The 191,767-nt window shown below is 63.0% G+C and carries 203 protein-coding genes, 4 tRNA genes and 2 pseudogenes (1 of these 209 running past the window's edge); 125 read left to right on the forward strand and 84 right to left on the reverse strand.

Features of this window, described 5'->3' with window-relative positions; genetic code table 11:
- Positions 1-225 carry the 3' end of a glucose 1-dehydrogenase gene (locus FKB36_RS05430; protein ID WP_261597018.1) on the forward strand. Its footprint begins 579 nt before the window's first position, so 225 of the gene's 804 nt are visible here — the last part of the coding sequence; its start codon lies off the left edge, out of view; it ends in the stop codon at positions 223-225.
- A 185-nt stretch (positions 226-410) separates the two neighbouring features.
- Positions 411-1,985, forward strand: a complete 1,575-nt coding sequence (locus tag FKB36_RS05435) for an MFS transporter (protein WP_261597019.1) — start codon at positions 411-413, stop codon at positions 1,983-1,985.
- Positions 1,986-2,089: 104 nt separating this feature from the next.
- Here FKB36_RS05435 and FKB36_RS05440 read toward each other — a convergent pair whose 3' ends face one another.
- Positions 2,090-4,000 carry an agmatine deiminase family protein gene (locus FKB36_RS05440; RefSeq protein WP_315901821.1) on the reverse strand — a complete coding sequence of 637 codons (1,911 nt, stop codon included), beginning with the start codon at positions 3,998-4,000 and terminating at the stop codon, positions 2,090-2,092.
- Positions 4,001-4,095: 95 nt separating this feature from the next.
- Here FKB36_RS05440 and FKB36_RS05445 point away from each other — a divergent pair, with 95 nt between their 5' ends.
- A complete protein-coding gene (locus FKB36_RS05445; RefSeq protein WP_261597020.1) occupies positions 4,096-4,656 on the forward strand; it encodes a manganese efflux pump MntP in 561 nt (186 codons plus the stop codon).
- A gap of 3 nt (positions 4,657-4,659) precedes the next feature.
- On the opposite strand, the gene FKB36_RS05450 is transcribed toward FKB36_RS05445, so the two are convergent.
- Complete coding sequence (locus FKB36_RS05450) at positions 4,660-5,580, reverse strand: DUF362 domain-containing protein (protein WP_261597021.1); 921 nt, start codon at positions 5,578-5,580, stop codon at positions 4,660-4,662.
- Positions 5,581-5,867: 287 nt separating this feature from the next.
- On the opposite strand from FKB36_RS05450, the gene FKB36_RS05455 reads away from it, so the two are divergent.
- Positions 5,868-6,323: a hypothetical protein gene (locus FKB36_RS05455; protein ID WP_261597022.1), complete on the forward strand. Its 456-nt coding sequence runs from the start codon at positions 5,868-5,870 to the stop codon at positions 6,321-6,323.
- Here the strand turns inward: FKB36_RS05455 and proS are convergent, their stop codons facing one another.
- From proS to FKB36_RS05470, 3 genes are read right to left on the reverse strand one after another with little or no spacing between them, the layout of a single operon-like run.
- Positions 6,324-7,757 carry a proline--tRNA ligase gene (gene proS / locus FKB36_RS05460; RefSeq protein ID WP_261597023.1) on the reverse strand — a complete coding sequence of 478 codons (1,434 nt, stop codon included), beginning with the start codon at positions 7,755-7,757 and terminating at the stop codon, positions 6,324-6,326.
- Between the two features lie 26 nt (positions 7,758-7,783).
- Positions 7,784-8,350, reverse strand: coding sequence for a stage II sporulation protein M (locus FKB36_RS05465; RefSeq protein WP_261597024.1), 567 nt, complete (start codon positions 8,348-8,350; stop codon positions 7,784-7,786).
- The gene (locus tag FKB36_RS05470; protein WP_261597025.1) at positions 8,343-9,188 is read right to left on the reverse strand and encodes a DUF63 family protein; all 846 of its coding nucleotides are present in this window, start codon (positions 9,186-9,188) and stop codon (positions 8,343-8,345) included. Before FKB36_RS05470 ends, FKB36_RS05465 begins: the two co-directional genes overlap by 8 nt.
- Positions 9,189-9,199: 11 nt before the next feature.
- On the opposite strand from FKB36_RS05470, the gene FKB36_RS05475 reads away from it, so the two are divergent.
- A complete protein-coding gene (locus FKB36_RS05475) occupies positions 9,200-10,285 on the forward strand; it encodes an NAD(P)-dependent glycerol-1-phosphate dehydrogenase (protein WP_261597027.1) in 1,086 nt (361 codons plus the stop codon).
- Positions 10,286-10,292: 7 nt separating this feature from the next.
- Positions 10,293-10,745: a UPF0179 family protein gene (locus tag FKB36_RS05480; protein ID WP_261597028.1), complete on the forward strand. Its 453-nt coding sequence runs from the start codon at positions 10,293-10,295 to the stop codon at positions 10,743-10,745.
- A 271-nt stretch (positions 10,746-11,016) separates the two neighbouring features.
- Here the strand turns inward: FKB36_RS05480 and FKB36_RS05485 are convergent, their stop codons facing one another.
- Positions 11,017-11,889, reverse strand: a complete 873-nt coding sequence (locus tag FKB36_RS05485; protein WP_261597029.1) for an ADP-ribosylglycohydrolase family protein — start codon at positions 11,887-11,889, stop codon at positions 11,017-11,019.
- A gap of 68 nt (positions 11,890-11,957) precedes the next feature.
- Between FKB36_RS05485 and FKB36_RS05490 the strand changes: the two genes are divergently transcribed.
- Genes FKB36_RS05490 through FKB36_RS05530 form a run of 9 tightly spaced genes read left to right on the forward strand, consistent with a single transcriptional unit; the run spans position 11,958 to position 17,763 of the window.
- Positions 11,958-12,224 (forward strand): UPF0058 family protein, encoded by a 267-nt coding sequence (locus FKB36_RS05490; protein WP_261597030.1) that lies wholly within the window; start codon positions 11,958-11,960, stop codon positions 12,222-12,224.
- Between the two features lie 3 nt (positions 12,225-12,227).
- Positions 12,228-13,799 (forward strand): tRNA uridine(34) 5-carboxymethylaminomethyl modification radical SAM/GNAT enzyme Elp3, encoded by a 1,572-nt coding sequence (locus FKB36_RS05495; protein ID WP_261597031.1) that lies wholly within the window; start codon positions 12,228-12,230, stop codon positions 13,797-13,799.
- Positions 13,796-14,911: a DNA primase small subunit PriS gene (locus FKB36_RS05500; RefSeq protein ID WP_261597032.1), complete on the forward strand. Its 1,116-nt coding sequence runs from the start codon at positions 13,796-13,798 to the stop codon at positions 14,909-14,911. Before FKB36_RS05495 ends, FKB36_RS05500 begins: the two co-directional genes overlap by 4 nt.
- Positions 14,905-15,564, forward strand: a complete 660-nt coding sequence (locus tag FKB36_RS05505) for a hypothetical protein (RefSeq protein WP_261597033.1) — start codon at positions 14,905-14,907, stop codon at positions 15,562-15,564. Before FKB36_RS05500 ends, FKB36_RS05505 begins: the two co-directional genes overlap by 7 nt.
- A gap of 37 nt (positions 15,565-15,601) precedes the next feature.
- Positions 15,602-15,880, forward strand: coding sequence for a 50S ribosomal protein L44e (locus tag FKB36_RS05510; RefSeq protein ID WP_261597034.1), 279 nt, complete (start codon positions 15,602-15,604; stop codon positions 15,878-15,880).
- A 6-nt stretch (positions 15,881-15,886) separates the two neighbouring features.
- Positions 15,887-16,075: a 30S ribosomal protein S27e gene (locus FKB36_RS05515; RefSeq protein ID WP_261597035.1), complete on the forward strand. Its 189-nt coding sequence runs from the start codon at positions 15,887-15,889 to the stop codon at positions 16,073-16,075.
- Between the two features lie 7 nt (positions 16,076-16,082).
- The gene (locus FKB36_RS05520) at positions 16,083-16,862 is read left to right on the forward strand and encodes a translation initiation factor IF-2 subunit alpha (RefSeq protein WP_261597036.1); all 780 of its coding nucleotides are present in this window, start codon (positions 16,083-16,085) and stop codon (positions 16,860-16,862) included.
- A gap of 5 nt (positions 16,863-16,867) precedes the next feature.
- Positions 16,868-17,035, forward strand: coding sequence for an RNA-protein complex protein Nop10 (locus FKB36_RS05525; RefSeq protein ID WP_261597037.1), 168 nt, complete (start codon positions 16,868-16,870; stop codon positions 17,033-17,035).
- Positions 17,017-17,763 carry a proteasome assembly chaperone family protein gene (locus tag FKB36_RS05530; protein ID WP_261597038.1) on the forward strand — a complete coding sequence of 249 codons (747 nt, stop codon included), beginning with the start codon at positions 17,017-17,019 and terminating at the stop codon, positions 17,761-17,763. Before FKB36_RS05525 ends, FKB36_RS05530 begins: the two co-directional genes overlap by 19 nt.
- 119 nt (positions 17,764-17,882) lie before the next feature.
- Here FKB36_RS05530 and FKB36_RS05535 read toward each other — a convergent pair whose 3' ends face one another.
- A complete protein-coding gene (locus tag FKB36_RS05535; protein WP_261597039.1) occupies positions 17,883-18,305 on the reverse strand; it encodes a DUF234 domain-containing protein in 423 nt (140 codons plus the stop codon).
- 70 nt (positions 18,306-18,375) lie between these two features.
- Here FKB36_RS05535 and FKB36_RS05540 point away from each other — a divergent pair, with 70 nt between their 5' ends.
- Positions 18,376-18,828 (forward strand): RDD family protein, encoded by a 453-nt coding sequence (locus FKB36_RS05540; RefSeq protein ID WP_261597040.1) that lies wholly within the window; start codon positions 18,376-18,378, stop codon positions 18,826-18,828.
- A 3-nt stretch (positions 18,829-18,831) separates the two neighbouring features.
- Here FKB36_RS05540 and FKB36_RS05545 read toward each other — a convergent pair whose 3' ends face one another.
- On the reverse strand, positions 18,832-19,236 hold the full coding sequence (locus FKB36_RS05545; RefSeq protein WP_261597041.1) for a rhodanese-like domain-containing protein: 405 nt from the start codon (positions 19,234-19,236) through the stop codon (positions 18,832-18,834).
- 85 nt (positions 19,237-19,321) lie between these two features.
- Entirely contained in the window at positions 19,322-20,041 is a 720-nt protein-coding gene (locus FKB36_RS05550; RefSeq protein ID WP_261597042.1) for an ATP-binding cassette domain-containing protein, read from the reverse strand.
- 404 nt (positions 20,042-20,445) lie between these two features.
- On the opposite strand from FKB36_RS05550, the gene FKB36_RS05555 reads away from it, so the two are divergent.
- Positions 20,446-21,168, forward strand: coding sequence for a DUF1614 domain-containing protein (locus tag FKB36_RS05555; protein WP_261597043.1), 723 nt, complete (start codon positions 20,446-20,448; stop codon positions 21,166-21,168).
- A gap of 28 nt (positions 21,169-21,196) precedes the next feature.
- On the opposite strand, the gene asnB is transcribed toward FKB36_RS05555, so the two are convergent.
- Genes asnB through FKB36_RS05605 form a run of 10 tightly spaced genes read right to left on the reverse strand, consistent with a single transcriptional unit; the run spans position 21,197 to position 31,187 of the window.
- Positions 21,197-23,002 (reverse strand): asparagine synthase (glutamine-hydrolyzing), encoded by a 1,806-nt coding sequence (gene asnB / locus FKB36_RS05560; protein WP_261597044.1) that lies wholly within the window; start codon positions 23,000-23,002, stop codon positions 21,197-21,199.
- An 18-nt stretch (positions 23,003-23,020) separates the two neighbouring features.
- Positions 23,021-23,473 carry a carboxymuconolactone decarboxylase family protein gene (locus FKB36_RS05565; RefSeq protein WP_261597045.1) on the reverse strand — a complete coding sequence of 151 codons (453 nt, stop codon included), beginning with the start codon at positions 23,471-23,473 and terminating at the stop codon, positions 23,021-23,023.
- Between the two features lie 5 nt (positions 23,474-23,478).
- Positions 23,479-24,420: a methanogenesis marker 7 protein gene (locus FKB36_RS05570; RefSeq protein WP_261597046.1), complete on the reverse strand. Its 942-nt coding sequence runs from the start codon at positions 24,418-24,420 to the stop codon at positions 23,479-23,481.
- Positions 24,417-25,001 carry a methanogenesis marker 17 protein gene (locus FKB36_RS05575; RefSeq protein WP_261597047.1) on the reverse strand — a complete coding sequence of 195 codons (585 nt, stop codon included), beginning with the start codon at positions 24,999-25,001 and terminating at the stop codon, positions 24,417-24,419. Before FKB36_RS05575 ends, FKB36_RS05570 begins: the two co-directional genes overlap by 4 nt.
- The gene (locus FKB36_RS05580) at positions 25,002-26,237 is read right to left on the reverse strand and encodes a methanogenesis marker 15 protein (protein WP_261597049.1); all 1,236 of its coding nucleotides are present in this window, start codon (positions 26,235-26,237) and stop codon (positions 25,002-25,004) included.
- Complete coding sequence (locus tag FKB36_RS05585) at positions 26,234-26,686, reverse strand: methanogenesis marker 5 protein (protein ID WP_261597050.1); 453 nt, start codon at positions 26,684-26,686, stop codon at positions 26,234-26,236. The genes FKB36_RS05580 and FKB36_RS05585 overlap by 4 nt, the downstream gene beginning before the upstream one ends.
- Before the next feature lie 5 nt (positions 26,687-26,691).
- On the reverse strand, positions 26,692-27,147 hold the full coding sequence (locus tag FKB36_RS05590) for a methanogenesis marker 6 protein (protein WP_261597051.1): 456 nt from the start codon (positions 27,145-27,147) through the stop codon (positions 26,692-26,694).
- Positions 27,147-28,673 carry a methyl-coenzyme M reductase-associated protein Mmp3 gene (gene mmp3, locus FKB36_RS05595; RefSeq protein WP_261597052.1) on the reverse strand — a complete coding sequence of 509 codons (1,527 nt, stop codon included), beginning with the start codon at positions 28,671-28,673 and terminating at the stop codon, positions 27,147-27,149. The genes FKB36_RS05590 and mmp3 overlap by 1 nt, the downstream gene beginning before the upstream one ends.
- Positions 28,674-28,683: 10 nt before the next feature.
- On the reverse strand, positions 28,684-30,297 hold the full coding sequence (gene atwA, locus FKB36_RS05600; RefSeq protein ID WP_261597053.1) for a methyl coenzyme M reductase system, component A2: 1,614 nt from the start codon (positions 30,295-30,297) through the stop codon (positions 28,684-28,686).
- A 47-nt stretch (positions 30,298-30,344) separates the two neighbouring features.
- Positions 30,345-31,187 (reverse strand): HAD family hydrolase, encoded by an 843-nt coding sequence (locus tag FKB36_RS05605; RefSeq protein WP_261597054.1) that lies wholly within the window; start codon positions 31,185-31,187, stop codon positions 30,345-30,347.
- A gap of 54 nt (positions 31,188-31,241) precedes the next feature.
- On the opposite strand from FKB36_RS05605, the gene FKB36_RS05610 reads away from it, so the two are divergent.
- The 3 genes from FKB36_RS05610 (at position 31,242) to FKB36_RS05620 (ending at position 32,790) form a co-directional block, all read left to right on the forward strand.
- Positions 31,242-32,171 (forward strand): ribose 1,5-bisphosphate isomerase, encoded by a 930-nt coding sequence (locus FKB36_RS05610; RefSeq protein ID WP_261597055.1) that lies wholly within the window; start codon positions 31,242-31,244, stop codon positions 32,169-32,171.
- A gap of 116 nt (positions 32,172-32,287) precedes the next feature.
- The gene (locus FKB36_RS05615; protein WP_261597056.1) at positions 32,288-32,521 is read left to right on the forward strand and encodes a DUF7557 family protein; all 234 of its coding nucleotides are present in this window, start codon (positions 32,288-32,290) and stop codon (positions 32,519-32,521) included.
- Positions 32,518-32,790, forward strand: a complete 273-nt coding sequence (locus FKB36_RS05620) for a type II toxin-antitoxin system RelE family toxin (RefSeq protein WP_261597057.1) — start codon at positions 32,518-32,520, stop codon at positions 32,788-32,790. The genes FKB36_RS05615 and FKB36_RS05620 overlap by 4 nt, the downstream gene beginning before the upstream one ends.
- A gap of 78 nt (positions 32,791-32,868) precedes the next feature.
- On the opposite strand, the gene FKB36_RS05625 is transcribed toward FKB36_RS05620, so the two are convergent.
- From FKB36_RS05625 to FKB36_RS05640, 4 genes are read right to left on the reverse strand one after another with little or no spacing between them, the layout of a single operon-like run.
- A complete protein-coding gene (locus FKB36_RS05625; protein WP_261597058.1) occupies positions 32,869-33,597 on the reverse strand; it encodes an MBL fold metallo-hydrolase in 729 nt (242 codons plus the stop codon).
- Between the two features lies 1 nt (position 33,598).
- Entirely contained in the window at positions 33,599-34,885 is a 1,287-nt protein-coding gene (locus FKB36_RS05630) for an ATP-binding protein (protein WP_261597232.1), read from the reverse strand.
- Between the two features lie 43 nt (positions 34,886-34,928).
- Positions 34,929-35,810 carry a type II methionyl aminopeptidase gene (gene map, locus FKB36_RS05635; protein ID WP_261597059.1) on the reverse strand — a complete coding sequence of 294 codons (882 nt, stop codon included), beginning with the start codon at positions 35,808-35,810 and terminating at the stop codon, positions 34,929-34,931.
- On the reverse strand, positions 35,807-36,937 hold the full coding sequence (locus FKB36_RS05640; RefSeq protein ID WP_261597060.1) for a M24 family metallopeptidase: 1,131 nt from the start codon (positions 36,935-36,937) through the stop codon (positions 35,807-35,809). Before FKB36_RS05640 ends, map begins: the two co-directional genes overlap by 4 nt.
- Positions 36,938-36,996: 59 nt before the next feature.
- Between FKB36_RS05640 and FKB36_RS05645 the strand changes: the two genes are divergently transcribed.
- The 4 genes from FKB36_RS05645 to FKB36_RS05660 all read left to right on the forward strand — a co-directional run bounded on the left by FKB36_RS05645 (position 36,997) and on the right by FKB36_RS05660 (position 38,376).
- On the forward strand, positions 36,997-37,230 hold the full coding sequence (locus tag FKB36_RS05645; protein ID WP_261597062.1) for a hypothetical protein: 234 nt from the start codon (positions 36,997-36,999) through the stop codon (positions 37,228-37,230).
- A 32-nt stretch (positions 37,231-37,262) separates the two neighbouring features.
- Positions 37,263-37,562 carry a hypothetical protein gene (locus FKB36_RS05650; protein WP_261597063.1) on the forward strand — a complete coding sequence of 100 codons (300 nt, stop codon included), beginning with the start codon at positions 37,263-37,265 and terminating at the stop codon, positions 37,560-37,562.
- Between the two features lie 37 nt (positions 37,563-37,599).
- Positions 37,600-37,672 (forward strand) — tRNA-Asn (locus tag FKB36_RS05655).
- Between the two features lie 557 nt (positions 37,673-38,229).
- Complete coding sequence (locus FKB36_RS05660; protein ID WP_261597064.1) at positions 38,230-38,376, forward strand: hypothetical protein; 147 nt, start codon at positions 38,230-38,232, stop codon at positions 38,374-38,376.
- Positions 38,377-38,469: 93 nt separating this feature from the next.
- Here the strand turns inward: FKB36_RS05660 and FKB36_RS05665 are convergent, their stop codons facing one another.
- Positions 38,470-39,924 carry a CorA family divalent cation transporter gene (locus tag FKB36_RS05665; RefSeq protein WP_261597065.1) on the reverse strand — a complete coding sequence of 485 codons (1,455 nt, stop codon included), beginning with the start codon at positions 39,922-39,924 and terminating at the stop codon, positions 38,470-38,472.
- A gap of 150 nt (positions 39,925-40,074) precedes the next feature.
- Between FKB36_RS05665 and FKB36_RS05670 the strand changes: the two genes are divergently transcribed.
- The 6 genes from FKB36_RS05670 to FKB36_RS05695 all read left to right on the forward strand — a co-directional run bounded on the left by FKB36_RS05670 (position 40,075) and on the right by FKB36_RS05695 (position 44,691).
- On the forward strand, positions 40,075-40,482 hold the full coding sequence (locus FKB36_RS05670; RefSeq protein WP_261597066.1) for a hypothetical protein: 408 nt from the start codon (positions 40,075-40,077) through the stop codon (positions 40,480-40,482).
- A 3-nt stretch (positions 40,483-40,485) separates the two neighbouring features.
- Positions 40,486-40,995 carry a pyridoxamine 5'-phosphate oxidase family protein gene (locus tag FKB36_RS05675; RefSeq protein WP_261597067.1) on the forward strand — a complete coding sequence of 170 codons (510 nt, stop codon included), beginning with the start codon at positions 40,486-40,488 and terminating at the stop codon, positions 40,993-40,995.
- Between the two features lie 120 nt (positions 40,996-41,115).
- On the forward strand, positions 41,116-41,631 hold the full coding sequence (locus tag FKB36_RS05680) for a hypothetical protein (protein ID WP_261597068.1): 516 nt from the start codon (positions 41,116-41,118) through the stop codon (positions 41,629-41,631).
- Positions 41,628-42,839: an ABC transporter substrate-binding protein gene (locus tag FKB36_RS05685; protein ID WP_261597069.1), complete on the forward strand. Its 1,212-nt coding sequence runs from the start codon at positions 41,628-41,630 to the stop codon at positions 42,837-42,839. The genes FKB36_RS05680 and FKB36_RS05685 overlap by 4 nt, the downstream gene beginning before the upstream one ends.
- Positions 42,840-42,850: 11 nt before the next feature.
- On the forward strand, positions 42,851-43,903 hold the full coding sequence (locus FKB36_RS05690; protein WP_261597070.1) for a FecCD family ABC transporter permease: 1,053 nt from the start codon (positions 42,851-42,853) through the stop codon (positions 43,901-43,903).
- Entirely contained in the window at positions 43,903-44,691 is a 789-nt protein-coding gene (locus tag FKB36_RS05695; RefSeq protein ID WP_261597071.1) for an ABC transporter ATP-binding protein, read from the forward strand. The genes FKB36_RS05690 and FKB36_RS05695 overlap by 1 nt, the downstream gene beginning before the upstream one ends.
- A 9-nt stretch (positions 44,692-44,700) precedes the next feature.
- On the opposite strand, the gene FKB36_RS05700 is transcribed toward FKB36_RS05695, so the two are convergent.
- The 3 genes from FKB36_RS05700 to FKB36_RS05710 form a co-directional block, all read right to left on the reverse strand.
- The gene (locus FKB36_RS05700) at positions 44,701-44,961 is read right to left on the reverse strand and encodes a DUF3303 domain-containing protein (protein ID WP_261597072.1); all 261 of its coding nucleotides are present in this window, start codon (positions 44,959-44,961) and stop codon (positions 44,701-44,703) included.
- Between the two features lie 92 nt (positions 44,962-45,053).
- A complete protein-coding gene (locus tag FKB36_RS05705; RefSeq protein WP_261597073.1) occupies positions 45,054-46,322 on the reverse strand; it encodes a chloride channel protein in 1,269 nt (422 codons plus the stop codon).
- A gap of 122 nt (positions 46,323-46,444) precedes the next feature.
- On the reverse strand, positions 46,445-46,858 hold the full coding sequence (locus tag FKB36_RS05710; RefSeq protein ID WP_261597074.1) for a PRC-barrel domain-containing protein: 414 nt from the start codon (positions 46,856-46,858) through the stop codon (positions 46,445-46,447).
- Between the two features lie 299 nt (positions 46,859-47,157).
- On the opposite strand from FKB36_RS05710, the gene FKB36_RS05715 reads away from it, so the two are divergent.
- From FKB36_RS05715 to FKB36_RS05760, 10 genes and pseudogenes are all read left to right on the forward strand, one after another.
- Positions 47,158-47,451 (forward strand): hypothetical protein, encoded by a 294-nt coding sequence (locus FKB36_RS05715; protein ID WP_261597076.1) that lies wholly within the window; start codon positions 47,158-47,160, stop codon positions 47,449-47,451.
- Between the two features lie 7 nt (positions 47,452-47,458).
- Positions 47,459-48,010 (forward strand): hypothetical protein, encoded by a 552-nt coding sequence (locus tag FKB36_RS05720; RefSeq protein ID WP_261597077.1) that lies wholly within the window; start codon positions 47,459-47,461, stop codon positions 48,008-48,010.
- Positions 48,011-48,144: 134 nt separating this feature from the next.
- Positions 48,145-48,693 carry a cache domain-containing protein gene (locus FKB36_RS05725; protein WP_261597078.1) on the forward strand — a complete coding sequence of 183 codons (549 nt, stop codon included), beginning with the start codon at positions 48,145-48,147 and terminating at the stop codon, positions 48,691-48,693.
- 98 nt (positions 48,694-48,791) lie between these two features.
- The gene (locus FKB36_RS05730; RefSeq protein ID WP_261597079.1) at positions 48,792-50,054 is read left to right on the forward strand and encodes a hypothetical protein; all 1,263 of its coding nucleotides are present in this window, start codon (positions 48,792-48,794) and stop codon (positions 50,052-50,054) included.
- A gap of 266 nt (positions 50,055-50,320) precedes the next feature.
- The gene (locus FKB36_RS05735; protein ID WP_261597233.1) at positions 50,321-50,944 is read left to right on the forward strand and encodes a DUF2115 domain-containing protein; all 624 of its coding nucleotides are present in this window, start codon (positions 50,321-50,323) and stop codon (positions 50,942-50,944) included.
- Positions 50,945-51,093: 149 nt separating this feature from the next.
- A complete protein-coding gene (locus FKB36_RS05740) occupies positions 51,094-51,231 on the forward strand; it encodes a hypothetical protein (protein ID WP_261597080.1) in 138 nt (45 codons plus the stop codon).
- A gap of 335 nt (positions 51,232-51,566) precedes the next feature.
- Positions 51,567-52,166 (forward strand): annotated as a pseudogene (locus FKB36_RS05745) (M13 family metallopeptidase); the annotation flags it as partial.
- 9 nt (positions 52,167-52,175) lie between these two features.
- Complete coding sequence (locus FKB36_RS05750) at positions 52,176-52,355, forward strand: M13-type metalloendopeptidase (protein ID WP_261597234.1); 180 nt, start codon at positions 52,176-52,178, stop codon at positions 52,353-52,355.
- A 235-nt stretch (positions 52,356-52,590) separates the two neighbouring features.
- Positions 52,591-53,598 (forward strand): hypothetical protein, encoded by a 1,008-nt coding sequence (locus FKB36_RS05755; RefSeq protein WP_261597081.1) that lies wholly within the window; start codon positions 52,591-52,593, stop codon positions 53,596-53,598.
- Positions 53,595-56,777: a hypothetical protein gene (locus tag FKB36_RS05760; RefSeq protein WP_261597082.1), complete on the forward strand. Its 3,183-nt coding sequence runs from the start codon at positions 53,595-53,597 to the stop codon at positions 56,775-56,777. Before FKB36_RS05755 ends, FKB36_RS05760 begins: the two co-directional genes overlap by 4 nt.
- 279 nt (positions 56,778-57,056) lie before the next feature.
- Here the strand turns inward: FKB36_RS05760 and FKB36_RS05765 are convergent, their stop codons facing one another.
- Together FKB36_RS05765 and FKB36_RS05770 are read right to left on the reverse strand one after the other, a co-directional pair.
- Positions 57,057-57,443: a HEPN domain-containing protein gene (locus FKB36_RS05765; RefSeq protein ID WP_261597083.1), complete on the reverse strand. Its 387-nt coding sequence runs from the start codon at positions 57,441-57,443 to the stop codon at positions 57,057-57,059.
- Positions 57,444-57,512: 69 nt separating this feature from the next.
- Positions 57,513-58,142: a nucleotidyltransferase domain-containing protein gene (locus FKB36_RS05770; RefSeq protein WP_261597084.1), complete on the reverse strand. Its 630-nt coding sequence runs from the start codon at positions 58,140-58,142 to the stop codon at positions 57,513-57,515.
- Between the two features lie 312 nt (positions 58,143-58,454).
- On the opposite strand from FKB36_RS05770, the gene FKB36_RS13410 reads away from it, so the two are divergent.
- The gene (locus tag FKB36_RS13410; RefSeq protein ID WP_390895700.1) at positions 58,455-58,637 is read left to right on the forward strand and encodes a DeoR family transcriptional regulator; all 183 of its coding nucleotides are present in this window, start codon (positions 58,455-58,457) and stop codon (positions 58,635-58,637) included.
- A 37-nt stretch (positions 58,638-58,674) separates the two neighbouring features.
- Here FKB36_RS13410 and FKB36_RS05775 read toward each other — a convergent pair whose 3' ends face one another.
- Complete coding sequence (locus FKB36_RS05775; protein ID WP_261597085.1) at positions 58,675-58,818, reverse strand: hypothetical protein; 144 nt, start codon at positions 58,816-58,818, stop codon at positions 58,675-58,677.
- A 1,004-nt stretch (positions 58,819-59,822) separates the two neighbouring features.
- Here FKB36_RS05775 and FKB36_RS05780 point away from each other — a divergent pair.
- The gene (locus FKB36_RS05780) at positions 59,823-60,317 is read left to right on the forward strand and encodes an FxLYD domain-containing protein (protein WP_261597086.1); all 495 of its coding nucleotides are present in this window, start codon (positions 59,823-59,825) and stop codon (positions 60,315-60,317) included.
- Positions 60,318-60,498: 181 nt separating this feature from the next.
- On the opposite strand, the gene FKB36_RS05785 is transcribed toward FKB36_RS05780, so the two are convergent.
- From FKB36_RS05785 to FKB36_RS05820, 8 genes are all read right to left on the reverse strand, one after another.
- Positions 60,499-60,581 (reverse strand) — tRNA-Leu (locus tag FKB36_RS05785).
- 100 nt (positions 60,582-60,681) lie between these two features.
- Positions 60,682-64,536, reverse strand: a complete 3,855-nt coding sequence (locus FKB36_RS05790; RefSeq protein WP_261597087.1) for a DNA-directed DNA polymerase II large subunit — start codon at positions 64,534-64,536, stop codon at positions 60,682-60,684.
- Between the two features lie 61 nt (positions 64,537-64,597).
- Positions 64,598-65,191, reverse strand: coding sequence for a CheB methylesterase domain-containing protein (locus FKB36_RS05795; protein WP_261597088.1), 594 nt, complete (start codon positions 65,189-65,191; stop codon positions 64,598-64,600).
- Positions 65,192-65,204: 13 nt separating this feature from the next.
- Positions 65,205-65,591, reverse strand: a complete 387-nt coding sequence (locus tag FKB36_RS05800) for a response regulator (protein WP_261597089.1) — start codon at positions 65,589-65,591, stop codon at positions 65,205-65,207.
- 76 nt (positions 65,592-65,667) lie between these two features.
- Complete coding sequence (locus tag FKB36_RS05805) at positions 65,668-67,509, reverse strand: sensor histidine kinase (RefSeq protein WP_261597090.1); 1,842 nt, start codon at positions 67,507-67,509, stop codon at positions 65,668-65,670.
- 30 nt (positions 67,510-67,539) lie between these two features.
- Positions 67,540-68,067: a HEAT repeat domain-containing protein gene (locus tag FKB36_RS05810; RefSeq protein WP_261597091.1), complete on the reverse strand. Its 528-nt coding sequence runs from the start codon at positions 68,065-68,067 to the stop codon at positions 67,540-67,542.
- Positions 68,068-68,093: 26 nt separating this feature from the next.
- Positions 68,094-69,296 carry a HEAT repeat domain-containing protein gene (locus FKB36_RS05815; RefSeq protein ID WP_261597092.1) on the reverse strand — a complete coding sequence of 401 codons (1,203 nt, stop codon included), beginning with the start codon at positions 69,294-69,296 and terminating at the stop codon, positions 68,094-68,096.
- A 57-nt stretch (positions 69,297-69,353) separates the two neighbouring features.
- Positions 69,354-69,908 carry a type 1 glutamine amidotransferase domain-containing protein gene (locus FKB36_RS05820; protein ID WP_261597093.1) on the reverse strand — a complete coding sequence of 185 codons (555 nt, stop codon included), beginning with the start codon at positions 69,906-69,908 and terminating at the stop codon, positions 69,354-69,356.
- A 179-nt stretch (positions 69,909-70,087) separates the two neighbouring features.
- Between FKB36_RS05820 and FKB36_RS05825 the strand changes: the two genes are divergently transcribed.
- Positions 70,088-72,808, forward strand: coding sequence for a cation-translocating P-type ATPase (locus FKB36_RS05825; protein WP_261597094.1), 2,721 nt, complete (start codon positions 70,088-70,090; stop codon positions 72,806-72,808).
- Between the two features lie 187 nt (positions 72,809-72,995).
- Positions 72,996-74,279 (forward strand): ArsB/NhaD family transporter, encoded by a 1,284-nt coding sequence (locus FKB36_RS05830; protein WP_261597096.1) that lies wholly within the window; start codon positions 72,996-72,998, stop codon positions 74,277-74,279.
- 6 nt (positions 74,280-74,285) lie between these two features.
- On the opposite strand, the gene FKB36_RS05835 is transcribed toward FKB36_RS05830, so the two are convergent.
- The 3 genes from FKB36_RS05835 to glnA form a co-directional block, all read right to left on the reverse strand.
- Positions 74,286-74,540, reverse strand: coding sequence for a HEAT repeat domain-containing protein (locus tag FKB36_RS05835; protein WP_261597097.1), 255 nt, complete (start codon positions 74,538-74,540; stop codon positions 74,286-74,288).
- Between the two features lie 61 nt (positions 74,541-74,601).
- On the reverse strand, positions 74,602-74,874 hold the full coding sequence (locus FKB36_RS05840; RefSeq protein ID WP_261597098.1) for a HEAT repeat domain-containing protein: 273 nt from the start codon (positions 74,872-74,874) through the stop codon (positions 74,602-74,604).
- A gap of 154 nt (positions 74,875-75,028) precedes the next feature.
- Positions 75,029-76,357, reverse strand: a complete 1,329-nt coding sequence (gene glnA / locus FKB36_RS05845; RefSeq protein WP_261597099.1) for a type I glutamate--ammonia ligase — start codon at positions 76,355-76,357, stop codon at positions 75,029-75,031.
- Between the two features lie 107 nt (positions 76,358-76,464).
- Here glnA and FKB36_RS05850 point away from each other — a divergent pair, with 107 nt between their 5' ends.
- Both FKB36_RS05850 and FKB36_RS05855 read left to right on the forward strand, forming a co-directional pair.
- Entirely contained in the window at positions 76,465-77,505 is a 1,041-nt protein-coding gene (locus FKB36_RS05850) for a class II glutamine amidotransferase (protein WP_261597100.1), read from the forward strand.
- Positions 77,502-79,010, forward strand: coding sequence for a glutamate synthase-related protein (locus FKB36_RS05855; protein ID WP_261597101.1), 1,509 nt, complete (start codon positions 77,502-77,504; stop codon positions 79,008-79,010). The genes FKB36_RS05850 and FKB36_RS05855 overlap by 4 nt, the downstream gene beginning before the upstream one ends.
- Before the next feature lie 269 nt (positions 79,011-79,279).
- Here FKB36_RS05855 and FKB36_RS05860 read toward each other — a convergent pair whose 3' ends face one another.
- The 5 genes from FKB36_RS05860 to FKB36_RS05880 form a co-directional block, all read right to left on the reverse strand.
- Positions 79,280-80,440, reverse strand: coding sequence for an aconitase X catalytic domain-containing protein (locus FKB36_RS05860; protein ID WP_261597102.1), 1,161 nt, complete (start codon positions 80,438-80,440; stop codon positions 79,280-79,282).
- On the reverse strand, positions 80,440-81,681 hold the full coding sequence (locus FKB36_RS05865) for a UbiD family decarboxylase (RefSeq protein ID WP_261597103.1): 1,242 nt from the start codon (positions 81,679-81,681) through the stop codon (positions 80,440-80,442). Before FKB36_RS05865 ends, FKB36_RS05860 begins: the two co-directional genes overlap by 1 nt.
- Positions 81,674-82,228, reverse strand: coding sequence for a UbiX family flavin prenyltransferase (locus FKB36_RS05870; RefSeq protein ID WP_261597104.1), 555 nt, complete (start codon positions 82,226-82,228; stop codon positions 81,674-81,676). Before FKB36_RS05870 ends, FKB36_RS05865 begins: the two co-directional genes overlap by 8 nt.
- A gap of 14 nt (positions 82,229-82,242) precedes the next feature.
- Complete coding sequence (locus FKB36_RS05875; RefSeq protein ID WP_261597105.1) at positions 82,243-83,451, reverse strand: HD domain-containing protein; 1,209 nt, start codon at positions 83,449-83,451, stop codon at positions 82,243-82,245.
- A gap of 133 nt (positions 83,452-83,584) precedes the next feature.
- Positions 83,585-84,529 (reverse strand): TolB family protein, encoded by a 945-nt coding sequence (locus FKB36_RS05880; RefSeq protein ID WP_261597107.1) that lies wholly within the window; start codon positions 84,527-84,529, stop codon positions 83,585-83,587.
- On the opposite strand from FKB36_RS05880, the gene FKB36_RS05885 reads away from it, so the two are divergent.
- Entirely contained in the window at positions 84,519-84,929 is a 411-nt protein-coding gene (locus tag FKB36_RS05885) for a hypothetical protein (RefSeq protein ID WP_261597108.1), read from the forward strand. The two genes, FKB36_RS05880 and FKB36_RS05885, sit on opposite strands and share 11 nt — an antisense overlap.
- Before the next feature lie 201 nt (positions 84,930-85,130).
- Here the strand turns inward: FKB36_RS05885 and FKB36_RS05890 are convergent, their stop codons facing one another.
- From FKB36_RS05890 to FKB36_RS05905, 4 genes are all read right to left on the reverse strand, one after another.
- Positions 85,131-85,673: a small multi-drug export protein gene (locus FKB36_RS05890; protein ID WP_261597109.1), complete on the reverse strand. Its 543-nt coding sequence runs from the start codon at positions 85,671-85,673 to the stop codon at positions 85,131-85,133.
- A 288-nt stretch (positions 85,674-85,961) separates the two neighbouring features.
- A complete protein-coding gene (locus tag FKB36_RS05895) occupies positions 85,962-86,252 on the reverse strand; it encodes an SHOCT domain-containing protein (RefSeq protein WP_261597110.1) in 291 nt (96 codons plus the stop codon).
- On the reverse strand, positions 86,249-86,698 hold the full coding sequence (locus FKB36_RS05900; protein ID WP_261597111.1) for a DUF6325 family protein: 450 nt from the start codon (positions 86,696-86,698) through the stop codon (positions 86,249-86,251). Before FKB36_RS05900 ends, FKB36_RS05895 begins: the two co-directional genes overlap by 4 nt.
- Positions 86,699-86,956: 258 nt before the next feature.
- On the reverse strand, positions 86,957-87,235 hold the full coding sequence (locus FKB36_RS05905; RefSeq protein WP_261597112.1) for a hypothetical protein: 279 nt from the start codon (positions 87,233-87,235) through the stop codon (positions 86,957-86,959).
- 346 nt (positions 87,236-87,581) lie between these two features.
- Between FKB36_RS05905 and FKB36_RS05910 the strand changes: the two genes are divergently transcribed.
- The 4 genes from FKB36_RS05910 (at position 87,582) to cofD (ending at position 90,580) form a co-directional block, all read left to right on the forward strand.
- Positions 87,582-88,013, forward strand: a complete 432-nt coding sequence (locus FKB36_RS05910; RefSeq protein ID WP_261597113.1) for a radical SAM protein — start codon at positions 87,582-87,584, stop codon at positions 88,011-88,013.
- Positions 88,013-88,384, forward strand: a complete 372-nt coding sequence (locus FKB36_RS05915; RefSeq protein ID WP_261597114.1) for a hypothetical protein — start codon at positions 88,013-88,015, stop codon at positions 88,382-88,384. The genes FKB36_RS05910 and FKB36_RS05915 overlap by 1 nt, the downstream gene beginning before the upstream one ends.
- Before the next feature lie 318 nt (positions 88,385-88,702).
- The gene (locus FKB36_RS05920; protein WP_261597115.1) at positions 88,703-89,611 is read left to right on the forward strand and encodes a 2-phospho-L-lactate transferase CofD family protein; all 909 of its coding nucleotides are present in this window, start codon (positions 88,703-88,705) and stop codon (positions 89,609-89,611) included.
- Positions 89,612-89,677: 66 nt separating this feature from the next.
- Positions 89,678-90,580: a 2-phospho-L-lactate transferase gene (gene cofD, locus FKB36_RS05925; protein WP_261597116.1), complete on the forward strand. Its 903-nt coding sequence runs from the start codon at positions 89,678-89,680 to the stop codon at positions 90,578-90,580.
- 7 nt (positions 90,581-90,587) lie between these two features.
- Here the strand turns inward: cofD and nifU are convergent, their stop codons facing one another.
- Positions 90,588-90,977, reverse strand: coding sequence for a Fe-S cluster assembly scaffold protein NifU (nifU, locus tag FKB36_RS05930; protein WP_261597117.1), 390 nt, complete (start codon positions 90,975-90,977; stop codon positions 90,588-90,590).
- A 115-nt stretch (positions 90,978-91,092) separates the two neighbouring features.
- Positions 91,093-91,341, reverse strand: a complete 249-nt coding sequence (locus FKB36_RS05935) for a sulfurtransferase TusA family protein (RefSeq protein ID WP_261597118.1) — start codon at positions 91,339-91,341, stop codon at positions 91,093-91,095.
- A 304-nt stretch (positions 91,342-91,645) separates the two neighbouring features.
- On the opposite strand from FKB36_RS05935, the gene FKB36_RS05940 reads away from it, so the two are divergent.
- The 4 genes from FKB36_RS05940 to FKB36_RS05955 all read left to right on the forward strand — a co-directional run bounded on the left by FKB36_RS05940 (position 91,646) and on the right by FKB36_RS05955 (position 95,988).
- A complete protein-coding gene (locus FKB36_RS05940) occupies positions 91,646-92,818 on the forward strand; it encodes a HEAT repeat domain-containing protein (protein WP_261597119.1) in 1,173 nt (390 codons plus the stop codon).
- A 276-nt stretch (positions 92,819-93,094) separates the two neighbouring features.
- A complete protein-coding gene (locus FKB36_RS05945) occupies positions 93,095-93,637 on the forward strand; it encodes a pyruvoyl-dependent arginine decarboxylase (RefSeq protein WP_221057254.1) in 543 nt (180 codons plus the stop codon).
- 121 nt (positions 93,638-93,758) lie between these two features.
- Positions 93,759-95,048, forward strand: a complete 1,290-nt coding sequence (gene aspS / locus FKB36_RS05950; protein ID WP_261597120.1) for an aspartate--tRNA(Asn) ligase — start codon at positions 93,759-93,761, stop codon at positions 95,046-95,048.
- Positions 95,049-95,085: 37 nt separating this feature from the next.
- Positions 95,086-95,988 carry a methionine synthase gene (locus FKB36_RS05955; RefSeq protein WP_261597121.1) on the forward strand — a complete coding sequence of 301 codons (903 nt, stop codon included), beginning with the start codon at positions 95,086-95,088 and terminating at the stop codon, positions 95,986-95,988.
- On the opposite strand, the gene FKB36_RS05960 is transcribed toward FKB36_RS05955, so the two are convergent.
- Both FKB36_RS05960 and FKB36_RS05965 read right to left on the reverse strand, forming a co-directional pair.
- Positions 95,985-96,569, reverse strand: coding sequence for an RAD55 family ATPase (locus FKB36_RS05960; RefSeq protein ID WP_261597122.1), 585 nt, complete (start codon positions 96,567-96,569; stop codon positions 95,985-95,987). The two genes, FKB36_RS05955 and FKB36_RS05960, sit on opposite strands and share 4 nt — an antisense overlap.
- Positions 96,570-96,621: 52 nt before the next feature.
- Positions 96,622-98,172, reverse strand: a complete 1,551-nt coding sequence (locus FKB36_RS05965; protein ID WP_261597123.1) for a class I adenylate-forming enzyme family protein — start codon at positions 98,170-98,172, stop codon at positions 96,622-96,624.
- Positions 98,173-98,395: 223 nt separating this feature from the next.
- On the opposite strand from FKB36_RS05965, the gene FKB36_RS05970 reads away from it, so the two are divergent.
- The 7 genes from FKB36_RS05970 to FKB36_RS06000 all read left to right on the forward strand — a co-directional run bounded on the left by FKB36_RS05970 (position 98,396) and on the right by FKB36_RS06000 (position 103,859).
- Positions 98,396-98,662 carry a FeoA family protein gene (locus FKB36_RS05970; protein ID WP_261597124.1) on the forward strand — a complete coding sequence of 89 codons (267 nt, stop codon included), beginning with the start codon at positions 98,396-98,398 and terminating at the stop codon, positions 98,660-98,662.
- Positions 98,662-98,898 (forward strand): FeoA family protein, encoded by a 237-nt coding sequence (locus FKB36_RS05975; RefSeq protein WP_261597125.1) that lies wholly within the window; start codon positions 98,662-98,664, stop codon positions 98,896-98,898. The genes FKB36_RS05970 and FKB36_RS05975 overlap by 1 nt, the downstream gene beginning before the upstream one ends.
- Positions 98,895-100,886, forward strand: coding sequence for a ferrous iron transport protein B (feoB, locus tag FKB36_RS05980; RefSeq protein ID WP_261597126.1), 1,992 nt, complete (start codon positions 98,895-98,897; stop codon positions 100,884-100,886). The genes FKB36_RS05975 and feoB overlap by 4 nt, the downstream gene beginning before the upstream one ends.
- A gap of 1 nt (position 100,887) precedes the next feature.
- On the forward strand, positions 100,888-101,322 hold the full coding sequence (locus FKB36_RS05985) for a hypothetical protein (protein WP_261597127.1): 435 nt from the start codon (positions 100,888-100,890) through the stop codon (positions 101,320-101,322).
- The gene (locus FKB36_RS05990; RefSeq protein ID WP_261597128.1) at positions 101,319-101,594 is read left to right on the forward strand and encodes a hypothetical protein; all 276 of its coding nucleotides are present in this window, start codon (positions 101,319-101,321) and stop codon (positions 101,592-101,594) included. The genes FKB36_RS05985 and FKB36_RS05990 overlap by 4 nt, the downstream gene beginning before the upstream one ends.
- A 25-nt stretch (positions 101,595-101,619) precedes the next feature.
- The gene (locus FKB36_RS05995) at positions 101,620-102,090 is read left to right on the forward strand and encodes a GNAT family N-acetyltransferase (protein WP_390895696.1); all 471 of its coding nucleotides are present in this window, start codon (positions 101,620-101,622) and stop codon (positions 102,088-102,090) included.
- A 155-nt stretch (positions 102,091-102,245) separates the two neighbouring features.
- On the forward strand, positions 102,246-103,859 hold the full coding sequence (locus FKB36_RS06000; protein ID WP_261597235.1) for a S41 family peptidase: 1,614 nt from the start codon (positions 102,246-102,248) through the stop codon (positions 103,857-103,859).
- Between the two features lie 235 nt (positions 103,860-104,094).
- Here FKB36_RS06000 and FKB36_RS06005 read toward each other — a convergent pair whose 3' ends face one another.
- The gene (locus FKB36_RS06005) at positions 104,095-106,512 is read right to left on the reverse strand and encodes a CDC48 family AAA ATPase (RefSeq protein ID WP_261597130.1); all 2,418 of its coding nucleotides are present in this window, start codon (positions 106,510-106,512) and stop codon (positions 104,095-104,097) included.
- 46 nt (positions 106,513-106,558) lie between these two features.
- Between FKB36_RS06005 and larC the strand changes: the two genes are divergently transcribed.
- Together larC and radB are read left to right on the forward strand one after the other, a co-directional pair.
- Positions 106,559-107,749, forward strand: coding sequence for a nickel pincer cofactor biosynthesis protein LarC (gene larC, locus FKB36_RS06010; protein ID WP_261597131.1), 1,191 nt, complete (start codon positions 106,559-106,561; stop codon positions 107,747-107,749).
- Positions 107,746-108,423, forward strand: coding sequence for a DNA repair and recombination protein RadB (gene radB / locus FKB36_RS06015; protein WP_261597132.1), 678 nt, complete (start codon positions 107,746-107,748; stop codon positions 108,421-108,423). The genes larC and radB overlap by 4 nt, the downstream gene beginning before the upstream one ends.
- Here the strand turns inward: radB and dapF are convergent.
- Positions 108,410-109,228 carry a diaminopimelate epimerase gene (dapF, locus tag FKB36_RS06020; RefSeq protein ID WP_261597134.1) on the reverse strand — a complete coding sequence of 273 codons (819 nt, stop codon included), beginning with the start codon at positions 109,226-109,228 and terminating at the stop codon, positions 108,410-108,412. The two genes, radB and dapF, sit on opposite strands and share 14 nt — an antisense overlap.
- A gap of 150 nt (positions 109,229-109,378) precedes the next feature.
- Between dapF and FKB36_RS06025 the strand changes: the two genes are divergently transcribed.
- Together FKB36_RS06025 and FKB36_RS06030 are read left to right on the forward strand one after the other, a co-directional pair.
- Positions 109,379-109,657 (forward strand): DNA-directed RNA polymerase subunit L, encoded by a 279-nt coding sequence (locus FKB36_RS06025; protein WP_261597135.1) that lies wholly within the window; start codon positions 109,379-109,381, stop codon positions 109,655-109,657.
- A gap of 75 nt (positions 109,658-109,732) precedes the next feature.
- Positions 109,733-109,927: a hypothetical protein gene (locus FKB36_RS06030; RefSeq protein ID WP_261597136.1), complete on the forward strand. Its 195-nt coding sequence runs from the start codon at positions 109,733-109,735 to the stop codon at positions 109,925-109,927.
- On the opposite strand, the gene FKB36_RS06035 is transcribed toward FKB36_RS06030, so the two are convergent.
- The 3 genes from FKB36_RS06035 to ilvC all read right to left on the reverse strand — a co-directional run bounded on the left by FKB36_RS06035 (position 109,908) and on the right by ilvC (position 111,893).
- On the reverse strand, positions 109,908-110,525 hold the full coding sequence (locus FKB36_RS06035; RefSeq protein ID WP_261597236.1) for a translation initiation factor IF-2 subunit beta: 618 nt from the start codon (positions 110,523-110,525) through the stop codon (positions 109,908-109,910). The two genes, FKB36_RS06030 and FKB36_RS06035, sit on opposite strands and share 20 nt — an antisense overlap.
- Positions 110,526-110,627: 102 nt before the next feature.
- The gene (locus FKB36_RS06040) at positions 110,628-110,846 is read right to left on the reverse strand and encodes a hypothetical protein (protein ID WP_261597137.1); all 219 of its coding nucleotides are present in this window, start codon (positions 110,844-110,846) and stop codon (positions 110,628-110,630) included.
- Between the two features lie 57 nt (positions 110,847-110,903).
- Positions 110,904-111,893 carry a ketol-acid reductoisomerase gene (ilvC, locus tag FKB36_RS06045; RefSeq protein ID WP_315901822.1) on the reverse strand — a complete coding sequence of 330 codons (990 nt, stop codon included), beginning with the start codon at positions 111,891-111,893 and terminating at the stop codon, positions 110,904-110,906.
- Positions 111,894-112,022: 129 nt separating this feature from the next.
- Between ilvC and mptA the strand changes: the two genes are divergently transcribed.
- The 5 genes from mptA to frhB all read left to right on the forward strand — a co-directional run bounded on the left by mptA (position 112,023) and on the right by frhB (position 116,890).
- Entirely contained in the window at positions 112,023-112,964 is a 942-nt protein-coding gene (gene mptA / locus FKB36_RS06050) for a GTP cyclohydrolase MptA (RefSeq protein WP_261597138.1), read from the forward strand.
- 224 nt (positions 112,965-113,188) lie between these two features.
- Positions 113,189-114,556 carry a coenzyme F420 hydrogenase subunit alpha gene (frhA, locus tag FKB36_RS06055; protein WP_261597139.1) on the forward strand — a complete coding sequence of 456 codons (1,368 nt, stop codon included), beginning with the start codon at positions 113,189-113,191 and terminating at the stop codon, positions 114,554-114,556.
- A 10-nt stretch (positions 114,557-114,566) separates the two neighbouring features.
- Complete coding sequence (gene frhD / locus FKB36_RS06060) at positions 114,567-115,127, forward strand: coenzyme F420-reducing hydrogenase, FrhD protein (RefSeq protein ID WP_261597141.1); 561 nt, start codon at positions 114,567-114,569, stop codon at positions 115,125-115,127.
- Between the two features lie 103 nt (positions 115,128-115,230).
- A complete protein-coding gene (gene frhG / locus FKB36_RS06065; protein WP_261597142.1) occupies positions 115,231-115,992 on the forward strand; it encodes a coenzyme F420 hydrogenase subunit gamma in 762 nt (253 codons plus the stop codon).
- A 10-nt stretch (positions 115,993-116,002) separates the two neighbouring features.
- On the forward strand, positions 116,003-116,890 hold the full coding sequence (gene frhB / locus FKB36_RS06070; protein ID WP_261597143.1) for a coenzyme F420 hydrogenase subunit beta: 888 nt from the start codon (positions 116,003-116,005) through the stop codon (positions 116,888-116,890).
- A 620-nt stretch (positions 116,891-117,510) separates the two neighbouring features.
- Here the strand turns inward: frhB and speD are convergent.
- The 4 genes from speD to FKB36_RS06090 form a co-directional block, all read right to left on the reverse strand.
- On the reverse strand, positions 117,511-117,957 hold the full coding sequence (gene speD, locus FKB36_RS06075) for an S-adenosylmethionine decarboxylase (RefSeq protein WP_261597145.1): 447 nt from the start codon (positions 117,955-117,957) through the stop codon (positions 117,511-117,513).
- 552 nt (positions 117,958-118,509) lie between these two features.
- Entirely contained in the window at positions 118,510-118,659 is a 150-nt protein-coding gene (locus FKB36_RS06080) for a hypothetical protein (protein WP_261597146.1), read from the reverse strand.
- A complete protein-coding gene (locus tag FKB36_RS06085; RefSeq protein WP_261597147.1) occupies positions 118,656-119,252 on the reverse strand; it encodes a DNA polymerase ligase N-terminal domain-containing protein in 597 nt (198 codons plus the stop codon). The genes FKB36_RS06080 and FKB36_RS06085 overlap by 4 nt, the downstream gene beginning before the upstream one ends.
- Positions 119,253-119,538: 286 nt before the next feature.
- The gene (locus FKB36_RS06090) at positions 119,539-121,875 is read right to left on the reverse strand and encodes an ATP-binding protein (protein WP_261597148.1); all 2,337 of its coding nucleotides are present in this window, start codon (positions 121,873-121,875) and stop codon (positions 119,539-119,541) included.
- Positions 121,876-122,220: 345 nt separating this feature from the next.
- On the opposite strand from FKB36_RS06090, the gene FKB36_RS06095 reads away from it, so the two are divergent.
- A complete protein-coding gene (locus FKB36_RS06095; RefSeq protein WP_261597150.1) occupies positions 122,221-123,657 on the forward strand; it encodes a sensor histidine kinase in 1,437 nt (478 codons plus the stop codon).
- Here FKB36_RS06095 and FKB36_RS06100 read toward each other — a convergent pair.
- The 3 genes from FKB36_RS06100 to FKB36_RS06110 form a co-directional block, all read right to left on the reverse strand.
- Complete coding sequence (locus tag FKB36_RS06100; protein WP_261597151.1) at positions 123,641-124,123, reverse strand: DUF2124 domain-containing protein; 483 nt, start codon at positions 124,121-124,123, stop codon at positions 123,641-123,643. The two genes, FKB36_RS06095 and FKB36_RS06100, sit on opposite strands and share 17 nt — an antisense overlap.
- 51 nt (positions 124,124-124,174) lie before the next feature.
- Positions 124,175-124,522, reverse strand: a complete 348-nt coding sequence (locus tag FKB36_RS06105) for a hypothetical protein (protein ID WP_261597152.1) — start codon at positions 124,520-124,522, stop codon at positions 124,175-124,177.
- Positions 124,523-124,670: 148 nt separating this feature from the next.
- A complete protein-coding gene (locus FKB36_RS06110) occupies positions 124,671-125,549 on the reverse strand; it encodes a polyprenyl synthetase family protein (RefSeq protein ID WP_261597153.1) in 879 nt (292 codons plus the stop codon).
- A 122-nt stretch (positions 125,550-125,671) separates the two neighbouring features.
- Between FKB36_RS06110 and FKB36_RS06115 the strand changes: the two genes are divergently transcribed.
- The 3 genes from FKB36_RS06115 (at position 125,672) to FKB36_RS06125 (ending at position 127,997) form a co-directional block, all read left to right on the forward strand.
- Positions 125,672-126,601, forward strand: coding sequence for an aminoglycoside phosphotransferase family protein (locus tag FKB36_RS06115; protein ID WP_261597154.1), 930 nt, complete (start codon positions 125,672-125,674; stop codon positions 126,599-126,601).
- A complete protein-coding gene (locus tag FKB36_RS06120) occupies positions 126,577-127,239 on the forward strand; it encodes an HAD family hydrolase (protein ID WP_261597155.1) in 663 nt (220 codons plus the stop codon). Before FKB36_RS06115 ends, FKB36_RS06120 begins: the two co-directional genes overlap by 25 nt.
- 83 nt (positions 127,240-127,322) lie before the next feature.
- A complete protein-coding gene (locus FKB36_RS06125) occupies positions 127,323-127,997 on the forward strand; it encodes a transposase (RefSeq protein WP_261597156.1) in 675 nt (224 codons plus the stop codon).
- Here FKB36_RS06125 and FKB36_RS06130 read toward each other — a convergent pair.
- The gene (locus tag FKB36_RS06130; protein WP_261597157.1) at positions 127,930-128,754 is read right to left on the reverse strand and encodes a hypothetical protein; all 825 of its coding nucleotides are present in this window, start codon (positions 128,752-128,754) and stop codon (positions 127,930-127,932) included. The genes FKB36_RS06125 and FKB36_RS06130 overlap by 68 nt on opposite strands.
- A gap of 42 nt (positions 128,755-128,796) precedes the next feature.
- Positions 128,797-129,282: a GTP-binding protein gene (locus tag FKB36_RS06135; RefSeq protein ID WP_261597158.1), complete on the reverse strand. Its 486-nt coding sequence runs from the start codon at positions 129,280-129,282 to the stop codon at positions 128,797-128,799.
- Between the two features lie 205 nt (positions 129,283-129,487).
- Between FKB36_RS06135 and FKB36_RS06140 the strand changes: the two genes are divergently transcribed.
- The 3 genes from FKB36_RS06140 to FKB36_RS06150 all read left to right on the forward strand — a co-directional run bounded on the left by FKB36_RS06140 (position 129,488) and on the right by FKB36_RS06150 (position 133,328).
- On the forward strand, positions 129,488-129,841 hold the full coding sequence (locus tag FKB36_RS06140) for a hypothetical protein (protein WP_261597159.1): 354 nt from the start codon (positions 129,488-129,490) through the stop codon (positions 129,839-129,841).
- A gap of 107 nt (positions 129,842-129,948) precedes the next feature.
- Complete coding sequence (locus FKB36_RS06145; protein ID WP_261597160.1) at positions 129,949-130,479, forward strand: HEAT repeat domain-containing protein; 531 nt, start codon at positions 129,949-129,951, stop codon at positions 130,477-130,479.
- Positions 130,476-133,328 (forward strand): M1 family metallopeptidase, encoded by a 2,853-nt coding sequence (locus FKB36_RS06150; protein WP_261597161.1) that lies wholly within the window; start codon positions 130,476-130,478, stop codon positions 133,326-133,328. Before FKB36_RS06145 ends, FKB36_RS06150 begins: the two co-directional genes overlap by 4 nt.
- Before the next feature lie 24 nt (positions 133,329-133,352).
- Here the strand turns inward: FKB36_RS06150 and FKB36_RS06155 are convergent, their stop codons facing one another.
- Positions 133,353-133,553 (reverse strand): hypothetical protein, encoded by a 201-nt coding sequence (locus FKB36_RS06155; protein WP_261597162.1) that lies wholly within the window; start codon positions 133,551-133,553, stop codon positions 133,353-133,355.
- A gap of 386 nt (positions 133,554-133,939) precedes the next feature.
- Between FKB36_RS06155 and FKB36_RS06160 the strand changes: the two genes are divergently transcribed.
- From FKB36_RS06160 to FKB36_RS06180, 5 genes are all read left to right on the forward strand, one after another.
- Positions 133,940-135,211: a COG1361 S-layer family protein gene (locus tag FKB36_RS06160; RefSeq protein WP_261597163.1), complete on the forward strand. Its 1,272-nt coding sequence runs from the start codon at positions 133,940-133,942 to the stop codon at positions 135,209-135,211.
- Between the two features lie 5 nt (positions 135,212-135,216).
- A complete protein-coding gene (locus FKB36_RS06165; RefSeq protein WP_261597164.1) occupies positions 135,217-136,419 on the forward strand; it encodes an ABC transporter permease in 1,203 nt (400 codons plus the stop codon).
- 4 nt (positions 136,420-136,423) lie between these two features.
- Positions 136,424-137,113, forward strand: a complete 690-nt coding sequence (locus FKB36_RS06170) for an ABC transporter ATP-binding protein (protein WP_261597165.1) — start codon at positions 136,424-136,426, stop codon at positions 137,111-137,113.
- A gap of 82 nt (positions 137,114-137,195) precedes the next feature.
- A complete protein-coding gene (locus FKB36_RS06175) occupies positions 137,196-137,372 on the forward strand; it encodes a DUF1059 domain-containing protein (protein WP_261597166.1) in 177 nt (58 codons plus the stop codon).
- A 63-nt stretch (positions 137,373-137,435) separates the two neighbouring features.
- Positions 137,436-138,026, forward strand: coding sequence for a class I SAM-dependent methyltransferase (locus tag FKB36_RS06180; RefSeq protein ID WP_261597167.1), 591 nt, complete (start codon positions 137,436-137,438; stop codon positions 138,024-138,026).
- 3 nt (positions 138,027-138,029) lie between these two features.
- Here the strand turns inward: FKB36_RS06180 and FKB36_RS06185 are convergent, their stop codons facing one another.
- Complete coding sequence (locus FKB36_RS06185) at positions 138,030-138,620, reverse strand: hypothetical protein (RefSeq protein WP_261597168.1); 591 nt, start codon at positions 138,618-138,620, stop codon at positions 138,030-138,032.
- A gap of 241 nt (positions 138,621-138,861) precedes the next feature.
- On the opposite strand from FKB36_RS06185, the gene FKB36_RS06190 reads away from it, so the two are divergent.
- The gene (locus FKB36_RS06190) at positions 138,862-139,344 is read left to right on the forward strand and encodes a protease inhibitor I42 family protein (RefSeq protein WP_261597169.1); all 483 of its coding nucleotides are present in this window, start codon (positions 138,862-138,864) and stop codon (positions 139,342-139,344) included.
- A gap of 59 nt (positions 139,345-139,403) precedes the next feature.
- On the opposite strand, the gene ppcA is transcribed toward FKB36_RS06190, so the two are convergent.
- Positions 139,404-140,861: a phosphoenolpyruvate carboxylase gene (gene ppcA / locus FKB36_RS06195; protein ID WP_261597170.1), complete on the reverse strand. Its 1,458-nt coding sequence runs from the start codon at positions 140,859-140,861 to the stop codon at positions 139,404-139,406.
- 108 nt (positions 140,862-140,969) lie between these two features.
- Complete coding sequence (locus FKB36_RS06200) at positions 140,970-141,701, reverse strand: MBL fold metallo-hydrolase (protein WP_261597171.1); 732 nt, start codon at positions 141,699-141,701, stop codon at positions 140,970-140,972.
- 221 nt (positions 141,702-141,922) lie between these two features.
- Between FKB36_RS06200 and FKB36_RS06205 the strand changes: the two genes are divergently transcribed.
- On the forward strand, positions 141,923-142,468 hold the full coding sequence (locus tag FKB36_RS06205; RefSeq protein WP_261597172.1) for a hypothetical protein: 546 nt from the start codon (positions 141,923-141,925) through the stop codon (positions 142,466-142,468).
- A 339-nt stretch (positions 142,469-142,807) separates the two neighbouring features.
- Here the strand turns inward: FKB36_RS06205 and FKB36_RS06210 are convergent, their stop codons facing one another.
- The 3 genes from FKB36_RS06210 to FKB36_RS06220 are packed head-to-tail and all read right to left on the reverse strand — an operon-like array spanning position 142,808 to position 146,054.
- The gene (locus FKB36_RS06210) at positions 142,808-145,000 is read right to left on the reverse strand and encodes an elongation factor EF-2 (protein ID WP_261597173.1); all 2,193 of its coding nucleotides are present in this window, start codon (positions 144,998-145,000) and stop codon (positions 142,808-142,810) included.
- Between the two features lie 24 nt (positions 145,001-145,024).
- Complete coding sequence (locus FKB36_RS06215; protein WP_261597174.1) at positions 145,025-145,618, reverse strand: 30S ribosomal protein S7; 594 nt, start codon at positions 145,616-145,618, stop codon at positions 145,025-145,027.
- A 7-nt stretch (positions 145,619-145,625) separates the two neighbouring features.
- Positions 145,626-146,054, reverse strand: a complete 429-nt coding sequence (locus FKB36_RS06220; RefSeq protein WP_261597175.1) for a 30S ribosomal protein S12 — start codon at positions 146,052-146,054, stop codon at positions 145,626-145,628.
- Positions 146,055-146,227: 173 nt separating this feature from the next.
- On the opposite strand from FKB36_RS06220, the gene FKB36_RS06225 reads away from it, so the two are divergent.
- The 8 genes from FKB36_RS06225 to sepS all read left to right on the forward strand — a co-directional run bounded on the left by FKB36_RS06225 (position 146,228) and on the right by sepS (position 153,909).
- The gene (locus FKB36_RS06225) at positions 146,228-146,641 is read left to right on the forward strand and encodes a 6-carboxytetrahydropterin synthase (RefSeq protein ID WP_261597176.1); all 414 of its coding nucleotides are present in this window, start codon (positions 146,228-146,230) and stop codon (positions 146,639-146,641) included.
- The gene (locus tag FKB36_RS06230) at positions 146,628-147,236 is read left to right on the forward strand and encodes a 7-carboxy-7-deazaguanine synthase QueE (protein ID WP_261597177.1); all 609 of its coding nucleotides are present in this window, start codon (positions 146,628-146,630) and stop codon (positions 147,234-147,236) included. The genes FKB36_RS06225 and FKB36_RS06230 overlap by 14 nt, the downstream gene beginning before the upstream one ends.
- Positions 147,233-147,901, forward strand: a complete 669-nt coding sequence (gene queC, locus FKB36_RS06235) for a 7-cyano-7-deazaguanine synthase QueC (RefSeq protein WP_261597178.1) — start codon at positions 147,233-147,235, stop codon at positions 147,899-147,901. Before FKB36_RS06230 ends, queC begins: the two co-directional genes overlap by 4 nt.
- Before the next feature lie 2 nt (positions 147,902-147,903).
- Entirely contained in the window at positions 147,904-148,398 is a 495-nt protein-coding gene (locus tag FKB36_RS06240) for an NUDIX hydrolase (protein WP_261597179.1), read from the forward strand.
- Between the two features lie 106 nt (positions 148,399-148,504).
- Complete coding sequence (gene prf1 / locus FKB36_RS06245; protein WP_261597180.1) at positions 148,505-149,776, forward strand: peptide chain release factor aRF-1; 1,272 nt, start codon at positions 148,505-148,507, stop codon at positions 149,774-149,776.
- 2 nt (positions 149,777-149,778) lie between these two features.
- Complete coding sequence (gene argS / locus FKB36_RS06250; protein ID WP_261597238.1) at positions 149,779-151,443, forward strand: arginine--tRNA ligase; 1,665 nt, start codon at positions 149,779-149,781, stop codon at positions 151,441-151,443.
- Positions 151,424-152,317, forward strand: a complete 894-nt coding sequence (gene twy1 / locus FKB36_RS06255; protein ID WP_261597181.1) for a 4-demethylwyosine synthase TYW1 — start codon at positions 151,424-151,426, stop codon at positions 152,315-152,317. Before argS ends, twy1 begins: the two co-directional genes overlap by 20 nt.
- Positions 152,314-153,909, forward strand: a complete 1,596-nt coding sequence (gene sepS / locus FKB36_RS06260) for an O-phosphoserine--tRNA ligase (RefSeq protein ID WP_261597182.1) — start codon at positions 152,314-152,316, stop codon at positions 153,907-153,909. Before twy1 ends, sepS begins: the two co-directional genes overlap by 4 nt.
- On the opposite strand, the gene FKB36_RS06265 is transcribed toward sepS, so the two are convergent.
- Both FKB36_RS06265 and FKB36_RS06270 read right to left on the reverse strand, forming a co-directional pair.
- On the reverse strand, positions 153,884-156,133 hold the full coding sequence (locus tag FKB36_RS06265) for a bifunctional alpha,alpha-trehalose-phosphate synthase (UDP-forming)/trehalose-phosphatase (protein ID WP_261597183.1): 2,250 nt from the start codon (positions 156,131-156,133) through the stop codon (positions 153,884-153,886). The two genes, sepS and FKB36_RS06265, sit on opposite strands and share 26 nt — an antisense overlap.
- A gap of 348 nt (positions 156,134-156,481) precedes the next feature.
- Positions 156,482-156,616, reverse strand: a complete 135-nt coding sequence (locus FKB36_RS06270; protein WP_261597184.1) for a hypothetical protein — start codon at positions 156,614-156,616, stop codon at positions 156,482-156,484.
- A 90-nt stretch (positions 156,617-156,706) separates the two neighbouring features.
- Between FKB36_RS06270 and FKB36_RS06275 the strand changes: the two genes are divergently transcribed.
- Both FKB36_RS06275 and FKB36_RS06280 read left to right on the forward strand, forming a co-directional pair.
- Positions 156,707-157,093, forward strand: a complete 387-nt coding sequence (locus FKB36_RS06275) for a hypothetical protein (protein WP_261597186.1) — start codon at positions 156,707-156,709, stop codon at positions 157,091-157,093.
- Positions 157,094-157,106: 13 nt separating this feature from the next.
- A complete protein-coding gene (locus FKB36_RS06280; protein WP_261597187.1) occupies positions 157,107-157,313 on the forward strand; it encodes a helix-turn-helix transcriptional regulator in 207 nt (68 codons plus the stop codon).
- A 255-nt stretch (positions 157,314-157,568) separates the two neighbouring features.
- On the opposite strand, the gene FKB36_RS06285 is transcribed toward FKB36_RS06280, so the two are convergent.
- A complete protein-coding gene (locus FKB36_RS06285; RefSeq protein ID WP_261597188.1) occupies positions 157,569-158,579 on the reverse strand; it encodes a ribonuclease H-like domain-containing protein in 1,011 nt (336 codons plus the stop codon).
- Between the two features lie 162 nt (positions 158,580-158,741).
- Between FKB36_RS06285 and FKB36_RS06290 the strand changes: the two genes are divergently transcribed.
- Positions 158,742-159,860, forward strand: coding sequence for a hypothetical protein (locus tag FKB36_RS06290; protein ID WP_261597189.1), 1,119 nt, complete (start codon positions 158,742-158,744; stop codon positions 159,858-159,860).
- A 13-nt stretch (positions 159,861-159,873) separates the two neighbouring features.
- Here the strand turns inward: FKB36_RS06290 and FKB36_RS06295 are convergent, their stop codons facing one another.
- Positions 159,874-160,029 (reverse strand): hypothetical protein, encoded by a 156-nt coding sequence (locus FKB36_RS06295; protein WP_261597190.1) that lies wholly within the window; start codon positions 160,027-160,029, stop codon positions 159,874-159,876.
- 220 nt (positions 160,030-160,249) lie between these two features.
- On the opposite strand from FKB36_RS06295, the gene FKB36_RS06300 reads away from it, so the two are divergent.
- From FKB36_RS06300 to FKB36_RS06365, 14 genes are all read left to right on the forward strand, one after another.
- A complete protein-coding gene (locus FKB36_RS06300; RefSeq protein WP_261597191.1) occupies positions 160,250-160,981 on the forward strand; it encodes an ABC transporter ATP-binding protein in 732 nt (243 codons plus the stop codon).
- Complete coding sequence (locus tag FKB36_RS06305; protein WP_261597192.1) at positions 160,966-162,078, forward strand: SufB/SufD family protein; 1,113 nt, start codon at positions 160,966-160,968, stop codon at positions 162,076-162,078. Before FKB36_RS06300 ends, FKB36_RS06305 begins: the two co-directional genes overlap by 16 nt.
- Before the next feature lie 16 nt (positions 162,079-162,094).
- The gene (locus FKB36_RS06310) at positions 162,095-162,760 is read left to right on the forward strand and encodes a protein-L-isoaspartate(D-aspartate) O-methyltransferase (protein ID WP_261597193.1); all 666 of its coding nucleotides are present in this window, start codon (positions 162,095-162,097) and stop codon (positions 162,758-162,760) included.
- Positions 162,757-163,368 carry a cyclase family protein gene (locus FKB36_RS06315; protein WP_261597194.1) on the forward strand — a complete coding sequence of 204 codons (612 nt, stop codon included), beginning with the start codon at positions 162,757-162,759 and terminating at the stop codon, positions 163,366-163,368. Before FKB36_RS06310 ends, FKB36_RS06315 begins: the two co-directional genes overlap by 4 nt.
- On the forward strand, positions 163,365-163,970 hold the full coding sequence (locus FKB36_RS06320) for a hypothetical protein (protein WP_261597195.1): 606 nt from the start codon (positions 163,365-163,367) through the stop codon (positions 163,968-163,970). Before FKB36_RS06315 ends, FKB36_RS06320 begins: the two co-directional genes overlap by 4 nt.
- 36 nt (positions 163,971-164,006) lie before the next feature.
- Complete coding sequence (gene glmM / locus FKB36_RS06325; protein WP_261597196.1) at positions 164,007-165,263, forward strand: phosphoglucosamine mutase; 1,257 nt, start codon at positions 164,007-164,009, stop codon at positions 165,261-165,263.
- A 3-nt stretch (positions 165,264-165,266) separates the two neighbouring features.
- Positions 165,267-166,499 carry a bifunctional sugar-1-phosphate nucleotidylyltransferase/acetyltransferase gene (glmU, locus tag FKB36_RS06330; RefSeq protein ID WP_261597197.1) on the forward strand — a complete coding sequence of 411 codons (1,233 nt, stop codon included), beginning with the start codon at positions 165,267-165,269 and terminating at the stop codon, positions 166,497-166,499.
- Position 166,500: 1 nt separating this feature from the next.
- A complete protein-coding gene (glmU, locus tag FKB36_RS06335) occupies positions 166,501-167,655 on the forward strand; it encodes a bifunctional sugar-1-phosphate nucleotidylyltransferase/acetyltransferase (protein WP_315901823.1) in 1,155 nt (384 codons plus the stop codon).
- Entirely contained in the window at positions 167,656-169,398 is a 1,743-nt protein-coding gene (gene glmS / locus FKB36_RS06340) for a glutamine--fructose-6-phosphate transaminase (isomerizing) (protein WP_261597198.1), read from the forward strand.
- Positions 169,395-169,994, forward strand: a complete 600-nt coding sequence (locus FKB36_RS06345; RefSeq protein WP_261597199.1) for an acyltransferase — start codon at positions 169,395-169,397, stop codon at positions 169,992-169,994. Before glmS ends, FKB36_RS06345 begins: the two co-directional genes overlap by 4 nt.
- Complete coding sequence (locus FKB36_RS06350; RefSeq protein WP_261597201.1) at positions 169,991-171,082, forward strand: DegT/DnrJ/EryC1/StrS family aminotransferase; 1,092 nt, start codon at positions 169,991-169,993, stop codon at positions 171,080-171,082. The genes FKB36_RS06345 and FKB36_RS06350 overlap by 4 nt, the downstream gene beginning before the upstream one ends.
- Positions 171,083-171,094: 12 nt before the next feature.
- Positions 171,095-172,237, forward strand: a complete 1,143-nt coding sequence (locus FKB36_RS06355) for a glycosyltransferase (RefSeq protein WP_261597202.1) — start codon at positions 171,095-171,097, stop codon at positions 172,235-172,237.
- 84 nt (positions 172,238-172,321) lie between these two features.
- Positions 172,322-174,973 (forward strand): oligosaccharyl transferase, archaeosortase A system-associated, encoded by a 2,652-nt coding sequence (locus FKB36_RS06360; protein WP_261597203.1) that lies wholly within the window; start codon positions 172,322-172,324, stop codon positions 174,971-174,973.
- A 6-nt stretch (positions 174,974-174,979) separates the two neighbouring features.
- Positions 174,980-175,948, forward strand: a complete 969-nt coding sequence (locus tag FKB36_RS06365) for a histone deacetylase family protein (RefSeq protein ID WP_261597204.1) — start codon at positions 174,980-174,982, stop codon at positions 175,946-175,948.
- A gap of 68 nt (positions 175,949-176,016) precedes the next feature.
- Here the strand turns inward: FKB36_RS06365 and FKB36_RS06370 are convergent, their stop codons facing one another.
- Positions 176,017-177,192 (reverse strand): YcaO-related McrA-glycine thioamidation protein, encoded by a 1,176-nt coding sequence (locus tag FKB36_RS06370; RefSeq protein WP_261597205.1) that lies wholly within the window; start codon positions 177,190-177,192, stop codon positions 176,017-176,019.
- 68 nt (positions 177,193-177,260) lie between these two features.
- Here FKB36_RS06370 and FKB36_RS06375 point away from each other — a divergent pair, with 68 nt between their 5' ends.
- A complete protein-coding gene (locus FKB36_RS06375; RefSeq protein WP_261597206.1) occupies positions 177,261-177,536 on the forward strand; it encodes a DUF2098 domain-containing protein in 276 nt (91 codons plus the stop codon).
- Here FKB36_RS06375 and nikR read toward each other — a convergent pair.
- Complete coding sequence (gene nikR, locus FKB36_RS06380) at positions 177,533-177,955, reverse strand: nickel-responsive transcriptional regulator NikR (protein WP_261597207.1); 423 nt, start codon at positions 177,953-177,955, stop codon at positions 177,533-177,535. The genes FKB36_RS06375 and nikR overlap by 4 nt on opposite strands.
- 208 nt (positions 177,956-178,163) lie before the next feature.
- On the opposite strand from nikR, the gene FKB36_RS06385 reads away from it, so the two are divergent.
- From FKB36_RS06385 to FKB36_RS06430, 10 genes are all read left to right on the forward strand, one after another.
- Complete coding sequence (locus FKB36_RS06385) at positions 178,164-179,399, forward strand: translation initiation factor IF-2 subunit gamma (protein ID WP_261597208.1); 1,236 nt, start codon at positions 178,164-178,166, stop codon at positions 179,397-179,399.
- The gene (locus FKB36_RS06390; protein ID WP_261597209.1) at positions 179,396-179,776 is read left to right on the forward strand and encodes a type II toxin-antitoxin system VapC family toxin; all 381 of its coding nucleotides are present in this window, start codon (positions 179,396-179,398) and stop codon (positions 179,774-179,776) included. The genes FKB36_RS06385 and FKB36_RS06390 overlap by 4 nt, the downstream gene beginning before the upstream one ends.
- 7 nt (positions 179,777-179,783) lie before the next feature.
- A complete protein-coding gene (locus FKB36_RS06395) occupies positions 179,784-180,350 on the forward strand; it encodes a DNA-directed RNA polymerase (RefSeq protein WP_261597210.1) in 567 nt (188 codons plus the stop codon).
- Position 180,351: 1 nt separating this feature from the next.
- A complete protein-coding gene (gene spt4 / locus FKB36_RS06400) occupies positions 180,352-180,552 on the forward strand; it encodes a transcription elongation factor subunit Spt4 (RefSeq protein ID WP_261597211.1) in 201 nt (66 codons plus the stop codon).
- Positions 180,552-181,037, forward strand: coding sequence for a GTP-dependent dephospho-CoA kinase family protein (locus tag FKB36_RS06405; RefSeq protein ID WP_261597212.1), 486 nt, complete (start codon positions 180,552-180,554; stop codon positions 181,035-181,037). The genes spt4 and FKB36_RS06405 overlap by 1 nt, the downstream gene beginning before the upstream one ends.
- A 212-nt stretch (positions 181,038-181,249) precedes the next feature.
- The gene (locus tag FKB36_RS06410; RefSeq protein WP_261597213.1) at positions 181,250-181,543 is read left to right on the forward strand and encodes a 30S ribosomal protein S24e; all 294 of its coding nucleotides are present in this window, start codon (positions 181,250-181,252) and stop codon (positions 181,541-181,543) included.
- A 2-nt stretch (positions 181,544-181,545) separates the two neighbouring features.
- Entirely contained in the window at positions 181,546-181,725 is a 180-nt protein-coding gene (locus FKB36_RS06415; protein ID WP_261597214.1) for a 30S ribosomal protein S27ae, read from the forward strand.
- 79 nt (positions 181,726-181,804) lie between these two features.
- Complete coding sequence (locus FKB36_RS06420) at positions 181,805-183,379, forward strand: bifunctional N(6)-L-threonylcarbamoyladenine synthase/serine/threonine protein kinase (protein WP_261597215.1); 1,575 nt, start codon at positions 181,805-181,807, stop codon at positions 183,377-183,379.
- Positions 183,376-183,954, forward strand: a complete 579-nt coding sequence (rdgB, locus tag FKB36_RS06425) for an RdgB/HAM1 family non-canonical purine NTP pyrophosphatase (RefSeq protein WP_261597216.1) — start codon at positions 183,376-183,378, stop codon at positions 183,952-183,954. The genes FKB36_RS06420 and rdgB overlap by 4 nt, the downstream gene beginning before the upstream one ends.
- 27 nt (positions 183,955-183,981) lie before the next feature.
- Positions 183,982-184,128 (forward strand): 50S ribosomal protein L40e, encoded by a 147-nt coding sequence (locus FKB36_RS06430; protein ID WP_074370182.1) that lies wholly within the window; start codon positions 183,982-183,984, stop codon positions 184,126-184,128.
- Between the two features lie 53 nt (positions 184,129-184,181).
- Here FKB36_RS06430 and FKB36_RS06435 read toward each other — a convergent pair whose 3' ends face one another.
- Positions 184,182-184,832, reverse strand: a complete 651-nt coding sequence (locus tag FKB36_RS06435) for a DUF1917 domain-containing protein (RefSeq protein ID WP_261597217.1) — start codon at positions 184,830-184,832, stop codon at positions 184,182-184,184.
- Positions 184,833-185,069: 237 nt separating this feature from the next.
- On the opposite strand from FKB36_RS06435, the gene htpX reads away from it, so the two are divergent.
- The 3 genes from htpX (at position 185,070) to FKB36_RS06450 (ending at position 186,179) form a co-directional block, all read left to right on the forward strand.
- Positions 185,070-185,960: a zinc metalloprotease HtpX gene (gene htpX / locus FKB36_RS06440; protein ID WP_261597218.1), complete on the forward strand. Its 891-nt coding sequence runs from the start codon at positions 185,070-185,072 to the stop codon at positions 185,958-185,960.
- A gap of 72 nt (positions 185,961-186,032) precedes the next feature.
- Positions 186,033-186,103: transfer RNA gene (locus FKB36_RS06445), tRNA-Gly, on the forward strand.
- A 2-nt stretch (positions 186,104-186,105) separates the two neighbouring features.
- Positions 186,106-186,179, forward strand: a tRNA-Val gene (locus FKB36_RS06450).
- 233 nt (positions 186,180-186,412) lie between these two features.
- Here the strand turns inward: FKB36_RS06450 and FKB36_RS06455 are convergent.
- Positions 186,413-187,246 carry a hypothetical protein gene (locus FKB36_RS06455; RefSeq protein WP_261597219.1) on the reverse strand — a complete coding sequence of 278 codons (834 nt, stop codon included), beginning with the start codon at positions 187,244-187,246 and terminating at the stop codon, positions 186,413-186,415.
- A 291-nt stretch (positions 187,247-187,537) separates the two neighbouring features.
- Here FKB36_RS06455 and FKB36_RS06460 point away from each other — a divergent pair.
- Positions 187,538-188,323, forward strand: a pseudogene (locus FKB36_RS06460) (IS5 family transposase); the annotation flags it as partial.
- A gap of 616 nt (positions 188,324-188,939) precedes the next feature.
- Here the strand turns inward: FKB36_RS06460 and FKB36_RS06470 are convergent.
- Positions 188,940-191,372, reverse strand: a complete 2,433-nt coding sequence (locus FKB36_RS06470; protein ID WP_261597220.1) for a DNA translocase FtsK — start codon at positions 191,370-191,372, stop codon at positions 188,940-188,942.
- Positions 191,373-191,767: the final 395 nt, after the last annotated feature.

Raw genomic sequence — 191,767 nt, forward strand, 5'->3', positions numbered from 1 at the left:
ATCGCGACCCCGATCAACCAGGAATGGACCGATAATCCCGATAGGGAAGCGGAGGTGGCGGGGCATATCCCGATGGGGCGCACGGGAGAGCCCCATGAGATCGCCGCGGTCTTTGCCTTCCTTGCATCCGACGACGCCTCCTACATCACCGGGCAGACGATCTACGTCGACGGCGGGCTGACGCTCTATCCCAACTTCAGGACGCCGTGGTCGTCGGGGAGTTGAATGGCGGCGGGCCGCCGTAACGGGTATACCCGCCCGGGGATCGCGGCCGCTCCCGCCCCGGTGCCGGAGAGCCGCACGATCCATTCAAACAGATTAATATAATTCCATTTTTATACAATTGGACTCGAATAATCGCCCGCAACAATCTCTGCTATCGCGGGCGATCCATCGAGGTGACCGATTCATTGAGCAGAACGAGAGGACGCAGGCGGCGCGGGATCTTCGAGCCCAGAGAGAGCCTGACGGACGAAGAGGTCGACCACGGCCTGAAACTCGTCATCCGGGACGGCCTTACCACCCAGGCGATGGTGACGCTGACCGGCGGGATCTTCCTCGTAGCCTTCGCGTTGCAACTCGGGGCATCGAACACCGTCGTCGGCCTCCTCGCCGCCATTCCCCCGCTTGCAGAACTCTTGCAGATCCCCTCCATCTACATCGTCGAGCGCGTGCGGAAGCGGAGGCTGGTGGTCGTCGCGGCATCGCTCGCCGCCCGCCTCTGCTGGATACCCATCATCCTGATACCGTTCTTCCTCTCGCCGGAGCGGGGGATATTCGTGCTCATCCTCTCGATAGCCCTCTACGCGTCATTCTCGGCAGTCTCCCACTGCGGCTGGAACTCCTGGATGCGGGACCTCATACCGCAGGACCGGCTCGGGGCCTTCTTCTCTCACCGGCTGACCCTCTCCACAGCGGTTGCGCTCGTCATCAGCCTCGTCGCCGGCTTCTTCATCGACTCCTGGGAGGCCGTCTTCCCGGACCTTGCAGCCTACGGTTACTCCCTCCTCTTCCTCCTCGGGCTCATCGCCGGTCTCATCGGGATCACCTTCCTCGCCCGCACCCCTGAGCCCCGGATGGTCGTCGAAGAAGCGGAAGACGGCTTCTTCGCTGCCATCCGAAAGCCTTTTGCGGACCTCAACTTCAGGAACCTGGTCATCTTCCTCGGTTCGTGGAACTTTGCCGTCAACCTCGCGTCGCCGTTCTTCACGGTCTACATGTTGCAGAGGATCGGCCTGGATGTCTCGCTCGTCGTCGCCCTCAGCGTCCTCAGCCAGGTCATGAACATCGTCTTCTACCGCTCGTGGGGGCAGGTCTCCGACCGGTTCTCCAACAAATCGGTGCTCGCCGTGAGCGGCCCGCTCTTCATGCTCGCGATCTTCGCCTGGATGTTCGTCACGCTCCCGGACGTCTACGTCCTGACCTATCCGCTCCTCATCCTCATTCACATCCTGATGGGGATCTCGCTTGCGGGGGTCTCGCTCGCCTCGGGAAACATCGGCCTGAAACTGGCCCCTAAGGGTCAGGCGACCAGTTACCTTGCAGCGAGCACCTTTGCAAACTCGGTCGCCGCCGGTGTCGCCCCGATCCTCGGCGGGCTCTTCGTGGACTTCTTCGCCAAACGGGAGCTGATCTGGACGCTGGTATGGAGGAGCCCGGTGCGAGAACTCGTCTTTGTCACCCTCGACCTGCAGCAGTGGGAGTTCTTCTTCCTCTTCGCCTTCATCCTCGGGCTCTACTCCCTCCACCGTCTGACAGCGGTGCAGGAGGAGGGGGAGGCAAAGGAGCAGGAGGTCGTCAACGAACTCCTTGCAGGGGTCCGGCGGGATATGCGCAACTTCTCCCCGGCAGGGGGCCTGCGGGATATGGTGAAGTTCCCCTTCTCGTCCCTCAGGAACCACCAAAAGAGGAGCAGCAAGGAGCCGCCCAAAGAAGAGACGGTCGATGAGGAGGGGACGGAACCCCCGGATTCCCGGCGCCCATAGGTTCGGTCCAGGGCAGGAACATGGAGGGATGACACACCATCCAGAGCCTCGCCGTCGAATGGCTCAGACCACCACCCGCCCATAGAGCACCGCAACCCACCTTCTTACTCCGGTCGTGCTCCGGCTCTCCCCGCCGACGGTTGCTGCTGGCTGATGCAGTGGATCGCACCGGAGCCCGCGACCATCGCCGTGCAGTCGATCCCGACGACCTTCCGGCCGGGGAAGGCCTGCCGGATCCGGGTCATGGCAACCCTGTCGTTCGGGTGCCCGAAAACCGGCACCAGCACGACGGTGTTCCCGATGTAGAAGTTCGCGTAACTCGCCGGCAGCCTCTCCGTGCCGCCGACCTTCCCCGGCATGGGAAGGGGAATGACCGTCAGGAGGTTGCCGTCCTGGTCGGTCGATGCCCGGAGGATCTCGTAGTTCTCCTGCAAGGCGGCGTAGTTCTCGTCGTCCTCGTTCTCCTCGACTGCGCAGAGGACCGTCGTCGGATTCACGAACCGGGCGATATCGTCGATGTGGCCGTCGGTATCGTCGCCGGCGATACCCTGCTTTAACCAGATGACATGGCCGGCGCCGAGGTAGCCCTCCAGGTAGGCCTCGAGATCCTCACGGGTAAGGTGTGGGTTCCGGTTCGGGTTTAAGAGGCAGGCCTCCGTCGTGATCACCGTGCCGCACCCGTTCACCTCGATGGAGCCGCCCTCGAGGACGATCCCGGGGGTGAAGAGAGGGAGTCCCATCTCGCGGTTCATGACGAGCGGGATCCCGGTATCCTCCAGCAGCTCGGGGTACTTCTCTCCCCAGGCGTTGAACGTCCAGTTCACCATCGCGAGGTCCCCGGACGTTCTGTTCAGAAGGAACGTCGGCCCATAGTCCCGGAACCAGACATCGGCGTAGTCGGCGAGATGGAACCGGACGCCGGACGTATCGACGCCCTCCTCCTCCAGCATCGCCTCGATCCGGGTGCGCATCTTCTTGCCGGTGACGAGGAGGTTGACGGTCTCGGAACCCTGGAGCGCCGCGATGATCTTGACGTAGGCCCGCTCCGCGCCGGCAAGGTCGGGGAACGTCTCGCGGTCGTGGGGCCAGGAGAGCCAGACGGCGTCGTGCGGCTCCCACTCCGCAGGCATGCGGTAGCCGGAGGCTGCAGGAGCCACGCCCGGCAGGAGCCTCCGGACGAGCGGTCGGTAGGTCTCCGGGCGCCGGTTCCGCATGAACCCCCAGCCTTCCCGGACGGCCTCGTTCCCTGCAAGGTCGACCTCGACGACGAGGGTCTCCTCATCGGTCTCGCTCGCCCGGGCGATGACGTTGCCGAACGCGTCGGCGACGAACGAACTCCCGAAGAACCGGATATTCCCCTCGCTCCCCACCCGGTTGACGGCGGCGATGTGGACGCTGCTTGCTATCGCGTGGCCGCGCTGCACCGTCTCCCACGCCTCGCGCCAGTCGCCCTCGGGCGGCTCTTCGCCCACAACCCTCCCGATGGCGGTCGGGTAGAAGATGAGCTCCGCCCCCATGAGCGCAACCGCCCGTGCGGCCTCCGGGAACCACTGGTCGTAGCAGATGAGCACGGCGATCCGGCCGTAGCGGGTCTCATAGACCCGGTAGCGGTCGCCGGGCTGAAAGTAGTTCTTCTCGTAGAAGAGCGGGTCGTAGGGGACGTGCACCTTCCGGTAGGGAGGGAGGAGCCGGCCGTCGGTATCGATCACCACGGCGGTGTTGTAGTACTCGCCCGTCTCGGTCCGCTCGTAGACCGGCACGACGACCACGACACCGTGCTCCCGGGCAAGCGCCGCGAAGGCCTCGGTCGAGGGGCCCGGGATCGTCTCGGCGTAGCGGGAAGCATCTCCCCCCTCATACTGCGGGAAGTAGGGGACGCGGTAGAGTTCCTGCAGGCAGAGGATCCGTGCACCCTTCGCGATCGCCGCTCTCGCCGCCTTGAGAGTATGCTCCAGGTTATAGTCGAGGTCCTCGCTCACCGCCGTCTGGATGAGGCCGATCTTCACTGTGCTCATCTCCATCATCTCTCCGTATCGGTAGGACGCTCCAGCCTTATAACAACCGCCGACCACAGAGTTATCAGGCATCGCGCAGGAAGGTTATAGGAAGAATGGAGTTTGCGACGACCCTCCTTATCGCCATCGGGCTCGCGATGGATGCTTTCGCGGTCTCGATCAGCGGAGGAGCCGCGCTCAGGGAAGGAAGGATCCGGTGGGCGCTCATCATCGGAGCGCTCTTCGGCGGGTTCCAGGCGGGAATGCCGGTGCTTGGCTGGCTCGGGGGGGCGACCCTCGCAGGGTTTACCGAGGCCTACGCTCCCTGGATAGCCTTTCTGCTCCTCGCCCTCATCGGCGGGAAGATGATCGTCGAGGTGCTCCAGGGAGACGGCGAGGTAGCCCCGTTCTCCGCCGGGAACGCAGCCACCCTGATCCTGCTCGCCGTCGCGACCAGCATCGACGCCCTCGCCGTCGGCGTCTCGTTTGCTGTGCTGGATGCCCCGATCCTCCTCCCCGCGATCACGATCGGGATCGTCACCTTCGCCTTCTGTGCCGGCGGCGTGCTCCTCGGGGGCGCGTTCGGCCGGGCCGCCGGACGGAAGGCCGGGATCGCCGGCGGGGTGATCCTCGTCGGCATGGGTCTGCGGATCCTTGTCGAACACCTCTTCAACTGAACCTCAGGCGCTCTCGTCGAGGATCCGCCGCATATCGAGGACGAGATCTTTACTCCCGGGGTCGAGCGCGACGAGCCGCATGTCCTGTGCCGACGTAACCCCGACCCCGAGTTCTGCAGCCCGGGCAATGGTATCCATCGCGAAGATCCGGCCCCGCATCACCTCGGCGGTCGTTTGGTAGTGCCGGAGCAGCGCGATCCCGGCGGCATCGAGGGCGACCCGGTCGGTGCTCGCGAGGATGACGTTCGGGGCGATACGGTTGCCCCGTTCGGGCCCCCCGGTCGAGAACCCCTCCGTCGCGTCCAGGATGGCGACGGCGCAGGGGAGGGAACCGTTGATCTCGGCGACCATCCTCCTCTGGTGCGGCGAGGCGTGCAGTTCCGCCATGTAGTTGTAGCCGTCCCCCGGGTCTTTCTCCGCCACCGCTCCGACCATGTTCTTCAGGGAGAGGGAGACGTGGCCGCCGAACCGGTGCGTCTTCAGGCAGCAGGTTTCGATCACCGCATCGGCCTCCAGAAAGAGCCGGGCGGCCAGAAACCCGCGCTTCCAGTGAAGGTCGTCAGGCGGGATCGCCTCCCACCCCGCAGGGGGAAGCGAGTCGAGCACCACCACCTCCGCACCCGCCCGGGCCGCTACAGCGGCGGCGCCCCGGTTCTCCAGCACGCGAGCGGTCTCTCCCATCCCGCTCCGCTCCCCGAGCACGATCGACCGGGCGCCGGCAGCGCCGACCTCCGAAAAGATCGCCTCCAGCATACCGGGATGGGTCGTCGCGGGGAACGGATCGTCGCTGTTGAAGTTCGCCTTGACCGCAACGGCCTTCCCGTCGAGGGAGGGGAGATCCATCTCGCGCCAGAGCGCCTCGACGGCACGGTGACGATCGGATGCATCGATGACGTAGACTTCTGATGCCGCGGGGGATGCCATGCGCGCAGGGTGACACGACAACCTATAAAAATTCTGGGCCGCCACCCCGGGACGTTATAAACGGTCGAACTGCGGCATTCGCGCCGGGAGGAGACCGTGATCGCGCCGGGCCGGGCAGGCGGATCCACGCGCCTCATTCGACACGTATAAGAGCACCCCGAGCGCAATACGTAGTAAACCTCACGGAAATCGTAGAGATCGCGCATCTCGCGTGGAACGCTTCCGGAAGGCACGAAGCCCCGCGCCCGGTGCCCCGGAAGAGTAAGAGGTATGAGGCCAGTAGAATCATGACTTCCAGAATGCATACTCCCCACACCACCTGTCCCAGCTGCCATGAAGAGGTCTACCTGGACGAACTCGTGGGTGGGCGCTGCCCCCTCTGCGGGTATTCCCTCGATGAAGACGATGGAGCATGCAGCGAATACGAGGAGGCCATAGAGCGCTCCGACCTCGGGTGGATGATCTTTCAGTTTTATGTCTTCAAGCGGTTCTGCAGCGAGGGAGCAAACCCGCTCCAGGTCATGCAGGTCCTCTCCCGGTACGAGGAACTCGCCCAGTGCAACCCCGCCGACGCGGAGAAGATGCAGTTCGCCCTGGAAGTTCCGATGAGCCGCTGGGAACGGCTGCTCCCGAAGAGATGCAATAAATGCGGGAGACTCTTCGTCAAGGGCGGCAAAGCCGTGATCTCAGGAGACCTCGCGGCCCCCGATCACGTAAAAACGTATACCTGCCCGTCCTGCTGATCAGTAGGTCCGGGCAACCAGGGCGGACGTGCCTTTGCCGTTACAGGCGATGCACGGCCCGTCCGAAACGGCGATCAGGTCCGAGCGGATCTCGGAACCGAGGACGCTTGCATCCACCGCCGCCTCAATCTTTTCTGCGCACTCCTGCGACCCGCACCAGTGAACAACGGCAACCCCGGCCTTCACCGCTTCGGCGGTCTCCTCGAGCGTCTTTGTCACGGCGATCTTATCGGCCATCGCCTGCCGCGCCGCCTGCGAGAGATCCTCCCCGAACTCCCGCAGAACGGAGTTGATCCCTTCGACGACGCCACGGCGGTCGAGCGTGGTCTTTTTGCCCGTTCGGGTGACGGCGACGACCGTGTTCGCGTCGATATCACGCGGCCCGACCTCGACACGGAGCGGGACGCCGCGCATCTCCCAGTGGTAATACTTCGCGCCCGGCCGCATATCTCGCGTATCGAGCCTCACGGTGAACCCGGCGCCGCGGAGTTCCTCTTCGAGCGCACCCGCCGCCGCGAGCACCTCGTCGCGCCGTTTCCCGACGATGATCGGGACGATGACGATCTCGATCGGTGCAACCTCCGGCGGCAGCACGAGCCCTTTGTCGTCGCCGTGGATGCTCACGACGGCCGCGATCGACCGCTCGGAGATCCCGTAGCAGGTCTGGTAGGCATACTGCCGCTCTCCGTTCGCGTCCTCGTAGGTGATCTCATAGGTGCGGGAGAAGTGGTCGCCGAGCATATGCGCCGTCCCGATCTGGAGGGTCTTCCCGTCAGGCATGATGGTATCGACCGCGATGGTGTAGTCGGCGCCGGGGAACTTGTCCCAGGCCGGGCGGCGAGAGATGATCACCGGGACGCGGAGGCCCTCGTAGAACTCCCGGTAGAGACCGAGCGCGACCTCGACCTGGGCCGCTGCCTCCTCCCACGTCGCGTGGACGGTATGCGCCTCTTTAAACGACGTGATCTCCCGGAGGCGGATAAGCGGCCGGGTATGCTTCGTCTCGTAGCGGAAGGTATTGACGACCTGGTAGAGTTTCAGGGGCAGATCCGTGTGCGACCGGATCCAGAGGGAGTACATCGGGTAGATGGCGGTCTCGCTCGTCGGCCGGAGGGCGAGCGGCACGTCGAGCTCGCTCGTGCCGCCGTGAGTGACCCAGTAGACCTCGTCCTCGAAGCCCTTGATGTGCTCGGCCTCCTTCATGAACTCGGTCTTCGGGATGAGGAGCGGGAAGATCGTCTCAGCGTGGTCGCGATCCATCAGGTCGCGGAGTATCCCGTACGCACGCTTCCGGATGCCGAACCCGTGGGGGTACCAGACGTACAGCCCCTTGACCGGGTAACGAACGTCCATGATCTCGGCTCGCCAGAGAATCTCGTTGTACCACTCGGAAAAGTTCTCTTTCCGGGGAAGTGCTCCTGTATCTTCGTCCATCCGACTCGTACCTCAAAACCTGTTGATTAAGCTATCATACCTAGGATTGCCGGCGTAATAAATGCCTCTACGACCGCGGCAACCGCGAGGAGCGGGACGACCACCGAGAGAAAGAGCCGGGCGAGAGACCGTGCTTCTGTGGCGGCATCGACCGTGCCGTGCCATTCGCCGAGGAGCGCTCTCCCGAGGAGGAGACCGAGGCCCCCCGCGATGAGGAAGGCGGGGATCTCGAAGATGCCGTGGGGGATGAGCGCCGCCGCGATGAAGAGCATCCCCTGCTGCTGCCGCACGAGTTCCATGATCGCGCCGATCACAAGGCCGTTGACCGAGAGGATCAGCATCGTGACGAAGCCGAGAGAGGCTCCCCCGAGGAAGAGGAGGAGGCAGGCGACCAGGTTGTTCAGGAAGAGTTTCCCCGCAAGGACCGCCGGGGGGTCGGAGAGGAGATCGCCCACCACCTGGTCGGCAAAGAGGGCCATGGCCTCTGCGCCTATATTCGGGTCGCGGGCCACAACAGCAACGCCGATGGCGATCGCGACGGCGAAGAAGATGGTCGCGAGGCCCGTTGACCGGAGAAGCGATCGCTCAGACATAGAGCACCATCCGCACGAGACTCCGTATCCCCGGCGCCATCCCGACGACGATCATGGCGAGCAGGATGAGGTGCCAGAGACCGGGGTTTCCTTCGCGCCGGTACATCTCAAGGATGTAGATGGCGGGGACGAGCACCGCGATCTTCAGGAGGAACATCGAGAACGCGGTTCCGGTCGCATCGATCAGGGCTCCGCCCACGACGTGCTGCTCCACATAGTGGATAGGGTGGATATCGATCCCGTAACTCGTGGCGCTCGCGTCCAGCATGTGACCGAAGATGAGAAGTTTGTAGAGGATGTTCGAAGCGTAGTCCCACTTCAGCACGTAGACAAAGAATGCCCAGAGGGCGAGCGACGAGACGACCGTGAGGGCAAGGATGATCCCGAGGACGTCGAGGGCGATCGTCGTCTCGGTGAGGCCGAACCAGGCGAGAGCCAGAGCAGCAACGATGCAGGCGACGATCCCCGCACCGCCGTAGAAGCGGCTGTAGCGGGCGACGAGACCGGCGTTCTCCGCGAGTTTCCCGGCGAAGAGAGATACTATCGCAATACCGAAGATCGTAAAGAAGATCAGGGGTGTAATCAGGAGGAAACGGAAGTCGGAGGTTATCATCCCGGTATCCTCGACGACCCGGAGAAGCCCCCCGAGGACGACGAACGGCATGGTCGCAAGCACCAGTTCCTCGTCGACGGCGATCCCGTACCGCCTGAGGCCCCGATAGACGATATAGACCGCTACGATGAGGATCAGGGCATAGGTCAACGTATCGACAAGCGTATACGCCTCGCCGTAGCGGATAGGATCGATGTAGTATTTGTAGAGGAACTCCCTAATCATTGTTGATCTAAATGAGCGCAGACCGCATAAACCTACTCAGAACCAAGGTCTTCGACAAGTCGAAGTGGATGCAGCTCCCCCGCGACGTCGTCATCGGCCACGACGTCATAGAGCAGATCCAGGCTGTCTGCGAAGACCTTTCTCTCGGCGACTCTGTGCTCATCGTATCGGGAGGAAGGACGCGGGACGTCGCCGGGAAGAGGGTCGAAGCGCTCCTCTCCAGCTCCTACGACGTCGCGACGTTCGCCGCAGGCGAGGACGATCCCATCGAGACGATCAGGAAGGCCGAGGCGGCGGCGGCGGCAACGGCGGGGTTCGTCATCGGCGTCGGCGGCGGCCGGATAATCGATATCGCGAAGATCGCCTCCTACAACACCGACCGCCACTTCATCAGCATCCCCACCGCCGCGTCGCACGACGGGATCGCCTCGTCGCGTGCCTCGGTGCCGACCGCCGACGGGAACGTCTCGCTCGCGGCCGAACCCCCCATCGCCGTCGTCGCCGATACCGCCATCATCGCGTCGGCGCCCCACCGGCTGCTGGCGTCCGGGTGTGCGGACATCATCGCGAACTACACCGCGATCCTCGACTGGGAACTCTCCCACCGTCTCCGGTGCGAACCGCTCTCGGAGTATGCGCTGACCCTCTCCCGGATGACCGCCGAGATACTTTTTAAGAATGCCGACCTCATCAAGCCCCACTCCGAGGAGGGCGCCTGGCTCGTGACGAAGGCGCTGGTATCTTCAGGCGTCGCGATGAGCATCGCGGGGTCGTCCCGGCCCGGGAGCGGAGGCGAGCACAAGTTCTCCCATGCGCTCGAGCGGCTCGCGCCGGGGAAGGGCCTCCACGGGGAAAAGTGCGGTATCGGGGCGATCATCACGATGTATCTCCATGGCGGGGACTGGGAAGGGATCCGCGACTCGCTCAAGAAGATCGGCGCACCGACGACCCCGGCCGAGATCGGGGTCGACGACGAGACGGCGGTTGCGGCGCTGCTTGCCGCGCAGACGATCCGGCCGGAACGGTTCACCATACTGGATATGGGACTGACCGAGGATTCGGCGCGGGATCTCGTGAAGATGCTCTACCGGGAGTGAGGAAAGAATGGTGAACGTGAAGACAAAGGTGACGCTGATCGGGGCGAAACTTGCGAAGCAGGGGCTTGATTTCGTCTACGAGGGTGATTCGCGCACGGAATGCGAGAAGTGCAAGGTCCGTAAGGCCTGCCACAACCTGCAGCGGGGCAGGAAGTACCGCGTCGCCGCCGTCCGCACGAACACCCGCCATGACTGCCCTGTCCACGACGAGGCGGTGATCGCGGTCGATGTCATGGAGGCCCCCGTCATAGCGCTGATCGGTGCCGATATGGCGATATCAAACTCGAAGGTCAGTTACGAGTTCTCCTGCCCGAGAACCGGGTGCCGGAGTTACCCGCTCTGTCGTCCCGATGGGGTCATCGAGGGGGAGAAATACGTCGTCGGGGAGGTTCTCGGCAACGCCCCCGACGTCTGCGAGCGCGGCCGGGCGCTGAAACTGGTGGAACTCCGGCCGCTCTGAAGCCGGTACGGCGAGCCATCCCCCTGCACAGCACTCTCACGAAAATGGCGACCCTGCGCACCTGGCGGTGCTCATGCTCCGTTCCTTGCGGAACGTCGCACTTCGCGGCTTCGCGTTCTTCGCGTGAGGCCGTTTCGGCGTTCAGCCCCGCTAGCTCACGCGAAGCCGCGAAGAACGCGAAGTTCGGCATAATTACCTGTAACTCTCCTTCGCACCTGCGGTGCTCATGCTCGCTCCGCTTGCACCTCACGTGAGGCCGTACCGCTATCCTTTATAGGCGGCTCACCCCTGCGAGCCGTCGGGCGAGATCGACGATCTCCTCCCGGTCGCGGAGCGCGGCGAGCCACGACGCGGGGATCGCCTCGCACCCGTACCGCGCCCCGGCGAGTCCGCCGACGATCGCGCCGACGGTATCGGCGTCGCCCCCGAGGTTGACCGCAGTGACCACCGCTTCGCGGAACGACGGAGCGTCCATGAAGACCCTGACGGCGCAGTGGGTGCAGAGGACGGCATTGAGCGACGGTTCCGGCGGATACGCCCGGTAATCATCGAGAAGGTCGTGGAGTTCGGGGTCCTCGCAGGCGGCAAGCGCCGCTCCGAACGCCCCGCCCACCTCTTCTCCCCTGCAGATCCCGCTGACCATCCGGTTGACGAACGCCGAGGCCTCGCCCGCGACGGGATCGAAGTGTGTCACGCGGGATGCAGCGAGGCTCGCCTCCCGCACCTCCCCGGGCGGGTAGAAGATTCCGACCGGGATGCCGCGCATGACGCTTCCGTTGCTCCGGCTCCCGCCCCGCGCCTCGTGCGCCATCCTTGCGGCGACGGTGGGCGCGACACCTTCATCGACGAGGTCGAGGACGGCACGGGACGTCGGCCCGAAGAACTCCGGGTGGGCGCGGTAGACCCGAACCAGGCGACGAGAGAAGTCCGCCGGGTCGAGTCCGCCGCACTCGATAAGCGTCTCTGCCAGGGCTGAGGCCTGGAGGGTGTCGTCGGTATACTGGCCGATATCGACGTCGTGAATCCCGCCCCTCACCATCTCCGTTACGGAGAACGGAGCCGGCGGAAGGCCTTCCAGGGGCGCGCCCAGAGCATCGCCGATTGCGAGCCCTACGAGCGCTCCGACCGCCCGCATCTTGTGCATATAAAAAGATCACCAACAAATTATATCTACCCGCGAACAGTAGTATTCTTTCGAGGAAAGGTGATATCGTGCAAAAGGAAGAGCTGCTCCACTTACACATGTTATTAGTCCACATCAGAAAGTACTACGAAAGCACGACAGGAGAGGATGTCCCGACCGGCCAGTATAACGCTCTCCACATCTCCCCCGTCCATATCCATAAAAACAAGATCACCCACAAAAAAGCAATTCTAACACTCGGGGGCGAACTCATCCACCACATCCGGGAACACCACAATCCTTACATCGAATACCACGCTGATTTTCAGTCCGAACGCATCGCAACCGAACACTAAACGATGAACGATACCGATACGCTCCGGGAGATCATCTCCCGCCTTTTTTCTACCGGGGATTCTGCCGACGTCCAGAAGATCAAACTCGAGGTCTGCCGTGAGCACGGCGCAAATATGCCCAAGAACTCCGCGATCCTCGCCGCAGCCACACCCGATGAGCGCGAGCGGCTCCGACCGATCCTCCAGGTGAAACCCACCCGGACGATCTCCGGGGTGGCGCCCGTTGCGGTGATGACCTCGCCCCACCCCTGCCCCCACGGCAAATGCCTCCCCTGCCCCGGCGGGCCGGAGCACCCCTTCGCCTCCCCCCAGAGTTACACCGGAGAGGAGCCCGCGGCGCTCCGGGCGAGAGAGCACGCCTTCGACCCCTACGCCCAGGTGCAGGCCCGCCTCGGGCAGTTCGAAGCACTCGGCCACCACGTCGACAAGGCGGAGCTGATCGTGATGGGCGGGACAATGACCGCCCGCCCGATCGAGTACCAGGAGTGGTTCGTCGGGGCCGCCGTCCAGGCGATGAACGACTACCCGCGGGCGGGAACGGCGCAGGAGCGGCCCGACCTCGATGCCGTCTTTGCCGCGAACGAGTCGGCACGGGTCCGCTGCGTCGCCGCGACCTTCGAGACAAGGCCGGACTGGTGTCGCGAGGAGCATATCGACCGGATGCTCTCGATGGGCGTGACCAAGGTGGAACTCGGCGTCCAGCACCTGGACGACCGGATCCTCGACCACAACCGCCGCGGCCATGCGGTCGCGGACTCGGTCGCGGCGAACTGCCTTCTGCGGGACGCCGGGCTGAAGGTCGGGTTCCACATGATGCCGAACCTCCCCGGGGCGAGGATGGAGGACGACCGGAAGATGGTCCGGGAACTCTTCGCGGACCCGCGGTTCCGGCCGGACTTCCTGAAGATCTACCCGACCCTGGTGACGCCGGGTTCAGAGATCGAGAGCCTCTGGGAGCGGGGGGAGTACCGGCCCTACACCGAGGATGAACTGATCGACCTCGTCGCCTACGCGAAGTCCCTCCTCCCGGTGTACGTCCGTCTCCAGCGGATCCAGCGCGACATCCCGGCAAAACTGATCGTCGCGGGCTCGCGGCACAGCAACTTCCGCCAGCTCGCGGAGGCGCGGCTCCATGAGCAGGGGCTTCGCTGCCGGTGCATCCGCTGCCGCGAGGTTGGCCGATCGGCCGAACCCGGGGAAGTGGCGGTCTCGACCCTGGTTTACCGGGCATGCGGCGGAGAGGAGCGGTTCATCCAGGCGGGCTCGGAAGACGCCCTCGTCGGGTTTGCCCGGCTCCGGTTCCCGCACAGACCCTTCCGCGACGAACTCACGGATGCCGCACTCCTGCGCGAGCTCCATGTCTACGGGAGCGTGGTGCCGATCAGCGCCCCGGCATCCGCAGACGAGTGGCAGCACCGCAGTTTCGGCAGCGTCCTCCTCTCCGAGGCCGAAGAGGAGGCACGGGATCACGGCTACCGCCGGCTCGCGGTGATGAGCGGTGTCGGGGTGCGGCCCTACTACAAGAAACAGGGATATGAACGAGTGGGGCCATATATGATCAAGACGTTCCCATGAAACCCGCGACACTCGAGTTTGTGAAGCAGAGGTTTGCCGGGTATTATCAGCGGCAGAGCCTCACCGTTCCGTCCTCCCTCGAGCAGCGCGAATGGGGATTCGTCTTCTTCGACGCCGCCGAAGTCCGGATGCGGCGGCACATGGCGTTTGCCGACCCGCTGGAACTCGGCGCATACGTGAAAAACCTGGTCCCCGCGCACGTCTACTACTCGACGGCCTACTACCAGACGCCGTCGGCGCCGACGATGAACGAGAAGCACTGGGCGGGCGCCGACCTCATCTTCGATCTCGACGCCGACCAGATCGTCCGCGGCCCCTACGCGATGATGCTCGCGCGGGTCAAGGAGGAGACCGGGAAACTGCTCGCGATGCTGACCGACGAACTCGGGTTTGCCCGGAGCCAGATCCGGGTCGCCTTCTCCGGGGGGCGCGGCTACCACATCCACGTCACCGAGATAGCCGTCCGGGGATGGAGCAGCCAGGAACGGCGCGAGATCATCGACTACGTCTGCGGCATCGGGCTCGATCCGGCCGTGCTCTTCACGCCGGCGGGCGGCGAGACCGGGTGGCGGCGGCGCTACGCTGAGGCGCTCCGCGCCCATCTCTCGGGGCTTGCGGCCCTTGATTCGGCGGAGGCGACGGCGTACCTCTCCGGGCTCGACGGTATCGGGAAACGAACGGCCGCGGAGTTCTTCGCGAAGATCGAGAGCCACGCCGTGAAACCCCCACAAGATCTCCTCAAAGATCGAGTCGTTCGGGCGATCACGGCTGCACCCGACTTCGAGGAGAGGCTCCGGGACGCCGGGGCGCGTGCGGACGAACCGGTCACGACCGATATCAAGCGGCTGATCCGGACGCCGGGGTCGCTTCACGGCGGCAGCGGGATGCGGGTCGTGCCGCTCGATCTCCGGGACTTCGCGGAGTTCGATCCCCTCGTGGACGCCGTGGTCTTCGGCGACCGCGACGTGCGGGTCGATCTGAAGGCAGCCTTCACCACGTCCCTGCTCGGGAACACCTACTCGCTCAAGGCAGGGGTCCAGAACGTCCCCGAAGCGCTCGCGATCTTCCTCTGCTGCCGGGGGATGGCAGAGATAGCCGGGGGTGCATGGTGATCGATCTCCTGGAGAAACTCCGCCAGATGCTGCTCGATATGCAGCACTCGGGACGGCTTTCCTACATCGAGCCCGGCCTCTACGACGATGCCCGGGAGTACGTCGAGAAACGCAAGACCGACTACTACGACCTCAAAAACCCCCTGGAGAGTCGGATGGGGAGCCTGATCATCGAGGAGATAGGGAGCGTCACCGAGACCGTTCAGGAGATCTTCTCGGTCAGGACCCGGCAGGTTCTCGACCTTGCGTTCCAGCAGGCGGAGGGGCAGTACGCGAGCAAAGATGAGGCCCGCAAGATGCTTCCGGAGGAGCGGGTGATGTACGAGCGGATCATCTACGCCATCGAGGAGTGTCGAGAGGCGCTCGTCCACGGCGAGGCGGCCCCGTTCGTCGGCGACGACGTGGACACGGCCGACCGGATCGACGAGGACAAAGGGCTGCCGGAACCCCGGGGTGCACCGGCGGCTCCCGCTCCCCGTCCCGTCCAGTCACCCTACGCCCTCGTGCATATCCGCTCCGATGTGGAGTCGTTCATGGGGATGGACGGCAGGACGTACGTCCTGAAGACGGGGGACATCGTCACCCTGCCGGAAAACAATGCAGACGTGCTCTGCGAGCACGACATAGCCTTAAATATTAGGCTTAACAAGTGATATAGGTACTCGAATCTGTTGAATAGAGGTTACTATCATGAAAATGCCGTCAAAATTCAAGACATACTGCCCGTTCTGCAGGAACCACGAGGTTCACGAAGTCGTGAAGGTAAAGAAGGGCAAAGTGCGCCACTTCAACTGGATCGACCGCCAGAAGGCACGCAGGAGCACGGTGGGCAACATGGGCAAGTTCAATAAGGTGCCCGGCGGCGACAAGCCGACGAAGAAGATCAACGTCAAATACCGGTGCACGGTCTGCGGCAAGGCGCACCTCCGGCCGGGATTCAGGATCGGTAAATTCGAGCTTACGGAGTGAGTTGGTATGGTCCGGGTAAACAGAGAGAACAGGAGCACATTCCTCCGGGTAAAGTGCCCCGACTGCGAGAACGAACAGATAGTCTTTGAGAGAGCGAGTACCGTCGTGGAGTGCACCGTCTGCGGACGTATCCTCGCAGAGCCCCACGGCGGGAAAGCTGATATAAAAGCTGAGATACTGACTGTACTTGAGTGATAATTACATGAACGAGAGAGAGTGGCCCGAAGAAGGAGAACTCGTTGTCTGCACGGTCGCGGACGTCAAGGACTTTGCGGCGTTCGTGACCCTGGACGAGTACAACGAGCGTAGAGGGCTCATACCGATATCCGAGATAGCGCGGGGCTGGATCAAGTATATCCGGGACTTCGTACGAGAAGGACAGAAGGTCGTCTGCAAAGTCCTGAACGTCGACCCCGATCGCGGCCACATCGATCTCTCGTTAAAAGACGTGAACGAGCACCAGCGGCGCGAGAAGGTCCACGAGTGGAAGAACGAACAGAAGGCCACGAAATGGATAGGGTTTGCCGCTGAGGCGGCGGGCGTGGACAGGAAGGTCATCGAGGAGGCGATCTTCCGTGAATACGGCCAGCTCTACCCGGCCTTCGAGGATATCGTCACCACCGGCGGCGAGGCGGCGGATAAGCTGAACCTGGATGGGCCGGTCGAAACGGCACTCATCACCGTCGCGAACGAGAACGTGAAGGTCTCGAAGGTGACGATCACCGGACACCTCATCCTGACGTCGCACCGGCCCGACGGCGTCAACGTGATCCGCCGGGCGCTCCGGAGTGCGCAACCGAAGGTCGAGGATGTGGATATCGAGCTGATCTACGTCGGAGCCCCGAAATATCGGATAAAGGTGACTGCGCCCGATTATAAGGAAGCCGAGAAGGCGATCGAGAAGGCGGCAAACGCCGCCGTCGGCGTGGTCGAGCGCGCCGGCGGCTCCGGCAAGTTTATCCGGAAGCAGAAGGCCGGATAAAAGATATGAGCAGCCGCATTCGCCGCTGTCCGCACGACCGGAGATACACGCTCTCGGATCTCTGCCCGGTCTGCGGCCGGCCGTCACGGCCGGCCCACCCGGCACGTTTTTCACCCGAGGATAGGTACGGTAGATACAGGAGGGCCGTACGGAGATGGAACACGCCAGAGTGACCTTTTTGCGGGAGGAGGATATCGACGCCCCGGTCCTGATCGAGGGTCTGCCCGGCATAGGCCACGTGGGAAAACTCGTCGCCGACCACCTGATCCACGAGCTCGGTGCCGAGAAGATAGGGGAGATCTCCTCCCCCCACTTCCCGCCGCAGGTGATCGTCGACGAGCGGGGCATCACCCACCTCGCCAGCAACGAGATCTATCGCTACGAGAAGGACGGCAAGGCGGTTCTCTTTCTCGTAGGCGACGTCCAGAGCAACTCGGCAGAGGGGCACTACATCCTCGCGGAGCACTACCTCGATATCGCCCAGGACCTCGGTGTCGGGCGGATATACGCGCTCGGCGGCTACGGTGTCGGTCACCTGGTCGAGAACCCGAGGGTCTTTTCAGCCGTCAACATGGAGCATCTCCGCCCCGAGGTGGAGGCGGCCGGCGGATCATTTGAGAACGCCAGGAGCGGCGGGATGATCGTGGGGGCTTCGGGTCTCCTGCTCGGCCTCGGCAAGGCGCGGGGGATCGAAGGGATATGCCTGATGGGCGAGACGAGCGGCTACATCGTCGACCCGAAGAGCGCCGAGAGCCTTCTCACGGTGCTCTCCCGCCTGACCGGGATCGAGGTCGACCACACCTCGCTGCAGCAGCGGGCCGGGGATATGGAGCAGATGATCGCCAACATCCAGGAAGCCGAAGAGGCCAGAGGCCGCGAAGAACTGAGTTATATCGGATAACGCCTCTTTTTGCGATAGATAGTCCCGGGACCTCCTGTACACGCCCGGTCGATGCGAACAAAGCAATGCTCCGGTGCGCCTTCTCCACCCGGAGGATCCGGGTTCCGGATACAGCACGCCTATGCCGAGAAACCTCCTTTTCGGCAATCTGCAACAACCCTCATCAGATCGTCAAGGTCATAGCAGGAGACTCGATCGTCCTCCATCGGGCGGCGAGAGAATGTTCGTGCCACGATACAGAAATGCTCCTCGCGCCTGCCGTTCTGCCATGAGACATGGGACGCTTTCGCCCGGAGCTCCTCGAGAACCCGATGGCCGTCCACACCGTCCTGCCATTTGCACTCGCAGAAGAGAATCTTTGATTGGTCTTCGCGGAGGCAGACGATATCGATCTCCTCACCCCGGTGCCACCAACTCCCCAGCCGTGTATAGACAAAGGGCAGGGCACCGTGCTGGTTAAAGAGTTCAAAGAGATCTGCGACGATTGCCTCAAAGAGCCTGCCCACATACGCCGCGAACCGCGGTTTGACGTACTGATCCACGATCAGCCCGGCACCCCCCCATCAGCCGACACGTAACCTTAAGCCCCGCGGAGGACGACAGAGAGATGATATGGTCACGCTCTACCTCGCCAGATGGGAGACCCGGTTCTGGGCCTGGCTCATCGACATCATCCTGGTAGGACTGCCCGTCTGGGCACTCTCCGACCGGCTGCCGCCCTCCTGGGAGTTCACCATAGATCCCGGGCTCATCTCGATCAGCCTCTCCTCGGTGGTTTTCTTCCTCTACTGGACACTCTTTGAGGGATACCGCGGCCAGTCCCTCGGCAAGATGGCGTTGAAGATCCGGGTCACCGGCCGTGCCGGAGAGGATATCGGGTTTGGCGCCGCAGCAATCCAGAGTTTCGGCAAAGCGTTTCTCCTGATCCCCGACTGTCTGATCGGGTGGCTCGCCATGCCGGGCTCGAAACAGCGGCTCTTCAACCGAATCTCGGGCACCGTCGTGATAGAGACCCGCGAAGCGGAGGAGCCGGAGGGCGTCACCTACGTGAAGCAGGAGGAGTGAAGATCAAACCCCGGTCACCGGGAGCCCGGCAGCCTGCCAGGCGCTCATGCCGCCTTTGACCTCGTAAACGTTCTCAAAGCCGGCCTTCTCCATCACCTCGCGGGCGCCGGCGCTTCGTCCGCCCCGCTGGCAACAGAGGAGATACGTCCCATCCCGGTCAAGGCTCTCAAGGCGCCCGGAGAGGTGCGCCGAGTCGATGTTGATTGCGCCCGGGATATGCCCGCCGGCATACTCAGCCGGCCTCCTGACATCGATGATGACGAATTTTGGATCCTGTTTCTTCTCTTCGATCAGGGCGGACGCTTCAGCCGGCGGCACGGTCCGGTTGATATGGTCTTGTGGAGCGGGGTTGTCTCCAACGCATCCGCCGATCAGCACGGCCGCAATAGCGCTTCCGGCGAGGAACAAAGGCGCGAACAGAGAACGGAAATTGGCCATGTATCCTTGTCGCGGTCGCAGGCGTAAATAAGTATTGGTTCACCGGCCCGGTGGCCTAGGCGGTATCATCGTATCCAAGCGGGGCGTCATCGACGGCCATCACCGTACGGAAGGTCTCCGGTTCGTCCAGGGCAACGACCTCACCGCGGTCCACCACGGCAACCCGGGTGCAGATCGCCTCCGCCTCTTCCAGATCGTGCGTCGTAAAGATGATCGTCGTCTTCCGCTCGCGGTTCAGCCGCCGGAGCAGATCCCAGGTCTCCCGGCGCCCGGCATCGTCCAGCCCGGCCGTCGGTTCGGCAAGGAAGAGAACCGACGGGTGCGTGAGGTATGCCCGGGCGAGCTCGAGGTGCTGCAGCATGGCGGGAGAGTAGGTCTCGACGGCGGCATCGGCATCGCCGGAGATGCCGAAGAGGTCTATGATCTCGGGGATCCTCCTCCGCCGGAGATCGTCGCCCAGGCCGTTCATCCGGGCCTGGAAGTCCAGGTTCTCCCTGCCGGTCAGCGCAGGGTCGAGCACCGATTCTCGGAGGGCGATGCCCATGCTTCTGCGGACGTCCCCGAGACCCCCGAGAACCGCGAGCGGTGAACGCTCGGCAAATCCCGGAACCGGAAAGAGGACCGTCATGAGAAGGGAGAGCAGGGTCTGCCGGTCCTGGCCGGAGGGGCAGAGGATACCAAATATCTCTCCGCTCTTCACGTCGAACGGGATCGGGCCCCTCGCCTGGAGCCGCTCCAGATGCAGGATCAAATCTTCAACAGTAAAGGCGGTCATGCTCTTCTGTGCAGATGCAACCGGTCAGATTGGACGGAGTTGCTCCCGGTCATCCACCATCCCCGAAACCTGCACCGGCCACGAACACCCCGAGATATGCGTCCGTGGGTTGTTGTCCGGCACCCGTTATCCGATTTGGGGAAGGAACTCCGGGTTTAACATTATTTTTGGTTGCCTACATATGAATATATCTATTCCGAAATGAATATAAAATAGGTAATTTGGGGTTTCTATTCACTATCGTCCCCTGATTTTGAGTTATCGTCGGTGAGACTTACTTTTCATCGGGCGATGGAACAGGGCGGGTCGAAGTCGCCTCGCCCGGGCGAACGGTCCCCGGGAGCCCGCCGGGGCCGTAGCCATCAAACTATTTATGGCATGACCCCGTTCGGTATGCCCGACCCATGGAGACCGAACTGTCCACGATCGCGATCTTGCCGGTTCCCTTCAGCCCGGAGCAGATCCTCGTTGCGCTGGCGGTTCTCATACCGGCACTGGCCATATTCAACCTGCTCCTCATCACCGCAGGAGCCTTCGAGTCGATCGGGCTCCGGCTCTACCAGGCGATGCTGGTGACCGTCGGGGCGCTGCTCGGGAGCCTGATCGATATCCCGCTCATTACATTAGGAGAAGATCTCATCGCGGTCAACGTAGGCGGAGCGCTCATCCCCCTCTTCGTAACGCTTGAGATGGTCGGGCGGGGCCGGGTCTCGTGGGCGAAGTCCCTCGCTGCCGTCGTCCTGGTCTCGCTCGTCGCCTACGCCGCTGCAACGCCTGTTCCCGGCCTCGGGATCACGATGCCGTTCTACGTCGCTCCGCTCGCAGGCGCCGTAACCGGCCTCCTCCTCGCCCGCGGGTGCCGCACCGCCCCGGGCCTCGCCTACGTCGGGGGGACGATGGGCACCCTCTTCGGGGCCGACCTCTTCAACCTCGCAAACCCCGACGTCCTCTCGGCGCTGACCGCGGACGGGCCGACCGTCCTCTCCATCGGGGGCGCGGGGATCTTCGACGGCATCTTCGTCACCGGCATCCTCGCCGTCCTGTCTGCAACGTATGCGGGGAGGGGGCTCCGGAAGAAGGGGGGCGTCTGCCCGCAGGAGGAGGGGGAGTGGGGGGGCGCGAAGTGAGCGACTCACACCCGGGCGCAGAGAATCCCTACGGGTCAAACTGCCGCAGCCACATCTCCGCGCAGGCTATCCGCCAGAACTCGGTGGAGTATGGGCTCTTCCCCTCGAGGAACTCCCGGTAGTTTTCGAGCACCCGCTCCGCGTCCCAGTAGGGCCGCTCTCGGAACTCCGGCGTTGAGAAGAGGTCGAGGATACGCGGTGCAAGTTCGCCCTTCATCCAGACCTCCTCGGGGGTGACGAACCCCATCTTGTCCATCCTGCACCGGACGGCGTCCGGGACCAGCCCCCGGATCGCCTGCCGGAGGACGTACTTCGTGACGCCGCCGCGGATCTTCTGGTCGAGCGGGAGCGCCGCGAGGTGCTCCACCAGCCGGTAATCGAGGAACGGAACCCGCGCCTCGACCGAGAAGGCCATCGAGTTCCTGTCCTCCCAGTGCAGCAGGAGGGGGAGGTTCGACGCCGTGACCTCCCGTTTCAGCACCTCCTCAAGCGACCCCGCATACCGGAGAACCTCCGGCGCGTCCCCCCGGAGGAGTCCCCGGCGCTCCGAGCGGACCCGGGACTGGGCAGCCGCCCACGAGAAGAAGGACCGGTGACGACGGGCGCTCCCGACCCCCTCCCGGAGAGCCGCGAGGACGTCTCCGCGCCGGAGGAGGCCCCGGATATACGGCGCCTGGTAGGCGATGTAGCCGCCGAGCTGCTCGTCGGCGCCCTGCCCGTCGAGGACCACCTTCACCTCGCCGCTCGCGAGGCGCATCACGCAGTACTGGGCGTATATCGAGAGGGACGCAAACGGCTCGTCCTGCATGTAGAGTAACCGCTCGATGTCCTCCCAGAGCCCGTCCGTCCCCGGTGTCGTCCGGCGGCTCGCGACGTCCGTCGCCGCGACCACCGTATCGATATACCGGCTCTCGTCGAACAGGGGGTCGTCAAACGAGACCGAGAACGTCTTCTGCCGTTCGCCGACGCTCTCCGGGCTCTCCGCCAGGAGGAGGCCGTTTATCAGGGCGGTGACCGTCGAGGAGTCGATCCCGCCCGAGAGGCAGGTCCCGACAGGGACGTCGCTTCGGAGCCGGAGCCGGACGGCGTCGGTCAGGAGAGCGCGGACGCTTTGTGCTGCGGCCTCGTCGTCGGCCCCGCCCGGGGCGCCGCTCACCGCGAAGTCCCAGTAGCGTTTCGGCTCCCCGACGCCCTCCTCGGAGACGACGACCGTATGGGCCGGCGGGAGCTGGAAGACGCCGTCATACATCGTCTCTCCCGTGTGATCCGCAACCCCCCACGCAAGGAACGTCGAGAGCATCCGGTCGTTCGGCTGTCGGCCGACGTCGGGATGCGCCCGGAGTGCCTTGATCTCTGACGCAAAGAGGAACGATCCATCGATCAGGGTGTAGTAGAACGGCTTGACGCCCAGGCGGTCTCGGGCACAGAAGAGTTCGCGGCGGCGTCCGTCCCAGAGGGCGAACGCCCACATCCCGTTGAACCGGGCGAGGCAGTCCCGCCCCCACTCCTCATAGGCGTGCAGGATCACCTCCGTATCGGTTGCGGAAGCGAAACGATGGCCGGCGGCAGAGAGTTCCTCCCGGATCTCAGGATAGTTGTAGATCTCGCCGTTGAAGACGATCTGAAGCGTGCCGTCCTCGCTTCCCATCGGCTGGCGGCCCTCATCGGAGAGATCGATGATCGCGAGACGGCGATGGGCAAGGCCGATCGGCCCGGAGAAGAACGTTCCTTCGCCGTCGGGACCGCGATGGGCGAGCCTCTCCGCCATCGCCCCGACGAGGGCCGGATCCGCATCCTCCCCGTTCAGGGCAAACTGCCCGGCGATACCGCACATGCTCCGGATACCAGGAGGTTATCTATCAGAACAGGTCTTATCCAGGCCCGTGCCGTTGATGTCGCAGGAGGGGCAGGGAGCCGAACCCGTGCCGTTCACTACCCGGTAGGCGTCCGCGAGGACTGCGGAGTTCGCGAGCATCCCCGCGATCAGGATCACCTCGAGGATCTCAGCCCGGGTCGCGCCCTTCGCCATCGCGGACTGCAGGTGATACTCCACGCAATGGCTGCACTTGAGGGCGGCGCCCACCGCGAGGCTGATCAACTCGATCATCTTCGGTTCGAGCTGGCTGGTCTCGACGACGGCGCCCTTGTAGAGGAGGTGTGAGATGAGGATCTCGGGGCGTTCCGCCATCCGCTCAAAGATCAGGGGGACCCGGCCGTACTCGTTCTCGATCTCCCGGAGGAGGTCCTCCGCGAAGACGTCCGACCCCCGCTCCACAACCTTCGTGAGTACTTTCTCGAAATCCATCGCATCTACACCAGTATTCTTGTCTCCGAGAATGGTTTAATCCGGATCAATATGTAGTTGCGCATCCTCGACGGCGTGACGTCGGCGATATCACCGACCGTCACCCCTTCGGCGACAGGAAGCGACCGCACGTCGTCGGCATACGAATCGTAGGGGAGCTTCACCCGGAGCCCCTCCATCTGGGCGGTCACCGGCGTCGGGTGCGTGAGCATGCTGACCTCGTGGATCTGCTCCTCGATGATTGCCATCAGGCGGGGCGGGAAGACGGAGAGCGGGTCTTTTGCGAGAGCGTCCCGCCGGGCGTCCAGGACGCGGGAGACCTCGTCCACCAGTTCATCGAGTTTCCCGAGCTCCTCGGGGCGCTTGAACCGGTGCATGATCCTGCCGATCCCGCCCACGTATCCCTCGACGGGCGGGTCGATCACCCGCATCAGGGCCTCGCGGTCGGGCGCGCCGGTCACCACGATCGGCACATCGATCTCCCGGCGGATCGCCGGGAACTTCTTCCGGATGCACTCCTCGAAGTTGCCGAGCGCGTAGACGGCGAGATCGTGCTCGTTGATGACGTCCCGCTCCTCGTCGTTCAAGTTTGCAATCCGTTTCCCGAACCCTCTCGCGAGCCCGACCATGTTGGTCTTCGCGCCCGACCGCCTGAGATACTCGGCGATATCGCAGGAGATGTGAGGGAGGTGATGGATCTCAAGGCTCGGGCTCACGACGGCGATCTCCGTCCCGACGAGGGGCGCCTCGACCACCTCGCCGGCGAGTGGTTTTGCGATCCTGCGTATCAACTCGATATCGTCGCGCGGCACGAACGACTGGAGCACGACGTCCTGGGCCATGACGTGCTTCTGGACGATGTAACCCCCGAGGTCGTCGATCAGGTCCATGATCTCGTCGTGCCGGTAGACGCCTCCCTTGTAGGTCACCGGCACCAGTGTCGTCATAGCGTCACCCCCATCTTCTCAAAGAGCGGCACGACCGCCGTCTCCACGATATCGGTCGGCAGGGTATCCTCGCTCGCCACATAGTAAAACTTTCCTTCCCGGATGTACTGGCGCCGGACCTTGAACCCCTCGGGAGCGATGTACTGGAGCGCGTAGATGACGTCCTTGTACAGGGTCTCGCTCGGGTCGGCCACCACCAGCCGGTCGAGGTTCTCGTCCCCGGCCATCCCCGCCGGAAGAACGATGGTGAACCGGTCGGGCTGGTCGACGTGCTCCTTGCCGTAGATCACCCAGAGTTTCTGGAGGAGCGGCGCGAGATAGGTCTCGTCGCTGATATCGAGGACGACCTCTTTCTCGCCGCGGTTGACGTTGGCAAAGTCGGCAACCCGGATCTCACGCGGCATATGGCGGAGCAGCCCCGCCGCGACGAAGATCGGCACCTTCGGGTCGACGTAGATATGCAGCCGGTCGATCACCTTGATGAGGTCCAGGTCCTGGAGGACGTCGCCTGCGACCCGCTCGTAAGCGACCCTTCCGACCTCGTCCGGCGACTCGACCACGAAGTAGTTCAACGGGGGCATCTACTCTCCTTTGATGAATCCCGACGCGAGCAGGGCGGCTCCGACCGCGCCGATGTACTGCGAATGGGGCGGGACGACGACCTCGGTCTGCAGGAGCTGGCCCATCGCGTAGACCAGCCCCTCGATCAGCGAGGTGCCGCCGACCATGATCACCGGCTCTTTGATGTCGACCTCCTGCAACTGCTGCTCGAAGACCTGTTCCGCGACGCTGTGGCAGGCCGCAGCCGCCACGTCCTCGGGCGAACTCCCTGCCGCGAGGGCGTTCACCAGGCTCTGCGTCCCGAAGACGATGCAGTAACTGTTCATCGGGACGTTCTTGCCCATGCCCTTCATCGCAAGGGGGCCAAGCTCGGTGATATCGATACCGAGCCGTTTTGCGGTCATCTCCAGGAACCTCCCGCTTGCGCCGGCGCAGATCCCGCCCATCGTGAAGGTGCCCGGGATGCCGTCGATGACGCTGATCGCCTTGTTGTCCATCCCGCCGATGTCGATGACGGTCGAGGCGCCCCGCTGGTGACCGGCGAGGTAGACGGCACCCTTCGAGTTCACCGTCAGCTCCTCCTGGATGAGTTCCGCACCGAGATGCTTCCCGATCAGGAACCGGCCGTATCCGGTGGTGCCGATGGCCTGGATATCCTCGCGGGTAAGGCCCGCCATCTCAAGCGCGTCCGAGACCGCGCTCTCGGCGCTCTTGAGCACCTCGGTCGTCGGGTGCCACCCGGTGCCGACGATCTCGTTGTCCTTCATCACGACGGCCTTCGTCGTGCTCGACCCGGAATCGACGCCCATCGTGATCCCGGTCTGCTCCTCGCGGGCAAGAAGCGCTCTCCGGCGGGCGATGGTCGTCAGGGCCTCCATCCTGGTGAGGAGGGTCCCCGCGGTCGTCCGCTCGGTGAAGGAGTAACTCACCACCGAGAGTTTCGAGTTCTCGGGGATGTACCGCCGGAGTTCGTTTCTGACGATCGCCGCCTCGGCGCACCGGAAGCAGGTGCCGATGAAGACCCCGTCCGCCTCCACCTTCCCCTCCACGAGGGCCATGGCCCGGGCGATCATCAGTTTCAGATCGGCGCTCTTGACGTCCAGCCCGAACTTCTTGACCGCACGCTCCACATCGCCTAGAGCAATATCGGGGAAGAAGACCTCCGCACCCACCGACTCGGCGGCGTCATAGATCTCCTTCTGGACGCCGCTATACTCCGCCCCGCAGGTGAGCTGGGCGATCCGTACTTTCTTCACGCTTCACCTCCGTCCTCGAGACCTGCAAGAAATTTCTTGACGGCGGCGACGAACCGGATGCCCTCGTCTTCATCTCTCGGATACTCCAGTTCCAGGATCGGGATCCCGCTCTGGCGGAGAGTGAAGAGGATCAACTCATCGGTTCTGGCGCATCCCATGCACCCGAACGCAAAGTCCGCCTCGGTGACGATGATCGCGGCCTCGGCCTCCTCGATGAGGGGGCCGTAGATCGCCATCCGTCCCCGAACGCCGGACGGCACCTCGACGGCCGCGTACTTCAGGCCGCGCTTGGGTTCTTCGGGAGTGATCTGCAGGGGCGGGGAGTCTACCCCGGCGGTCTGTATCCTCTCCCGGATACCGAGGGCTGCACCGAGCGGCTTATGGCCGAACCGGGCCACCAGGTCGGAGAGGATGAGGCTCGTTGCAGGGTAGATAAACACCTTTGCCATTGTATTCAGGACTCCTCTGAATCTATCAGTTCTTGTAGTCGCTTGATATCGAGTTTTGGTTTCGTCTCGGGCGGTGCCGGTTCCGCCTCGTCTCCTTCACGCCGCCCGAGCTCCTCGAGCCCGCGGGTGATGTAGCGCAGGAGGCGGAACTCTCGTTCGTGGCCGAGATAGCCCGGCCTCGCCCCGCCGAGGTTCGCCCGGCAGCGTCTCGGGTCCCCGGGAGGGAACCCCCGGTCCTTGACGAAGATATGGGTCGGGTCGAACGAGCGGATCTCCTCGAGGAGGCGGTCGACAGACTCCGGTTCGCCCGTCACCTGAAGACCGAAACACGTCTCCTTGATGAGGACGCCTTCTGAGGCCTCGTAGGCCCTGAGCGCGAGTTCGCCGGGCGTCATCGTCGGGGACTCGACGAAGACGTATTTGGTCACCGTGCCCACGTAATCCGGGGTATATTCGGCCATCACTTCACCTCCTTCACGTATACCGTGGCTCCTTCGCGCATCCCGGCAAGGTTCCCCGCATCGAGCACCTTCCCGATGACGTTCGTGCCGGTGAGCGGCTCGGACGTCGGGCCGAACTCGGCGTTCGGCGTGGTCCGGATGCCGACCATGCCCGCGCCACGCCGGGAGTCGTTCGTCATCGCGAGAGTGTAGGCCGGCACCTCCCCGGTCGGCGTGTTCTCCGGGATGATCCCGACACCCTTTCCGATCTTCGGCTTGAAGAGGAAGACGTCCTCGAAGACGAAGACGAGCGGCATCTTCCCGACGCTGTGGTGCTTGAGCCCGGTCACCTCACGGAAGATCGTGACCGACCGGGGTGCGGCCGCCTCATCGAGGGTGATGCTGACGACGTTCTCGGCAGGCACCGTCTCAAGCCGGACCTCGCCGCCGGCCAGCACCTCGAGCGTCGTTGCCGGGGTCTGGGCGACCACGATGCGATCGCCTTCGGCCGCGTCGGCGGCGAGGGAGACGCCGCGCCGGGCGGCGACCGCTTTCGCCTCGGCGAGCGAGAGGCCGACGAGATCGAACTGTTCCGGTTCCGCACGGAAAGCGAAGAGATCGCCCTCCCCGGCAAACCTGACGAGTTCGATGCCGTGGATGACCCTCCCGACGACGGTGTGCGCCGGGCTTGCCGAGACGCCCTGGGTGTAGATGTAGACCCCTCCGGGGGATTTCCCGGCGGTCCGGACCGTGACGGTGCCTTCAAGCCTCGGGCCGGAGAGTTCTGCCGGAACCCGGGTTGGGACCAGGTGCGTGTCGGCAACGTAGGTGCTGCTTGAGGAGGCCACCCTGAACCTGCCGCCCTGCACGGAGAGGAGGAAGTGCTCGACGCTCCGGGCGGTGCCGGTATCGGTCCCGTCCTTTCCGGAACCCTGCACCTCCGCTTCCACGTAGGAGACGAGCTGCATCCCGTCTTCGAGCGGGAAGTTCGCGTCGCGGGTGACGATGACGTTTGAACGGTCGACACGCCGGAATACCCGCTCGACACCGGTGATCCGGTCGCCATCGGCGAGCCGGTCGAGCAAACCCCGGCCGGTGACGACCTTGCCGATGACGCCGCCGTCCTCCGGGGCGCCGTAGTCGGCGGTATGCCCCATCCGCGCGAAGATCAGGTAGGACCGGGAGGGATCGTAGCCCCCGCACCCGAGGATCACGTCCCCGCGCTCGTACCGGCCCGGACGGCGTGCCGGGCGGACGTCGGACTCGAACTGCCCGAAGGCTGCGGCGTACCGGTCCTGCCAGTGCAGGCGGAGCCGTTCTGCAACCTCCGGGCGGAGGAGGGAGGAGACCGCCGCGGTCTTCGCCACCTCGACGACCAGATCGCCTGCCGGGGTGGTGAACCTGACCTCCTGCGACTCGGCTTCATCTTCAACGAGCGCCGGGCGGATGACGGCGACGCTGCATTCCTCATCCCGTTCAGGGAGGAGGTCGCCGAGCAGAGAACCCGCCGGAACCGAGATGCGTTTGCCGTCCAGATGGATCTCCATTACGTGCACCTCAGGCGGCTCCGCCGCCCCCCATCACCGTTCTTTCATCCTCGGTGAGATGGGCAAGCACCTCAGCTGTCGGCCCCAGCTTGATGATCTTGCCTCCCCGCATGAGGGCGACGCGATCGCAGATGTCTTTCACGAACTCCATGTCGTGCGAGACCACAATAAACGTCTCGTCCATCTCCTCGCGGGCGTGGAGGATCGAGTGCTTCACGTCGATCTTCGTGATCGGATCCATGGTTCCTGTCGGTTCGTCGAGGACGACGAGCAGAGGCTCCCGGATCAGCACCTGGGCGAGGGCCACCCGGTGCTTCTCGCCCTCGGAGAGCTCTCCAGGATAGCGGTCCAGGATCTCCTTGCTCTTCTCGGGGGTGAACCCGGCCATCCCGAGGGTGATGATAGCCTTCCTCATCGCGAGTTCTTTCGGGAATTCAAGGCCGATGGCGTCGGTGAGGTTATCGAGCACCGTCCTGTGCGGGTAGAGGTCGTACTCCTGGTGGAGGAGCCCGATGTAGCCCTTTGCCCGGCCGCGGTTCTCGATGCCGGGTTTCGTCATGTCGATCCAGTCGTCGCCGATCCGGATGTTCATCTCGCCGCTGGTGGGCTCAAGGATCCCGGATATGATCCGCGATAGGGTCGTCTTGCCCGCCCCGCTCTTCCCGATGATCCCGAAGATCTCTTTCTCGGCGACCTCGAACGAGACGCTGTTGACCGCCCGGACGACGCCCCGGTCGACCGAGAGGTAGCGCTTGACTACGTCGCGGGCGATCAGGATCTTCTCACCGACCTCCCCGGTCTGGCGCTCTGCGACGTCGCTGTAGTCCTCCATGAACCGGTCGATGACTTCACCGGGGGCGCCGATTCCCTTGATCTCTCCGTTTTCAAGGAGGATTGCTCGATCGGCCACATCCTCGATGACGTTTGAGAAGTGAGACGTGACGATCATTCCCATATCGTTCTCCCGGGCGCTCTCGATGAGCATCCGGTGGACGAGCGTGGCGGTCTCCGGGTCGAGCGTCCCGGTCGGTTCGTCCGCATAGAGGATGAACGGATTCTTCGCGAGCTGCCGTGCGAGCACCACCCGCTGCTTCTCGCCGCCGGAGAGGTCGCGGGCGATATGCATCATCCGGTGGGAGAGCCTGACCTGGTCGATCAGGTCGGCGGCCCTGCTGACGGCCTTCTCACCCGGGTAGCCGACGTCGTCGAGCGCCCGCAGGACGTTCTCGATCACCCGGTCGTCGCCGTAGAGCGCGAACGTCCGCTGGAACATGATGGCGGTTCTGCGCATGATCCGCCGTTTCATCGTCGCGTTATCTTCCGCCCAGAGATCGACGTCCGCGAGCTCGAGTGTCCCGGTGCAGATGGGACACGGCTTTCCCGCCTCGCTCGGGACATCGACATGATCGCATCCATTGCAGACGGCGACGTGATAGATGATCGCGCCCCCTGTCGGGGGCTGGTCGACACCTCGCATGAGGTGCATGAGAACGGTCTTACCGGCGCCGCTCCTGCCGATGATACCGACGGTCTCTCCCTCCGCCACCTCAAAATTGATATTTTTCAGCACGGCAGTCCCGTTAAACTCCATGCAAAGGTTCTTAACTGTAATAAGTGGGGTCATCCTGAGGTCCTCGTTAAACTAATCTTCATCTGGGATCATATTAGGGTTTATATTGTTGCACTTTTCCCGGGCGCCGCGGTATCCGCGAGGAGTTCTGCCACGATACCGGGCACCTCGCTGACGTTGTGGATCACCCGATCCACGCTTGCATAAAGGACGGCCGGTTTCCGGTCAGACTGCTGTTCGGTGAGCACCGCGAGATCCGCTCTCCGAAAGGCGTTCAAGTCGTTGATGGCATCTCCAACCATAACAACTTTGTCGTACTGCTCTTTGAGGTCCTCCACGATCCGTGCCTTCATCGAGGGGGTCGCGACGCCGTAGACCCTCTCCCGGGGGATACCGAGGTAATCGCCCATCCGCTCGAGCTTCGCGACGCGGTCGCCGGACGCGATGTATGCGGGGACACCCATCCGGTGCAGCTCGCTGACGGTCTCTCTCGCGCCCTCGAACGGCCTTCCGCCGGTCGTCACCGTGAACTCGATGCCGGGGATGTCCATGTTCAGGATCACGCCGCTGTTCATGGTGACGATCGACTCTCTCTTGCAGCAGCTCCAGACCTGCCGGATGCATGCCTGCAGGTCGCCGATGCGGGCACGCTCGTCGTTGTAGAGGAGGTTCCCCACCTCTTCGGCGGGGATGACCCGGCGGGAGCAGGCCACCCCGAACCCGACCGACCGGGAGAGGAAGAACTCGGAGAGGCACTGGTCCTCCGGCGCCTCCATGACGTCCCGGGAGTGGAGGTGGAGGACGACGAGCACTCGCGCTTCCGACCCGAAGGTGATGGTCGTGGTCTCGACCTCGGTCAGCATCTCATCGTTGAGGATGTCGCGCGCTACCCGGTAAGTCCGCAGAAGTGTGCCCGCACTATCAAAAACAACGGCTACCGACATATTTTCACGTCAATAAATCTATGTAGTCTCTTGTCCTCTCTTCAATGAGGATCTATGTTACTGAGTGAGACGGCAGCAAGTATAAAGAATATGGAGATCCGGGGCGCCGGCAGGATCGCCCGGGCTGCGGTGGAGGCACTGGCCGACTATGCCCGAAATCTCGATGTATCCGACCCCGAGACCTTCAAGCAGGAGATGCAGGAGGCAGCCGATCTCCTCACCGGAACCCGGCCGACCGCCGTCTCGCTCCCGAACGCTGTGCGCTCCGTGATGCGGGCGCTCGACTCGTTCGACTCGGTGGAGGCCGCACGGGACGCACTCCTTCTCAGCGCGGCGGAGTTCGTCGAGCACTCGGAGCACGCGATCGAGCGGATAGCGGAGATCGGGGCACGTCACATCTCCGACGGCGACGTTCTCATGACCCACTGCAACTCGGAGGCGGCGCTCGGGTGCATCCTGGAGGCCCACCGGCAGGGGAAGGAGGTCGAGGTCTACGCGACGGAAGTTCGTCCCCGCGGCCAGGGGCTCATCACGATCCGGACGTTGAACGACGCCGGTATCCGGACGAACTACATCGTCGATTCGGCGGTCCGCTACTTCATTAACGACGTCGATCTCGTCTTCGTCGGCGCCGACGCTATCGCAGTGAACGGCGCGGTGGTGAACAAGATCGGGACCGCCCAGATTGCTCACGCCGCACACGAGGCCCGGACGAACGTCATCGTGGCGGCCGAGACCTACAAGTTCGCGCCGAGGACGATCCTCGGTGAACTGATCGAGATTGAGGAACGGGACACAGCCGAGGTGCTCCCGGCAGAGGTGGCAAAGGAGCTCCCCTTCGTGCGGGTCAGGAACCCGGCCTTCGACGTGACGCCCGCGGAGTACGTCGACCTGATCGTCACCGAGCAGGGGGCGATCCCGCCGGGGCTGGCGTTCACGGTGATACGGGACTATCTCGGGTGGAAGATCGAGGAGTTGCGGTGAAGGGGCCATCCCCTGGCAACGATCTCCGATACCCTGAACACCTCCGCAGGAAACCACACAACACACCCGACACATCCATGCAAACCTTCATCAGGTAAACCTGAGTATACCTCAGTATGACGAGCACCACCATCAAGATCGACGTAGAACTCAGGGACCGGCTCAACGCCCTGAAAGTCCATCCCCGGGAATCTTACAACGAGGTGATCGAGCGCCTGGCCGAGATGGCAATCGACGAAGAGCCGCTCAGCGAAGAGGCGATCCAGAGAATCGAGCGATCGCTTGAGGATCTCAGGGCCGGAAGAGTCTACACCTTAGAGGAGGTCATGGCGGAGCTGAAGGAGGAATGACCTACCGTGTGGTCATCACCGCAGCGGCCCGTCATGATCTCAGGAGCATTCCGCGACCCATAGCAGTCAAGATAGGCGAAGAAATTGCATCGCTCGCTGGCGAGACCAACCCGAAAAAGTATCTCAAACGATTGAAGGGAGCGAGCAAACCCCCGTTCTACTCACTCCGGGTCGGGGATTACCGGGCAATTCTCTCGATCATAGACGACCTCCTGGTGATCCATGTCATCGCAGTCGGGCACCGGAGCAGGGTTTATCGGAAGTTTTGAGCGAGAGATCTGCAGGAGGCCGTCACCCCAACTATGCTCACTGGAGCAGGTGCACAGATGGGTAAAACCTCCGCCGGCCTACTCCCAGCAGAACGTCTCCATGTCGTACCCGGCGTGCGGCATCCCCGGCGGGACCATGTGACTCATGTGGACGCACCGGTAGTCCCTCGCCCCGACGTCGTGGGCGAACCTGACCGCCTCGGTGTAGTTCATGTGCTTGGTGATATTGTAACTCTCGGGGGCGATGGCGTCGACGAAGAGGAGGTCGATATCGGTCTTTTCGAGGAGGTCGCGGCTTGCCTCCGGGATATCCTCCCTTGTGTCGGCGGTGTAGGCGACCGTCACGTCGTCGTGCTCGAGGAGGAGCCCGCAGGTGTAGACCGGCGGGTGGTTCACCTCGAAATACGTGAACGTCACGCCGAAGAGGTCGAACGGTTCGTAGACCGGAACCGGGTGCTTCTCGAACGGCAGGAAGTGGAGATATCGCGAGCAGTAGTCCATCACCGGCGGCGGCGCGTAGGCCGGCGGCATCTTCTGCACCCGGTAAAACTCACCAAACCCGATGAAGTGGTCGTAGTGGCCGTGCGACCAGAGGACAGCGTCGATGTGGGGAGAGCAGGCCCGGAGGAGCTGCTGGCGGAGATCCGGGGACGACTCGATGAGGATGTGTCTCCCATCCGTCTCGATGAGGAGGGAGGTCCGGAGCCTTGAGTTCCCCGCCGCGACCATCGCCCGGCAGTTCTCGCAGTCGCAACCCACCTTCGGCGTCCCGATAGCGTCCCCGGTCCCGAGCAGCGTGATCCGCATCTCAGCGCCCGGCCCGGATGACGTTTCGCTCCTCCGCCCGGAGGAGCCCCTGCTCGATGTCCACGGGGTCGACCCGGTGCCGGTCCTCCATCAGCGCCGAGATCACCGCCTCTTTCATCATCATCCGCAGGTCAGAGCCAGAGAACCCCTCTGTCCGGGCGGCAAGGTCCGCGAAGTCACAGTCGCACTCGATCGTGGCGGCGACCTTCTCGAGGATCGCCTGCCGCATCGCCTGGTCGGGGAGCGGGAACTCGACGACCTCGTCGAACCGCCGCCAGGCCGCCTCGTCGAGGATCCTCGGGTGGTTCGTCGCCCCGATGAGGAGGACGCCGTTCTTGACGAAACTGATCTGGTCGATGTTCTTGAGGAGCATGTTCACCGCACGCTTCATCGCGCCGTGATCGTCGCTGACCCGGGTCTTCGCGACGAAGTCGAACTCGTCGATGAAGAGGATGCAGGGGCTGAGTTTCTTCGCGAGATCGAAGATCCGGTCGATGTTCTTCGATGTCTCGCCGAGGTACTGGGAGGTGACCATCGCGAGACGGACCTCGAGCACCGGCATGTGGAGTTCCTGCGACATCGCGAGCGCAAGCGAGGTCTTCCCGGTTCCGGGCGGGCCGACGAAGAGGAGCCTGCCGAACTCGTAGATGCCGTGCCGCTTCAGGTAGTCGCGGTGCTCGAGGGCGACGGCGATCTTCTTGATCATCTCCTCCTGGCGTGGGGTGCAGACCAGCTTCGCAAGCGAGTACTCGACCTCGTCCGGCGCGCTGATGATGATGAGGTCGCGGGCCTCCCGCATCTCCTCGCTCTCGGCGATGATCCGCGAGACCCTCCCCTCCACGTACTCCCGTGAATCCTCGAACCGGCGGTTTCTCGCCCGGGTTTCGCGGTAGCTGACCTCGAAACCGTCTTTCCCGTCGAAGAAGTACGCGAGAACGGGGTTCGCCCCGATCCTCTCCTTTCCGCCCTTCTTGAGGAACCACCCCGCTGCCGTATCGAGCGAGGGCAGACTCAGCCGCTGCCCGAACTCATCGTAGCCGACGAACGGGTTTGCGCGAACCGCCTGGCGGGCGGAGTCCGGGGTCTCGAACACCTTCCTGATCGCCCCCTCGCTCACAGTCAGGGGACGCTTCACCTCGCGGTTTCCGCCGCTCCCGGCACCGAAGAACTCCCGGCAGCGCGGGCTGAGGTCGTTGATGTCGAGTTCCTCGTTCCGGTTGAATATCTCCGCGGTGAGCAGGAGTTCCATGATAGCGAGGACGTCACGTGTACCTGTGTCGCCGGTCATATTATGAGCAGACATATTTGCGCGCGGCCTCAATAAGCGTAGCTCACCGGGTGGTGACCTCGCACCCATCGGCGGTGACGATCATGGTGTGCTCCGCCTGCGAGACGAACGAGCCCGGCAGGTCGTGCAGCACGGGGAAGGGATGGAGCGTCCCGTTCCGCACGAGCGTGGAGAGCCCGATCTCGACCTTGTCGCCCGGAATCCAGCGGCGGGAGAACGGGAGCCCCCGGCGCGGCCGGGCGGTCTCAAGGATCCGTCTTGCCGACGGGAGGCGTGCGGGCCGGGCTGCGATCTGTTTATAGATCTCCACCCGCGCCGCCTCAGCGACCTTCCCCGACCCCGTTGTGGCGAAGGGCTCGATTGCAAAGACCATCCCCTCCTCGAGGACGGTGCCGCCGTTCATCGCGACGTTCGGGATCATGGGCTTCCCGTGGAGGTCGTAGCGGTCAAGGCCGTGCCCGGTGAGGTTGCCGACCGGTTTGTAGCCGTGCTCCTCGATCACCGCCTGGATGGCCGCTCCGAGGTCTCCCGTGACGACTCCCGGCCGGACGGCGTTGATCGCCGCCTCGAGGGCAGCCCGGGACGCCTCGACGAGCGGGCCGTGGTCGCCGAGGTCGACGGTCATGGCGGTGTCGGCGATGTAACCGTCGACGTGTATCCCGAGATCGACCTTGATGAGGTCGCCCCGGGCGAAGACCCGCTCGTCGCCGGGCATGGCGGTGTCGTGCGCCGCGGCCTCGTTCGAGGAGACATTCAGGGGGAAGGCGAGCAGCGCCCCCTCTTCGGCCACCATATTCTCCGTCTCTTCGACCATATCGAGAAGGAACGCCCCCTCTTTCACGAGCCCCGCACCCCGGCGGAGCACTCTCCTTGCCAGCGCCCCTGCTTCCCGGTAGGCATCGTAGACACCGTCATCCATGATCATAGTGTGAGCTCCTCTCTGTATTGGGTGAACCGGTCAAAGCCGGTCTCTGTCACCGCGCCCATATCCTCCAGGCGGACGCCGCCGGTCCCGGGGTAGTAGAGCCCCGGTTCGATCGTGACGACGTTTCCCGGGACGAGCGCCCCGCCCTGGGGGCCGAGCGACGGCTCTTCGTGCACCTCGAGCCCGACGCCGTGACCGAGGCTGTGGGTGAACCCCTGCGTGTTGCTCTCGTAGCCGCGGTCGCGGAAGAATTCGACCGTTGCGCGGTAGAGGTCGGCGCCGACGGCACCGGCACGGAGCATCGATGCGGCGTTGGCTTTTGCGTCCTTGACGGCCTCGTACATCTCCCGGATCGCGGGGGACGGTTCGCCCTTCACGAACGTCCGGGTCATGTCGGCGTGGTAGCCGGTCAGTTCGTCCTGCGGGTAGATGTCGATGACGATCGGTTCGTTCTCCCGGAGCGATCCTGCGCCGGAACTGTGCGGAAGGGCGGTGTCGAGACCGCAGGAGACGATGGTCTCGGTCGCGCGGCAGCCGTGGGCGAGAAGGCAGGCGTGCATCTCGGCGCGGACGGCCTCAGAGGTGAGGGGCGCGCCGTCCCGGTAAAGGACGCCACCTTTCGGAGCAGAGCCCCGGATGAGCGCGGCCCCGCGCTTCATCGCGGCCTCGGTGGCCCGCTGGACCGAGCGTATCCGCTCGATCTCCTCCGGCGTCTTGACCGCCCGCATCGCGTCGACCGTTCCGCGCTCATCGAGCACGACCGGCTGGAACGATTCGAGTTCCCTCGCGAGGGCAAGCGGGAAGTTCGCGGGGACGAGGACGGGGCCGCCGGCGAGGTCGGCGATCATGTGGGCGGTCGCGCGCCAGCGCGGCTCTCCGGCCTTGACGTAATCGAGGTAGCCCGCGTGAGCGCGGGTGATGACCGCCGCCGTCGATTCGCGGACGGCACGTTCATGCTCCATCTGCGGCACGACGATCATCCCGCGCTCGCCCGGTCTCTGGACGTAGACCACGGGATCGGTGGTGCGGAACCGGGTCAGGTAGCGCACGCCGGCGTCCATAGACGAGCCGTAGGCCGCGTATGCCGCTGCACCTGCATCCCGGATAGCCGAATCCAGTCCATTCATCTTACCAACTCTTCCGTTGAAACCACAAGTACTTTTACCCCCGCGTTCAAGTATGAATAATGGATGAGGGAACCAAACAGGTCTTCAAGGCAAAGTTCATCATGCTGACGCTCATGCTCAACGTCATCGTCCTCTGCTTCGCCATGGGTGTCTTCGTCCTCTTCCGGTTCGCGCCCGAGGGGACCACCGGCCTTACGATCGGCCTTATCCTCCTTGCGGTAGGGGCGGTCCTCTCTCTATCGTTCCGGAAGCACTATACCCGGACGAAGGTCTGGCTGCACGAACAACCATAATAGTGCGCGTGGGCATCCACGCAGGCAAACCCATGCTGACGAAGATAAAGTCCGAGATTGAACTCGTCTCAAGGCACCTGGAAGTGATTCGGGCGGTCGTGGAGCACCAGCCAATCGGCATCATGAAACTTGCCGAGATCCTGGATCTCCCCTACCACCGGGTTCGCTACTCCCTGCGGATCCTCGAACAGGAGGGCTATATCCGCGCCTCGCCGGCCGGCGCGGTGGCGACGCCGCTCGCGGCCGACCTTCTCGTCACCCTGGACACCGAGGTCGATGAACTGATCGGGCTTCTCCGGGTTATCCAGAAAGAGAATGCCCGTAACGTTTAATACGATTCAGTCGAGACATTATAGAGCACTATCCCGTGCCGCCATAACTCAGTTGGTAGAGTGGCTGGCTGTTAACCAGCATGTCACAGGTTCGAGTCCTGTTGGCGGCGCTCTGTTATTCTCCTGCTATTTTCTCCCGTCTCCGTCCGCGAAGACGTTGAGGGATTACCACATGGGACACGCTGCTAAACTGAAATCCCCCTTTCGATGGCTAACGCTGCTCCAGCCCGCTTCATGGCGGGGCGACCATCTTCCAGAGGATTACCTGCTCCAGGGCGACCGACCCGAGACCAGGACTCTCTCCGGGCGGGGCCCATCTTTAGCATCCTGCTTCGCCGCTTCCAGGCACTCAGCGCTGCAGTATGGCACGCTTCCGCCGGCGGCCCGCTCTTTCAGTAAGAACTCCCGTCCGCAGTACCCACAGTAAGCTGAACTTCTCACTCTGACTCACCCGATGGTGGAGATGATATATAGGAGGATAAATCTTTCCTCAGGTTCCAGAGGACTGCCATCCGGCGATGGATTTGACTTGAACGTGGCGACCGTATCCTGCCGGGTTTATGCGCCCCGGCACAATAGATAACGGAGACATCACCAGAGGGCGATCCCAAAAGGAAACGTTCGTAATCCCCGGAGTCGAACTCCATGCACCGATGAGGAGCGCACGATGCCAAGACTGGTACTGATCGATACGGCGACGGGAACGCGGGTCCGCCACCGTATCCGGAGCCTGAAGCAGGCCTTGAAGCAGCAGGAGTGGTACGAGACGAGACTCGGGCGGCGGGTGCGGATCGAGAAGGTGTTTGACCGGTAGCGGTTCTCGACGCCCCGACCTGCAGACACCGGTCTTTCGCCGTGGGTTCATCGGCCACGGTCGCCCCGGATCCGGCGGCGGGTGTTCCGGCGCTCACCTCAGCCATCCCAGCCGGTAGAAGATCCACCCGACCACGAGCATCGATATGACGGTCCAGGCGGTCACCTCCCAGAGGCTCAGGGCAAACGGCGTTCCAAGGATGTTCATCCCGAGCGTCTGCCCGATCAGGGTCGGGATCAGCACCAGAGCCGAGAGGACGGCGATCACCCGCATCGCCCGGTTCATCTCGTAGGAGACGGTGTTGATGTGGACGTCGATGAGGGAAAGGAGCCCTTCCCGGAGATTCCCGGCGGTCTCGTGCAGGTACGCCGTCTCGTCGGCGAGGGCGTCAAAGACGCTCTTCTCCCCCGCCCACGACCCCTCTCCGGGGATGCTCCGCGCGATGTTCGCCGCCACCGCCTTCTGGTGGAAGAGGCTTGCGGCGAGGATGCTGCTCACCCGTTTGAACTGGAAGACCGTCTCGAGGAAGTTCTCCGGCATCTCGTTGCTCGGCGTGCTCTCGAGCCGGATCAGTTCTGCCTCCATCTCCGTGAGGATCCGCGCGTACTTCTCGTTGATCCCGTCAAGGGTCCCGTAGAGGACCCGGGCATCAAGAGGCGCTCCGACCGTTGCGTTCCCGCCGGGGCCGGCCCGGGCCGCCGCCTTTGAGACAGTGACGATCGTCTTTTCCCGGTGCACGATGACGAGCCCGGTGTTCGTCACGACCGGGACCCGCACTCCTCGCCGGGACTGGAACGTCCGCTCCGGCTCCTGCACGAAGATGAGCCGGGTCGTGCCGGCAAACGTGATCCCCGGGTGCGACGGCCGCATCAGCCGGCTCTCGAAGTAGGCGGCAGGCAGATCGAGGATATCGGAGAGCACGGGGAGATCCGGCCGGGATACGCCGGAGATATCGAACCAGGCCCCGGTCGAGGGGTCGCCGAGGCGCTCCTTCATCCCGGCCGGGGTGAACTCCCCTTCTCCGTCGCCCTCCACCATCCCCCGGATCCGCATCGTCGAGACCGCGGGCGGTGCCGGCCCGGCGGCGGAGACTGCCGGCTCGATCCGCCGCTCCACGGACCGCCCGCCGGCCGCCGCCACCCGGACAACCCGGAGGAGCCGAAGCGTGGGAGAGGACCGTGCAAGGGTCGAGCCGGCGACCGGCAACACCTCAAGGAGCGGGAGCATGATGATGGCGAGGTCGAGGAGATGCCAGCGGTCCAGGAAGTGACTCACCGGGTCCTCGGCGAGGCCCAGTTTGAGGACGTATTCGAGGACGAAGATGACGATGATCGTCGTATCGACCATCGTGAAGAATTCAGCGACCGGTCCGGGGAGAGAAGGGACAAGAAGGGGTATGATGACGATCGGGGCCATCACCAGGCCGAGGAAGATCATCAGGCCGTCCGGGAGGACGAGGTCGACGATCTCACGTGCCCTGGCTTTCGTCCCCTCCCGGGTCTCATCCGCGCCCTGCTCCATCCCCTCACCCGAATCCCGGACCCGCATCTCCGGCGTCACCCGTATACGGTCCTGCCCGTATATAGCAGGTTGCGATCCGCCTGCCGCGGCAGGACGGAACCTGGAGGCGGGATCGGTTGTACCCTCAGCCCTGAGGCCGGGAAAGACTGATACTCTCGCGGGGCCTACCTGACAATCATGCACGGCGATTCGGCGGAACCGGTCTCGCTTGCGGACGCGATAGCGGCGGCGGATCTCTCCCGGCGGGAGAAGAAGAAGAACCCGGCGTTTGCGGCAGGACTCTCGCTCCTCTTCAACGGCCTCGGCCAGGCCTACAACGGACAGTTCATGAGAGGTGTCCTGGTGCTGTTTGGGAGCCTCTTCGGCCTCTTCCTCCTGATCGTTCCGGGCGTGGCGATCTGGGCCTGGGGCGTCTACGATGCCTGGGCCACGGCCCGACGGATGAACGAGGGGCTCGTCCCCTACCGGGAGACGAGTCCGCTCGCGATCGTCGGATTCGTGGTCGTCTGGGCGGTGACGATCTTCCTGCTCTCGGCGGCGTCGGCGATGCTCCTCGTCACGATGGGGATGCAGGGGATGCTGTAGGCGATGAGGCGAAAGGATAAGGAGATCGCCGACCCGACCCTCCTCGCCGCGGTCCTCCGCGAGGTGTTCGTCTGCAGGATCGGGCTTGCCGGCGGCGAATGGCCCTACGTGGTGCCGATGAACTTCGTCTACGCCGAAGAATGCCTCTATCTCCACTCCGCAGGCGAGGGGAGGAAGATCGAGATCCTTTCGCGGAACAACAGGGTCTGCTTCGAGACCGAGACCGGCGTGGAACTCGTGCGCTCGGAGAGGGCGTGTGACTTCGGGGCCCGCTACATCTCCGTCATCGGCACCGGCACCGCATCGTTCGTTACGGACGCTGCCGAGAAGAGCCGGATCTTCGACCTTTTCATGGAGAAATACGCCGGGTCCGGGGACTGGTCTTACCCCGAGGCGGCGCTCCGGGGAGTGACCGTGATCCGCGTCGACGTGGAGAGGCTGACCGGGAAAGCGTCCGGGTATACCGGGGAGGAGGTGCGCCGCCTTCTTGTTGGGGAGCCGGAGGGTTTGTGAGCGGCAGGGCGTCATCCGTACCAACCGGAGAGCATCGCGATATCCTCTAAATCACCTCATCTTCAGACTTGTTAGCACAATCAGAAACATTCATATTACCCGATCGACAAACGAAAACCCATGATAGGCCTCCCGGAAAACCGCCTCCTCTGCCTTCTTCTCCTCGCTTTGCTCATCCCGGCCGTGGTCTGCGGCGCACCGGTCACCCGGACGCTCTCCACGGCCGAGCCGGGGGCCGGGGAGGTCATTACCGTCTCGCTCTCGATCGACGGCATCGACCTCGGCGGGGTGGTCGAGACGCTACCCGCCGGCTACGCCTTCGCGGGGACCGACCACCCGGCCGACCGGGTCGCCGTCCGGGAGCAGTCGATCGGGTTTGCCGTGATGAACGAGACCCGGATAACCTACCAGATCCAGGCCCCCGCCTCCGGGAGCGGAGATATCACCGGTGTGTGGGAGAACTTCCTCGGCGAAGCGGACGGGGAGGTAGCCGCCTCGCACGTCGCGGTCGACGGCATCGAGACGGAACCGGAGAGCCGCGGGGAGAAGCCTCCCGCACAGGAGGCCGCATCGCCGTTCGCGGTTCTTGCAGCGGTTGCCGCCCTCCTCATCGCCGGGCGGGGTGGTCGACAGTGAAGCGGCTCCTACTCGTTCTCGCCCTTGTCCTGCTCCTCGCCGTCCCGGCATCGGCGGGCGAGGGGATCCCGGGGGACGGTGACGGCGACGGGGTGCTCGCCGCCGGAGAATACACCTCGGCAGCCCTCGCCTACCTCGACGCCGCCTATATGGGCGGTACGGGAGACCTCGACCGGGACGAGATCCGCGACGCCGCCTGGGTCTACGCCCGCTGGGACGGAAGACCCCGCGAGATCGTCGATTCCTCGGGGCAGACAGTGACGCTCTACCGGCCCCTGCGCCGGGTCGTGACCTTCAGCGGCGAGTCCCTGGAGACGCTCCGGTCGCTCGGGTTCGATATGGAGAAGATCGTCGCTGTCGACAAGTACAGCCACGAGAAGAGCACCTTCTTCCCCGAATGCCGGGATAAGGCGAACGTCGGGTCGATCTGGTCACCCGATATGGAGAAGGTCGTCTCCGTGCGGCCGGACGCGGTCTTCCTCTACGCGACGATCAGCACCGCGGCCTGCGACGATATCCAGAAGAGGCTCGAGGCGAGCAGCCCCGGTATCCGGATCTTCCGGTTCGACTGCTTCAAGCCCGCGACCTATGAGACCGAGATCCGCACGATCGCCTCGATCGTCGACGAGACCGAACGGGGAGAGGAGTTTGCCTCCTTCTACGCCTCGACGATGGACCGGATCCGGGACGGCACGGCAGGGATCCCGGACGATGAGAAGACCCGGGTCTACTTCGAGTACTGGTTCGACTACACGACCGTCGCCGCCACTGCGGGCTACAACGAGAAGACCGAACTCGCCGGAGGGCGAAACCCCTTCGCCATCGGGACCGCCGAGTACCCCGTCGTCGACCCCGAGGCGATCATCGTCGCGGACCCGGAGGTCGTCGTCAAACTGGCCGGGCAGGGCCTGGCCGCCGGAGGCTACGCGGGGCACGACCCCGAAGCACTCGATGCGATCCGGTCGTCGCTCGTCGAGCGGCCCGGGTGGACGAGGATCTCCGCGGTGAAGGACGACCGCGTCCACGTCATCCACTCCGATATCCTCGGCGGCGCCCAGCACTTCATCGGAACCGCCTACCTCGCGAAGTGGTTCTACCCCGACCGGTTCGCCGACCTCGACCCGCACGCTGTCCACCAGCGTTACCTCACCGGGTTCCAGGGTATCGACTTCGACCTCGCGTCCGAGGGGACGTTCGTCTACCCGTGACCGGTGCAGAGATGGAGCAGAGCATCACCATCCAGACAGGGTATGCCCGGCTGAAGAAAAACCGGGCGCTCTTCATCGGCGGACTCCTCGCCGCCCTCGTCATCCTCATCGGCGTCGCGGTCACGCTCGGGTCGGCCGAGTTCACCGTGGCCGAGTCCTACCTCGCGATCCTTGCCGGGCTCTTCCCCGGCACATTCACCGCCCCGGATATGGCCGGGATCATCATCTGGGACTACCGGCTCCACCGGGTGCTCTTCGCGGTCTGTGCCGGGTTCGGGCTCGCGGTGGCGGGGTCGGTCATGCAGGGGATCCTCCGAAACCCGCTCGCGAGCCCCTTCACCCTCGGGATCGCCTCGGCGGCCACCACCGGCGCCTCGATCGCGATCGTCCTCGGCGCCGGGGTCGTCGGCGGGGAGTACCTCGTCATCGGCAACGCCTTCCTCTTCGCCCTGCTTGCCGCGCTCGCCATCTACGGGATGGCCCGCTACCGGGGGATCGGGTCCGAGACGATGGTCCTCGCCGGTATCGCCATCATGTACCTCTTCTCCGCGGTGACGTCGCTGCTCCAGTATATCGGCAGCGCCGAACAACTCCGTGCGGTGGTCTTCTGGACGTTCGGCTCGGTCGACAAGTCCACCTGGCCGAAACTCGCCATCGTCAGTATCGTCCTCGCCTGCACCATACCCTACCTCCTCTACCGCTCCTGGGACTTAAACGCCCTCGCGGAAGGGGACGAGGTGGCAGCCGGTCTCGGGGTGCCTGTCGAGCGCTCGATGATCGTCTTCATGGTGATCGCCTCCCTGATCACCGCGGTGATCATCTGCTTCACCGGGACGATCGGGTTCATCGGGCTCGTCGCCCCGCATATCACCCGGATGGTCATCGGAGGAGACTTCCGCACGCTCCTCCCCGCCTCCGGCCTCGTCGGGGCTCTCCTCCTCCTTGGTGCCGACAGCATCGCGCGGAGCGTCCTTGCGCCGCAGGTCCTCCCCGTCGGGATCGTGACCGCGTTCCTCGGCGTGCCGTTCTTCATCTACCTCTTCATGCGCCGGAGGGATACCTGATGCCCCGTCTCTCGGTCGAAGACCTCTCGTTTGCCTACCGTGACCGCCGGGTGCTCCACGGGATCACGTTCTCGGTCGGCGCGGGCGAGATACTCGGGCTCGTCGGGCCGAACGGATGCGGGAAGACGACGCTCATCCGGTGCATCGACGGGATGCTCACGCCCGGTGGGGGGAGGGTGAGGCTCGATGGACGCGAGATCCGCTCGATGCACCGCCGCGAGGTCGCGCAGGCGATGGCCTACGTGCCGCAGTCGGCCGGGAACCGAACCTCCGCGACGGTCTTTGAGACGGTCCTGATGGGGAGGCGGCCCTACCTGAACTGGACGGTATCCCGGGAGGACGAGGAGAAGGTGATCGCCGCGCTCGACCTCCTCGATCTCGGGGACCTCGCGCTCCGCAAGATTGCCGAACTCTCCGGCGGGGAACGGCAGCGGGTGATGATCGCCCGGGCGCTCGTGCAGGAGACCGGCGCAATCCTCCTCGACGAACCGACGAGCAACCTGGACATCTGCCACCAGATGGCCGCTATGGAGGTCCTTTCCGGGCTTGCCGGGGAGAAGGGGCTCTCGATCGTCGTCGCACTCCACGACCTGAACCTCGCCGCCACCTACTGCCACCGCCTCATGGTGATGAAGGCCGGGGCGATCTACGGCTACGGGACGCCGGACGAGGTGCTCACCGAGGAGATGCTCAGGTCGGTCTACGGCATCGAGGCGGTGGTGAAACGGGATCTTGAGGCGCCCTACATGATTCCGGTCCGGTCAGGAAGGCCGGGGGAGGGGGTGTAAGGTCCCCTCTCATCCCTTCAGGATAGATAACGCTTCTTTTGCTTCCATGACCAGGTGCATCTCTTTGTAGCCGAGGTCGCTCCACGGAAAACTGAGTTTCATGAGGGCGACAGGATCGTCCGTCTCGATCAGCCGGAAGACCGTGTTCCCCACAAGGTCGAGCCACTCGTTGATCACGGTCACCCCTTCCGGTACCTCCTCCCGGGCCCGCGCTTCCATGATCTCGGCCGTCTTCCCGGGTTCCCAGGTGAATATGTTTATGAACTGCATGCTCTTCCCCCCTCGTTGCCGCATCCCGGCACGCCGGGATGGACGGTCGGCGTCATGGGTTCAGAGGTATAAAAATCTGGTGCAGGGCGGACCTACGCCGACCGCCCCTTCACCCGGGCACCGATGAGCATGGCGGTGACCGCGGAGAGCGCGAGGAGCACGATCGTATACTGGTCTGCCGTCCCCACGACCGCGACCAAGAGGATGGTGGTCAGGGGTGCGCCGAGAGCAAGGGCAAGGGCGGCGGTCTCGATGCAGAGGACCAGGATCACGACCGGCACACCCGGGAAGACGAGGCTCAGGGCGAGCCCGACCAGCGTGGATGCGAAGATGATGGGGAAGAGAGGCCCTCCGATGTACCCGCTCTTGAACGAGAGCGCAAGCAGGAGGATCTTCAAGACCGCCATACCAAGGAGCATCACGACCCCGAACCGGGCCGGGTCGGCGATGATAGCGTGGATCTGGCCCTCCCCGGAGAAGAGCACCTCGGGGACGAAATAGCCGACGATTGCGATCACCACCCCGGCGGTGAGGACCGGGGCGACGGTTGCCGCACCAAAAACCCGCTCCATGACCGTCCCGGCGGCCTGCATGGAGATCCCCGCAAAGATCGCGAGCAGTGATCCGATGATGCCGAGAGCGACCGCGTAGACGGTGTAGGCAGGCAGGAGTTCGCCTATCGGCTCAAACGGGATGCTCCGGGCAAACGACGGGAGGCCGAGTACCTGGTAGAAGACGAAGCCGATGGTGCCGGCGAGCAGGTTCCAGATCAGGAGCCGGAAGGCGTTCTTGTTGCCGCCGACCTGGAACTCGGTGGCAAAGACCCCGGTGAAGAGCACGCTCCCGATAATACCGTTGAACGCCGAGGCGAGGGCGGCGACGTCGAAGCCGAGCGCGGCCGTTGGGGAGCTGATCCTGAGCCTCCCCCGGACAAAGGACGATATGTAGCCGACGAGGACGGTGATGGTCCCTTCCGGGCCGACGCTTGCCCCGGAGAGGAGCGAGAAGAGCGATGAGAGGAGGGCGCCGGGGAAGGTCCGGAGGTTGGGGCTCTCTCCGCTCTTGAGCGAGTCTGCGAACCCACCGTGGATCACGTCGGGAGCGTGCAGGTACTTACGGGAGAGGCCGACAAGCAGCGAGAAGAGGACCACCCCGGCCGGGACTGCCCAGGGGTTGGCCGCTATGAAGTCGTTTTCGCCCCAGACGGCGTTATTGAGCAGCGCATAAACGCTCAGGTAAGCAACCGTGAAGGTGATGGCGATCACGGCGATGAGGACGACCTGCCATAGCCTGAGGGCACCGCTATCGGCCGGCGTTTCGCGCGGCGCCGAACCGCCGGTGGATGCGGATACGGGAGGCACGATGCCGCCAGTTCATCCTTTTGAGTAATCATCCTTGCGGTTGCCCCCCTGGCGGCGAGGAGGCAGGCCGGGGAGCCTGCCGGGAAGAGATTTTGCCGCCCGGGAGACTCGCCGATTCCCGGCTATCTCCGCCTGGGCCGCGTCTCGACCCGCTCGGTCGTCACGACCTCGGGCGGCGGGGTTTCCGACCGCTTCATGGCTTCCGCCTCCTCGCGGGTCGGCGGGGTCATGCTCCCGGCCGACTGGATGAGGCTGTAGTCCGCTTCACGGGGCCAGTTGTCTTCGTCGAAGCCCGGCAGGTCGTCCAGCCGCTGCTTGTCGATGTTCACGACGAAGTTATCGTCGCCGGAGCGGTAGATCATGGCTTCCGGCGGGACGGCGAACCTCTTTGCCGCCATCCCGAGCACGCCGCCGTACCTGAGCACCAGGTACTGCACCTTGCCATCGGGAAAGGCGATCCGCATATCCGAGATCTTCCCGAGATCGTCTCCCTGCGGGTTGATCACGTTCTTCTTCAGGATGTCGTCTGCCGACATGGACCACTCCTCGCCGGCACTCCGCGTCCTGCGTTCGAGAATTACCTCCGATCTCTCCTGCATCTTCTTCAACTCCATCCCCGCATCCAGGGAAGACACCCCACGAAGGGGGCGTGCACTGAGTACCGGGAGTCCTTAAAATAATTTGCACACCGCCGTCGGGGGGTAGCCCGGTCTCTGGGGAGGGAGGCTATCCGCCAATATAAGCGCCATATGGCCGCAAGATCTCAGAAATCAGCCCCATATGATGCCTGATCGAAATGGATGGAGTTATTACCGGATGCGCCAATCCCCTCTTCATGGGGCCTACTGTCAAACTGGATCTCACCACGATCCTCCAGGCAACAGGCGAGTTGCAGCACTTTCTCGACCTGGGCGCTGTCCGCCTGCGTGCAGAAGGGCAGTTGCCGGAAGAGGCGTCCGAGGAGTTGATATTCTCCATGGCCGATGAACTCGAAGATCACCTGCGGATGATGCGCGACCGGCAGGGATCCGCGAGCATCGGCGACCTCCGGGTCTGGACCCGGGCCTGGATCGACGAGCGGCTGGAGGTGCTCGCCCGGAAGTCAGTGCAGGGTGGCGACCGGGGATAACCTCCCGGTGAGTACCCCGGAAGAGATCCCATGGTTTATCAGCACGCGCATCCATGCGCACCCGATGCCTCACTTCGACCTCTTCTTCAAGACCGAAGATCTGCGGCGGAGGCTTGAGCCGCACCTCGACCTCATCCCGCCGTACTTCCGGTTCACCGTCCGGACGGGCACCCCGGAGGTCCGCTTCTTCGACCAGAAGGACCCGATGTGGAAGGGTTTTCCCTTCCCGATTCCGGAAGGAACCATCTATGTCTTCGACGACGAGATCCCCGCCCGGGCGCTCGGGGGCGGGATGCAGAACCGGGCGAGCGTCCGGGTCACGCGCGCCGACACGGACGACGAAGCGCTCGTCCTCCGGATCTGGCACGAGGTCCTGCACGCGATCGGGCAGCCGGCGGACGATATGGCTAAACGGGCCGGCGAGTGGCAGAGTGTCTCTGAGCGGCTCATGTGGGCGGCCTGGCAGTCGCTCTCCCGGTCGCTCGACGTGCCGTTCTGGCACCGGAAGTTCTATGCCTGGCTGACGGAGCGGGCAGAGAGCGGGGTGGGGGGAAGGTAGGGCCCGGAGCACCGCTCTCTGGAGTCCCTCAGATAACGCAGAAGTCAGTATGCCGGGTTGAAACCGCCCGATACGGAGATTCAGCCCTCCGATTCCCGTAACGTATAACTATCGGGACGTTTCTATTTGATAGGATGGAGAAAATCTCTATTTCGCTTCTGGTTCTTTTTGTTCTCGGTCTGGCTTTGATAACTCCAGGCTGCCTGCAAAGTGAGTCTGCTCTCAACACCTCGACGCCTGGAGGCGCCGATGCCGGAGAGCAGGGAAACTACACCTCAAACGAGACGCTTGTCGCCTTCGTCGAAAGTGCGGTTGCTTACGTGAATGAGAATGGTAAAGACGCCGCTCTTGCCGAGTTTAACGACCCGAACGGCTCGTTCATCCAGGGTGAACTCTACATCTACGCGTATGACTTCAACGGCACCACGCTCGCCCACCCGGTCAACCCGGAGAAGGTCGGCGTCAACCGCCTGAATGAGACCGAGGGGGGTGTAGGGACATTTCTTGTAGAGATGAATGCCGCTATCAGGAACGGGGAGAATTTCCACCGGATTGCATACATCAACCCCGCACATGACCGGAGGACCGAGTCGAAGCTGGCGTATGCGGTGCAGATGGACGAGAACTGGTGGCTGGGGTCCGGGATCTATACCGGTCCGGCGGACCCTGAGATCGCCGGGTGAGGCGGGGGAGACTCGTCCTCAACCGGGAGGCCGGGGAGAGGCCGGTCGCCCGGTGAGAAAACCCTTTTTTTATACGTAGCCCGGAGAAATTATGATCGATGAAACTGCCGTACGGGGATCGGTTCGGGAGGAATAAAGCGGCGGGGAACCCGGCGATCTCGCCGGAAGAGTTCTCACGACAGGTTGCCCGGACCCGGACCGGGGCGGCGATGATCCTGAATACGGCGGAGGACGACCTCGCCACCCTTACCGGGACGAGATGGAGCCTTGACTACACATCGCCCATCCTCGCTGCGGCGGTACTGGTCAACATGGGCCTTCTGCTCGCATACACCCGGGAGTATTACCTCTACTGGATCATGGCGTCCTTCATATTCCTGATGATAAACCCCTTCCTCCTCCTGCTCCCGACCGATACGGGCGATCTGAAGTCCTATGTCAGGTATCTCATCGACCTCAAAGATCGCGAGCGAAAGAGCCTCGAAGAGATCATATCGTGGGAGAGCCTCGAAAAAGGCGCCGCCGTCCCTGCCGAGATGATAGAGAGACTCAAACGCCTCACAGAGCAGAGGAACTCCCTCTATGAGCTCGGCTGGAACCTCTTCTTCATCAACTGCCAGCCGCTCGCCCCGGGATTTCTCGTGCTCTTCTCCCTCTCATCGGTCTTTGCACTTCTCGGCTGGCTCGCAAACGGCGATTTCGCTCCGTACTCCGCCGTGATCGTCACCATCCAGTCCGTCGCAATCATCGTCTTCTACGGTGCTATCGTGTACGTCCAGCCGTATTCGCGGGGTTTCTTCGCGGGGATACTCGGGATGCAGTCCCGCATCAAGGAGCGGTACAACGAGGCCTGGACCCAGGGGCTCAAGTACGCGCTCACCGCTGCCGTCGTGACGACCGTCGCCGGCATCATCACCATCGCGGCGATCGTCCTCCCGGGGGTGACCTACAACAGCTTCATCTCCGCCGAGGCCGATATCGAGCTCGGGGCCGGCATGTTCGCCCTCATCTTTCTGACGCAGACGATCGTCGTGCGGCATCTCCAGGGAGGCTACAGCCGCACGCTCGTCCACTCCCTCCTGTCGTCCAGGATCGCGACGATCCGCGAAGAGGTGCTCCCGGCCATCGACGGCCTTGCTCAGGCGTCGCTTTGTGACGGAGTGACCCCGCGGATGACCGAAGACCTTGAACGGATAACCCTCGACCTGACCCGGTACCGGGCGCTCAAGATCGGCTACGCATCGCTCTTCGGCTACTTCCCCGTCTGTATGGTGACGCCGGACGTCGGCGCCGTCATGCGCGTTGCCGGGACGACGGACGGTGGTCGCAGGAGGGCACCGGTCGACGAGGCGGCGGCGTAATGGTGCGCGGCCGGGACGGGGGGGATTCGGGTGCAAGGCCGGTATATCCCCTGACCCTGTGATCTCCGGGAATGGCTGAAAGAAGGGAGTCTTGAGACTCCGGGGCCTCCACAGGGGCTGTATCACCCGTCCGGTCGAGGGGTGGGGATATTCCTGGCGTAGCCTCTTTTGAGGGATACCCTCTGAGGCGGTGACAGGGGGTCCGATCACCGTATTCCCGGGGAAGAGATAAGCGATCCTGGATGCAGATCTTCCATGCAGAAACCATGCCGACGGAGAGCAGATCCTCAGATCAGGAGATCGCAACAGGGGACGAAACGGGTGAAATCGTGCAGATGGCGCGGCGAATGGCGGCCACGACGACGAAGGGCGAGCTCGGGCTGGTCCTCGCCGCTGAGGTCGGCCGCTACACGCTCGGGGATCTCCAGGTCCTCGGGGGAAGGTTGTACGCGGAGATGGTGCGGTTGCCCGAGCCTTACCGGAGCCGGGTCCGCCCCTACATCACCGAGCAGTTATTCGGCGCTCACCACCAGCTTCTTGCCATGCACCGATCGGGCGGGTTCCTCTCCATGACCAAGCCGATCACCGATCGTGAGACGTTCCTCAGGTTCTGCGATATGATCCCCGACGGCTGCTTCCGGTATGATGAGACCCTAGAGCGGATCCCGTTCCATTTCACGCCCCGGCACCGGGCCTTCTACTACCTGATCTCGGCCTTTACGATGTTTGTACTCGACCAGCCGGGTCATCCGGTGGGGATGCCGTTTCCGGGAGGGTTCCGGGTCGAAGAGCGCAACGGTTCGTTCTACTGCCTCATCCGCGACCGCGAGAAGGAGGTCCCGTTCTCGATCTGCAACTTCTGCCCCGCCCTGCAGACCGAAGACGGGTGATCACGGCGATGGGGTCCGGCTCATCCCTCTTCGGGGAATGAAAGGACGGCGAACTTGGCATCCTTTTCTTGATCGGTGCAGCGCTACAGGGATATTTATACGAAAGAAGAAAGATATAGAACCAGCCAGAGATGTGGCGAGGTACCTGTATGCCGACGAGCAAGAAACAACTGGAGAAACTGAACAGGGTAAAGAAGGCCAAGGCAGAAGAACTCGCGCAGCAGGCGGCCGGGGGCAGCGAAGCCGCGAAGAAGAAACTCAAGAAACTCCAGAAGAAGATCAAGTGATCTTCAGGGAATAGCCACTTTTTTATCGCTTCATATGGGTTAGTTGAGAGAATAGATTCCTCTCAGCCGCAGAACGCCCGGTCGAGACCGCCATCGCTCTCGAAGGGGGCCGAGGGAGTACTGCAGGAGACGGCCGGGAAGAAGCGCGGCGGGGCTGTGGCTTGATTGCCTGGAGTCCTGAACGACAGCCGTTGCGGCGGATCACAACCCTTATTCCCGCAAAAAGAACACCCTCCATGTGAAAAACGCCCTTCTGACTGTTCTCCTGATCGCCGTTCTCGCAGTCACCCGAGAGCGAGTTCGCCCTCAATGAATCCGTCCATCCGGGCGACGACTTCTATGCATACGTGAACGATGCATGGATGGCGGAGCATCCTATCCCGGCCGATAAGCAGTATTACGCGACGTTCACCGAGATGCAGGACCGGGTGGATAATGACCTCCATGCCCTCTTCCTGAACGCTTCGGCCGTCCCGGCCGGGGATGCGGACCGGAACATCACCCTCATCGGTCGGTTCTACCTGTCGGGAATGGATAACGGGACGATCGATCGGGAAGGGCTCGCCGGGATCTCCGATCTCCTTCTAGCGATCGATGGGATCGATTCCCGTGACGATCTGACCGGGACCACGATCGTTCTTCTGGAGCAGGGCTTTTCCCCGGCGTACTACTACTGGGCCGGGGTTAACCCCGAGGACAGCACCGAGGTTGTCCCGGCCCTTTACCAGGGCGGGCTCGGGCTGCCGGACCGGGACTACTACCTCCGAAACGACACCGGGAGCGTGGAACTCCAGGATGCCTACCGTGAACACATAGCCCGGGTGCTGATGCTGGCAGGAGAGACCGCCGGGCAGGCCGCCACCGACGCGGAGACCGTCTATGCGATGGAAAAGGCCCTTGCGGCGGCCCATCTCGGTGCGGAGGAGAACCGCGACCCGCAGACGGTGAACGCCTACTACGACCCGACCGGAAACGAGATGGTCTTCCCCGCGGCGATCCTCCAGCCACCGTTCTTCGACCCCGATGCGGATCCCGCCTTCAACTACGCGGCGCTCGGCTGGGTGATCGGGCACGAGATGACGCACGCCCAGAAAGCGCAATGGTATGCCCGGCGGCCGGATTAATCTTCTGAAACATATCCCGCGGCAGAACGGGGAGGCGCGCCCGGGTTCCGACCCGGGCAAGGTCTCCATCATCATCGCGCCCGACCGAAACGTTTAGGACATATTAAATAGGGTCACGGCGATGACATGATATTTATCTTTCAGAAATATCCCGGATTCTACCGCACCATGGAATCTGAAGGATACTAATTGGATAATCCCGGAACAGGCGGGTTTCCAGGAGTGTCGATTAATAATGGCAGACAGTGACAAGGTGAACGATATTTTTGGCAGGGCCGGGGAGATTGCATCCGGCGCTGCCGATAAGGCAACCGTGATGATCGACTCTGCAGCGGCCAGGGTCTCAGCGGGTGTCACGGAGATGCGCGAGGAGTCCAGAGCATCTCCCCGTATAGACGACGGCAACTATGCACGGGACGGCGACGCTCACGCAGCTGCGGAGGCGGGCGAGCACGTCCTCTCCGGTGAACTCTCCGTCTCCGACACGGCAGACGATGCAGCGGCGGAGATTGCGGTCAACCATTCTGCAGGCGGGGTCGTGAAAGGATGCGTGCAGAAGAGGATCGACGGCTTCAAGAGCGGTCTAACGAATAAGAAACTCCTGATCACCGCGGGAGTCATGGCCCTGGTCTGGTTTGCCCTGACCATCCTCCCGGCCCTGGGATTCAACCCGGCGGCGGTCCAGTCCCTCTCCTTCCTGACCTTCGCGCGGGGCGGGCTCTCCGGCGGGGTGCCCGGGTTCATCGGCGGCCTCATCGGGAAGGGCCTGATCGCCTACTTCGCGACGCTGCTCATCGTCGGCGGGATCTCCGGCGAGAGCATCGTCGCAAGCATCCGGTCTTTTGCCGCACAGTTCTCCGGGAAACGATGGGATATCACATCGATCGCCCCTCTTCTCATCGGCGGCGGCGCGGCCCTCTTCGTCTACAATTTCCTTGCGGGAACATCGTCGATCATGAACTGCATGGTGGGGATCGTGGCGTTCCTCATCGCGGCCCGTGCTCTGGCGAACCGGGCGGGCTGCGTGCGGCAGGTCGTTGCCGCAGCCTTTGCAAAAGAGGGCAGGGCCGACTCCGGGCTGGTCACGAAGGTGATGATGGGGTGGGCAGGAGGGTTTGCTCTCGGCGTCGTCCTCTCCGTCTTTGGAGGGTATATCTGCTACATCGCGGGGTTCATCCTCCTCGTGGCCGGTGCCGTCCTGATGGTCACCGTGCAGAAGCAGGCAGGAGGTGTCCCGGCATGAGGCCGATGACGAAACTGCTGCTCGTACTCCTTGCAGCCTCGATCCTCTGTGGAACCGCGGCTGCGAGTTATTCGCTCACCGATACCAACAGTTACGACTACAAACTGGCGAGCAAGTACATCCACAGCATGGAAGACGAGGGGTTCGTCGTCGATATGCCGATCGGCGTCTACAAGAAAGGGACGAACGAACTTCTTGCGACCGAGAACACGCTGTTGATCATCGGCAACCTCGGGAAGGTAGACCCCGAGGCGGAACGGCTTGTCCTGACCGAGATCCCGACGGATGTCTACAGTTACACCTACCAGGGCGACGCAGGCGGCGGCGAGATCAGGCAGATTACGGGAAAAGTCACTGCCGGCCGCTACATCTTCACCGAGTTCGGCCTCACCACGAAGTACAGGACGGTGGGCGAGTATGCCAGCTACTTGAAGACCGAACTCGAGAAATCGGTTGAGGGCTCCAGCGCAAAGATCGAGTACGTGGATACGACCGTAAACGGACACCGCGTCGTCGGCGTGCACGAGTATACGGACGACTCCAACTGGATGGCCGGCGGCGGCTCCATGGACAACCACCTGGAGAACACGTTCACCTACTACGTGATCCGTGAGGACTTCTACCCGGCGGGCTCGGGGCTTGCTTACATCAGGATACGGGGCCATGTCGGCCTCGAGCATGACAATGGCCGGTCATTGACGTATGATCCGTATCCCTCGGAGAGCCAGGTGGCTACGGCACGCTCCGAGATGAGGAAGGCGTACGAGGATGCGAACAAGGTCGTGGACTCGGTCATCGCCGATGCGGCGAACGCAAAGGGAACGCTCATCGTCGGGAACTATGACGAGGTCTTCGGCGGCTACGGCGGCGGCGCCTTCTCTATAAACACCCCGGGCGGGGGCGCCGGCGAGAGCGATTACGGCATACCGCTCGCGGTTATAACCGGGATCGGTGCCGCGGGAGCCGCGGTTGCGGGCGCTGCAGCGGCGGCCGGCGGCGGAAGGGGCGGCAGCGAGACGGAGCGCACCAGCACCTACCGGATGAGGATCCGCAAAGACTTCGAGGATTACATCGTCTGCGGGAAGAGTCCCGAGACCATCTACGCCCAGATGATCGAGACCACCGCGGAGGGCGAGGAGATCGAGCGCGACGACCTCACCGCGACGCTCTCGATAACCTCCGGCGGCGGCCTCCGGGTCGAAGATCCGACGTTCACCGGCGGCTACATGGGAGCGTTTGTCTCAGCGGATGAGCACGAGCAGGCCGAGGAAGGGATCGTCAGGGTGGCCTACACCGGAAAGGGCGGGTCGTTCACGAACAACATCCACTTCCGGATCATCGGCGAGCCGAGGATCCGGTTCCCCGAGCAGGGGAAGGCGATGGACCTGCGGCTGAACGTCCTCTACGGCGATGGGATGACCTACGACGTCGAGGTCGAACTCGTCGACTTCATCGAGCCGCCGAAGGAGGTCACGATCACCCAACTCGACGAGGCGCCGTTCACGAGCTCCCTCGAGCAGATCGACGAGACGCACTACATTGCAAAGATCGTCAACACGAGCCCGCTGCCCGAGAAGGGAGCCCAGGTGACGAGATACGGCGCGAGGGTCATCGCCACCACCGAGGATGACGAGGCCGTCGAGGAGGCGTTCACGGTGATCTTCTACCCCGAGGGCATCAGCGTCACCGACGTCGTCTACGACGACGAGGGGCACGCCCGGTTTGCGGCCTACGACGATCTCGACACGGAAGAGGACGACGTCCAGCCGACCGGCTTCATCGTGAACCTCGCCGTGAGGGTGACCGAGGGCGAGAAGGAAGTGGTGAAACTCCTGGACGGGACGGAGTACACGCCCGTGTTCGGCGAACTCAAGGGAACCGACCCGAGGACGGAGGTCCTCGCATCGAGGTTCAAGTACACCATCGAGAAGAAGCCGGACAACACCAACAAGGCCTACAAGTTCACCCCCGCGCAGCAGATCGGTGAGGACGAGCAGAACCCCTACTTCCTGGAACTCCCGATCACCTGCGAGTACGGTGACGAGACCTACGAACTCGATCTCCCCATCCGCCTCATCGGCGACAAACTCGGGGTGCGCAAGGACCGCGAGACCGAACTCGCCCTCTTAAAGAAGAGGATCCAGAAGTTCGGCATCAACCCGGACACCGCCCGGTTCCTGCGGGAGAACGTGCAGAACTTCACTGCCGCCGAGCTCCGCCTGATGAGCAAGAAGATCGTCTACGACTCGATCGTCTACTACACCCAGGAGTCGGCGGACTTCATGGAGACCGCCGATACCATGGACGACTGGATAACCTTCCTCTCCGTCGTGAAGTGGTTCGGCGACCAGGCGTTCTCCTACCTCATGACCATTTACACGGGGCCTGCGGGAGAGGCGATCCTCACCCCCACAAAGGAGCTTACGGTCGAGTTGATCGGCGAGCTCTCGGCCGACCTCTTCATGGGCAACGGGGTGAACTGGGACGAGATCAAGGTCGGTGTGCACATCTCCGAGATGATCGAGAACTACACCAAGTCGTGCTTCGAGGATATCGGGAAGGCGAACCCGAAGAAACTCGCCCAGGTGATCGCGGGGCTCTGCGTCTTCAACCTGGTGCGCCACTACACCTTCGATCTCGACGAGAACGGGAAACGCAGCCTGTACAACGCGATCATCTCGTCGTTCTCCGACATCTCGCTCGAGTTCTTCTCGAACAAGTTCGGCGATTTCCTCAAGGGCAAGGTCAACGACCCGAAGTCGGGCCTCTCCAAGCTCCTGAACTCGTCGGCGGCCAGGATGCTCGAGGATATGATGCCCGAGGGCAAACTCGCGGTTCCGGGCGTGAACACCCTCACGGAAGACGTAGCGGTAGGCCCCATCCTCCAGAAGTACGTGGAAGGGCTCTTCGGCTTTGGTGCGTCCTACGTGACGGAGGAGTTAGGAACGGCGGCTGCCGAAACCCTCTATGTGAAGGTGACAGTAGACGTGCCCGGCTCGGAGCGGGAGATCGACTGGTATGTCTTCATAGACCCGATCAAAGCGGCCGACAAACTCCTGGAGTACATCTTCACGTCGCTCTACGAGTCGTTCCCGTTCCCGACCGCGGAACTCGGGGAAGCCGCCGAGCGGCGCGATCCGCTCTACATGGATCCGAAGACCAACCAGCGGATCGGATAATTCTCTTTTTTTTGGCCGGGGTTGAACGTCCGGCGAATCGGCCGGGGACGAAGTTACGTATCGCGTTTGCAAGTGACGGACATCGCTGCCGCGAACTACTAACTTCTCCCAGAATTGGTATTCTACGGAGCCCCGGAACAGGGTTGCCGTCGACGTGAAGCCCGAAGCGGAGTGAGATATTTTTTGCGGGGTTCTGTATTTTCAGGTAGTGCTAAAAGCCGGGTCCGGTTGAGTGAGCGAGTGTTGTTATCACCCTCCGCCGGGAACCTCTCTTTGCGATCACGGGGAGGGAGTCTCAAACCCCTCTCCTGTAAGGTAACCCGAGACGATATCGAAGATCTGCTCTGCCTCGCGCACGGTTCCGTTGGCGGAGGCTTTACCGTAAGTCAGACCATAGTCGGCGGCCTCCCGCGCGGTCTTCACTCTGCGGAGGTCGGAGACAATTGCAGGAGGCAGCAAACCTCTGTCGACGAACAACTCTTCGATGGCGGCTATAAGGCACTCGTGACTCTTCTCGACGTAACCGGCGCTAAAGAGCAGCGATTTGCAGGCGTGGAACATTGAGTAGTATGCCTTGATGATCGTCCACTTGAAGTCCGAATCACAGAGGGAGTTCTTCGCCGAATCGAGATCTCGTTTCGCTTCGGCTAACTCCTTCTCGACCATCGCCCTGCTTACGGGCCGTTTGACCACACCCCGACGGCTCACGCAGTCCTGAAACCTGTACGACATCCCTCACCCGCCTAGAACAATCCCCTGCCAGATGCTATCGAAGAATGGAGCATCTTCGGTCTTTAATCGATAGGTTTCGTCCGGAGTATGGACGACCGGGGAGAGTTCCCGCGAGAGGGCGGCCCGGTGCCGTTGCAGCACCTCCCGGACGGCTTCTTTTTCGGCGGTCTCGATATAGAGGTCGATATCGCTCGCAGACGTGTCTTCCCCTCGTGCACAACTGCCGTAGAGGACGACGCTCGTCGTCACCTTCTGCAGGTCGCGGACGAGGGGCTGCAGTTCCAGGAGCGTGAACCAGACCTTCGTCTGCCGGAGGAGGACGCTCTCCATCCTCGCCTGGTAAAAGGCAAGGTTTCCCACATCTTCGCGGGCGACCAGGCCCATTGCCTCCAGGTCTTTGAGGTTTTTGCTGACGAGCGAGACGTCGCGCCCCACCGTCCGCGAGAGTTCCCGGACGTGGAACTTTTTCGTGTATTCCCTTCCGAGGACGACGAGGAGGATCAACGACGACTTCCGGAGGAGCGAGCCGTAACCGTCCAGGAAATCCCAGGGGTGGAGGTTCCCGGCCGGGGTGGGCTCCGGGGTCTCGTCGTGCGGGTGTTGCTGGCCATTATGTTGTTTTACATTCAACATGTGTTGATCTACTCTCATCGATTGTTGACTATATGTCTAGTGTGCGGATAAAGATATCCAGGTGGGGTTTCTGTTTCAGGAGGGTGTGCCCAGGCAGGATATCTGGACGTCCCTGGCAACGGTGTTCCGGGACAACCGTTCTGCCACCTCGTTTACAATATCTATCAGAATGTATCAAATTGATAGATAGTGGTAGCAAGGATCGAAGCAATTCTGGAATTCCAGAAATACATCGAGAAGAAGCAGAAATAGAGCAAACAGGCGTTAACCATTCTTCAGAAGAACGAGGGGCTGAGCCTTCGCCAGGCAGAGATCATCAAATCCCTTATCAAACACCCGGATAAACTGATCACGATCAAGGAGATCGTCGAGACATACCGTGTGGCCTATGGAACGGCGAGAAACGATCTCTTTCGCCTCGAAGAGTTGGGGTATCTCGCGAAGCGGAAGTCGGGCAAGGAGTACATCTTCATATTCAGGGGTTGGAAAGAGTGAACTCCTGATGTCGTTCAGATATCTATGGTAATTGGAGTTACTCCTGCTCGGCCAGCCGAACCACTATCCGCATCATCTCACGCCCGCGTTGCGGCAGCTCTTCGTGGCCTTCCATGTACCGGTGAAAACGGAGCGCATCTTCTCCGGTCAGTTCCAGCCCGGTTTGCAGCGGCTTCGCCATGGTTTCACAATCGTCGTTCGGTGAAATATTATTATCGGGCCCAGTAGTTAGAATACTATCCACGGTATGGAGTGCTCTCTCGTTGGGAGGAGGACTGAGCGTCCAGAAGAAGTAGGTTGAGGTGGCGACACACTATGATTCTGAGCTGAGTACTATTTCCAGTAAGGAGGGAGTTTTTATTGTGGGTCAAGAGGATTGGGTTATAATTAGTCATAGCAAAATCCTGATGAGGTGAGTATGGTGGGACATAAAGTGTACAAGAGTATTGTCGATGCAGTGGAGAGTGGAAGGCTCAAAGAGCCCTTTAACAGCGATGGTTTCAGATCTGCTTGCCCTAGTTTTGGAGAAGGCACTTATACCACTTTCTTGGGTAAACACCGTGTTGGGAATCCAGGAGGTAATTCCGAACTTTTTGTAAAGATATCTCGAGGGTTGTTTAAGTTAGCTAGGCCACTCAAATATGATCTGGCATAAAAACAATGTTACAGTTACTTAATTGCATCCCAAAAAATCCAATTTACCGATTAGCCTGTGGCGCTGAGTGCATTTCACATACGACGAAAGCATGACCAAAACAGGCATGCTAGTTAGTGAAGTGTTGAGCATGAGGGGATCACCATCGAACTAATACCCCCTATTTGCCCTATGTCTTAATGAGCACATCAATATAGTCACTATTAAATGTTTGGACTGGGTGAAATCAAGTTAAACATTGAATTCGCAGAATGGCTTCTAGTAAAGTGTGATTAAAATGATAACGTTTATGGCCTCTCCAATGTGAAACACCTCGCATGAGAATTAGTGTCGCTCTAACAGGCCTTCTGTTGGTGTTAAGTATCATCACGTGTGGGTGTATCAGTACGACTGATTACGCGTACTCTGGTGGTAACACACAAGATGCAACCCCTTCTTCACAAGCGGCCGCAGCTAGCATCTCAGGAGCAAAGTATATCCGCGGGGATATTGTTCAACCTGATCCATCTAATGATGCTTACAATTCTAATGTGGCTGCACTGATTACAGAAGTCAGTGATGGTTGGTATCGATTCAACGTTGTTGTGAGGGAGTCTGCTAGCAGCCCATGGAAGCATCTCTCAGGATACCAAGGAGGAACCAATACTATCCAGAACATTGAGATTATCTCTCCAAACAAGATTGGGCATGTCGATCCTAACTCCCTCGAAACGGTAATCCTCCCCACAGCAACTCCTACAAAGACAATTGAACCGGGCAAACTCCAGATCTTAACGCACAACCTCGAGTATGACATTTATGGGATAGTGGATGTAGTGGGAACTGCAAAGAATGTCGGTGGTAAACGCATATCGTGGGGGACGGTTGAGGTTAAATTTTACGACCGCGACGGCAACATGGTCGGGAATGCAGTTGATTATGTCCAAAATCTCGATCCAGGGGAGACTTGGAAGTTCAAGGCTATGTATGTCGACATGGATGGAAGCATCCACTCCTACAAGGTAGGGGTGGGAACTGTCTGGTAGTATAGTCTATCACCCCGCGCGCATGGTTCTCCGCCGCGCAACTGTTTCAGAACAGGATCACCGCATCCCTGGGTGATGCGGTGTCACTATCAGATGGAGATGGCAGAACAGCGTGCCCCCACCACATGCCCTGGAGGTGGATGTCAAATTTTTTTCAGTTGTATATAACCCAGAATGATCATGCGAGTGGCAGGATTCGAACCTGCGAACTCCTTCGAGAATCGATCTTGAGTCGATCACCTTTGGCCGCTCGGTAACACTCGCGCCTGTACCTCTTGAACCTCAAAAGTAATGAGCTTGATGGCGACCGGCCCCGCCGGACGAAGACCCGATCCCGGACGGCCTCCGGCGCCGGGCGGCTCCTCTACATAAAATCCGCGAGCCCGAGCTGCTTCTCCGGGGGCTCGCCGAAGGTCGACTCGATCTGCATGAAGAGCACCTCGACCCGCTGCTTCGTGTACTCCGTTATCGCGTAGGTCGCACAGATGTTGCGCGACATCTCCAGGTACTTCTTCACCGAGCCCTCGTGGACGGTCGGAATGACGTTGCTGCCGCAGCGGGTGCACTTCCCCGCAAGCGGCATCCGCCGGTACTTCGCGTTGCACTTCGTGCACCGGACCTTCTGCTTCGAGAACGCGTTCAGGTTCCCCTGGAGGTCGCGGATGAAGTGGGTGTTGAGGACCCGCTCCGCGACGTCGTCTTCGTCCACCGCCCGGATCCTCTTCGCGAGGTCGAGCTCCGCATCGAGTTTGTCGAGCATCGACCCGAGTTTCGTGTAGGTCGACTCGAGCGGCCCCGCCGAGATGTTCGAGGTCGGGTGGGTGAAGGAGAACCCCTCGACCTGCGCCGGGGTCCCGAGCCGCCGCTCCACCCGGTCGACGTATTTGTCGAGATCCTTCGGGTGGGCGTAGGCAAGACAGCCGTTGTAGACCTCGATCGGGTAGTGGTCGCAGACATCGACGTTGTGGCTCTCCTTGTCGACCTCCGCCGGATCGATCCGGCTGGTCAGGACGAGCGGGGCGTCCATCGTCCCGCCCCGGGTCTCGGGGAGGTAAGCGCGGGAGAAGTTGATCAGACCATCGAGGAGGAGCATCACGCAGTCCTCGTCGCCGTCGCACTGCCCGCAGAAGATCCCGTTCGCGACGAGCGTATGGTTCTCGGCGACCGTCAGGCAGTAGACCCGGTCGTCGAGCGCCTGCACCGTCTCGCGGCTCGCGATCTCATCACTGACGACGAACCCGCCCTCCTCCACCGGGACGCGGTCGCCGATCGCGACCTCAAGCGCCCGGATCTTACGGAGGTAATCGGTGTCCCAGACGAGCATCGCGTGGTCGGGAGTCACCGTGAGAACCTTCCCCCGCCGTGTTACGAACCGGACGAGGTGCGCCGGGGCGCGGTGGACGGAGACGGACGTCACCTTCTTCAGGCTGACCTTGCCCTGCGGGTCGATGCTCCGGACGTAGAACGGCTGCCGGGGATCGGAGTAGAACGTCCCCACGTGGTCGATCCCCGGCTTCGAGAGATCGAAGTTCTCCGTCACGAACTGTCGGATGGGGACGGTCGTCCACCCCCGCCCGTCGGAGACGGTGATCTCCGTATCGCCTGCAAAACAGTTCCGCCGTTTCGCCGCGTGGAAGAACGGGTGAGCGTAGCCGACCGGCGCCTTCGAGAACCCGATCAGCCGGACGAGAACCCCGGCGCTCGTGTGTGGGGCAAGCCCCATCAGGAGCTGCCCCACGAGGTCGAGCGGTTTCTCGGCCCGGTAGAAGGGTTCCAGCCCGTAGACCCGCACCAGGAGGTCGTCGACGAACTTCGCCACCCGGACGAGCCACTCGCCGCAGTCCTCCGAGACCAGGATGTCCTGGTGGCGGAGTTCGAGCACCTGGTCGGCGCCGGCGAGTTCCCGGCCGTAGGTATCGTGGGTGTAGCCGAGTTCGCGGAGCCGCTCGACGGGGACGCCGACCTCGTCCGGCCGGAAATGAGTCAGGGGAAGGTCGATCATATCGTAGCGGACGGTGCCGTCCTTGAAGACATAAATGTTCTGCAGCGCCCGGAGAATCCCCTTCTCGATCGGCTCCACCGGCCGTTCGCGGGATATCAGGCCCTTCACGCCCTTTAAGAGCGCGACCGAGGACTCGCGCACCCCGAGGTTATCCAGCGCCGCCAGGTACTCGCTTTTCACGTTGATCGTGACCTTCTGGAGGCAGACCGTCCCCACGTTGCACCGGGGGCAGACGTCCTGCCCGACGTCTTTGGTGCACTTCGGGCACCGGAAGACCGGGTTCGTGTGCGCCCCGCACTCGCAGAGGTTCTTGTAAGAGAAGGCGCCGCAGGCAGGGCACTGCCGCTCCCCGACCTCCGCCTCGATCACCCCGCCGTCGGTGTTCGACCGGGGTTTCGAGGCGCAGGCCGCCTGGAACGACCGGCGGGCGCCGCCCTCGTCGCCTATCGGAAAGAGGGAATGGGGCGGCGGTTTCATCTCGCGCTGTTTCGACTTTCCCGGCCGGCCCATCCTCCCGCCGATACGGGTTCCCGCCCGCGAGCGCACCGTAAAGCCCGAGAGGTGCATCACGAGATCGAGCGGGTCTTCCATCGGGGCATCCTCCCACGCCGGCCGCTTCTCAAGCTGCAGCGTCAGCCCGAGGCAGGCAAGGAGCACCAGGTGCTCACTGATCGCGATCCGGTCCCCGAGAAGGCGGTGGGGAACCAGGAGTTCCTCGAGGATCGCCTTCGTCTCCGCGGCGTTCGGGAGCATCAGCACCCCGTCCTCGATTGTCCCGGCGGTGCCGACCGCGTCCGCAAGGCGGGCGATATCGGCCGGGGGGATGTCGTCCCACATGTAGGTATAATCGGGGTGGAGCGGGACCCCGTCGAGCGCGAACTCGATCGCCTCGAGCTCGTTCTCCGGGTGGCGGGGACCGCCCTCGAGCATCCACCACTCCTCGCAGTAACTCGGGGGCATCAGCGGGTGGTTGTTCTCCATGAACTCCCCGAAACTGACCAGCATCTCGCCGACGTCCAGGATCTCGTCCACCTGCCCGGCAAGCCGCCGGGCCTCCGCCGCGTCGTCCACCCGGCGAACCTCCCCGCTCCGGAGTTTGACCGTCGGCCCCTGGATCGAGTCCACCGGCACGATCCCCGCCGCCTTCCCCGGCCGCTCGACCTTCATCTGCGTCCCGACCGCGAGGAAATCCCCGAGGATGTGCATCGTCGCGGGGTTCAGGCCGGCGGCCGCAAAACCGGTGTTCCTCGCCCGGCCAAGGCGGAGCCGGAACCCCCCCTTCCGCATCGGGTATGAGAAGACCGGCCTCCCGCCGATCAGGTCGCGGATGTACTTGTCTTTCGGCTTGATCGCGGCGCTTGCATCGTCGTCGCTCTTCGGGCCGCCGCTGATCAACTCCTCGATCCAGTCCCAGCCCTGCATCTTCATCTTGCGGACGTTTTTAAGGACTTTCGGGGCCTTGAGGGCCATCCCCTCCGCGACGACCAGCGCCATCCCGCCCCGGACGGTGTTCGTCTCCACCCGCTCCAGGTTCCGGTAGCCGCTCACCTCCTGCTGCTCCGTCGGCTCGCCGTCGATGCAGACGGGGCAGTTCTCGATGATCATCCGGAGTTCCTTCTCGCTCGGGAGGTACTGGAGACTCATGATGTTGTTGTACTGCCGGATCTCCTCGATGTAGCGTTCCACCTCCTCCGGGCGGGGGATGTAGCGGTTGATCCCGAGCGCCTGGCGGACGTAGTCGCCCACCAGCACCGAGAGAGCCTGCGCCGTCCCGCCCGCGCTCCGGATCGGCCCTGCGTAGTAGATCTTCAGGTAGTCCGTCCCGTCGTCGTTCTTCCCGAGACTGACCTTCCCGATCCCCTCCGTCGGGGCGGCCACCACCCCCTCCGTCAGGAGCGCCATCGCTGCACGGATGGCGTGGTCGAGGACCTCCTCCGGCGTCGTCTCGCCGAACTTCCGTGCCACGAAATCGTCGCCTATCTTGAGCGCCGCCTCCTCGCGGGACATATTCTGCTCAAGTTCCCGTATCCGGGCCGCGATCCCTTTGTAGCCGAGGAGCGCCTCGACACGGTCGGCGAGGTCGCTTGCCACCGGGATCTCGATCTCCGTTCTCGGATCGAGCCCCCGGGCGCGTGCGGCGGCGGCGATCTGCATCGCGGCCAGAAGCCCGGCCTCGATCTCCTCAAAGTACCGGGCGACAGCAGGCGAGACCTCCATACATGAAGTATGGACTCTTCACGCATTTAGAGGAGTCGTTCGCATTTGCCGACCCCGACCATCAGAGGATCCCGGCGAACCGGATGAGATTCTCGCGGATCCCTTCCGGCGGGAGCATCTCGTCCACCCGCCCGGTCGCGAACGCGGCGCGGGGCATGTAGTGGATGGCGCACGTCCGGAGGGCCTGCGCATAGGTGGTTCCCCCGATGGACTTGATGTGGCGGATTCCTTCGGCGCCGTCGCTCCCCATCCCCGAGAGGATCACCCCGGCGAACCGGTCGCTCTCGCGCCGCTCAAGCGACGTCATGGCGACGTCGATCGAGGGCCTGACATACTGCACCTTCGCGTCGTCAAAGAGGCTGATCGTCCGGTTTTTGATCAGTTTCAGGTGAAGGTCGCTCGGGGCCACGTAGATCCTGCCGTGCTCGATCTCTTCGCCGTCCTCTGCGATCCCGGCCTCCATGAACGAAATCTCTTCGATATGCCGGCAAAGCGCGCTGTTCATGGAATGCGGCATGTGCTGGACGAGGATGACGGCGGCATCGACAAGCGGGAACTGGGAAAAGACGATCTCCAGGGTTCGCGCTCCCCCGGTCGACGAACCAATGACGACGATCGTCCGTCCGTCGCGGGGCAGAGATGAGGAATGCTCCATACCTTCTCCCCCCTTACGGCAGGTAATTGAGGTACCCCTTCACGAGGGCCACGATCTCGTCCGCCTCGAACGGTTTCGTGATGTAATCGATGACGTGCTCCTTGAGGTGCTCCAGTTCCGCGTCCGGGACGTCCTTTGCGGTGAGCATCGCGACGACGTTCCCCTCCATGAGATCGCGATCGATCATCTCCTGGATCGTCTCCCATCCGTCCTTTCGCGGCATCATGATATCCATCAGGATGACGCCCCGGAACCCGCTCGCGAGCTCTGCGATGCACTCATCGCCGCTCTCCGCGGCGACGACCTCAATCCCCTCCGGTTCAAGGAGTTCCTCCATCACCGCGAGGATGAAGACGTCGTCGTCGACGACCATAATCCGCCCAAACGATTCTTCCGTCATCTGCTCCCTCTCCGGACCCCGCCGGGTTGTTCAGTACCTTCTCTCGCACGGAACAGTATATAATCCTGCGGATCCTTCACGAAACGTCTACAGCCTCAAGGGTGAAGATGATGACCGAACCCCTCCCCTCCCCGGTGCTCTCGGCCCATATCCGCCCCCCATGCCGTTCCACGATCCGCCGACAGATCGTGAGGCCGAGGCCCGGGGAGTCGAGGTCGTGCCGGGAGGCGTCGGCCTTGTAATACTCGACAAACGCCTTCTCGAGCTGCTCGCGGCTCATGCCGATCCCGGTATCCCTGACCGAGACGACCACGACATCCTGTTCACGGACGGCGTCGATGGTGATCATCCCTTTCTCGCCCTCGATGTACTTGACGGCGTTCGCGATCAGGTTGTTGAAGACCTCACCGAGGAGGACGCGGTCGGCCCTGACGGTGATCCCGGGAGGGACGTTGTTCTTCGGGGCGATGCTCTTCGCTTTGAAGAGGACGGTGTAGTTCCGGAGCGCATTCTCTAGTTCCGTCTGCAGATCGAGGGGTTCGAGCTCGAGCTCGACGTAGAGGGAGTTCATCCGGGCGAGCTGCAGGGTCTTCTGAACCAGCTCTTTCATGTAGGTGACGTTGTGGCCGACGATCTCGAGGAGGCGCCGGAGATCCGGGTCATGCTCGCGCTCAATGATCCGCGGCATGAGGGCGACCAGCGGGGTCAAGGGCGTCTTGAGGTCGTGCCCGAGCTGCGATATGAACTCATCCTTCTGGGCGAGGAGTTTCTCCACGTCGGCGGTTCGCTCCCGGACCATCACGTCGAGTTCCTCGTTGACGAGAGAGAGCTGGCTCCGGAGCACCTCCAGCTCCCGGTTCTTTGTCTGGAGATTCCCGGCGAACCCTTTGAGCGCCTCTTCCGCCTGAACCCGCTGGGTGATGTCGATCCCGAGCTGCAGCATCAGGGGCGCCCCGTCCATATCGGTGAACGGGTAGGCGTGAACCTCGTAGGTCTTCCCGTTCATGTGGTCCCACTCCCACTGCTGCGGGCTCCTGAGGGTGAAGACCATCGCCCCCTTGCAGGGGTTGCAGGGCCGCCGGGAGCCGCGCTGCACCTCATAGCAGTGCCCGCCCTCAGGATCGCCGAAAGTCTCCCGGAACGCGCGGTTGGCGAACCGGATGGTATGATCCTCCCCCTGCAGGGTGACATACGCGGGGAGGGTGTCCAGGATCGCGAAGAGGCGGCGATTTTCGGCGTTCAGGGTCGCTTCCGCCTCCCTGTATCGGGTGATCTCCGAGACCCGGCAGGTGATGACGGTCTCTTCGAGAGAGCGCCCCCAGAGGACGAACCAGCGTGTTCTGCCGTCCCGGCCGAGGAACTGCGTCTCGACGACCACGTTGCCGGCGCCCGGTTGTGTCTGCGAGAAGAACCGCTCGCGGTCGTCGGCGTAGGGCCAGATCTTCGATACCGGCAGGTTCGCGAGGTCTCGCCTCACATAGCCGAGGAGTTCCGCGAAGTCGTGGTTCGCGTCCGCTATCGTCCCGTCCTCCCGGCTGAGAAGAAACGCACCACCGGGAGCCCGCTCCATGGCCTCCCGGTAGTGGATCTGCTCCCGGGTCGAGTAGCCGACGGTCGAGGCGAGCGACGCAAGAGCGACCATGGCGACGAAGGGGAGGAATATGCTCGGGCTCGGGGGGTAGGCGCGCCCTGCCGTGACGCCGAGATAGGCGAGTCCGAGCACGGTGGCGGCAACGATCCCCTTTTCGCGGTAGAAGTAGCCGACCGCCGCGGCGGGGACGAAGAGCAGCGCCCAGAGGATGAGGTTGGTGCCGGGCGGCTCCACGAGAAGGGCGGCAAGGATTGCCGTGCCGAAAGCACCGGCTACCAGGATGTTCCCGGGTTCACGGAGATCGTCTTTTGCCCTGCGAGATGCCATTCAGACCTTAACGATCTGAAGGCGTCCCGATCATTTATTGTGCGCGGATCGGCCTCTTGTTTCCAGCGCCTCGGTGAGCGGGACGCCGCCCGTCTCCCCCATCTTCCAGAGGAGGAGGACGGCGCGCTCCTGTGTCTTCGCATCAGGACTCTCCAGCAGGCGGAGGAGCCGCCCGACCGCCGGCTCACCGATCCTCGTGAGGGCCATCGCGGCGTACGGTTGGAGGTCGGTTTCGGCGTTCTCGATGATGCCGACAAGGGGTTCGACAGCGGCGGCGCCGATCTCCGCAAGAGCCGCCGCGCCGTATCGCCGGAAGTCGCAGTCGCAGACCGCACGCATCGCCGCGAGGAGGGGGGCGATCGCCGGCTCACCGATCTGCACCAGCGCGCGGGCGGCATACCACCGGACGTCGTTGCCTTCAGCCTGCATCGCAGCAATGAGCGGCTCTACGGCCGCCTCTCCGCTCTCACCGAGCCCGGCGGTCGCTGCCCGGCGCGCCGCAAGAGGGCCGTCCCGGAGATCGGCGATCAGTTCCTCGATCCGGGTCTTATCAGTCATAGCGTTCAGGTGCATCTTTGCTGTTGTTATGTCTTCCTGATGCTGCCGAGCGCCTCCCGGGCAGCCTCGCGCACCTCCTCCCGCTCGTCTTCGAGCGCCCGGATCAGGATATCGGCCGATATTCGACCGCCGATCTCCCCAAGGGCATGGGCGGCCCCCACACTCGCGCGCGGGTCGCCGCCGGGCCGGAGCGCCATGGCGAGCGCGGGGACGGCGGGCTTCCCGATGAGACCGAGAGAAGCGGCCGCAGAGCGCCGGAGGAGTTCATTCTCCGTCCCGAGCGCCTCGATCAGGGGCGGAACAGCGGCATCACCGATATCCCCGAGCGCAGTGCAGGCCCGCTGCCGCACCTCCCCGTCCGGGTCGCGGAGCGCCTCGATGAGCGCCTCGACGGCCCTCTCCCCCCCGATGATCCCGAGCGCAACCGCCGCTCCCCGCCTGACGTGCTCGTTCCCGCCGGAGAGACCGGCGACGACCTCCTCCCGGGCGGGCTCCCCGATAGCGCCGAGCGCGAGAGCCGCCCTGCTCCGGACGTAGGCGTCGGGGTCGTCAAGCGCACCCATCAGCGCCGGGATCGCCGCAGGATCGCCGATATCGCTGAGAGCGACCGCGGCCATCCAGCGGACGTCAACGTTCTCGCTCTTGAGGCTCGCCGTGAGCGGCCCGACGGCGGGAGGCCCCATCCTTCCGAGCGACTCCGTTGCCTTCCAGCGGACGCCGACCTCCGGGTCGTCAAGGAGGGCGGCGAGCGGTTCGACCGCCGCGGGGTTGCCCGCGTCGCCGAGGCACCCGGCCGCCTGGTAGCGGGTCTCGGGGTCGCGGCTCGATAGCCGGGCGATCAGCCGTCTCGTGTCCCTGTCGCACGCGGCCCCGCCACCGTCGCCGATATGGAAGTGAAGACCGCCGGCACGCCTGCCCGCTATCTCGAAGAGGTAGCCGAGGAGGTATGCGGCAACGACGAAGGCGGCCGCATTCACGAGGATGGCGGCGTCCGGGGTGCCGTAGAGGATGCTCCCGACGGCGACGTGAGCCAGGGCGAGCAGGATCCCGACGATGACCGCACACCTCCGGTACCAGAACGCGGCGATGATGAGCACCAGGTAGAAGAGGGGGTTGTACGCGACCGTGCCGAAGGCGAGATCCAGGAGAACGACGAGGGCCGTGGCGAGGACGATGATCGCAGGCCTGCCCCATGCCTCTGCGCTCTTCGACGGACCTGCTGGACTCATCCTGAAGAGGGGGTGCGGGCCGCACCCATAAAGAGTTTGTGCGGGGCGGCTCCGCCCTCACCGCTGCCCTGCGGCCGCCGCCCGGGTCTCCCGGCCCGAAGCCTCCTCAAGTTTTGCGAGCGACGCCTCGATGAACGCGGGGATGTCACCCGGCTGCCGGCTCGAGACGATATTGCCGTCGACGACCACCTCCCGGTCGACGTACTCCGCGCCGGCGTTCCTGATATCCTGTGCGACGGACTTCCAGCCGGTGATCTTGCGGCCCGTGAGCACCTGCGCGTTGATCAAGAGTTGGGGCGCGTGGCATATCGAGAGAACCGGTTTGCCGCTCTCGACGAAGCGGCGCACGAACTCGACGGGCGCATCGTGGGCCCGGAGTTTGTCGGGTGAGTAGCCACCCGGGATGAAGAGCGCGTCAAAGTCGTCCACCGAGACGTCCGATGCGGCCCGGTCGATGGTGACCGGTGTTCGGTCCGCCTTTCCGTGCACGGTCTCTCCCGCAGTGAGGCCGACGTGGACGAGATCGTGGCCGGCGCCCCGGAAGGACTCCGCGGGCTTTGTGTACTCGACATCCTCAAACATATCCGTGATCAGTACTGCTATTCTGCTCATCGTCATTCCTCCCCGGGCCCGGAGGCCCGTCCCCGGTCAGGGGGTTTGAACGATATAATATTACCGGAAGAGACGGCAGGTCGGGCCCCATCCGCCCGTCCCGCCCCGGGCGGCGGCCTTCGCCCTTTCGATGGAGCGTTCGCGATAATTTTTATAGCCCCGCGCTGAACTGAATTTATATGGCCGTGCCGACCCGGAACCAGGAAAAGGCTCCGCTCACCGAAAGGACCTCTCCTCCCGACTGGTACACCCTCTCCACGGAGGATATCCGGCAGAAACTCGGCACCGGCCCGTCCGGGCTCTCCACAGAAGAAGTCAAGGAGCGGCTGCAGCGCTACGGGGAGAACGTCCTCCGTGAAGAGGCCCGGGAGACCCGCCTTCAGGTCTTTCTACGGCAGTTCAAGAGCGTTCTCATCATCATCCTGATCATCGCGGCGACGGTCTCGTTCCTTGTCGGCGCACGCCTCGACGCCGCCGCCATCCTGATCATCGTCTTTTTGAACGCGCTCCTCGGGTTCTCGCAGGAGTGGCAGGCCGGCGAGGCGATCGAGGCGCTCAAGAAGATGCTCGTACAGCACGCCGTGGTCGTCCGCGACGGGAGGCAGGAGAAGATCGACGCGTCGGGGATCGTGCCGGGGGATATCGTCCTCCTCGATATGGGGGAGCGGGTGCCCGCCGACCTCGTCATCCTCGATGCGACCTCGCTCGAGGTGGACGAGGCGCCGCTGACGGGCGAGTCGTCGCCCGTGGAGAAGGATCCGGGGGTGCTCCCCCCCGAGACCGACCTTGCCGAACGGACCAACATGGCGTTCTCGGGCACGACGGTCGTCAACGGACACGGACGGGGTGTGGTCGTCGCCACCGGGATGGAGACCGAGTTCGGCAGGATAGCCGGCCTCTCCCAGCGGGTCAAGGACGAACAGACGCCCCTTGCCCGGCAGATGGACCGCCTCGGCCGCGACCTCGGGGTGATCGCGATCGCCATCGCGGTGATTGCGGTCGCCGTCGGCCTCCTGCAGCAGCGGGAGTTCCTGGAGATGTTCCTCATCGGCGTCTCGCTCGCGGTGGCGGTGATCCCCGAGGGGCTCCCGGCGGTCGTGACGCTCACGCTCGCCCTCGGCATCAAGACCATGATGCGGAAGAACTGCCTGATCCGCAACCTTCCGGCATCGGAGACCCTCGGTGCGGTCTCGGTGGTCTGCACCGACAAGACCGGGACCCTCACCCGGAACGAGATGGCAGTCGTCCGGGTCAGGACGCCTGATGCCGAGGTCGCGGTGACCGGGACCGGGTATGCCCCGGAAGGGGAGTTCCTCGCAGGGGAGAAACCGATCGACCCGCTCGGGAACCCGGGGCTCCGGCAGTTCCTCCGCACCGTCCTCCTCTGCAACCACGCGACCCTCGCCCTCGAGGAGGGGGGGTGGCGGGTCTTCGGCACCCCGACCGAGGGGGCGCTCGTGGTCGCGGCGGAGAAGGCCGGCCTCTCTCGCGACGACGCCCCGGAGGCGGCAGAGGAGTTCTCGTTCAACTCCACCCGGAAACGGATGACGATCATCTACCCCGAAGAAGGAGGGTACGTCGCCCATGTAAAGGGGGCGCCGGAGGTTCTCCTCTCCCGTTCGTCCCGGGTGCTTCTTGAGGGAACGGAGGTGGCGCTCACGGAGGACCTTCGCGCTGCCCTCCTCGCGGAGATCGACGGGTATGCCTCCAGCGGGCTCCGGGTGCTCGGGGCGGCATGCCGCCCGCTCCCGGACGGTATCGAGTGGACCGAAGATGCGGTTGAGGAGGACCTTGTCTTCCTCGGGTTTGCCGGGATCGTCGATCCGCCGCGCCCCGAGGCAGCGGAGGCGATACGGCTCTGTAAGAGCGCCGGGATCGACGTCATCATGATCACGGGCGACAACCCGTTGACCGCCTACGCCATCGCTCAAAACCTCGGCCTGTCGAGCGAGGGGGCAATTACCGGGGCGGATCTCGAAGCGATGAGCGACGATGAACTCGAAGTCCGTCTAAAGAAGACAAAAGTCCTCTCCCGGGTCACGGCGGAGCACAAACTCCGTGTGATCGATGTACTCTCGCGGGAGAGAGCGATCATTGCGATGACCGGCGACGGCGTCAACGATGCTCCGGCGTTGAAGAAGGCGAGCATCGGGATCGCCATGGGGATCAAGGGGACGGATGTCGCAAAGGAGTCAAGCGACATGGTGCTCGTGGACGACAACTTCGCAAGCATCGTCGCCGGCGTCGCGGAGGGGAGGCGGGAGTACGACAACATCGCCCGGTTCACCCGCTACCTCCTCTCCTCGAACGCCGGGGAACTCGTCGCGATCGTCGGCGCGCTCCTCCTCGGTCTGCCGCTGATCCTCATCCCCATCCAGATCCTCTGGATCAACCTGGTCACCGACGGCCTCACCGCCATTGCGCTCGGCCTCGAACCCGCCGAGCGGGACGTCATGCAGAAGCGGCCGCGGGACCCGGACGAGTCCATCCTTACGCGGAACGCCTACGCCGTCGTCCTCATCCTCGGGGTCTGGCTCGGTCTCCTGACCATCTATGTCTTCTCCGGCCTCTATGAGGTCGATCTCGACCGGGCGCGGACGATGGTGTTCACCGGCCTCGTCATCTTCGAACTCTACAACGTGCTGAACTTCCGGTCGTTCCGGTTCCCCCTCCACCAGATCGGGTTCTTCACGAATCCCGCTCTGATCCTCGCGATCCTCGGGACCCTCGCCCTCCAGGTGCTGGTGGTCTACGTCCCCATCCTGCAGATCTTCCTCGGGACGGCACCACTGGCCCTCGCTGACTGGGGGCTGCTCGTCCTGCTCGGCCTGCCGATACTGATTGCAGGGGAGGCATACAAGATCATCCGGTTGAGGCTGGAGAAGACCGCGGCGGATTGAACCGCCGGTACACGGTTCTTCACCCCGGCTCCGTCTTTTCGGCGCCATGAATCGGCATGATTATAGGAAGTGCATGCGCACCTGAGTTCTACAATTCATCCTCTTCAGGGAGTTCTATGTTCGTCATTCTGTCTCCTGGGGCATATCCCGTTATCCGCACCCCCCTCTGCCGCCGGGGTGACGGTGCATGATCGTCGGTCCGGAACTGATCGCCGTCCTGGTCTTCATCATCACCTACGCGCTCATCATCGACGAGCGGATTCACCGCGCGGTGGTCGCGATGGTCGGCGCATCGGTCGTCGTTCTCCTCCACATCGTCCCCTGGGAGATGATCCCGGAGTACATCGACCTCGGCACCATCTTCCTCCTGATCGGGATGATGATCATCGTCAACACCGCCCGGGGCAGCGGTCTTTTCGAGTATATCGCCATCAAGACGGCGAAACTTGCAAGAGGGAGCCCGATGCGGGTATTGTTGCTCTTCTCGCTCGTGACCGGCCTCACGAGCGCCTTCCTCGACAACGTCACGACGGTTCTCCTGATCACCCCGATGCTCCTCTACGTCGCGAGCGTCATGAAGGTCAACCCTATTCCCTTCCTCATCGCCGAGATCTTCGCCTCCAACATCGGCGGGGCGGCGACGCTCATCGGCGACCCCCCGAACATCATGATCGGTTCGGCCGCCGGCCTGACGTTCAACGAGTTCATCGTCAACATGGCGCCGATGATGACCGTCAACCTCGTCGTCGTCCTGGGGATGCTCGCCCTGATCTACAGAAAGGAACTCCACGTCTCGCCCGACGAGCGGGAGGGGATCGAGAGGACGTTTGCAGACCTGAAGGAGCGGGAGGCGATCCGCGACTGGCCGCTCTTCAAGAAGTCGGTCATCGTCATCGCCCTCGTCATCGGGATGTTCTTCACCCACGACCTGCTCGGTCTCGAACCCGCCCTCGTCGCCCTGATCGGCGCGTCCATCCTCCTCTTCTGGAGCAGGCAGGCGCCCGAGGAGATCTTTGAGAAGATCGAGTGGCCGGCCCTCTTCTTCTTCGGCGGGCTCTTCGTCGTCGTCGGCGCTCTCGTCGAGACCGGGGTCATCGCGAGCGTCGCGGAGTTCGTGGTCGCGAACGTCCATTCAGAAGGCGAAGCCATCCTGATCATCGCCTGGTTCGCGGCGTTTGCTTCAGCCATCGTGGACAATATCCCCCTCACCGCCACCCTGATCCCCCTCATCCAGGGTATGAGCGGGTCGATGGATGTCTACCCGCTCTGGTGGGCGCTCTCGCTCGGTGCCTGTCTCGGCGGGAACGGCACGGTCATCGGGGCGTCGGCGAACGTCGTCGTCCTCGGGATAGCCGCACGGAACGGTTTCACCATCTCGTTCGTGGAGTTCTTAAAGATAGGAATGCTCGTGCTCCTCGTCACGGTCGCGATCGGAACGGGGTTCCTCTGGATGATGTACGTCGTCCTGTGAGGATCATCAACGGGCCGGCCCGGCCTCCCGGATCCGGCCCACCACCCATTTATACGCGGTCGCGGCCGCCTCCCGGGCCGAGGCGCTCGGGTCCTCCTTCTGCATCCGCATAAGCGGTTCGCTCGCCTTCGGGTCGGCGAGCGTCCCGAGGGAGAGGGCCGCCTGCGACCGGACGAACTCGTCCTCATCAGCGAGCGCCCGGATCAGCCCGTCGATATCGCGGGAGTCCCGCATGGTATCGACCTCATCGATTGTCGCCATGGCAGTCTACCTGGTCGTCTTCCGCGTAGACGTCCCGGGGATATATGTCTTGGGTGCGGGCTTATGGTCCGCGGGAGATCCCCTCCGCCGCCTTCCTGTCCGCGAGCCTCCCGGCCACCCGGGCGTGGGCGACCGATGCGGCCCGCCGGACGCCGGCATCCGGGTCCGAGAATTTCAGCCGTTCCAGCGGTCCGAGCGCCCGTTCATCCCCAACGGTGCCGAGGGCTTCTGCCGCGGCCAGTCGCACGCTCTCGGCCTGCTCCGAGAGCGCCCCGACCAGACCGTCGATCTCGCGCTTGCGCCGCATGGCGTCGATGTCTTTTCTCTGCGTCATATCTCTTCCCTGTTCGGCCGATACGCGCATCTATGCGCCTTAGGGGATATGAACGTTCCTGCGGCGCTCCGGTCGGCCGCAGGATGGGGTTACGGCTTCACGCGGGCCGGTTACGGACGAAGGTGGTGGGCGCTCCCCCCGCAAAAAAAAGAGGTCAGTAGGTCGCCAGGTACCGGTCGAGTTCCCAGGGGTGGACCGCCGTCCGGTAGGCGTCCCACTCGGCGTTCGCAACATTCGTGAGCGCCTCGACGACGTGAGGGCCGAGCGCGTTGCAGATGAGGTCGTCGGCGAGCAGCGCCCGGTGGGCCTCGGCGAGATCCCCGGGCAGGGTCGCGATCCCGGTGTGGCCCCGCTCTGCGGCCGTCATGTGGTAGATGTTCTTCTGGGCATCGTTCGGCGGCTCGATCTCCTGCCGGACGCCCTCCATCCCGGCGGCGAGCATCGCCGTGAAGGCGAGGTAGGGGTTGCAGGTGGGATCAGGGCTGCGGAACTCGACCCGGGTGCTGTTGCCGCGGGGCGCCGGAACCCGGACGAGGGCCGAGCGGTTGCTCGCGCTCCAGCTGATGTAGCAGGGCGCCTCGTAGCCGGGGACGAGCCGCTTGTAGGAGTTGACCGTCGGGTTCGCGACCCGGGTGACGGCTTCTGCGTGGGAAAGCAGCCCGCCGATGAAGTGCATGCAGGTCTCCGAGAGCTGCCGCGGGGCATCCGGGTCGAAGAAGGCGTTCTTGCCGTCCTTTGCAAGGGAGCAGTTGACGTGCATCCCGCTCCCGCAGATGCCGTAGATCGGTTTCGCCATGAACGATGCGTGCAGGCCGCGCATCAGCGCCATCGTCTTGACTGCGAACTTGAACGTGATGACGTTGTCGGAGGTGTGGAGCGCGTCGCTGTACTTGAAGTCGATCTCGTGCTGACTCTCGGCGACCTCGTGGTGGGACGCCTCGATCTCGAACCCCATCTCGGTGAGCGCGAGGATGATCTCGCGCCGGAGATCCTCCGCGAGATCGGTCGGCGCCAGGTCGAAGTAGCCGCCGGCGTCCTGAAACTGCGTGGTCGGTCGGCCGTCGAGCATCTTGAAGAGGAAGAACTCCAGTTCCGGCCCGGTGTTGAAGACATAGCCGTCTTTTGCCGCGTCCTCCATCGCCCGCCGGAGGACGTAGCGCGGGTCGCCCTCGAACGGCGTGCCGTCCGGCTTGCAGACGTCGCAGATGAACCGGGCGACGCTCTTCTCCCGCGGCCGCCAGGGCAGGAGGCTGTAGGTCGAGATATCGGGCTTGAGCACCATATCCGACTCCTCGATCCGGACGAACCCCTCGATCGACGACCCGTCAAACCCGATACCGTCGGTCAGCGCCTTCCCGACCTGCTTCGCCGGGATGGAGACGTTCTTGGGCATACCCAGAAGATCGGTGAACTGCAGTCGGAGGAACCGGACGTTGTCCTGCTCGATGCGCTCGAGCATTGCCGAGATGTTGTCGCCAGACATGTAGAAGGAAACTTCCTTCCAATATTATTTATACATTGTCCATATAGATCTACCAGAGCGTTCCCCGACCACCCGCGGTGGAGGGGGACGGGTCGACCGTGATGGTTATGTGCGGCATAATAGGCGTAATGGACAGATCTCGCCGGACGATGGACGGTTCCGGCATCCGGGAGGCCCTCTCCATGATGAACGAGCGCGGCAGCGGCGAAGGGGCGGGGTACGCAGCCTACGGCATCTACCCTGACTACCGGGACTGCTACGCCCTCCACGTCTTCTTCGACGGCATCCGCGAGAGCAAGCCGCTCCTCGATTCGACGCTCGCGCAGTGGGGAACGATCGAGCACGACGAGGCGATTCCGACACGCGATCGGCCAGGTCTCCGGGCGGCTCACACCCCCTGGCGCTACTTCTTCAAGCCCGATCCGTCCCTCGGAACACCGGAGGATGAGATCGTCAGCGCCCTCGTGATGCAGGTCAACGCCGCCCGCCGCGGCGCGCTCATCTTCTCCTCCGGCAAAGACCTCGGAGTCTTCAAGGCCGGCGGGTGGCCCGAGGACGTTGCGGACTTCTACCGGATCGAGGACTACGAGGGCTACATCTGGCTCGCGCACAACCGTTACCCGACGAACACCCCCGGGTGGTGGGGCGGTGCGCACCCGTTCAACCTCCTCGACTGGAGCGTCGTGCACAACGGCGAGATCACCTCCTACGGGACGAACCGGCGCTACATCGAGAGTTTCGGCTACACCTGCACGATGCACACCGACACCGAGGTCGTCGCCTACCTGATCGACCTTCTGGTGCGGCGGCACGGCCTTGACGTCGATATCGCGATCCGGGCGCTCGCTCCGCCCTTCTGGGAGGAGATCGACCGGATGCCCGAGGCCGAGCGGGAGTGGAACGGAGCCCTCCGGCTTGTCTACGCTTCCGCGATGATGAACGGGCCGTTCGCCATCGTGGCCGCAAACCGCGATATGATGGTCGGATTCACCGACCGGGGCAAGCTCCGCCCGATGGTCGTCGGCGAGTGCGGCGACCGGCTCTACATCTCGAGCGAAGAGGCCGCAATCCGGGCGATGGAACCACGGGTCGAGTCGATTCGGATGCCCGGCGCGGGCGAGCCGGTGATCGGGAGGATTGTCGCATGATCGGGAGCCTCCCTTCCCGCTACCGGATCGGTATCGACCCCGTCCGGTGCATGGAGTGCGGGCGGTGCATCGAGAACTGCTCCTACGGTGTCTTCCGGTGGGATTACGACCGGATACAGGTCAACTCCCGGAACTGCACCGCATGCCACCGCTGCATCGCCTGCTGCCCCCGGGACGCCATAAGCCTCGAGGAGCACCCCTGCGACTACCGGAGCCACCCCCTCTGGACGCGGGAGGCCCGGGAGGCGATCTACAACCAGGCCCGGACGGGGAAGATCATCCTCGCGGGGATGGGCAACGCCCTCGATTACCCGGTCATCTTCGACCGCCTGGTGCTGGACGCCTGCCAGGTCACGAACCCGAGCCTCGACCCGCTCCGCGAGCCGATCGAACTCGTGACCCATCTCGGGAAGAGGCCGGCGCGGCTCGATCTCCGGCGGCGGGAAGGCGGCGACGTTGAACTCAGGACACGCCTCACCCCGAACCTCCGCATCGAAACCCCCGTGATGATAGGGCACATGAGTTACGGGGCGATCAGCCTCAACGCCCAGGTTGCCATGGCCCGGGCGGCAAAGGAGACCGGGACGTTCATGGGCACCGGGGAAGGCGGGCTGCACGCCGCACTCCACCCCTACCAGGACCGGATGATTGTCCAGGTCGCGTCCGGGCGGTTCGGCGTGAACATCGATTACCTGGAGCGGGGCGCGGCGATCGAGATCAAGATCGGCCAGGGAGCGAAGCCCGGCATCGGCGGCCACCTCCCGGGGGAGAAGGTCTGCGCCGAGATCTCCCGGACACGGATGATCCCGGAGGGAAGCGACGCGATCAGCCCCGCGCCGCACCACGACATCTACAGCATTGAGGATCTCGCCCAGCTCGTCCGCGGCCTCAAGGAGGCGACGGAGTGGAAGAAGCCGGTCTTCGTGAAGATCGCCGCCGTCCACAACGCCGCCGCCATTGCCGCCGGGATCGCCCGCTCGCCGGCCGATGCGGTCGTCGTCGACGGGTTCCGCGGCGGCACCGGCGCGGCACCCATGGTCCTTCGCGACCACGTCGGCATCCCGATCGAGGCGGCGGTCGCGAGCGTGGACCAGAAACTCCGCGACCAGGGGATCAGAAACGAGATATCCGTCATCGCGAGCGGCGGTATTCGGGGGAGCGCCGACATCGCGAAGGCGATCGCCCTCGGGGCGGACGCGGTCTACATCGGCACCGCCGCGCTCGCCGCGATGGGCTGCCGGGTCTGCGGGAACTGCTACCGCGGCCTCTGCCCCTGGGGGATCGCCACCCAGCGGCCCGACCTCGTGGCGCGCCTGGACCCCGACGAGGCGTCGGGACTGGTGGCGAACCTGATCCGGGCGTGGACGCTCGAACTCGCCGAACTCCTTGGTGCCGCCGGGATCAACAGCATCGAGAGCCTGCGGGGCAACCGCGACCGGCTCCGGGGCTACATGCTCGACGAGGGCCTGATGCAGGTGCTCGACGTGAAGCCGGTGGGGGCGTGAGTTGGCCCGTCCGGACAACGGTAGGTTCGGGTGGAGGCGCGAAGGAAGTCGCCGGCACACGTATGCCGAACTTCGCGTCCTTCGCGACTTCGCGCGAGCTAACAGGTTATAAGCGATGATATGGCCTCACGCGAAGAGCGCGAAGCCGCGAAAGGGAGTTACAAGTAACTATACCGAACTTCGCGCCTTCGCGCCTTCGCTTGCGATATCGGTCGCTGATAGTGATTCGCGGCTTCGGGTGAGGGAATAAGTGAGGATAACTGATGCCCTCACGACGTCGCGACCTCGACGCACTCCCTCCGCGTCCCGATCCGGGCGAGCGCACCGCACATTCCGGGGACATAGGCGAGGGCTTTCCCCGAGTCGACCATGATTGAGCCGAACTCGTCCATCCGGGGCGAGACGACCATGCAGGTATCCGGGATCACCCGGGCGCCGCTCCGCTCGATGACGCCTACGAGGTCAGGGTTCGCCGCTGCTACCCCCTTTGCAGCAAAGACGTAGAAGGGCTTCGTCGTCTTCTTCCCCCGGAGGAGTTCCGCGAGTTCCCGGAGCTCGTCGGCGGAGCAGTGGGGGCACCCGACCGCGACCGCCTCGACCTCGGTCTCTGCAAAGAGGGCCTCGACCTCGTCTTCCGTCACCGTTATGCGGTCGAGGTCGCCGGTGTCGAACGAGAAGACCCGGGTCTCCGGGGTGATCTTATCGACGTGGAAGAGGGCGACCGCCCCGGTCGCCGCCATCGCAGCGCCGAGCGCCTTCAACTGGTCGCGGTTCGGCCGGATGCCTGTGATCAGCGGGATCCGGTTCCCGACCTTCTTCCCCGCCACGTGGCCGATGCCGCCCCAGTGGTTCGCGTGCGGGCCGGTGCCGCTCTCGACCTCGACGACGACCTGCGGCCGCCGGTTCTCGACAAGATGGAGGCCATAGTAGGGGGTCTTTCCGATGATTGCCGCCGCAAGAGCGCTCGGCCCGCCCTCACGGTTCGTCCGGGCGCCGAGGACCGAGTTCGCGTAGGCGACCGCCGACGACTCCGACCAGGCCAGGTGCTCCCCGTACTCCGTGATCCGGAGGTAGTAGGGCGTGCAGGTGCACTCGACCCGGATCCCGAGTCTCCGGTAAGCCTCGACGACCTCTGCCTGGCGGGCCGCAAACTCCTCGCCGATCCCGAACTCCTGCCACCCTTCCCGTGGCATCCCGATGGGGTTCAAGACCGCCGGGACCGCCGCCCGGGCGTTGAGACTCTGGAGCCAGGAGAGTCCCCACTTCCCGATGGTCTTGTAGGACGCACCGCTCACCTGGGCGCTCGTGATCGGGACGAGTTTCTCCGCCCCGTAGACATCCCCGAGCGCGACCAGGATCTCCATCATCTTCTGCCGGGTCTCACCGAACTCACCGGCGAGCACCTTCTCATCGCTTGCATCCAGGTACATTACACCCACTCCGCTCTCCTGAATTCGTCCTCTCTCCCCATAACTATGGTAGCATCGACCCCGACCTTCACGTTCGTCCCGTCACCTAGCCGCGTCGGGTCGAGCGACGAACCCCGGACGCCGGTGACGACCATGATATCGGTGTCGCCCCGCACCCTCGTCGCGATCGCGTACTCGACGTCGTAGGGGTCGTGGATGTCGATATCCTCGTCCACCACCACGACGTGCTTTAGAGAGGTATGGGCCGCAAACGCCGCCATGATGGCGTTCTTCGCGTCGCCTTGCGTATTCTTCCGAATCTGCACCACCCCGTGGAGGTAGCCGGCACCGCCCTTCGTGAGGAGGACGTCACGCACCGTCGTCACCTCGCCCACGGCGCGGTAGATCTTCGGTTCATACGGTGCCCCCATCAGGAGTTTGTGCTCGGCGCCGGCCGGGAGGATGCCGTGGTAGATGGGATCGTCCTTGCAGTACATCCGGGTGAACTCGATCACGTGCTGCTGCCGCACGGGGTCGTAGGTCCCGGTGATATCGACGAACGGCCCTTCCGCAACCTTCTCGGCGGTGATGTAGCCCTCGAGGACGATCTCGGCGTCGGGAACCCGGACACCGTTCTCGCACTCGCGGACCCCGAGTTCGCCGCCCATCAACTCCGCGGCGTAGGCGAGTTCTCTCCCCTCCGGGACGCGGGTGCAGGCAGCAAACGTCACCAACGGATGCGTCCCGACGGTGACCGCGACCGGGAGTTTCTCACCCCGGGCGAGCGCTGCCTTCAGCAGTGTATGGGTATGCCGACCCTCCACCAGGCGGGCGACGACCCTGTGATCGTCGAGGACCATCATCCGGTGGATGGAGGCGTTCTCCACGCCGTCGTAGCGCGAGAAGACGATCCCGGAGGTGAAGTAGCGTCCGGCGTCGCCGGGGAAGTGCTTCATGACCGGGAGCCGGGAGAGATCGGGCTTGACGCCGCCCTCGAGCCGGCCCGCATCCACCACGCGACCGCTGTAGGTCATCGCAGCCAGGTGCCCGACGAGGTTCTTCTCGTCGACACCGAGCGCCGCTGCAAGCGATCGGCGGTCGGAGAGGAGGTTCATCACTCCTCGGTGGCCGTCCAGGTCGTGGAAGAAGAGGATCTTGTTGGTCCGGCTCGCCATACGGGGAGCCTCGTAGACGGTCGAGCAGGGGCTCTCGATCTCCTCGACCCTGCCCTGCTCCCGCATCAGTTCGATAAATTCACGCATCGTATCCGCTCCATCGGGTTCCGAGGTTGTGTTCGACCCCCATGTGGTCAAGCACCCGGGCCACCACCATATCGACGAGGTCGTCGATCGTCTCCGGGCGCTGGTAGAAGGGAGGGCTTGCGACCATCACGGTCGCGCCGGCATCGTCGGCGGCAAGCATATTCTTCAGGTGTATCCGGGAGAGCGGCATCTCCCGCAGCAGGAGGAGGAGGGGGCGCCTTTCCTTGAGGCAAACGTCCGCCGCCCGGCCGATCAGGTTCTCGGCGAGGCCGTTGCTGACGGCGGCAAGCGTCTTCATGCTGCAGGGGACGATCGCCATCCCGTCGTAGCGAAACGATCCGCTCGCGATATCGGCCGCGAGGTTGCTGTTCTCGGCGTATATGGCATCGAACCCCTCAAGGTCCACGCCTTCGATCCCGGCGATCTGCCGGGCGGTGTCGGATATGACGACGTGCACCGTTGCCTGATCACAGAGCACCTCGAGCAGGCGGCGGGCGTAGACGACCCCGCTTGCTCCGGTGACCCCGACGACGAACTCCTTTGTCATGCGCTCTCCATCTATTATGTCACTACGAGTTTATCCTGTTTGGTTGCCCGCTTCACCCGGAGAACCTCCGTCGCCGCCTGTTCCACCGCGCTCCGGTGCTCTTTCGTGGTGTAGACGCCGAGACGCCACTGTTGCCGCCGGGTATCGTTCAAGGTGTTGATGAGGGGGGAGACCTCCTCGATATCGACCATATGGTGGCTGTTCCTGACCCGGACCTCCATCGAGAGAGCCCCGGGGAGCCGGGGGATGTCGACGAGGACTTCATCCGGCGTGATACCGGCGGTCTCGGCGATCTCGCGGGCGATCTCCCGCTCCCGGGCGGGGCCGAGGTTCTGCTGGAGGGGTGCGGCGCTCACCCGGTCTTCGCCGATGTAGAGCGCCCGTTTGTAGAGATCCCGGGCGTAGACGCGACAGGCGAGGTCGCGGACGATCGCGCAGGAAGAGTGTTTCAGCCGCTCCATGCAGGCGGCATCGTCCATCCTGACGAGGTCGCGGGCGTCTGCGTCCGGGACGTTCAGCACCTCCTCGCGGAGGGCGTGGACGAACATGCTCGTCGCGATCCGGCTCACGTGGTGGAAGTAGACCGCCGGGCGCATCAGCGTCCGGGCGATCAGGAGCGACTCGGCGGCGTTGATCCCGCCCTCAGAGAGGGCGACCCCGGACCGGGTGAGGATCGTCGACCGGATCAGCCGGTGGGCGTCGACCGTCCCATAGGGCACCCCGGTGTAGTGGGCGTCCCGCATCAGGTAGTCCATCCGGTCGACGTCCAGGCTCCCGTGGATGATGCTCGCGAGGGGGTGCTCGCCCGCGACGACGGCGCAGACCTCGACAGGGTCGATCCCCTCCGCCTCGAGGATGGTGGCGACCGTCCCCTCGCCGACCAGATGATCGATCTGGTGGTGGCTCCTCCCCACGAACTCCTCCATCACCGGTTCGGTGACGTGGGAGAAGGGGCCGTGGCCGATGTCGTGGAGGAGGGCAGCCGTCGCAACAAGCCTCGCCTCGCCGTCGTCGAGGTCGAGTATCCTCGCCATCAGGCCCGATAGATGCATCGTCCCGAGCGAGTGCTCGAACCGGGTGTGGTTCGCCCCGGGGTAGACAAGGTTGGCAAACCCAAGCTGGGTGACGTGGCGGAGCCGCTGGACGACCTCGGAGTCGAGCAGCCGGAGCGCGAGCGGTTCCACCTCGACGTAGCCGTGCACCGGATCTTTGATGATCTTCATCGGTTCAGTTAAGAGTCTCTGGAGAAGGGTGATAAAGGTATTCAAGAACGCGCGGATTGTGAGATTGCTCTCCTCGCACGGATCTCCGGCCCGGCCGGAGTCCAAAAAGGGAGTTGGGCCGGCCCGATCATGCCTACAGCCCTCCCGGCACCTCCCACATATAGATCTCCCACTGCCCGGTGTTGTTGCCCATCCAGACGACCACCCCTTCAGAGATGTCCGGGAGGGACTGGGCGTACGGGTCCTCGGTGATCGGCGTCTCCACCCCCGTGCTGATATTGTAGAGGTAGATGTCGAGGTTTCCGTTCCGCCAGTCCGAGTAGACCACGTGATCCCCGTCGACCGCGACCGCATCGGGTTGTGCGGACTCACCGGTCACCTGCGTGATGTTCTCGGTCGAGAGGTCGTAGAGGTAGACGGCGGTCCGGTTCTCGTTGGCGTTGATCCAGGCGAGGCGGTTGCCGTCACTCGAGAGATCGGGATAACTGTCGTCGCCTGCATCCCCGAGCAACCGCACCCCCGACTCATTCAGGGAGGCCACCGCGATGTCGAGGTCCCCTCCCTCGGTCTCGTTGTCCGCCCAGACGAATGTGCCTCCACTGACGTCGGCCAGGATCTGCTCGTAGGGATCGTCCGTCACCTGCGTGCTGTTCCCGCTCGCAATCTCGTAGAGATAGAGATCGCCCAGTTCGTCCCCGTCTATCCAGACGACGAACTCCTCCGAGACACCCGGGTATCCGGGGAGCCCCGAGCCGTTCGTCACCGGCTGCAGCCTGCCTGACGCGATGTCATAGAGGTATACGGCAACCCCTCCTGTCCGCGGGTCTCCTCCCGTCCAGACGACGTTCATCCCGTCGATGGCCAGTTCGTGCGGCAGGTCGAGAGGAATCGATGTTGTCGTGGATATGGTCGACAGGTTCCCCGATGGGATCTCGTAGAGCTGGATCGAGGCTGAATCGTTGTCGTACCAGACGATGTTGTCCCCGGATATCGCCGGGAAGAGGTTATCCCCCGGGCTGCTTGAGATCTGCGTCCCGGCGCCAATCAGAGTGCTCTCAGGGGCCCGGGTGGGCTGCACCGCCGGCGGCAGCGTCGACGTGACCGTCGGCACCGGTGTGGGCATCGTGGTCGTCGGGGCGGTCGGCAGTTCCGGTATCGTACCTGTCGGCGCGGCTGTCGGCGTAGCGGTCGGGATCGTCGGCGGTTGCATGGGCGTGGCCGTTGGAACGATCGGCGGCTGGACAACCGGGTCCAGGGGTCCGACTACCGGCGGTCGGATGGGCGTCGGCGTCGGGGTTGGCGGTTCCGGGGGTGCGATCACCAGCGTTCGATCCGGCTGCACGGGACTGATGATCTGTGCAGAAACGAGCCCTGTGGCACAAATTACGGCGATGACGACGATAGCGGCGGTCATCACCCGGAGAAATGCATCTCTCATCGGTCTCACCTTCTTCCTTGCAGGCTCCCGTCTTGAGTGAGGGGAGAGCCCGTTGCATGCGATCACGATCCCGCGGGCGGTCTCTGGTGAAGCGCCGCTGGATCGATGATCGCACGTCGCGGCGTGATGGGGAAGAGGATATATATACGTGACTGCACCGGGAGCCCGCATGATCGGGCAGGAGAGGCCGGGCTCCGGGTAGTACCGGATGATTCTTTGGAGGATAACGAAATATCGCGGCTCAAAAGATCAGCCTGACGAACCCCAGGGCCGCGAGCAGGAGGAAGCCGGTGACGAGGACCCATCCGAGCGTGACGAAGAAGACCGACGGAACCCTGCCCCAGCGCAGAAGCCACCCGATGACGACACTGGAGTAGAGGCCAATCACCGGGAGCATGGGGAGGACGATGAGCGTGGCCGCCCCGTACCTGTGCAGGATCGGGTATTTCTTCATCTTCTCTTCCGTACTCTTCGTGAACCGCTGGACCCGCTCCGACTGCTCGGCAAACGTGTCCAGGATCTCGTAGATAGCGAGGACGATCCCGACCTCCACGAGCGTCATGACGACCAGGATGAAGACAGGGTGCAGGCCGAACCCCACGCCGACGAAGACGGCGTTCGCCTGGAGGAGGAGGGTGGAGACGATCAGGGAAAAGACTCTCGCGGTCGGGACAGAGAAGAGGAGGCCGAGGAGCAGGGGTATCAGGGTGACGATGACGAACGCGATGGCTATTGCCCGAAAACCTCTCCGGACTGCGTTGATTGTATTGGAGGCGTCCATCATTCTACCCGGATGCCGGTATGCATCCCGGTATGTCACGGGATACGCACTTTGGTATATGAAGCCTTGCCCCGGGATCTCATCGCCGCATCTCTCCAGGCACCCCTCTTTGTCAGGTGAAGCCGGGAGGATGCCGCGAATAAGATTCTGCGACGTTTCCGGCATTTATTTGTGCGGTCTGCATGATACTGTATGCATGCGCCGCTTCGTGGAGGCGTTTGAGCGTTTCGCCTACATCGCGCTCATCGTATTCCTGGTTGTGCTGCTCTCCTTCTCGCTCCTCGAACTGCCTTATTGGGCAAGGATCTTCTGCTTCTCCTGCTGGAACTCCTCCTCCGTCAGGGCTCCCATCTGCTTCAACTCCGCGAGTTCCCTGAGTTGAGCCATCTTCTCCTCCTGGGTTATCCCTGTCGGGGCAGGCGCCTGCTCCTCGTATGGTGCTGTCTGCTGCGCTTGCGCCGCCTTCTTCATCTCCCTCTCCCGCATCCTCTTATCGACAGCGCGGGTAGTCACGGTGGCTGTCCCCGCGACCACCGCGGTACGGGCCACAGTGCCGATAAGGCCCGGCCGGCCGCCTCTCATGGTGTCACCTCCAGGGCTTCCTGCTCTTCGGGCTTCCAGGCCACCGCGGCGTCCACCACCTCTCTCGGGATGCGTTCGCCCGCGATCAACCTTCCATTGGCGGCAAGAACAGCGTTGCGGAACCTCGTTGCCCATACGTGCTCGAAGAGGAGCAGCGCCACGGAACTGTTCATCTCCATGACCTCGCTGATTTTTCCTATATCCTCCTCAGCGAAGAGTGTGCTCGCCTCCCGTGCGAGGGGGGCGAACGCGTCCGCCGCATCCTTCTGAAGATCGGCGAGTTCCATCACATTGACGTTGCCCTGCTCGTCTTTCCTCACGAAGACGAGATCGATGATGCGGATGACGCCTTTATCGACCACCTCGCGCAACGCCGGGACGATCTCGCCTTTGAACTGGTTTCCCGGGAACTCAATGACCATATACTCAACCGGACCAAGGGACATAGCACGCCTCCGGAGCAGGGTGCCGGTTCGACTATATAACTCGATCTGTTGCACGGTATCCGGGCCTCCCGAAACCGCCCGCCGCTCCGCTCCGGCAACCCCGCCGTACGATTCCTCTGCAGACCGCCATCAGGCGGGCATGGGCTCCGGCTCCGGTAACCGGGGCACTGGATCCGTGACAGCATGAACGCGGCTGCAAGGCCGATCAGAGCAAACACCACCAGGACGACCAGCGCAAGGGCGTAGCCCATGTTCCCCTCAACAAGGCTGGAGACGACCCGGCGCCGCTGCCGCTACCAGTGCTCCCACGCCGTAGACGAGCAGGCCTCGCCGGAAGAGGTACGTGCGGCCCAGGATATCCGTCAACTTGCTGCCGGGGATCATCAGGGCCGCCATGGTCGGCGTAAAGACGGCGATGGTCGTCTGGACGCCGCTGACGGTCGTCCCCAGGTCGGTGGCGATGTTGCTGATGGCCACGTTCATGTTCGAGGCAGCGTAACTGCAGATGAACTGGGCCAGCGCAAGCGGCAGGAGCACACCCTGCGGGGCTGCCGCCGGTGCCGGAGGAGCCGGATCTGCGGAGTCGGTATGCGGTGCAGGGGTTTTCCGGTACGAGGGGATACAAGAGTGTCTTTACAGAACACCCGGTTCACCGCAATGCGTTGAAATAATTATATATAACCCCGGTTGCTATCCGGCCCCAGAGGGTCATTCTGCCCGGAAGGAGTGCCGGGAAGTGCCTTGAAGGAGCGGTGAATGCCTGAGCGGTTCGGGATATGAAGAGGATTCATTCTTTCGGCGAAGCAAGGTCGGTTGCACCGGAAGCAGGCTCATTTCTGGCCTTAAACGCCTCCGGCCGGTGCAGAGAGAACGGGGTCGAGCGATGAGCGGATCCGGTAAGAGGGCACCCCCAGCCTTCCACGTCATGGCAAAGCCGACCGGCGCACGGTGCAATCTCGACTGCGCCTACTGCTTCTTCTTAAAGAAGGAAGGGCTGTACCCGGAGAGCAACTTCCGGATGACCGATACGGTGATGGGGGAGTACCTCCGCCAGACCATCGAGGGGCATCACGTGCCCCATGTGACGATCGCCTGGCAGGGGGGAGAGCCGACCCTGATGGGGCTGGAGTTCTTCCGGCGGGCAGTGGAGGTGCAGAAGAAGTACGCACGGCCCAAAACCCGTATCGAGAACACCTTCCAGACAAACGGCATCCTCCTCGACGACGAGTGGTGCCGGTTCTTCCACGACAACAACTTCCTCGTCGGCCTCTCCATGGACGGGCCGGGGGAACTTCACGATACCTACCGGAGGTGATGAATCAGGCAAGCAACCTGGCGCTGCTCACGCTGATTGTTGCACTCGTCATCGTCTACTTCCCTGAACTCGCAAGGATCTTCAGCACCGCTGCAATCCTCGCGGTGGTCACCTTCGTGACGATATCACTCGTCGTTGGCTACGTTCTCGGCGGTCCGGGTCGCGGCACGAAACGGACGCTCGCCCTCGGGACGGCACAACGCAACATCGCGGCGGCGCTGGCGGTTGCCACCTTCAACTTCACCGATCCGGATGTGATGATCATGATCATCGTCGTAGGAGTAATCGGCCTCATACTGTTGATATTCCTCGCCGCGGAGATGGGCAAACTGGGGATGGCGGCAGCGATCGACCAGATGACACACGATTAGGGGGGCGGACGATCGATGGGCCGGGCGGAAGCCGGTAGACCCGGTCTGCCTGCCGCCGAGGGGCCTGGGAGGTGAGGGTGCGGCCTTGCACGCTCATCGAAAGATACATCAGCCTTCTTTCCGTCTACCCGCCGCATATGATTTGCAGATGTTGCCACTGCCACAAAGGAGGGTGAGCGGGTTCGGGAGACCCACATGCTGGACGTGCCCTGGCGCCGGTGCATCAAGAAAGGCTCCCAATCCCGGAATATAACCGATCAGCCACCGGCAAAATGAAACCGTTAACCCGACAGACGGCACATACAATGACATTCACCCATGATCACCTTCCTCTCGGCCGGGCCCGGGACCCTCCCGCTCATCCACGGCGCCCGGCAGGTCCTCTACGATCACGAGATCACGGTGGTTGCGTCCACCGCCGGGAACTGCTGGGTCTCGGGGAGCCATGCCGCCCCGGAGATCGACACTGCCGTCTTCCTCTTTGCGGGCATCCTTGACACCGGCAGGTGGTGGGGGATCAAGGGGGACACCTACGCCACCCACAACTACCTCCCGAAGGTGGCGGGCGGTGAACCCTTCGCGGTCGGCGACCGCGCCCGGGCGGTCCAGATCGCCCGGGCAGCGCTCCTCAACGAGGGGCTGACCCTGACGGAAGCGGTCGATCTCCAGTGCCGCTCACTCAAGATCGGGGCGACCGTCCTCCCGGCGACGGACGGCGACGCCGCCCTCTTCGTCGATACCGGCACCGAACGTATCCCGCTCCTCACCTACCGGATGGCCGCCGATCCCGGGACGGAGGTGCGCGAACTCGTCCGGCCCGTCCCGCCCGCGGTCACGGACAGGGTGCGGGCGGCGATCGAGGCGAGCGACGCCGTGGTGATCGGCCCCGCGAACCCGGCGGCGAGCATCCTCCCCACCCTCGACTGCACAGGGATGCGCGACCTCCTCCGCGATACGTTCGTCGTCGCGGTCTCACCGTTCTCGGGCAGCGTCGCGCCCGGCCCAAAGGAGACCGCGCTCATGCACGCCGTCGGCGAACCCCCGACTGCGCCCGCGGTCGCCCGGTTGTATGGGGATACCGTCGACGTCTTCGTCCAGGAGATCCACGACCCCGACGACGTCCCGGGCTCGCTCCGCCTGGAGACGCGCCTTCTGCACGAGCGACAGGCGGAATCACTCGCCTGGGATATCATGGCGGTCATACGTCACGCAGTTTCGTTAAAATAGGGCGCTCGCCCCCGGCGCGTTTTGGGAAAATTCATATATCGATGCGCTTGATACGCTAACTATCCAATGATAACCTTCCTCTCGGGCGGAACCGGAACCCCGAAACTCCTCCGCGGGATGCGGGAACTGCTGGACGAGCGGGAGATCGCGGTCGTCGTCAACACGGCCGAGGACACCTGGCTCTCCGGCAACCACCTCTCGCCCGACATCGACACGGTCATGTACCTCTTTGCAGGCATCCTCGACACCAACCGGTGGTGGGGGATCAAGGGGGACACCTACATCACCCATGACCTCCTCGCACGGCTCGGCGTCGACGAGTACATCGCCGTCGGCGATCAGGACAGGGCGATCCATGCAGCACGGGGAGAGATGCTCAGGAACGGCATGCGGCTGACGGAGATAACCCGGACACTCTGCAACAGGCTGGGCATCCAGGCGACCGTCCTTCCGATGACCGACTCCGTCATGACGACCTATGTCAGGACGCCCCGGGGAGAGATGCACTTCCAGGAGTACTGGGTGAAGCACCGCGGAGACGTGGCGATCGACGGCGTCGTTCGGAGGTTCGACGAGCCGCCGGCCGCGACCGACGAAGTCATCAAGGCGATCGAGGGAAGCGACGCCGTGGTGATCGGGCCGAGCAACCCGGTCACGAGCATATCCCCGATCCTGGAATGCGCCGGGGTGCGGGAGGCGCTCCGTCGGCAATGTGTCATCGCGGTCAGCCCGTTCATCGGGGATGCGCCGGTCAGCGGCCCGGCGGCGGCCTTGATGCGGGCGTTCGGAAAAGAGGCCTCGTCCGCCGGAACCTACGGTCTCTACGAGGAGTTCGTAGACGTCTTCATCCAGGACATCCGCGACCCGGTCGGGCTTCCCGGGGCACTACGCCTCGACACCCTGATGGTCAACCGGGGCAAGAGCCTCGACCTCGCAAAGAGCATCCAGACCCTGGTCTACGGGTGCTGAAACCCCATCATTCCTTCTTTTGTTTCCCCCGGTAGTCCTCTATCGCCGCATGGAGCGCGTCCGCCGCCAGGTTCGAGCAGTGCATCTTCTTCGGCGGCAGCCCATCGAGCTCGGTCGCGACATCGTCGCGGGTGATCGCCATGGCCTCCTCAAGCGTCTTTCCCCGGGCCATGTCGGTCACCATGCTGCTCGTTGCGATCGCCGACCCGCACCCGAACGTCCGGAATCTGACATCCTCGATGACGTCGTCCTTGACCTTGATGAAGATCTCCATGATGTCCCCGCAGACGGGGTTGCCGACCTTGCCGTAACCGTCCGGGTTCTCGATCGCCCCGACGTTGTGCGGGTTCATGAAGTGCTCCATCACCTTCTGGCTGTATCCGACCTGTTCTGCCATGATGCTACCGTCCTCTAGCGGTATAATAGCCCGCAGGCGTTTAACTGTTTCTCTGCGGCGCCGCTCGTCCGGGGTTCCACTACCCATGCCGTGCAGGAGCCCGCTCTCCGGCCGGTCACGTCGCTTTTGCCGCCGGAGCCGTTCCCTTACGCACGATGAAGGTCGTCACGCCGCTTGCGAGATGCTCTTCCTCGATATTATGCCCGTTCTCAGCGGCCCACGACCTGACCGATTCGACAAGGTCGGGCCTGTCGGCCGTCACCTGCAGGACCTGACCTTTCTCGAGCACCTCCATTCCCTCCTCGATCATGAGCATGGGCGACTGGCACATGCCGATACAACTTACCGTCTTATCCGCGTACATCCGTCTCACCTCATCTTCGGAGAACCTCATGGCCCCGTCATCCTTCCCGGTCACGTCCCCGACATGGGGTTGCTCCTCCCGATGCAGGGCGCGCGTGGGAATCCGGTGCCGCGACCCGGGAAAACATGCCGCTCCCGGGAGCACGGGATGCTGTCCCATCCCATATAAGCGTTCCTCCAGGGATGCGGGCGGGAGAGCGCGACAACGCTGGGTTTCCCGGGCTTCGGGAGAAGATCAGAAGGGTTATCCGCCATCCCCCGCCACCTACCATCATTGGAGAAGGCCGATCATACGGAGGATACCGATGGGATTGTGGAACCGGCTCAGAAGCAGGAAGGGGGAAGAAACGGACGCATCTGCCGATGCGGAGGAGGAAGCCCGGGTGGCGGGACTCGCTCTCTCGCTTGAGAGCGAGGATATCGTGGCCCGGTGGAGAGCGGTGCGGGCGCTCGGGGAGATCGGCGATGCCGCGGTGCTCCCGCTGATGAAAGGGCTCGGCGACGAGGACTGGTGTGTCCGGCGGGAGGCCGCCGCCGCCCTCGGCCGGGTGGGGCCGGCGGCAATCCCGCACCTCATCGGGACATTTTCGGACGCAGATGACGCCATGCGCCAGGACGCCGCTCTGGCGCTCCGGTCGATCGGGAGCCCGGCAGCGGACGCCCTGAAGGAGGCGGCACACCATGAAGATGCGGCCGTCCGTTACGGGGCGCTGGAGGCGCTCGCGGGGTTCCCGGCCACGGACGCCTATCTGGAGGCGCTCGGCGACAACGATCCCCGGGTCAGGCGGTCTGCGATCGCCGGGGTGAGGCGTACCCGGGACGGGCGCGGCATCGAGGGGCTTGCCGCCCTCCTTCGCGACCCGGACGAGCAGGTCAGGTCTCTCGCCGCCGACGCGCTTGCCGCCTTCGGCGAGGCAGCGGTCTCCTCCTGCATCGGGGCGCTCGGCGACGATGATGAGGACTTCCGGCGGCGAAGCGCAGCGGTTATCACCCGTATCGGCCTTCCGGCAACCGGCCCCCTCTTGGCCGCTCTCCGGGACGAACGGCCGCACGGCCGCCGGTGGGCTGCCCGGGTGCTCGGCGAGATCCGGTCGGAAGAGGCAATTATACCGCTCATCGAGGCGCTTGCCGACCCCGACCGCGAGGTGAGATGGCACGCCGGCGGTGCGCTCGCGGGCATCGGTACGCCGGCCGTCGGCCCGCTCGTCGAGGCTCTCGGGAACGGCGACGAAACCGCACGGCACCAGGCGATGGAGGCGCTCTGGCGGGTCGGCGAGGCGGCGGCACCTGCCCTGATCGGTCTCACCGGCGCCGGCGATGCCGGGACCCGGCGCAGGTCGGCCATCGTTCTCGGCGAGATCGGCGTTCCCGGCGCGTCCGAAGCGCTGCAACCACTTCTCCAGGACTCCGACAGGGATGTCCGGCGTGAGGCGTTCGAGGCGCTTGAGGTGATCAAGGCGCGGGGAGACCTCGCCTGACAGATGCGCTCTCCCCTCTTCCCGGTGACCTCCAGGAGGCTCCCGGGTTGCCGCTGGATATGCGGCAGTCCTGGATTTCAGGGGTGGATAGACGGGATCGGGCGTAGCCGCAGTCGCCCGGAGGGCAATAAATTACCCGCGTTTTTCCGCGTAATTTCATATTTTCCAGCATCCTATCCGCCTAATGCTAAATTGGTGCGAAATTTTGCCCCTTTTTAAATTTGTGGCGGTTATAACCGAAAATATTAAAAAAAACAAGCGATAAGAAGATCCCTAATGTTCGTTCCGACCAAGTGTTTCTTTACGAAAGGTGTGGGGATCCACAAAGACAAGCTGGCATCGTTTGAACTGGCCCTCAGGGAGGCGGGTATCGAGAAGTACAATCTGGTCTACGTATCGAGTATCTTCCCCCCGAACTGCCAGCTGGTCTCGCCGGAGGAAGGCTTGAAGGAACTCTCCCCGGGCAGCATCGTCTACGTCGTCATGGCCCGCGCCGAGACCAATGAACCAAGCAGGCTCGCCTCCGCCGCCATCGGTCACGCGATGCCGAAGGAGAGCAACACCTACGGCTACCTCTCCGAGCACCACGCTTTCGGGGAGACGGCGGAAGTCTCGGGCGAATACGCCGAAGACCTTGCGGCGACCATGCTTGCGACGACGCTCGGGATCGAGTTCGACCCCGACAGAGCGTGGCAGGAGCGGGAGCAGATCTACAAGGCAAGCGGCCGGATCATCAGCACGACCCATACCTGCCAGGCGGCGGAAGGGGTCATGGACGGCCGCTGGACGACGGTCATCGCCGCGGCGGTCTTCCTCTAAGATCCGCACCTTCCGGGGCGGCCGATCTCTTTTTCTGCGGCTGCCCCGCCGAACTCTTTACGGGAGCGGGAGCGCAAAGCAAAATACCTTCCGGGGCCCACACTGTATCCAGGTTTTTCACATGCGTCTACCAATACAGGCCGTAACCCCGGAGACGGAGTCTGCCGAGATCGTCGGCTGGGTACACGAGGTTCGCGACCTCGGAGGGCTCTCGTTCTTCCTGATCCGCGACCGGACCGGCATCATCCAGGTGACCATCCCGAAGAAGAAAGTCACGGCAGAGGTCCTTGATGTCGCCCGGAACGTTTCGAGAGAGTCGGTTATCAGGGTCCGGGGCAGGGTAAAGGCGATCGAGAAAGCACCCGGCGGGCGCGAGCTTGTTCCCGAAGAACTCGAGGTCATCAGCACCGCAGAGAGCCCGCTCCCGCTCGACGTCGCCGAGAAAGTTCCCGCCGAGATGGATACCCGGCTCGACTCCCGGTTCCTGGACGCAAGGAAACCGCGTGTCCGCGCCATCTTCTTCATCCGGTCGGCGGTGACCTCTTCCGCGACCGCGTTCCTCGCCTCCCGGGGCTGCATCAACATCACCACCCCCAAGATCGTCGCCGCTGCTACCGAGGGCGGCACAGAACTCTTCCCGATCGCCTACTTCGAGAAGGAGGCGTTCCTGAACCAGAGCCCGCAACTCTACAAGCAGATGATGATGGCCGCCGGGTTCGAGAGCGTCTTCGAGCTCGGGCCCATCTTCCGCGCCGAGGAGCACAACACCGTCCGGCATCTCAACGAGGCGACGAGCCTCGACGTCGAGGTCTCGTTCGCCGACCATAACGACGTCATGGAACTCCTCGAAGATCTGATCGTCCACGTCTACGAGTATGTCCGGGAGAATTGCGCCGGAGAGCTCGCGGAACTCGGGGTCGACCTCAAGGTCCCCGCAAAGCCGTTCCCCCGCATCCCCTACGCGGAGGCGATCGAGGTCGCGAACCGCACCATCGAGGAGAAACTCACCTTCGGCGCCGACCTCTCCCCGGCGGCCGAGCGGGCGATCGGGGATACCGTCGGGCAGCACTACTTCATCGTCGACTGGCCGACCGACATCAGGCCCTACTACGCGATGCCGTATCCCGACCGGCCCGAGTTCTGCAAGGCGTTCGACATGATGCACCCCCGGATGGAACTCTCCTCCGGCGCCCAGCGTATCCACGACCACGACCTCCTGGTGGAGCGGATCCGTGCGAAAGGCCTCTCTCCGGAGAGTTTCGAGTTCTACCTGAAACCGTTCCGCTACGGCATGCCGCCACACGCCGGATGGGGACTCGGCATTGAGCGGCTGGTGATGACGATGCTCGACCTTGGAAACATCCGCGAAGCGGTGCTCTTCCCGCGCGACCGGCACAGACTGACTCCATGAATTTAATTACACCGACAGCCCACGGATCGATGTTCCCATGACCCTGACAGGCATGCCCCTCCCGACCACGGTGGTCGGGAGCTATCCCGTGGTGAAAGGCTCAGGGCTCTTCGCCCTCATGGACCCGCTGAAACATGCGGTGGAGACAGCGGTCGCCGACCAGATCGGCGCCGGGATCGAGATCATCTCCGACGGTCAGGTCCGGGGCGACATGATCCGGGCCTTCACCTCCCACCTCCCCGGCATCCGGGGATCGTCGGTCGTCGGGAGGGTCCAGCCGGCCCGGCAGGCCATCACCCTCGCAGATACCCGGTACGCCCTCACCCGGCACCCGAAGGTGAAAGGCATCCTCACCGGCCCGAGCACGCTCGCGCACGGCCTCATGCTCGATACCACGTTCTACCGGAACAAAGACGAACTGGTTCTCGACCTCGCGCAGGCGCTCGCGGTCGAGGCGAACTGCCTCCAGGACGCCGGCGTTCGCCTCATCCAGATAGACGAACCGATCTTCTCGACGGGGGCGGCGAACATCGCCGTCGGCCGCGAGGCGGTGAACGCGATCGCCGGGAGGCTCCGGGTGCCGGTCTGCCTCCACGTCTGCGGTAGCCTCGAAGACGTCATCGACGAAGTTCTCAGGACAGACGTTGCCATATTCGATTTTGAGTTCGCGAATAATCCCCAAAACCTCGAAGTGCTCTCGGCAAAAGACCTGCGTGGCCGGATGATCGGTTACGGCTGCGTGGACTCGGCCGATCCCGCCGTCGAGAGTGTCGAGGTTATCGAGAAACGTATCGAGGCCGGGATCGACGTCTTCTCCCCCGAGCTCATGCTCATCGACCCCGACTGCGGTCTCCGGATGCAGACGCGCGATGCGGCGCTCGGAAAACTGAAAAATATGGTTATTGCGGCGGGGCGTGTCCGGGCCGAGTATACCGGCTAGACCACCCTGCTCGTCGTCGAGAGTTCGAGGCCTTCTGCGACGATATGGTAGGGGACGACACGCTGCGGCACGTCTGAGCCTTTGAGTTTCTCGATGGCGAGCGTCCGCTCGAACTCGTTGCCGTGAACCTGCTGCCGGAGGGTGATGAAGACGTCGGCCGCCCGCATGATCCGCGCCTCTTCAGAGGGGCTGTGGACTCCCGCATAGAGGAGATAGACGATGTTTGCGCCCCCTTCGACGATCGGGCGCGTATCCTCAAGGACGAACCTGACGGCCGTATCGATCCCCCAGGCGGCGACCAGCGTGGAGAGCGAGTCCACGACGACCTTATCGCCCGTCATCGCCGCTGCCATCGCCGCGGGGTCCATACCCCGTGCGTCGATCATACCCTCTCCCGGCACGGTATCGAGCATCAGGTAGGCTCCCGCCCCTTCCCCTTCCTGCCAGAACTGCTGTGCCAGGAGTTCAAGACCGCTCAGCGGGGATCCGGAGATGACGATACGGGTGCCCGGTGAGAATCCCCCGTCAAGCGCCAGGTCCAGGCCTGCGATTCCTGTCGAACGTCTGGTGGTGTGTGCCACGTCTCTACCTCGGGTATCTTTCGCAGGATCTTCGCCGCCCGCTCCTAAATAACTACCCGGTCGGTTCTGCTCCGGCGGTGCAGTACTCTTCCCGGAGCCGCTTCCTGAGAAGTTTCCACCCGTTCACCCGGGGGATCTCGCCGGCGATGATGACCCGACGGGGGACTTTGTAGCCTGCGAGGCGTTCGCGGGCGAAGGCGACGATCTCGTCGGGCGAGACGTCGTCTCCGGCAGGAACCACCACGGCCACCGGGACCTCGCCCCGGCGTTCGTCAATGCACCCGAAGACCGCCGCGTCGCGAACGCCCGGGTGCTGGACGAGGACGTCCTCGACCTCGGTCGGGTAGACCTTCCAGCCCGACATCACGATCATGTCCTTCTTCCTGTCGGTGATATACAGCATCCCGTCCTCGTCCAGGTGGCCGACGTCGCCGGTCAGGAACCAGCCGTCGGGGAGGAAGACGGCGGCGGTCTCTTCGGGCATCTGCCAGTAGCCGAGCGCCACCCCCGGCCCCCGGAGGGCGATCTCGCCGTCGTCGCCGGGCGGGAGTTCCCGTGCGGGATCGTTCGCATCGACGATCTTCACCTCCGAGAACCCGACCGGGGTGCCGACGCTGCTGAACTCGTCGGCGGTCGCGTAGTGCTCGGGCCGGATGGCGGTCCCGGTCCCGACGACGACCGTCTCGGAGAGGCCGTAGGCGTTGACGATGGGGATGCCGAACCGCTCGTGGAAGGGTTTCCAGACGCCGGGCGTCAGGGGGCCGCCGCCGCTGATCATCGCCCGGGCGGTGGCAAGCGCCGTCTCGGTCCCCGGCGGGGTCTGGATGAGGGAGTGGATCACCGGAGGCATCCCGGCGACGATCGTCGCCCGGTATTCACGGGCAAGGTCGAGGTAGCGGTCGAGATCGAACCGCTCCATGACGACGTAGGTTCCCCCGGCCCGGAGGGTGGCGATCCCCCAGCTCACCCCGACGTGCCCCATGGGGTAGATCCCGAGGTAGACGTCGGCGTCGGTTATTCGGAGGACGTCGCGCTCGGCGTCCATCGCCGCGATCCAGTTCCCGTGGGTGAGCATGGCGCCCTTCGGCTTTCCGGTGGTACCGCTCGTGTACTGGATCTGGCAGAGGTCGTCGAACCGGCAGTGGGCGGCACGGCGGCACGGGTCTCCCCGGAGGAGATCGGCCCACGGTATGGCCCCGGCGGCCCCCTCGCCGACGGCGACGACGTGCCGGAGCGCCGGCGCCCTGTCGCGGATGCGGTCGATGAGGGCCGCACCCTCGACGTCGGTGACGACGGCGACGGCCTGTGCGTCACGGACGGCGTAGAGGACCTCGCTCTCCGTGTAGACCCGGTTTGTCGGGACGGCGACGGCCCCGATCCGCCAGAGGGCGAGGTAGGTGATGAGGTATTCCGGCGAACTGTCGAGGTAGATGCAGACCTGCTCCCCGCGTCCGATGCCGAGTCCGAGGAGACCGCCTGCAGCCCGGGCGACCCGGTCCCTGAGTTCGGCGCGGGTATAGACCTCGCGGCGGGAAGGGACGACGAGAGCGATCTTATCGGGGTTACAGGCGTTGGCATCGAGGAAAGTGGTACAGTTCGGCATGGGTGGGCTCCGCGTTGCAGGGTTGCACTTCGATGTATACACTTGTCCATAGAGCGGTAAATAGGTTGCCCCGGGATACCGGGTGTGAGCGTGAAACCCCGCCGGGCACCCCTATCAAAACTTCGGATCGCACGCACGATCCGAAGAATCTTCGTCTTCGACGATGAAATCCGGAATTTTTTCGGAGCCGGATCATATCGACCGAACAAGAGAGAAAGACGGCATGGAATCACCTGATTCAGAAGAACATACGACACCGACCACGCTCGATCGCATCGGCCACGGCTGCCGGTGCCGCGTCGTCGGAGTCCGCGCTGCCGGGGCGCTCAGAAAGCGCATGCTCGCCATGGGCATGGTGCCGGGGGCGGAGGTGGAGGTCGTCAGGGCCGCCCCCCTCGGCGACCCCACAGAATACCGGGTGAAGGGCTACTGCCTTTCGCTCCGGCGTGCCGAAGCATCTCTCATCGAGGTCACAGAGGAGGGGAGATAGTGGCCGGCACCTGCCCGCTCGCTCTCCTCGCCCCCGGCACCGGGGGGACGGTCGCCGAACTCCGCGCCGGCAAAGGGATGCAGACCCGTCTCTTCGGGATGGGTTTCTGCCCCGACGCCCGGGTGAAGGTCCAGTGCGCTGACCGGGGCTCGATCATCGTCTCGGTCGGGGACGCCCGGTATGCCCTCTCCCGGGGTATGGCGATGAAGATCCTGGTGAGGGAGGGTATCCCGTGAGAGAGATCCGCATAGCGCTCACCGGCAACCCCAACGTCGGCAAGACGACGCTTTTTAACGCCCTCACCGGCTCAAGGCAGCACGTCGGGAACTGGCCCGGCGTGACGGTCGAGAAGAAGACCGGGCGGGTCAGCCACAACGGCTACGAGATCGAGGTCGTCGACCTGCCGGGAACCTACAGCCTGACCGCCTACTCCGCAGACGAGGTCGTCGCGCGGGACTATATCCTCGAGGAGCGGCCGGACGTCGTCGTCCAGGTCGTGGATGCGACGAACCTGGAGCGGAACCTCTACCTGACGACGCAGGTCGCCGAACTCGGGGTCCCGATGGTCATCGCCCTGAATATGGCCGATATGGCCGAAGCGCAGGGCGACACGATCGACCTGGCGAGGCTCTCGGAGTTCCTCGAGATCCCGGTCGTGCGCACGGTCGGAACCCGGGGCGAGGGACTTGACACCCTCCTCGAAGCCGCGATCAAGGAGGCGGCGACCTCACCTCACCACGAGCATACCATCGGCTACGGCGACGATGTGGAGGCAACCATCGCGATGCTCGCCGATGCTCTCAGCACCGATATCGATCTTGCAAGGCGCTATCCCCTCCGCTGGCTCGCGGTCAAACTCCTCGAAGGGGATGAGAACGTCCTCGATAAGGTCCGGGGCGGCCCGGCCCTTGCTCGCGTAGAGAGCATCCTCTCCTCGATCGACTCCGATGAATACGAGGCCATGATGGCGGATAAGCGCTACGAGGCGATCTCCGCCATCCTGCCGCAGGTCCGCAAGGCCAATGTCAGGAACATGAGCCCCTCGGATATGCTCGACCGCGTCGTCACCGACCGCTACCTCGGCATCCCGATCTTCCTTGCCCTGATGTGGGGGACGTTTCAGCTGACCTTCACGGTCGCCGCCCCCTTCATGACCATGATCGAGGCGGCCGTCGGGTGGCTCGCCGAGTTCGTGGCCGGTTCAATCGAACCCGCATGGCTTGCCTCGTTCCTCGGAGACGGCATCATCGGCGGCGTCGGTGCCGTCGTCGTCTTCCTCCCGAACATCTTCATACTCTTCCTGATCCTCGCGTTCCTCGAAGACTCAGGATATCTGGCGCGTGCCGCGTTCATCATGGATCGGCCCCTATATGCTCTCGGGTTGCCGGGAAAAGCCTTTATCCCGATGCTCGTCGGGTTCGGGTGCAACGTCCCCGCGATCATGGCCACGCGGTCGATCGAGGGAGAGAAAGATCGGTTGCTCACGATTCTGGTCAATCCGTTCATGTCATGCAGCGCGAGGCTGCCCGTGTATATCCTCCTTGCCGGGACCTTCTTCCCGGAGCAGGCGGGGAGCGTGGTATTCTTCCTCTACGTGCTCGGGATAGCCGTTGCGATCGCCTCGGCAAAACTCTTCAGGAGCACCATCCTCCCCGGCGAGGTCTCGCCGTTCGTCATGGAGATGCCGCCCTACCGGATCCCGACCGCGATAACGAGTCTCCGCCACATGTGGAGCCGGGGATCGATGTATATCCGGAAAGCGGGGTCGATCATCCTGATCGGCGTCCTGGTCGTCTGGGCTCTCGCCTCGTTCCCGCTCGGTGTCGAGTACGGGAGCGCGGAGAGCTTCGCCGGGATGATCGGGCACCTGCTGGAACCGCTGGTGGCGCCGCTCGGGTTCGACTGGAAGGTCGCGGTCGCACTGATCTTCGGGTTCATCGCGAAGGAGATCGTCGTCGGGTCGCTCGGGGTGCTCTACGGTACCGGGGAAGAGACGCTCTCTTCGGCACTCCTCGCCGACCCGGGACTCTCCGCGGCGGCAGCCCTTGCCCTGATGGTCTTCGTGCTGCTCTACACCCCATGCGTCGCGGCGATCGGCGTCATCCGGCAGGAGACGGGCTCATGGAAATGGGCGGGATTCTCGGTCGCCTACGGTCTCGTCGTCGCATGGCTGCTCGCGTTCGTCGTCGGGCACTCTGCCGGGCTCTTCCTGGGGGGTATCTGATATGAGTGATACAGCAAAGTTGGTCTATGGAGCGGCGCTCGGTGCGCTCTACCTCGTCGCCGGCGCTCTCCACATTCTTGTGGCCGTCGTCGGCCCCATACCCGGCCTCGATGCCCTCCCCCTCACCGGCGACCCCCTGGCCGGGTTCGTCATGCTGGTGGTCGGGGCGGTCTTTGCGGCAGGTGCCCGGAACCTCGCCCGGGACGCCGGAGAGGATGCGATCTTCGTCTCCGTCGGGGTCCTCCTCTCGGTCGGGTTCGGGCTCGTGGAACTCCTCGCCCTCTCTGCGGCGGGGCTCGACGCCTACCTCCTCGGAGGGGGGGCCGGGTGGTCGGTTGCAGGCCTGGTAAGCCCCCTCCTGTACCTGGCGGTCTTCGGGGCCGCCGGGTACCTCGCGTGGGGCAGGAAGTTTCTCCGGGGGCTCTCGGCGGCATGATCCGGACGATTGCACGGAGGCTCTCCGTTGGGGGATTCACGCTCCCGGCGCTTGCAGCCGAACTGAACCTCTCGCAGGACGCCCTCGCCGGGCGGCTCTTCATGATGGAGCGGCTCGGTTTTGTCGAGCGGAGCGGCGGGTGCGCTGAGAGGTCTCGCATCGAGACCTCCTCCTGCCGCTGTTGTGCGGGGTGCTCCTGCTCCGGCGGGGGGACTACCCGGTATACCCTGACGGAGAAGGGGAGGCGGCTTGCCGGCAGAACCGAAGAGTGATTACCGAAGAGGTAGATTGGGGTACATGCAGAGCGAGACGGCGGTCGTGCGCGAGGCCGCCCGGGAGGACCTCGCCGCAGTTCTCTCCCTCTATGCTCATATGCACGACGTCGACGAGATAGCCGACGAATGTGCACTGGAGCAAGCCTGGGAAGATATCCTCGCCGACCCCAGGACCCGCCTCTTCATCCTCGAGTATAGGGGTGTGCCCGTCTCTACCTGTGTCCTCCATATCCTCCCTAACCTCACGCGGGGCGCACGGTCCTACGGGCTCATCGAGAACGTCGTGACCGACCGTGAGCACCGGAACCGGGGGTTCGGCACGGCCCTCCTCACCCATGCGCTCGAGTGCGCGTGGGAAGAGAACTGCTACAAGGTGATGCTTCTCACCGGCCGGAGCGAGCCGAACGTCTTTCGGCTCTACGAGAAGGCGGGATTCGTCCGGGGCGCGAAGGAAGGGCTGATCGTATATCCGCCGACACCGGGGGATCCATAGCCCCGGCCTTCGTGCTCCCCTCCGGCAATCCCCGGCCGCCGACCACGGAGTCCCGGAAGGAATCACAAAAGCCAAATCCCGCCGCACGAAAGAGTGACTTAAGGGAGAGCATCGTGCCTTCAAGGATTTCACGCGGAGTGAGAGCCGGATTGATCGTGCTACTCCTGCTCTTCTCCGCAATGCCGCCGGCATCCGCCGGCCTCTATACCGACGCGTGTGGGATGATATGGGCGGACGCCTCCGTCCCGTTCGAGCGAGACAACGAGACAGCCTACAACGAGGAACTGATGACATCCTACGCACCCATCATGGCGAACCTGACGGAGGCCCCCGATCTCAGCAATATGACCTGGAACGATGCCTTCCGCGAGACGTGCGCCTATATGAAAGAGCGCTACGCCTTCACGGAGTGGCGCGGCGTCGACTGGGACGCGCTGTATGCGACCTATGCGCCGAAGATCGCACAAGCCGAGGAGAACCGGGACAGCGCCGCCTACTACCGGACGCTCCGCGAGTTCGTCTACGCCATCCCCGACGGGCACGTCCTGGTCCTTTCTCCCGACGACTTCGGGGCGAAGCATGCCGATATCGGCGGGGGCTACGGGCTCGCCGTCGCACGGCTTGATTCGGGAGAGGTGATCGTGACCTACGTCGCGAACGGAAGCGATGCGGAGCGGGCGGGGATCCGTTTCGGTGACGAGGTGATCTCCTGGAACGGCCGGCCGATCGAGGATGCGATCGACGCGACAGAGATCATCTGGACGCCGGTCAAGCCCTCGACGGCCGAAGGCATCTTCCTCCACAAACTACGGTTCCTGGCCCGGGCGCCGGTCGGCACCCCGGCCGATATCGGGATCGCCGGTCCGGAGGATTCCATCCCCCGCACAATCAACCTGACCGCAACGGACGACGGCTACGAGACCCTCGCCCGGACGAGCATCTTCCTCGGCCGCGAGGTGAACGACGGGGCGGCCGGGTCGTCGGCGGAACTCAGGGCGATGCTCACGAACGAGACCGTGACTACCCGGACCCTCCCGGAAGGGATCGCCTACATCGCGGTCTACGAAGAGTCCTATGACGTCTACCAGCCCTTCAAGGCGGCGGTGAAGGACGCGATCGCAGACGGGGCGCCCGGCATCGTCGTCGATCTCCGGTTCAACCGGGGCGGGGACGACAACCTGGCCGCCGCCTACGGCGGGTGGTTCGTGGACCGGCCGGTCTTCTACGAGTACGGCACCACCTACGACCCCGGGACAGGAAAACCCGCGGTCCTCTGGGAGTCCTGGACACAGCCCCGGCCCGACCGCTACGAGGGCCCGGTCGCCCTCCTCGTCAGCCCCTACACCATCAGTTCGGGCGAGGGGCTCCCGAAGGTCTTTGCGGAGTCCGGGACAGGCGCGATCGTCTCGTGGTACGGGACGAACGGGGCGTTCGGGATGGAGTCTCTCGGGCCGGTCCTCCCCCTCGGGGTCATGACAGCCTTCCCGACGGGCGCCTCGCTCGACGAGAACGGCAGGATCCAGGTCGACAGCAACGCATCGATGGTCGGCGGAGTCGCCCCGACGGTGCGGGTGCCGCTCGACCGGGATACCCTGGCCCGGGCGATGGCCGGGGAGGACGTCCAGCTCTCGTATGCAGTCGACTGGATCCGGGCGCAGGCGGAGAGCACGACCGCGAAGCCTTCGGCGGTGCCGACACAGGCGGCGGCCGGGTGGGTGGTCGTGCTCGGGGCGCTTGCGGTTGTTGCGGTCTGGTACGGCCGGCGGTGAGGGATTAGGAGAGATCCTCACGCGAAGTGCGACTGTCCGCAGGACAGGAGCTTAAGCACCGCAGGTGCGAGCCGCGAAGGGCGCGAAGTTCGGTTTATCCGGGAGGAACGCCCTTTCGCGCCTTCGCGTGAGCTTTTGCGTGAGATTACCCCAGGCCGAAGAGACGAGGATTTTCCCGGACGGGGACGGACGGTTGTAAAAAAGAGTTCTCCGGGGGGTCTCCCGGGATAACCGCTCACTGATATTCCGGGGGCTGGATATCTTTCGGCAGGCCGCCCTTGAAGTGCTGCTGCACCTTCCCGTAGTACTGCCGCAGCCGCTCGTTCATCGTCGCGTGCACCTTCTCCCGGGCGTTCTCGAAGTGCGACGGCTTCACGGCGACGGCACCCTCCCGCATCGCGAGCATCCCCGCCTCACGGCCGAGCGCCTCAAGGTCGGAGCCGACGAACCCCTCGGTGTCAGTCGCGATCTTCTTGAGGAGCCGGTCTCTCGCCGGGTCGTCGAGGGTCACCTTCTGCTGCGCGAAGAGTTCGACGAGTTTCTTCCGCCGGACGTGGCTCGCGAGCCCCTCATCCTCATTCGGCGCAATCGCGGCGCGGTGCTCCTTCACGTCCTCGACGCTCACCTGACGGTTCGCACCCACGGCGAGAACCAGGTCTTCAAGATCGTTCTCGGAGAACCCCTCTGTCATCGCCACGAGGTCTTCCATCGTCGAGCCCTCGAGCGGCATGTAACGGGTGTGGATCGCGAGGATCCTCTCCCGGTCCTCCCGTCCAGGCTCGCCGATGTAGACGAGACGGTCGAACCGGCCGGGGCGGAGAAGCGCCGGGTCGACCATGTCCGGCCGGTTCGTCGCGCCCATCACGACCACGCCCCGGAGTTCCTCCAGGCCGTCGATCTCGGTCAGGATCTGGTTTAAGACGCTCTCGATCACGTGCGACTCGGATCCGCCGCCCCGGGCAGTGGCGAGCGCGTCGAGTTCATCGAAGAAGATGATCGACGGGGCCACCTGCCGGGCTTTCTTGAAGATCTCGCGGACCGCCCGCTCGCTCTCCCCGACCCACTTCGAGAGGAGCTGGGGGCCCTTGACCGGGACGAAGTTCGCGCCGCTCTCGCTTGCGATCGCCTTTGCGATCAGGGTCTTCCCCGTCCCCGGCGGGCCGTAGAGGAGGACACCCTTCGGCGGCTCGATACCGAGGTTCTCGAACTGCTCCCGTCGGGTGAGCGGATACTCCACCGCCTCGCGGATGTCCTGCTTCGCCTCTTCAAGTCCTCCGACATCTCCCCAGGCGGTGTGGGGCACTTCGAGGAGGATCTCCCGCATGGCGCTCGGCCCCACGTCGCGGAGAGCGTCGCGGAAGTCCCTGGCCTGCACCTCCATCTTCTCCAGGGTTTCCGGCGGGATCTCGTCGGCCTCGAGGTCGATCTCGGGGAGGTAGCGGCGCAGCGCCTTGATCGCCGCCTCACGGGCGAGGGCGGCAAGGTCCGCTCCGACAAATCCGTGGGTCTGCTGGGCGATGGAGGAGATCGCCACATCATCCGCAAGCGGCATCCCCCGGGTGTGGATCTGGAGCACCTGGATCCGGTCGTCCTCAGACGGAACCCCGATCTCGATCTCCCGGTCGAACCGTCCGGGGCGGCGGAGCGCAGGGTCGATGGCGTCGAGCCGGTTCGTGGCCCCGATCACCACGACCTGACCCCGTTCCTCCAGTCCGTCCATCATCGTCAGGAGCTGGGCGACCACCCGCCGCTCGACCTCCCCGGTCACCTCTTCGCGCCGGGGTGCGATCGAGTCGAGTTCGTCGATGAATATGATCGCGGGAGCGTGCTGCCGTGCATCCTCAAAGACCTCACGGAGCCGCTGCTCGGATTCACCGTAGTATTTCGAGATCACCTCCGGCCCCGCGATGGATATGAAGTGTGCCCCGCTCTCGCTCGCGACCGCCTTTGCTATCAGAGTCTTCCCCGTCCCCGGTGGCCCGTAGAGGAGGACACCCTTCGGCGGCTCGATACCGAGTTTTCTAAAGATCTCCGGGTGGCGCATGGGGAGCTCGATCGTCTCGCGGACACGCTGCAGTTCGCCCTTCAGGCCGCCGACATCCTCGTAGCTGATCCTTTTGACGCCCTCAAACCCGGCGGCCGGCTTCTCCGAGAACTCGATCTTCGTGTTCTTGGTGATGATCACGGCGTTCTCCGGCTCGACCACCACGGCCTTGAACGCGACGAGCTGGGGCTGCATGAACGGGAGTCCGGCCTGGATGGGGACAGAGTCGTTCTTCACGACCGGAAAGTCGATCAGCTTGTTGACGACGCTGCCGTAGTTGATGGGGAGCTGTTTCGGAAGGTCTTCGGGCGGCGCAAGCACGACCCGTTTCGCCTCGGCCTCCTCGTCGAGCGTTCGTATCTTGACCCGGTCGCCGATGCTCGCACCGGTATTGAGCCGGGTAAAATTGTCGATCCGAACTTTGCCCTGGTGCCAGTCGTTCACCATGGCGCGCCAGACCTTGGCTACGGTGCGACGCTTCCCTTCGATAGCCACAAGGTCTCCGGGGTTGAGCCGAAGCTGCAGCATGGTGTCAGGGTCAAGCCGTGCCTTGCCTGCCCCCTGATCCTCCGGATAAGCGCTATCTACCTTCAAGTATATCTCGGGCATTACCTCTAGTTCTTATATTTCGGGGATTTATAAGTACTGGAGACGCATGAACATACTTCTCTTCGACCCGTTCAACGGAGCCGCAGGCGACATGATCATCGGAACCCTCCTCGATCTGGGGGCCGATGAAGGGCTCGTCCGGGCAGCCATGCGCTCCGTCGTCGGGGAACCGACGATAGAACGGGTTGACCGCTCCGGCATCAGGGCCGTCCGGGTGAGAGCGCATGCCCCGGTGCACCACCGCACCCTCGAGGAGGTGCTCGACCGGGTGGCCGAAAGCGACGCTCCCGCACCTGCCCGGGAGACGGCACGGCGGGTCTTTCTCCGGATACACCAGGCCGAGGAGAGTATCCACGGGACAGGAGCGCACTTCCACGAGGTAGGTGCGGACGACGCCATCGCCGACGTGGTGGGGGCCTGCACAGCCCTTCACTCCCTCGGCGTCGATGCGGTCGGCGTCCGCCCGGTTGCCCTCGGGAGTGGGTGTATGGTCGGTGCGCACGGAACCTTCCCCGTCCCCGCCCCCGCGACCGTCGCGATCCTCGCAGACTCGGAACTTGCGACCGTCTCCGGAGACGAGGAGCGGGAACTCTGCACCCCAACGGGGGCCGCCCTCCTCGCCGAGTTCTCAACCGTCCGGCCCGACGACCTCGGCCCCGCCTGGATCAGGGCCGTCGGCTACGGGGCGGGGAGCAGGAACCCCCCGGGGAGGCCGAACGTCCTCCGTTCGATGCTCCTTGTGACGGAGGAGGTGTCCGGCGGCGACCGGATCGACATCCTGGAGACGAACATCGACGACGTCACCGGGGAGACCCTCGCCTACACGATCGCACGCCTGATGGAGGAGGGGGCACGGGATGCGAGCGCCACCCCCGTCGTGATGAAGAAGGGGAGGAGCGGCCACCTCGTCAGGGTTATCTGCCGCCCCGACGCAACTGACCACCTCATCGGGGTGATGGCCGCCGAACTCGGGACGCTCGGGATACGGTGCATCCCGATGGTTCACCGTTCCGTCGCGAAGCGGACGATCGAGCCGGTCACAGTGACCATCCAGGGCAAGGAGCGGACGATCGACGTCAAGTGCGGCTGGTCGGGAGGGAAGATCGTCTCGTTCAAGGCGGAGTACGAACAGGCGGCGGCGTGCGCACGGGAGACCGGACTCCCGTTCCGGGAGGTCGCCGGGACGGTTGAGGCGGCCGCACGCAGCCTCTTCGCCGGGCGGGGTCTGCTCCCATGAAGACTGACCGGGTCAGCACGGGAACCCCGGCGCTCGACGAGATGCTCGGCGGCGGGCTCGAGCGGCGAGCGATAACCCAGATCTACGGCGAGCCCGCGAGCGGGAAGAGCACCCTCTGCCTGATGGCGGCGGTGGCCTCCCTCCGGGCGGGGAACTCGGTCGTCTACATCGACACCGAAGGGTTCTCGGTCGAGCGATTCAGCCAGGTGGCCGGGGAGAGCGCCGGGACGCTTGCCGACCGGCTCTACCTCTTCGAGCCGCTCGACTTCGCCCAGCAGGGGACGATGATCGCCGATTCCGAAGGGTTGCTCAGGAAGAACGGCCACGCTCCCGTGGGGCTGCTGGTGATGGACTCGGCCACCGCCCTCTACCGGACGGAACTCGATCTCGGGCGGGAGGCGATACGGAAACTCTCGCACCACATGATAAAACTCCTCGGCCTCGCAAAGAAGTACGATATCCCCGTCCTGATCACGAACCAGATCTACATGGACATCGAGCGTGACCGTGCGGAGGGACTCGGGGGGACGGGGCTCGAACACCTCTCGAAGGCCATCATACGGCTTGAAAAGAAGGATGGCGTCCGGCGGGCGATCCTCCGGAAGCACCGGTCCCGGCCGGAAGGGCTCACCTTCGATTTTGTGCTGACCGAAGACGGGATCAGAACGGTATAACGCCGGAAAAGACCGTCTCGGCGGGGCCTTCCATCGTGACGGTCTCGCCGAAGCGTATCACGAGCGGGCCGCCTCTCGTCTCGACCCTGACCATCTCGCCGACCTTGCCGAGATGCCGGGCGACCGCGGCCGACGCCGTCGCGCCGGTCCCGCAGCTCTCGGTCTCGCCCTCGACGCCGCGCTCGAACGTCCGGATTCGGATCGTGTCGTTGCCGGCCTCTTCGACGAAGTTGACGTTCGCGCCTTCCGGGAAGGTGGGGTGGTTCCGGATCGCCGGGCCGACAATGCCAATCTCGACGGTGCCGATCTCTTTTACGAAGACGACCGCGTGGGGAACCCCGGTGTTTGCGGCGTAGACGGTGAAACCCCGGATCTCCTCTCTGTATTCACCGTTCCCGGTGGCCGGGAGAGAGCTCCGCTCGAACGCGGGCGTCGGCATCGTGATCGCCGCGGTGAACTCGTCGTCCGTATAGCCTGCCGAGACCCGGACGATCCCGGCCCCGGTCTCAACCGAGCAGGACTCTTTGACGTATCCGGCGTCGTAGGCGTACTTCGCGAGGCACCGGATGCCGTTCCCGCACATCGCGGCCTCACTCTCATCGGGCTGAAAGAGTCGCATCCGGACGTCGGCGCTATCCGACGCCTGGAGGAAGAGGATGCCGTCGGCGCCGATGCCGAACCTGCGGTCGCAGAAGAGCGCCGCAAACCCTCCCTTCATATCCTCGGGGATGATCTCTCCTTTGAGTTCGTCGATCAGGACGAAGTCGTTGCCGTTTCCGTGCAGTTTGGTGAACGCGATCTCCATGGATAGTAGCCTCTCCTTTAGATATGGGAGCGGCGGGTGATAAACCGTGAGGATTGAGGGGGGACTCATGCGGGCGCGAGGATGGAGCGGAACCGCACCATACAATACTTATATACCCCTCCCGAAACCAGAATATAGGTGCGTATGGCCATGAAACTCAAACTCCTGGATCTGACCGATGAAAGGGCCCGGATCCTCTTTGAAGGCGAAGGCAACACCTATATCGACGCGCTCGCCGCCGAACTCCTCCGCGACCCGCAGGTGGATGTGGCGCAGCGCAAGCAGGCATTCCGGTTCACGGACCCCGAACTGCTCGTCACCACGGTCGGCGGTCGCCCACCTCTTCTTGCAATCACCGATGCGGCAAAGCGGCTCTCCGGCTACGCCGGTGAACTCCTCCAGCAGATGGAGACCCTCGATACTGCTTAATTACCCTGAATAAGAGCATCGAAGGCTTCGCCCGGGTTGCCCGGGAAGTCTTTCCGTCATCGCAGAGCAGGCGCTTTGCGTGGACGGATGATCCCGGTCAGGGACGATATCCTGTCGTCGGCCGGGGCTCGAACTCCTTTCGAGAGGATCGACTCCGGCTCCGCTCCATCGGGAGCCTGCAACGGTCTCGCCCACGCCCGTCTCCGGGAAGAAGAGGAGGGGATGTGGGTGGAGATCAGAAAAGACGCGATCAGTCCACGCGCTCGGTGAAGATGATCGTTCCGGCGATCCGGGTGATCTTGATCTTCACCGTCTGGCCCGGTTTTGCATTCGCAACATACATCGTGTAGCGATCCAGTTTTACCACGCCGTCGCCGCGCTTCGAGAGGAACTGCGGGGTGACGTCCATGATTGCGCCCTCGGTCGGTTTCGACGCTGCGGAGGGGTCAACGAGCGCCTTCCGCTTCCGCACCGGCCGATGGCCGCCGCAGGCGTCGCACCGGAGCGTCAGGACACGCTCGGTCTTGACCAGGCGGGTGTCGGGCTTCCCGCACTCCGAACAGATGACGTAGTCGTCGACATAGCTCTTGATGATCGTGGCGATCTGCTCCTGCTCGAACTTCCCGGAGAAGACCGCCCGCGTCCCCTCAACCTTGCCGGCGGTGCCGAGCTCGCCGAGGAGGTGCTTCATCAGGTGTTCCTGGTCGCGCCGGAGGGTACTCGCGATCTCGGCAAAGTTCTCAAGAACCGTGGTCTTCCCCTCGATAAAGACACGGGCGGGCGGAACCGTGAACCGGTCCTCGAACTCCGTCGGCTCCGTGATATTGGTATACGCCTTCTTCAGAAGGTCTTCGTATGACGGGCTCATACTCAGGTATTGGTCGTACCACGTCAAAAAGTGAGTACCTCAAGAGGGCCTGCACCACGTTCATGCGAGTAGGCGACCCCCTCGCCGGGATGAAACATCAGGTCATCGCTCTAAAACGACCATCCCGCCCTCCGCCCGACGAACGAGATCGGCGTTCTTCCCCTGAACTGCCCGGGGGATGCCTTTGAGGTACATGCCGACCTTCGAGTAGCCGGCGAGATCCTTCACCTCAACAAGATCGCCGCCGACCAGGGAGGAGAGACGCTCGGCGACTGCCCGGGTGTTGCCGGTCTCGGAGTGGCATATGATGCAAACGGACATACCGGAGGGTGGCGGTGGCGACCATATACGGATATCGGCGGGAAAAAAAGAAGGGGGTTACTTCTTGAACTGCGGCATGAACGAACGGATCTCCGCACCCACCTCTTCGATCAGGTGCTCCTCGTCCGCCCTCGTCAGCGCGGTAAAGACCGGGCGGTTCACCATGTTCTCAAGCATCCACTCCTTCGCGAACTCGCCGCTCTGGATCTCCTCAAGGATCTCCTGCATCGCCGCGTAGGTCTCCGGCCCGATGACGCGGGGGCCGCGGGTCAGGTCGCCATACTGAGCGGTGTTGCTGATCGAGTCGCGCATCTTCGTGAACCCGCCCTCGTAGATCAGGTCGACGATGAGCTTCGTCTCGTGCAGGACCTCGAGGTAGGCCATCTCCGGCGCGTACCCGGCATCCACCAGGGTCTCGAACCCGGCCTTGATGAGAGAGGTGATCCCACCGCAGAGAACCGCCTGCTCCCCGAAGAGGTCGGTCTCGGTCTCCTCTGCAAACGTCGTCTCGAAGACGACCGCGCGGGTCGCCCCGATCCCGCGGGCGTAGGCGAGCGCGATGGCCCGTGCCGCCCCCGTGGCGTCCTGGTGGACGGCAATGAGGGCAGGGACACCCTTGCCTTCTTCGTAGGTCCGGCGGACCATGTGGCCGGGGCCCTTCGGGGCAACCATCACCACATCGATGGTGGGCGGAGGGACGATCTGGCCGTAGTGGATATTGAAGCCGTGGGAGAACATCAGGCAGGCGTTCTCCCGGATATTGGGGCTGATCTCGGCGCGGTAGATTGCTCCCTGGTTCTCGTCCGGGAGGAGGATCTGGATGACGTCGGCGCGCTTGACCGCTTCGGCCACGGAGTAGACCTCAAAACCGTCTTCGGATGCTCTCTGCCAGCTGCCGCCGGGCCGCAGGCCGATGACGACCCGGCACCCGGAATCACGCAGGTTCAGCGCCTGTCCGCGTCCCTGGGAGCCATAGCCGATGACGGCGATGGTCTTGCCCTCCAGGGTGCGAGGGTCCGCATCGGACTCATAGAATTTCTGCACCATAGATACTCACACCCCGTTGGACAGCAGACTTGATAAATATTATATCAGAGAATCTCTCTGGTGCACAGAGGGTCACTTTAAGGTTGATGACGAGAAACCTTACTCTCAACACGCTATTGAGGATTTGTAATGGAACTGCCAGATGTCCAGTCCAGCCTGCCGGAGGTCCGTATCAACCTGACCAGGGTGGGCGTGAAGAACGTCCAGAAACTCGTTGAAGTCGCACGGTCAGGTAAGCGGCCGGTTGTCTTCATCTCCAAATTCGACGTCTTCGTCGATCTCCCCGGAAGCCTCAAAGGGGCGAATCTCTCCCGGAACTTCGAGGTGATTGACGACGTACTGCAGCAGGCCATCGACGGCGACGTGAATGAGATCGAGGAGCTCTGCAGCGCAGTAGCGAGGAAACTCCTCGACCGGCACGAATACGCGGAACGAACCGAGGTCAGGATGCGGAGCCAGTTCATGGTCCGGCGGGAGACCCCGGTCAGCGAGACGAGTTGCCACGAGGTCGTGAACGTCCACGCACGCGCAGTAGCCCAGAGGAACGACGGAAACCCGATCATCCGAAAGAGCATCGGCGCCGAAGTGACCGGGATGACCGCCTGCCCCTGCGCCCAGAACATCATGAAGGATCATGCCCTGCATGTCCTCGAAAACCTCGGGGTGGAGGAAGACAAGATCGAGGCGTTCCTCGAAGAGGTGCCGATGGCCACGCACAACCAGCGTGGGCGGGGTTTCCTCTGCATCGAGATCGACGACGACCAGCACATCAGTCTCGAGAAGATCATCAAGATCCTGAAGGATTCCATGAGTGCACGTATCTACGAGCTCCTCAAGCGGGGCGACGAGAGTTACGTGGTGATGGAAGCTCATAAGAATCCCCGGTTCGTAGAAGACTGCGTACGCGAGATGGCCCGCAAGGTGATCGCGCAGTTCCACGATCTGCCCGGAGACTCCGTAGTCACTATCAAGCAGACGAACGAGGAGAGCATCCACCAGCACAATGCATACGCAGAACGAAAAGCAACGATAGCGGAACTCGTCTCAGAGATGGACGAGGGCACTCTCTAGATTCAATAAAATTTCACATTTTTATACTGCATAGAACTATTCTGCTACTGCGTATTACCAATTCTCGCCACCGTAACACTATCGAATGTCCTAAAGCGAAAGATATAAACTCTGTTTTCTTCATAATCCTTGTTGACGTACTCGAGTACGTTTTCAGTACAGAATTGTGTGGTAACACCAGTATAGTGTTCAGAACACCAAAATATCGGAATGAGGCGATATATTTGTCGAAAGTTGTAGAGATTTCCCCAACTACGAGACATGAAGGCCATTCAAAGCTCGTTCTGAAGGTCAACGATGAAGGCATCGTCGAGCGTGGAGACTGGCTTAGCATCACCCCGGTGAGGGGTGTCGAGAAACTCGCCATCGGGAAGACGATGGAGCAGGTTCCAAAGATCGCATCGCGCGTCTGCGGTATCTGCCCTATCGCGCACACCCTGGCGGGTGTCGAGGCGATGGAAGCATCCATCGGGTGCGAGATTCCCGAGGATGCAAAACTGCTGCGATACATCCTGCAGTGTGCCAACAGGATGCACAGTCACGCCATCCACAACATCCTGTCCCTGCCGGACATGTACATCCCCGGAACCGACGTGAAGATCAACCCCTTCACGAAGGAAGAACCGGTCAGGAGCGTTGCACTCCGGATCCAGCGGCTCCGTGAGATCGGACAGACCATCGGTGAAATCGTCGGCGGAGAGGCCATCCACCCGAGCAACCCCCGCGTCGGCGGTATGTACAAGAACATCACCCCGCGGGCAAAGGCGAAGATCTACGATCTCGCGAAGGAAGCCCGTGTCCTCACTCAGGAGCACATGGAGTTCATGGTCGCGGTCTTCAAGAACTTCCAGAACCGCGACTGGTCTGAGGTCGGCGGCGTCAAGGTCCCGATCCCGGACGATCTTGGCTACCACAACCAGGGCTACATGGCGACAGCACCGGTCTACGGCAGCTCGAGCCTCGATGATATCCCCACCTGGTTCCCCGAGCGGTTCACCGAAGTTCGCCCCTGGGACTGGTACATGGGCGAGGTCGAGGTCAGCGAGGCCGATCCGAACTACCCGATCGGCGGCACCTCCCCTGTAGGCACCAAGGCCTGGCCCCAGATGGAGGCCTGCACCGGCGTCCCGCTCTATGACGGCCAGCCCGTCGAGGTCGGACCCCGCGCGCGTATGGTCCAGTTCAGGAACTACGATGGAAGGGGCGCCATGGGCCTGCAGATCGCACGCCAGATGGAGTTCCCCGAGACTGCCTACGGCATCATCGACGCACTCGACGCGCTCGACACCTCGGGCTCGGTCCTCGCAGACGAGATCCCGCAGGGCGACGGCTCCCTTGGATGGGCCGCGAATGAGGCTCCGCGTGGAACCGACGTCCACCTTGCAAAGGTCAAGGACGGCCGGGTCCAGTACTTCGGGATGCTCGTCCCGACCACCTGGAACTTCCCGACCTGCAGCCGTGCACTGACCGGTGCACCCTGGCGGCTTGCGGAAGTCATCATGCGTGCATACGACCCCTGCGTCTCCTGTGCGACGCACATGCTGGTGATTGACGAAGACAAGAGACTGGTGGCCCAGAAACTCATTCAGTGAGCGTACACGCATGTTATTTCGTGAGATCGTGATCGCAGGGTGCGGCAACCCCCTCTACGGAGACGATGGGTTCGGCCCTGCAGTCGTCGAAGAACTCCAGAGACTACAACTGCCCGATAACGTCAAGGTAATCGATGCCGGCCTTGGCGCCCCTCACTTCCTCTTTACATTGATGGAAGATGCAGAGGTGCCGGTAAAGAAACTGATCATCATCGATATCGCCGACTTCGGCGCGAACCCCGGTGATGTGACGAAACTCCGGCCCGAAGACCTGCCGCCGGGCACCTACCGGGATGCCCATTCGTGGGATCTCTCAGAACCGCTACAGCGATTGAAGGACGTCGTCGATATCACGATCATCGGGTGCCAACCCAAGCGTGTCGCGAGCCATGAGTTTGAACTGGGGCTCACTGAGGAGGTTGAGGGTGCCATTCCCAAAACAGTGCGTGTCGTACTGGAAGAGATTGGGGTAGAATATGGGGCTACTATCAACCATCAAAGAACGCATCTTTGGGCGTCGCCGGGAGAAACCACCGGAGATTCCGGGGACAACCCCGGGGAAAAAGCCTGAGGCGAAGCCGGCGGCAACCCAGCCGCACGCGAAGCCGGCGGTGAAGCCCTCTGATGTGATTGCGAAAGAAAAGGTGGAAGTTGTACAAAAGGAGGAAAAGCCTGTGGCAGAAAAGATTACGATAGGTGAATTACACCTGAGCGGATGTACGGGATGCCTCGTGACGCTTGCGGATACTTACGAGGGTCTCTTCAAGCTGCTCGATGATTACGCAGATCTCGTCTACGCGTTGACCCTGGTCGACGTGCGCCATGTCCCCGAGATGGACGTGTGCCTGGTCGAGGGATCGTGCTGTCTTGATGACAAGATCTCAGTAGAGGAACTGAAAGAGGCAAGGGCGAAGTCGAAGGTGCTCGTCGCCTACGGCGGCTGCGCGGCCTACGGCAACATCACCCGGTTCTGCCGTGGCGGTCAGTGGAACCAGCCCGGCCAGGAGGCATTCGTACCGATCAGCGAGGTCGTCGATGTCGATCTCTACATCCCGTCCTGTCCCCCGTGTCCCCAGGAAGTCAGGAACGTCGCCGTCATGGCCTACCTGCTGCTCCGGGGTAACGACGAACAGAAGAAACTCGCAACCGCCTACCTGACTCCGCTGATGCAGCTCGCACAGCGCGGCAACGAGGCCTGCGGCTGCGACCTGATGTATGATGTCATCAATCAGGGCCTCTGCATGGGATGCGGGACCTGCGCCGGCACCTGCCCGGTCCGTGCCGTCACCATGGAGTACGGCAAGCCGAACGTGAACCGCGACCTCTGTATCAAGTGCGGCGCCTGCTACGCGCAGTGCCCCAGGAGCTGGTTCAACTTCGACGTCATGAACAACTACGAGGGCATCATGGATGCCATCAAGGGTGCCATGCAGTGAGGTGAGAAAGATGGACGTACTCGGTAACTACAAGTCCGCGATATCGGCACGCTCGACCGACAAGGACATCCTGAAGAAGGCTCAGGACGGCGGTATCATCACGACACTCTTCGCGTATGCACTCGAAGAGGGCATCATCGACGGTGCCATCGTCGCAGGCCCGGGCAACGAGCCCTGGAAGCCGGAGCCCATGGTCGTGACGACGAAGGCCGAACTTCTGGCCGCCGCCGGAACGCGCTATACCATCAGCCCGAACGTCTCCCTGATCAAGGAGGCGACCCGGAGCTACGGCCTCGACCGCGTCGGTATCGTCGGCACCCCGTGCCAGATCCAGGCAATCCGGAAGGCTCAGCTCTACCCGATCGGCATGCGCGACGTCGACGACAAGATCGCCCTCGCGCTCGGTATCTTCTGCATGGAGAACCTCTCCTACCAGGCGCTCGAGGCGATGGTCGAGGACCACTGCAACCAGAAGATGGAGTCCGTCGTGAAGATGGACATCGGCAAGGGCAAGTTCACGGTCTACACCGAACGCGGTGCAGTCAGCCAGATGCCGCTCAAGCTGATCCACAAGTACGTGCAGCCCGGCTGCAACGTCTGCCTGGACTACGTGGCAAACCTCGCTGATATCTCCAGCGGTTCCGTGGGCAGCCCCGACGGCTGGAGCACGGTCTTCGCGCGGAGCACCAAGGGCAACGCCGTCTGGGACGGCGCTATCGCTGCAGGCTGCTTCGAGACGAAGCCGATCGACCAGGTCAAGCCCGGTCTCGACCTCGTGACGAAACTCGCAACCGAGAAGATCACGAAGAACCAGAAGAACGTGGATGCTCGTAAGACGATCGGTCTTAAGGCGGATGGAACCCCCAAGGGTCTCCGGAACCCCTACGAGTCTCCCTGAAACACTTTTTTTCGGCCGGTTCGGCCTTCCCTCAATCGGATCTCTCCGTGGACTGAGTTTTATCAGGTTTACGCGAGAAATCAGTCGTCCAATATTGGTCAAGGTGCCCGGGTCGTCACAGATCGGGCATATCGCCATGCAGTGGGTCGTGGGGATTGCACACCACGCACCTAAACCTGTTGCACGGATTCCGTGGGGGTATCGCCACTGGGGGCGGCGGCTCGCGGGGAAGGGGGAGCATCCCCCCTGTCCCCAGTTCGCATCTCTGGTGCTCAAGTTCCAAATTTAAGATCTGTTGCCCCCATCCCACCCGCGCTTCGCGCTCCTCCCCCGCCCCCGGGTGGGGGTAGTGCGTGGCGATAGGCGATGCCCCACGGGGTATCGCTGGAGAAAACTGGCGATCCTGGACTGGTACCTGGCCGAAGGGAGGAGGTTGAGGCCGCTATACAAAATAGACTCATCTGGACAGCCAGGTAGACCCGGAGGTAGAGGCAATCATCTCTAAAAAAAATAGGGGAAGGCGCTCCCCGTCGCGGGTTCTCTTTAGATCGACGAGAGATGGCAGGTGCTCTCTGCCGTCATGGATTACCGCTGAAGTGATATTTCCGGGTGTGTTCTATTCAGTCCCTGAACAGTACCTGGTAGGTTGCCGATTCCGCTCCAAAAAAGCTCTTGCAGAACTCCGCTGCCTTCGAGGGTTCGTACTCCTTGCAGCTGAAGATGTCGAGGTAGGCGGCGTCGGTCTCGTTTGCGAAGTGGCCGGAGACGAGCGATGTCTCGATGAGCTGGGTCATGGAGAACCCTGCGACCCTCTCACACGGGCCGAAGTGGATGATCTGTGGTTCGCCGAATCTCTTCATCTCGATGAGGTCGCACAGTTCGATGATGAACCGGTGAATCTTTTCCGCGTCCCGTATCGATGCCGGGTCGCACCCCTTCAGGTCAACGCTCGTGTACAGTCCCCAACACCCACGCTGTTTGAACTGCGCAACGATCTCTGCGTCGCTTAACGTTTCTGCCATAACGTTGCTTGCTACAACGTTGTTTGTCATTATCTTGCTAACCATGATCTCACCTTCGAGACAAACTCTGATCGATTGATCACTGTAGTTTTTGATAGTTCTGATTTTAAACTTATCCATGACGCTGATGAAGGATAGCCGTTATTTTTCAGTTAGGCGTGAGCAATCCCGAGGTATCCAAAATTCTGTGGCATATTTTTGCCCGATTTTTAAATCTACGACTTTGCGCAGGCTATTCGCCATTTAGTAATTAAAAAATACTAAGAAATCACACTAAATGCGAACAATTCCATACATCAAATTTTTTCCGCGGACTTTACTCCAGGGGTTTCCAGGCAGAAGGGGCCTTAAAAGACAGGTCTTTTTTCGGTACGGTTTCCCGGTATCATTTCGGGGGTGAAACGTCAACATGTTGGAGATAAAGGGTATCCGACCCTGCACCGGCCCGCATCCCGACCGAAGACCTGCCGGACGATGACTACGAAACCCCTCTCCCGGACTCCGAGATCAGGGCATCTTTGCCGGGCAGCGCGCACCCACCCCCCCTCCTTCATGCACCCCGGCAGGGTCTTTTGGCATGACCTGCCGCAGGCATCTTCACCTGACACCCGGGGGGCTCCGGTGTGTGCGCTCGACGTGGGCGTGAAGGGCTTTTTCGGTGGAGTAAAGCCTCGCGCAGAACGGGCAGATGAACTCGCCCATCTCCGCCGGGATATCGCTCCTCCTTTGCGGCGGCTCAACCGTCACGCATCCCCCCCTGCGCCGATCTCCTCGAGCGTTCGCCCGGAGACGACCGATCGGGGCTCCGTCGCGACCGGGTCTTTACCGGGGTCGGCCTCGGCGTCGTCCATCTTCACAAGCAGCCAGGCTTCGCCCTTCCCGGTCCTGAAACGGGTGAGGGCGTACCCGCCCCGGAGTTTCTCCCCCTCGAGCCGGAACGATACGTGGCCCCGCCGGAGGGCCTCGGCGACCCCGACCCTCTCCCCCTTCATCTCCGTGAGGTTCCGGTAGGTTCCCCGGTCCCAGACGAGAACCGTCCCGGCCCCGTAACTCCCTTCCGGGATGACGCCCTCGAAACCGGCGTAGTCGAGCGGGTGGTCTTCCGTCGGCACGGCGAGGCGCTTCTCCTTCGGGTTCATCGACGGCCCTTTCGGAACCGCCCAGGACTTCAGCACCCCGTCGACCTCCAGACGGAAGTCGTAGTGGAGCGTGGTCGCCCTGTGCTTCTGGATGATGAAACGTGGGTGGGGGCCTGCTGCGTCCTGTTCCCCTCGCGGCTCCGGCGTCCGGGAAAAGTCCCTTCTCTCGCGATACTTCTCAAGCGTATCAGGGTCGACCATACCAGAACTCCGGCGCGGCCCGGGATAAGGATTTTCCTATCTGGAGAACCGCCGGGTGTCAAACCAGCGACCCCTCACACGAAGGGAAACAACTCGTAGCCAAACAAGTCTTCGCGTTCTCACGCGTGCTTCCGCGTGAGACAGTCGGGTCGAGCACTGATGCGGCCTCACGCGAAGAACGCGAAGCCGCGAAGAGAGTTTCCGGTAACCCTCTACCGTCCTTCGCGGCTCGCACTCCGCGAGAGATGGCAATCTCCCTGCATCGGGATCAGCGTGCACCGCTCCACTAATGGTTCCGCCCGGACGACGGCACGATCCGGACGTTCATCTTCTCCGAGCCGATGATCAGGATTCCCTCCCCCGGCTGGAAGTTGAGGAGATCCTTCTCGCTCACCTCGAAGAACTTGGCGTTCTCCTGGGCCTGCTTCTTGTTCTCGGAGCGCATGCAGAACTTCACGGCGATGTTTGCCAGGATCTCCTCGTTGAAGTGCGCGATCAGCTGCGACGCGAGGATCAGCGAGACCCCGAACTTCCGCATCTCGGTCGCGTACTTGTTCAAGACCGCCTTGATCGAGGTCTTCGAACCGCTCTTCTGGCTCACCAGGAGTTTTGCCTCGTCGACGATGACAAAGAGCCGGAACTTCGCCCGCTCATCCCCCGTTCCCCGCGGTATCTCGCCCGTCGCCTGGAGGGTGTAGTAGATCCGCCGGAGGAAGAGGTCCGCAAAGAGGTAGCGCAGGTTCTCCGGGAGGGCGTTTAAGTTGATATGGGTGATCCCGCCGGAGAGGATCGTCGGGATAGAGATCTTCTCCTCCCCCGAGAAGAGCTTGTAGTCAAAGATGTCCTCGAGATAGGCCGGGATCGCCTCGTCCTCGCAGTTCATGATCTCGCCCTCGATGTCGTCGAAGTCGAGCACCCGCGTCCAGGTCTCGGTCTTCCCCGTGATCCCGGACATCCGGTAGCAGTCCTTGATGATGTTCTTGATCTTCCTCCTCTGCTGGATGCCGAGCGTGGGGAAGTTGATCGAGATGGCGTCGACGAAGTCCGAGGTCGCCCGGAGCGGGGTGATCTCGTCGATATCGGGGTCGAGTTCCAGCGGGTTGAAGTAGTACTCCCCGCCCTCGCGGATCTTATACGACCGGATATCCCCACCGGTCGCGGCCATGTCCCCGTGGAAGTCGATCAGGACGACCGGCATCGCCTGCGCCGCGAGTTCAGAGGCGATGCACCGGATCGTCTCGGTCTTGCCGGCACCCGAACCGCCGAGGATGATCATGTGGCCGTTGTTGAGCTGCCCCGGAGACCAGTTGACCCGCTGCCCGTCCTGCGCATGCCCGAGGAAGATGTCGAGCCCCCCGGACCGGGGAGCCACGGCCGGGACGGGAGAGCGGCGTTTTTCAGCGGCGGGGCCCGGGGAGGACGGGGCGGCACGCCGGGGTGCGGGCGGCGGCGCGATCGGCTCCTCCATCTCCTCCTCGTCTTCTTCGTCGTCTTCCCCCTCCTCGTCGGGGAAGTCGAGTTCCTCCCACTCCTCTTCGGCAGGAGGAACGGGAGCCGGGATCTCCTCCTCTTCGGCCGGGGGTTTACAGACCGGGATCTCCTCCGTGACGGGAGAGAGATCCTCTGCCGGGGCGGAACGGTCGATGACGATCTTCTCGGCAACCTCGACCATCAGCACCCGCCCGAGATCGCGCAGGCGTGCATCGTAGAGGTTCCGGTCCCTGACGATGAACCGGGCGAGGTCGACCCCGTCCTCTTCGTGCACCCCTTCAAGGATGTAGATCGCGTCGCCGAGTTCCAGGAGCACCCTCGCGAGTTCGCGGCGGTGGGCCGGCAATGCGCGGATACGGTCGTAGTCCTCGCCGCAGGCAAGGTAACGGAGAACGGTGAACGTCGAGTAGAACGACTCGAGGAGCATGTCGTAATGCTCCCTGACCGCCGGATCGGTCCGCTCGAGCATCCCTTTGAGGATGTACGCGAACTCCGGCGGGAAGGTGTAGACGACGCCGTCGGCCCTTGCGCCGTCGAGGTCGTAGGCGTAGGCAAGAACCGCGCACCCGGAGGCCCTGAGGCAAGAGGCGAACCGTTCACACTCGAGAAAGAGGCCCGGACAGTTGTTGAGGAGGAAACTGATGAACATCTCTTCGGTGCGAGGGAGCGCGGACGGAAAGGTCTTGTTGACGAACGACCCCTTCACCGTCCCTGCGAGAAGGGCCGGGACGACCTCATGGATCTCGCGGGCGAGGCCCTCGATATCCAACGCCCGGAGCCGTGCCTCCATCAGCGGCCGGGCTATCGCTTCGCCGGTAGCGTTCGCCGTCAGCACCGTCGTGCCGTTCCAGGAGGCGGACTCGATGAGGCCGACCTGCCTGAGCGCAAAGAGCGGTCCTGACGTGTAGGCATAGCAACTCTGTTCGACCACGCCTGCCCCTTCTCCCCGGGACGACGCGCTGTTCTGGGCGATGTAGATGTAGAGGAGCGTCTCGATGATGTCGCGAACCTCCTGCAGCCGGAAATCCCGCAGGTACCCGGCGACGGCGGGAGGAAATGACTCCATCAGGGCCGGAATCTCGGCATCCGCATAGCCCATGGCTTTGAGTGCTCTGGTAAGGTCTGTTGACACGGATTCACCAGCAGGTGGGTTCTTATCGTGGTGCACGGTACGCTGCATGATGCCGCTTCAGGCGAAGCGGCTGGTTGGTATAGTTTCGTTCTGCGACCTATTAAATATAGGCAGTTTGGAGAAAATCGGCCGCATCCGGCAGAATGCTCCGGTACCGAGGAGGCACTCTTCATCATCATCCCGGGAGAGACGACTCTCGGTATCTGCCGGATCTCCCATCACCGATATCGGCTGGAGTCGCCCAGTCGACCCCGATACCCCACAACCAGCCGTAATCCTGGGTGAATTATACACGCATAATTTTATATTATTAACTAGATATATTCCTGCCGAGGTGGGCACCCCGTGACTACCCTTACCGAACACCAGCGAGTTGCCATCGTCATGGCGCTTCTCGCAATATCGGTCTTCCTGGCCTACTACTTCCACGCCGTCCTGATGCTCGGGACCGTCTTTTCGCACTTCTTCTACATCCCGATCATCCTGACCGCGCTCTGGTGGGAGAAGCGGAGCATATTGGTCGCCGCCTTCCTCGGCGGGCTCATCGTCGTCAGCACTCTCCTCTACATGCCGGACCTCCTGACGCTGAACGATTACGGGCGCGCCCTGATGTTCATCGTCATCGCCTTCGTCGTCTCCTCCCTCTCCGAGCAGATCAAAGGGCGGGAGCGGGAGGTGAAGAGACAGAGAGACCTCATGCAACGCTACCTGGACGTGGCGGGCGTCCTCTTTGTCGTCATCGGCACCGACCGCACCATCCGGCTCATCAACCGTCACGGCTGCGAACTGCTCGGCTACCGGGAAGAGGAACTGCTCGGGAAGGACTGGTTCGATACGGTCGTTCCCGAAGCGCTCCGGGAGGCGCGGAGGCGGGTTTTCGACGAGGCGATAGCCCGGAAGGCCGCTCTCCCGGAACAGCGGGAGAAACCCGTCGTTACCCGGAGCGGCGACGAGCTGATCCTCGCATGGCAGGACACCGTGTTCACCGGCGACGACGGCCGGCCGGTCGGGCTGATAGGCTCGGGGGCCGATATCACCGACCGTATCCAGGCCGAAGAGGCGTTGCGGGAGTCCCACGACGAGGCGAACCTCTACCTCGACATCATGACGCACGATATCAACAACGCGAACGCCGTCGCTCTCGGGTATGCCGACCTGCTCGCCGAGACACTCTCCGGGAGGGAGCGGGAGATGGTCCAGAGACTCAGGGCAGGCGTCGACCGGAGCATCGAGATCATCCAGAACGTCACGACGATCCGGCGGCTTCACTCCGAGGAGACGGCGGTGAAGCCCGTCGACCTCGATGCGATCGTCAGGGCCGAGATCGCCCACCATCCCGGCGCCCGAATCACCTACGAGGAGAGACCGATCCGGGTCATGGCCGACGACCTTCTCTCCGAAGTCTTTGCCAATCTCATCGGGAACGCGGAGAAGTTCGGGGACCCGGAGGTCGAGATCGCCGTCAGGGTCGAGGAACGCAACGATCTGGTCGAGGTCGAGGTCGAGGATACCGGGCCGGGGGTGGACGACGCGGTCAAGCCGGGCCTTTTCACCCGGTTTTCGCGGGGGACGAGCAGCAGGAGCGGCAAAGGGCTCGGCCTCTACATCACCCGGATGCTGGTGGAGAGGTACGGCGGCCAGGTATGGGTCGACGACCGGGTGCCGGGCCGCCCCGAATGCGGCGCGGCGTTCCGGTTCACCCTTCTCCGGTGCGACCGACCGTGGGAGTCATCCCGCCCCCCTGCACCGGCAACCGGCCGGGTGGTCACCGCCAGACCCTGACCGGGTCGAGCGTGGCGTCGATGACCATCTCGAACGCGAAGGCATCAAGCCAGCCCATCTTCTCAAACATCTGCATGAAGCAGACGCCCACGACCTTCGCCCCGGGATGGGCGCCGACGACCGCCTGCACCGCTTCCTTCGTGACCGGGACACCCGGCATCGCAAGCCCGCCCATCAGGACGATCACCTTCGGGTCGAGGCCGACCGCGTCGCCGGAGACCTGCATCCCGACGCCCTCGACGGGGCGGATCGCCTTCGCCGCCGTCTCGTCCACGTAGGGCACGTAGACCTGCTCGAGGGAGAGGTCCCGAACGGCGAACCCCAGGAGTTCGATGAAGGGGGTGCAGGTGCCGGGGCAGCCGTAATAGGTGACCTGGTCGCCGGGAGCGAGACCAACTTCTTTGAGGTAGGCCTTGAACGGCCGGAGCATCCCGGGGACGCCGGAGAGTTCTTCTTTTGGTTCCATATAAGTCCGGTTGTCCCCGGAGGGTATACCGGTTCCGGATGGGGCCAGTCTCTAGAGCACCCCGCATCCGGAGAGGTGGTAGAGCCTCCTTACCCGTTCTGCCGTCTCCTCTGAGACCGCTTCGCTGATGTGGGCGAGAACGGTATCGATATCTTCCTCGGGCATACAACTGAGGCTTTCCCGGCCGGTAAGGATCTGGTCGACGAGGTACTCCCAGTCCTCGTCCGAGAGCCGGGCGACGCGCTCCGCAAAATCCTCTTCGTCCGCGGAGATGTGGTTCGAGACCGGCGGGAGGATCGAGTGAAACTCGTGGCCGGATTCCGGGCAGAGGATGCCGCTGTACTCGGGGGCCAGTTTTCGGAGGATGGCAAAATCCTTCTCGTCAAGTTCACGTGCCATGGTTCTGTCCGTGTGTGGGAGAAGCTCTGGGGTAAAAACTGTTCGGCAGCCACGACCCTGGGCGACCGTCTTCGCGTACGAACGGTTGTTACCACATGATCTCTCAAGAGAGGGTGGGACGGGACGGTATTTATCGTTGCGCCGGCCGTCATCCGGCCGCCACTTCCTCCCCCAGCGTGAGTCCCACGATATCCCTGACCACCTGCCCGAACGGCTCCCACGCTTCCGGGGGCACCCGGCACCGTCCGGCATCCGCAAGCCGGGCGGCCGCATCGCCCACCTCCCGCTCGAGCATCCACCCGAGCATCTGCCCCGTTCCGTTTCCCTCAGGAACGCACCGGAGGAGGAGCGCCTCCGACCCCGGCTGGCGGCGGGCGCCGCCACCGGTTGCGCGGAGATCCGCGATGTCGTCGGCGACCTGCATCGCCTTCCCGACGGCGAGACCGAACGCACCGAACGCGGCGACGACCGCCTCCTCCTCCCCCGTCGCCATGGCCCCCCAGGCGGCCGCAAGCGAGAAGAGGCACCCCGTCTTTCTGGCGACGATCGCATCGTAGAGTTCGGCCGCCGGGAGATCCGGCACTCCGAGCATCTCCCAGGCCACGCCCCGGGCCATCCTCCGCTGGGCCGACGCGAGCATCGTCACGTACCCGGCACCGTAGGGGGCGGCGAGCGCGTAGGGGAGGGCGAGGATGCCGACGGCGTCGAGAACCGCCCGTCCGTCTCCCCGGGTGAGGTGGAGGGACGGTGCCCCGCGCCGGATAGCATCCCCGTCCAGCATATCGTCGAGGATGAGGCTTGCGGCGTGGGCGAACTCGACGGCGCAGGCGAGATCGAGCGCCTGGCGGGTGGGCGCCGAGGCAGGGGCGAGACCGGCGTGGACGTAGAGGAGGAGCCCCGCCCGCATCCGCTTTCCCCGGAGCAGGAGCGGGAGGACGCCGGGATCGATCCCGGAGGACGCCGTCTCCGCGATCCGGCGGTTGACTGCAGGGCGTATCCCCTCAAGAAATTCACGAAACGGAATCATGGCTCGTCACCCACGCCGGTGCACCCGGTTAAGATGTCCGGACAGTATAAAGGTGTGGGGGCGGGTGCCGGGAGCACCTTCATTACCCTGCAGACCCTCCCGACCTTCCGGTGGTACGGCAGTTGAAGGTAGAGAGGAGGGTAGGCCGCCTGGAGGGAGGCGATCCGTTCGGGGACTGGCTCGCGAGCGTCCTCGCCGACCGGTTGACCGGGTGGCGCGGCAAGATCCGGGTCTACCGGGTGGAACCCGCATCGCACGTCGTCTGCCGGTATGAGTTTGGGACCGGACTCAGTGTAGTCGGCAAATTCTTCGGTGCGCCGACGGGTGCGAAGACCCGCTACAACGCGGATGCGGCGATGAAGAACGAGGTCCGCCGGCTCCGTCGCGCATCCTGCTGGATCCGCGTGCCCTGTGCCATCGCCACGAACAGCCGGTTTCACTCGGTCCTCGTGACCGAACACGTCCCCGGCCCGACACTCCGCGAGCTCCTCGATGCGGGGGTATCCCTCTACGATCCCCTGACCGGCGTCGCGCACCTGCTCCGCCGGCTCCACGACGGCACGCGGACTTCCTGCAAGCGGGAGCGCGACTTCGCCTACTTTCACGCGCTGCTCGACCAGAACGCCCTTCCGGGTTCCCGGAGGGGAAAGTTCGACCGCCTGCTTGGGGAGTGGTGGCACAGCACGCGGCTCGATCGGGCGGGGTGCATGGTTCACGGCGACGCCACGCCCGGCAACTACCTCTTCAACGGCGCTATCTGTGCCATCGACTTCGAAGGCGCCCGGAACCATACCCACCCGGTCCGCGACCTCGGGATCCTGGCCGCGGAACTCAAGACATCGCCTGGGATCGGCTCAAGGGCCGAGGACTACATCGGTCACCTGCTCTGGCATTACAGCCGGAGCGAGGAGGAGTTCCGACGCCACACCGCCGTCCTTCCCTTCTTCATGGCGCTCGGCCACCTCAGAATTGCCCGGCTGCCCTGGCGGGCGGCGGAACGCGACTGGCTTTTAGCGGAGGCGGAGGCGTGTCTTTGCGCGATCCACCGGTAGAAGGGGTTCTCTTCGACTGCTACGGGACGCTCATCGATATCCTGACCGACGAGCGCGATATCAGGACCTACCGGTACCTCTCGTGGTGGCTGATCTACCAGGGGGTCAGGATAGCCCCACAGGATCTGCGGGACCTCTACACCGGCCGGGTGCGGGAGGCCCTCGACCGGACCGGGGGCCCCCACCCGGAGGTCCGGGTCGAGGAGGTCTTTGCCGGCATCTGCGCTGAACACAGCATCTGGGAGATCGATACCGCACGGCTCGGTGCCGAAACCGCCCGGGCGTTCCGGGCCGCGTCGATCCGGCGTCTCGGTGTCATCGAAGCGAGCCGGAGGCTGCTTGACCTCTTCTCGACGAAGAAGACAGGGACCGTCTCGAACGGGCAGCGGGTCTTCTCGGAGCAGGAGATGCGGGCGTTCGGGCTCTACGATCGTCTCGACTTTGTCATCTTTTCCTCAGATCTTGGCTACCAGAAGCCGGACCCGCGGATATACGCGGCGGCCCTCGACCGGATGGGGCTCCAGGCCCCTGACGTCCTCTTCATCGGGGACAACCCCGAAAACGACGTCGACGCGCCCCGGGAGATTGGGATGCAGGCGCTGCACGTCGAGGAGGCGTGGAGGCGCTACGGGGTCTGATACAGCGGGCCCGGTGGATATATGGTGCCCGGCCCACCACTCCTCTTCACGCAAGATCATGACGATGTTTCACAGTTGGAAGGGTGATCCCGGTTTTTGCGGATAATACCCCGTCCGGTGACTGGATCGGGGTCGACCTGAACACCACCGATCATCTCGCCGTCGTGGCCCACCCGGCGAGCGGGGGCGTGGTGATGCTCGGTGAGTTCCCGGGTGACGCCGATCACCGGGAGCAGTGCGGCAGCGCCGGGAAGGGCAAAAAGCGCAGGGCTGAACGGGATCGCGAAAGCCGTATCCGGGGCGACCTGAACAGGAGGGTCGCAAGCGAGATTGTAAAGATGGCCCGGCAACTCCAGTGCGGCATCAAACTTGAAGACCTCGCCGGCGCAGGTTTTACCGGGCGAGAGAAGCCGGGCACCCCCCTCCCGTTCGCCCGGCGCGACGGATCGTTTTACCACCTCCAGAACCTTATCGAGAGGCGGGCTCACGACGCCGGAGTTCCGGTCGCCCTCGTGGATCCGGCGCTCACGTCCCGGCGCTGCAGCCGGTGCGGAAAGCGGGGCGCTCGCAAGGGCAAACGGTTCCTCTGCCCGCACTGCCTGTATACCGGTCATGCCGATGCAAACGCGGCGTTCAACATAGCAGCGGCACGGGTCTCGCCAGGTTCCCCCGAGCGGCGACCGCCCGCCATCACCCCATCTGCGCCCGGATGTGCTGCACCGTCTCGGGATACCGCTTCTCGAGACGGTTCTTCTTGAGGTTCTCCCTCACGATCCACCGTATATCCTGATCGTCGAGGGTCGCAAGTTGCCGCAGGTACTCAAAGCCAGGCGTGGGGAGGGCGGCGATGACCACGCTGAGCGTGTAGCCGAGCGATTTTCGGAGCGCACGGAAGGCCTCGGACCGCCGCTCCTCTGCGGTGTAGATCCGGATCAGGATCTTCCTGTGGAACCGGAGCGCCGCCGCTGCAAGATCGGGCTCGCCCAGGAGATCCGGTTCGGCGATCCCCGCGATTGCGGCCCGCATGGCAAGCCAGGAACCTCCCTCCACCCAGACCTCCAGCTCCGTTACCACCGTATCACGCTGCCGGGAGAGGAGATCCTGAAGCCCCATCGCCACCGCTTCCCTGATCCGCCACCGCGGGTCGAGGGAGGCCTCCGCGAGGTGTTCGAGCGCCGCACCGACACATGCCGGCGATGCCGACCCGATCGCCCCGATGCCCCTGACACCGCAGAACCCGAGAAACTCGTGTGGATCGTCTGAGGGGGCATCCTCCGGCGCAACGTGGGCAAGCTCGACGCAGAGGTTCCAGAGCAGGCGCAGGTCATCGCGATCGGCGACGGCAAACTCCCGCACGGTCCCGGCAAACGCCGCCGCAAGCTCCAGGTTCGCCCGGGGTCCGGGAAGACGGCTCTCTGCGACCAGGAAGGCAAGCAGGTCTCCGGCGTCGCCACTCGAGAGAAAACTCGTGAGCAGCCGGGCAACCTCCTTGATGTAGGTCTCTTTACGGGTCATTGTCCGTAGAGGAGAACGACCCCAGGGCAGTAAAAATGATCGTTACCGCGCAGTCAGGGTCGCGACAAAGGCGTCAAGCGCCGCATGAACGTTCTCGCCGTTCCGCGCGGAGATCGGGTGCACCATCTCCCCCGGGAGAGCGTGGCTGACGGCCTCGGGTGCCGCGCCGGGGCAGTCGCATTTGTTCGCCATGAACGCGAGCGGCACGTCGAGGGGCTTTAACTGGTCATAGAAGTACCGCGTCATCTCGTCCACGCCCGTCGTGGCGTCCACAACGATGATCGCGCCGTCCATCCCCCGCGAGATGATCTGCCGGACAAACTCGAACCGCTCCTGCCCCGGGGTCCCGAAGAGAAAGATAGACTTGTCTCCAACCTTCAATCGGCCGAAATCGAATGCAACGGTCGTGGGGCCACCCTCCGAGGACGCTTCGATGTGGCGGCTGCGGGGGTCGAGCGCCTGGATGAAACTGGACTTTCCTGCGTTGAAGGAACCGAAAACGACGATCTTGAGCCTGCCCTCTGCCATTATAACCTCTATCTGCGTCAGGATGATTTAGAGTTTCGCTATGGAGGCGTCATGATGCGGATGGAAGCGTATCCGGCCACCGACAAAAATTTTTATCCCGGTTCCCGATTGAAGGAAACAATCGCCCTCCCGCCCCGCCGGGGCTTCTGCGCCGCCCGGCGCAAACGCCCAACATCCATATAACCGGCGGATCCAAGGTACTGGTATGGAGCCGGACGAAGTGGACGTTGTCGCGCAGGAGATCATGGTCACCCTGGACAGACTCTTCCTTGCTGAGAAGCAGGCGCGGCTCCAGGTCTCCGCACTCGAGGAACGGCAGTATCCCCTGGCCGCGACGTTCGAGATGGTCAGCGACATGGATGCGGGCACCGCCATCGAGGAGGCGCTTGCCGGGCTCGGATTTGAGTACCACGCCATCGACGAGGACGCCGAACTCTGGATCTCGGACGAGCACGGGCTGATGGTCTTCCTCTACTTCACCGACCCGGACGGGCGGTACTACAACTACCGGATCGTCGCGTTCGACGTCGTTGGCGAGGAAGAGGAGCTGCCCGCGTGACCGGCGCGGGGGCGGCGAACCTTCCGCCGGCAGGGAGGAGAGATGCCGTGCCAGGTGCTATATACTGTAAACGAGATCGGGTGCAGCGAGAACCGGGAGGGATCAGGATGGAGCGCTCGGTAAAACGCCTCATGGAAGATAGGGAGAAACGGCGCGAGGAGAACATCGGCAAGTACATCGAACTGCTCTCGGACGAGTGCATCCCCTACCGGCTGCGGGCGGCCGAGGCGCTCGGGTACTGCGCCGACCCCCGCGCAGTCGAGCCGCTGATCGCCGCCCTCACGGACCGCGAGAACGAGGTGCGGTGGGTTGCCGCACAGGCGCTCGGGAGGCTCTGCGATACGCGGGCGGTCGAACCGCTCCTCGTTCTCCTCGATGACCGCGAACGGTGGACGCGGCGCGGTGCCGCCTGGTCGCTCGGCGAGATCGGCGATCAGCGCGCGGTCGAGCTCCTCCTCCCCCTCCTCGGGGACGAAAAGAAAGACGTCAGGCTGGCCGCCGCCGAAGCGCTCGGAAAACTCCGCGACGTGCGGGCGGCAGATCCCCTCTCCGCAGCGCTCGAGGCCGAGGAGGAGCCCGAGGTCCGGACGGCGATCCGCCGGGCGCTTCGCGAGATAACCGGCGAGGTGGGATTTTGACCCCCGATAGAGAGCGGAGGCTCTTTCGCTACTACCCGGAGGACTTCGGAGCACTCCCCGTCCGGGTCGTCCACATGGACCTCGTCTTCGACGTCTACGACGGCCACACCCGGGTCTCCTCAGCCCTCACCGCCGGGACGCTCGACGCTCCGCTCCCGTCGCTCTCCCTGAACGCCCGCGACCTGGATATCCTCCGCGTGGAGTCCGCCGGATACGCCGTCACTCATACCTACGACCGGAGCGCCGCCCTCCTCACCGTCGCCTTCGATCCCCCTGTCCCGCCCCGGACAGAGTTCACTCTCGATACCGAGACGATCTGCCGGCCGAGCACCCACGTCCTCGAAGGCCTCTACTACGACGGGCTGTGCCCCGGCGGGCCGCCCACCCAGATCACCCAGTGCCAGCAGTGGGGGTTCCAGCGGCTGGTCCCGTGCCTCGACGACATGACCGCGAAGTGTACCTACACGACGACGATCATCGCGGATAACGGGTATACGGCCACCATATCGAACGGCGACCCGGCAGGGGCCCGGATCCCCTGCGCCCCCGGCCGCTCCATGCAGCGATATGAGAACACGAAGACCCCGATGGCGCCCTACCTCTTCTTTCTCGGGGTGGGATGCTACGACACCCACCGGCGGGAGTTCGAGTATCCCGACGGGCGGACGTTTGCCCTCGAACTCCTCGTGAAACCCGGCTCAGATGCGGCGGCAGCGGAGCGTGCGCTCGATATCCTCGCGGACGCGGTGATGTGGGTCCACCTCTTTACCGGCCCGGCGCAGTACCGCGACCCCGGGACCCGGGAGGAAGTGTGGCGGCTCGTGCGGGTGCGCGATGAGGCGAAACGCTCCGGCGACGCCCGGGCGCTCGAAGAGACCCGCAAGTCGCTCAAAGAACTCATCTCAACCATCACCCCGGGCTACGCCTACACCGGGGCGGTCTACCGGGAGATCGCCATGCAGAACTCCGACTTCGGCGGGATGGAGAACGTCGGGAACACGACGATCGCCGCGAACCGGATCATGCCCGGGACCGACACCACCGACCCGGCCTTCGAGTACCTGGTCCGGGTGAAGGCCCACGAGTACTACCACAACGAGAACGGCTCCGAGGTGACGGGATGGAGCCCGTTCGAGATCTGGCTGAACGAGGCCGTGACCGTCCACGTCGAGAACCAGCACCACGCCTTCCTCTTCGGGGAGACCTACTCGCGCATCAAGACGGTGCTCGATCTCCTCGACCCCGCTGCCGGGACGCTCACCCTCGACCGCGGCGCAGGCTCGATGCCGATCGAGCCGGACGGTTTCAACGACCCGAACGACCTCATCACGGGCGTCACCTACGTGAAAGCCCCCGAGTTCGTCAGGATGATCGAGACGTTGATAGGGAGAGAGGGGTTTGCCGAAGCGCTCGGCCGCTACCACGACCGGTTCCGGCACGCGAACGCCTCGCGGGCCGACTGGCTCCGGTGCATGGAGGAGGTCTCGGGGCAGGACCTCACGACGATGGCGGCGGTCTGGCTGAAGGAGAAGGAGTACCCGGTGCTCACGGTATCCCCCGCGTACGACCCGGCCGCCCGGCGGTTCACCCTCTCGTATCGCCAGAGCCGCTCGCCCGGCGGCCGGGTCTGGGAGTTCCCGTTTCGGTTCGCGCTCGTCGACACCACTGGCGGGGATATCCGGGAGGCGACCGTCCGGATAGCCGACGAGGCCGGAGAGATCGTCCTCGACGGCGTCGACCGGCCCGCGTTCCTCTCGCTCAACCGCGGCTACTCATTCTACGGAAAGACGGCGTACCGGCCGCCGGAGGATGAACTCTACCTCCAGGTCGAGAAGGATCCCGATACCGTCGGCCGGTTCACCGCGTTCCTCGCACTCGCCGACCGGGAGATGCTCCGGCTCCTCGAAGATCCGCATGCAGTGGTCCCGGCGCGGTTTTCCGACCTCTGCGCCGCCCTTCTCGCCGACGACGCCCTCATGGAGGAGGCGGGCGGGCAGTTCCTGACCATCTTCCCCTCGGTCGAGGACAGGCGGTTCGCCCACCACTACCGGGTGCTCCACGACGCCAGAAGAGAGATCCTTGCCGCCGTCGCCGCAAGGGGCGGCGAGATCCTCCTTCGCGTCTACCGTCAGGCGGCAGGAGCGCCCTCCTCCGGGCCGGGCAGCCTGGAGGAGGAGGCCGCGGCAATCCGGCGACGGCAGAGAAAAAACGCCTGCCTCTCGATCCTCGCGACCCTCGATACCCCGGAGGTCCATCACCTGCTCCTCCGCCAGTTCCAGGAGGCGACGGCCGCAACCGACCGCCTCGCCGCATTCTCGCGGATCCTCGAGAGCAGCATTCCGGAACGCCTGGAGATCCTCGATGGGTTCGCGGCCGAATCAGCGAAGAGCCCCACCGCGTGGGAGTCATTCCTCGCCACGGTCGCCGCAAGCGACTGCGACGACCTCGTCCCCATCCTGCAGCGTATCGAGTCCTCGCCCACATTCTCGATCGAGCAGGCCGACCAACAGCGGGCGCTCTATGGGCGGTTCGCACTGAACAGGAAACGGTCGCTCGAGACCGAAGAGGGGCGAGGCTACCTCGCGGAGATCCTCCGGCGGCTCGCCCCCGTCAACGAGTACAGCACCGTCCGGGCGCTTGACGCCTTTGCGTTCCTCGAGAACATGGAGCCCCGCCACCGGGTCCCGGCGGTCGCGGTGCTCGCCGACCTCCTCGCCACCCTCGATCCCGGGGCGTACCCGGCCGTCTACAACAACGCCCGCCGCTTCCTCCTCGGCGCCCCGGAGGCCGTTCGCGCCTACGAAGCGGAGCACGGGGCGATCCCGGCACTCAGGAGTCCCGCCCCCTGACGCCCATAGATCCCCCGGCCGCGATCACCACCTCACGCCGAAGATCGGCTCCTCCTCGACGAGGTTCGTGATCCTCCGGACGCTCGCCTCCACCGGGACGTCCTCTCCGCTGCAGAGCCCGAGTTTGAGTTGTTCCAGACCTGCAGCCACCGAGTCGTCCTTCGAGCGAACGCCGCTGACCGTCACTCGAAACGTCAGCGTCACCAGCCATTGCGTCGTCTCCATCTCTTCCCCCTCTGAGCGTGGGCGGAGTATACCGCCGGCGGGAGATAAAGACAGCTCATGACCGGGAGGCGACAGATCGGATATCTCTTTTTCCAGCAAAAAAAGAGTGGATTGATGGGCGAGACCGGAGAGCAGCACGGCATTATGAGAATGTACAGAGAGGTGCTAAAGCGTTTCATCACGAATGGAGGTATCGTTGCAGTCACGCATCCGGTCGACCAACCCCGTACCTGCCCGCCGTATCCCGGCCACAATATAATTTTAGTACAATAAAAGGTTTCCGCGGTACCTATCGTAACACCCCACCCCGGGCAGACGGGAGCAGCTACCCACAACGTATATATACCCGCCGCGAACTCCGGGACTCCGCACAGAAGAGGTGAGGAGTGATCCAGGTATTCGCGGCTGCGCCCCGGCGGGGCACGAAATGGCTGACGATCTGTTGCTTTGCGGGCGCACTCGCTCTCGTCCTGCTGCTCGTCCCGGCGGCCGCGGCCGCCTCGTCGGTCTTCGTCTCCAACTACACCGTCGCCCCCGCCGTCCTGATGCCCGGCGACGAGGGGACGATCACCGTGGTGCTCACGAGCACCGCCCAGCCTGCCACGGGATCGCCGCTCAACATCCGGCTCGACCCCGGCACCGGGGAGGCGAACACCTCGACGGAGACGGAAGAAGAGAACGCCTACATCGAGAACGTGCTCCTGCACAGTACGGACGTCGAGGTCCTGACCGGGAGTTTCCAGGATATCGGCGAGATCGGCCCCGGCCAATCCTTCCCGCTCACGTTCCGGATTCGCGCCCCCGGAGAAGACGGGATCTACTTCCCGGAGGTCTGGGTCAGCGTGCGGGACGGGGAGAATGTACGGTACCCCGTGCCGGTGAACGTCAACTCCGCGCCCCTGATCAGGAGGCCCGCGCTCCGGGTGGAGAGAACCGTCCCGGCGTCCGTCAATCCGGGCGACCCCTTCAACGTCACGCTGACCATCCATAACGACGGCCAGGCCACTGCAAGCGACATCTCCATCGGCGTCAACGCGACCTCCGGCGGGATCGCCCCGCGGAACGCGGAGAACTACTACATCCCCGAACTCGCGGCGGGAGGGGACGCCGTCCTGAACCTGACCTTCGAGACCGATACGAGCGCGCCGCTCGGCCTTACGCCGATCGAGGTCACCGTCGACTACCGGGGCGCCGACCTCGCGCCGTCTAGAGAGGTCGCAACGGTCGGGGTTCCCATCGTCGGCAGCGCCGAGATGGGTGTCGCCTCCATCAGGACCGAACCCGCCCGGATCGCCGCCGGGGATACGGTCGACCTGACGATCCGGCTGGAGAACACCGGGACGGCGGACGCGGAGTCGGTCAGGGCGACGATCGAGGATCTCGCCTTTTCAGGCTCAAAAGAGGCGTTCCTCGGGACGATCGAGCCGGGGAACGACGGACCCGCCGTCTTCTCCCTCGCAACCGACGAGGCGGGGGAGTTCGACTACACCCTCGTCATCCGGTACACCGACGACTACGGCGAACATACCGTTCGGCAACCCTTGCAGATCATCGTCACCGGGCAGAACCCGGTCCCGGTGATCGCGGTAGCGGCGGTCGTTCTCATCGTCGCGGTAGCGGTCGCGATCTACTGGTACCGGCGGCGAAAGGAGGAGTGACCGCCGTGTTCTCAGGGATCAGGGTCTCCGCGTTCCTGGCGTGGAAGTCGATCCAGCGCGGGAGCCGGGGGACGTTCGCCCTCACCATCATGATCATCGCCCTCATCTTCGTGAACCTGGTCTTCCTGCCCTCCATCATCTCCGGTGTCGTCGTGACCTTCGAGACCCAGTCGATCGACTTCGACCTCGGGAACCTGGTCGTCGAGCCCCGGGAAGGTAGCCGCTACATCGACGGCGTGGACGGCCTCCAGAGGAGGCTCGAGCAGATTCCGGGGATCACGGGCACGTCGCCCCGGATAGCCGCAGGGGTGACGTTCTCGTACCGGGGCCGGAGCGCCGCGAGCACGCTCTACGGCATAACCCCGGAGGACGAGCGATCGGTGACGAGGATCGCCGATTACATGACCGCGGGGGAGTTCCTCTCGGGTGGCGATACCGATGCGATCGTCATCGGCGCGACCCTCGCGGGGACGGAGGGGGAGGAGGCGGGCGGCCTTCCCTCGCTCGAGGGTGTCGGGGTCGGCGATTCGATAGAAGTGGCCTATCCGAACGGCCTAGCAAGGACTTACCGGGTGAAGGGGATCTTCGAGACCCAGTCCTTCGGCGTCGATACGGCGGCCTTCGTCACCGCCCGCGAGATGAGCGGGGTGCTCGGGCTCGACGACCAGGCATCCATGATCCTGGTGAAGACCGCGGTCAACGGCAGGGAGGAGGAGTACAAGACGGAGATCCTCTCCTACGGCGTCCAGGAGGACGTCTGGACGTTCCGGGAGAAGTCGGGCGGGTTCGTCGACCAGGCGATCCAGAGTTTCAACATCATCAACGCCATCTCGACGCTCGTCAGCCTGATCATCGCCATCGTGGTGGTCTTCATCGTGATCTTCATCAACACCGTAAACCGGCGGCGGCAGATCGGGATCCTGAAGGCGATCGGTATCGACCAGCAGATCATCATCAACTCCTACGTCCTCCAGGTGCTCTTCATCACCGCCGTCGGGGCGCTCGTCGGGATCGTCCTGAACGCCGGGGTATCGGCCTACCTTACCGCCTACCCGCTCGTCTTCCCCGGCGGCCCGGTCTACCCGGACGTGGAGGCGTCGGCCATCCTCCGGAGCATCGCGAGCCTCTTCGCGGTCTCCGTGGTGGCGGGCTATGTCCCGGCATGGCGGATCGCGCGGGAGGATATCCTCACCGCGATCAGGGGGTGAAAGGATGATCGTCGCGGAAAACCTCACGAGGGTCTACACGATGGGGAACGTGGAGGTCCGGGCCCTTGCGGGCGTCTCGCTCAAGGTCGCAAAAGGAGAGTTCGTCGGGATCATGGGGGCGAGCGGCAGCGGCAAGTCGACGCTCCTCCATATCCTCGGGCTCCTCGACCGCCCTACGTCCGGGAGCGTCACGATCGACGGGACGGATGTCCTTGGCCTCTCCGACCACCGGCGAACCCTCTTCCGGCTGAACCGGCTCGGCTACGTCTTCCAGGACTACGCGCTGATCGGGGAACTCACCGCGCTTGAGAACGTCTACTTAACACCGCTCGTCCGGGGCACGCCGAAGGACGAGTACCTCGAGCGGAGCGCCGATATCCTCCGGCGGGTCGGTCTTGGCGACCGGATGGATCACCGGCAGAGCGAACTCTCCGGCGGCGAGCAGCAGCGCGTCGCGATAGCCCGGGCGCTCGTGAACAGTCCGAGCATCCTGCTCGCCGACGAACCCTGCGCGAACCTCGACAGCCAGACCTCTAAGAGCATCCTCGACCTCTTTGCACGGCTAAACGAGGAACTCGACCAGACGATCGTGATGGTCTCGCACGAGGACTGGCACAAAGAGTACTTCTGCCGGGTCGTCACCCTCCGGGACGGGTTGATCGAGGAGGTGACGGAGTGCAGGAAGGGGGCGTAACCCCGCCCGGGGACGCTCGCCGCAAAAGGGGGCACCGACGTTTTTATATCAACCCGGATATACAACCCGGCCGGTGAGAGGCATGCAGGAACAGAAGACATTCAGGTGCAAGGATCTCGGCCTTGCGTGCGAGTTCGAGGAGAAGGCCGAGAACGAGAACGAACTGATGAAGCGGATCGAGGGGCATATCCAGACCGCCCACCAGATGAACCCGGAGCAGCCGGAAGTGCAGGAGAAACTCCGTAAGGCGATGCAGTGAGGGCGCACGGCGCTCCCGCCTGAGACGGCAGGTTCATGTAGGGTGCACGCCCCGTGACCGGGTATGGCGAAACATTCGCATTCCCGCCGACACCTCCCCGAGGATGACGCCGCACGGCGGCGGTGGCAGCACCCCGAGTCCATCCTCGAAGGGATCGGGGTCGAACCCGGCTCGACCTTCATCGACGTCGGGTGCGGGGAGGGGTTCTTCGCGCTCCCGGCAGCGCGGATGGTCGGGCCGCACGGCCGCGTCTGCGGGATCGATATCGATGCGGAGGCCCTCGATCTCCTGCAAGAGAAGGCGTTTCGAGAGGGGCTCGACAACGTCGTCCTCCATCGCGGGATGGCCGAGGAGATCGTTCTCTGCAGCGGCTGCGCGGACGTCGTCTTCTTCGGCATCGACCTCCACGACTTCGCCGACCCGGTCAGGGTGCTTGCAAACGCGGGAAGGATGGCAGCCCCAAAAGGAGTGATCGTCGATCTCGACTGGAAGAAGGAACCGCTCCCCCTCGGCCCGCCGACCGCGAGAAAGTTCAGCACGGAGCATGCGGCGGCGTTGATGGCGGAGGCGGGGCTGGAGGTCAGGGCGGTGGCGGAGTCAGGGCCGTATCATTACATCGTCACGGCCGTGGCGGGGGATAAAAAGAAGGGATAGGGGTTACTTCAGGTTCGCGAGGCCGCCGTAGTTGACGGCGTTCACGAACGCATCAAGATCCGATTTGGATCCGCCGTCGACGCTGATATAGACCATGAACCGGTCGTTCACGCCGACCCAGGTGCCGTAGGAGTCAGGCTTGGTGAAGTACTCCCAGGACGGGTAGCCGCCGGCTTTCCCCTGCTTGTAGTAGCCCTCGGTCGACTCGAACGAGATCATCGAGTCCCAGGACTGCCAGTAGCCCACGTCGTAGTAGGCCGAATCCTGGATCATGATCGTCGCCCAGGCGTTGTCCTTGCCGTATTCACGGGACGCCCAGGTCCACTGGCTATCCTCAACCGTCCAAGACGCCCCGACAGGCTCTTCTGCAGTCCAGCCTGCAGGCGCATTCGGGAGGTACGCGATCAACGCCGTATACGAGACCGCGGTCACGCTGCCCGGGACGCCCCCGGGAGCGGAGGTACCGCTGGCGGTGACGCTGGTGGTGGCCGCCGGGCCAGTTCCAGAGGAGGCGTCGCCGGTCGTATCCGTTGTACCTGTACAGCCTGCCGTCATGAGGCAGAGCGCGAGCAGCGCGAAAAGTCCCAGAACCATTCCTGGTGAGATGTTTCTCATGATGATGCCCTCTGAACGACTTAAATGAGAGAATGATATTTATAGATTGTTATTTCGCTCAGCCGACTGTTTTATTCGTCCCAAAACTGTTTTTGAGCGTGCATGAACCCCCCGCTAAAAGGTTGGTTCCGAAATGATCGAATCGCGGTATGCCCTGAGCATGAATGTTATTTCCAGGGATTCAAGATATCTATTTAACCAATCAGGATTAACTTCCCGCATGGTTCAGAGAAAGAGCATCTACAGCGTCCTGGTTGCAGGACTGCTGGTAATCTGCCTCCTCGGTGCCGGCTGCACGTCGCAGCCGGAAGAGGGAGCCCCGACCGCGACGCCCACTGCGGCAGAGACCACGGGTGTCCCGACCGTCATGCCCACGCCCGCAGAGACCACGGAGTACGCCTTCAACGAGACGAACGACAACGAGACCGTCACCGTCCCGGCCGGAAGCGAGATCACGATCAGCCTCGATGAGAACCCGACGACCGGCTACTCGTGGAACGTCACCTCGTCTGCCGGACTCGAGTACGTGAACGACACCTACATCGCGCCGGAGACCGAACTCGTTGGCGCCGGGGGCACGCACGAGTGGCGGTATCTCGCCGCCGAGAAGGGCGACGCAGGGTTCTCCGCGATCTACAAGCGACCCTGGGAAGAGACGACAGGAAACGAGACCACGTTCTCGATGGCCTTCACCATCGAGTAACCTGCGCACGTTCCCCCGCAACCGTGCGGGGGACAAAGACCCCTCTTTTGGGAGCCAGGTCACCCCAGGAACTTGCGCCGGTGCGCGGCCGAGAGAATGAGCGAGCTCAACCTCCCGGTCTCGTTCTCGCGGAGCGCCCGGGCGATCTCGCCCGTGATCTCCGCATGCTCCACGTCCGGTTCGACATCCACCAGGTCGGCCACCCTCTCCGCAAGTTCCCGGGGGACGAACCCCGTCTCCGTATTGAGGAAGCGGGCGGCGGCCCTCAGGTCCTCGTCGAAGTTTATGTAGGTGTCCCTGAGAAACCCGATGTCAGCATCGTCCAGCGCATCCAGACCGAGGACCTCGGGAGGGAGACCGATCGAGTAGAGGGCCGCGGTGAACTTGATCGCCCGCGGCAGGGTGATCCCGCTGGTGCTCCGGGCGTAGCCGAAGAGGCCGATGTGCAGTTTCCGCTTCCGCCTCTCGGGCACATACCGGGCAACCCGGTTGATCACGGGGGCAAGCGGCCCGAGCCGCCGCTCGTATGCCCGGGTATACCTCCCAATCAGGTCGAGAGCCGCCGCCTCGTCGACGGGCCGGGGGCGGCCGGGCCTTCGCTCCTCCAGCCTCCTGACCGCATCCTGGACATCCTCAAGCGGGTGATCGTATTTGAACGCCGACTGGACGGTGAACGTGTGGACGCTCGGATACTCGGTGGTAACCCGACCGACGGTCCCCGGGGAGAGACCGCCCCGAAACGGCGCCGAACCCACCCCGATGATGGGATAGATCCGTGTCCCCGTCTCTTCCGAGACCTCCTGGAGATGCAGGAGCGCGATCTTGTTCAGAAGAACCGCGCTGACGAGCCCGTAGTTCATCGCCGGGTCGGATCGGGCAAGGAAGACACGCTGGTCGGCGATATCCTTGCCTTCGAGGTAGCGCCTGACCGTGGTATGCGCATCCAGCATATGGTCCATCTCCTCAAAGAGCGGGATCACGTTGATCCGGTCCGGCCGGAACCTCCCGATCCAGTCCGCGATGGTCAAGCCCCCTTCCCCAAGGCTTCTTTCCTGCTTCCCGACGACGATATCGGTGTAATAACGATAGATATTATCGATAGCGGCGTGAGACGCCGTCATCGGGAGGATCACCTCGAATATCGGGGGACACTCGTCCCCGTAGAAGAGACACGCCGTATCGAACGACCGCGGGATGCTCTCAAGCGTCTCGAGGAGTATCTTCGCCTCGGCCGTCTCGACCTCGGGGTTCGGGACCCGGAGCGTCAGGAAGACGTCCCGGCCGAGCCTCTTCTCCCGGAAGTAGGTGTCGTACCGGGAGAGGAGTTTCCTGACCACGAAGTTGTCGACCTCTTTTCCCTCGCAGTCCCACATCTGCTCGGTACACCCCAGGTGAGAGTAGGCGTAGTACGCCTCCTGGACCTCGTCGTCGCCGCCGAGCTCCGGGCTCTCGGCAAAAAACGGCAGATTGACGTTGTCGGGGTGCTGGGTGCTCATGCACTGCGGTATTCGTACCATAGAGTTTAGCGCTCCTTCATAGCGGGAACCGGGCGTCTCATGTCAACCACCTCTTTGGTATACGGTTGACATGAAAAGCTCTTCGGTCGCCTCCTGTCCCACCGCGGTTCATTCCCGGGCCTTTCGCCCCGTCCTCCCGCTGCCGAACCGCCTCCATACTTCCGTTCCCCGCCACGGCCCCCCGTGGGCTGCATAGATCAGCTCCGGCCCGAGGGCAAGAAGATCCCGAAGGCTCCTCCTCGCCGCCGCCGGATCGTCCATCCTGAAGGGCAGTCGGGGCCTTCCGCCCGGAAAGAGAGCTGAGAGCAGATCGCCGACGATGACGGTGCCGCCGGCGAGAAGAACCGAGACCGAGCCGGGAGTATGCCCCGGCGTGGGAACGATCCTGCCCCGGAGACCAAACACCCCGAGGTCGGCGATACCTCCGATGATGATATCGGGCTCAACGCCCCCCGGACCGGAGAAGATTCTTCGCTCGCGTACAAGCCGGATCAGGCCCGGGACGACCCGGACGGGAGAGCGCGGGCCGTCAACCCCGGGGCGCACGGCAGCGGCATCGCCCTCGTGAACGGCGACCGGTGCGCCGGTCAGTTCCCGAAGTGCGTCGGCACTCCCGTAATTCTCCGGATGCCCGTGCGTGACCAGGATCAACGAGACCTCGTCGCACCCGATGCCCGCCTGCTTCATCGCGGCCAGGATGGCCGCCTCATCCCCGGGATTGCCGGTATCGACCAGGAGCACGCTCCGGTCCCTGACGATGAACGCGGAGGTCGCGCCGAGCGGCACGGCGACGACCGCCGGGAGGCGGCGGGTGGCAGGGCTCCTTGTCTTCTGCTCCATAATCCACCCGCTCCCGACAGAACCCACCGTATTCCGACCGTCGGCCTTCATGGCATCCCCACTCCGGGGTGCCTTCTCCCTACATCAATGATTCGGTCGGGGCGAGGAGAAGACGTGAAGCACATCAGGAATGGAGCAGAGATCCGGTAGAATCATCGGACAACACCATCTCCGGCAGCGTTTCAATATGCATATATACCGTAAAAAACGAGTCTGAATTTATGGCGTATGAGAAACCGACATCCCGACATCTCCTTGTAATCCTCCTAGTCCTCTCTCTCGCGCTCACCGTCCCGGCAGCCGCACAGGAGACCGGCACCCGGGTGGTGCAGCCCGGCGAGACGATCGAGGTGGGGGCCGAACCGATCGTCCTCGACCTTATCGGTCTTCGCAACGCGAGTTCGTTCAATGCGATCACGGAACTCCGGAAGTACCAGGGGGACAACCCTGCACGATCCGTCCAGCGGGTCATCGGCGTCCCGAAGGACAGTTACTTCAAGATCAACAGCCACACGTTCAAAGGGCATTACGGACGTTATTTCGCGTACAGTAAAGAAGACGGCGTGATTAACGACAGCAGCATCGTTTTCGTCCAGGCTCCGCCGCCCACGGTCACGGTAACACCCACAGAGACGTCGACGGTCACCGAGGCGCCGACGGCGACGGCGACGACCGCCACGGAACCGACCCGGGCGCCGCTCCCGGGACTGATCGCAGTCACCGCGATCGCTCTCGCCGGACTGCTCGGGATAGCACAGAAGCGGTAGGCGGATCCCCCGGCATCGTTTGAGGAGTCACCGCGGACGTCCCCGACCGGTGAAACAGGCCACCGGTCGGCCTCGCAACTTTTCTCCGGGGTGTCTCTCTGCAAGTCGGTATTATATACAACTATATACACTTCCCCGCCCGGGGAAGGATCACCTATGCGGGACCTCCAGCGACCGGAGTCTGGAACCCGTATCAAGCCTCTGGTGGAACGGTGACTCCGCTGTTCCACCGGGAATCCCATTAGCGGGCCGCGTGAAGACCAGAACGTCGGAGATCCGCAGGATGAAGCGCATCCGCTTGCCGGGAAAAAAGAAAAAGGGAGGGTATCGAGGAGGTGATTACGCCAGGTAGTCGTCCGGGCGCGGGATCTGTTCCTTCAAGCCCTTGCGCTTGCGGATATCCCGGACCACGTCGTTCACGATACCGGTCGGAACCAGTTCGAACCCGGCGAACTCCGTGCTCCACATCGCACGGCCTTCGGTCGCGGACCGGACGTCACCGGCAAACCCGAAGAGCTCGGCGACCGGCGCCCTGCCGACGATCGTCATCGTGTCGCCTTCGCTGAGCATATCGAAGACCTGACCGCGCCGACCCTGGATCTGCGAGGTCGCTGCACCCATCTGGTCGCTCGGGACGGTGATCTGGATCTTCTGGATCGGCTCGAGGAGCGAGTCGCCGGCCATCAACATGCCTGCCTTGACCGCACTCCGGACCGCCGGGATGATCTGGGCGGGGCCGCGGTGGATGGCGTCCTCGTGGAGTTTCACATCCACCAGCCGGATCTTCAGGTTCTGGACCAGTTCGTCAGCGAGTGGGCCGCCGCGGAGCGCTTCGCGCCAGCCGTCGAGGACCAGTTCCATCGTCTCGTTGAGGTACTGGATACCCTTCGTCATGTCGATGAACATGTTGCTGCCCTCGATCGCCTTGATGTTCTTGGCCTCGTCCTTGTCCATACCAGCCGCAGCGAGGGCATCACGCCGCTCGACAGCCTGCTGGCTCATCGAGATCTCGCCCTCCTGGATCAGTTTGACGATTGCCGGGTCCATCGGTTCGAGCTCGATATAGAACCGGTTGTGACGGTTCGGCGACTTCCCCTCGACCGGGCCCGCGGGGCCCGTGATCGTCTCACGGTAGACGACGATCGGCGGAGAGGTGAGGATGTCGACGCCCTTGTCGCGCTTGATACGCCCGGTGATGATCTCGAGATGGAGCTCGCCCATGCCGCTGATCAGGTGCTCGCCGGTCTCCTCGTTGATCGAGACCTGCACCGTCGGATCTTCCTTCGCCACCTGGCGGAGAACCTCGACGAGTTTCGGGAGATCCTTCATGCTCTTCGCTTCAACAGCGACGGTCATGACCGGCTCCGAGTAGTGCTTCAGCGACTCGAAGGGAGTCATCTCGATGAGCGACGTGACGGTCGAACCGACAATGGCATCTTTCAGGCCCGTCACCGCGGCGATGTTGCCGGCGGTCAGCCCGTCCACCTCGATCCGCTCGGCACCCATGAAGACGCCGACCTGGGCGAGACGGTTCGCGCGCTTCGCCGCACCCATGATGTAGCACTCGGTGCCCCGGCGGAGCGTCCCCGAGAAGAGACGGCCGGTGGCGACCTCGCCTGCGTGCGGGTCGAACGAGATATCGGTGACCATCATGCAGACAGGGCCGTTCGGGTCGCAGTTGATCATTGCCTTACCCTCGGGGGCGTCGTAGTCGCCGTGCCAGATGATGTGGATACGCCGGTCCTGAGCCTGGAGGGGGTTCGGGAGGTGCTTGACCACCATATCGAGGAGGACAGCGTGCAGCGGGCTGTTCTTTGAGAGCCACTTCATGTCGCCGGAGTTGCACTTCTCAAAGACATCCTTGAACGAGACGTTGCTCTTCTTCATGAAGGGGACGGAGACCGCCCAGTTGTAGAGCGCGGAACCGAAGGCGACCGTGCCCTTTGCGGCATCGAGCTTCCAGCCCTCGTTGTACATCTTCTCGTTCATGCCCTTGATCAACTTGTTGACCTTGTCGATCACCTTCGCGAGGCGGATCTGCATCTCCTGCTCGTCCACCTTCAGCTCGTTGACCAGCCGGTCGACTTTGTTGATGAAGAGAACCGGGCGGACACCCTCTTTCAGGGCCTGCCGGAGCACCGTCTCCGTCTGGGGCATGGTGCCTTCGACCGCGTCCACCACGACGACGGCGCCGTCCACCGCGCGCATGGCGCGGGTCACGTCACCACCGAAGTCCACGTGGCCGGGGGTATCGATCATGTTGATGAGATACTCTTCCCCACCATACTCGTGGACCATCGAGACGTTGCTCGCGTCGATGGTGATACCGCGTGCCTGTTCTTCCTCGTCGGAGTCCATGAAGAGCTGCCGGCCGGCGAGCTCCTCGCTGATCATGCCTGCGCCTGCAAGCAGGTTGTCTGAGAGTGTTGTCTTACCGTGATCGATGTGGGCAACGATGCCGATGTTGCGGATCCGCTCCGGCTTATCCATCAGCTCCGTCACCCGCTCTACCATCTTCTTTCGTCGGGTCATGTTTCACCAAAAAAATAAAGGGTATTAGCGGGCAGCCTTTGCAATCCGCTCTCTTTCTTCTTTCTTCGAGACGGCGTAGGAACGGGTGTCGCCGTTCGCGGCTGAGATCAGTTCTTCGGCAAGCGCTTCGCTCACGCTCTTCTTCTTCTTGTGGCTCGCCTGCAGGACACCAGCGGTGATGAACCGCAGAGCGACGTCGACACGCCTCTGGGGGGCAGTGTCGACCGACTTCGGGACGTTGATACCGCCGTACTTCAGCCGGACGGTCTCCTCGCGGGGCCCGGTGTTCGCGACTGCGTCCACCAGCACCTGAACCGGGTTCTTCTTGGTCTTCTTGTGGATGATCTCGAAGGCGTCCCGAACGATGCGGATGGCGAGTTCCTTCTTGCCGGTGTTCTTCTCGGTCTGCATCAGTTTGTTGATCAGCCGCTCGACGATCAGCATGTTGCTCTTGTTGAACTGCTGGCCGACGAGCTTGCCGCAGGAGTGCGGCACGATCATCGTGTGCAGGTTTACGTAACGAGCAAGGCTCGGATCCTGGATCTCTACCTCGCTCATATCCCAGCGGTTAAAGAGGAGTTGCTGTGCCCCTGCTCCCGCTTCTGCTGCCTCTACCATTACCTACTTACCTCCGCGGCTTTTCCTTGCGCCCGATGACCATCTCATGCAGGCTGACGTTGTTCACCTTGGTCACGACGAACCGGACACCGGGGATATCACCCATCGACCGGCCCAATCTGCCGCCGATGCCTTCAACCTCGACCTCGTCGTGCTCGTCGATGAAGTTGATGGCGCCGTCGCCGACGGCGAACGCGGTTACCTGACGGCCGTTCTTGATCAACTGCACGCGGACGCACTTTCTGATCGCAGAGTTCGGCTGCTTTGCCTCGACACCCACCTTCTCGAGAACGATCCCGCGGCCCTGCGGCGCTCCCTCAAGGGGGTCGGATTTCACATCGAGCCCGAGCTGGCGACGCACGTAGACGGTATCATGCCACCGGTTATTTTTCCCGTCGCGCTTCAGTTTTCGGGCTGCAAATTTACCATTTCCCATCGAATACCCTCGATTTAGTTGAATTTGTGGATAGGAGCAACTCCTGGTGTGCTATAAAACAACGCGCGTCGCGGATTTATATATTGTGGAACCCGCGTGCACGCCGATCTTTCGCCTTAGCTATTAGATCGGGAGCTGATATAATATTATATCCTGGCGGGCAACCTTCATTGATGACAACCCGGATATACAAAGAAGTTTTTTTCGAGGCAACCCATCGCCTGATTCACTATCAAGGGAAATGTTTCCGGCTGCACGGCCACCAGTGGCGGGTAGAGATCTGGATCGAGGGTACTGCCGATGAGCGCACCGGGATCGTCCTCGACTACAACTGCATCAAGGAGGTCGTCGGGCGGTTCGACCACCAGGTGATCCTGAACCGGGACGACCCCATGGCGGCCTGCATCGAGGAGTTCCACCCGGTCGTCACCACCTCCGGCGACCCGACGAGCGAGCTCCTTGCCGCCCTCGTCGCGGAGCTGATCGACACCGAGGCCGCGCGGCAGGGGCACGACGCCCGCGTCGCAAAGATACGGGTCTGGGAGTCGACGACCTGCTACGCAGAGCGCACCTATGATCGTCAGTGAGATCTTCCGGAGCCTCCAGGGGGAGGGGAAGAACCAGGGCCGGGCCTGCACGTTCATCCGGCTCGTCGGGTGCAACCTCAGGTGCGCCTGGTGCGACACCCCCTATGCCCGGGAGGGCGGAGAAGAGATGAGCGTCGGAGAGGTTCTCGACCGAGTCTGGCTGCTCCGTGGAACGCACATCTGCATCACCGGTGGGGAGCCGCTCCTGCAACGGGAAGAGGTCTTAAAACTCCTCGAGAAGTTCAGGCATCACGGGTATACCGTCGAGATCGAGACGAACGGCACCTGCGACTTCCGCGATATGCAGCCGTATGCCTCCATCTGCATGGACGTGAAATGCCCCTCCTCGGGCGAGAAGAGCGACCTCTCGCTCCTCCCCTACATCACCCCGCGCGACTGCGTCAAGTTCGTGGTGGCGGACGAGGACGACCTCCTCTACGCGCGGGCGGTGATGAGCCGGTGCGAGATCCGGGGCGAGGTCTTCATCTCGCCGGTGGAAGGGGTCGACTACCGCGCCGTCGCGGACTACATCGTCGAGGAGAACCTCCCGGCGAGGTTCCAGGTGCAACTCCACAAGATCCTGGGGATAAAATGAAGAGAGCGATCTGCCTCCTCTCGGGCGGGATGGACTCCACCACGCTCGCCTACGTCGCAAAGGATATGGGATACGATATCGTCGCGCTCCACTTCACCTACGGACAGCGGACTGAGGAGAAAGAGCGCGCGTGCGCCCGAACTATCGCTCGAAACCTGGAAGCGCTCGATTTCGTCGAGATCGGCCTCGAACACTTCAAAAAGATCGGGGCATCGAGCCTGACGGACGAGAGTATCCCGGTCGTCGAGTATGCCGGCGAGGAGGAGGACATCCCGAGCACCTACGTCCCCTTCCGGAACGCAAACCTCCTCGCCATCGCGACCAGCCTCGCGGAGGTCCGCCGCGCGGAGGCGATCTTCATCGGTGTCCAGACCGGAGACTACCCCGGCTATCCCGACTGCCGGCCGGAGTTTATCGAGGCGTTCCAGCGGGCGATCGACCTCGGCACCGCGGCCGACCCGCGGATCACCCTGATGACCCCCTTCGTCCGGATGTCGAAGGTCGATATCGTCAGGACGGGCCTCGGGCTCGGTGTCCCCTACGAAGAGACCTGGTCGTGCTACCAGAACAACGACCGGGCCTGCGGCGTCTGCTCCTCCTGCCACTACCGGCGGGAGGCGTTCCGCGAACTCGGGATGGAAGACCCGATAGACTACGAGGTGTGACGATGGAGATCTACCGCGGCAAGAGGCTCAGCATCGAGACGAGGGAGTTCACCCTCCCGAACGGCACGAAGAAGGAGCGGGTGATCGTCCGTCCCGGCGGCGCGGTCGCGATCCTCCCCCTCGAGGGGGACGACTGCTACCTCCTCCGGCAGTACCGGTTCGCCGTCGACGACTACATCTACGAGGCGCCGGCAGGCACCATCGACGAGGGCGAGGAGCCGCACGAGACCGCATACCGGGAACTGATCGAGGAGACCGGGATGAAGGCGGAGACCTTCGTCCCGAAAGGCTGGATCTACCCCTCTCCCGGCTACACCGACGAACGGATCTGGCTCTACCTCGCAGAGGGGCTCTCGCCGTGCTCGGACTACTCGATGGACGACGACGAGGTGATCGAGGTCGTCCGTATCCCCGTCGGGGACGTCAAGGCGATGATCGCGGACGGACGGATCGTCGATGCAAAGACTATCTGCCTGGTCTGCCGGTGCCTCGGGTGAGGGGCCGGGAGGGATCGGCGAATGTGCGCAGATTTATGCCGTCCCCGGAGAAACGCATAACAGCTTCGATATATGAACAACCTTTGGCTGGCCTGGTGAAACCCTCATGGAAGAGACGCAAGAGATGGATACCGCGCGAAAGCGCTACGAATTTAAAAAGATGCTTGAACGGCTTGCGGAGAAGGAGGGGAGCGGCACCGAGCTGATCACACTCTATATACCCCCGGACAAGCAGATATACGACGTGACCGCCCAGCTCCGTGACGAGTTCGGACAGTGTGCGAACATCAAGAGCAAACAGACCCGTACCAACGTCCAGAGTGCCATATCCTCCATCCTCTCCCGCCTGAAATACTACAAGCGCCCGCCGGAGCACGGCATGGCGGTCTTCTGCGGCACGATCAATATCGGCGGGGACCGCACCGACCTCGAGTGCGAGATCATCGAGCCGCCCGAGCCGCTCAATACCTACCTCTACCGGTGCAGTTCTTCGTTCGAACTCGAACCGCTGCAGCAGATGCTCGGGGAGAAGGAGGTCTACGGCCTGATCGTCCTCGACCGGCGGGAGGCCTACATCGGCTTCCTGCGGGGCAACCGGATCGAGCCGGTCCACGGGGTCACCTCGACGGTTCCCGGCAAGCAGCGGAAAGGAGGTCAGTCGAGCGTCCGGTTCCAGCGGTTGCGGCTGATCGCCATCAACGAGTTCTACAAGAAGATCGGCGACCGGGCGAGCGATATCTTCCTTGCCGAGAAGGACTTCTTCGTGCGGTTCAAGGGCGTGCTGATCGGCGGCCCGACCCCGACGAAGGAGGAGTTCGAGGCGGGCGAGTTCCTCCACCACGAGCTGCAGAAACGGATCATCGGGCTCTTCGATGTCTCCTACACGAACGAGTCGGGGCTCGCTGAACTCGTCGAGAACGCGTCGGATGCCTTGAAAGGCCTCGATATCATCAAGGAGAAGAACGTGATGAACCGGTTCCTCCAGGAACTGGTGAAGGACGATGGAGCGTCGTCCTACGGCGAGGAGAGCGTCAGGAAGAACCTGGAACTCGGCGCCGTCGACACCCTCCTCCTCTCCGACAAACTCCGGCGGGCCCGGCTGAAACTTGCCTGCCCGAACGATGACTACACCGAGGAGCAGACGGTCAGCCTCGAACCGGGCAAACACATCAAAGACCTCGACTTCGGCACCTGCCCGAAAGACGGCGCACCGCTCTACGTGGCCGAGGAGACCGATATCATCGACGAACTGACCGCGCTCGCCGACCAGAGCAGCACGACGGTCAAGATCATATCGGACGACTTCGAAGAAGGTTCGATGCTCTACAACGCATTCGGCGGGATCGCTGCAATCCTGCGTTACAGGACGGGATACTGATGATGTACCAGGAGAAGTATCGCCAGATCGAGCGCATGCTCCGGGCATGCACCGGCGAGGAGGATGTCCTCCTCACGACGGGGGGAGATCACGCCGATCTCGCCTCCACGATAGCGTTCAAACGTGCGAAGGTCGAGAAGCAGGCACCCCAGAAGATCGCCGCCGATATCGCGGAGAAACTCTCGGGGAACCCTGAACTCGGGGATATCCGGGTCGAGGCGACCGGGCCCTACGTCAACTTCAGGTTCGGCCCGTCACTCCTCGGAGAAGCGGTCAGGGAGGCGACTGAGCCGGGCTACGGGGCCCTCACGCGCCGTTCCGGCAGGGTGGTCCTCGAACACACGAGCGCGAACCCGAACGGGCCGCTCCATGTCGGTCACATAAGGAACACCGTCATCGGCGACACCCTCGCCCGTGCGTTCCGCAAGGCCGGGCACCCGCTCGAGGTGCAGTATTACTTAAACGACATGGGCCGCCAGATCGCCATCGTCTCCTGGGGGTTCGAGCACCTCGGTATCGACCGGGCGGAGGGCGAGAAGGAGGATCACTACATCGCCAGGGTCTACGTCGCGGCGAACCGGGCGATCGAGAAGGATCCCGCCATCACCGAAGAGATCGACCGCCTCATGCAGAAGGTGGAGCGTGGCGACGCACAGACCGTCAAAAAGTTCCGGACGGCCGTCTCCCTCTGCGCGGAGGGGATCCGAGCGACCCTCGCCGCCCTGAACGCCCACCACGACCGGTTCGTCTGGGAGAGCGACTTCGTCCGGATCGGCGACGTCGACCGGATATTCGAGCGTGTCCGGCGGATGCCGCAGGCCCACGAGGATGAGACACTCTGGGTCGACCTCACCGAGCAGGGGTTCGAGAAGAAGTACATCCTCCGGAGGAGCGACGGCACCTCGGTCTACAGCACCCGCGACCTCGCCTACCATACCTGGAAAGGGCGCAACTACGATCGGCTGATCGATGTCCTCGGCGCGGACCACAAACTGATCGGCGCCCAGCTCCGGGCCACCCTGGAACTCCTCGGCGAGAAGCCGCCCGAGATCGTCTTCTTCGAGTTCGTCTCCCTCCCCGAAGGCTCGATGAGCACCCGGGCAGGGAAGTTCGTCTCGGCGGACGCGCTGATCGAGGAGGTGACCGCAAAGGCGTTCGAAGAAGTGACCGTCCGCCGTCCGGAACTCCCCGAGGAGGAACGGTGCGCGATCGCGAAGTCGGTCGCCGTCGCCGCCGTCCGCTACGACATTGTGAAGGTCTCCCCCGAGAAGAGCACCGTCTTCAACTGGAAGGAGGCGCTGGACTTCGAGCGGCAGAGCGGCCCCTACATCCAGTACGCCCATGCCCGGGCCTGCAGCATCCTCGAGAAGGCCGGCGAGTTCGAGCGGGCCTACCACTACGAGACCGATCACGAGGTCGCCCTCGCCCGGCACCTCGCCCGGTTCCCGGCCGTCATCGAGCAGACCGTCGAGGAACTTCGGCCGCACCTCCTCGCCGCCTACGCCCGCGAACTCGCCGACCTCTTCAACGCCTTCTACCACTACGACCCGGTCCTGAAGAGCGAGGGCGAGACCCGGAGCAGCCGGCTCGCGCTCGTGGACGCGGTCAGGAACACCCTGCAGGAGTCGCTCGGGACGCTCGGGATCGATGCACTCAGAAGCATGTAAGGCTCTGCGGAGGCAGGGCTACCAGTTCGTCAGCCCGGCCTCCTCGGCGGCCGTAAAACCCTGCATGTGGAACAAGCGGGCGCTCAGGGGCGGGGAGATGTGCTACAAAGCGCAGTTCTACGGGATCGAGAGCCATCGCTGCGTCCAGATGACCCCGACGCTCAAGTGCAACCAGCAGTGCCTCTTCTGCTGGCGGTCGTTCGAGCACGAGGTCGTGGAGGAGAAGGAGTGCCCGCCGGACGTCATCATCGCAAACCTCCGCCGCCTCCAGAAGAGAGCGCTCTCGGGCTACAAGGTCTCGCCCTACGTCGCGCCGGAACGGTTCGCGGAGGCGCTCGCCCCCACGATGGTCGCGATCTCCCTCTCGGGGGAGCCGACCTGCTACTCGCGCCTCCCGGAACTCGTCGACGGCCTCAACGCCGAGGGCTACACGACCTTCCTCGTCTCGAACGGCACCCACCCGGACGTCCTCGCCCGGTGCCGGCCCTACCAGATCTACGTCTCTCTCGACGCTCCCGACCGCGAGACCTACCTCGCCCTTTGCCGGCCGAGGGAGGACTGCTGGGAGCGGGTGCAGGAGAGCCTCGCCGGGCTTGGAGGGCGCCGGTCGGCCGTCCGGACCACGGTGGTCCGCGGCTACAACGACTTCGCGCCCGAGGGATACGCCGCGCTCTACCAGGACTCCGGCGCCCGGTTTATCGAGGTAAAGGGTTATATGCATCTGGGGTACAGTAGAAACCGACTGAAGAGGGAGCAGATTCCCGAACACCGCGAAATACGGGCATTTTGCGAGAAGATCACAAAGCATTGCGATTATAGTATCAGGGACGAGAGCCCGGTGAGCCGGGTCGTCTGTCTGGAGCGAGACGTATGAGATTCGATGTGGAAGAGTTCAAGAAGAGGGCGAGAGAGGACTTCGAGCATGCCTGGCACGAAGGGCCGTCGGTGCTGACCCCGCCCGGGGTCTCCGGCCGGTACCCCCGGCTGAAATACACCCGGGCGAGGCCGCACCCGATCTTCGAGATCGTGCAGCGGCTCCGCGAAACCTACCTCGCGATGGGGTTTGACGAGGCGATCAACCCCCTGATCGTCGAAGAATCGGACATCTACCGGCAGTTCGGCCCCGAGGCCATGGCCGTCCTCGACCGGGTCTTCTATCTCGGCGGGCTGCCCCGGCCGAACGTCGGGATTGCCCGAAAGCAGATCGAGGAGATCGAGGCCATCCTCGGCCGTGCGGTCTCACCGGAGACGGAGGCGAAACTCCGCGAGACCCTCCACGGCTACAAGAAGGGGACGATCGACGGCGACGAACTGACGCACGAACTCGCGGCCGTCCTCGAGGCCGACGACGCCGCCGTGGTGCATATCCTGGACGCGGTCTTCCCCGAGTTCCGGGAACTGGCCCCCGAGTCGTCGCGCAACACCCTCCGCAGCCACATGACGAGCGGCTGGTTCCTGACGCTCTCCTCCCTATGGGAGAAGCGCCATCTCCCGATACGGCTCTTCTCGATCGATCGGTGTTTCCGGCGGGAGCAGGAAGAGGGGCCCACCCGCCTGATGACCTACCACTCGGCCTCCTGCATCGTTGCGGGGGAGGATGTCACCCTCGAAGAGGGAAAGGCCATCAGCGAAGCGCTCCTCTCGGCCTTCGGCTTTGAGGAGTTCCGGTTCCAGCCCGACGAGAAGCGGTCGAAGTATTACATGCCCGAGACCCAGACGGAGGTCTATGCCCGCCACCCGGTCCTCGGCTGGGTGGAGGTCGCCACCTTCGGGATCTACTCGCCCTCGGCGCTCGCGGAGTACGGGATCGGCGTGCCGGTGATGAACCTCGGCCTCGGGGTGGAACGGCTGGCGATGATCGCCTACCAGTCAAACGACGTCCGGCAGCTCACCTATCCGCAGTTCTTCCCTCAGGAGATCGGCGACCGCGAGATCGCCGGCGCCGTCCACCTCCGCGAAGAACCGAGATCCGTGGCCGGAAAGCAGATGGCGGAGGCGATCCGCGCTACGGCGGCCGAACACGCGGCCGCCCCCGGACCGTGCGCCTTCACCGCATGGAAGGGCGAGATCGCGGGGAGAACGGTCGAGGTGATCGTCGAGGAGCCCGAGTCGAACACGAAACTCTGCGGGCCGGCCTGTGCAAACGAGGTCTATGTTCACGACGGCTCGGTGCTCGGCGTCCCGGATATCGAGAAGTGGGCGAAGGTCCGACAGGAAGGCATCTCCACCGGGATAACCTACCTCGACGCGGTATCAAGCCTCGCCGCTGCCCGTATCGAGGAGGCGGCGCGGTGCGGCGAAGGGACGCATGTCCAGGTGAAGATGTCGAAACTCCCCTCCGACGTCAACCTGCGGATCGAGGAGTACGCGATGCGGCACATAACCGACCACAACAGAAAGGTGGACCTCCGGGGCCCGGTCTTCCTGACGGTCAGGTCGGTCATCCCGGAGCCATCGACTCAATAACGCCCTTCTCCTTCCCTTTTTTCCCGCCCCCGCACTCGTTCTCATGCTCGATACACTCCCTGAGCAGGGGCAGCACGTCTCGCTGGGAAACCAGGTTGAACCTGGCCCTGCTCGGGGCGAGCCCGACCTTGATCGAGTAGGCGTCCGGCGGCACCACCTCGAAGAGGTCTTCGTCCGTCCGGTCGTCTCCTATGGCGAGGATGAACTCCCAGGCACGCTCCGAAATCCAGTTCAGCGCCGTTCTTCCTTTGTTGACGACGTTGTTCTTGATCTCAATGACCTTGTTCCCATCCATGATCCCGAGGTTGAGGTTTGATGTCAGGTGCAGGAGATCGTCTTTGAGGTCTTTCGCCCGTTGCGCCCCGAGCAGCGGTTCGGTTCTCCGGTAATGCCAGACGAGGGAGTAATCCTTCTCCTCGATGAAGGCGCCGGGCGTGCGGTCCGTGTAGAGTTCGAGGAGGGGGTAGATCTCCTCTTTCCACTCGTCCAGGAGGGGTTCGGGCATCCGCCACTCCCCGGAGCGCTCTTTTATCCAGACACCGTGCTCGGCGATGATCCCGATATCCAGGTCCCCGAACCAGTCGTCCAGCGTGGACCGGTCCCTGCCACTGATCACTACCACCTCGTTTCCAGGCGTCCGGGAGAGGGACGTGAGCACCTCTCGTGTTGCATCGCCGGGAACCGCCTTCTGAGGATTTGCGGCGAACGGAACCAGGGTGCCGTCGTAGTCGAGGAGGAGGAGCCGGTCGGTCGCGGTGCTGTAAGCCGCGACCAGTTCGTCGCGGATGGCGGGGGTGACGATCTGTTCGGAGCGTTCGACCCGGACTGCCCGGGCGTCCCCGAGGCGCGTGAGGAAGTCACCGACCCAGCGCTCGATGTCGTAGCGCATCAACCGCTTCTGCATCGTCCGGTTCCGATCGATCTGCTCCTTCTCCGGCATGGCGAGCGCCGTCTCGATCGCCTCGATCATCGCGTCCTGATCGTTCGGGTTGACGATGATCGCTTCGCCGAGCTCCTCAGCTGCTCCGGCCATCTCGGAGAGGATGAGGACACCTTTGCCGTCGGTTCTCGTGGCGATGCACTCTTTCGCCATCAGGTTCATGCCGTCGCGGAGCGGTGTCACCAGGGCGACGTCGGCGGCGCTGTAGAACGCGACGAGCGTCTCGAACGGGAGGAAGTTGTAGTAGTAATGGACGGGAACCCAGTCGGTCGTTCCGTACTTTCCATTGATCCTCCCGACAAGTTCGTCGATCCGTTTCTTGAGCGCCTGGTAACTGTGGACGCCGGTCCGGGAGGGAACAGCGACGAGGACGAGGGAGACCTTCCCCTGGTAATCCGGTTTCTTCTCGAGGAGCGTATCGAAGGCCTCAAGCCGGAGCGGGATGCCCTTCGTGTAGTCCAGGCGGTCGAAGGAGAGGATGAGCTTGCGCTTCCCGTACTTATCACGGATCCCGGCTATCTCCTTCTGGACAGGGGCGCTCTCTGCAGCGTCGGCAAACCGGTGGTAGTCGATACCCATCGGAAAGAGGTCGGTCCGTACCATCCGCGTGCCGGTCCTGACCTCCCCGAAAGAGTGTTCATAGCCGAGGACACGGCGGACGCTGGAGAGGAAATGGCGGACGTAGCCGTAGGTATGGAACCCGATGAGATCTGCTCCGAGCAGGCCGGAGAGGATCTCTCTCCTCCAGGGCAGGTTGCGGAAGACCTCGAACGACGGGAAGGGGATGTGATGGAAGTAGCCGATCTCCGCATCGGGGAGCCGCTCTCGGAGCATCTGCGGGAGGAGCATCAGGTGATAGTCATGGACCCAGATAGTGTCGCCGGGCCGGGCCACCTCCATCACGGCATCGCAGAACTTCTCGTTCACCCGCTGGTAGACGGCCCACGTCTTCGGGTCGTACTCCACGAAGAGATTGAAGTAGTGGAGGAGCGGCCAGAGGGTGTTGTTGCAGAACCCGTCGTAGTAGTGCTTGATGTCGTATGGGGTGAGGAAGACCGGGTGGCACTGCTCTTTTCTGAGAGTCTCGATGATCCGGTTCTTCTCCTCGTCCTGCTGCTTCTGGACGTTCATGCCGGGCCAGCCGATCCAGAGGCTCTCGCAGGATTTGTAAAACGAGCCGACCCCGGTTGCGAGGCCGCCGACGCTCCGCTGCAGGCGAAGTTCGCCGTTCTCTCTGGAGATGTTGACCGGAAGCCTGTTTGAGATTATCAGTAGCCGTTTCATGGTTTGACCTTGTTCGTGCAAGGATGATCAGCACCCAAAGAATCTCAATCAAAATTAAGGTTTTGGAGAAATCTCGAAAAATTACGGAGATCAAAGATCAGGGGGCCAACCCTTCTGCCCTGCCTGCCCGGCACCGGGAGACTCTTCAGACCCCGCGCATGGGCAGATGGGCAGGTTCTGCCGGGGCATTTGCGGTAGCGGTTGGCGGGGGGGGAAGGTGGATTGGTGTGGAGGCAGTCAGACCAACCGGACTGCGGTTACCGCATGTCAGAGGCCGGAGGCCTTGTTCAAGGAGAACCATGCACAATGCGAAACGGTTAAGCAAACGAATCATTAAGTCATTCTTTATCACCGCAAGGCTGCTCCACCGAGGCTCGCCGGCCCTGCAAGGAGCGCGGGAATCGAGGATCTTCCGGTCAGGTTCACCGTGCGGACCTCCCCGCCGATGACGATCCTTAATTGAACAATAGATTCCTGACACACGCGGGCATCATCTCCCCGAGCACGGTCGCCTGCTACCGCAAACGTTATATTTTTCTAACACAATGTTAGATATACATAACAGGTGCAACGATGAAGCGACGATACGCAGTACAGATCGCGGCGGGAGCGGTTCTCGGCGCTGCAGGCATCCTCCTGCCGTTCCTCACGGACGGGACGGAGGCGATCTCCTCGCTTATGGTGACGATAGGCCTCGTGATCCTCGCGGTGGCCGTGGTTCGGCACTGGAGGTTCCGGGACGAGCCGGAGAAAGACGAACGGACGCAGAAGATCGGGGCATACGGTATCTCCTACTCCTGGCTCCTCACCATCGTCTTCCTCGCGGTCCTCTTCTGGGTGGACTACCTCGGCCTCTTCGCCCTCACCGTCGAGAGCGTGATGCTCTCCGCCATCCTGCTGATGGGGCTCTCCGCACGGCTCTTCCAGTGGTATCTCTTCCGGCAGGGGGACGTGGCGTGAAGGGGGACGGCGGGTGAAGACGCGGATCCGGGAACTCCGGGCGAAGACGGGGATCACCCAGGAGGAGCTGGCGCAGCAGGTCGGGGTCAGGAGGGAGACGATCGTCTTCCTCGAGAAGGGGAAGTACAATCCCTCCCTGAAACTCGCCTACAGGGTGGCCCGAACGCTCGGTTCCACCATCGAGGAGGTCTTCATCTTCGAGGAGGAGGAACTGGCATGAACAGGTCGGAGATCCACAAAAACAGACTCTAAAAAGATATTGGGGGCAATTCTTAATGTCGGAACCGCGAGTTAAAAACATTTCGCTCCAAATCCCCCGCCGGAAAACCCCCAATTGTTAAATATATCATTAAATGCGCGCCAGATCGAGCATCCAGATTTTTATTCACATGTGAACATACAATCCAGAAAGACACATATTCTCCGGGCCGGACGCGGCACGAAGGAACGATTCTTTCGATCTCCCGCGGATTCGTCACGATAGTTTCTGTACTCCGCCGTCCCCCCGGAGGACCGCGAAGAGACGGGCGAGCGAGACGATATCCTGCCGGTTATGCTCCACGACCGGGACAAGCGGGCCGGGGTTCCTGGTCCTGCGGTAGGTCTCGTAGAACTCCGGCACCATCCGGCTCGGGACGTCATCCTCCCGGGCGAGGCCGAGAACCCCCTCTTCAAGCGCACCGAGCCGGCAGGAGCCGAGCGAGTTCCTCCAGCGCCCGCGTGCGAAGTGGAGGACATCGAAGTGAGGGAGGGCAAGGTCTGCCCGGATGCCGTGGCGGGCGAGCCGGTCACGGATGTACGGGACGTCGAACGCCCGGCCGTTGAAGGTGACGAGGGCCGCCCCCTCCGCCTCCAGGTCGGGCAGGACGGCGGCGAGCGTCGCCGCCTCTTCCCCGACCGACCGCGAGAGGTACTGGCGGACGCTGATCGTCCCGCCGCTCACCCGGCCGAGGCCGATGAGGAAGACCGGTCGTGAGGAGAGCCCCAGCGTCTCGATATCGAGGAAGACAAACTCTTCGGGCGCGTGGAACCGGCTGGCCTCGAGGAGGAGTGGGTCGCTCCTTTTCCGCCGCCGCTCGATCTCCGCCGTGATATCGCGGGTATCCCCTCCCGCCACCGAGTCGAGGAGCCGTGCGGCGTCCCGGCGGTAGCGGGGATCCCCCATCAGATCGGTGATCGTCCGGCATCCCCGCTCCGCGAGGCGGCGGCGGGTCGCCTCCCCGATCCCGCGAACCAGGGTGAGGTCGCCAAGGAGGGCTGCTGCCGCCCGATCGGGGTCCCGGGCATCGAGAGAGAGGGGACTCCGGAACTCGACGACGTAGCACGTCCCGGAAGGGCAGGCCACCTCGCGGCCGAAGAAGACGTCCTCGAGCGTACGGTCGCGGTATCCGGCGAGAAGGTCGTCCCGGAGCCTCCGTGCCTCCTCATCCGCGAAGCGGCAGATGAAGGGCGACCGGGCAGACCGCCAGTTCTGATCGAATCCCATATTCCCGGCCAGAGTTGGACTCTCCCGACCTTCAACCTACCCGCCGCGCAGCGAAAGTGAACGCGCTGCATAAATACTCCCGGGGCGGACCACGGAAGGTAAGAAGACCGGAGCGGTCCCGATCGACTCGCCCGGAGACCTATCTGACGATACCTGATAACCATGTGGCGACGAATCCTCCCCGCACTCGCTCTCGCCGCCGCGATCCTCGCGGCCGGGTGCCCGGACAGCCTCCCGGCGCTTGGAGAGCCCCGGGGAGAAGTGGTCCCGCCGGCGATCGTGCCGGTCGGGGAAGCGGCCCCGATAGAGGCGTCGGTCCACACCTTCCCCTTCGGGGACGGCGAGGAGACGATCCGGACTGAGCCCGACCCGGGGATCTACGCCGGCGCAAAGGCGGCCGACCGGCAGCTCTACCTCTACGAAGACCTCGCGAGAGAGGAGTGGATCCCGATCTACTACCTCGCGTTCGTGAACGACTCCTACCAGGAGCCGTTCTATACCGACCTGCTCGCGGCGCTCCGTGAGATCCGGGACAGGGAAGAACTCGACGACGACCGTTACCTCGAACTGATCGCCGCGTTCGTCCAGTCGATCCCGTATGAGACCGATGCCTCGACGACAGAACCAAAGTTCCCGATCGTGACCTACGTCGACGCCGCGGGCGACTGCGATGACAAAAGCCTCCTCCTTGCCGGGCTCCTCGCGCGGGAAGGCTACGGGGTAGCGCTCTTCTACTTCGAGGAGGAGAAGCACATGGCCGTGGGGGCGAAGAGCGCCGGATGCTGCTACCGCAACACCTCTTACGCCTACATCGAGACCACGAACAGGAGCTATGTGGGTATCCCACCGGCGGCGCTCGCGGATGGGACGGTTCTCTCCTCCGATCCGCTCGTAATACCGGTCGGGGACGCGGATCGGTTCTACGGGGCGTGCGGCGAGGTCGAGATGATCGAACGTGCCCTCACCGCATCCCGCAGCCGGGTCGGAGAACTCGAAGAGGAACTCGCGGCGCTCACCCGTGAACTTGAAGATGGCCGGGAGGCTCTCGCGGCCCTCGACGCGGAGATGGCAGGACTCCTCCAGTCGGGGAGGACTCGCGAATACAACCGGCTCGTCCCGGAATACAATCGGATGGCCGGCGGCTACAACAGTGCAGTAGATGCCCACAACGCCATGCTCGGTGAGGCAAAGGCCGCCGTGGACATCCACAACCACCTCGCCGGCAACGCCCACGACCGGCCCGGGTCGTACCTGTTAGCCCGCGAGTATCTCGCGGGGTGACCGGAAAGAGGGCTTACGCGAGGCTCTCTATCCGGAGTGGGGTGCGGTTTGCCGGGCCGCCGGCGGCGGTATACACCTCTTTACGCATCTGGCTGCTCCGAACAACGGTCGGGTACCGGGCGGCCCGCTCGGCGATGCAGGCAAACGTGGTGAATGTGGAATTCTCCATATATGAAACGGAGCGAGGGTGCTACTTAACCGTAGGCCGCGTGCGGGGTGAAAGTGAACCGCCGGGGCTCCATAACCCGGCCCCGTTCCGGATGAAATCCCGGCCGTACCGAAAAACCCGCAAAATCTCCGCGTTCGAGCCTTCCTGCAGCCGAAACAGCAACTGTCCTGTTGGCAAGTGTTAATGTATCCCCTGACAAATACATGAAACGGAGTGCTGTATGCTGGATATCAGTGATTTGCACGTGGAAGTGGATGGCATCGAGAAGCTCCACGATATCAACCTCCACATCGGGCAGGGGGAGACCCATATCCTGATGGGGCCGAACGGTTCGGGGAAGAGCACGCTGCTCAAAGCCGTCATGGGGTTCGGAGGATACAAGATCACGTCCGGGTCGATCGTCTTTAAAGGAAAAGAGATCATCGGGATGCCGATCCACGAACGCGCTCATCTCGGGATCGGCATGATGTTCCAGCACCCGCCCACGATATCGGGGCTGAAACTCGGAAAACTCCTCGCCGCCACGTCTCACCTCGGTAGCGACGCGATCGAGGCGCTCGCGCAGTCGGTCAACATGGAGAAGTTTCTTACCCGGGACACCAACGTGGGGTTCTCCGGCGGTGAGATCAAGCGCAGCGAAGTCCTGCAGCTGAAGGTCCAGCAGCCCGACTTCCTCATGCTTGACGAGCCGGAGAGCGGCGTCGACCTTGAGAACATGAACCTGATGGGAAAGGAGATCGCAGGCCTGCTCGAAAAAGACGTTCATATCGTCAACCGCCGCAAAAGCGGCCTGATCATAACCCACACCGGCTACATCCTCGATTACCTCGAGGCCGACCAGGGGCATGTGCTCATCGACGGCCGGATCCGGTGCCACGGGAACCCCCGCGAGATCCTGCGTGCGGTCAAAGATAAAGGATACGGAGAGTGTCTGCGTTGCCAACAGATGTAGGCGATATCGAACAGATATCGGAGAAGGACCGGGAACGCCTCGCCCTGACCGGCCTCGAGGTCGGGATGCAGAACCGGTGCGGGAGCTTCTTCCAGATCGACCAGGACGTGATCCAGACCACCTGCGGGGCGGAAGGGGTCGAGATGCTCCCCATCAAGGCCGCTCTCGAGAAGTACGACTGGGTCAAAGACTACTACTGGAACGCCGTCTCGAAGGATAAAGACAAATACACGCAGTACCTGGCGAAGCAGGAGAACCCGCAGGGCCTCGTCGTCATCGCACGCGAAGGGGTGAAGGTCGAGATGCCCCTTCAGGCCTGCCTATTCCTCCGCGACGAGCCGGTGCAGCACGTTCACAACATCTTCATCGCGCAGGAGGGTTCAGAGATCAACATCATCTCCGGCTGCGCGAGTTCCTGGCAGAAGGAGCACGGGGCGCATATCGGGGTGACTGAGATCTACGTCGGCAAAGGCGCGAAGGTCACGTCCACGATGATCCACAACTGGAACCCCGGAATCAGCGTCTTCCCGCGGAGCGCCACCGTCGTCGAAGAGGATGGAACCTTCCTCTCGAACTACGTCTGCATGCAGCCGGTCAGGCAGATCAACATGTACCCGACCGCCCGCCTGATCGGGAAGAACGCCGTCGCCCGGTTCTCGAGCATCGTCGTCGCGACTCCGGGTTCGACCCTCGATCTCGGCTCCCGCACCATCCTCGCCGCCGAGAACACGAGCACCGAACTCGTCACCCGTGCCATCACCACCGGCGGCACCATCATCTCCCGCGGCCACATCCTCGGCGAGAAGGACAACACCCGGGGCCATATCGAGTGCAAGGGCCTGATATTGAAAGACGGCATCATCCACGCCATCCCCGAGATCGAAGGAACCCTGACCGGCACCGAACTCTCCCACGAGGCCGCCGTCGGAAAGATCGCCCGCAACGAGATCGAGTACCTCATGGCCCGGGGTCTCTCCGAAGAGGAGGCCACCGCAACCATTATACGTGGGTTTTTGGATGTAAAGATCAGCGGTCTGCCTGCGGTCCTGCAGACACAGATCGACGCCGCGATCGACAAAGCGGAATCTGGATTCTGATCCGGGAGACGGGAGGATGGAGGCCGATCCCTACAGACGGGAACGCGAGGAGATGGTGGAGTTCCAGATCCGGGCGAGAGGGGTCAGGGACGAGCGGGTGCTCGCCGCGATGGAGAAGATCCCCCGTCACCTCTTCGTACCGGAGAACTGGGAGCGTGCCGCCTACGAAGATCGCCCGCTCCCCATAGGCGAGGGGCAGACCATCTCCCAGCCCTACATCGTCGCCGTCATGACTGAACAACTGGAGATCCGCTCCCACGAACGCGTCCTCGAGATCGGAACCGGCAGCGGCTACCAGGCAGCACTCCTCGCGGAACTCGCCGGAGAGGTCGTCTCTGTCGAACGCCTCCCGGAGATCGCCGACCGGGCGCGGGAGAACTTCGCCCGGGCGGGGGTCACCGGTGTCCGGGTCGTCGTCGGTGACGGCACGCAGGGCTATCCGCCGGAGGCGCCCTACGACGCTATCATCGTCACCGCGGCATCCCCCACAGTCCCGGAGCCCCTGATCGAGCAGCTCGCGGAAGGCGGACGGCTGATCGCCCCCGTCGGCCCGCGAGAGTGCCAGGACCTCGTCAAACTCGTCAAACGCGAAGGCAGGGTGGAGACGATCCCGCTCGGCGGCGTCTGCTTCGTGCCGCTGATCGGGCAGTTCGGGTGGCGGGGAGAGGTGTCCCCACGATGATCTACGACATCACCCGGGACCTCTCCGAGGACTGCGTCCTCTACCCGGGCGACGTCCGGCCCCGGTTCCACGAGATCGACAACGGGCAGTACCGCGTGACCGAGATGACCATCGGGAGCCATTCCGGAACGCACATCGACGCCCCGTCGCACTACATCGAAGGGGGGCCAACGGTCGACGAGATCCCGCTCGCGGTGCTGGTAGGGCCCGCGCGGGTGCTCGACTGCACCGACGCGGAGGAGGTGATCGAGCCCGGCCATCTCGCCGGCCGTCTCGACGGCGCGAGGACGGTCCTCGTAAAGACCCGGTTCTCCGGGCAGCGGGAGTTCGACCCCGGGTACCCGGCGCTCTCGCTCGAAGCGGCGGGGATGATCGCCGATGCCGGGATCGCCTGCCTCGGGATCGATACCCCGTCGGTAGAGTCGTTTCACGGCGACGGGGCCGTCCACCGCCGGCTGCTCGGGAGCGGAACGGTCATCCTCGAGCTGCTCGACCTCTCGGCCGTGCCGGAAGGAGATTATTCTATGACAGCGCTCCCCCTGCGACTCAAAGGCACCGACGGGTCGCCCGTGCGGGTAATATTATTGGATACGGAGGAAGAACCATGAGTTTCTGGAACAGTGCAGTCGAGAAACTGGAGACGATCCTCGCGGACAGCGGATGCGAGGACGGCATCGTGACGCTCAGTGTGAACCACGACGCAGACGTCTGCCAGTACCCTAAAGGCGTCGCCATGGAGGGATGCTTTGGTGGGCGGATCGGGCAGTTCATCACGAGCGAACCGGTCCGGGCGAACACCCGGATCTCCTTTATGTTCGGTGCGCCGCTCGGCAACCAGAAGCAGCGAGGCGCGGCGGGCGCGATCATCAACACCGTCTCGGCGTTTCTCTGCCTGACACGGAGGCTCCGGCCCTGCACCCCCAACTCCTACGCCCCCTGTCTCGCGGAACTCTCCCGCGAGGTCGCCGGGAAACGGCTCTACCTTGTCGGCCCGATGCCGGTGCTCGAGCGGGCGCTTGCGCGGCAGCTCGTTGATACGCCGGACGCGGCCGATATCATCCTGGTCGCCGGGGACGGCATGACGAGCGATTCGGGGGTCGCCTGCATCGACGAGTACCGGGAGAAGAAACGGATGATATTCCTCGGACCCTCGGCCGCCGGGGCCAGCGGCCTCCTCAGCCTCGAACACTGGTGCCCCTACGGACGATGAATACCTTTTTTTAGGAAAGAAAGGATTATACAGGGTATGCTTTTCGGTTCTTCCGGCATCCGGCAGGAGTTCGGCTCCGGGCTCGTCGATCTCGCGCTCCGCATCGGGGCGGTCACCGCAGCCGGGGCTACGACGATCGCCGTCGGCCGGGACACCCGCACGACCAGCGAATTGCTCGAGCACGCCGTCGTCTCCGGGATGCTCTCGGCCGGTGCAACCGTCTATTCCTGCGGGATCGCGCCCACGCCGACGGTCGCGCACGCTACACGGAACACGGACGCAGGGTGCATGATCACCGCCTCCCATAACCCCGAGTCCTACAACGGGGTCAAACTCCTCAACCCCGACGGGTCGTCGTTCACCCTCCGACAGCAGGCGGCGATCGAAGAGGCGCTCCGCGCCACACACTGGAGGACCTGGGACGAACAGGGGCACGTCTCCCCTATCGACGCGGTGGACGCGCATCGGGAGGCTATCCTCGATCAGGTCAGCCTCTCCCGCCCCGTCACCGTCGTCCTCGACTGCGGCAACGGTGCCGGGAGCGTCATCACCCCCGACCTCCTCGCCGCGGCCGGGGCGAGCGTGGTCGCCCTGAACTGCAACGTCGCAGGCAGATTCGCCCGGCCGTCGGAACCGCTCGAAGCAAACCTCCCCTACATCGGCGAGATCGTCCGGCGGCGGAACGCCGCGTGCGCGGTGATTCACGACGGCGACGCCGACCGGATGATGGCGTTCGACGAGCGCGGCCGCTACATCGACGGCGACCACCTCCTCATGCTCTTTGCGAAATATCTCGACAAAAAACGCGTCGTCACCACCGTCGACGCCTCGATGGCGATCGAAGAGATCGCTGAGGTCCGCCGCACGCCGGTCGGCGACAGTTTCGTCTCCGAAGAGCTCCTCTCCTGGGGGGACTTCGGCGGCGAGGCGTCGGGAAGCTGGATCTTTCCGGGGCACTCCTACTGCCCGGACGGGATCTACGCCGCGGCCCTCCTCTGCGAGATCGCGTCGGAATGGTCGATCGCCGAGGAACTCGACCGGATGCCCCGCTACACTCTTCTGCGGGAGGCATACCGGGTCGGCGCCCCGCGGGAGATCATGGCGGCGATGGGAGCGAGTGAGCCGACCCACGGCGTCCGGTTCGAGGATGAAGACGGCTGGTACCTGATCCGGGCAAGCGGCACCGAACCGAAGGTCCGGATCACGGCCGAGGGAAGAACACCCGCAAAGGCGAAAGCGATGCTTGAAGCGGGGCATGCCGCCCTTGAGAAGGCAAAACATACTCTGGAGTAAGATATGCAGTGTGTCGTACTGGCAGCAGGAGAGGGGAAACGGATGCGTCCCCTGACCGCCCGGCGCCCGAAGGTGATGCTTCCGATCGCGAACCGCCCGATGATGGAGCACCTGGTCGTCGCGGCCCGCGATGCAGGAATCACCGACTTCATCTTCGTCGTCGGCTACTTTGAACGCGAGATCCGGAACCACTTCGGGGACGGGAGCAGCCTTGGCGTGAAGATCACCTACGTGACCCAGCGCCACCAGCTCGGCACCGCCGACGCCCTGCGGGTGACGGCGGGGATGATCGACGGCCGTTTCCTCCTCTTGAACGGGGACATGATCCTCAAATCCGAAGATATCAAGAAACTCTGTCGGATGGACGCTCCGTGCGTCGGGATCCACGAGACCGACCACCCGCAGGACTACGGCGTGGTGACCGTGGAAGGCAGCCGCATCACCGGCCTCGAGGAGAAGTCCGAGGAGCCGAAGAGCAACCTGATCAACGCGGGCGCCTACCTCTTCGACCCCGGCATCTTCGACCTTCTTTCAGGCATCAAGGTCTCGGGCCGGGGTGAGTTCGAGCTGACCGACGCACTCGATACCTATATCCGGGAGGGGACGCTCAGGGCATACCCGCTCGCCTACTGGCTCGATGTGGGGCAGCCGTGGGATCTCCTCGACGCAAACGAGGGTCTTCTCGCCTCGATCCGCGAACGGCACGGCATCGTCGAGGACGGATGCACCGCTAAAGACGGATGCATCATCGAGGACGGATGCACCGTCCCGGGGACGGTCAGCATAGGGAAAGGGACGGTTATCCGGGCCGGAACCTATATCGAGGGCTCCTGCGTCATCGGCGAGAACTGCGTCATCGGCCCCCACGCCTATATCCGGGGCTCCACCGCCATCGGGGACAACTGCCACATCGGGCACGCGACCGAGCTCAAGAACTCCATCATCATGCCGGGGACGAAGATCCCGCACTTCAACTACGTCGGCGACAGTATCGTCGGGAGCAACTGCAACTTCGGCGCAGGGACGAAGGTCGCGAACCTCAGGCACGACAACAGGGCGGTGAAGGTCTGCGGGAAGAGCACCGGGCGGAGGAAGTTCGGCGCCATCATCGGCGACGACGTCCTCTTCGGGATCAACTGCTCGGTCAACGTCGGGAGCCTCATCGGCAGCGGCACCCGGGTGGCCCCTCACTCCTTCGTTGAAGGATGCATCGAGGAGAACTCAATCATCAGGTGATATGATGCAGGCAGTCATTCTGGCAGCGGGAGAAGGGAGCCGTCTGCGGCCGCTGACGAGGAGCAAGCCGAAAGCCATGCTCCCGGTCGCGAACCGGCCGATCATCGATTACGTCATCGAAGCCCTCCTCGAGAACGGGATTCGTGACATCGTGGTGGTGGTCGGCTACCGCAAAGAGGATGTCATCCGGCACCTCAACAAACTCGACGCCCCGATCCAGGTCGCCGTGCAGGAGCGGCAACTCGGGACAGCGGATGCCCTCCGGGCGGCCCAGGCCGAGATCACGGACGATTTCCTCGTCCTCCCCGGCGACAACTACATCAACGCCGAATCGATCGCCCGGATCAAGGAGGAGAGAAACGCCGTGCTCGTCGCCGAACACCCGAACCCCTCGAACTTCGGGGTCGTGGTGATCCGGAACGGCATCGTCCGCGAGATCATCGAGAAGCCCGAGGACGCCCCGACGTTCACGGTATCGACCGGTATCTACTCCTTCACCCCCGACGTCTTCTCCTACCTCCAGACGAACGAGATCCCCGACGCCCTCTCCGCCATGATCGCGTCGGGCCGGCGGATACGGGCGATCCCGGCAGACGACTGGCAGGACGCCGTCTACCCCTGGGACCTCCTGAAACTGAACAGCCGGATGCTCCGGGGGATCAAACCCGAGATCGCCGGGACGGTCGACGCATCTGTCATCCGCCGGGGCGCCGTGCGTATCGGTGCCGGGACGACGATCGGCCCCAATACCGTCATCTACGGCCCCGTCACCATCGGGAGCAACTGCAACATCGGCCCGAACACCGTGATCATGCCCGATACGAGCATCGGCGACCGTGTGGTGCTCGAACCATTCACCTACGTCGCCGACTCGCTCATCATGAACGACGTCACGATCGGGTCGCATTCACGGATCGTCTCGGCGGTCTTCGGCCAGGGGTGCATCCTCGCCGACCATACCACCACCTACCCCTCCGCGAGTTTCATCGAGGTCGGTGACCGTGTTCAGAAGGAGGAGTTCGGCGCAGTCCTCGGTGAGGGGGTCCGCGCGGCACCATTCACAACGTTTAAGAACTGCATAGCCGGTAACAATGTCACCGTCGGTGAGCAAAAGACAGTAGTCGGAGTCATCGAGGACGGCACGCGGGTGATGTAGATGTGCGGGATCGTCGGCTATATCGGGAGACGGGAGGCAACGCCCGTCCTGATCCAGGGGTTGAAGCGGCTCGAGTACCGGGGCTACGACTCCTTCGGGCTCGCGACGGTCGGGAGTGCGGTCGAGGTCTACAAGAAGAACGGCCGCATCTCGGACGGCGAGGCCGGAGCTGCCCATCTCACTGGATCCACCGGGATCGGGCACACCCGGTGGGCCACCCACGGCGAGCCGAACGACCTCAACGCCCACCCGCACACCGACTGCTCGGGAAGGATCGCCGTGGTGCACAACGGGGTCATCGAGAACTACGCCGAACTGAAACGGCAGCTTGAAGAGCGCGGCCATGCGTTCCGGTCGGAGACCGACACCGAGGTGATCGCCCATCTCATCGAGGAGCATTACGACAGCGATCTCCTCGCGGCGGTCAACGCGACCCTCCCCCTGCTCCGGGGTTCGTATGCCGTCCTCGTGATCGCGGAGGACACCCAGCAAATCGTCGCCGCCCGCGATGCGAGCCCTCTCGTCCTCGGCGTCGGGGATGCCGAGATCTTTGCCGCCTCGGATATGACGCCGCTCCTCGAGTACACCGAACGCGTCATCTTCCTCGAAGACGGCGACGTCGCCGATCTCACGCCCGGCGGCCACTACACCATCTACCACGACGGTCAGGCGGTGGAGCGCCCGATCGAACTGATCAACTGGTGCGTCGAGGATACCCGGAAGGGCGGGTTCGCCCATTACATGTTAAAGGAGATCTACGAGCAGCCCCAGTCCTTCTACGAGACGATCAGGGCGGGCATCGACGACCGCGCGCGGCAGATGATCCGGGAGGCCGACGAGATCACCCTGGTCGCGTGCGGGACGTCCTACCACACCGCCCTGGTCTTCAAGTACCTGGCCGAACCGCTCTGCGGCATACCGGTGCGGGTCGAGGTGGGGTCGGAGTTCAAGTACTTCACCCCGCCGCTCCACGGCCTCGTGATCGCGGTCTCGCAGTCGGGGGAGACAGCGGACACGATCGCCGCCCTGAAGATGGCGAAAGCCCGCAACTGCCCGACGCTCGCCATCACCAATATGCAGGGGAGCACGGTCACCCGGGTTGCGGACGAGACCTTCCTGATGCGGGCCGGCCCCGAGATCGGTGTCGCCGCGACCAAGTCCTACACGGCGCAGCTTGCGGCGCTGATGCAGATCGTCAACCTCCGGTGCGAGGGGGCGTATGACGATGCCCTCTCGCACGCGCACCTGGCCATCGGCGACGTCCTCCTCCAGGACATCCACGAGGCGGTCGCCCTCTGCGCGAAGGCCGAACACGTTTTCTTCGTGGGAAGGGGAGCGTTCTACCCGGTCTCGATGGAAGGCGCCCTGAAGATGAAGGAGATCAGTTACATCCACGCCGAGGGGTATGCGGCGGGGGAACTCAAACACGGGCCGTTCGCCCTCCTCACGGAGGAGACGCCGGTCGTCGCCGTCTGCACCCCGGGCCCGACCTACGGTGTAATGGCATCGAACATCAAGGAGATGAAGGCAAGGAGAGCCCCGGTCATCGCCCTCGGGGTTGCCGGGGATACGGAACTCGCCGAGATCGTGGACATCTTCATCCCCATTCCAAACACACACCATCTGGTGCAGGTGCTGACCGCGTCGGTCGTCCTGCAGCTGCTCGCCTACCACACCGCCTGTGCGCTGCAACGAGACGTCGACAAACCACGGAACCTGGCAAAGAGCGTGACGGTTGAATGATAGAGTATGGACGTAACGCCCTCGGCGAAGGGGCGACGATATTCGAGCCGGTGACCGTCGGGTTTCCCTCCCGCGACCGGATGGGAGAGAGCGACTACCCCGGCACCACCATCGGGAGGGACGCCGTCCTCCGGTCGGGCACGATCATCTACTGCGACGTCGTGATCGGCGATGCCTTCCAGACCGGGCACAACGTGTTGATCCGCGAGAAGACGACCATCGGGAACCGCGTCGCGATCGGGACGGCGGCGGTGATCGAGGGCGACTGCACGATCGGCGACGATGTCCGGCTCCAGAGCCTGGTCTACATCCCCACCGGCGCCCGTATCGGCGACCGGGTCTTTGTCGGCCCGAACGCCGTGCTGACGAACGACCGCTACCCGCCCGGCCCGCACGAGTCGCTCCGGGGCCCGGTGATCGAGGACGACGCCGTCATCGGTGCGAACGCAACCATCCTCCCCGGCGTCACTGTCGGTGCCGGCGCGTTCGTCGCCGCGGGCGCGGTGGTGACGAAGGACGTCCCGCCGGGGATGCTCGCGGTGGGCGCGCCGGCGCGGTTCCGGCCGCTCCCCCCTGATGCGAGGCGGTGCCGATGAAGATCCCCGTCGCACGGCCGTTCGTCGGCGAGGAGGAGATCGCGGCCGTTGCCGACGTGATGCGGTCGGGGATGCTCGCCCAGGGCTCGGTCGTCACGGAGTTCGAGTCCCGGTTCGCGGACTACTGCGGCGCCGCCCACGCCGTCGGCGTCAACTCGGGGACGGCGGCGCTCCATGCGGCGCTGCTTGCTGCAGGCATCGGGCCGGGAGACTCGGTGATCGTCCCGGCGTTCACGTTCTTTGCGACGGCCTCGAGCGTCTCGATGTGCGGGGCGACGCCGCTCTTTGCGGACGTCGATCCGGAGACGTTCAACATCGATTCCGACTCGGTCGCGGCCCTCATCCGGCCCGAGACCCGGGCGGTCATCGGCGTCCACCTCTTCGGGCAGCCGTTCGGTGTCGCTGCCGTCCGCGAGGTCTGCGACGACCATAACCTCATCCTCATCGAGGACGCGGCCCAGGCGCACGGCGCGGAATACCACGGGAAGCGGGCGGGGAGCCTCGCCGACCTCGGCTGCTTCTCGTTCTACCCCACGAAGAACATGACCACCAGCGAGGGCGGCATGGTCACGACCAACGACGACGCCCTCGCGGAGAGAGTCCGGCTCCTCATCAACCACGGCCAGAGCAGGAAGTACCTCCACACGGCTATCGGCTACAACTACCGGATGACGAACATCGACGCCGCGATCGGCCTCGTGCAGCTCGGGCGGCTCGAGGGGTTCAACGAGCGCCGGATTCATAACGCCCGCTACCTCGACCGCCACCTCGCGGGGACGGGGCTTGTCACGCCCAATCTCGCGCCGGACGTCCGGCACGTCTACCACCAGTACGTCGTGAAGGTTCCCGGCGATTACCCGCTCTCAAGGGATGCGTTCATGAGCGCCCTCGCGGATAAGGGGGTCGGGACCGCCGTCCACTACCCCATCCCCGTCAACCGGCAGCCCGTCTATGAGAACACGCACGCCTCCTGCCCGGTATCGGACGAACTCGCGGCATCGGTCGTGAGCCTGCCCGTCCACCCGGCGGTGACGGACGAGGAACTGGCGTATATCTGCGATACGGTGCGGGAACTCCGGGCTGCATAACTTACAACGACAATGAAGATCCTCCTAGTCTCCACCCAGGACTACATCCACCACCCGATCCCGTCCCGGCACCACAACATATTCGAGGAACTCGCCACCCGACACGAGGTTCACGTGCCGCACTTCCACGTCAGCCGGGGCAAGGAGCGGGAGACCAGGCTCCACGTCCACGAGGCGACACAGTTTGCCGTCGAGAGCCCGTTCCTCCACTACACCCTGAACGCACCCTGCCACTACCGGGTCATCAGCGAGATCATCCGCGACCACGAGATCGACGTCGTCGTCGGGGCTCACGTCCTCGCGGGGACGGCGATGGTCCGGGCGGCGAAGAAGTCCGGCATCCCGGTGGTCTTCGACCTGAAAGACTGGTTTCCCGACTCCGCCGCCGCCTATTACAGGAACCTTGCCGTCAAGTGGCTGCTCCAAAAAGGCGTCCTCGCTATCACCCGCTACAACCTCGACCACAGTGACGTCGTCACGACGGTCTCGCCGGGGCTCGTCGAGAAACTCAGGGGGTATGGCTACGAAGCCGAACTGATCACGAACGGCGTCGACACCGACCTCTTCCGCCCGATGGGCGGGGGGGCGATGCGGGCAAACCTCGGAATTTCGCCCGATGCCTTCGTTCTCGGGTTTGCAGGGGCAGTCGAGCGGTGGTATGCTCTCGATGAGGTGATCCGGGCACTCCCGGAGATCCTGAAGAGACACCCGAACGCCGAACTCCTGATCGTCGGCGGTTCGCTCTTCACCGGCTACCTGGACGAACTGCAGGCGCTCGCGGCCAAACTCGGGGTCGCTGGCCGGGTGCACTTCACCGGCGCCGTCGACTACCGCGACCTCCCCGGCTACATCGCGCCGATGGACCTCTGCCTCATCCCGCTCTCCCCGCCCCAGTGGGTTGATATCGCGCTCCCGAACAAGTACTTCGAGTACTCGGCCTGCGGAAAACCGATCCTCTCGACCCCCATCCCCGATATGCTCCGGATGGGCGGCGACCATATCGCCGTCTACCGGGATAAGGCTGAGTTCCTGGAGCGGGTCGACGAACTGGCACTCGCCCCGGGGTGTACCCGCCCCGGGATCGAGGAGCACAGTTGGAAGAGGAAGGCGGAGGCGTTCGAGAGAATCTTCGAGCGGGTGACGGGAACACGCTGAAATTTACTCTTTTTTCCGGCGCCGCGGATACGCCAAGGTTATTAATGGTTCGAAGGGAAACAGATTCTTAACAAGGAGTGTCCGATGGCTCAGATGGATCTCAAAAAATACCAACCATACATCATCATTGGTATCATCATCCTGTTCGCCCTGCTCACCCTCTGGACGCGGGGCATCCCTTCTGAAGGTCTGGTGACCGCCGAAGGCGTCAATCTCCTGGGTAACGATCCCTGGTACAAGGTTCGCCAGGTTGAACAGACCGTGGCCAACTACCCCGGCTACGCCTGGTTCGAAGCGATGACGCTCTACCCGACCGGCGATGTCATCTACTGGGGGCCGCTCTTCGTCCAGATAGCAGCAGCCCTCTGTCTTCTCACCGGCGCGGCGACGCGTCCCGAGATCATGGTGGTGGCATCCTGGGTCCCGCCGTTGATGGCCGCGGCGATGGTGCCCGTCACCTACCTGCTCGCGAGGAAGATCGCCGACTGGAAGACCGGACTCATTGCGGCGGGCCTGATCGCGGTCATCGGCAGCAACTACGCCTACCGCTCACTCTTCGGCTTCGTCGACCACCACATCGCGGAGACGCTCTTCTCGACGATCTTCGCCCTCGCATACGTCGCGGCGCTGCTCGCGACCCGCGACCGGCCATTCTCCTTCGCGGACCGCAGCAGCCTGAAGACCGAGACTCTGAAGATCCCGGTGCTTGTTTCAGCCCTCGCCGGTATCGCCTATCTCCTCGGCTACTTCAATATGCCGACGATGATCCTCTTCGCGCTCATCGTGACGGCCTTCACCCTGGTCCAGTTCCTCATCGACTTCTTCAAGGATCGGCCGAGCGACTACCTGGTTCTCGTAAACGTCGTCGTCTTCGGTGTCGTCATCGTCGGGGCGGCGGCATTCGGCTTCCCGCATCCCGGCCTCGACCTCTCCCGGTACACCGTCGGGCACGTCATCGTCTACGCCGCCCTCATCGCAGGCACACTCGCGCTCTACGCGCTCTCGGTCTTCCTGAAAGGCCGGCCGAAATATTACTACCCGGCTGCGCTTGCGGCCGTCGCGGCGCTCGCCGTCGCGGTGCTCTACATCGCCCTTCCGGAGGTCTACAGCCTTCTGATAGCAAGCCTCATCTCTTTCTTCGGCGAAGCGGCGGTCACCACGACCGTCCAGGAAGCCCGTGCCTGGTCGTTTGCCGCCGCCTGGGCAACGTTCCACTGGGGCCTTATCCTCGCGGCCGGGGGGGCTGCCGTCCTCCTCTGGCAGAACCGCGAGCGGGTGAACCCGGCCCACGTCTTCGTCCTGATCTGGACGGCGATCATCCTCGCATCGACGGCCGCTCACGTCCGCTACGAGTATTACCTTGCCGCAAACATCGCCCTGCTCGCGGCGGTCTTTGCAGGCGCGGTCATCGACGCAACCTGGAAGGATGTTGCGCGCCTCCTCGGGGGAGGGAGCGGCGGCAGGGCGTCTTCCGCCCCCGAGATCGCCGAGAGCCAGGAGACGCCAAAGAAAGGCAAGAAGGGCGGCAAGGCTCCCGAGACCCGGAAGGCGAAGGCCCCGAGGAGGGACCAGCCCGACTACTTCAAGGTCGGGGCGCTCGCCGCAGTCGTCGTCGTCACACTCATCTTTGCAGGAACGTCCCTCATGGGGAACATTGCCCTCGCCAACGGCGCAAAGTACTCCGGCATGAACCAGGAGTGGATGGGAGCCCTCGAGTGGATGGGCGAGAACACCCCCGACCCCGGCGTCGACTATTACGCGATCTACGACCGGAATACCTTCACCTACCCCGAAGAGTCCTACGGCGTCATGTCCTGGTGGGACTTCGGGCACTGGATCACCTTCATCGCAAAACGAATCCCGAACAACAACCCCTTCCAGCACGGGGTTGCCGGGCCGAACGGCTCCGCGGTCTATCTCGTCTCGACCGACGAAGCCGCCGCAAACCGGATCCTCGACAACATCGGCACCCGCTACGTCATCACCGATATCGAGGTCGACACCGGGAAGTTCCATGCTCCGGTGACCTGGGCCGACGTGGGCCAGGAGCGCTTCCAGCCCTACTTCCTCCTCCCGGTGAGCGCGGGCTCGTCGGAGTACCAGGCGGTGCCGTTCAACACCCAGGAGTACTACCTGACGATGGTCTCCCGCCTTCACAACTTCGACGGGTCCATGACCGACCCGACGTCGCAGGTGATCTACGCCGAGTACCGTGACGCGGGCACGGCAAACACCTCCCTCCCGGTCATCACGCGCACCCAGCAGATGAACGCCACGGAAGGTGCGGCCGCGGTGGAGGCCTACAACAGGAACGCGCCGGCAGGCTCTCATGCCACGCTCCTGAACATGTACTACCAGTTCCGGGGCGACTCGATCCTCCAGCCGCTCGAGCGGGTGCCGGCGCTCCAACACTACCGGCTCGTCCACGAGACACCCCAGAACGTCTACGGCAACGTCGGCGAAGACGGGCCCGACCTGAAAGCCGTCAAGATCTTCGAGTACGTTCCCGGGGCCGCGATCAGGGGCGAAGGGATCATCGAAGTTCCCATCGTCACGAATACCGGCCGGACGTTCACCTACCGGCAGGAGAGCGTGAACGGCACGTTCATCGTCCCGTACGCAACGTCCGGATGGTCGGGCGAGGTGAAGGCGACCGGGCAGTACCGGATTGCGGGCACCGGCCAGACGTTCGATGTCACCGAAGAGGATATCCTGCAGGGACACACCATCAACTGAACGAGGATGCGGTCTTCAGTCATCTACGGTGACGTCTTTACCAGGCACGACATGGAGGCTCACCCCGAGTCGGGTGCCCGGTTACGGGCGGCCCTCTCGGGGATCCCGAAGAACGTGAGGTGGCGCGCTCCCGTCCGCGCCACCGAGAGCGACCTTGCGCGGGTTCACGACCCGCGATACATCAGGTGGGTGCAGGAGATGGCGACAGGAACCTGTTTTTTGGACTTGAACACCTACGTCACCTGCCATTCCTTCGAGGCGGCATCCTATGCCGCCGGGTCGACCTTTGCGGCGGTTGAGCGGGCGCTCGACGGCGAACACCTCTTCGCCCTGGTCCGTCCCCCGGGCCACCATGCCGAGTCCGATCGCGCGATGGGGTTCTGCATCTTCAACAACGCCGCGATCGCGGCGGCAAAGGCGCTGTTATCGGTCGACCGGGTGGCGATCCTCGACTGGGATCTGCACCACGGCAACGGCACCCAGAAGGCGTTTTACGGGAGCGATAAGGTGCTCTTCTGCTCGGTGCACCAGGAGGACAGTTTCCCGAAGACCGGGTGGGTGGACGAGATTGGCACCGGGAGGGGGCGGGGCTACACCCTCAACGCCCCGCTCCGCGCGAACTCGACGATCGCCGATTACCGGTATCTCTTCGACGAAGTCTTTGTCCCGGCGATCAACCGGTTCCGCCCCGACGTCCTGATCGTCTCGGCCGGGCAGGACGCCCTCGCCGACGACGAGCACGGGCGGATGAACCTCGAACCCGACGACTACGGCGTGCTTGCCGGGATGCTCGTCGACGGCACGGATCTCCCCCTTGCGCTGACGCTTGAGGGGGGCTACGGCCCGTCGATCGGGGAGGCGATCCGGGCAATATTCGAGGCCCTCGCGGGGAAGCGGTTCGAGCCGGCGGAGAGACCGCTGAACCGCGGCACGGAGAGGGTCGTGGACCTCCTGAAGAAGGTCAGGTTCTGGTAAGAGGTTCTCGTCCCATCATAGCCATACTATCGGTACCGCCCGGGACGAGGGGGGATCCCGGCCGATGATCACCCCTGCGCCGGCCGCTTTCGGTCGGGGTCCATATACGAGACCTCGAAGCCCGGGACGACGACCCGGACCACCGGCACCGCCGTCCGCGAGAGGTCGCAGACACAGACACGGTCGGTGTGCACCGCGACCTCCTCGAGCACCTGCCGGATATCGGTGTCGAACCGCCTGGTGCTCGCATCCGGTATTTCGGCGATCTCGACGGCATCCGCGTCGGCAAACCACATACGGTTGATCCGCTTCAGCCGCTCGTACCCGGCCTTCCTGATGATCATCTCCCGCTGGGGGTCGGTGCGGCCGCCCTGCAGGTAACTCCCCCGGCTCTGGGCGACCTCGGTCAGGGCACGGAGCGCGGCGATCTCCGGGGAGAGATGCGTCCCTGACCCGATCACGAGCATCGCCGGGTCCTTCGTGACGGTATCGTCCGCGGCTGCCGCGACCGTGGGGACACCGGTCTTCCCCTCAAGCAGCCAGAGGTGGATAGCGATTCCGTTCTCCTCGAATCGGTCGAGGACCTCGCGGGCGGCGCACTCTTTCTCGATGACGAGGCGGCGGCCGAGGTCGCGCTGTGCATCGGCGGTGCTGAGCGCGTCCCGCTCGATCACCTCGAAGAGGGCATGCAGGATGGCCTCCTCGATGACGTTACCGGACGCAAGCCCGTTCGTGTCGCTCCGAAAGAGCGGGAACGCCATCCCGAGCGAGTCGTAGGGGTGGAAGACGGCGTTGCTCGGGAGATAGATCTCCTCGTCGTTTAAGATGTCCCACCCCGGTGTCCAGTGAACTTTCTCCCCCTGCTTGAGTTCCCGGGGGAGGAGGAGGTCTTCGGGGTGCATCGCCCTTCCCGGGCCGATCTCCTCGTAGGTCGCGTACTCCATCCGGTCGCCCCGGTACTCGGCGCAGTAGCGCTCGAGCGCCTCCATCATCGCCGAGACCCGGGCGTGGATCGGCTCCTTGCCCTTCCCCGCGTGGACGCGAACCGCTCCCCGGGCGGCTCCCGGCCGAACCGCCGCAAAGACCGGGATCCCGATACGGTCGAGCGGCGTGACGTCGATGATCTCGGTGACGCCGATCTCCGGCATCAGCGGCTCCACGGCGGCACGGGTCTCCTCCGGGGAGCGGGAACGGTGGGTGCCGTCAAAGTACAATTTCTCTACCGGGCGAATCGTGATTGCCATTGAAGATACCTTGGAAGTGATACCTTAATAGTATGGCAGATATACTACCTCGTATGAGCGCGGATGAGATGGCAGTGGGCGCAGTCGTCCGATACCCACGCACCGGCACGACCGGAAAGGTCGTGCGGATCGAGGAGATCGACGGCCGGAGGTATGCCGAGATCGACAGCACCGGGCTCTATTACCGGGTGGACGAACTGATCGGCGCCGATAAGACGACCGGAAAGGCAGAGAGAGGGGAGCGTTCTCTTGAAGATTACCTCAAGGAGCACAGGGAACTCCAGGAGCAGCTCGAGGAGGTCTGGGAAGTGGGGACGGATCGGAGCTGCGAGGGCGGCGGTTAACCCTCGACCGGTATGGTGGTGAGTTTCACCGCCTCGACACCTTTCTGCGCCATCAGTCGCTCGGTAATATCCTTCAGTACCGCCCCGTCCCCCCGGATGAGGATCACTTCGAGGCACTTGTTGTGGGTCACATGCGAGTGCAGAGATGCCTGAATGCTGCTGGCGTACTGGTGCTGGATCTCGGTGAGCGTCTGGAGCAGGCCCCGCTGGTCATGGTCATAGACCATGGTGATGACTCCCTGGCGCTCGCCTTTGACGTCGGATATCCACTGGTAGTGAGTGATGTAACTTCGTATTGAATCCCGTATCCCTTCGGAACGGGATGAGTACCCCCGGAGGCTCAGGATCTCATCGAACTTATCGAGGAGGTTCTTGGGGAGTGAGATCCCGATGCGTGAAAGTTCAGTATCGCCTGACATTGCGATCAGTTTTCATATCTTATTTCATAGAGTATAAGTTTTCGCTATCAACCCGGTCATTATTCATACTTCGTATGCCAAACAGAATATAGCAACCCGGGGCTTGACTGCGCGTACTGCAGAAGCGCAGCACCGAGCGGCAGGATAATCCCAACCGATTATGTATAAGTAGTGTCACTATATATTGGATAAGGAGGTTCGAAAACTTTTGCGAGATGCACTCATTCCTGGCGTCAATATTGGGCTCGTAGGTCACGTCGATCACGGCAAGACCACTCTGGTCAGCGCGCTGACCGGTTCCTGGACGGACAGGCACAGCGAGGAGATCAAGCGCGGCATCTCCATCCGGCTCGGCTACGCGGATACGACGTTTTACCGATGCGAGAACTGCGAGGGGGCCGATGCCTATACCTCCAAACCGGAATGCCCGAACTGTGGAGGGAAGGCAGCTCCGTTCCGGACGGTCTCATTCGTCGATGCGCCCGGCCACGAGACGCTGATGGCGACGATGCTCTCGGGCTCCGCGCTGATGGACGGCGCGATGCTCGTCATCGCTGCAAACGAGGTCTGCCCGCAGCCCCAGACCAAGGAGCACCTGATGGCGCTTGAGCTGATCGGTATCAAGCGGATCGTCATCGTCCAGAACAAGATCGATGTGGTCACGCAGACCGAGGCACTGGAGCACTACAAGCAGATCAAGCGGTTCATCAAGGGCACCATCGCCGAGAACGCGCCTATCATCCCGGTCTCCGCACAGAAAGGAGTCAATATCGGTGTCCTGATCCAGGCGCTCGACGAGGTGATCCCGGAGCCTGAACGCGATCCGGAGGTCGACCCGCTGCTGCTCATCGCGCGGTCGTTCGATGTCAACAAACCCGGCTGCAACTGGCGGGACGTGAAAGGCGGCGTCATCGGTGGTTCGCTCATCCGGGGCGTCCTTCGCGAAGGGGACGATATTGAGATCCGGCCCGGCCGACAGGTCCAGATCGAGAACCGGACGAAGTGGGAGCCGATCGAGACGAAGATCACCTCTATCAACGCAGGCAAGACCGGCGTGACCGAGGCGGCGCCCGGGGGCCTCCTCGGTGTCGCGACGAAACTCGATCCGGCGCTGACGAAGAGCGACGCCCTCGCCGGGCAGGTTGCCGGGCTTGCGGGGAAACTCCCACCAGTCTGGGAACGGCTGAAGTTCGACGTCACGCTGATGGACCGGGTGGTCGGCGCAGACAGCGAGCAGATCATCGAGCCCCTGAAGCACAAGGAGCCGCTGATGCTCTCGGTCGGCACCGCCGTGACGGTCGGCGTGATCGTGAACACGAAGAAGAACCAGATGGAGGTTCAGCTGAAGCGAGCGGTCTGCGCGGAGGTCGGCGCACGGATCGCCATCAGCAGGCAGGTCGGCGGACGATGGCGGCTGATCGGCATGGGTGTTCTGGTCGAGTGAGGGTTCTCCTCGACACGAACGCCTTGCTGATGCCGGTCCAGTTCGGGATCGACCTGTACGACGAGCTCATGGCACTCTTCGGGGACTTCGAACCGGTAACGCTCGAAGAGGTGGTCGGTGAACTCTCGGGGCTTGCCCGGGGCCGGGGCCGCGATGCGGCTGCCGCCCGCGTGGGCCTTGTGATCGCCCGGCGCTCGACGGTCGTCCCAAGCGGGAGTGCCGCAGAGCGTGTGGACGACCGGGTGATCGAGTATGCCCGGCGGGAAGGATGCACCGTGGTGACGAATGATCGCCAGCTCCGGAACGCTCTCCTCTGCGAGGGGATCGACGTTGTTTCGATGCGGAGAGGGAGAACGCTGGAGCTGATGAGGGGGTAGTTGAAAAATGTATTATAAAATGACGCTGGAGGACAAGGTGCGCGTTCCGCCGCACCGCCTCGGGGAAGACCTGGAGAAGGTCATCCTGAATGTGCTGCAGGAGCAGCTGGAAGGCAGCATCGCAAAGGATATCGGCATCTACATTGCGGTGACGAATATTCTCAACGTCGGCGAGGGGGAGCTGATCCCCGGAGACGGCGCCGTCTACTACGACGTCAGGTTCGAGGCGGCGGTGATCCGCCTGGCACTCCAGGAGGTGATCGAGGGGCAGGTGGTCGAGACGACGAGTTTCGGCGCCTTCGTCAGCCTGGGGCCGATCGACGCCATGCTCCACGTGAGCCAGATATCGGACGAATATATCAGCTACGACGAGAAGAACGGCAGGCTGGTATGCCAGGACTCGAAGCGAGCGATCTCCGTCGGCGACGGTATCCGGGCCAGGATCGTTGCGCTCTCGCTGAACGAGCGTGAGCCGAGGGAGAGCAAGATCGGTCTCACCATGCGCCAGTCGGGCCTCGGGACCACGACCTGGCTGGAAGAGGAACTCGTTGAGGAGAAGAAGGGGGCGGCATAGGATGGTCGTCCGTAAGAAGGTGGTCAAGGTCTGCCGCGAGTGCCACCGGGTCGTCGAGGGGGAGAGCTGCACCATCTGCAGCACGTCGAACCTGAGCGAGGACTGGGCGGGCTACGTCGTGATCATCGATCCGGAGCGCTCGGAGATCGCAAAGAAGATGAACGTCACCATGGCCGGCAGGTACGCGCTGAAGGTCCGCTGATGCTCAGGCTCCCCGAAGCGTACCGGAGTCTCTTCAAGAGACCGTTCGGAACCCTTTACGGGAGCGTCGGCGAACTCCTCCCCCAACTCGAAGGCCGGCCGGTCTACGCCGTCGGCGATGTGGTGACCCATAACCTCCTGACCGCAGGGGTCGTCCCGGACATCACCATCATCGACGGCCATACGATGCGCACGCCCTGCAACCGTTCGCCCCTCCTCCTGATGAGGTGGGTGACGGTGAAGAATCCCCCCGGCACGATCACCACCGATCTCGAGGACGCGATCGAGGAGGTCGTCGGGGATCCGCCCGCCGTGATCTTCGTCGAGGGCGAGGAGGATCTCGCGGTCATCCCGCTCGTCCTCGCCGCGCCGGACGGGGCCGCCGTCCTTTACGGGCAGCCGGAGGAGGGGGTCGTCCTCCGGCTCGTGGACGCGACGGCGAAGCAGGCGGCCGCGTCCATGCTCAAAGTTTTTGTGCGTGAGTGAGGGGTGCGGCGGTGCCGCCGTCCCTCTACGTCGCCTCGCGTGAAGTTGATTGCCTGCAGGTTCGTGCTTTCACCGATTGCATGGATGATTGCACCGCCTTACGCGAGATACGGTCACCTCGAAGGCGGGGAGCGGGAGCAACGGAACGAGCCCGACCTCCCACGGCATCCCAGAGTATAAATAAATCCGTCAACAATATTTTAGGGATATCGATGGACTTCGAAATTACCCGTGATGTGAGGAACGAGTTGTTGAAGAGGAGAGAACTCACGTTCACTCTTACCTTCGACGGACCGACGCCTTCGCGGAAGAGCATTCAGGAGAAGCTCGCCGCACTGCAGAACAAGAATGAGAACCTCATCGTGCTCGACCTGGAAAGAACCCGGTTCGGGAAGATGGAACTCTTCGGCCGTGCCCGGATCTACGACGACGAGGAGACCAAGACCTCGACCGAGCGGGAGTACCTGCTCAAGCGCGGCGAGCCGAAGGCTGAGAGCGAGGCGTAAGCATGGCAGCCAAGAAGCAGGCTTCGGTCAAGGTCAAGAGACACGAGTGCTACGAAGTCAAGGGCGATGCGGTGGTCCTGCAGAAGCGGCACTGCCCCCGGTGCGGTCCCGGCGTTCTGATGGCCGCGCACAAGGATCGGGCGGCCTGCGGCAAGTGCGGCTACACCGAGTTCCTGAAGTAGGTCCTCACCTGGATACACAATACGGACGCGGCATCGGCCGCGGCCGGCCTTTTTCCCGTAACGGAACGATACCTGTTTTATGACCCACGACGACGGCCTGGTGCTGGGGCTTGAAGGAACCGCGTGGAACCTCAGTGCCGCTCTCTTCGGCGACGACCTGGTCGCCCTCCATTCGGCGCCCTACGTCCCCCCAAAGGGCGGGATCCACCCGAGGGAGGCCGCGCAGCACCACGCTTCGGCGATGAAGGAGGTCGTCTCCCGGGTGCTCGCGGAACCGGAGCGGATCCGGGCGATCGCCTTCTCCCAGGGACCCGGCCTCGGGCCGTCGCTGCGGACAGTGGCGACCGCCGCACGCGCCCTCTCGATCGCCCTCGGCGTCCCGCTCGTCGGCGTCAACCACTGCGTGGCGCACGTCGAGATCGGGAGATGGGCGACGGGATTTGACGACCCGATCGTCCTGTATGCGAGCGGCGCGAACACGCAGGTGCTCGGTTACCTGAACGGCCGTTACCGGATATTCGGGGAGACGCTGGATATCGGGCTCGGGAACGGGCTCGACAAGTTCGCCCGGAGCCACGACCTCCCGCACCCGGGTGGGCCTGCCATCGAGCGGCTTGCGCAGGAAGGGGACTACATCGAGCTTCCCTACACGGTGAAGGGGATGGATCTCGCCTTCTCCGGGCTCGTCAGCGCCGCCCAGGAGAGCGGCGCGCCGCTCGAGGACGTCTGCTTCGGCCTGCAGGAGACGGCGTTCGCAATGTGCGTCGAGGTGACGGAGCGCGCGCTCGCCCACGCAGGCAAGAACGAGGTGCTGCTGGTCGGCGGGGTCGGTGCGAACGGGCGGCTGCAGGAGATGCTCAGGGTGATGTGCGAGGAGCGGGGAGCGGCGTTTGCCGTCCCGAAACGGACGTATCTCGGCGACAACGGCGCGATGATCGCTTATACAGGGAAGATCATGCTGGAGCACGGCGTGACGCTCCCCCTTGAGGAGTCGCAGATTCGCCCCGGGTACCGCGCGGACGAGGTGGAGGTCGCCTGGCGGACGGAGCCCGGCGAGATCTTCACCGCAGCGCCGCACGAGGGCGGCGTCGCCCGGGGCGCGGAGGCGGTCGTGGAGATCGGCGACGCGGATGTGATCAAGTGCCGGCCGAGCAAACGCTACCGCTACCCGGCCCTCGACCGGCGGCTGATCGCGGAACGGACCCGGGCGGAGGCGCGCCTGATCGCGACGGCGCGGCGGGCGGGCGTCCCGACCCCGGTGATCCGGGATATCACTGCCGACACGATCGTGATGGAGCGAGTCAGGGGCGATCTGCTGAAGTACGTCACCGCCCCGGAGACAATCCGGCTCGCGGGCGAGGCGGTCGGGAGGCTGCACGGGGCGGGGATCGTCCACGGCGACCTGACGACGAGCAACATGATCGTCCGCGACGGCCAGTGCGTCCTGATCGACTTTGGGCTCGCGTCGACGTCGCCCGAGGTCGAGAGCCGCGGGGTCGATCTCCACGTCTTCTTCCAGACGCTCGAGAGCACGACGGAGAACTTCGGGGAGTTGAAGGAGGCGTTCGTGGAGGGATACGCGGCCGTCTTTTCGGAGGCGGACGAAGTTCTCGCCCGGGAGCACGAGGTGGAACTCAGGGGGCGGTACCTATGAAGGTCGCGGTGGTGACGAGCAACCAAAACAAGGCCCGGGAGGTGGCGGCCTATTTCGCAGGGACGCTCACGGTCGAGCACGTCGCACTGGAGTGCCCGGAGTTCCGCCACGCCGACGTGGGGGAGATCGCCCGGGGGAAGGCGGAGTTCGCCTACCGTGCGCTCTCCCGGCCGCTGATCGTCGACGACACCGGCCTCTTCGTCGATGCGCTCGGGGGATTCCCGGGGCCCTACGCCGCCTATGTCCACGACACCATCGGCAACGCCGGGGTCCTGAAACTCATGGAAGGCGTGGAGGACCGGGGCGCCCGGTTCGAGACGGCGATCGCGTTCGCGCGCGAGGACGGCATCAGGATCTTCCGGGGGGTCCTCCCGGGGACGATCGTCGCCCCCCGGGGGGAGGAAGGGTTCGGCTACGACCCGATCTTCGAGCACGGCGGCCGGACGCTCGCCGAGATCCCGTTATCCGAGAAGAGCCGGATCTCTCACCGGGCACGGGCGCTCGAAGCGTTCCGCGACTGGGTGGAGCGGGGGGCCGAAGGCGACAGAACTGTTAATACGAGCAAGAACGAATAGTACCAAACTGACAAGTGGTGTTTTTATATGGCGAGATTTCCCGAAGCTGAAGCACGTCTGCTCAACGTAAAGATCTGTATGAAATGCAACGCCCGGAACGCAATCCGCGCGACCAGCTGCCGCAAGTGCGGCTCGGACGAACTCCGGCCCAAGTCCAAGGAACGGAAGGCGTAACGTCGTTCGTCCGGCCCCGGCATACTCTTTTTTACCAGTGAGCGCCCGGTCCCTCAGGCGCTGTAATAGGTGACTTTTCTGCCTTCTTCGCTGTATTCGCCCCGATAAGTCTCGATGTTACGCTTGTAGCCGATCCGCTCCGTAAACCCGAGTTCACGGAGCCGTTCGCGGACGCGCATGACATCCGCTTCGTCTGCCCAGTCCCGGGTGTAGACGTAGATGACCGACCGCTCGTCGCGCGAGTCCGGGTTCGGCTTCGCCGTGCTGACCTTCGCGGATATCCCGAGCGTTCCACTCACCGTCTCGTCCCGGATCTTCCGCCACGCCTCGTCCACCCCTTCGGGAGGGGCGAATATGAGCCATTTCCCCACCTGGTCGTCGTCGAGGCCCCGCTCCGAAGGCCCGGGGGCGTCCTGGACGATCCAGTACATCCGGGTCGTCTTCGAGGGGAGGACGCCTTCACCCTCCCTGAGGGGTGCGTAAATGGCATCGATCCCGCCGAACCGCCGGAGGAGCGCATCGGCAAGGTCCGGGTAGTCGTCCCGGAACCTCCCGAAGATCTCGCGGACGTCGGCCTCGAGATCGGTTCCCTGCTCGACGAGTTCAAACAGATACGGGCCGCGGAGACGGAGTTCGCGGTTGAGGTAGATCTCAAAGAGCCCGTACGCGACCTCGGCCAGGGATCCCGGATCGATCTCTTCCATACCTAATGGTAACCGCCGGGAGAGTGAAAAGAGTTTTGAAGTGTTACCGGCCGAGCCTTTCTGCAACCAGCCCGGCGGCCTGTTCCCCGGAGAGAAGCATCCCGCCGAAGATCGGTCCCATGCGGCATTCCCCGGCGCCGACGCGTACTCAGGACGCACCGGATCGCGGTTCAGGCGGAAGCAACCGGGAAGAGTGGCAGAGACCTTAAGAGTAATCCGGTCAGATATATATCCGTCATGAAATGGACGCGCGACCTCGGTCTCACTATGAGGATGTTTTTCACGTCGTTTCTGCTCCTCATAGTCTACCTGATCTTCCTGGGTGCGCTTTACGCCCTGGGATTCCCCTTCGAGTTCCTCCTCCTGGTTGCCGCCGGGATGGCGTTCCTCCAGTACTTCTTCTCCGATAAGCTCGTGCTCTGGAGCACCAGCACCCGGATTGTGGAAGAGGACGAGTACCCGGAACTGCACCGGATGGTCGAGAGCCTCGCTACGAGGGCAGGCCTCCCGAAACCAAGGATAGGGATCATGGCGTCCCCGGTGCCGAACGCGTTCGCGACCGGGAGGAACCCGAAGAACGCCGTGGTGGCGGTCACCGACTCGATCATGCGGACGCTCAACCGCGAGGAACTGGAAGCGGTGCTCGCCCACGAGATAGCGCACGTGAAGAACCGGGATATGCTGACGCTGACGATGGCGAGTTTCCTCTCGATGCTCGCCTTCCTGATCATGCGCAACTGGTTCTTCATGGGGCTCTTCGGCGGCGGCGGCAACCGCGACAACAACATGGGCGCGCTGATCCTGGTCTACGTCGTCTCGATCCTCGTCTGGGTCGTGAGCACGCTCCTCACCCGGGCGCTCTCCCGCTACCGGGAGTTCGCCGCGGACCGGGGCAGCAGTGAACTGACGGACAACCCCCGGGCACTGATATCGGCGCTCCAGAAGATCAGCGGGCGGATGGACTACGTCCCCGCCGAGAAGAAACAGGAAGTGGAGGGCGCGAACGCGTTCTTCATCATCCCGGCCATCTCCGGGAAGTCCTTGATGGATCTCTTCTCCACGCACCCGTCGCTGGAGAAGCGGGTGGCGGCCCTCGAGGAGCTGGAAGCGCAGCGGCGCGGGTACTAACCCGCTCCGGCCCCCCACCACCCAATATTTAATATTCAGCACGGTCAATCTATGTAGGCATACCGTGCATTCGCATCGATGGTCTAGTGGTATGACTTTGGCCTTCCAAGCCAATAGCCCGGGTTCAATTCCCGGTCGATGCATGGGGCTCGTGGTCTAGCTGGTTATGACGTCGCCTTCACACGGCGGAGGTCTCGAGTTCGAATCTCGACGAGCCCATCAGAATCACCGTCCTTTTTAGGTCTTGACTCGATTTACCGCCATTCTCCCCGATAACTCTGACTATCCCATCCATCTTCGATTCTAAGCGATTAACGCGAGTTTCGAGATCTTTTTTGCTATCAAGTAACCTTCATCCAGAGCGTTGCCGGGTGGTGAAATCAGGGGGGCTGATAAACAATAATACCGCATGGAATTCTGCTATGCTCAAGCCTTTTCACGTATACGACAGCTCATGGTTTTAATTCAGGTTTTAACTCAATTCCGGGACAAAATGTCAAATAATATCCGGTCGTTACAAGCAGGGTGTCTATAATGATTCTGGACAACACGTCGATTAAATAGCCGGAAAACAGTAAGGGCATAAAAAGAAGGAACGTAGCCCAGTTAACTCCAAAAATCAGGAACCCGAATTTCGCTGCTCTACGTTCCAGGGACAACGTATCTCCGATATTCCCCAGCAAAATACATACTACCCCAATACAGGCACCCATAAGGAGCGTCCAGAAAAATGTATAAACCAAGCTTGTCTGGTACCCCGATTGGATCACTCCCGTGACATATGCAGCGTATCGTCCAATTAAGAATATCCCTGTGAATATGGATATGGCCGCCATCTTCTGTCGAAGAGTAAACGGCTTTACCGCAGCATTCTCTCCTTTTTCAGCATTTATCAGACTCAATAGAATCGCCATTAAAATGACAGGTACCGCATCACTGAGGCCGACCACAAACTCGTTGATGATCGGATTGCCAAAGAGGGACACCCCCTCCAGCATGGCAAAAAGCCAGATCAGCGCTATTGCAGACCCGTACCGCACCCCTTTTTTTACTCCCTCTCCAGGAACCACATCTCTGATGCGGCAATAAACACAAGCAGCACCGGAAAAAGAGAGTAGCGCCCAGAGAGAGACGGTAATCCCCGTCCCGAGCAACTCTGCCACCATGCTATAGCTCGGACTCTCAGGCATAGTACTGTATGCGTTTGTAACAAGATGAAGAACGATATCAAAGAGTATGCAAACCACGACAACGGCTACAATATTTACCCGTTTGCCTATTTTCATGCTATAGATACTCCCTTTCCAGGCCAGCTGCAGATGTTCAAAAGGCTGACAAGCGGCTAACGGATCAGTGATTTAAAGATCTGAGGAAGTAAATATGCCTTGCTAAGTTCCTCTGCTCAGAAAGGAAGACCCGGTTGCATGACGTCATAGATGAAGGAGAATACTGTATTGCATAACTCTGCTTCTTCGACCCAAACAGAAAAGATGCCGGACGTCCCGCCCGCCCCTTCATGCCACGACAAGAACGTTGGGGACACCCGTACCCCGATGATCGTGACTGGGGTATATATAATGAGCTCCAGGTCAAGCGCGGTGAGTTCTTTCTCTCGCTTGACTTCATCGACCAGTGGGATGACCAGCTCGCCCGGATGAACGCTGGCAAGCCCGGTCGACCATTTCAGTATCCAGACTCATTCATTGAGTGGATGGCCCGTATCCACGTCTTCCTGCAGATGCCCTACCGCCAGATGGAGGGATTTGTTCGGCGACTCGCGGCATTCATTCCTGGCCTCAAAGCAGCCGATTACACCACGCTCTTCCGCCGGATCCAGCGTCTCGATCTCTCGTTGCCGGTTGTTCCCGAACTCCTCGCCGAGGACGTCATCGTCGCCGCCGATAGCACCGGGATCAAGGTCACGAATCGGGGGGAGTGGATGCGCGAGATGTGGCGAATCCGGCGTGGCTGGATCAAACTGCATATCATGATCGATGTCGAGACCAACCAGGTTCTCGGTCTGGAGATCACCGATGAAGCGGTACCGGACGACCAGATGTTCATCCCCCTCCTCGACTAGGCCCAGCAGAACAGTGGGGAGGAGCACCCCGGTGCACCGAGCACTCGCCGATGGTGCCTATGACCGCAATGAACTCTTCAACACGCTCGAACACCGGGGAATCGCCTCGGGCATCAAGACCCGGGTCGACGCTGCGACCCACTCGACCGGGTCACCCTATCGAGCCGAATGCGTCAGGGACCGGAACCGATGGGGCGGGTACCCCATGTGGTCGCGGGTAGTCACGTACGGGATGCGGTGGAAGGTCGAAGGAGCCTTCTCTCGCATCAAACGGAGCTTTGGAAACCTGACTTCCCGCCCCGTTAAGCACATACTCCTAGAGCATCCAGGTTTGTGCGTTGTTTTTCAAGTTCTCCGTCGTGATAACCCCACATTCGTCAGCCGAGATATGCCTATCAATTAAGCACATGATGGGATGTAGATTTCGTGGTTACAGACGATTCAGGAGCTAAGAGGAATTTATGGTAAATTCTATGCGCTTAATGCAATGGGAAGTCAGGTTGGAGAGGGAGTGCGAGCAACGTCCCGGAATGGGATGTTTCGCGAGTTACGGATAAAAGTGAACTGCTATAACAAGTTGATTGCCCTGGCGGCCTGACGGAGGTGAATGGCGGGAGGGCAACCACCGGGATAGTTATGCAACAAAGCAGTTTTTCGCATGGCATATATTTGCCATAACACATTCAAGTTGTGCTCTTTTGTCACCGTCCTATCTATCCACTACTTCTGCCATCTGCCCAAGCGTCAGTGCTGATCTCTAATCGAATTGTTCTAGAGTCATACACCGGCCCGTAGATCTCCAGATCGGTCGAGTCGAACGGCCCCGTAAGCAGGATGTGGATGAGTGCCCTCACCTTGGAGGGGACTCAGAAATCCATCCCTGCGTTATTTACAGAAGTTCAGGCACTCTGTTGACTCTTCAACTGCGTAACAAATCTTTTGATCTCCTCGTTCGAGATATAAGCAGCCTGGAAACGTCTTAATTCAGGAATATTCGGCTCCTTCAAGAAACAGTCCCCTTTGCCATAGAGCTTTTCGGCCCCGTTTTCATCCAAGATGACCCGAGAATCTGACTGTGTCGCCACTCGAAAAGATAGCCTTGCGGGGAGGTTTGATTTTATAGTGCCGTCAATTACCTTAACGGAGGGTTTTTGCGTCGCGATAACCAAGTGGATGCCTGCAGCACGACCTTTCTGGGCGAGGCGCTGCACAACTTTCATTACTTCTTTACCTTTCGACATCTCCACAAGATCGGCAAACTCATCAATTACAATAACGATAAACGGTTTTTTATCTATTCCCACCAATTCGTTATACTCAGAGATATCTTTCACCATCTCTTTTTTAAAAATTTCATATCGATATTTCTTTTCTGTAGTAATTTTTTCCAACACATTTAATGCCGTTTTAGCATCACTGACAATGTCACAGTACAGATCTGGTAAGCCCTCATATGCTCCAAATTCCAGGCCCCCTTTCGGATCAATAAGTTGTAACTTCAGTTCTGCAGGCGAATTCTGAAATAACATACTGATTATAAATGAGTTGAGGAAGACAGATTTTCCCGACCCTGGATGGCCGGCAACCAGGAGGTGAGGCATCGAGATCAAATCAGAATACCGGGTATTTCCTGCGATGTCGATACCAATGGGGAACTCCAATTGTGATTTACCCGGGAGATCCTTCAGGAGATCTCTGATGCCTACGCTAACAAAATTTTTACGCGGGATATGAATGCCGATCATCCCTCTTGCTGCAACATTCTCTATATAGACATCTGTCGGCACTTCATCTTCATTCGCAAAATCAAACAATTCTGAATCGCTATATAGTCTATTGGCGATATCCTTAGATCTCCGTTCTATGCTGCTAATTGTAACCCCTTTGCCCGGCTTGATGTTTGCCCGGATCACTCTCGGTCCGTTTATATCAAAGTTTTGATAATCGACAATACAATCAATCCCAAACTCCTCGAAGATCTTCTGCAGATGGGACTCAAGACGTGACAGATATTCTACATCTACGGGCTGATACTGAGATGAGGTAGAAAAGACCCCAAGTAATGATCTCTGGAGTCCCCTCAACGTTTCATGGGGATATTCACCGACGGACGGTTTCAGGGAGATATCTGCTTGACTCCCTGGGAGTGTTTCCCGGAATTCTTTATATACTCCAGGTTTGATAGTAACTTCCTGTGTATGCCGCAACAGGACAGTGTTTTGTGGCCATTGAGCGATTTCCAGACTATATTCACGCTGTATATCCGTTAACCTATATTGGACTGTGCTGATCCCAATTCCTTTTGAAAGGATATAGCCACCACTATGAATTTTGGAGATAATTCCATCTCGGATGAGCGTGTCAAGAGTTGTGCTTTCGGGTTGATCTGGTTTTATTAATGTCCGGTCATTCCCCTTTAGTAATGACAAAAGGGAGGAGAGCGCCTCTATCTCAACCCCATACCGCTCATTTTGTTTTTCACAATGTCTCCTCCATTCTCTCCCGATGCATTTCATAATAGTTCTCGCATCTATACCAGTTTCCTTCTCTGTTGCCAAGAATGCCTTACGATATTCCGGGTCAACGACATAGGAATGAACTTCCCCGAATATGAGGCCAGAGCAATATCCAATAATATAGAAAGCGTTCTTGCCCTGATGGGATTCCGGGTGCATGTCAGACATGGATCGATCGTTTTGCCCAACAATCAATTCCCATAGGGGGCAGTCATCTATCTCATTCAATTTCTGTAAATCCTGCAGTCTTTGCTTAATCTTCTGTAGAGAGATGTAGGGAACTGCATCTGTGGTCTCTTCGCATATCGTAGCAAGAAGCCACCATTTCATGGCATCGCATATCGTTGTACTATCCGAAATCTGGATTGGATTAATCTCCAGAGGATCCTTCCAAGCCTCTAAATACTTGCAGAAGTATGGTGACTGCCCTGCTACAATATATTGTTCTGTATAGAGGCCACTAGAGTGATTCCCCCTGCTTGAAAGTGCTTTATAGGTACCTGATAACTGATCTATGCGAATATAAGCACTCATCACTCTTATGACATGCTCTAGTTCGGATTCTTCCTTAACCGCGGGGCAATTTTGCCTGATATTTGAATAACCCCATGAGATTGCAAAGCATGGACGGTCTTGCCATCCTGGCCCCACATTCTCGAAGCGAATGTTTTTTTGTGACCGCAGATCCTTTACGGGAAGAGTGGTTTTCAGATATCTCCGAAGTTGATCGGAGATCGAGCGTTCGATGTCGATATTCCAAGCAGCATCGATATCCTGAATTATTTTAGAATCGGTCTCATCCGCAGGCGTAGACATATAAAATCATAGATAGTATAGAGAGTAAAATAGTTTTCTAATTCCGGATATTACAAAAATAACGGCTACTGGGGTATAAATCAGGTCTTGCTCCACCTTAATTCAGAATCAGAGAATCTTCATTGCATGTGTCTTCCTAATCACGTAATCAGTGAGAATCAGCAATTCGCGAGTTGCTATAAACTCTTCTGGGTGGAGAGTTGCCTTAGCGGCTGCTTCATCAAGGGGGATCTGGTATTCAAGCCCACAGATCTCATGGTGTTATACATCAGTACTTCGCTAATTTTCGAACCAGCATATTCTCTGCCGAACCCGGAAACCCGCACAAAAACGAAAGATTTATATCGTTTGCAGGCGTCCCCTCATGCCTTTTGCCAAAAGCAAGAAGACGACCT

The sequence above is a fragment of the Methanoculleus formosensis genome (genome assembly GCF_025384765.1).
Classification (GTDB): Archaea; Halobacteriota; Methanomicrobia; order Methanomicrobiales; family Methanoculleaceae; genus Methanoculleus; species Methanoculleus formosensis.

Coding starts and splice junctions, on each gene's coding strand:
- FKB36_RS05610 (WP_261597055.1), top strand. CDS start 31,242: ATGTTACTGAGTGAGACGGCAGCAAGTATAAAGAATATGGAGATCCGG.
- FKB36_RS06210 (WP_261597173.1), bottom strand. CDS start 145,000: ATGACCCGACGAAAGAAGATGGTAGAGCGGGTGACGGAGCTGATGGAT.
- FKB36_RS05590 (WP_261597051.1), bottom strand. CDS start 27,147: ATGGCCGAATATACCCCGGATTACGTGGGCACGGTGACCAAATACGTC.
- FKB36_RS05815 (WP_261597092.1), bottom strand. CDS start 69,296: ATGAGTCCAGCAGGTCCGTCGAAGAGCGCAGAGGCATGGGGCAGGCCT.
- map (WP_261597059.1), bottom strand. CDS start 35,810: ATGATCATGGATGACGGTGTCTACGATGCCTACCGGGAAGCAGGGGCG.
- FKB36_RS05650 (WP_261597063.1), top strand. CDS start 37,263: ATGCTGACGAAGATAAAGTCCGAGATTGAACTCGTCTCAAGGCACCTG.
- FKB36_RS06285 (WP_261597188.1), bottom strand. CDS start 158,579: ATGGGATTCGATCAGAACTGGCGGTCTGCCCGGTCGCCCTTCATCTGC.
- FKB36_RS05890 (WP_261597109.1), bottom strand. CDS start 85,673: ATGATGGACGCCTCCAATACAATCAACGCAGTCCGGAGAGGTTTTCGG.
- FKB36_RS05570 (WP_261597046.1), bottom strand. CDS start 24,420: ATGACGACACTGGTGCCGGTGACCTACAAGGGAGGCGTCTACCGGCAC.
- FKB36_RS05575 (WP_261597047.1), bottom strand. CDS start 25,001: ATGCCCCCGTTGAACTACTTCGTGGTCGAGTCGCCGGACGAGGTCGGA.
- FKB36_RS06315 (WP_261597194.1), top strand. CDS start 162,757: ATGATCTACGACATCACCCGGGACCTCTCCGAGGACTGCGTCCTCTAC.
- FKB36_RS06345 (WP_261597199.1), top strand. CDS start 169,395: ATGATAGAGTATGGACGTAACGCCCTCGGCGAAGGGGCGACGATATTC.
- FKB36_RS05920 (WP_261597115.1), top strand. CDS start 88,703: ATGATCACCTTCCTCTCGGCCGGGCCCGGGACCCTCCCGCTCATCCAC.
- glmU (WP_261597197.1), top strand. CDS start 165,267: ATGCAGTGTGTCGTACTGGCAGCAGGAGAGGGGAAACGGATGCGTCCC.
- FKB36_RS05860 (WP_261597102.1), bottom strand. CDS start 80,440: ATGTACCTGGATGCAAGCGATGAGAAGGTGCTCGCCGGTGAGTTCGGT.
- FKB36_RS06470 (WP_261597220.1), bottom strand. CDS start 191,372: ATGTCTACGCCTGCGGATGAGACCGATTCTAAAATAATTCAGGATATC.
- FKB36_RS06140 (WP_261597159.1), top strand. CDS start 129,488: ATGGAGCCGGACGAAGTGGACGTTGTCGCGCAGGAGATCATGGTCACC.
- FKB36_RS05660 (WP_261597064.1), top strand. CDS start 38,230: ATGCCAAGACTGGTACTGATCGATACGGCGACGGGAACGCGGGTCCGC.
- FKB36_RS06430 (WP_074370182.1), top strand. CDS start 183,982: ATGGCGAGATTTCCCGAAGCTGAAGCACGTCTGCTCAACGTAAAGATC.
- FKB36_RS06135 (WP_261597158.1), bottom strand. CDS start 129,282: ATGGCAGAGGGCAGGCTCAAGATCGTCGTTTTCGGTTCCTTCAACGCA.
- FKB36_RS06215 (WP_261597174.1), bottom strand. CDS start 145,618: ATGGTAGAGGCAGCAGAAGCGGGAGCAGGGGCACAGCAACTCCTCTTT.
- FKB36_RS05615 (WP_261597056.1), top strand. CDS start 32,288: ATGACGAGCACCACCATCAAGATCGACGTAGAACTCAGGGACCGGCTC.
- FKB36_RS06220 (WP_261597175.1), bottom strand. CDS start 146,054: ATGGGAAATGGTAAATTTGCAGCCCGAAAACTGAAGCGCGACGGGAAA.
- FKB36_RS05895 (WP_261597110.1), bottom strand. CDS start 86,252: ATGAGAGGCGGCCGGCCGGGCCTTATCGGCACTGTGGCCCGTACCGCG.
- frhD (WP_261597141.1), top strand. CDS start 114,567: ATGTTATTTCGTGAGATCGTGATCGCAGGGTGCGGCAACCCCCTCTAC.
- FKB36_RS05450 (WP_261597021.1), bottom strand. CDS start 5,580: ATGGCATCCCCCGCGGCATCAGAAGTCTACGTCATCGATGCATCCGAT.
- FKB36_RS06230 (WP_261597177.1), top strand. CDS start 146,628: ATGATCGTCAGTGAGATCTTCCGGAGCCTCCAGGGGGAGGGGAAGAAC.
- FKB36_RS06005 (WP_261597130.1), bottom strand. CDS start 106,512: ATGCCCGAGATATACTTGAAGGTAGATAGCGCTTATCCGGAGGATCAG.
- FKB36_RS06275 (WP_261597186.1), top strand. CDS start 156,707: ATGAAGCGACGATACGCAGTACAGATCGCGGCGGGAGCGGTTCTCGGC.
- twy1 (WP_261597181.1), top strand. CDS start 151,424: ATGCACTCAGAAGCATGTAAGGCTCTGCGGAGGCAGGGCTACCAGTTC.
- FKB36_RS05645 (WP_261597062.1), top strand. CDS start 36,997: ATGGATGAGGGAACCAAACAGGTCTTCAAGGCAAAGTTCATCATGCTG.
- FKB36_RS05790 (WP_261597087.1), bottom strand. CDS start 64,536: ATGGAGGTCTCGCCTGCTGTCGCCCGGTACTTTGAGGAGATCGAGGCC.
- FKB36_RS05700 (WP_261597072.1), bottom strand. CDS start 44,961: ATGCAGTTCATAAACATATTCACCTGGGAACCCGGGAAGACGGCCGAG.
- FKB36_RS05945 (WP_221057254.1), top strand. CDS start 93,095: ATGTTCGTTCCGACCAAGTGTTTCTTTACGAAAGGTGTGGGGATCCAC.
- FKB36_RS05805 (WP_261597090.1), bottom strand. CDS start 67,509: ATGGCATCTCGCAGGGCAAAAGACGATCTCCGTGAACCCGGGAACATC.
- FKB36_RS05445 (WP_261597020.1), top strand. CDS start 4,096: ATGGAGTTTGCGACGACCCTCCTTATCGCCATCGGGCTCGCGATGGAT.
- FKB36_RS05875 (WP_261597105.1), bottom strand. CDS start 83,451: ATGAAGATCATCAAAGATCCGGTGCACGGCTACGTCGAGGTGGAACCG.
- FKB36_RS05565 (WP_261597045.1), bottom strand. CDS start 23,473: ATGGATTTCGAGAAAGTACTCACGAAGGTTGTGGAGCGGGGGTCGGAC.
- FKB36_RS05915 (WP_261597114.1), top strand. CDS start 88,013: ATGAATCAGGCAAGCAACCTGGCGCTGCTCACGCTGATTGTTGCACTC.
- FKB36_RS05955 (WP_261597121.1), top strand. CDS start 95,086: ATGACCCTGACAGGCATGCCCCTCCCGACCACGGTGGTCGGGAGCTAT.
- FKB36_RS06405 (WP_261597212.1), top strand. CDS start 180,552: ATGCTCAGGCTCCCCGAAGCGTACCGGAGTCTCTTCAAGAGACCGTTC.
- FKB36_RS05740 (WP_261597080.1), top strand. CDS start 51,094: ATGCCGACGAGCAAGAAACAACTGGAGAAACTGAACAGGGTAAAGAAG.
- FKB36_RS05625 (WP_261597058.1), bottom strand. CDS start 33,597: ATGCGGATCACGCTGCTCGGGACCGGGGACGCTATCGGGACGCCGAAG.
- FKB36_RS05935 (WP_261597118.1), bottom strand. CDS start 91,341: ATGTACGCGGATAAGACGGTAAGTTGTATCGGCATGTGCCAGTCGCCC.
- FKB36_RS05775 (WP_261597085.1), bottom strand. CDS start 58,818: ATGGCGAAGCCGCTGCAAACCGGGCTGGAACTGACCGGAGAAGATGCG.
- FKB36_RS06205 (WP_261597172.1), top strand. CDS start 141,923: ATGGCGTATGAGAAACCGACATCCCGACATCTCCTTGTAATCCTCCTA.
- radB (WP_261597132.1), top strand. CDS start 107,746: ATGAAGACTGACCGGGTCAGCACGGGAACCCCGGCGCTCGACGAGATG.
- FKB36_RS05855 (WP_261597101.1), top strand. CDS start 77,502: ATGATCGGGAGCCTCCCTTCCCGCTACCGGATCGGTATCGACCCCGTC.
- FKB36_RS05910 (WP_261597113.1), top strand. CDS start 87,582: ATGAGCGGATCCGGTAAGAGGGCACCCCCAGCCTTCCACGTCATGGCA.
- FKB36_RS06300 (WP_261597191.1), top strand. CDS start 160,250: ATGCTGGATATCAGTGATTTGCACGTGGAAGTGGATGGCATCGAGAAG.
- mptA (WP_261597138.1), top strand. CDS start 112,023: ATGGAACTGCCAGATGTCCAGTCCAGCCTGCCGGAGGTCCGTATCAAC.
- FKB36_RS06420 (WP_261597215.1), top strand. CDS start 181,805: ATGACCCACGACGACGGCCTGGTGCTGGGGCTTGAAGGAACCGCGTGG.
- FKB36_RS05995 (WP_390895696.1), top strand. CDS start 101,620: ATGCAGAGCGAGACGGCGGTCGTGCGCGAGGCCGCCCGGGAGGACCTC.
- FKB36_RS06025 (WP_261597135.1), top strand. CDS start 109,379: ATGAAACTCAAACTCCTGGATCTGACCGATGAAAGGGCCCGGATCCTC.
- FKB36_RS06180 (WP_261597167.1), top strand. CDS start 137,436: ATGGCGAAACATTCGCATTCCCGCCGACACCTCCCCGAGGATGACGCC.
- FKB36_RS05455 (WP_261597022.1), top strand. CDS start 5,868: ATGACTTCCAGAATGCATACTCCCCACACCACCTGTCCCAGCTGCCAT.
- FKB36_RS05470 (WP_261597025.1), bottom strand. CDS start 9,188: ATGATTAGGGAGTTCCTCTACAAATACTACATCGATCCTATCCGCTAC.
- FKB36_RS05510 (WP_261597034.1), top strand. CDS start 15,602: ATGAAAATGCCGTCAAAATTCAAGACATACTGCCCGTTCTGCAGGAAC.
- FKB36_RS05495 (WP_261597031.1), top strand. CDS start 12,228: ATGAACGATACCGATACGCTCCGGGAGATCATCTCCCGCCTTTTTTCT.
- FKB36_RS05670 (WP_261597066.1), top strand. CDS start 40,075: ATGCACGGCGATTCGGCGGAACCGGTCTCGCTTGCGGACGCGATAGCG.
- queC (WP_261597178.1), top strand. CDS start 147,233: ATGAAGAGAGCGATCTGCCTCCTCTCGGGCGGGATGGACTCCACCACG.
- cofD (WP_261597116.1), top strand. CDS start 89,678: ATGATAACCTTCCTCTCGGGCGGAACCGGAACCCCGAAACTCCTCCGC.
- FKB36_RS06375 (WP_261597206.1), top strand. CDS start 177,261: ATGGCAGTGGGCGCAGTCGTCCGATACCCACGCACCGGCACGACCGGA.
- glmS (WP_261597198.1), top strand. CDS start 167,656: ATGTGCGGGATCGTCGGCTATATCGGGAGACGGGAGGCAACGCCCGTC.
- FKB36_RS06310 (WP_261597193.1), top strand. CDS start 162,095: ATGGAGGCCGATCCCTACAGACGGGAACGCGAGGAGATGGTGGAGTTC.
- FKB36_RS06225 (WP_261597176.1), top strand. CDS start 146,228: ATGACAACCCGGATATACAAAGAAGTTTTTTTCGAGGCAACCCATCGC.
- ppcA (WP_261597170.1), bottom strand. CDS start 140,861: ATGGTACGAATACCGCAGTGCATGAGCACCCAGCACCCCGACAACGTC.
- FKB36_RS05440 (WP_315901821.1), bottom strand. CDS start 4,000: ATGAGCACAGTGAAGATCGGCCTCATCCAGACGGCGGTGAGCGAGGAC.
- FKB36_RS05585 (WP_261597050.1), bottom strand. CDS start 26,686: ATGGCAAAGGTGTTTATCTACCCTGCAACGAGCCTCATCCTCTCCGAC.
- FKB36_RS05520 (WP_261597036.1), top strand. CDS start 16,083: ATGAACGAGAGAGAGTGGCCCGAAGAAGGAGAACTCGTTGTCTGCACG.
- sepS (WP_261597182.1), top strand. CDS start 152,314: ATGAGATTCGATGTGGAAGAGTTCAAGAAGAGGGCGAGAGAGGACTTC.
- FKB36_RS05985 (WP_261597127.1), top strand. CDS start 100,888: ATGAGTGATACAGCAAAGTTGGTCTATGGAGCGGCGCTCGGTGCGCTC.
- FKB36_RS06290 (WP_261597189.1), top strand. CDS start 158,742: ATGTGGCGACGAATCCTCCCCGCACTCGCTCTCGCCGCCGCGATCCTC.
- FKB36_RS06040 (WP_261597137.1), bottom strand. CDS start 110,846: ATGTCCGTTTGCATCATATGCCACTCCGAGACCGGCAACACCCGGGCA.
- larC (WP_261597131.1), top strand. CDS start 106,559: ATGAACATACTTCTCTTCGACCCGTTCAACGGAGCCGCAGGCGACATG.
- FKB36_RS05475 (WP_261597027.1), top strand. CDS start 9,200: ATGAGCGCAGACCGCATAAACCTACTCAGAACCAAGGTCTTCGACAAG.
- FKB36_RS05725 (WP_261597078.1), top strand. CDS start 48,145: ATGGAGAAAATCTCTATTTCGCTTCTGGTTCTTTTTGTTCTCGGTCTG.
- FKB36_RS06320 (WP_261597195.1), top strand. CDS start 163,365: ATGAGTTTCTGGAACAGTGCAGTCGAGAAACTGGAGACGATCCTCGCG.
- prf1 (WP_261597180.1), top strand. CDS start 148,505: ATGGAAGAGACGCAAGAGATGGATACCGCGCGAAAGCGCTACGAATTT.
- FKB36_RS06350 (WP_261597201.1), top strand. CDS start 169,991: ATGAAGATCCCCGTCGCACGGCCGTTCGTCGGCGAGGAGGAGATCGCG.
- FKB36_RS05730 (WP_261597079.1), top strand. CDS start 48,792: ATGAAACTGCCGTACGGGGATCGGTTCGGGAGGAATAAAGCGGCGGGG.
- FKB36_RS05770 (WP_261597084.1), bottom strand. CDS start 58,142: ATGTTGAATGTAAAACAACATAATGGCCAGCAACACCCGCACGACGAG.
- FKB36_RS05970 (WP_261597124.1), top strand. CDS start 98,396: ATGGAATCACCTGATTCAGAAGAACATACGACACCGACCACGCTCGAT.
- FKB36_RS05540 (WP_261597040.1), top strand. CDS start 18,376: ATGGTCACGCTCTACCTCGCCAGATGGGAGACCCGGTTCTGGGCCTGG.
- FKB36_RS05605 (WP_261597054.1), bottom strand. CDS start 31,187: ATGTCGGTAGCCGTTGTTTTTGATAGTGCGGGCACACTTCTGCGGACT.
- FKB36_RS06110 (WP_261597153.1), bottom strand. CDS start 125,549: ATGATTCCGTTTCGTGAATTTCTTGAGGGGATACGCCCTGCAGTCAAC.
- FKB36_RS05500 (WP_261597032.1), top strand. CDS start 13,796: ATGAAACCCGCGACACTCGAGTTTGTGAAGCAGAGGTTTGCCGGGTAT.
- FKB36_RS05665 (WP_261597065.1), bottom strand. CDS start 39,924: ATGCGGGTCCGGGATTCGGGTGAGGGGATGGAGCAGGGCGCGGATGAG.
- FKB36_RS06265 (WP_261597183.1), bottom strand. CDS start 156,133: ATGAAACGGCTACTGATAATCTCAAACAGGCTTCCGGTCAACATCTCC.
- FKB36_RS06435 (WP_261597217.1), bottom strand. CDS start 184,832: ATGGAAGAGATCGATCCGGGATCCCTGGCCGAGGTCGCGTACGGGCTC.
- FKB36_RS05835 (WP_261597097.1), bottom strand. CDS start 74,540: ATGGCGACAATCGATGAGGTCGATACCATGCGGGACTCCCGCGATATC.
- FKB36_RS06395 (WP_261597210.1), top strand. CDS start 179,784: ATGTATTATAAAATGACGCTGGAGGACAAGGTGCGCGTTCCGCCGCAC.
- FKB36_RS05715 (WP_261597076.1), top strand. CDS start 47,158: ATGGGGCCTACTGTCAAACTGGATCTCACCACGATCCTCCAGGCAACA.
- atwA (WP_261597053.1), bottom strand. CDS start 30,297: ATGACCCCACTTATTACAGTTAAGAACCTTTGCATGGAGTTTAACGGG.
- FKB36_RS05735 (WP_261597233.1), top strand. CDS start 50,321: ATGCCGACGGAGAGCAGATCCTCAGATCAGGAGATCGCAACAGGGGAC.
- FKB36_RS05675 (WP_261597067.1), top strand. CDS start 40,486: ATGAGGCGAAAGGATAAGGAGATCGCCGACCCGACCCTCCTCGCCGCG.
- dapF (WP_261597134.1), bottom strand. CDS start 109,228: ATGGAGATCGCGTTCACCAAACTGCACGGAAACGGCAACGACTTCGTC.
- FKB36_RS06185 (WP_261597168.1), bottom strand. CDS start 138,620: ATGGTTCTGGGACTTTTCGCGCTGCTCGCGCTCTGCCTCATGACGGCA.
- FKB36_RS06410 (WP_261597213.1), top strand. CDS start 181,250: ATGGACTTCGAAATTACCCGTGATGTGAGGAACGAGTTGTTGAAGAGG.
- FKB36_RS05765 (WP_261597083.1), bottom strand. CDS start 57,443: ATGGTCGAGAAGGAGTTAGCCGAAGCGAAACGAGATCTCGATTCGGCG.
- FKB36_RS05810 (WP_261597091.1), bottom strand. CDS start 68,067: ATGACTGATAAGACCCGGATCGAGGAACTGATCGCCGATCTCCGGGAC.
- FKB36_RS06035 (WP_261597236.1), bottom strand. CDS start 110,525: ATGAGCCCGTCATACGAAGACCTTCTGAAGAAGGCGTATACCAATATC.
- FKB36_RS06190 (WP_261597169.1), top strand. CDS start 138,862: ATGGTTCAGAGAAAGAGCATCTACAGCGTCCTGGTTGCAGGACTGCTG.
- FKB36_RS05640 (WP_261597060.1), bottom strand. CDS start 36,937: ATGAATGGACTGGATTCGGCTATCCGGGATGCAGGTGCAGCGGCATAC.
- FKB36_RS06130 (WP_261597157.1), bottom strand. CDS start 128,754: ATGACCCGTAAAGAGACCTACATCAAGGAGGTTGCCCGGCTGCTCACG.
- FKB36_RS05900 (WP_261597111.1), bottom strand. CDS start 86,698: ATGTCCCTTGGTCCGGTTGAGTATATGGTCATTGAGTTCCCGGGAAAC.
- FKB36_RS06100 (WP_261597151.1), bottom strand. CDS start 124,123: ATGGAACCAAAAGAAGAACTCTCCGGCGTCCCCGGGATGCTCCGGCCG.
- frhB (WP_261597143.1), top strand. CDS start 116,003: ATGGACGTACTCGGTAACTACAAGTCCGCGATATCGGCACGCTCGACC.
- FKB36_RS05690 (WP_261597070.1), top strand. CDS start 42,851: ATGGAGCAGAGCATCACCATCCAGACAGGGTATGCCCGGCTGAAGAAA.
- proS (WP_261597023.1), bottom strand. CDS start 7,757: ATGGACGAAGATACAGGAGCACTTCCCCGGAAAGAGAACTTTTCCGAG.
- rdgB (WP_261597216.1), top strand. CDS start 183,376: ATGAAGGTCGCGGTGGTGACGAGCAACCAAAACAAGGCCCGGGAGGTG.
- FKB36_RS05990 (WP_261597128.1), top strand. CDS start 101,319: ATGATCCGGACGATTGCACGGAGGCTCTCCGTTGGGGGATTCACGCTC.
- FKB36_RS05870 (WP_261597104.1), bottom strand. CDS start 82,228: ATGACAAAGGAGTTCGTCGTCGGGGTCACCGGAGCAAGCGGGGTCGTC.
- glmM (WP_261597196.1), top strand. CDS start 164,007: ATGCTTTTCGGTTCTTCCGGCATCCGGCAGGAGTTCGGCTCCGGGCTC.
- FKB36_RS05850 (WP_261597100.1), top strand. CDS start 76,465: ATGTGCGGCATAATAGGCGTAATGGACAGATCTCGCCGGACGATGGAC.
- FKB36_RS06170 (WP_261597165.1), top strand. CDS start 136,424: ATGATCGTCGCGGAAAACCTCACGAGGGTCTACACGATGGGGAACGTG.
- glmU (WP_315901823.1), top strand. CDS start 166,501: ATGATGCAGGCAGTCATTCTGGCAGCGGGAGAAGGGAGCCGTCTGCGG.
- ilvC (WP_315901822.1), bottom strand. CDS start 111,893: ATGGTGCAGAAATTCTATGAGTCCGATGCGGACCCTCGCACCCTGGAG.
- FKB36_RS05795 (WP_261597088.1), bottom strand. CDS start 65,191: ATGGAGCATTCCTCATCTCTGCCCCGCGACGGACGGACGATCGTCGTC.
- FKB36_RS05515 (WP_261597035.1), top strand. CDS start 15,887: ATGGTCCGGGTAAACAGAGAGAACAGGAGCACATTCCTCCGGGTAAAG.
- FKB36_RS05620 (WP_261597057.1), top strand. CDS start 32,518: ATGACCTACCGTGTGGTCATCACCGCAGCGGCCCGTCATGATCTCAGG.
- FKB36_RS05800 (WP_261597089.1), bottom strand. CDS start 65,591: ATGACGGAAGAATCGTTTGGGCGGATTATGGTCGTCGACGACGACGTC.
- aspS (WP_261597120.1), top strand. CDS start 93,759: ATGCGTCTACCAATACAGGCCGTAACCCCGGAGACGGAGTCTGCCGAG.
- FKB36_RS05525 (WP_261597037.1), top strand. CDS start 16,868: ATGAGCAGCCGCATTCGCCGCTGTCCGCACGACCGGAGATACACGCTC.
- FKB36_RS06200 (WP_261597171.1), bottom strand. CDS start 141,701: ATGGAGCAGAAGACAAGGAGCCCTGCCACCCGCCGCCTCCCGGCGGTC.
- FKB36_RS05505 (WP_261597033.1), top strand. CDS start 14,905: ATGGTGATCGATCTCCTGGAGAAACTCCGCCAGATGCTGCTCGATATG.
- FKB36_RS05840 (WP_261597098.1), bottom strand. CDS start 74,874: ATGACGCAGAGAAAAGACATCGACGCCATGCGGCGCAAGCGCGAGATC.
- FKB36_RS05550 (WP_261597042.1), bottom strand. CDS start 20,041: ATGACCGCCTTTACTGTTGAAGATTTGATCCTGCATCTGGAGCGGCTC.
- FKB36_RS05965 (WP_261597123.1), bottom strand. CDS start 98,172: ATGCCGAACTGTACCACTTTCCTCGATGCCAACGCCTGTAACCCCGAT.
- FKB36_RS06085 (WP_261597147.1), bottom strand. CDS start 119,252: ATGGTCGACCCTGATACGCTTGAGAAGTATCGCGAGAGAAGGGACTTT.
- FKB36_RS05530 (WP_261597038.1), top strand. CDS start 17,017: ATGGAACACGCCAGAGTGACCTTTTTGCGGGAGGAGGATATCGACGCC.
- nifU (WP_261597117.1), bottom strand. CDS start 90,977: ATGGCAGAACAGGTCGGATACAGCCAGAAGGTGATGGAGCACTTCATG.
- nikR (WP_261597207.1), bottom strand. CDS start 177,955: ATGTCAGGCGATACTGAACTTTCACGCATCGGGATCTCACTCCCCAAG.
- FKB36_RS06360 (WP_261597203.1), top strand. CDS start 172,322: ATGGCTCAGATGGATCTCAAAAAATACCAACCATACATCATCATTGGT.
- FKB36_RS05680 (WP_261597068.1), top strand. CDS start 41,116: ATGATAGGCCTCCCGGAAAACCGCCTCCTCTGCCTTCTTCTCCTCGCT.
- FKB36_RS05465 (WP_261597024.1), bottom strand. CDS start 8,350: ATGTCTGAGCGATCGCTTCTCCGGTCAACGGGCCTCGCGACCATCTTC.
- FKB36_RS06415 (WP_261597214.1), top strand. CDS start 181,546: ATGGCAGCCAAGAAGCAGGCTTCGGTCAAGGTCAAGAGACACGAGTGC.
- FKB36_RS06155 (WP_261597162.1), bottom strand. CDS start 133,553: ATGGAGACGACGCAATGGCTGGTGACGCTGACGTTTCGAGTGACGGTC.
- FKB36_RS06295 (WP_261597190.1), bottom strand. CDS start 160,029: ATGGAGAATTCCACATTCACCACGTTTGCCTGCATCGCCGAGCGGGCC.
- FKB36_RS05755 (WP_261597081.1), top strand. CDS start 52,591: ATGGCAGACAGTGACAAGGTGAACGATATTTTTGGCAGGGCCGGGGAG.
- FKB36_RS05695 (WP_261597071.1), top strand. CDS start 43,903: ATGCCCCGTCTCTCGGTCGAAGACCTCTCGTTTGCCTACCGTGACCGC.
- FKB36_RS06175 (WP_261597166.1), top strand. CDS start 137,196: ATGCAGGAACAGAAGACATTCAGGTGCAAGGATCTCGGCCTTGCGTGC.
- FKB36_RS06145 (WP_261597160.1), top strand. CDS start 129,949: ATGGAGCGCTCGGTAAAACGCCTCATGGAAGATAGGGAGAAACGGCGC.
- asnB (WP_261597044.1), bottom strand. CDS start 23,002: ATGTGCGGTATCGCCGGGCAGTTTGCCCTGAACGGGGAGGATGCGGAT.
- glnA (WP_261597099.1), bottom strand. CDS start 76,357: ATGTCTGGCGACAACATCTCGGCAATGCTCGAGCGCATCGAGCAGGAC.
- FKB36_RS05940 (WP_261597119.1), top strand. CDS start 91,646: ATGGGATTGTGGAACCGGCTCAGAAGCAGGAAGGGGGAAGAAACGGAC.
- FKB36_RS06355 (WP_261597202.1), top strand. CDS start 171,095: ATGAAGATCCTCCTAGTCTCCACCCAGGACTACATCCACCACCCGATC.
- FKB36_RS05485 (WP_261597029.1), bottom strand. CDS start 11,889: ATGCACAAGATGCGGGCGGTCGGAGCGCTCGTAGGGCTCGCAATCGGC.
- spt4 (WP_261597211.1), top strand. CDS start 180,352: ATGGTCGTCCGTAAGAAGGTGGTCAAGGTCTGCCGCGAGTGCCACCGG.
- htpX (WP_261597218.1), top strand. CDS start 185,070: ATGAAATGGACGCGCGACCTCGGTCTCACTATGAGGATGTTTTTCACG.
- FKB36_RS06455 (WP_261597219.1), bottom strand. CDS start 187,246: ATGAAAATAGGCAAACGGGTAAATATTGTAGCCGTTGTCGTGGTTTGC.
- FKB36_RS06240 (WP_261597179.1), top strand. CDS start 147,904: ATGGAGATCTACCGCGGCAAGAGGCTCAGCATCGAGACGAGGGAGTTC.
- argS (WP_261597238.1), top strand. CDS start 149,779: ATGTACCAGGAGAAGTATCGCCAGATCGAGCGCATGCTCCGGGCATGC.
- FKB36_RS05630 (WP_261597232.1), bottom strand. CDS start 34,885: ATGACCGGCGACACAGGTACACGTGACGTCCTCGCTATCATGGAACTC.
- FKB36_RS05710 (WP_261597074.1), bottom strand. CDS start 46,858: ATGTCGGCAGACGACATCCTGAAGAAGAACGTGATCAACCCGCAGGGA.
- FKB36_RS05830 (WP_261597096.1), top strand. CDS start 72,996: ATGATCGTCGGTCCGGAACTGATCGCCGTCCTGGTCTTCATCATCACC.
- FKB36_RS05555 (WP_261597043.1), top strand. CDS start 20,446: ATGGAGACCGAACTGTCCACGATCGCGATCTTGCCGGTTCCCTTCAGC.
- FKB36_RS06105 (WP_261597152.1), bottom strand. CDS start 124,522: ATGGCACGTGAACTTGACGAGAAGGATTTTGCCATCCTCCGAAAACTG.
- FKB36_RS05820 (WP_261597093.1), bottom strand. CDS start 69,908: ATGAGCAGAATAGCAGTACTGATCACGGATATGTTTGAGGATGTCGAG.
- FKB36_RS05825 (WP_261597094.1), top strand. CDS start 70,088: ATGGCCGTGCCGACCCGGAACCAGGAAAAGGCTCCGCTCACCGAAAGG.
- FKB36_RS05760 (WP_261597082.1), top strand. CDS start 53,595: ATGAGGCCGATGACGAAACTGCTGCTCGTACTCCTTGCAGCCTCGATC.
- FKB36_RS05865 (WP_261597103.1), bottom strand. CDS start 81,681: ATGCGTGAATTTATCGAACTGATGCGGGAGCAGGGCAGGGTCGAGGAG.
- FKB36_RS06365 (WP_261597204.1), top strand. CDS start 174,980: ATGCGGTCTTCAGTCATCTACGGTGACGTCTTTACCAGGCACGACATG.
- speD (WP_261597145.1), bottom strand. CDS start 117,957: ATGGTTAGCAAGATAATGACAAACAACGTTGTAGCAAGCAACGTTATG.
- FKB36_RS06370 (WP_261597205.1), bottom strand. CDS start 177,192: ATGGCAATCACGATTCGCCCGGTAGAGAAATTGTACTTTGACGGCACC.
- mmp3 (WP_261597052.1), bottom strand. CDS start 28,673: ATGGAGATCCATCTGGACGGCAAACGCATCTCGGTTCCGGCGGGTTCT.
- FKB36_RS05480 (WP_261597028.1), top strand. CDS start 10,293: ATGGTGAACGTGAAGACAAAGGTGACGCTGATCGGGGCGAAACTTGCG.